Annotated in this window: 214 protein-coding genes, 5 pseudogenes and 1 riboswitch (1 of these 220 running past the window's edge); of the genes and pseudogenes, 126 read left to right on the forward strand and 93 right to left on the reverse strand. The window is 61.0% G+C overall.

The genetic code is table 11. The features are described from left to right. From repA to repC, 3 genes are all read left to right on the forward strand, one after another. The gene (gene repA / locus N2A41_RS27130) at positions 1-1,215 is read left to right on the forward strand and encodes a plasmid partitioning protein RepA (protein ID WP_017969074.1); all 1,215 of its coding nucleotides are present in this window, start codon (positions 1-3) and stop codon (positions 1,213-1,215) included. Then, positions 1,212-2,237, forward strand: coding sequence for a plasmid partitioning protein RepB (gene repB / locus N2A41_RS27135; protein ID WP_026154663.1), 1,026 nt, complete (start codon positions 1,212-1,214; stop codon positions 2,235-2,237). The genes repA and repB overlap by 4 nt, the downstream gene beginning before the upstream one ends. A 155-nt stretch (positions 2,238-2,392) precedes the next feature. Beyond that, positions 2,393-3,607 (forward strand): plasmid replication protein RepC, encoded by a 1,215-nt coding sequence (gene repC, locus N2A41_RS27140; protein ID WP_260111640.1) that lies wholly within the window; start codon positions 2,393-2,395, stop codon positions 3,605-3,607. A 263-nt stretch (positions 3,608-3,870) separates the two neighbouring features. Here the strand turns inward: repC and N2A41_RS27145 are convergent, their stop codons facing one another. Together N2A41_RS27145 and N2A41_RS27150 are read right to left on the reverse strand one after the other, a co-directional pair. After that, positions 3,871-4,788 carry a nucleotidyl transferase AbiEii/AbiGii toxin family protein gene (locus N2A41_RS27145; protein WP_017969077.1) on the reverse strand — a complete coding sequence of 306 codons (918 nt, stop codon included), beginning with the start codon at positions 4,786-4,788 and terminating at the stop codon, positions 3,871-3,873. After that, positions 4,778-5,632: a type IV toxin-antitoxin system AbiEi family antitoxin domain-containing protein gene (locus N2A41_RS27150; protein WP_017969078.1), complete on the reverse strand. Its 855-nt coding sequence runs from the start codon at positions 5,630-5,632 to the stop codon at positions 4,778-4,780. Before N2A41_RS27150 ends, N2A41_RS27145 begins: the two co-directional genes overlap by 11 nt. A gap of 1,371 nt (positions 5,633-7,003) precedes the next feature. On the opposite strand from N2A41_RS27150, the gene N2A41_RS27155 reads away from it, so the two are divergent. The 11 genes from N2A41_RS27155 (at position 7,004) to N2A41_RS27205 (ending at position 20,265) form a co-directional block, all read left to right on the forward strand. Continuing rightward, complete coding sequence (locus N2A41_RS27155) at positions 7,004-9,136, forward strand: ParB N-terminal domain-containing protein (protein WP_260111641.1); 2,133 nt, start codon at positions 7,004-7,006, stop codon at positions 9,134-9,136. Positions 9,137-9,239: 103 nt separating this feature from the next. Further along, the gene (locus tag N2A41_RS27160; RefSeq protein ID WP_260111642.1) at positions 9,240-9,896 is read left to right on the forward strand and encodes a hypothetical protein; all 657 of its coding nucleotides are present in this window, start codon (positions 9,240-9,242) and stop codon (positions 9,894-9,896) included. A 72-nt stretch (positions 9,897-9,968) separates the two neighbouring features. Next, a complete protein-coding gene (locus tag N2A41_RS27165) occupies positions 9,969-11,159 on the forward strand; it encodes a DUF932 domain-containing protein (RefSeq protein WP_260111643.1) in 1,191 nt (396 codons plus the stop codon). 84 nt (positions 11,160-11,243) lie between these two features. Then, on the forward strand, positions 11,244-11,498 hold the full coding sequence (locus N2A41_RS27170; protein WP_260111644.1) for a DUF6117 family protein: 255 nt from the start codon (positions 11,244-11,246) through the stop codon (positions 11,496-11,498). A 129-nt stretch (positions 11,499-11,627) separates the two neighbouring features. After that, positions 11,628-16,019, forward strand: a complete 4,392-nt coding sequence (locus N2A41_RS27175) for a strawberry notch-like NTP hydrolase domain-containing protein (protein WP_260111645.1) — start codon at positions 11,628-11,630, stop codon at positions 16,017-16,019. Positions 16,020-16,031: 12 nt separating this feature from the next. Further along, positions 16,032-17,069, forward strand: a complete 1,038-nt coding sequence (locus N2A41_RS27180; RefSeq protein WP_222314781.1) for a DUF7146 domain-containing protein — start codon at positions 16,032-16,034, stop codon at positions 17,067-17,069. Between the two features lie 325 nt (positions 17,070-17,394). Next, on the forward strand, positions 17,395-18,336 hold the full coding sequence (locus N2A41_RS27185) for a DUF2493 domain-containing protein (RefSeq protein ID WP_260111646.1): 942 nt from the start codon (positions 17,395-17,397) through the stop codon (positions 18,334-18,336). Between the two features lie 82 nt (positions 18,337-18,418). Beyond that, entirely contained in the window at positions 18,419-18,679 is a 261-nt protein-coding gene (locus N2A41_RS27190; RefSeq protein WP_026154665.1) for a type II toxin-antitoxin system Phd/YefM family antitoxin, read from the forward strand. Then, a complete protein-coding gene (locus N2A41_RS27195; RefSeq protein WP_260111647.1) occupies positions 18,669-19,088 on the forward strand; it encodes a hypothetical protein in 420 nt (139 codons plus the stop codon). The genes N2A41_RS27190 and N2A41_RS27195 overlap by 11 nt, the downstream gene beginning before the upstream one ends. 464 nt (positions 19,089-19,552) lie before the next feature. Continuing rightward, entirely contained in the window at positions 19,553-19,876 is a 324-nt protein-coding gene (locus N2A41_RS27200; RefSeq protein WP_025398107.1) for a DUF736 domain-containing protein, read from the forward strand. Between the two features lie 56 nt (positions 19,877-19,932). Further along, the gene (locus N2A41_RS27205; RefSeq protein WP_260111648.1) at positions 19,933-20,265 is read left to right on the forward strand and encodes a hypothetical protein; all 333 of its coding nucleotides are present in this window, start codon (positions 19,933-19,935) and stop codon (positions 20,263-20,265) included. Between the two features lie 63 nt (positions 20,266-20,328). Here N2A41_RS27205 and N2A41_RS27210 read toward each other — a convergent pair whose 3' ends face one another. Beyond that, positions 20,329-20,607, reverse strand: a complete 279-nt coding sequence (locus N2A41_RS27210; RefSeq protein WP_260111649.1) for an HU family DNA-binding protein — start codon at positions 20,605-20,607, stop codon at positions 20,329-20,331. 415 nt (positions 20,608-21,022) lie between these two features. On the opposite strand from N2A41_RS27210, the gene N2A41_RS27215 reads away from it, so the two are divergent. Continuing rightward, positions 21,023-21,187, forward strand: a complete 165-nt coding sequence (locus tag N2A41_RS27215; RefSeq protein WP_167383835.1) for a hypothetical protein — start codon at positions 21,023-21,025, stop codon at positions 21,185-21,187. 198 nt (positions 21,188-21,385) lie between these two features. Here N2A41_RS27215 and N2A41_RS27220 read toward each other — a convergent pair whose 3' ends face one another. Next, the gene (locus tag N2A41_RS27220) at positions 21,386-21,661 is read right to left on the reverse strand and encodes a WGR domain-containing protein (RefSeq protein WP_077988455.1); all 276 of its coding nucleotides are present in this window, start codon (positions 21,659-21,661) and stop codon (positions 21,386-21,388) included. 512 nt (positions 21,662-22,173) lie between these two features. On the opposite strand from N2A41_RS27220, the gene N2A41_RS27225 reads away from it, so the two are divergent. After that, positions 22,174-22,656: a hypothetical protein gene (locus tag N2A41_RS27225; RefSeq protein WP_077979306.1), complete on the forward strand. Its 483-nt coding sequence runs from the start codon at positions 22,174-22,176 to the stop codon at positions 22,654-22,656. 1,063 nt (positions 22,657-23,719) lie between these two features. On the opposite strand, the pseudogene N2A41_RS27230 reads toward N2A41_RS27225, so the two are convergent. Beyond that, positions 23,720-23,830: pseudogene (locus tag N2A41_RS27230) on the reverse strand (LysR family transcriptional regulator); the annotation flags it as partial. 304 nt (positions 23,831-24,134) lie between these two features. On the opposite strand from N2A41_RS27230, the gene N2A41_RS27235 reads away from it, so the two are divergent. Beyond that, complete coding sequence (locus N2A41_RS27235; RefSeq protein WP_260111651.1) at positions 24,135-24,272, forward strand: hypothetical protein; 138 nt, start codon at positions 24,135-24,137, stop codon at positions 24,270-24,272. A gap of 253 nt (positions 24,273-24,525) precedes the next feature. Here the strand turns inward: N2A41_RS27235 and N2A41_RS27240 are convergent, their stop codons facing one another. Beyond that, positions 24,526-24,966 (reverse strand): RbsD/FucU family protein, encoded by a 441-nt coding sequence (locus N2A41_RS27240; RefSeq protein ID WP_222387721.1) that lies wholly within the window; start codon positions 24,964-24,966, stop codon positions 24,526-24,528. A 198-nt stretch (positions 24,967-25,164) separates the two neighbouring features. Here N2A41_RS27240 and N2A41_RS27245 point away from each other — a divergent pair, with 198 nt between their 5' ends. From N2A41_RS27245 to N2A41_RS27260, 4 genes are read left to right on the forward strand one after another with little or no spacing between them, the layout of a single operon-like run. Continuing rightward, the gene (locus tag N2A41_RS27245; protein WP_260111652.1) at positions 25,165-26,163 is read left to right on the forward strand and encodes a LacI family DNA-binding transcriptional regulator; all 999 of its coding nucleotides are present in this window, start codon (positions 25,165-25,167) and stop codon (positions 26,161-26,163) included. Then, positions 26,160-27,677, forward strand: a complete 1,518-nt coding sequence (locus tag N2A41_RS27250; protein ID WP_260111653.1) for a sugar ABC transporter ATP-binding protein — start codon at positions 26,160-26,162, stop codon at positions 27,675-27,677. The genes N2A41_RS27245 and N2A41_RS27250 overlap by 4 nt, the downstream gene beginning before the upstream one ends. Further along, positions 27,677-28,720, forward strand: coding sequence for an ABC transporter permease (locus N2A41_RS27255; protein ID WP_170278349.1), 1,044 nt, complete (start codon positions 27,677-27,679; stop codon positions 28,718-28,720). Before N2A41_RS27250 ends, N2A41_RS27255 begins: the two co-directional genes overlap by 1 nt. A gap of 53 nt (positions 28,721-28,773) precedes the next feature. Then, entirely contained in the window at positions 28,774-29,763 is a 990-nt protein-coding gene (locus N2A41_RS27260) for a substrate-binding domain-containing protein (protein ID WP_170256996.1), read from the forward strand. Between the two features lie 115 nt (positions 29,764-29,878). On the opposite strand, the gene N2A41_RS27265 is transcribed toward N2A41_RS27260, so the two are convergent. Beyond that, entirely contained in the window at positions 29,879-30,271 is a 393-nt protein-coding gene (locus N2A41_RS27265; protein WP_260060025.1) for a hypothetical protein, read from the reverse strand. A gap of 52 nt (positions 30,272-30,323) precedes the next feature. Between N2A41_RS27265 and N2A41_RS27270 the strand changes: the two genes are divergently transcribed. The 3 genes from N2A41_RS27270 to N2A41_RS27280 all read left to right on the forward strand — a co-directional run bounded on the left by N2A41_RS27270 (position 30,324) and on the right by N2A41_RS27280 (position 33,842). Then, the gene (locus tag N2A41_RS27270) at positions 30,324-30,713 is read left to right on the forward strand and encodes a hypothetical protein (RefSeq protein ID WP_260111654.1); all 390 of its coding nucleotides are present in this window, start codon (positions 30,324-30,326) and stop codon (positions 30,711-30,713) included. 423 nt (positions 30,714-31,136) lie between these two features. Beyond that, positions 31,137-31,703: a sugar transferase gene (locus N2A41_RS27275; RefSeq protein WP_260111655.1), complete on the forward strand. Its 567-nt coding sequence runs from the start codon at positions 31,137-31,139 to the stop codon at positions 31,701-31,703. A 123-nt stretch (positions 31,704-31,826) separates the two neighbouring features. After that, positions 31,827-33,842 carry a polysaccharide biosynthesis protein gene (locus N2A41_RS27280; protein ID WP_260111656.1) on the forward strand — a complete coding sequence of 672 codons (2,016 nt, stop codon included), beginning with the start codon at positions 31,827-31,829 and terminating at the stop codon, positions 33,840-33,842. A 28-nt stretch (positions 33,843-33,870) separates the two neighbouring features. Here the strand turns inward: N2A41_RS27280 and N2A41_RS27285 are convergent, their stop codons facing one another. From N2A41_RS27285 to N2A41_RS27295, 3 genes are all read right to left on the reverse strand, one after another. Next, entirely contained in the window at positions 33,871-35,145 is a 1,275-nt protein-coding gene (locus tag N2A41_RS27285) for an O-antigen ligase family protein (protein ID WP_260111657.1), read from the reverse strand. A 392-nt stretch (positions 35,146-35,537) separates the two neighbouring features. Further along, on the reverse strand, positions 35,538-35,789 hold the full coding sequence (locus tag N2A41_RS27290) for a hypothetical protein (RefSeq protein WP_222387711.1): 252 nt from the start codon (positions 35,787-35,789) through the stop codon (positions 35,538-35,540). Between the two features lie 44 nt (positions 35,790-35,833). Continuing rightward, the gene (locus N2A41_RS27295; RefSeq protein WP_222387710.1) at positions 35,834-36,232 is read right to left on the reverse strand and encodes a DUF2934 domain-containing protein; all 399 of its coding nucleotides are present in this window, start codon (positions 36,230-36,232) and stop codon (positions 35,834-35,836) included. A 226-nt stretch (positions 36,233-36,458) separates the two neighbouring features. On the opposite strand from N2A41_RS27295, the gene N2A41_RS27300 reads away from it, so the two are divergent. Both N2A41_RS27300 and uxuA read left to right on the forward strand, forming a co-directional pair. Continuing rightward, a complete protein-coding gene (locus N2A41_RS27300) occupies positions 36,459-37,181 on the forward strand; it encodes a GntR family transcriptional regulator (RefSeq protein ID WP_260111658.1) in 723 nt (240 codons plus the stop codon). Between the two features lie 41 nt (positions 37,182-37,222). After that, complete coding sequence (uxuA, locus tag N2A41_RS27305) at positions 37,223-38,410, forward strand: mannonate dehydratase (protein ID WP_222387708.1); 1,188 nt, start codon at positions 37,223-37,225, stop codon at positions 38,408-38,410. Between the two features lie 68 nt (positions 38,411-38,478). On the opposite strand, the gene N2A41_RS27310 is transcribed toward uxuA, so the two are convergent. Further along, positions 38,479-39,126, reverse strand: a complete 648-nt coding sequence (locus N2A41_RS27310) for a TetR/AcrR family transcriptional regulator (RefSeq protein WP_162116613.1) — start codon at positions 39,124-39,126, stop codon at positions 38,479-38,481. A gap of 136 nt (positions 39,127-39,262) precedes the next feature. Between N2A41_RS27310 and N2A41_RS27315 the strand changes: the two genes are divergently transcribed. Further along, positions 39,263-40,447 carry an HlyD family secretion protein gene (locus N2A41_RS27315; RefSeq protein WP_260111659.1) on the forward strand — a complete coding sequence of 395 codons (1,185 nt, stop codon included), beginning with the start codon at positions 39,263-39,265 and terminating at the stop codon, positions 40,445-40,447. Positions 40,448-40,471: 24 nt separating this feature from the next. Next, positions 40,472-42,061 (forward strand): DHA2 family efflux MFS transporter permease subunit, encoded by a 1,590-nt coding sequence (locus tag N2A41_RS27320; protein ID WP_260111660.1) that lies wholly within the window; start codon positions 40,472-40,474, stop codon positions 42,059-42,061. Positions 42,062-42,100: 39 nt separating this feature from the next. On the opposite strand, the gene N2A41_RS27325 is transcribed toward N2A41_RS27320, so the two are convergent. Together N2A41_RS27325 and N2A41_RS27330 are read right to left on the reverse strand one after the other, a co-directional pair. Beyond that, a complete protein-coding gene (locus N2A41_RS27325) occupies positions 42,101-42,970 on the reverse strand; it encodes an aldose 1-epimerase family protein (RefSeq protein ID WP_170256985.1) in 870 nt (289 codons plus the stop codon). 105 nt (positions 42,971-43,075) lie between these two features. Next, entirely contained in the window at positions 43,076-43,405 is a 330-nt protein-coding gene (locus N2A41_RS27330; protein ID WP_032986043.1) for a DUF6665 family protein, read from the reverse strand. A 204-nt stretch (positions 43,406-43,609) separates the two neighbouring features. Between N2A41_RS27330 and N2A41_RS27335 the strand changes: the two genes are divergently transcribed. From N2A41_RS27335 to N2A41_RS27350, 4 genes and pseudogenes are all read left to right on the forward strand, one after another. After that, positions 43,610-45,232: an ABC-F family ATP-binding cassette domain-containing protein gene (locus N2A41_RS27335; protein ID WP_170256984.1), complete on the forward strand. Its 1,623-nt coding sequence runs from the start codon at positions 43,610-43,612 to the stop codon at positions 45,230-45,232. 104 nt (positions 45,233-45,336) lie between these two features. Beyond that, positions 45,337-45,594: pseudogene (locus N2A41_RS27340) on the forward strand (VOC family protein); the annotation flags it as partial. 147 nt (positions 45,595-45,741) lie between these two features. Further along, positions 45,742-46,332, forward strand: coding sequence for a hypothetical protein (locus tag N2A41_RS27345; RefSeq protein ID WP_170256983.1), 591 nt, complete (start codon positions 45,742-45,744; stop codon positions 46,330-46,332). 99 nt (positions 46,333-46,431) lie between these two features. Further along, positions 46,432-46,596: a DUF1328 domain-containing protein gene (locus N2A41_RS27350; protein ID WP_162116620.1), complete on the forward strand. Its 165-nt coding sequence runs from the start codon at positions 46,432-46,434 to the stop codon at positions 46,594-46,596. Between the two features lie 77 nt (positions 46,597-46,673). On the opposite strand, the gene N2A41_RS27355 is transcribed toward N2A41_RS27350, so the two are convergent. Both N2A41_RS27355 and N2A41_RS27360 read right to left on the reverse strand, forming a co-directional pair. Continuing rightward, on the reverse strand, positions 46,674-47,033 hold the full coding sequence (locus tag N2A41_RS27355; protein WP_170280648.1) for an EF-hand domain-containing protein: 360 nt from the start codon (positions 47,031-47,033) through the stop codon (positions 46,674-46,676). 20 nt (positions 47,034-47,053) lie between these two features. Next, positions 47,054-47,302, reverse strand: a complete 249-nt coding sequence (locus tag N2A41_RS27360; protein ID WP_170256981.1) for a hypothetical protein — start codon at positions 47,300-47,302, stop codon at positions 47,054-47,056. Positions 47,303-47,891: 589 nt separating this feature from the next. Here N2A41_RS27360 and N2A41_RS27365 point away from each other — a divergent pair. Next, positions 47,892-48,413, forward strand: coding sequence for a DUF992 domain-containing protein (locus N2A41_RS27365; protein ID WP_260111661.1), 522 nt, complete (start codon positions 47,892-47,894; stop codon positions 48,411-48,413). A 99-nt stretch (positions 48,414-48,512) separates the two neighbouring features. After that, a pseudogene (locus tag N2A41_RS27370) lies at positions 48,513-48,611 on the forward strand (GNAT family N-acetyltransferase); the annotation flags it as partial. Positions 48,612-48,667: 56 nt separating this feature from the next. On the opposite strand, the gene N2A41_RS27375 reads toward N2A41_RS27370, so the two are convergent. The 4 genes from N2A41_RS27375 to N2A41_RS27390 all read right to left on the reverse strand — a co-directional run bounded on the left by N2A41_RS27375 (position 48,668) and on the right by N2A41_RS27390 (position 51,606). Next, positions 48,668-49,114 carry a hypothetical protein gene (locus N2A41_RS27375; RefSeq protein ID WP_260111662.1) on the reverse strand — a complete coding sequence of 149 codons (447 nt, stop codon included), beginning with the start codon at positions 49,112-49,114 and terminating at the stop codon, positions 48,668-48,670. A 75-nt stretch (positions 49,115-49,189) separates the two neighbouring features. Beyond that, positions 49,190-50,138 (reverse strand): IS630 family transposase gene (locus N2A41_RS27380; protein ID WP_162115351.1). Its coding sequence is split into 2 segments (ribosomal slippage): positions 49,190-49,801 and positions 49,803-50,138, totalling 948 coding nucleotides; the frame shifts between segments, so codons are not numbered across the junction. 73 nt (positions 50,139-50,211) lie between these two features. Beyond that, positions 50,212-50,487 (reverse strand): hypothetical protein, encoded by a 276-nt coding sequence (locus tag N2A41_RS27385; protein WP_260111663.1) that lies wholly within the window; start codon positions 50,485-50,487, stop codon positions 50,212-50,214. Positions 50,488-50,676: 189 nt separating this feature from the next. Beyond that, a complete protein-coding gene (locus N2A41_RS27390; RefSeq protein ID WP_162116624.1) occupies positions 50,677-51,606 on the reverse strand; it encodes a LysR family transcriptional regulator in 930 nt (309 codons plus the stop codon). Between the two features lie 73 nt (positions 51,607-51,679). Here N2A41_RS27390 and N2A41_RS27395 point away from each other — a divergent pair, with 73 nt between their 5' ends. The 10 genes from N2A41_RS27395 (at position 51,680) to glpK (ending at position 62,843) form a co-directional block, all read left to right on the forward strand. After that, positions 51,680-52,597, forward strand: a complete 918-nt coding sequence (locus N2A41_RS27395; RefSeq protein ID WP_170280650.1) for a DMT family transporter — start codon at positions 51,680-51,682, stop codon at positions 52,595-52,597. 97 nt (positions 52,598-52,694) lie between these two features. Next, complete coding sequence (locus N2A41_RS27400) at positions 52,695-53,468, forward strand: DeoR/GlpR family DNA-binding transcription regulator (RefSeq protein WP_017969345.1); 774 nt, start codon at positions 52,695-52,697, stop codon at positions 53,466-53,468. 122 nt (positions 53,469-53,590) lie between these two features. Beyond that, positions 53,591-55,105: a glycerol-3-phosphate dehydrogenase gene (gene glpD / locus N2A41_RS27405; RefSeq protein WP_260111664.1), complete on the forward strand. Its 1,515-nt coding sequence runs from the start codon at positions 53,591-53,593 to the stop codon at positions 55,103-55,105. A gap of 41 nt (positions 55,106-55,146) precedes the next feature. Next, positions 55,147-56,226: an ABC transporter ATP-binding protein gene (locus N2A41_RS27410; RefSeq protein ID WP_017969347.1), complete on the forward strand. Its 1,080-nt coding sequence runs from the start codon at positions 55,147-55,149 to the stop codon at positions 56,224-56,226. 9 nt (positions 56,227-56,235) lie between these two features. After that, positions 56,236-57,306 (forward strand): ABC transporter ATP-binding protein, encoded by a 1,071-nt coding sequence (locus N2A41_RS27415; RefSeq protein ID WP_162116626.1) that lies wholly within the window; start codon positions 56,236-56,238, stop codon positions 57,304-57,306. A 2-nt stretch (positions 57,307-57,308) separates the two neighbouring features. Further along, positions 57,309-58,175 carry a carbohydrate ABC transporter permease gene (locus tag N2A41_RS27420; RefSeq protein ID WP_162116627.1) on the forward strand — a complete coding sequence of 289 codons (867 nt, stop codon included), beginning with the start codon at positions 57,309-57,311 and terminating at the stop codon, positions 58,173-58,175. Position 58,176: 1 nt separating this feature from the next. Then, complete coding sequence (locus tag N2A41_RS27425; protein WP_170280653.1) at positions 58,177-59,088, forward strand: carbohydrate ABC transporter permease; 912 nt, start codon at positions 58,177-58,179, stop codon at positions 59,086-59,088. Next, the gene (locus N2A41_RS27430) at positions 59,088-59,384 is read left to right on the forward strand and encodes a DUF2160 domain-containing protein (protein WP_162116628.1); all 297 of its coding nucleotides are present in this window, start codon (positions 59,088-59,090) and stop codon (positions 59,382-59,384) included. The genes N2A41_RS27425 and N2A41_RS27430 overlap by 1 nt, the downstream gene beginning before the upstream one ends. A gap of 81 nt (positions 59,385-59,465) precedes the next feature. Beyond that, a complete protein-coding gene (locus tag N2A41_RS27435; RefSeq protein ID WP_162116629.1) occupies positions 59,466-61,190 on the forward strand; it encodes an ABC transporter substrate-binding protein in 1,725 nt (574 codons plus the stop codon). Between the two features lie 150 nt (positions 61,191-61,340). Then, positions 61,341-62,843: a glycerol kinase GlpK gene (gene glpK, locus N2A41_RS27440; protein WP_260111665.1), complete on the forward strand. Its 1,503-nt coding sequence runs from the start codon at positions 61,341-61,343 to the stop codon at positions 62,841-62,843. A 17-nt stretch (positions 62,844-62,860) separates the two neighbouring features. Here glpK and N2A41_RS27445 read toward each other — a convergent pair whose 3' ends face one another. The 4 genes from N2A41_RS27445 to N2A41_RS27460 form a co-directional block, all read right to left on the reverse strand. Next, positions 62,861-63,859: an ABC transporter permease gene (locus N2A41_RS27445; protein ID WP_260111666.1), complete on the reverse strand. Its 999-nt coding sequence runs from the start codon at positions 63,857-63,859 to the stop codon at positions 62,861-62,863. Between the two features lie 2 nt (positions 63,860-63,861). Beyond that, positions 63,862-64,881 carry an ABC transporter permease gene (locus tag N2A41_RS27450; RefSeq protein ID WP_260111667.1) on the reverse strand — a complete coding sequence of 340 codons (1,020 nt, stop codon included), beginning with the start codon at positions 64,879-64,881 and terminating at the stop codon, positions 63,862-63,864. Further along, the gene (locus tag N2A41_RS27455; RefSeq protein WP_260111668.1) at positions 64,871-66,421 is read right to left on the reverse strand and encodes a sugar ABC transporter ATP-binding protein; all 1,551 of its coding nucleotides are present in this window, start codon (positions 66,419-66,421) and stop codon (positions 64,871-64,873) included. Before N2A41_RS27455 ends, N2A41_RS27450 begins: the two co-directional genes overlap by 11 nt. 65 nt (positions 66,422-66,486) lie before the next feature. Next, on the reverse strand, positions 66,487-67,500 hold the full coding sequence (locus N2A41_RS27460; protein ID WP_260111669.1) for a sugar ABC transporter substrate-binding protein: 1,014 nt from the start codon (positions 67,498-67,500) through the stop codon (positions 66,487-66,489). Positions 67,501-67,918: 418 nt separating this feature from the next. On the opposite strand from N2A41_RS27460, the gene N2A41_RS27465 reads away from it, so the two are divergent. The 5 genes from N2A41_RS27465 (at position 67,919) to N2A41_RS27485 (ending at position 71,991) form a co-directional block, all read left to right on the forward strand. Then, entirely contained in the window at positions 67,919-68,782 is an 864-nt protein-coding gene (locus N2A41_RS27465) for a helix-turn-helix transcriptional regulator (RefSeq protein ID WP_260111670.1), read from the forward strand. Positions 68,783-68,889: 107 nt separating this feature from the next. Beyond that, entirely contained in the window at positions 68,890-69,327 is a 438-nt protein-coding gene (locus N2A41_RS27470) for a VOC family protein (protein ID WP_260111671.1), read from the forward strand. A gap of 53 nt (positions 69,328-69,380) precedes the next feature. Next, the gene (locus N2A41_RS27475) at positions 69,381-70,427 is read left to right on the forward strand and encodes an ABC transporter substrate-binding protein (protein WP_260111672.1); all 1,047 of its coding nucleotides are present in this window, start codon (positions 69,381-69,383) and stop codon (positions 70,425-70,427) included. Between the two features lie 8 nt (positions 70,428-70,435). Next, entirely contained in the window at positions 70,436-71,224 is a 789-nt protein-coding gene (locus N2A41_RS27480; RefSeq protein WP_260111673.1) for an ABC transporter ATP-binding protein, read from the forward strand. Next, positions 71,221-71,991, forward strand: a complete 771-nt coding sequence (locus tag N2A41_RS27485) for an ABC transporter permease (protein ID WP_260111674.1) — start codon at positions 71,221-71,223, stop codon at positions 71,989-71,991. Before N2A41_RS27480 ends, N2A41_RS27485 begins: the two co-directional genes overlap by 4 nt. 88 nt (positions 71,992-72,079) lie before the next feature. On the opposite strand, the gene N2A41_RS27490 is transcribed toward N2A41_RS27485, so the two are convergent. After that, the gene (locus tag N2A41_RS27490; RefSeq protein ID WP_260111675.1) at positions 72,080-73,006 is read right to left on the reverse strand and encodes an alanine--tRNA ligase-related protein; all 927 of its coding nucleotides are present in this window, start codon (positions 73,004-73,006) and stop codon (positions 72,080-72,082) included. Positions 73,007-73,090: 84 nt separating this feature from the next. Between N2A41_RS27490 and N2A41_RS27495 the strand changes: the two genes are divergently transcribed. Beyond that, positions 73,091-73,522: an antitoxin Xre-like helix-turn-helix domain-containing protein gene (locus N2A41_RS27495; protein ID WP_170280656.1), complete on the forward strand. Its 432-nt coding sequence runs from the start codon at positions 73,091-73,093 to the stop codon at positions 73,520-73,522. Next, a complete protein-coding gene (locus N2A41_RS27500; protein WP_170280657.1) occupies positions 73,519-74,001 on the forward strand; it encodes an RES family NAD+ phosphorylase in 483 nt (160 codons plus the stop codon). Before N2A41_RS27495 ends, N2A41_RS27500 begins: the two co-directional genes overlap by 4 nt. Positions 74,002-74,020: 19 nt before the next feature. Here the strand turns inward: N2A41_RS27500 and N2A41_RS27505 are convergent. From N2A41_RS27505 to N2A41_RS27535, 7 genes and pseudogenes are all read right to left on the reverse strand, one after another. Then, positions 74,021-74,310, reverse strand: a pseudogene (locus tag N2A41_RS27505) (HlyD family type I secretion periplasmic adaptor subunit); the annotation flags it as partial. 995 nt (positions 74,311-75,305) lie between these two features. Further along, positions 75,306-75,713, reverse strand: a complete 408-nt coding sequence (locus N2A41_RS27510; protein ID WP_260111676.1) for a type II toxin-antitoxin system VapC family toxin — start codon at positions 75,711-75,713, stop codon at positions 75,306-75,308. Further along, positions 75,713-75,967 (reverse strand): type II toxin-antitoxin system Phd/YefM family antitoxin, encoded by a 255-nt coding sequence (locus N2A41_RS27515; RefSeq protein WP_260111677.1) that lies wholly within the window; start codon positions 75,965-75,967, stop codon positions 75,713-75,715. The genes N2A41_RS27510 and N2A41_RS27515 overlap by 1 nt, the downstream gene beginning before the upstream one ends. Before the next feature lie 169 nt (positions 75,968-76,136). Further along, positions 76,137-77,123: a 4-hydroxythreonine-4-phosphate dehydrogenase PdxA gene (gene pdxA / locus N2A41_RS27520; RefSeq protein WP_260111678.1), complete on the reverse strand. Its 987-nt coding sequence runs from the start codon at positions 77,121-77,123 to the stop codon at positions 76,137-76,139. Between the two features lie 29 nt (positions 77,124-77,152). Then, positions 77,153-78,286, reverse strand: coding sequence for an iron-containing alcohol dehydrogenase (locus N2A41_RS27525; RefSeq protein WP_260111679.1), 1,134 nt, complete (start codon positions 78,284-78,286; stop codon positions 77,153-77,155). A 358-nt stretch (positions 78,287-78,644) separates the two neighbouring features. Next, positions 78,645-79,832, reverse strand: a complete 1,188-nt coding sequence (locus N2A41_RS27530; protein WP_260111680.1) for a sialidase family protein — start codon at positions 79,830-79,832, stop codon at positions 78,645-78,647. A gap of 11 nt (positions 79,833-79,843) precedes the next feature. Next, the gene (locus N2A41_RS27535; RefSeq protein ID WP_260111681.1) at positions 79,844-80,749 is read right to left on the reverse strand and encodes a dihydrodipicolinate synthase family protein; all 906 of its coding nucleotides are present in this window, start codon (positions 80,747-80,749) and stop codon (positions 79,844-79,846) included. A 322-nt stretch (positions 80,750-81,071) separates the two neighbouring features. On the opposite strand from N2A41_RS27535, the gene N2A41_RS27540 reads away from it, so the two are divergent. The 7 genes from N2A41_RS27540 to N2A41_RS27570 all read left to right on the forward strand — a co-directional run bounded on the left by N2A41_RS27540 (position 81,072) and on the right by N2A41_RS27570 (position 88,598). After that, positions 81,072-82,706, forward strand: a complete 1,635-nt coding sequence (locus N2A41_RS27540) for an ABC transporter substrate-binding protein (RefSeq protein ID WP_017969145.1) — start codon at positions 81,072-81,074, stop codon at positions 82,704-82,706. 130 nt (positions 82,707-82,836) lie between these two features. Beyond that, on the forward strand, positions 82,837-83,793 hold the full coding sequence (locus tag N2A41_RS27545; RefSeq protein WP_026154671.1) for an ABC transporter permease: 957 nt from the start codon (positions 82,837-82,839) through the stop codon (positions 83,791-83,793). Between the two features lie 2 nt (positions 83,794-83,795). Further along, positions 83,796-84,752 (forward strand): ABC transporter permease, encoded by a 957-nt coding sequence (locus N2A41_RS27550; protein ID WP_260111682.1) that lies wholly within the window; start codon positions 83,796-83,798, stop codon positions 84,750-84,752. Beyond that, entirely contained in the window at positions 84,749-85,756 is a 1,008-nt protein-coding gene (locus N2A41_RS27555; protein WP_260111683.1) for an ABC transporter ATP-binding protein, read from the forward strand. The genes N2A41_RS27550 and N2A41_RS27555 overlap by 4 nt, the downstream gene beginning before the upstream one ends. Further along, entirely contained in the window at positions 85,756-86,748 is a 993-nt protein-coding gene (locus N2A41_RS27560) for an ABC transporter ATP-binding protein (RefSeq protein WP_222385988.1), read from the forward strand. Before N2A41_RS27555 ends, N2A41_RS27560 begins: the two co-directional genes overlap by 1 nt. After that, on the forward strand, positions 86,745-87,809 hold the full coding sequence (locus tag N2A41_RS27565) for a four-carbon acid sugar kinase family protein (protein WP_260111685.1): 1,065 nt from the start codon (positions 86,745-86,747) through the stop codon (positions 87,807-87,809). The genes N2A41_RS27560 and N2A41_RS27565 overlap by 4 nt, the downstream gene beginning before the upstream one ends. A 24-nt stretch (positions 87,810-87,833) precedes the next feature. Beyond that, a complete protein-coding gene (locus N2A41_RS27570) occupies positions 87,834-88,598 on the forward strand; it encodes a FadR/GntR family transcriptional regulator (protein WP_003549481.1) in 765 nt (254 codons plus the stop codon). Between the two features lie 78 nt (positions 88,599-88,676). Here N2A41_RS27570 and N2A41_RS27575 read toward each other — a convergent pair whose 3' ends face one another. Continuing rightward, positions 88,677-89,150 (reverse strand): DUF421 domain-containing protein, encoded by a 474-nt coding sequence (locus tag N2A41_RS27575; RefSeq protein WP_260111686.1) that lies wholly within the window; start codon positions 89,148-89,150, stop codon positions 88,677-88,679. Then, positions 89,033-89,881 (reverse strand): protein-L-isoaspartate(D-aspartate) O-methyltransferase, encoded by an 849-nt coding sequence (locus tag N2A41_RS27580; protein ID WP_246726632.1) that lies wholly within the window; start codon positions 89,879-89,881, stop codon positions 89,033-89,035. Before N2A41_RS27580 ends, N2A41_RS27575 begins: the two co-directional genes overlap by 118 nt. A gap of 597 nt (positions 89,882-90,478) precedes the next feature. Here N2A41_RS27580 and N2A41_RS27585 point away from each other — a divergent pair. The 5 genes from N2A41_RS27585 to N2A41_RS27605 all read left to right on the forward strand — a co-directional run bounded on the left by N2A41_RS27585 (position 90,479) and on the right by N2A41_RS27605 (position 95,267). Next, the gene (locus N2A41_RS27585) at positions 90,479-91,360 is read left to right on the forward strand and encodes an alpha/beta hydrolase (RefSeq protein WP_260111821.1); all 882 of its coding nucleotides are present in this window, start codon (positions 90,479-90,481) and stop codon (positions 91,358-91,360) included. Positions 91,361-91,527: 167 nt separating this feature from the next. Further along, positions 91,528-92,184, forward strand: coding sequence for a class I SAM-dependent methyltransferase (locus N2A41_RS27590; protein ID WP_260111687.1), 657 nt, complete (start codon positions 91,528-91,530; stop codon positions 92,182-92,184). 413 nt (positions 92,185-92,597) lie between these two features. Continuing rightward, complete coding sequence (locus tag N2A41_RS27595) at positions 92,598-93,470, forward strand: glycosyltransferase family 2 protein (protein WP_017969158.1); 873 nt, start codon at positions 92,598-92,600, stop codon at positions 93,468-93,470. 67 nt (positions 93,471-93,537) lie between these two features. Next, positions 93,538-94,275, forward strand: a complete 738-nt coding sequence (locus tag N2A41_RS27600; protein WP_162116645.1) for a class I SAM-dependent methyltransferase — start codon at positions 93,538-93,540, stop codon at positions 94,273-94,275. A gap of 2 nt (positions 94,276-94,277) precedes the next feature. Further along, positions 94,278-95,267 (forward strand): fatty acid desaturase family protein, encoded by a 990-nt coding sequence (locus N2A41_RS27605; protein ID WP_260111688.1) that lies wholly within the window; start codon positions 94,278-94,280, stop codon positions 95,265-95,267. A gap of 41 nt (positions 95,268-95,308) precedes the next feature. On the opposite strand, the gene N2A41_RS27610 is transcribed toward N2A41_RS27605, so the two are convergent. Further along, on the reverse strand, positions 95,309-96,142 hold the full coding sequence (locus tag N2A41_RS27610) for a hypothetical protein (RefSeq protein ID WP_260111689.1): 834 nt from the start codon (positions 96,140-96,142) through the stop codon (positions 95,309-95,311). A 325-nt stretch (positions 96,143-96,467) separates the two neighbouring features. On the opposite strand from N2A41_RS27610, the gene N2A41_RS27615 reads away from it, so the two are divergent. Both N2A41_RS27615 and N2A41_RS27620 read left to right on the forward strand, forming a co-directional pair. Next, positions 96,468-97,649, forward strand: a complete 1,182-nt coding sequence (locus tag N2A41_RS27615) for an ATP-grasp domain-containing protein (RefSeq protein WP_260111690.1) — start codon at positions 96,468-96,470, stop codon at positions 97,647-97,649. Beyond that, on the forward strand, positions 97,646-98,860 hold the full coding sequence (locus N2A41_RS27620) for a Gfo/Idh/MocA family protein (RefSeq protein WP_260111691.1): 1,215 nt from the start codon (positions 97,646-97,648) through the stop codon (positions 98,858-98,860). The genes N2A41_RS27615 and N2A41_RS27620 overlap by 4 nt, the downstream gene beginning before the upstream one ends. Positions 98,861-99,133: 273 nt before the next feature. On the opposite strand, the gene N2A41_RS27625 is transcribed toward N2A41_RS27620, so the two are convergent. From N2A41_RS27625 to N2A41_RS27640, 4 genes are all read right to left on the reverse strand, one after another. Continuing rightward, entirely contained in the window at positions 99,134-100,243 is a 1,110-nt protein-coding gene (locus N2A41_RS27625; protein WP_260111692.1) for a DegT/DnrJ/EryC1/StrS family aminotransferase, read from the reverse strand. A 222-nt stretch (positions 100,244-100,465) separates the two neighbouring features. Continuing rightward, on the reverse strand, positions 100,466-100,741 hold the full coding sequence (locus N2A41_RS27630) for a hypothetical protein (protein ID WP_260111693.1): 276 nt from the start codon (positions 100,739-100,741) through the stop codon (positions 100,466-100,468). Between the two features lie 91 nt (positions 100,742-100,832). Beyond that, positions 100,833-101,735 (reverse strand): proline iminopeptidase-family hydrolase, encoded by a 903-nt coding sequence (locus tag N2A41_RS27635; protein ID WP_222386003.1) that lies wholly within the window; start codon positions 101,733-101,735, stop codon positions 100,833-100,835. Positions 101,736-101,800: 65 nt separating this feature from the next. Further along, positions 101,801-102,613: a helix-turn-helix transcriptional regulator gene (locus tag N2A41_RS27640; RefSeq protein ID WP_017969167.1), complete on the reverse strand. Its 813-nt coding sequence runs from the start codon at positions 102,611-102,613 to the stop codon at positions 101,801-101,803. A gap of 128 nt (positions 102,614-102,741) precedes the next feature. On the opposite strand from N2A41_RS27640, the gene N2A41_RS27645 reads away from it, so the two are divergent. The 5 genes from N2A41_RS27645 to N2A41_RS27665 are packed head-to-tail and all read left to right on the forward strand — an operon-like array spanning position 102,742 to position 108,710. Then, a complete protein-coding gene (locus tag N2A41_RS27645; protein ID WP_260060097.1) occupies positions 102,742-103,632 on the forward strand; it encodes a proline iminopeptidase-family hydrolase in 891 nt (296 codons plus the stop codon). Between the two features lie 51 nt (positions 103,633-103,683). Then, positions 103,684-104,622 (forward strand): ABC transporter permease, encoded by a 939-nt coding sequence (locus N2A41_RS27650; protein WP_017969169.1) that lies wholly within the window; start codon positions 103,684-103,686, stop codon positions 104,620-104,622. After that, positions 104,619-105,470 (forward strand): ABC transporter permease, encoded by an 852-nt coding sequence (locus tag N2A41_RS27655; protein ID WP_260111694.1) that lies wholly within the window; start codon positions 104,619-104,621, stop codon positions 105,468-105,470. The genes N2A41_RS27650 and N2A41_RS27655 overlap by 4 nt, the downstream gene beginning before the upstream one ends. Next, on the forward strand, positions 105,467-107,176 hold the full coding sequence (locus N2A41_RS27660; protein WP_260111695.1) for a dipeptide ABC transporter ATP-binding protein: 1,710 nt from the start codon (positions 105,467-105,469) through the stop codon (positions 107,174-107,176). The genes N2A41_RS27655 and N2A41_RS27660 overlap by 4 nt, the downstream gene beginning before the upstream one ends. Before the next feature lie 19 nt (positions 107,177-107,195). Continuing rightward, positions 107,196-108,710, forward strand: coding sequence for an ABC transporter substrate-binding protein (locus tag N2A41_RS27665; protein ID WP_222386008.1), 1,515 nt, complete (start codon positions 107,196-107,198; stop codon positions 108,708-108,710). Positions 108,711-108,794: 84 nt separating this feature from the next. Here N2A41_RS27665 and yghU read toward each other — a convergent pair whose 3' ends face one another. Beyond that, on the reverse strand, positions 108,795-109,670 hold the full coding sequence (yghU, locus tag N2A41_RS27670) for a glutathione-dependent disulfide-bond oxidoreductase (RefSeq protein ID WP_260111696.1): 876 nt from the start codon (positions 109,668-109,670) through the stop codon (positions 108,795-108,797). A gap of 214 nt (positions 109,671-109,884) precedes the next feature. Between yghU and N2A41_RS27675 the strand changes: the two genes are divergently transcribed. Both N2A41_RS27675 and N2A41_RS27680 read left to right on the forward strand, forming a co-directional pair. Beyond that, positions 109,885-110,133, forward strand: a complete 249-nt coding sequence (locus N2A41_RS27675) for a type II toxin-antitoxin system ParD family antitoxin (RefSeq protein WP_260111697.1) — start codon at positions 109,885-109,887, stop codon at positions 110,131-110,133. Continuing rightward, positions 110,130-110,420, forward strand: coding sequence for a type II toxin-antitoxin system RelE/ParE family toxin (locus N2A41_RS27680; protein WP_170256924.1), 291 nt, complete (start codon positions 110,130-110,132; stop codon positions 110,418-110,420). Before N2A41_RS27675 ends, N2A41_RS27680 begins: the two co-directional genes overlap by 4 nt. 11 nt (positions 110,421-110,431) lie before the next feature. Here the strand turns inward: N2A41_RS27680 and N2A41_RS27685 are convergent, their stop codons facing one another. Next, positions 110,432-111,283: an NAD(P)-dependent oxidoreductase gene (locus N2A41_RS27685; RefSeq protein WP_260111698.1), complete on the reverse strand. Its 852-nt coding sequence runs from the start codon at positions 111,281-111,283 to the stop codon at positions 110,432-110,434. A gap of 211 nt (positions 111,284-111,494) precedes the next feature. On the opposite strand from N2A41_RS27685, the gene N2A41_RS27690 reads away from it, so the two are divergent. The 3 genes from N2A41_RS27690 (at position 111,495) to N2A41_RS27700 (ending at position 113,320) form a co-directional block, all read left to right on the forward strand. Beyond that, complete coding sequence (locus N2A41_RS27690) at positions 111,495-111,962, forward strand: universal stress protein (RefSeq protein WP_260111699.1); 468 nt, start codon at positions 111,495-111,497, stop codon at positions 111,960-111,962. A gap of 117 nt (positions 111,963-112,079) precedes the next feature. Then, positions 112,080-112,994, forward strand: a complete 915-nt coding sequence (locus N2A41_RS27695) for a J domain-containing protein (RefSeq protein WP_260111700.1) — start codon at positions 112,080-112,082, stop codon at positions 112,992-112,994. A 2-nt stretch (positions 112,995-112,996) separates the two neighbouring features. Then, a complete protein-coding gene (locus N2A41_RS27700; protein ID WP_260060111.1) occupies positions 112,997-113,320 on the forward strand; it encodes a chaperone modulator CbpM in 324 nt (107 codons plus the stop codon). A gap of 14 nt (positions 113,321-113,334) precedes the next feature. On the opposite strand, the gene N2A41_RS27705 is transcribed toward N2A41_RS27700, so the two are convergent. From N2A41_RS27705 to N2A41_RS27715, 3 genes are read right to left on the reverse strand one after another with little or no spacing between them, the layout of a single operon-like run. Next, entirely contained in the window at positions 113,335-114,264 is a 930-nt protein-coding gene (locus tag N2A41_RS27705) for a phosphatidate cytidylyltransferase (RefSeq protein ID WP_260111701.1), read from the reverse strand. Continuing rightward, on the reverse strand, positions 114,261-114,881 hold the full coding sequence (locus N2A41_RS27710) for a lysophospholipid acyltransferase family protein (RefSeq protein ID WP_017969181.1): 621 nt from the start codon (positions 114,879-114,881) through the stop codon (positions 114,261-114,263). Before N2A41_RS27710 ends, N2A41_RS27705 begins: the two co-directional genes overlap by 4 nt. Further along, a complete protein-coding gene (locus tag N2A41_RS27715) occupies positions 114,878-115,507 on the reverse strand; it encodes a CDP-alcohol phosphatidyltransferase family protein (protein ID WP_260111822.1) in 630 nt (209 codons plus the stop codon). The genes N2A41_RS27710 and N2A41_RS27715 overlap by 4 nt, the downstream gene beginning before the upstream one ends. A gap of 207 nt (positions 115,508-115,714) precedes the next feature. Between N2A41_RS27715 and N2A41_RS27720 the strand changes: the two genes are divergently transcribed. From N2A41_RS27720 to N2A41_RS27745, 6 genes are read left to right on the forward strand one after another with little or no spacing between them, the layout of a single operon-like run. Then, positions 115,715-116,701 carry a BMP family protein gene (locus N2A41_RS27720; RefSeq protein ID WP_260111702.1) on the forward strand — a complete coding sequence of 329 codons (987 nt, stop codon included), beginning with the start codon at positions 115,715-115,717 and terminating at the stop codon, positions 116,699-116,701. A gap of 8 nt (positions 116,702-116,709) precedes the next feature. Beyond that, positions 116,710-118,122, forward strand: a complete 1,413-nt coding sequence (locus N2A41_RS27725) for an amidase (protein WP_260111703.1) — start codon at positions 116,710-116,712, stop codon at positions 118,120-118,122. Beyond that, entirely contained in the window at positions 118,119-119,651 is a 1,533-nt protein-coding gene (locus N2A41_RS27730) for an ABC transporter ATP-binding protein (protein ID WP_260111704.1), read from the forward strand. The genes N2A41_RS27725 and N2A41_RS27730 overlap by 4 nt, the downstream gene beginning before the upstream one ends. After that, positions 119,641-120,690 carry an ABC transporter permease gene (locus N2A41_RS27735; protein WP_260111705.1) on the forward strand — a complete coding sequence of 350 codons (1,050 nt, stop codon included), beginning with the start codon at positions 119,641-119,643 and terminating at the stop codon, positions 120,688-120,690. Before N2A41_RS27730 ends, N2A41_RS27735 begins: the two co-directional genes overlap by 11 nt. Beyond that, a complete protein-coding gene (locus N2A41_RS27740) occupies positions 120,687-121,631 on the forward strand; it encodes an ABC transporter permease (protein WP_260111823.1) in 945 nt (314 codons plus the stop codon). Before N2A41_RS27735 ends, N2A41_RS27740 begins: the two co-directional genes overlap by 4 nt. A 26-nt stretch (positions 121,632-121,657) precedes the next feature. Then, the gene (locus tag N2A41_RS27745; RefSeq protein ID WP_260111706.1) at positions 121,658-122,947 is read left to right on the forward strand and encodes an amidohydrolase family protein; all 1,290 of its coding nucleotides are present in this window, start codon (positions 121,658-121,660) and stop codon (positions 122,945-122,947) included. A gap of 209 nt (positions 122,948-123,156) precedes the next feature. On the opposite strand, the gene N2A41_RS27750 is transcribed toward N2A41_RS27745, so the two are convergent. Both N2A41_RS27750 and N2A41_RS27755 read right to left on the reverse strand, forming a co-directional pair. Then, a complete protein-coding gene (locus N2A41_RS27750) occupies positions 123,157-123,855 on the reverse strand; it encodes a ribonuclease activity regulator RraA (RefSeq protein WP_260111707.1) in 699 nt (232 codons plus the stop codon). 27 nt (positions 123,856-123,882) lie between these two features. Next, a complete protein-coding gene (locus tag N2A41_RS27755) occupies positions 123,883-124,668 on the reverse strand; it encodes an SDR family oxidoreductase (protein ID WP_260111708.1) in 786 nt (261 codons plus the stop codon). Positions 124,669-124,765: 97 nt separating this feature from the next. On the opposite strand from N2A41_RS27755, the gene N2A41_RS27760 reads away from it, so the two are divergent. Continuing rightward, entirely contained in the window at positions 124,766-125,638 is an 873-nt protein-coding gene (locus N2A41_RS27760; protein ID WP_260111709.1) for a LysR family transcriptional regulator, read from the forward strand. Between the two features lie 6 nt (positions 125,639-125,644). Here the strand turns inward: N2A41_RS27760 and msrA are convergent, their stop codons facing one another. Continuing rightward, positions 125,645-126,154 carry a peptide-methionine (S)-S-oxide reductase MsrA gene (gene msrA, locus N2A41_RS27765; RefSeq protein WP_012760071.1) on the reverse strand — a complete coding sequence of 170 codons (510 nt, stop codon included), beginning with the start codon at positions 126,152-126,154 and terminating at the stop codon, positions 125,645-125,647. A gap of 186 nt (positions 126,155-126,340) precedes the next feature. Between msrA and N2A41_RS27770 the strand changes: the two genes are divergently transcribed. The 6 genes from N2A41_RS27770 to N2A41_RS27795 all read left to right on the forward strand — a co-directional run bounded on the left by N2A41_RS27770 (position 126,341) and on the right by N2A41_RS27795 (position 132,899). Then, positions 126,341-127,486: an extracellular solute-binding protein gene (locus N2A41_RS27770; protein WP_260111710.1), complete on the forward strand. Its 1,146-nt coding sequence runs from the start codon at positions 126,341-126,343 to the stop codon at positions 127,484-127,486. After that, a complete protein-coding gene (locus tag N2A41_RS27775; RefSeq protein ID WP_260111711.1) occupies positions 127,486-128,376 on the forward strand; it encodes an ABC transporter permease in 891 nt (296 codons plus the stop codon). Before N2A41_RS27770 ends, N2A41_RS27775 begins: the two co-directional genes overlap by 1 nt. Continuing rightward, positions 128,373-129,200, forward strand: a complete 828-nt coding sequence (locus N2A41_RS27780; RefSeq protein WP_260111712.1) for an ABC transporter permease — start codon at positions 128,373-128,375, stop codon at positions 129,198-129,200. Before N2A41_RS27775 ends, N2A41_RS27780 begins: the two co-directional genes overlap by 4 nt. A 25-nt stretch (positions 129,201-129,225) precedes the next feature. After that, positions 129,226-130,314 carry an ABC transporter ATP-binding protein gene (locus tag N2A41_RS27785; protein WP_260111713.1) on the forward strand — a complete coding sequence of 363 codons (1,089 nt, stop codon included), beginning with the start codon at positions 129,226-129,228 and terminating at the stop codon, positions 130,312-130,314. Positions 130,315-130,635: 321 nt separating this feature from the next. Then, positions 130,636-132,426 carry a methyl-accepting chemotaxis protein gene (locus N2A41_RS27790; protein ID WP_260111714.1) on the forward strand — a complete coding sequence of 597 codons (1,791 nt, stop codon included), beginning with the start codon at positions 130,636-130,638 and terminating at the stop codon, positions 132,424-132,426. Continuing rightward, the gene (locus N2A41_RS27795; protein WP_260111715.1) at positions 132,426-132,899 is read left to right on the forward strand and encodes a chemotaxis protein CheW; all 474 of its coding nucleotides are present in this window, start codon (positions 132,426-132,428) and stop codon (positions 132,897-132,899) included. The genes N2A41_RS27790 and N2A41_RS27795 overlap by 1 nt, the downstream gene beginning before the upstream one ends. Before the next feature lie 181 nt (positions 132,900-133,080). Here the strand turns inward: N2A41_RS27795 and N2A41_RS27800 are convergent, their stop codons facing one another. The 16 genes from N2A41_RS27800 to N2A41_RS27875 all read right to left on the reverse strand — a co-directional run bounded on the left by N2A41_RS27800 (position 133,081) and on the right by N2A41_RS27875 (position 148,858). Continuing rightward, positions 133,081-133,914, reverse strand: a complete 834-nt coding sequence (locus N2A41_RS27800; protein ID WP_260111716.1) for an inositol monophosphatase family protein — start codon at positions 133,912-133,914, stop codon at positions 133,081-133,083. Positions 133,915-134,019: 105 nt separating this feature from the next. Beyond that, the gene (locus N2A41_RS27805; protein ID WP_260111717.1) at positions 134,020-134,913 is read right to left on the reverse strand and encodes a ribokinase; all 894 of its coding nucleotides are present in this window, start codon (positions 134,911-134,913) and stop codon (positions 134,020-134,022) included. Between the two features lie 122 nt (positions 134,914-135,035). Further along, positions 135,036-135,683: a TenA family protein gene (locus tag N2A41_RS27810; RefSeq protein ID WP_260111718.1), complete on the reverse strand. Its 648-nt coding sequence runs from the start codon at positions 135,681-135,683 to the stop codon at positions 135,036-135,038. A 2-nt stretch (positions 135,684-135,685) separates the two neighbouring features. After that, positions 135,686-136,528, reverse strand: a complete 843-nt coding sequence (locus N2A41_RS27815) for a BtpA/SgcQ family protein (protein WP_260111719.1) — start codon at positions 136,526-136,528, stop codon at positions 135,686-135,688. 35 nt (positions 136,529-136,563) lie between these two features. After that, the gene (locus N2A41_RS27820) at positions 136,564-137,337 is read right to left on the reverse strand and encodes a glutamine amidotransferase (protein WP_260111720.1); all 774 of its coding nucleotides are present in this window, start codon (positions 137,335-137,337) and stop codon (positions 136,564-136,566) included. A gap of 36 nt (positions 137,338-137,373) precedes the next feature. Beyond that, entirely contained in the window at positions 137,374-138,453 is a 1,080-nt protein-coding gene (locus N2A41_RS27825; protein WP_260111721.1) for a phosphotriesterase family protein, read from the reverse strand. Between the two features lie 4 nt (positions 138,454-138,457). Then, on the reverse strand, positions 138,458-139,462 hold the full coding sequence (locus tag N2A41_RS27830) for an ABC transporter permease (protein WP_260111722.1): 1,005 nt from the start codon (positions 139,460-139,462) through the stop codon (positions 138,458-138,460). After that, positions 139,459-140,280 (reverse strand): ATP-binding cassette domain-containing protein, encoded by an 822-nt coding sequence (locus N2A41_RS27835; protein WP_017969205.1) that lies wholly within the window; start codon positions 140,278-140,280, stop codon positions 139,459-139,461. Before N2A41_RS27835 ends, N2A41_RS27830 begins: the two co-directional genes overlap by 4 nt. Continuing rightward, positions 140,277-141,230: an ABC transporter substrate-binding protein gene (locus N2A41_RS27840; RefSeq protein ID WP_260111723.1), complete on the reverse strand. Its 954-nt coding sequence runs from the start codon at positions 141,228-141,230 to the stop codon at positions 140,277-140,279. Before N2A41_RS27840 ends, N2A41_RS27835 begins: the two co-directional genes overlap by 4 nt. A gap of 38 nt (positions 141,231-141,268) precedes the next feature. Continuing rightward, entirely contained in the window at positions 141,269-142,291 is a 1,023-nt protein-coding gene (locus N2A41_RS27845; protein ID WP_260111724.1) for a LacI family DNA-binding transcriptional regulator, read from the reverse strand. Between the two features lie 252 nt (positions 142,292-142,543). Further along, a complete protein-coding gene (locus N2A41_RS27850) occupies positions 142,544-143,620 on the reverse strand; it encodes an ABC transporter ATP-binding protein (RefSeq protein ID WP_260111725.1) in 1,077 nt (358 codons plus the stop codon). A gap of 61 nt (positions 143,621-143,681) precedes the next feature. Continuing rightward, complete coding sequence (locus N2A41_RS27855; protein ID WP_162116684.1) at positions 143,682-144,569, reverse strand: carbohydrate ABC transporter permease; 888 nt, start codon at positions 144,567-144,569, stop codon at positions 143,682-143,684. A 3-nt stretch (positions 144,570-144,572) separates the two neighbouring features. Then, positions 144,573-145,481 carry a carbohydrate ABC transporter permease gene (locus N2A41_RS27860; protein WP_162116685.1) on the reverse strand — a complete coding sequence of 303 codons (909 nt, stop codon included), beginning with the start codon at positions 145,479-145,481 and terminating at the stop codon, positions 144,573-144,575. 66 nt (positions 145,482-145,547) lie between these two features. Then, entirely contained in the window at positions 145,548-146,810 is a 1,263-nt protein-coding gene (locus tag N2A41_RS27865; protein ID WP_017969211.1) for an ABC transporter substrate-binding protein, read from the reverse strand. Between the two features lie 102 nt (positions 146,811-146,912). Next, positions 146,913-147,812 (reverse strand): sugar phosphate isomerase/epimerase family protein, encoded by a 900-nt coding sequence (locus N2A41_RS27870; RefSeq protein ID WP_260111726.1) that lies wholly within the window; start codon positions 147,810-147,812, stop codon positions 146,913-146,915. Between the two features lie 11 nt (positions 147,813-147,823). After that, positions 147,824-148,858, reverse strand: a complete 1,035-nt coding sequence (locus tag N2A41_RS27875; protein ID WP_260111727.1) for a Gfo/Idh/MocA family protein — start codon at positions 148,856-148,858, stop codon at positions 147,824-147,826. 216 nt (positions 148,859-149,074) lie between these two features. Between N2A41_RS27875 and N2A41_RS27880 the strand changes: the two genes are divergently transcribed. After that, on the forward strand, positions 149,075-150,118 hold the full coding sequence (locus N2A41_RS27880) for a substrate-binding domain-containing protein (RefSeq protein ID WP_260111728.1): 1,044 nt from the start codon (positions 149,075-149,077) through the stop codon (positions 150,116-150,118). Between the two features lie 40 nt (positions 150,119-150,158). Here N2A41_RS27880 and N2A41_RS27885 read toward each other — a convergent pair whose 3' ends face one another. Together N2A41_RS27885 and N2A41_RS27890 are read right to left on the reverse strand one after the other, a co-directional pair. Beyond that, complete coding sequence (locus N2A41_RS27885) at positions 150,159-151,493, reverse strand: LLM class flavin-dependent oxidoreductase (RefSeq protein WP_260111729.1); 1,335 nt, start codon at positions 151,491-151,493, stop codon at positions 150,159-150,161. Positions 151,494-151,501: 8 nt separating this feature from the next. Next, complete coding sequence (locus N2A41_RS27890; RefSeq protein WP_260111730.1) at positions 151,502-151,645, reverse strand: hypothetical protein; 144 nt, start codon at positions 151,643-151,645, stop codon at positions 151,502-151,504. 169 nt (positions 151,646-151,814) lie between these two features. Here N2A41_RS27890 and N2A41_RS27895 point away from each other — a divergent pair, with 169 nt between their 5' ends. Continuing rightward, the gene (locus N2A41_RS27895) at positions 151,815-153,032 is read left to right on the forward strand and encodes an SfnB family sulfur acquisition oxidoreductase (RefSeq protein ID WP_260111731.1); all 1,218 of its coding nucleotides are present in this window, start codon (positions 151,815-151,817) and stop codon (positions 153,030-153,032) included. A gap of 80 nt (positions 153,033-153,112) precedes the next feature. On the opposite strand, the gene N2A41_RS27900 is transcribed toward N2A41_RS27895, so the two are convergent. Beyond that, positions 153,113-154,321, reverse strand: coding sequence for an acyl-CoA dehydrogenase family protein (locus N2A41_RS27900; protein WP_260111732.1), 1,209 nt, complete (start codon positions 154,319-154,321; stop codon positions 153,113-153,115). A gap of 78 nt (positions 154,322-154,399) precedes the next feature. Then, positions 154,400-155,446 (reverse strand): substrate-binding domain-containing protein, encoded by a 1,047-nt coding sequence (locus N2A41_RS27905; protein WP_027688786.1) that lies wholly within the window; start codon positions 155,444-155,446, stop codon positions 154,400-154,402. 235 nt (positions 155,447-155,681) lie between these two features. On the opposite strand from N2A41_RS27905, the gene N2A41_RS27910 reads away from it, so the two are divergent. The 11 genes from N2A41_RS27910 (at position 155,682) to N2A41_RS27960 (ending at position 168,623) form a co-directional block, all read left to right on the forward strand. Further along, complete coding sequence (locus N2A41_RS27910; protein WP_260111733.1) at positions 155,682-157,166, forward strand: sugar ABC transporter ATP-binding protein; 1,485 nt, start codon at positions 155,682-155,684, stop codon at positions 157,164-157,166. Continuing rightward, positions 157,163-158,224, forward strand: a complete 1,062-nt coding sequence (locus N2A41_RS27915) for an ABC transporter permease (protein WP_260111734.1) — start codon at positions 157,163-157,165, stop codon at positions 158,222-158,224. Before N2A41_RS27910 ends, N2A41_RS27915 begins: the two co-directional genes overlap by 4 nt. Positions 158,225-158,241: 17 nt before the next feature. Then, complete coding sequence (locus N2A41_RS27920) at positions 158,242-159,639, forward strand: LLM class flavin-dependent oxidoreductase (RefSeq protein WP_260111735.1); 1,398 nt, start codon at positions 158,242-158,244, stop codon at positions 159,637-159,639. Between the two features lie 122 nt (positions 159,640-159,761). Then, a complete protein-coding gene (locus N2A41_RS27925; protein WP_260111736.1) occupies positions 159,762-161,372 on the forward strand; it encodes an ABC transporter substrate-binding protein in 1,611 nt (536 codons plus the stop codon). Positions 161,373-161,412: 40 nt separating this feature from the next. Next, positions 161,413-162,402, forward strand: coding sequence for an ABC transporter permease (locus N2A41_RS27930; protein WP_260111737.1), 990 nt, complete (start codon positions 161,413-161,415; stop codon positions 162,400-162,402). Further along, complete coding sequence (locus N2A41_RS27935; protein ID WP_260111738.1) at positions 162,399-163,232, forward strand: ABC transporter permease; 834 nt, start codon at positions 162,399-162,401, stop codon at positions 163,230-163,232. The genes N2A41_RS27930 and N2A41_RS27935 overlap by 4 nt, the downstream gene beginning before the upstream one ends. Beyond that, positions 163,229-164,020 carry an ABC transporter ATP-binding protein gene (locus tag N2A41_RS27940; protein WP_260111739.1) on the forward strand — a complete coding sequence of 264 codons (792 nt, stop codon included), beginning with the start codon at positions 163,229-163,231 and terminating at the stop codon, positions 164,018-164,020. The genes N2A41_RS27935 and N2A41_RS27940 overlap by 4 nt, the downstream gene beginning before the upstream one ends. Next, positions 164,017-164,796, forward strand: a complete 780-nt coding sequence (locus tag N2A41_RS27945; protein ID WP_260111740.1) for an ABC transporter ATP-binding protein — start codon at positions 164,017-164,019, stop codon at positions 164,794-164,796. Before N2A41_RS27940 ends, N2A41_RS27945 begins: the two co-directional genes overlap by 4 nt. Positions 164,797-164,807: 11 nt before the next feature. Then, complete coding sequence (locus tag N2A41_RS27950; protein ID WP_260111741.1) at positions 164,808-165,902, forward strand: pyridoxal-phosphate-dependent aminotransferase family protein; 1,095 nt, start codon at positions 164,808-164,810, stop codon at positions 165,900-165,902. A 72-nt stretch (positions 165,903-165,974) separates the two neighbouring features. Further along, positions 165,975-166,838 carry a glycerophosphodiester phosphodiesterase gene (locus N2A41_RS27955; RefSeq protein WP_260111742.1) on the forward strand — a complete coding sequence of 288 codons (864 nt, stop codon included), beginning with the start codon at positions 165,975-165,977 and terminating at the stop codon, positions 166,836-166,838. A 129-nt stretch (positions 166,839-166,967) separates the two neighbouring features. After that, the gene (locus N2A41_RS27960) at positions 166,968-168,623 is read left to right on the forward strand and encodes a GGDEF domain-containing protein (protein ID WP_260111743.1); all 1,656 of its coding nucleotides are present in this window, start codon (positions 166,968-166,970) and stop codon (positions 168,621-168,623) included. A gap of 47 nt (positions 168,624-168,670) precedes the next feature. Here N2A41_RS27960 and N2A41_RS27965 read toward each other — a convergent pair whose 3' ends face one another. The 7 genes from N2A41_RS27965 to N2A41_RS27995 all read right to left on the reverse strand — a co-directional run bounded on the left by N2A41_RS27965 (position 168,671) and on the right by N2A41_RS27995 (position 175,972). Further along, positions 168,671-169,480: an inositol monophosphatase family protein gene (locus N2A41_RS27965; RefSeq protein WP_222281206.1), complete on the reverse strand. Its 810-nt coding sequence runs from the start codon at positions 169,478-169,480 to the stop codon at positions 168,671-168,673. After that, positions 169,480-170,484: a LacI family DNA-binding transcriptional regulator gene (locus tag N2A41_RS27970; protein ID WP_260111744.1), complete on the reverse strand. Its 1,005-nt coding sequence runs from the start codon at positions 170,482-170,484 to the stop codon at positions 169,480-169,482. The genes N2A41_RS27965 and N2A41_RS27970 overlap by 1 nt, the downstream gene beginning before the upstream one ends. Then, positions 170,468-171,247, reverse strand: coding sequence for a glycerophosphodiester phosphodiesterase (locus tag N2A41_RS27975; RefSeq protein ID WP_260111745.1), 780 nt, complete (start codon positions 171,245-171,247; stop codon positions 170,468-170,470). The genes N2A41_RS27970 and N2A41_RS27975 overlap by 17 nt, the downstream gene beginning before the upstream one ends. Further along, positions 171,247-172,302, reverse strand: coding sequence for an ABC transporter ATP-binding protein (locus N2A41_RS27980; protein WP_017969233.1), 1,056 nt, complete (start codon positions 172,300-172,302; stop codon positions 171,247-171,249). Before N2A41_RS27980 ends, N2A41_RS27975 begins: the two co-directional genes overlap by 1 nt. Beyond that, complete coding sequence (locus tag N2A41_RS27985) at positions 172,302-173,144, reverse strand: carbohydrate ABC transporter permease (RefSeq protein WP_026154681.1); 843 nt, start codon at positions 173,142-173,144, stop codon at positions 172,302-172,304. Before N2A41_RS27985 ends, N2A41_RS27980 begins: the two co-directional genes overlap by 1 nt. Before the next feature lie 2 nt (positions 173,145-173,146). Then, entirely contained in the window at positions 173,147-174,448 is a 1,302-nt protein-coding gene (locus N2A41_RS27990) for a carbohydrate ABC transporter permease (protein WP_260111746.1), read from the reverse strand. A gap of 177 nt (positions 174,449-174,625) precedes the next feature. After that, positions 174,626-175,972, reverse strand: coding sequence for an extracellular solute-binding protein (locus N2A41_RS27995; protein ID WP_260111747.1), 1,347 nt, complete (start codon positions 175,970-175,972; stop codon positions 174,626-174,628). A gap of 1,027 nt (positions 175,973-176,999) precedes the next feature. On the opposite strand from N2A41_RS27995, the gene N2A41_RS28000 reads away from it, so the two are divergent. Further along, on the forward strand, positions 177,000-177,458 hold the full coding sequence (locus N2A41_RS28000; protein ID WP_222386049.1) for a YbaK/EbsC family protein: 459 nt from the start codon (positions 177,000-177,002) through the stop codon (positions 177,456-177,458). Positions 177,459-177,542: 84 nt separating this feature from the next. Further along, entirely contained in the window at positions 177,543-178,535 is a 993-nt protein-coding gene (locus N2A41_RS28005; protein WP_260111748.1) for a Tim44 domain-containing protein, read from the forward strand. A 27-nt stretch (positions 178,536-178,562) separates the two neighbouring features. On the opposite strand, the gene N2A41_RS28010 is transcribed toward N2A41_RS28005, so the two are convergent. After that, a complete protein-coding gene (locus tag N2A41_RS28010) occupies positions 178,563-179,594 on the reverse strand; it encodes a hydroxyacid dehydrogenase (protein ID WP_260111749.1) in 1,032 nt (343 codons plus the stop codon). A 278-nt stretch (positions 179,595-179,872) separates the two neighbouring features. On the opposite strand from N2A41_RS28010, the gene N2A41_RS28015 reads away from it, so the two are divergent. From N2A41_RS28015 to cydX, 7 genes are all read left to right on the forward strand, one after another. Beyond that, positions 179,873-180,472: a HupE/UreJ family protein gene (locus N2A41_RS28015; protein WP_260111750.1), complete on the forward strand. Its 600-nt coding sequence runs from the start codon at positions 179,873-179,875 to the stop codon at positions 180,470-180,472. Between the two features lie 290 nt (positions 180,473-180,762). After that, positions 180,763-181,341: a GbsR/MarR family transcriptional regulator gene (locus N2A41_RS28020; protein ID WP_222386053.1), complete on the forward strand. Its 579-nt coding sequence runs from the start codon at positions 180,763-180,765 to the stop codon at positions 181,339-181,341. Positions 181,342-181,345: 4 nt separating this feature from the next. Continuing rightward, positions 181,346-183,082, forward strand: a complete 1,737-nt coding sequence (gene cydD, locus N2A41_RS28025; RefSeq protein WP_260111751.1) for a thiol reductant ABC exporter subunit CydD — start codon at positions 181,346-181,348, stop codon at positions 183,080-183,082. Further along, positions 183,079-184,770 carry an amino acid ABC transporter ATP-binding/permease protein gene (locus tag N2A41_RS28030; protein WP_260111752.1) on the forward strand — a complete coding sequence of 564 codons (1,692 nt, stop codon included), beginning with the start codon at positions 183,079-183,081 and terminating at the stop codon, positions 184,768-184,770. The genes cydD and N2A41_RS28030 overlap by 4 nt, the downstream gene beginning before the upstream one ends. A 74-nt stretch (positions 184,771-184,844) precedes the next feature. Further along, positions 184,845-186,425, forward strand: a complete 1,581-nt coding sequence (locus N2A41_RS28035; RefSeq protein WP_260111753.1) for a cytochrome ubiquinol oxidase subunit I — start codon at positions 184,845-184,847, stop codon at positions 186,423-186,425. Positions 186,426-186,431: 6 nt separating this feature from the next. Then, complete coding sequence (cydB, locus tag N2A41_RS28040; RefSeq protein ID WP_170256867.1) at positions 186,432-187,586, forward strand: cytochrome d ubiquinol oxidase subunit II; 1,155 nt, start codon at positions 186,432-186,434, stop codon at positions 187,584-187,586. Between the two features lie 99 nt (positions 187,587-187,685). Next, positions 187,686-187,808, forward strand: coding sequence for a cytochrome bd-I oxidase subunit CydX (gene cydX, locus N2A41_RS28045; RefSeq protein WP_170256866.1), 123 nt, complete (start codon positions 187,686-187,688; stop codon positions 187,806-187,808). A 42-nt stretch (positions 187,809-187,850) separates the two neighbouring features. On the opposite strand, the gene N2A41_RS28050 is transcribed toward cydX, so the two are convergent. The 5 genes from N2A41_RS28050 to N2A41_RS28070 all read right to left on the reverse strand — a co-directional run bounded on the left by N2A41_RS28050 (position 187,851) and on the right by N2A41_RS28070 (position 194,041). After that, positions 187,851-189,854: an aldo/keto reductase gene (locus N2A41_RS28050; protein ID WP_260111754.1), complete on the reverse strand. Its 2,004-nt coding sequence runs from the start codon at positions 189,852-189,854 to the stop codon at positions 187,851-187,853. A gap of 39 nt (positions 189,855-189,893) precedes the next feature. Then, the gene (locus N2A41_RS28055) at positions 189,894-190,976 is read right to left on the reverse strand and encodes an ABC transporter ATP-binding protein (RefSeq protein WP_260111755.1); all 1,083 of its coding nucleotides are present in this window, start codon (positions 190,974-190,976) and stop codon (positions 189,894-189,896) included. A 13-nt stretch (positions 190,977-190,989) separates the two neighbouring features. Continuing rightward, positions 190,990-191,826 carry a carbohydrate ABC transporter permease gene (locus tag N2A41_RS28060; protein ID WP_011649800.1) on the reverse strand — a complete coding sequence of 279 codons (837 nt, stop codon included), beginning with the start codon at positions 191,824-191,826 and terminating at the stop codon, positions 190,990-190,992. Continuing rightward, positions 191,823-192,683 (reverse strand): carbohydrate ABC transporter permease, encoded by an 861-nt coding sequence (locus N2A41_RS28065; RefSeq protein WP_260111756.1) that lies wholly within the window; start codon positions 192,681-192,683, stop codon positions 191,823-191,825. Before N2A41_RS28065 ends, N2A41_RS28060 begins: the two co-directional genes overlap by 4 nt. An 83-nt stretch (positions 192,684-192,766) precedes the next feature. Next, positions 192,767-194,041 carry an extracellular solute-binding protein gene (locus N2A41_RS28070; protein ID WP_170256862.1) on the reverse strand — a complete coding sequence of 425 codons (1,275 nt, stop codon included), beginning with the start codon at positions 194,039-194,041 and terminating at the stop codon, positions 192,767-192,769. A gap of 84 nt (positions 194,042-194,125) precedes the next feature. On the opposite strand from N2A41_RS28070, the gene N2A41_RS28075 reads away from it, so the two are divergent. The 8 genes from N2A41_RS28075 to atzF all read left to right on the forward strand — a co-directional run bounded on the left by N2A41_RS28075 (position 194,126) and on the right by atzF (position 205,053). Continuing rightward, positions 194,126-195,043, forward strand: a complete 918-nt coding sequence (locus tag N2A41_RS28075) for a helix-turn-helix domain-containing protein (RefSeq protein ID WP_260111757.1) — start codon at positions 194,126-194,128, stop codon at positions 195,041-195,043. Between the two features lie 212 nt (positions 195,044-195,255). After that, positions 195,256-195,364, forward strand: a riboswitch (guanidine-I (ykkC/yxkD leader). A gap of 74 nt (positions 195,365-195,438) precedes the next feature. Further along, on the forward strand, positions 195,439-196,512 hold the full coding sequence (locus N2A41_RS28080) for a putative urea ABC transporter substrate-binding protein (protein WP_260111758.1): 1,074 nt from the start codon (positions 195,439-195,441) through the stop codon (positions 196,510-196,512). A 65-nt stretch (positions 196,513-196,577) separates the two neighbouring features. Further along, complete coding sequence (locus N2A41_RS28085) at positions 196,578-197,396, forward strand: ABC transporter permease (protein WP_260111759.1); 819 nt, start codon at positions 196,578-196,580, stop codon at positions 197,394-197,396. Then, the gene (locus N2A41_RS28090) at positions 197,393-198,223 is read left to right on the forward strand and encodes an ABC transporter ATP-binding protein (RefSeq protein WP_260111760.1); all 831 of its coding nucleotides are present in this window, start codon (positions 197,393-197,395) and stop codon (positions 198,221-198,223) included. Before N2A41_RS28085 ends, N2A41_RS28090 begins: the two co-directional genes overlap by 4 nt. Further along, positions 198,220-199,041 (forward strand): urea amidolyase associated protein UAAP1, encoded by an 822-nt coding sequence (locus N2A41_RS28095; RefSeq protein WP_260111761.1) that lies wholly within the window; start codon positions 198,220-198,222, stop codon positions 199,039-199,041. The genes N2A41_RS28090 and N2A41_RS28095 overlap by 4 nt, the downstream gene beginning before the upstream one ends. An 11-nt stretch (positions 199,042-199,052) precedes the next feature. Beyond that, complete coding sequence (locus N2A41_RS28100) at positions 199,053-199,703, forward strand: urea amidolyase associated protein UAAP2 (protein WP_260111762.1); 651 nt, start codon at positions 199,053-199,055, stop codon at positions 199,701-199,703. Positions 199,704-199,706: 3 nt separating this feature from the next. Then, on the forward strand, positions 199,707-203,246 hold the full coding sequence (uca, locus tag N2A41_RS28105; protein WP_260111763.1) for an urea carboxylase: 3,540 nt from the start codon (positions 199,707-199,709) through the stop codon (positions 203,244-203,246). A 1-nt stretch (position 203,247) separates the two neighbouring features. After that, positions 203,248-205,053 carry an allophanate hydrolase gene (gene atzF / locus N2A41_RS28110; protein WP_260111764.1) on the forward strand — a complete coding sequence of 602 codons (1,806 nt, stop codon included), beginning with the start codon at positions 203,248-203,250 and terminating at the stop codon, positions 205,051-205,053. Positions 205,054-205,150: 97 nt separating this feature from the next. On the opposite strand, the gene N2A41_RS28115 is transcribed toward atzF, so the two are convergent. Genes N2A41_RS28115 through N2A41_RS28125 form a run of 3 tightly spaced genes read right to left on the reverse strand, consistent with a single transcriptional unit; the run spans position 205,151 to position 207,698 of the window. Further along, a complete protein-coding gene (locus N2A41_RS28115; RefSeq protein ID WP_260111765.1) occupies positions 205,151-205,561 on the reverse strand; it encodes a VOC family protein in 411 nt (136 codons plus the stop codon). Positions 205,562-205,579: 18 nt separating this feature from the next. After that, complete coding sequence (locus tag N2A41_RS28120; RefSeq protein ID WP_260111766.1) at positions 205,580-206,677, reverse strand: Gfo/Idh/MocA family protein; 1,098 nt, start codon at positions 206,675-206,677, stop codon at positions 205,580-205,582. 10 nt (positions 206,678-206,687) lie between these two features. Beyond that, positions 206,688-207,698, reverse strand: coding sequence for a Gfo/Idh/MocA family protein (locus N2A41_RS28125; protein WP_260111767.1), 1,011 nt, complete (start codon positions 207,696-207,698; stop codon positions 206,688-206,690). A gap of 368 nt (positions 207,699-208,066) precedes the next feature. On the opposite strand from N2A41_RS28125, the gene N2A41_RS28130 reads away from it, so the two are divergent. Then, positions 208,067-209,227 (forward strand): fumarylacetoacetate hydrolase family protein, encoded by a 1,161-nt coding sequence (locus tag N2A41_RS28130; RefSeq protein WP_260111768.1) that lies wholly within the window; start codon positions 208,067-208,069, stop codon positions 209,225-209,227. 1 nt (position 209,228) lies between these two features. On the opposite strand, the gene scpA is transcribed toward N2A41_RS28130, so the two are convergent. Next, positions 209,229-211,367, reverse strand: coding sequence for a methylmalonyl-CoA mutase (scpA, locus tag N2A41_RS28135; protein ID WP_260111769.1), 2,139 nt, complete (start codon positions 211,365-211,367; stop codon positions 209,229-209,231). 228 nt (positions 211,368-211,595) lie between these two features. On the opposite strand from scpA, the gene N2A41_RS28140 reads away from it, so the two are divergent. Then, entirely contained in the window at positions 211,596-212,954 is a 1,359-nt protein-coding gene (locus N2A41_RS28140) for an LLM class flavin-dependent oxidoreductase (RefSeq protein ID WP_260111770.1), read from the forward strand. 1 nt (position 212,955) lies between these two features. Here the strand turns inward: N2A41_RS28140 and N2A41_RS28145 are convergent, their stop codons facing one another. The 3 genes from N2A41_RS28145 to N2A41_RS28155 all read right to left on the reverse strand — a co-directional run bounded on the left by N2A41_RS28145 (position 212,956) and on the right by N2A41_RS28155 (position 215,604). Then, positions 212,956-213,609, reverse strand: coding sequence for a methionine ABC transporter permease (locus tag N2A41_RS28145; protein ID WP_032980232.1), 654 nt, complete (start codon positions 213,607-213,609; stop codon positions 212,956-212,958). Further along, positions 213,590-214,675, reverse strand: coding sequence for a methionine ABC transporter ATP-binding protein (locus N2A41_RS28150; protein WP_260111771.1), 1,086 nt, complete (start codon positions 214,673-214,675; stop codon positions 213,590-213,592). Before N2A41_RS28150 ends, N2A41_RS28145 begins: the two co-directional genes overlap by 20 nt. 89 nt (positions 214,676-214,764) lie before the next feature. Then, positions 214,765-215,604 (reverse strand): MetQ/NlpA family lipoprotein, encoded by an 840-nt coding sequence (locus N2A41_RS28155; RefSeq protein WP_260111772.1) that lies wholly within the window; start codon positions 215,602-215,604, stop codon positions 214,765-214,767. A 49-nt stretch (positions 215,605-215,653) separates the two neighbouring features. Between N2A41_RS28155 and N2A41_RS28160 the strand changes: the two genes are divergently transcribed. Further along, positions 215,654-215,872 carry a hypothetical protein gene (locus N2A41_RS28160; RefSeq protein WP_260111773.1) on the forward strand — a complete coding sequence of 73 codons (219 nt, stop codon included), beginning with the start codon at positions 215,654-215,656 and terminating at the stop codon, positions 215,870-215,872. Here the strand turns inward: N2A41_RS28160 and msuE are convergent. Together msuE and N2A41_RS28170 are read right to left on the reverse strand one after the other, a co-directional pair. Continuing rightward, positions 215,848-216,408, reverse strand: coding sequence for an FMN reductase (gene msuE, locus N2A41_RS28165; protein WP_260111774.1), 561 nt, complete (start codon positions 216,406-216,408; stop codon positions 215,848-215,850). The two genes, N2A41_RS28160 and msuE, sit on opposite strands and share 25 nt — an antisense overlap. Before the next feature lie 208 nt (positions 216,409-216,616). Further along, positions 216,617-217,819, reverse strand: coding sequence for an MFS transporter (locus N2A41_RS28170; protein ID WP_260111775.1), 1,203 nt, complete (start codon positions 217,817-217,819; stop codon positions 216,617-216,619). A 356-nt stretch (positions 217,820-218,175) separates the two neighbouring features. Here N2A41_RS28170 and N2A41_RS28175 point away from each other — a divergent pair, with 356 nt between their 5' ends. The 3 genes from N2A41_RS28175 to N2A41_RS28185 all read left to right on the forward strand — a co-directional run bounded on the left by N2A41_RS28175 (position 218,176) and on the right by N2A41_RS28185 (position 219,176). Beyond that, positions 218,176-218,634, forward strand: coding sequence for a helix-turn-helix domain-containing protein (locus N2A41_RS28175; protein WP_260111776.1), 459 nt, complete (start codon positions 218,176-218,178; stop codon positions 218,632-218,634). A 27-nt stretch (positions 218,635-218,661) separates the two neighbouring features. After that, a complete protein-coding gene (locus N2A41_RS28180; RefSeq protein ID WP_260111777.1) occupies positions 218,662-218,799 on the forward strand; it encodes a hypothetical protein in 138 nt (45 codons plus the stop codon). 116 nt (positions 218,800-218,915) lie between these two features. Next, a complete protein-coding gene (locus tag N2A41_RS28185) occupies positions 218,916-219,176 on the forward strand; it encodes a hypothetical protein (RefSeq protein ID WP_260111778.1) in 261 nt (86 codons plus the stop codon). Between the two features lie 296 nt (positions 219,177-219,472). Here N2A41_RS28185 and N2A41_RS28190 read toward each other — a convergent pair whose 3' ends face one another. After that, a complete protein-coding gene (locus N2A41_RS28190) occupies positions 219,473-219,619 on the reverse strand; it encodes a DUF1127 domain-containing protein (RefSeq protein WP_003552150.1) in 147 nt (48 codons plus the stop codon). Positions 219,620-220,323: 704 nt separating this feature from the next. Between N2A41_RS28190 and N2A41_RS28195 the strand changes: the two genes are divergently transcribed. Together N2A41_RS28195 and N2A41_RS28200 are read left to right on the forward strand one after the other, a co-directional pair. Continuing rightward, positions 220,324-221,253: a TauD/TfdA dioxygenase family protein gene (locus N2A41_RS28195; protein ID WP_260111779.1), complete on the forward strand. Its 930-nt coding sequence runs from the start codon at positions 220,324-220,326 to the stop codon at positions 221,251-221,253. Positions 221,254-221,541: 288 nt separating this feature from the next. Then, a pseudogene (locus N2A41_RS28200) lies at positions 221,542-222,800 on the forward strand (MFS transporter). 79 nt (positions 222,801-222,879) lie between these two features. Here N2A41_RS28200 and N2A41_RS28205 read toward each other — a convergent pair. The 4 genes from N2A41_RS28205 to N2A41_RS28220 form a co-directional block, all read right to left on the reverse strand. Then, positions 222,880-224,682: an adenine deaminase gene (locus tag N2A41_RS28205; RefSeq protein WP_260111780.1), complete on the reverse strand. Its 1,803-nt coding sequence runs from the start codon at positions 224,680-224,682 to the stop codon at positions 222,880-222,882. A gap of 214 nt (positions 224,683-224,896) precedes the next feature. Next, positions 224,897-226,102 carry an L-2-hydroxyglutarate oxidase gene (gene lhgO / locus N2A41_RS28210; protein WP_260111781.1) on the reverse strand — a complete coding sequence of 402 codons (1,206 nt, stop codon included), beginning with the start codon at positions 226,100-226,102 and terminating at the stop codon, positions 224,897-224,899. A 196-nt stretch (positions 226,103-226,298) separates the two neighbouring features. After that, complete coding sequence (locus N2A41_RS28215; RefSeq protein ID WP_260111782.1) at positions 226,299-227,729, reverse strand: HlyD family type I secretion periplasmic adaptor subunit; 1,431 nt, start codon at positions 227,727-227,729, stop codon at positions 226,299-226,301. After that, positions 227,726-228,617 carry the final stretch of a peptidase domain-containing ABC transporter gene (locus N2A41_RS28220; protein WP_018067995.1) on the reverse strand. Its footprint extends 1,253 nt past the window's final position, so the window shows 892 of its 2,145 coding nt (coding positions 1,254-2,145); the start codon falls outside the window, past its right edge — the gene reads right to left on this strand; the stop codon is at positions 227,726-227,728. The genes N2A41_RS28215 and N2A41_RS28220 overlap by 4 nt, the downstream gene beginning before the upstream one ends.

Consider the following 228,617-nt stretch of genomic DNA (forward strand, 5'->3'; position numbering starts at 1 on the left):
ATGGCGAAAAACGCCGTAAAGACAGCGTCGGAAATCGAAGGATTGACCGCTTTGATGGAGCGGCATGCTGAGGCCCTGTCGGGACAATTGCAAGCGCATCATGTCAAGGTCTTTCCGCCGTCTGCAGAGAAAGGCATCCGAGGGTTTGGGCCGTCGGAGGCCGCAAAGCTTCTCGGCGTCAAAGAATCCTATCTTCGCCAAATCGCGTCCGACATGCCGGAACTGAACGTCAGTACGGGTGCGGGCGGCCGTCGTATATTTTCGATCGAGGATATCCATCAGATCCGGAAGCATATGGATCAGGTGGGTCGCGGAAATCGACGCTACCTGCCCCACCGGCGCGATGGCGAGCAACTGCAAGTCATTTCCGTGATGAATTTCAAGGGTGGGTCGGGCAAGACCACGACGTCGGCACATCTGGCCCAGTATCTTGCCATGCGGGGATATCGCGTGCTCGCGATCGATCTCGATCCTCAGGCCAGCCTGTCCGCCTTGTTCGGCAACCAGCCGGAAATTCATGTCGGTCCGAACGAAACGCTCTACGGCGCCATTCGCTACGATGAAGAACAGCGCCCGATCGAAGAGGTGGTCCGGGGAACGTACATTCCCGATCTCCATCTCATTCCCGGCAATCTTGAGCTTATGGAGTTCGAGCACGACACACCGCGCGCCCTAATGAGCCGCAAAGAAGGCGATACGCTTTTCTACGGGCGGATCAGCCAGGTCATCGAGGACATCGCCGACAACTACGACGTCGTCGTCATAGACTGCCCTCCCCAGCTCGGCTATCTCACGCTTTCTGCGCTGACCGCCGCGACGTCGATCCTGGTGACTGTGCATCCCCAGATGCTCGATGTCATGTCGATGAACCAGTTTCTGGCAATGACGTCAAATCTGCTGCGGGAAATCGAAAATGCTGGCGCCAGGTTCAACTTCAACTGGATGCGGTATCTCATCACCCGCTTCGAGCCGAGCGACGGCCCGCAAAACCAGATGGTCGGTTACCTCCGGTCGATCTTCGGCGAGAACGTGCTCAATTTTCCGATGTTGAAGACGACCGCTGTCTCCGATGCCGGGCTTACAAACCAGACACTCTTCGAAGTCGAGCGCGGCCAATTCACGCGTTCGACATACGATCGCGCCTTGGAGGCGATGAATGCCGTCAATGACGAGATCGAGTCTTTGATCAAGAAAGCGTGGGGTAGAACCACATGAGCCGAAAGGACCTTTTGGGGGTTTCCGCAACCGTTCCTGCCGCGCCCTCGCCGCACGACCCGCAATTGGCAAAGAGCCGAACCATGCCGCTTCTCGGCGTTGCTCGCAAGGACCGTGACCCGGCGACAAAGCTGACCGCCAATATCGGCAATGCTTTGCGCGAGCAGAACGATCGCGTGGAACGAGCCGAAGAAATCGAACGGCGTCTTGCCGAGGGCCAGGCGGTGATCGATCTCGATCCGAACGTCATCGATCCCTCGTTCATGCAGGACCGGATGCCGGGCGACATCGATGGGCTGCTTGCGTCTATCAAGGAACAGGGCCAACAGGTGCCGATCCTCGTGCGCCCTCACCCTCATACGTCCGGTCGCTATGAAGTTGCCTTCGGTCATCGCCGCTTACGCGCGGTGACCGAACTCGGCCTGGCGGTCAAGGCGGTCGTCCGGGATCTTACGGACGAGCAACTGGTCGTTGCTCAAGGCCAGGAGAATAACGAGCGCCAGGATCTTTCCTTTATCGAGAAAGCGCGATTTGCCGCCCGTCTGAAGGAACGTTTCTCTCGAGACGTGATCATCTCATCGATGTCCGTCGACAAGGGCGATCTTTCCAAGATGCTCGCCATCATCGAAGCCCTTCCCGTGGACTTGATCGATGCCATCGGCCCTGCCCCCGGCATCGGCCTTAGAAGCTGGCAGGAACTGGCCGATCTGATCGAAAAGGCTTCCTCGGCCGACAACGTCCTCGAACGTGTGCGTTCCACCGAATTACAGGTGCTTCATTCCGCCGACCGGTTCAAGGCGCTGATTGCACATCTGAAGCCGCGCCGGTTGGAACGCGGTCTCCCTGAAGTCATGGCGAGCCCCGCTGGCGAGCGCCTGGCGCAGGTGAAGCAGAGCAAGGCGAAGGTGGAAATCATGATCGATCGGAAGGCGACGCCGGACTTTGCGGCCTTCGTGCTCGAGCAATTGCCGGCGCTTTATGAAGCGCACCGTGCGAAACAGAAACAGAAGAAGGAAGCGTAACGCGCAAAAGAAAAGAGCCCCCTCAACGTTGCCGTCGCGGAAGCCCTTCTGTCTCTTTAGCACGAACAGAATCGCATTTCCTCGAATCCTCGTCAAGAGTCTTTGGCACCGATTTGGTGAGCAAATTTCTTTTGCCTGCTGAAAGGTAAGAGACGATGCAAACGGGAAATGTGACGACGCCCTTTGGGCGGCGGCCGGTTTCGCTTGCCCTGGTCAGACGGCAGCAAGCTGTTGCCGAGATCAAGGCGGGGAAGTCGGCAGAGAAGTGGAAAGTCTTTCGCGACGTTTCCGCGGCAATGGCGCTGCTTGGCATTCAGTCCAACAGCTTGGCGGTGCTTGACGCCTTGCTGAGCTTCTATCCGGAAAACGATTTGCGCCAGGACGCATCGCTCATCGTTTTTCCGTCGAACGCGCAGCTGTCATTGCGTGCCCATGGCATGGCGGGTTCCACCCTCCGACGGCATCTTGCGGCGCTTGTTGAGGCCGGTCTGATCATTCGAAAAGATAGCGCCAACGGTAAGCGCTACGTACGCAGAGACCACACGGGTGATATCGAGAACGCCTTCGGTTTCGATCTTTCGCCATTGCTGTCTCGCGCGGAGGAGCTCGCCATGTTCGCGCAGCAGATCGTGGCGGAGCGCGCCGCCTTCAAAAGGATGAAGGAGAATCTGACGATCTGCCGGCGCGACGTGCGCAAGCTGATTTCGGCGGCCATGGAGGAAGGGGCAGACGGCGATTGGCAGGCGATCGAAGGCATTTATGTAGGGTTGATTGCCCGACTGCCACGCACGCCATCGACCGCTGACGTGAACGCAATCCTCGAAGAAATGCAGATGCTGAAAGAGGAAGTGCTCAACCGGCTGGAAAATCAGGGAAAAGCAGAAAATCCAAGCGGCAATGCTGCCCATACCGAGCGTCACATACAGAATTCAAAACCCGAATCCTTCAGTGAACTTGAACCTAGCTCCCGAAAAGAGCAGGGGGCAAAATCGAGCGGGGCGAATGGAATCCAGCGAGAGCCGTTGAAGGCATTCCCGCTCGGCTTGGTGTTGAAGGCCTGCCCGCAAGTTATCGATTATGGGGCCGGCGGCGCGATAGGGAGCTGGCGCGAGTTGATGTCCGCAGCCGTCGTCGTCCGGTCGATGCTGGGGATCAGCCCGTCGGCCTATCAGGAGGCGTGTGAGATCATGGGGCCGGAAAATGCGGCGATCGCAGTTGCCGGCATCCTGGAGCGAGCAAACATGATCAATTCTCCGGGCGGATACTTGCGGGATCTCACGCGACGGTCGGAGCGAGGCGAATTTTCGCTGGGGCCGATGATTATGGCCTTGTTGAAGGCGAATGGCCTGGCGCAAACGAGAGCGGGGTAGGGGCGGCCGGGCCATTTCGAAGAGAACCGCGGGGAAGTTTGCCCCCTCCAAAGGCTCCGTAGAAAAGTTGGTCGCGACCAACTCTGCTAAACCCTTGTAGTCGTTTGATTTTTGAATTTCGATATTTTGGAGCGAAATCACCAACTGGGAGTACGGCCTTCGAGGAAGACCGAGGGGGTAGTCTCCGATAGGCGCGGCGTCGGGCGGCAGGAGAAGCGAGCCAGTCGTCGGATCATCGATCCTGCAGATAGGCCAAAGGCGCATCATCGTATGAAGAGGCGCTCGATCTCCCCGCGCTGTTCGGCGTGTTTGGGCGGATTGTCGTTCCTTAGTTTTTGCAGGTTGAGGATCTTCCAGCGGACCGCCGGCAAGGCGAGGGCGTGCGGCAAGCCGATAACCTCGAAGTCGGGGTCACCATCGTGAAGGGACAGCAGAAACGTGCGGGCCTTGTCATCAAGGCGCTCCTGGATGTCCTTCAGGAACCGCTCCCGGACGTCCAGCAATTCGTCTAGCGAGACCTTCTCGATTGTCATCCCATCGAATTCTTGATTGAAGACATGTGCGACGTCTGCCCTGTTGGGCTGCAGCAACTCGTGGGGCGGGCGTCCGGAGCTCGCCACGTAGACGAGGAAGGTGCGAAACAGCGGGTCGGTCAGTCCCTCGTTTTCATAAAGCAACTTGATGTCGAAGAGATCGCGCGGATGCTGGCGATCGACCGCTGCATGCATCTTGCCGCCGAAGAGGTCTTCGAAGGCGACAACCTGCATTTCTGCAAAACCAAATTGATCTTCGACCCGCTCGCTGACCCTGCGTCGTTCGACGGGGTGCACCGTGCCGCGGGCGACCGGAGAGGTTTCGATCTTGATTGCGGTCTGGCCCCGCCTCACCTCGACGCGTGTATCGCCGCCGCCACCGCCAGCTATTCGCTTTGTCCGGACGCCCTTGATGCTTTCGACCTTCCCAGCGACCCGGTCGAGGGCCTCGTCGATTTCGGCCAGGCTCGCGACCCTCGGTTTGAGCGGAAGGTAGGTCAGGTCGATATCGACCGAGAGACGCGGGAGATCTCTGTAGAAGAGATTGATGGCGGTTCCACCCTTCAAGGCGAAAACTGGTTCGTCGGCAATCATCGGCAAAGCCTGAACGAGGAGCTCGAGCTGGAAAATATACTGTTCACGGGCCATCGTTGCCCTCCGGCTTCCCGGGAAGATACTCTTCCGGAATGGTGATACGGTATGTGGGATGCAGTTTACCGCCCTTGATGAATGAACGGTCGCCGCTTCCAAGTTCGATGATCGACCGCTCGACATGCTTGAGCCAGGCATGCTTGTGGCGGTCGGCAAAGACGAAGAAAAGCCTTTTCACCTGGACCTTGGTGCAGTCGGCCAGAAGCTCGGTCATACGACGCGGGCGCAGGTTGGTCAGACCCTCGAAGATCGTATCGATGTTATGAAAGCTTTCGTTGTCCGGCAGTTCGTCCAGCGCTTCGAGGATGGCCCGCTCCGGCGTTGAAGCGCGTATCGTCCAGTTCTGTAGAAAGAGGATGGCGTTGCCGTCCGGTTCAGCCGCCAGTGGTTCGATCCCAAGATTCGCCGTCTTGAAGAGTCGCGTGCTGCGCAGGACGGGGAGGCCATTGGTGGGGAGATTCGCGAGCCATCGGGGAGCATCGCCATAGATGAAGATTTTTTCGGCGGCCCCTAGCGCCAGGTAATGCACATGCCCGCGAAGTCCGAGCGCCGTGCGGCCGCCGACATGGAACGGGTAATTCATGATCGTCTGTGCAGACATGACCGCAATGCGCCAGTCGATGCGTTCTTCTGCCGAACCATCCCGCCCCGAGGGACGCCGATAAACGCCATGCATGACGGGCTCGAGCCAGCCTCGGCGGAGATAGTCATGTGTCGAACTCCGGCGGATTTCCATTTTCCGCATCCATGCAGAATCCACGATGAAGCCTGCCGGGACCTCGTCCAGCATTGACTTTAACTTATCGCGTTTTTGTTCGCTCATGACGGACAAAAATGACATCTTTAAAAGTGGTGCGCAAGGAGACTTTATAAGAAGGGAAAATTGTCCGTTTCAAACGGACTTTCGAGGCCGATCGGGTGGCGGTGAAGCCCGCCCGTCATCGTTCGTTTTGGAGCCATTTTGCCCAAGGCTGTAAGAAGGCGCGACAGTTCTTCATGGCCACGCGCAGTAAATGCAGGCTTCGACCTTTTGATCCTTCCCTTTCGTACTCACCAAGCAGAACGCCCGGACCGGCACGCCAGATGTGCTTCGACCATGTTCGGCGAGGTACAGCACGCTGCCATGGGCAAGACCGCTGCGAAGGATGTTGCAGAAGAGGGCGGCCATTAGCACAGCCCTGCAGCAAGCCCCGCTGGCAATTCGAGAGCAGCTCTCACGTCGGCAGGCAGACCTCCTTGCGAAAGTCCGGGAGGCCCGTTCCGCATCGGTAGATGGTGGTATCGCCAGGCGTCAGGTTGGTAGAATGGCACTTGGGAGATCGGCTGCTCGCCGATGTTTTTCCGAGTTGCCGCAGCCAATCGACTGCTTGGGACGCTGTCGTTCAAATGCCCGACTGTATGCCCCATCTGCGGTTTCCATATCCGCTCGATCGGCAGGTTGATCATCGGCGTGGAGATCGCCAGTAGGAACGACGCTTTCAGGGGGAGGGAGCCGTCGTCACGCTTTTCGGACGCCAGAGCTCATCGATCAGTATCTGGCAACGGCGCGGGGTTTCGACGCTGAATTTTTGCAGGTTTCCCATTGGCGTTCATCTCCTGGCGATCGAACGCTCGGGCGAGGGCGCCATCCCCGTCCACTGACACATTCTTATCCGGTCTCGGTTCCGAACCGCACATAATTTCTCAAATTCGCTAGTCCCTTGGCTCCTCTGCGCTATCGGCTGCAATTTGCTCGTTGGGATGATTTTCCTCATTCAGATTGGCCTGAATCTGAAGGCTGAATGGAACAAAAGAAGAACTCAATTAGTATTCTTACGCACATGAAGTCCTATTCAACGCGAACCAGGGGAAGGGCGTGGACAATGTCGCTCGCGCGCAACGCCGGGGGAGGAGCTGAGGGAGCGGATTGCACACCTGGACGCTCCCTTCGCTTTAGCACCTCGTGCTCAACGCGTCGCGGATCGGTTTGACTGGCATCGCCTTCGGCCCGAGCTGTCGGCAAAGCTGAAGCACGGCCGTGCCAGTCTTCACCCGAGGGCTTCGATCCCTGACGCAGCATTACCGGGTCTTGGCCGCAAGGGAGGCTTCGCTTGCCGAAGAGACGGTGGGACATGGTGGGGAGGGGATAGAGGAAGAGGAGGGAAGGGGAAAGCTGTGACGGATTGAGAGGGTTGGAGAGAGGCTCCGCCCGGTTCGTCATGGAGAAACCGACATGGCCCAGGCCATTCAGAAAATCACCCTTAGTACAGCCCGCGACATACCCTTCAACAAGCTGACGTTGAGCCAAGAGAACGTCCGAAAGATCAAGGCAGGCGTGTCGATCGAGGATCTCGCCGAAGACATCGCCCTCCGGGGTCTGCTGACCAGCCTCAACGTCCGTCCCGAACTCGACGCTGATGGGAACGAGACCGGCGTCTACCGCATCCCGGCTGGCGGACGCCGTTATCGCGCCCTCGAGCGCCTCGTCGCGCAGAAGCGGTTGGCCAAGACCGCCGGTGTTCCCTGCATCGTCAGCAAGGGCGAAACCCTCGAAGTCGAGGACTCGCTCGCCGAAAACGTCCAACGCGTCAGCCTTCATCCGCTCGATCAGTTCCGCGCCTTCCAGACCTTGCGCGAGCAGGGGCTTGGCGAAGAGGAGATCGCCGCGCGCTTTTTCGTTTCGGTCGCGACGGTCAGGCAGCGGCTTCGGCTGGCATCCGTCGCACCGCGGCTTCTCGATCTTTATGCCGAGGATGAGATGACGCTCGAACAGATCATGGCGTTCTCAATCACCAACGACCACGTTCGCCAGGAGCAGGTCTGGGACACGATCTCGCGTTCGCATAGCCGCGAGCCCTATTACGTCCGTCGGCTCCTGACCGAAACCGCAATCCGTGCCAGCGACCGCCGCGCCGTCTATGTCGGCATCGAAGCCTACGAGGCCGCAGGCGGTGTGACCATGCGCGATCTGTTCGAGCAGGACCAGGGCGGCTGGCTGCAGGATCCGGCGCTGCTGGAGCAGCTTGTGATGGAAAAGCTCAAGACTGACGCCGAGGCGATCCAGGTGAGCGAAGGCTGGAAATGGGTCGAAGCCGCGTTCGATTTCCCCTATGGCCACACATCCGGCCTGCGCCGCTTCTACGGCGAGCAGGCCGAAATGACTGAAGATGAACTGGCCCGCTATGACGCCACCCGCGCCGAATACGACAAGCTCGATGCAGAGTATGCGGAGGCAAACGAATACTCGGAAACGACCGAACAGAAGCTCGAGGAACTCGGCAGCGAACTCGACCGGCTCAACGACCGGCCATTCGTCTTCGATCCTCAGGATATTGCTCGCGGCGGTGTCTTCGTGTCGCTCGGCGCCAGCGGCGAGCTCAAAATCGAGCGAGGCTTCGTGCGGCCGGAGGATGAACCGAAGGCCGAGATCGATCCGACCTCTGATGTTGGCAACGGTCGTGCGGATCATGGCGGTGATCTACCAGTATCCGGCGGCGCCGGCGGTGAAGGCACCGAACCGGACGACGAGGACGAAACGATCAAGCCGCTTCCCGACCGCCTCGTTCTCGATCTCACGGCAGCCCGGACGACTGCTTTGCGCAACGCACTGGCGAACAACCCGGTCATCGCCTTTGTCGCCGTCCTGCATGCCTTTGTTCTAAAGACCTTCTACGTCTACGGTTCGGATTCATGCCTGGAGGTGACGCTGCAGAGCGCCCGCTTCAGCCAGACGCCCGGTCTCGGCGAAACGGTCTGGGCGAAGGAGATCGATCAAAGGCAGGAAGGCTGGGGCCAGGATTTGCCCAAGGATCCGAACGATCTCTGGGATTTCCTGATCAAGCTCGACGAGGTCAGCCGGCAGGCCCTGTTTGCGCATTGCGCCTCGCTTTCGGTCAACGCGGTGATCGAACCCTGGAACAAGCGGACGCGCGCCATCGCCCATGCCGATCAGCTGGCCCGCTCGATCGGCTTCGACATGGTGGAAGCCGGTTGGACGCCGACCGCCGACAACTATCTCGGCCGCGTCACGAAGGCCCGCATCCTGCAGGCGGTCCGAGAAGCCAAGGGTGACCAGGCGGCGGAGCTGATCGCCCATCTCAAAAAGACCTACATGGCCCGCGAGGCCGAGCGGCTGATCACAGGCTGCGGCTGGTTGCCGGAACCGCTTCGCATGACGGTCGTGGATGGCATCAGCGAAAGTGACGCTGTCGCCGATGATGCCTCCGTCGGGTCCGATGAGGGCGAGACCGCCTCGAAACTCCCCGACCTGCCGGTCTTCCTGCTCGATGAGCCGGAAACGTCGGACGACGACACCGGCGATACGGAGAGGGGGATCGACGGCGAGCATCTCGCTGCCGCCGAATAGTGTCACGAGCATCACATCAGCCTGACCCGATCGCATTTGCGGTCGGGTCTTCTTTCCCAACAGCCCGGCCATCGCGCCGGGCTTTTCCGTTCAGGAGGCACCTATGCCCGACTTCACCATCGAGACCACCTATCACCTGCCGGTCTTCCGGCACCGCACCTATGAAGCTGACACGCTGGACGAGGCGTGCCGTGCTGCCATCGAAGATGACAGCTGGGATATCGCCGAGAAGGACTTCGATTCCTCGGGCGCAATTCATATCACCGGCATCTGGAACGGTGCACATGCGGCCTATGCGGGTCCGCCGCTCCAGATCCCTCCGCAGTTCGACGAACCTGTCCAGCGCCGGGCGCGTCATTTCGAGATCCTGCTCGGGCTGTTGAAGATCCTGTTCGATGACGTCCGTGCGGCCCGGCCACCGTCGCTCGATTGGCTCGCTCGATCTGCCTGGGCGATCGCCCGAGGAGAAGCCATTCTCGCCGGAGACCCGGATCCTGAAGAGCCGGTCGATCCGCCAAAGCCTTCCCACGTCCTGGTCAGGCTGCAGGAGGGTGGTGTGCGCGACGCAATCACCGCGGTGCTCGAAGTCGACCCGAGCTTTAAGGGTTTAACATCCGAGGCGGTGACCGACGACGAGGTCCATGCTGCATGCCTCTCTGTCGCCACCACGATGGATTTTTCGGACGTGGTCGGAAGCGCCGAATTCCAGGCGGCGCTCTTGGCAATCCGGTCGGCGCACCGCCGGCTGGCTTCCGATTGATTCCTCTTCCCAGCATCCTTCTCAACCTCGCCCGGCCATCGCGCCGGGTTTCCGCTTTTAAGGAGACAGCTTATGACAACTCTCACCTCCAACAACCCGTCCGCCCGTTCCGCCTTCAAGGTCGATATCTCCCGCGGCGAACGGATCGGCCGCGTTTCGTCGGAATGGTTTTCCCGTCCCGATGATGAACGCTTCCTGTCGCTGAACGATCTCTACGACACCGTCCGGTCCCGCGCCGAGCGCGCCCATGCCCGAACGATCGAAAGCGCTGCGATCCGCGTCGAAGCAACGCGCGACAATGCGGAGCGGCTTGCGCTTCTCGTTCCAGGTCAGCGCCAAGCGATCGCGCCGACGCATTGGAGCTACGGCCAGCTTTGCAGCCTCGTTGGCGCTCCCGCCACCTATATGCGCCAACTGCCGGCGCCGCTTGCGGCGATCAATCTGCAGCATGGCCTGCTCAACCATCGTGCCGAGCTCGTCAAGACGCTTGAGATGGATGACGGCCGGCTGGAACTGCGCGCAGTGACCGGACCGGAATACGGTCGGATCTGGGATCATGAACTGGTCTCGTCGGTTATGAAGATCGCCGGCAACGGGACCGGTGACACGATGTGGAAAGTACCCGGCGTCTTGGATTGGGCGACGATGACCCACAATCCCTTCGTCGACATCACCAAGGACACGACCACCCTTTACGCCAGCGACCGGGACGTCTTCCTGTTCCTGGTCGACGACACCCATCCGATCGAAGCCGGACGCCTGCCGAACGGTGAGCCGGATCTCTACTTCCGCGGCTTCTATGCCTGGAACTCGGAGGTTGGATCGAAGACGCTCGGCATCGCCTCCTTCTATCTGCGAGCGGTCTGCGCCAACCGCAATCTCTGGGGCACGGAGAATTTTGAGGAGATCACCATCCGCCATTCGAAGTTCGCCGCCCAGCGCTTTGCGCATGAGGCGGCGCCTGCGTTGACCAGTTTCGCCAATTCGTCACCGGCGCCGTTCATCGCCGGCATCAAGGCGGCGCGTGAGCAGATCGTCGCGCGCAAGGACGACGATCGCGAGACCTTCCTGCGTCGGCGGGGCTTCTCGAAGGGCGAGACCGGCAAGGTGATCGAGATGGTGCTGTCGGAGGAGGGGCGGCCGCCGGAGTCGGTCTTCGACTTCGTGCAGGGCATCACCGCGCTGGCGCGCACCAAGACCAATCAGGAGACGCGTCTGGAACTCGAAGGCAAAGCGAAGAAGCTGCTGGAGAGTGCCTCCTGACGCGCCTCGAGACAGATCAAACTAGCCTCAACATCACCATCAGCCCGGCCCCGTGTCGGGCATTTCCGTTCATGGAGCACTGCAATGGCTATCCCCGATTACGCACGCTTGAATTTCGATACGCTGCTGCGCGCGGCGTCCAATGGCAATCTCGCTCTCATGGAATGCCTTGACGCCGCGACCGGCGAGCCGCGTTACGTGCTTTGCGCCGTCGGCCGCAGTGACGGCGAACACGCCTTCACGCCGTTTGGCCATCTTGCCGACGGCAATCCTTACGATGCCTATCTACCGCCCGATCCCGACGATCCGACTGGCTTCCTTGTAAGCCCGACGACCTAGACACTGACAACAGCCAGCGGTTTAAGCCGGCGATCACCGATCCTGCCCTGGCTGCCCGATTTCGTTCCTCCGACCTTCCGCAGGACGCTGGGCTCCCCTGTTCTTTCCTCACTCTTGGAGCATCCTTCGATGAATATCATCTCGCATCCTCAAACCGATTCCACCTCTTCACGTCCCGATACCAAAACCGGCGCTAAAGCACTTATAGATGCTGCCGGCCGGATCACGTCGCTTCTGGAGCAAGGGAAAGTCGTCACCACAGCTGACCTGCAACAGATCATGATCGAAACCCTCGGCGGCAGCGACGCCGAGGGCGTCTGGCTCTGGAAGGAGGCCTATGAGGCGACCGAGATCGCCCAGGTCCTGTTCCTCCGCAAATTCCGCGCGATCGTATCCGGTACCCAGTCGCCCCAGGCGACGCTCGCGATGCTGACGAAAGTGGCAAACCTCGTGCCGACCCATACACGCCGATCCGAGGAGAGCCAGGCACTGCAGCAATTCTCGACCCCCATCCCGCTTGCCTACGTCGCATGTCGCGCTGCCGGCATCATAGCCGCTGACGTGGTGCTCGAGCCGTCGGCTGGGACCGGCATAATGGCGATCTTTGCAGAACTCGCGGGTGCACACCTGACGCTCAACGAATACGCGATGGTCCGGCACCCGCTGCTGCAGCGGCTTTTCCCCGGCGTTCCGGTATCGCAGCACGATGCCGCGCATATCGACGATTACCTCGATCGTCCCATTCGCCCAACCGTGGTGTTGATGAATCCCCCTTTCTCAGCCGGCGTTCACGTCGAAGGTCGCGTGGCTGGTGCCGCCTGGCGGCATCTGGCCTCCGCATTCGCGCGGCTTGCTCCCGGTGGCCGACTTGTCGCGATCACCGGCGCGAGCCTCTCTCCCGACAATCCCGCATGGCGGGACGTTTTCGTGCGGCTGCAGGAGAAGGGTACGGTCCTGTTCACCGCGGCGATCGACGGGAGCATCTACGCCCGTCATGGAACGACGATGGAAACGCGCCTGATCGTGATCGACAAGATCCCGGCGGGCGATCCTTCGAAGCTGGTGACGTCGAAGGGTACCGCGCACGATCTCGAAACACTCCTCACCTGGATCACCGGCCTTCCGCCCCGCGCGCCTGCGGCGGCGTCGAACTCCATCGGTGCGCTCTCCAACGGTAGCCTGCGCGCGGACACGATGCGTCCAGCAGCGGTTGCCGGCCCGACGCATCGCCCCGCGGTCGGAGGACAGGCGCAGCCTGCAGCAACGGTCCGTCCGATACCCGTCGATGACGAGATCATCGAACTCTCCTACGAGCTGCGGGACGCTCGGCCGAAGGATGAGGCAAACGCTGCCGACGGCATCTACGAGACCTACCGGCTGCAGTCGATCCACATTCCCGACGCAAAACCTCATCCTGACACGCTGGTCGAATCCGTTGCGATGGCCTCGGTCGCACCGCCGAAGCCGAGCTATCGCCCGCATCTGCCGAAGCGCATCGTCACCAGCGGCGATCTCTCGGATGCCCAGCTCGATAGCGTCATTTATGCCGGCGAAGCCCATTCCGGCTATCTCGCCGGCCATTGGACAGTGGATGGCTCCTTCGACAATCCCAAGGTCGTCGGATCCGATGCAGAACATGCCGTCCGCTTCCGCCGCGGCTGGTTTCTCGGTGATGGCACGGGCGCGGGCAAGGGCCGCCAGGCTGCCGGCATCATTCTCGACAACTGGCTCAAAGGCCGCCGTCGCCATGTCTGGATTTCCAAGTCAGACAAGCTGATCGAGGACGCGCAGCGCGACTGGAGCGCGTTGGGCCAAGAAAAGCTGCTCGTGACGCCGCTGTCGCGTTTCCGACAGGGCAAGCCGATCAAGCTGGAGGAAGGCATCCTCTTCACCACCTTTGCGACGCTGCGCAGCGATGAGCGCGAGGGCAAGCGATCGCGCGTGCAGCAGATCGTCCACTGGCTCCGGAGTGATTTTGACGGCGTCATCGTCTTCGATGAAGGCCACGCCATGGCCAACGCCGCCGGCGGCAAGACGGAGCGCGGCGACAAGGCGGCGTCGCAGCAGGGCAGGGCCGGGCTTCGCCTGCAACGTGCACTTCCGGACGCCCGTATCGTCTATGTTTCGGCGACCGGCGCAACTGATGTGGAATCCCTTGCCTATGCTGAACGGCTCGGTCTCTGGGGCAGCAGCGACTTTCCTTTTCCCACACGCTCCGAGTTCATCGCGGCTATCGAGGATGGCGGTGTTGCGGCGATGGAAGTACTGGCCCGCGACCTCAAAGCAATGGGTCTCTACACATCGCGTTCGCTCTCCTTCGAAGGCGTAGAATACGAGATCCTCGAGCACGAGCTGACCGAGGAGCAAGTCAGGATCTACGATGCCTACGCCGAGGCCTTCCAGGTGATCCACAATCACCTGGATGCTGCAATGGAGGCGTCCGGTATAACCGGCAAAACCGGGACGTTGAACAGACAAGCCAAGGCGGCCGCACGTTCGGCCTTCGAGAGCTCGAAGCAGCGCTTCTTCAATCATCTTCTGATCTCGATGAAGACGCCGGCCCTTCTCAAAGCGACCGCTGCAGATCTGAAAGAGGGTCACGCTGCGATCGTCCAGCTCGTCTCGACGGGCGCGGCTTTGACCGAGCGCCGACTGGCACAGATCCCCACCGAGGAATGGGGCGATCTGCAGGTCGACGTCACGCCGCGGGAATATGTGATCGACTACCTGTTACACTCCTTCCCGGTGCAGCTCTTCGAGGAATTCTCCGACGCCGAGGGCAATCTCAGCTCCCGGCCTGTTCATGATGCGGACGGCAACCCGGTGATCTGCCGGGAGGCCGAGCGTCGGCGCGACGAACTGGTCGAAACCTTGGGTAGCCTGCCGGCGATCCCGACGGCGCTCGACCAGATCGTCCAGCACTTCGGAACGAGCCAGGTCGCCGAGATCACCGGCCGCTCGCGCCGCATCGTCCGCCGCGAGGACAACAGCTCCATTGCCCGCTATGCCGTGCAGAACCGGCCGGGCAGCGCCAATCTCGATGAGGCCCGCGCCTTCATGGACGACGAAAAAGGCATTCTCGTCTTCAGCGACGCCGGCGGAACCGGCAGATCGTACCACGCCGATCTCGCCGCCAAGAATCAGCGCGTGCGTCTTCACAACCTTCTGGAAGCCGGCTGGCGCGCCGACGTGGCGATCCAGGGCCTAGGGCGCAGCCATCGCACCAATCAGAAGCAGCCGCCCCGGTTCCGGATGATCGCCACCAACGTCAAGGCCGAACGGCGTTTTCTCTCGACCATTGCCCGGCGTCTCGACACGCTCGGCGCCATCACCCGCGGCCAGCGCCAGACCGGCGGGCAGGGGATGTTCCGATCCGAGGACAATCTCGAATCGCAATATGCCCGCGACGCGCTGCGGCAGTTCTACGGCCTGCTGCATGCGGGCAGGATCGAAGGCTGCTCGCTGGATAAGTTTGAGAGCATCACCGGCCTGTCGCTGACTTCAGAAGAGGGCGGATTGAAGAATGAGTTGCCACCGATCCAGACCTTCCTCAACCGCATGCTGGCACTGACCATCGCTATGCAGAACCTGCTGTTCGAGGCCTTCGAGCAGCTGCTGGCCGCCCGCATCGAGGGGGCTATCGCCGCCGGCATCTATGACAAGGGCATGGAGACGATCTCCGCCGACAGCATGAAGGTCACCGACCGCCGGCTGATCTACACCCATCCGGTCACCGGAGCGCAATCGCACCTCTTCACCATTGAGCGCAGGGATCGCAATGCACCGATGCAGCTCAAGGACGTGCAGACCCTCGTGAGCCAGGATCCGCGCGCGAAGCTGATGGTCAACGGCAAGTCGGGTAGGCCAGCGGTCATGGTGCCGACCCGCGCGATCATGCTGGACGACGGTTCGGTCCAGCCACGCGTGTCGCTGCTCCGGCCGATGGACGAGCTCCGCTTCGAAGTCCGGCAGCTCGAAGAGACGAGTTGGGAGGAGGTTGACGAACAGGCTTTCGTCCTCGCCTGGAATACCGAAGTCGCCGCCGTGCCGAAATTCTCGGCATCGATAGTGCATATGGTCAGCGGGTTGTTGCTGCCGATCTGGAAATTGCTGCCGCAGGACTTTTGCCGGGTACGGCGTCTGCAGACCGATGATGGCGAACGGATCGTTGGCCGTGTCATCGCTCCGGACAGGCTGGCCGGCCTTTGCCGCAACTTCGGGATCGATCAGACGGAAGTATTGAGCGGCGACCAAGCCTGGACGGCGCTGGTCGACGGATCCTCGATCATCGGTCTTGCCGGTGACATGACGCTCCGCCGCGTGCGGGTGATGAACGAGTACCGCGTCGAACTGACTGGCTTTACCGATGGCATGCGCGACTGGCTGCGGTCGATCGGCCTGTTTTCCGAGATGATCAACTGGAAGCTGCGTTTTTTCGTGCCGGTGACGGATGAGGGTGCGGAGATCCTGTCGAAGCTGATGCAGCGTCATCGCCTCGTCGATGTTGCGCGCCGGTCGTGAAGGAGGCCCGCCATGCTGTCCGCCTCGGAACTGGCGGGTCGTCTCGCGCAAGACGCGGAGGCGGTCTGCCGTCACTATCTTTCCGCCGGCCGCCGCGCCGGCAACTACTGGCTCGTCGGCGATGTCTCCAACAACAAGGGCCGGTCGCTCTACGTGCATCTGGCCGGCCCGCGTGCTGGCCGGTGGACGGATGCGGCGACCGGTCAGTTCGGTGACCTGCTCGATCTCGTCCGCGAGACCTGTGGCCTCGTGGACTTCCGGGACGTTGCCGAGGAGGCGCGTCATTTTCTCAGTCTGCCTCGGCCTGAGCCGGGGTCGTCTCGCAGCACGGACGCCCATAATTCTGCGGCAGTCGAGCGGCCCACGTCTGAGCGGGCCCGGCGTCTGTTTCGGATGACCCTGCCGCTTACAGGCACGCTTGCCGACGCCTATCTGCGTGAGCGCGGCATTTTGCGGGCGTCGACCCATGCGCCGCTCCGTTTCCATCCGTCCTGCTACCATCGCGATCTCGTCACCGGCCGGGCGAGCAGCTATCCGGCTCTGATTGCCGCCGTGACCGACGCTGCCGGCGCGATCACCGGAGTGCATCGCAGCTGGCTCGATCCCGATGGCGTCGGCAAGGCCAAGGTGGACAATCCCCGCCGCGCACTCGGCAGGCTGCTCGGTAATGGCGTACGTTTCCGCTTTCCCGTCACCGATCCTGTACCAGTCCTGGCGGCGGGCGAGGGCCTCGAAACCATGCTGTCGCTCTCGCACGTGGTGCCCGGCATGCCGATGGTCGCGGCCCTGACGGCCAATCACCTCGCGGCCTTCAACTTCCCGCCCGGATGCCGGCGCCTGTACATCGCCGCCGACGCGGATGCGGCCGGCCGTCATGGGGTCGAGGGATTGAGCCGCAGGGCACAGGAACGCGGGATCCTGCCGCTGGTGCTGTCGCCGGAGCTCGGCGACTTCAACGAGGATCTTCGCTGGCTGGGTCCCGACCGGCTGACGGCAAGCCTCAGGGCTCAACTCATCCCCGAAGACATGATGGCCTTCCTGCCCGTCTGAAGCTGGGCGCAAAGGGTGGGGGAGGGGCTAGCGGCAGCACTGGCGAAGGGCGGTCCATTCGTCTCATTCCGAATGGGCGCGCCCGCGGGCCTGCCGAGAGGCGACCCTTACCACGCGGGCCTCCGGCCTTCAGCGGGTCAGTCGGGTTTCTTCCCCTGCCGGTCCGCAGGCGCGGCCCGTCATTCCTCGCGGATCAAGAAACCCTCCCTCCGCCGCCCGGCGCTTCGCTGGGCCGCTGCGCTTCGCTTGCGGTTCCGGCCTCGGCCCGCGTGACCGGGTTCGCCGTCAGGCCGCGAGAGGCGCGGCCCACGAAACGGAGACCACCATGGACCTGATCCTCCACCCCGACGACGGCTTCGAGCCCAACCACGCTTCCTCCCCGACCGACCGCTTCATCTACGAGATGCAGGTCTTCGGCTATCGCCGCTTCCAGGACGAGCCCGACCCGCGGCCATTGCCGGAGGAACCGCAGGTCCAGTCATCGATCACCACGATCTTCGACGCCCTCGCCGAAATGCTCGGCAACACCCGCCTGGAGCCCGATCTCGAAGACCTGTTCTGGTCGATTCCCAATCTCTTCCATCGCGCCGGCGAGCGCATCCAGCGCGAACTCGACCGCAACGAGGAAGCGCAGCGCACCGGCCAGCGTGAGCAGGACGGCTCGGAGGTGAAGAGTGTCGAGCTCGAACGCCTCATTGCCGAGGGCATCACGCTCTTGGAACGCAGGAATAGCTTCGAGTTCATGCGCGACTATGCCGCCGACCTGTTCGAGGCGCAGACCGGATCCTCCTGGCGACCGCGCACCGGATCCAAGGTAAATCATGCGAACATGACGGCGGCGATGATCGACAGCCGTGACTTCCTCTCGGCCAGACGCCGCGCCGAGACCGAGGTGCTAATCCCGGCCGGCACCAAGATCGCTTTCGCCGGTGGCATGGACTATAACGATCATGAGCGGATCTGGGCCAAGCTCGATCAGGCGCATGCGAAGTATCCTGACATGGTATTGCTGCACGGTGGCGCGCCGAAGGGTGCAGAACTTATCGCCGCCTGCTGGGCTGAAGCCCGCCGGGTGACGCAGATCACCTTCAAGCCCAACTGGACGAAGCATGCCAAGGCAGCACCCTTCCGCCGCAATGACGACATGCTGTCGGTCATGCCCGCCGGATTGATCGTCTTTCCCGGAAACGGCATCACAGGCAATCTCGCCGACAAGGCACGCCGGCTCGGCATTTCGGTCTGGCAGGCATCAGGAGACGGCGCGTGAGCGCCGTCTTCCCGGATACATGGAAAAGATGGAAAACATTGCAAAAATGGATTATATGGGAATCGAAGTGGAGACCATAGCGATGAAGCAGTTCACGACAGGCGACCTCAACAAGCAGATTGGCGACGTTACCGATGCGGCAAGCCGCGAGCCGGTTGTTCTGACTCGCCACAAGAAGCCTCGCTTCGTGCTGATGAGCTACGATCATTATGAGCGCATGCGCACCGGTGGCGACCCCCGCCGCGCCTTTCGTATCTCGGAAATGCCCGCCGAGCATGCGGAACAGTTCGACGAGGCGCTTGATCGGCTGGCGCGCGGCGAAGGCTACGACGATGAGCCGTGAATTCCGCCCCGGCGAGGTCATCTCCTATCCGTACCTATGGGCCTGGCAGCAGCAGCGCGGGGAAACCGAGGGCCGTAAGCAGCGCCCCGTCTGCGTCGTCGTCGCCATCCGCAATGCTGCCGACGGAAACACCCACCTGGCGCTTCTCGCCATCACCACCCAACCGCCGCAGACGGGCCGGATCGCTCTGGAGATCCCGGAGATCGAGCGCAAGCGTGCGGGCTTAAGCGATCTAAAGCAGTGCTGGATCATAGTCGACGAATACAATTACGATATTGTCGAGCGCTCCTGGTACATCGAGCCCGGTCAGGACATCCTCGGCCGCTTCAGCAAACCCTTCATGGTGAAGATCGCCAGACTGTTTGCCGAGGCGCGCGGCCGAACCGGCCGGGTCAACCGCCTCGACTGAGACTTGCCGCATCCCCGCCGGGCGGTGGGGCGACATCCCTTGAAATCACGTCTGTCACTCGATTGCGCTCTGCAGAACTGCAGTCGCGTCACGGAAGACCGAGGATCCGGGCCTCACGCCACCGAAGGCCATCTTTGACGATGAGGATGGGATCGGGACTGTGCCGATCTCTCGCGATGTGCCCGACTGGTTGACGGCCAGGGTCCGTTGATCCGAACACCACCAACGCATGTCACGAGCGCGGCACTCCGCGCGGCAGCAAACGGGCGCCACGGCGAGGTCTCCTGACGACGTCGCAATCAAGGACCATTCCCGTTCTTTATGTCGCCTTTCTAAGGGACCGGCCGCGATCAGCGTCAACCCGCAAGGGGTTTCCCTTCGCTACGCTGCGGTGACGCCTGCGGCGCGGCCCCTTCTTCGGGCGCCATCGGGAATGGTCCCGATGCAACGAAGGAGACAATCCCATGGCAACCACGATCGCAACCCTCACCGAAAAGACCGACGGCACTCTCGAAGGCGTCTTCGCCACCATCCGGGTCAACGCCCCGATCGCCCTGGTCCCGAACGCCAGCAAGGCGAGCGAAGAAGCCCCGGACTACCGCATCATCCACCGCAAGACCGGCTTTGAGATCGGCGCGGCCTGGAACCGCATCTCCCGCCAGACCGGCGAAGAATACATCTCCACGAAGCTCGAAGCGCCCGAGATCGGCGTGATCTTCGGCAACGTCGCCCCGGCGCCCGGCGGCGAGCCCGGCAAGAAGGTCATCCTCTGGAACAGCCCGGCCTGAACCGGACCGCCGGCCCCGAAATCGGGGCCGGCCTCCCCATTTCAAAGGAGGCCGCCATGAGCCGCTACACAATTACCGTCACCAGGACCGCATCCCGCCACTCCGACCCGGATGCGACTATCGGCTACGACCGCCCGCTTCAGACGTTCTTCCTCCAGGCATTTCCGGACGCAGGTGGCGAGGATCTTGAACTCTGGCTTGGCACAGACATAAGGGAGTTCGAAACACTTTCGCAACTGCGGTCCGCAGCAATCGCACGCGGTTTCGACTTCACACCCTTGGCATCCGGCATTCTTCACAAGCTGCTGGACGACCATGCCCGTGAAGCGCGTCACGCGGTTAGCGACACGATCATCCAGGATTTACTCAACGTCACATCCGCCCGCTGACGCAAACCCAAACGAAAATAGCCCGGCACGGCGCCGGGCTATCTTTTTGCTTGGCTGACAAGATTACTTGTTCAGCGCATCCTTCAGTGCCTTTGCCGGGGTAAAGGTCAGCTTCTTGGCCGCGGCAACCTTGATCGTCGCGCCGGTCGACGGGTTGCGAGCCTCGCGCTCCGGTGTCGCCTTCACCTTGAACTTGCCGAAACCGGGCAGCGACGTCTCGTTGCCAGCCACCGCGGCTTCGGTGATGGACGCGATCACCGCTTCGACGATCGCCTTTCCCTGGGCCTTGGTGAGGCTGTGTTCGCCGGCGACCTTGTCGGCGATTTCGTTGGTCGTGGTCATTTTCTTCTCCGCATCGTGTCAGATGTGGAATCCCTGCCATTGCCGACCGGAGCTGTCATCGACGCACCGCGTCAAGATCAACGATTTGCCCATTTTTCCACAACTACCAAGGACTTTGAGGCATCTCCGTGGGTCTGCATGGTGGATCCGCAAGCGGGCATCGAGCCCGCTTGCGGATTTCTGGTGCCATACCTGAGGAAATGTCTGCTCAGACCGTCCGAGGGTGTCATGGGTGCATGACGGCCTCAAGGACGAGCGGTGCCCCCAATTTTGCCTCCGCTCCGGTTCCCTGCACTCCGACAAAATCGGCACCCCCACTCGCCGCCGCTGGCGGTCGCGTTCCGCGATCCCTGACCCCGCCACGCCCCCATGACCCCGCGCGTCGTCTTTCACAAACGTCAAGGAGACGACGACGATGCTTCTGGAACAACACATTGAAGAGCTTCGCCTCGAACTGCGCGAAGCAATCGACCCCGTCGAGCGCCGCGAGATCGAAATCGAACTGGAGCTGGCTCGCGCCGAGCTGGCGGTGATCACCGCAGAGCAGGAGGGCGCAATTGACGCCGAGCCACCCTTCTGAGGGTGGCTTTCGCCATGTCGCCTGGCCTGACGCGCCGGATCGACCGGCGCTTCAGGCCAGCTTCGCTCGCCATCGGCAGGTGCCAGAATTTGCGGAGGCTCTTGCGGGAAGGGTGGAAGCGATGGGATACCCCAACTCCTGTTTCGCTCCCATGCCATCGACATCAGGATGGCATCCGCCTCCGCGGCACTCCCTTCACTATCGATCACCCGATGCATCTTCCCGGATATGCGGTTTCGGCCCGTATCCGCGAGACCGCCTCTTTCGCAAAAGCTGAAGGAACAGCCTGACCGCCTCTTCCTCCCGCGCGAAATGATGCTCCCGCCTTTGACCTCTTGCGCCGATACGACCCCATCGACGGATGAGACAGGCCTCGCCGAACAGGTTGGGCTCGATCGACATGGCATAGTAGCGGGCCATGTTTTTCTTGGCGTCGATGCGTTCGACATAAAGCTGGTAGCGTTGCGCGATCATGGCGGCAGGATCGCTGAGAGCCGACTCGACGTCCAACGAGACATTTGAATCGGTCCGTGTCGATTGATTCATGATGGTGATGAGTTGCCCCGACGGGCAGCATGATCCGGGCGAGCCGCCTGCGGCGGACGGTGCTATTCGCTGGCGCTCACGGAGCCCGAAGGCGGTCTCCGCCCATTCGGGTGACGCCCTCTCGCGGCTGCCGCACCCCCTCAGTGCGATTATCTGCCGGGCAACCAGGTTAAAAGGCGGCAGGGCCGGCTGCGCTCGGCAAACGGTCACGTCGCCTGTCGGCGACGTGGTCTATCTCTCTCTGACTTCCTATTGTCGCATTCGCCCCGGCGGCCTCAAGGACATCGCGGCCCCTCCAATTTTTCCGCTGCGCCGCTCACGCGACACAACGAAAAAATCGGTTCCTCCGCTCGCCGCCGCTGGCGGTCGCTATCGCGATCCTTGACCCCTTGGGTCGCCAATGCGGGCACCTTTTCGTCAGAACGAAAAGGAGGCTTCTTATGTCTGATTTCAACTTTCTCATGCTTCATGCCAAGCTCGCCGGCTTCAAGCTTCTCGTGAGCGCGAACCGTATCGGCTGCGAGGATGAATTCTCAAAGATGCTCCACGACCGGCTGATGGCCGGCCTTGATGGGGCGATCCGCTCGACGCGCCGTATCGTGGCCCTGCAACGCGAGTTGGTCATCGGGGACGATTTGGAGGGGACGATATCGTGCCAACTCCAAGGCGAGGAGGAAGTCCTCGCCCGCCGCACGTTTGTGCTCCTCGATGAGCTAGAGATCGATTACTTCACCTATGAGTATCGGGTCAACGGCGGTGAATGGCACAACGCCTTGTCGGCAGACTGCGACGGCATCGAGATCAGCTATCCGACGACCGTCTCGGTGAGCGACACGGAGATCGGTCCCCTCGCTACGATCATCCACGATATTGCGCGGGAAACAGGTATTGCCATCAGCGTTGCGCGCGTCGTTTACGCTTGAGCTGATGGGACGAGAGGCGTTCCGCCTCTCGTCTTTCCCATTGGCTTGACCGCTTGCAGGCATCGAGCCAGCGCGCGTTCCTGAGGGGAGAGACTTGCCGCCTCTCCCCTCAAACACCCCTCTCCCTGTGGTGCGGGATGACACCCGCCCGGCCTTTCGGGCCGGTTGGCGGACGCTGCCGCGACTTCCCTAAACAAGACGGAGAGGATGTCCTTGCGCTACGCCCGCATTCATCGGGCATCCGCTCCAGGTGTTCGTCCTCTCCTGCGGTGCGCTCGCCGTCTCATCGTTCGCATGTCGTCGATGCCCGTTCCCTCCGGTCGCGGTCCTCTCGACTCCTCACGACGACAGCTCGCTTCAGCATCTCCCATCAAATCGGCCTGGACACCGTGCTGTTCCTCCGGCGCGGCTCACAGGCTTGCCCCTGTGAGCGCTATTGCTTTGTCTCACGACTCGCAACAGCATCAGCGCCTCGGGCACGGTGTCCAGGCCGATTTGATGGGAGATGGCAGGATAGGCTATCGGTATACCGTTAGCCGTTTTCGCCCGAGGGGCGATGGCCGAGAGGCGTGATCAGTGCCGGAATCTGTCGCCGCTTATTCGCAGGGGTAGGGTCTGCCGGGACATGGATTTGGTCTTGGTAGAGGTCGTTCGGCGGCAGAAAGAGACACCTTCTCACGGCGGCACATTAGATCGCTGGTCTGTGAATCGGCGGACGGGCAATTCCCCCGTTTCGCCAATCGGTCAATGAGAGATCCGGCGTTCTCGCGTTTCGGCGGTTGGGCTGGTCGGTGGAGCAGCGAATAGGTTCGTCAGCGATTGTGCGACTGGCATAATAGGCGAGGGGGTGCTTCGCCAACTCCGCGCATCGGCGAACCGGCGATCGCGTTTATTACTCATCGACGATTTCGGCGAATAGGTGGTTGAGCAAATCGGCGTTTTGCAGATTGGGAGTATGAACCGATAGGTGATTTCGCGAATCCGAAGTTCGGCGATTGCGCTGATGAGCGATCTTGCGAATGAACGTCGAGGCTGCTTTTAGCGGGGAGGCTCTTACCTGCCATTTGCCAACGTAAGCCGCCAGTCCATCGGGCATTCCGTTGGCAACCGTCTGCTTGAGAAATTGCAGGAAAGCTGTCAGCCGAGCGCTGAGCAGACGTCGCGACGGATAGAGCGCCGACGCACGCCGAGAATCTCGAGTCGGCCCGACTTGTCCGGCTGACCCACCCAGCACCTGCCGATCGGCTGGAATAGGCGGGGATACCAACGCTCGGATCAATTCTGTTACCTGCAAAAGGTAGGGGCCTTTTTGTGAAAGTTGGGAGCTCCCAACTTCTTCCTGACAACGCTTCGAACGACTGTGCCAGATGACCGGGAATTGCCACGCGTCCAGCGTGGTACTGCCAGCCAGGACCGGCCCGCCTGGAAGGCCTCCAGATCCCGGCTGCGCGCGGCGGCTACCGACCGTCAGCCCTACCATGCAAGAACGCGTCTTCCCCCAACTTCTTTTGACGTGGCGGCTCAACGCACATCTGTCCATGATCGAAACTTCGCGCTTATGCGTTGATGCGGCGTGTCCCAGTGAAGTCGGGGGAGGTTGGCTTTATACGACGTGACGTTCGGTATGTTTGCAGCGCGCCGGCTGGGCGCTACAGGGCCGTGGCTACCGATCATGATCAACTAAACGGTGAGAGTGGTGGGTCACCGCATACGATTTCGAGCGCGTCCGGCTACAGGCTTACCATTCCGCATCAGCCCCCATCGACAGCATGCGGCATAGGCAGACTGCCGCGATGTTGCCAACGCAGCAAGTCGATCACTGGGAATGCGACCCCCGTAAGGGCGTTCGGCAAGAAGAAGACCTGACCATCATACCACGCCCTTCTTAAGGATGAAGTTCCCATAGGCGCGCGATTCAGCCGTCTGGATGACTGCAAATGATCGCATCGCGATGGGATAGTATGCAAACCTCTCGACAGGTTGGCTCGCTATCGAACGCCCCTCTGCCTCACTGCAAACCGCGAGGACGTCTTTGTGTACGTCCAGCAACTCGCCTGGCGCATCGACGGCCTCCATGTGCATCAGAGGCGTTTTGATGAACGTGTCCAAGGGCATCATCTGAAGGATCCCGCGGACTGCAGTCGGTGCATCGACGCCCTCCAAGATGAGAAGCTTTCCGCTCGTGGTTTGGGTCGCCACACGAAAACCGGAGAAGTTTCGATCTACGATTGCCAGTTCGTCGCCATGACCCATGGAGGCCATGACCCACAACACGTCGGCCGTAATAAACGGCGGCACACCCTTCAGCATGGCATCTCCCTCCCAAGAGATTTCACCGACAAGAACGATGAACGATTAGCAGAAAAAAACGATTGCGCAAACGTTTCGATGGCGCTAGCGTGACGACATAGCGGATCCTGGGAGAGCCTCTGGAGGTTGGAATTCCGCTTGGGAGGATAGATTGAAAAACGTGTTTGTTGCGCTGCTGGCGAGAGCTGGAGTGCGCTCATGACAACTATTTCCGAGGTGGCAAAGGCGGCTGGGGTCTCAGTCTCCACGGTTTCGCACGTTCTCAATAAGACGCGCTACGTCTCACCCGAGAAGGTCAAGCTCGTCATCGAGTCCGTGGAGGCAATCGGATATATCCCCAATACAGTCGCTCGCTCGCTCAAACTGTCATCGACAGGCACTGTCGGCCTCGCGATTTCCGCGATTTCGAATCCTTACTTCAGTGACATCATCTGCGCGATTGAGGCCGAGTGTTCCAAACGAGGCTTGATCGCGTTCCTCTGTGACACGCAGGATGATCCGATCCGGGAGCTGGAACTGATCCGGCATCTGCATCAGCGCCGCGTCGACGGGATTATACTTGCGCCTTCGGGCGATCCTAAAAAGGCGCTGGACTATCTCATCCGGTCCGACCTTCCCTGTGTGCTTGTTGACAGGCTGTCGGACAACCGTTTCGACCAAGTCGGGACGGATAACGTCGCCGCAATACGAACGCTCGTCGATCATCTCGTCACGCTGCATCATCGGCGGGTTGGGATCATTCTCGGTCAGCCCGGCTTTGCGACGACTGTGGAGCGCGCAAAGGCCTTCCGCACAGCGATGACGGAGAAGGGAATAGAGGTAGAGGATAATTTAATCAGCGACGGCAATCGCAGCACCGCCGACGCCACCGCTTCGACGCACCGTTTGCTGGGGCTGAAGGAGCCGCCGACAGCGATTCTTGCTTCCAACAATCTGGCGATGATCGGGGCTATGAGAGCTATCCGAGAGCGGAAGCTGCGTGTTCCCGCGGACATTTCTGTCCTTGGGATCGATGATTTCGAATGGGCAGATTATTTCGAACCGCGCCTGACGCTGATGGCCCAGCCTTGCGATGAGATTGGCAGGAAGGCGGCGGACTTGCTGATCGAGCGGATCGGCAACAAGCGCCGCCCCCACGAGACCATTCGACTGTCGCCAGTTTTGCGAGTGCGTGAATCGTGTGGAGAAGCAGCATGAGCCACGTCGTTCTTTCAGCGAAAGGTGCCGTCAAGCGCTTCGGCGGCGTCCAGGCGCTTCGCGGCGTGGATTTCGACCTAAAGGTTGGCGAAATCCATGCGCTGCTTGGTGAAAACGGTGCAGGAAAATCGACGCTGATAAACCTGCTGTCCGGTGTGAATACGCCGGACGAGGGAGAGATCTTCATCGACGGCAAACCGGCGCGATTTCACAGCCCGCGTGATGCACAAGCAGCCGGGATCGCAACGATCTTCCAGGAGCTGGACCTCGTTCCGAGCCTGACCGTGGCTGCCAATCTCTTCCTCGGGCGCGAACTTGTCCATCGGCACGGCATGCTCGATGGGAAGGCGATGCTGCAAGAGGCGCGTAAAAGACTAGAAGCGATCGACCGATCTATCGATCCCGCCCAGTTCGTGAGTGAGCTTTCCATCGGCCAGCGCCAGGTCGTCGCCATCGTCAAGGCGCTTTCCTACGCATCGAGAGCCCTCATCATGGATGAGCCGACGGCTGCCTTGACTGTTGGCGAAGTGGATCGACTATTCGACATCATGCGTGGCCTGGCAGCGTCGGGCGTTGGCATCGTCTATATCTCGCACCGCCTTGAGGAAGTGCCGCAGATCGCTCATCGCGTGACGGTCATGCGCGACGGCAAGGTGGCTGGCGTCACCAAACCAGATGCGCCGCAGGCCGAACTGGTGCAGCTTCTCGTTGGACGTCCTTTGAACGAGCTTTATCCCCGCCGCGCACCGAGTGTTGGTGACGTGCTCCTGCGGATGCGACAGGCTTCCTTCTGCCCGTACCGCGTGTCACCCGGGTGGCAAGCGCCAATCAAAGTCGATCTGGATGTTCGGCGTGGCGAAATCGTCGGTCTCGCAGGCGTTATGGGGGCGGGTCGAACCGAGCTTTTGAGCGCTCTATACGGAACAGGCGTGCCCGGCCAATGGCACGGGGACATTACCATTGGTGGCAGGCCGACCAGGCTTAAATCGATCGCGGCTGCTCGCAGGGCAGGATTGGCATTTGTAACCGATGACCGGCGTGGGGCCGGTCTCATGTTGCGTATGTCTGTAGGTCTCAATCTGGTGATGTCGATCATCCGCTGGATATCACCAAAGGGCTTGCTGTCGGCGCGACGCCAGGAGGATGCGATCAAGAGCTCTTTCGGCCAATTCGACATTCGTCCAAAGAATCCCGGCATTGCGGTCGGGGCTCTCTCTGGGGGAAATCAGCAGAAGGTCGTCCTCGCAAAGGAAGTGCTGGGCAATCCGCGCTTGTTGCTTCTCGACGAGCCGACACGTGGCGTCGATGTCGGCGCAAAGGGGGAAATCTACGCCCGCTTGCGCAAGCTGGCTTCAGAGGGATTGGGCATTCTTGTCGCTTCGAGCGAGATGCCCGAACTGATCGGCCTATGCGATCGAATAGTGGTTTTGCGCAACGGCAGCAGCGTTGCTGAGTTTTCTGGCGGTGTCGACGAACATGAAGTCCTGGCGGCCGCCAACGGGAGGGAGGCCTGATGTCCGAACAGCAAATCGCATCCAATCCAGCGGTTCAGCCTGCCAAGCGGATTGATCCGCTCGCGGTGTTGGTCCGCTTCCAGAGCTTGATCGGCCTTATACTCGTTTTCGCCGGCGGCATCATTTTCTCACCGCGTCGGCACGGTGTCATCCTGTTCATTCAACCCGACAACATCGCCAACATCGTCCGCGCGGTGTCCGAAACTGGCATCATCGCAATCGGAATGACGTTCGTGATCATCACCGCCGGGATTGATCTCTCGGTTGGGGCGACACTTGGCCTTGCGAGCGTCGTAACGGCAACATTGATGGTCTCAGGCGGTTTTGGGCTGGTCACGACGGTGCTGGCAGTGCTGCTGATGGGCACTTGTTTCGGGTTGGTCCAGGGAGCGATCTCAAGCAAGTTTCGGCTTGAAGCGTTTATCGTCACTCTTGCCGGTTTACAGGCAGCCCGCGGGCTTGCACTCGTTGTGTCGGACAATCAGTATATCAATATTTCCTATGGTGATGGTCCTGGGCTCGCTCCACCTATCTTTGCCGTTCTGGGCGGTCGGCTATTCGGTAACGTCGTTCCCGTTGCCACGATCGTCTTCTTGATCTTTGCCTGCATCGCCACGCTCGTGCTGAATACGACGAGGTTCGGCCGTTACGTCTATGCCGTCGGCGGCAACGAGCGCGCCGCCCGCATCTCAGGCGTTCCGGTCTCGGCAATCAAGATCGCCGTTTACGCCATTACCGGCTTTGCATCCGCGCTTGCTGGCATCGTCCATGCCGGGCAATTCAATTTTGGCAGTGCCAATGATGGGACCGGATATGAATTGACGGCCATCGCGGCTGTCGTCATCGGCGGAACCAGCCTGTTTGGCGGGTCGGGTTCAATGGTCGGAACAATCGCCGGTACGATCATGCTCGGCGCTTTGGCCAATATATTGCAGCTGAACAACATCACGCCAGCCATGCAGTTGCTTGCCACAGCGGCAATTATCGTTCTGGCAGCAGTCCTTCAATCCCTCGTTCGTCGCCGCGAAGGATTGGGCAGGTAGTGTGGCGGCATCACCCGGAGGGTGGATCCGGGATCAATGTGGAGGAGAAAGTAATGACACAGAATGCACTTCGAATGTCGAATGCCGGACGCATGGCACTCCTGGCCGGCTCATGCCTTGCTATTGCCAGCGTGGCTCACGCTGCCGATCCGCTCGTGAAGGCTTGTGCCAAAGATGGCGAGTTCGTCATCGGCTTCTCGCAGGCCAACAATGCGGAGCCTTATCGCCAGCACGTCAACGATGAACTGGAGGCCGCCGCCAAGGCAGTCCCGCAGTTCACGCTGCAGATCGCTGACGGCGCGGGCAACGTCAACACTCAGACATCGCAGGTCGACAATTTCATCACCCAAAAGGTTGACCTTCTGTTGATCTCGCCTTTCGAGGCGGCTCCGCTTACGCCCGCCGTCAAGCGGGCGATGGATGCGGGTATCCCGGTCGTCGAACTTGACCGCAAGACGAACGGTGAGGCTGGCAAGGACTACACAGCCTTCATTGGAGGAGATAACTATAAAATCGCGTTGGCCGCCGGCGAATATACGAGCAAGACGCTTCTACCTGATGGCGGCGAGGCGGCCGTACTGCAGGGCCTGCCGAGTTCCACACCGGCCGTCGAACGGCTGAATGGCTTCAAGGATGGGGTGAAATCCAATTCCAAGATCCAGATCGTGGCAGAACAAGCGGCAGACTGGTTGCCGGATAAAGCGCAGACCGCGTTCGCCGCGATGCTACAGGCTCATCCCGATATCAAGATGGTCTATGCCAGCAACGACATGATGGCGGCGGGTGCGCTGCTTGCCGCGAAAGGTGCCGGCAAGAGCGTGAAGATCATCGGCACTGATGGCTTGCCAGGTCCGGCAGGCGGGATCGAGGCAGTCGCAAAGGGCGACTGGTCCGCGACCTTCACATATCCGACAGGAGCCAAAGAGGCGGTCGATATGGCTAAGTCGATATTGCTGGACTGCGCATCGTCGGTGCCAGCAACAGTGACGGTCGATACCACCGCCATTACAGCCGATAACGCGAAGCAGATGATGGGTAAGTAAAGCTCCAGACTCAACCCGGCCAGACGCGACCGTCCAGCCGGGTTGAACCATACCAATTGGCTGGCGTGCTCGAACTCTTTCGTCGAGCGCATTCTTAAATAGCAGAAGACCCGCTTCAAGGCGCTATCGTGCTCGCGGCTGTATTGTTCAAAGAGTTTTTGACCTCTTCTGTTACAATGCCGGCGGCGTCAGACGCAAATCTGGCATTGATAGTCAGGGTTTTCCCAACCTCTTTCGCGTAATCGAAAGCCGCATCGCGGCAATAGTCGCTTATTACATCGAAGGTATCATTGGTCTTTTGCGCTGCGATGATGTCGTCCATCAGCTTGATGTCGCGTTGAAAACGGTGCTGAAGAAACGATAGACCTTCCACTTGATAGCGAAGCAATGCTTTCGCGATGCTTGTCGGCATCTTCAAGGCGGAATCGGCCAGTTTGTTGCTGTCGCTCAACGCCGGGAATAAAGCTGGCGGAAAGTCGAACCCCGATTTTGACGCTTGTTTTTGCACGGCCTGTCTCCTTATTGCGTGAGATATTGTTTGATGCGCTGCAAAGGCGCGGATGATGGCAGCCGCGATGATAGCGGCGGCGCCAATTGGGAGCGCTCCGGCGGGGCTCGCAGCGATATTGCTGCACGCCCCGATAGCCAACGGCCGCCAAAGGCTGTCTAACGCAAGTTACGCGTGGTTGCGGCTCACTGACTTCCAAGAGACTTCCTTATGCATTGCTTCGGAAACTTGCATAGTTCTATCGTCCGTTGAACGGATGGAAGCTTATCGCGCCGAAATGAAAATCACTTTGATCGAGGTCAAAAGACCGTTCATCGACGCAATCGGCGCCTACATGATTATCGCGCCAGCTGCGTGCGAGTATTCGCTGTGCATCCTTTGCAAGGCGAGCTTGGTCGGGCTTTATCATGAAACCCTGTTCGCCGTTGATGAGATTTGGTGAGCCGCGATCCATTGCCTTGAAGAATGCGAAGAAAATGTAAAACGAAAATGTGACGACGCCCTTCGGGCGGCGGCCGATGACACTTGGAAGCTTGGCTAGCCGGACGTCTGCCCGCAAAGTCGTGCACGGCCGACAAGTTCACAAGCTATCGTGCCCTGTGCGAGGCCAAGCGGCTGCTCGGCGCATCACCGACCCGAGCGCTGGCCATCTTGGCATGACTTGTTGAACTTTTATCCCACGGGAGAGCTCTCCGAGGAAACGGGCTTGTGGTGTTCCCTTCCAATGCACCGGTCGATAATCGACCAAGCCGGCACATGATAAAACGCCGTGCCCTACAGTTGACGCGAAACGCTTTTTGACGATACGGCAAACGACGGCGGTGAATGCCGTATGGTCGATCGATGGGCGGAAGAACTTCGGAATATGGATTTGAAACGGGCGATGGATTTCTTCTTGGCCTTGATCGCGTCGGTGATCCTGCTTGTGCCAATCCTTATCGTCGCTCTTTGTGTTCGCCTTACCTCGCGGGGACCGATTCTTTATTGGTCAAAACGTGTCGGCCGTTTCAATCAGATCTTCCTGATGCCGAAATTTCGCAGCATGCGCGTCGACACACCAACGGTTGCCACACATCTGCTCGAAAACCCGGATCGGTTTCTGACACCCATCGGCTCGTTCCTGCGCAAATCCAGCCTCGACGAACTGCCGCAGCTCTGGTGCATTCTCGAAGGGAAGATGAGTTTCGTCGGCCCGCGGCCGGCACTCTACAATCAATATGATCTGATAGAGCTGCGGACGGCCCATGGTGTCGACAAGCTGTTGCCTGGACTGACGGGATGGGCGCAGATCAACGGACGTGACGAATTGCCGATTCCGGAGAAGGTAAAATTCGATATCGAATACCTCGAACGTCGCTCCTTCGGCTTCGACATACGCATCCTGTTTATGACTGCCGAGAAGGTCATCCGCCGTAAGGGAATAAGGCATTAAGTTACCTACTTCTGATAGATAAGCGGCGCGGGAGACCTTACTTTCCGATTATTTCAGTTGCGCTCGTTGCAGAAAATGACAAGAAGGTGGTTGTCTGATTGATCCGCGAGACGCTGGTAAACAATGCCCGAAAATACCCCCACTGAGACGCCGCGCTCAGGATGGTTCTTAATGCCGATGCAAGCGCTCGTCGCCCCTCTGCTGGCGATGCCGCGGGTTGCCAAACGTGCTCTGGCTTTGCTGGTGGATTCCAGCTTTTGTGTTCTGACGATCTGGCTGGCCTATTGCTTCCGCCTGAACGAATGGACGGTGCTGACCGGCGTGCAGTGGCTGCCGGTCTTCGTTTCGCTCTGTATGGCACTTCCCATCTTCATAGTCATGGGCATGTATCGGGCGATCTTCCGTTATGCCAATATGGCTGCTTTCATTACCGTTCTAAAGGCCATTGCGATCTACGGCGTCGCCTTCATGACGATATTTACCGCCCTCAGCGTTCCCGGCGTTCCCAGAACCGTCGGCATCCTCCAGCCCTTCCTTCTGTTGATTGCGATCGGCCTGTCGCGATTGGGTATCCGCTACTGGCTCGGCGATGCTTACCAGCGGATCCTTCACAAGAATATGCTCGCCAAGGTGCTGATCTATGGGGCAGGAACGGCCGGGCGGCAACTCGCCGGTGCCTTGATCAACAGTGCGGAACTCAATGTCGTCGGCTATCTGGATGATGATCCGCGTCTCAAGGGCGGCGTCATGGGTGGTTTGCCGATCTACGACCCCTCGGATCTTCCGGTGCTTGCCGAATCTCTCGGCGTGCACAACGTGCTGCTTGCTCTTCCATCAGCAACGCGGCAGCGTCGCAATGAAATCCTGGAGCATATCCGCAAAGCCAGGGTGAATGTTCGCACATTGCCCGATCTCACGGCCCTGGCTCAGGGGCGTGTCACCGTCTCCGACATCCGCGAGCTCGAGATCGAAGATCTGCTGGGAAGAGAAGCGGTCGCGCCGCGCCAGGAGCTACTCGACAAGTCGATGCGCAACAAGGTGGTGATGGTCACCGGTGCTGGCGGCTCGATCGGCGGCGAGTTATGTCGTCAGATTTTGCGCACCGGGCCTTCCAGCCTGATCCTCATCGATCAGAATGAGTTTGCGCTTTATAATATTCATGCCGAATTGCAGAAGCTGGCCGAGCTGTACAGACATGAAAATCTGCAGATCGTCCCAATCCTCTGTTCCGTCCGCGATCAGGATCGCATGGAACATGTCATGCAGAACTGGCGACCTCAGACGCTCTATCATGCCGCCGCTTACAAACATGTGCCGCTTGTCGAACACAATGCCGTGGAAGGTATCAAGAACAATGTCATGGGTACGCTGGTCACGGCGCGCGCAGCGATTAAATGCGGCGTTTCGAATTTCGTGCTGATCAGCACAGACAAGGCCGTGCGTCCGACAAATGTGATGGGCGCCAGCAAGAGGCTGGCAGAGATGCTTCTGCAGGCGCTCGCAGCAGAACCGACGACCGACAGAATGCGAACGAATTTTTCCATGGTCCGCTTCGGAAACGTCCTCGGCTCCTCCGGATCCGTCGTGCCGCTTTTCCGCCAGCAGATCAAGGAAGGCGGCCCCGTTACGCTGACACATCCCGATATAACCCGCTATTTCATGACCATTTCGGAGGCCTCGCAGCTCGTCATCCAGGCTGGCGCCATGGCTGACGGCGGCGATGTTTTCCTGCTCGACATGGGCGAGCCCGTTCGCATCGCAGATCTCGCCCGCAAGATGGTCGAGCTTTCCGGATTGACGGTCCGCGACGAGAATAATCTCGAAGGGGATATCGAGCTTTCCGTTACAGGTCTTAGGCCCGGCGAGAAGCTTTACGAAGAACTGTTGATCGGGGATAATCCTGAAACAACCGAACATCCTCGGATCATGAAGGCGCGTGAGGATTTCTTGTCCTGGCCGGAGCTGTCGAAAAGGCTGAACTCGCTCAACGCCGCACTGGACCGGAACGATATGATCGCTGCACGCGCGACGTTGGCGGAGCTTGTTTCCGGCTATTCGTCAACGGGTGAGGTCTCGGATATGGCTTTCGCCGGCGCCGAGCCAATACGTCTGCCTCAGACAATTCAAAGCACGCTGTAGGGTCTGCAGGCTCAAGGGGTGCTGGACGTCAGCTCCGAACGACGGGCGCAAAGCACGTGCTGCCGCGATCCACACAAATAAGGGCGACCATGTAAGCGAAGATCGGATCCAAGGCTTTCTGATTGAACATGATGCCAAAGCTGCCCGTTATGACGTAGCTGCTGACAAGCAGAAGAGCGAGCGCAATCGCTAAATCCCGGCCCGGTCCCGCTTCCTTTCTCCACGCGCCTATCAGGGGCGTCAGCAGCATCAGCGAAAGCGCTGCAATGCCGAAGACGCCGGCGTCGATTCCCGCGGTGAGGAAACCGTTGTGGACATGCGAGTAGGGCAGTTGCGGCCGTATGTTATCGGGCAGCTCTGCCAAAACCGAAGCCATCCGGTTTTGCGGACCATAACCCGTCAACGGGTCCTTACTGATTGCCGATAGTGCGCCTTTGTACAATGCGAACCGCGCACTGAGCGACGTGATCTCGCCGTCGGTGCGTTCGAGCGTCGTCAGATTTTCCTGCAGCGCCTGGATGCGATGGAGGATCTGGCCGCTGCCCAGGGCGATAAGTCCCGCCAACAGCAAGGAACTGGTAATAGCAAGGCTGCGCAAACTCAGATGGAAGCTATGTTTGCGGAAATACCAGAGAAAGATGACGATATGGACGGGAATGACCAGCCAGGCCGAACGTGTCCCCGAAAGCAGCACGCAGCCTAGGCCGGCGGCATATCCCAATATTGCAATTCTTTGCTCCACGCTTCTGGGAGATTGAACGTTGAGAAGCGCGATGCCGCCGAAAAGAATGCCTATGACGCCTAGGAGTGCAGCGTTCGAAGTTCCAGCCTCTGCCCTTTCCATCAGAAACATGATCTGCAGGAGACTGAAAACAAAGGTGACGATCATGCCAATGCCCGCGCCGAGGATAAAGAGCGGCACGAGACTGCCATCGGGAGATTGGCGCATCCGCGGCAATATCAGCCAGGTTGAAAAAAAAGGCAGGAGCCGGAATATCCAGTCTAGTTCTTCGGAGTAAGGCGGATTGATGAAGATGCTGGCGATCATCACCAGCGGGTAGATCGACATGCCAATGGCAACCAGCCGGTCGGATCTCGACAGGTTCAAGGCGAGGCTGCCCGTGGCCAGACAGTAGGCGCCCCATACCATCGACGCGAGGAGGATGAAGGAGTTAAAGTTCGGCGAAAGCCCTGGAAGGATTGCAAAGGCAAAGACCGCAATGCGGTTGTTTCGGTCGAGCGCGCTTCCGGTCTCATTCCCGGGATAAAGCACTGCCATCTTGAGTTGCCTAAGATAATTCACTTTGCCGGTCCTGACCGTATCGATGCTGCCTCGCTAAGGATCGTGATCACGGCTGTCAAGCGGTGATGAGGATGCAATCTGTGGCTTTATTCGACGTGGTATTCCAGCAACAGGCGTCCGGACAGACGTGGTTCTCGTTGATGAAGAGCGGCAAATGGAAAAGACGGTAAGAACGGCTTCAACGGAAAACACGCCTAAGGTGCGGGCTTGATTTGAAGATTTGCTCGTCCAGCGGCCGACGAAAGCGTTTCGCGGGGGGAGAAGAAAGCAACATCCGGACCGTCAGAGCTACAGCGCCGCGCGTCTTTTCGAACGCACAAAGGACGACGTAGCAATTTGAATTATGCAGTAATCGAAGAACCGACGCAGGTTTTTTATCGAAGCGGCCGCCGTTATCGCCAAGATGGGCGTGTCGAACCTTCCGCCGATGATCGACCAAGGAGATAGCCAAACCCGAATGCGATAACGCCGGTGGCGAGCAGCAATGCGCTTGCGGTGCGCGGGTGCTCTCTGGCGCCGGAGGCGACGGCATAAGCCTCACGCTTCATCTCTTTGGCGGCCGACTTCGCGACTTTGGTCAATCCCTCTGGCTGCTCAGCGGGTGTGCCGGTGAATCCGGCGCTCAAATTCTGTTTGTCGGCCATGTCGGGAACCTTCTGCAAGAGGTCTGAATTGGCGCGCGGAAAGTTCAATCCTGTTCGCGCGTACCGGGGGAGGCTTCGCGTTGATCCGCATCCTCGAGATCCGTCTTGACGAGGAATGCATCGGTATGTTCGCGCGAGGCCTCTCGCAGTGCTGCGAGATTTGGAGGGTTGTCGGCTTCGCCCTGCTGCGCATCGAGTTCATGCTCGGCGAGAGTCCAGTGACGCCCGTGCTTGCCTTCCGGTCTTCCTTCTTTCTCCCACAGGGAGTACGCCCTTTTTCGGATCTCCTCGTCGCGGCTGGCTGCTGGCGACCCGCTCTGCCTATCGATTTGGTTTGCGGCTCGCCGAGCCATTTTCCGTCCGCCTGCGTCCGCGGGTGGGGCTTCCGGTCGGCCGCCGTCGGTCGTACCTTTGCTTGTCTTGCGTCGTGCCGAGTTTTTCATAAGGGGTCTCCTTTAAATCTCAACCAACTCGGCCGATCTAAGTTCCAAACAAAGAATGCTTCGGCGCAAAAGATCGGGCTTCGAGGCTTGTGCCGTTCGCCCGCGCATTCGCGAAGTGCCGCCCCCTCCCAGATGCAGTCATACCGCAACAGTCTGCCGGACGTCTTGGCAAGGTGATAAAACTGATATACTAGTATGTCACAAAGTCTTAACGCGCCGGTATGTCATGCGCCAGGCATTAGAAACCAAAGTTTCGGCAGTCGCGACGTCGCAGGAAGTCGGGAGCAGGCTGCGCCGCATCACCACAGCCGGCGTCATCTACGATCGCCTCTATGCCGACATCGTGTCGCTGCGGATGCCGCCTGGCATGCTGCTGCAGGAAAAGCGGATCGCCGATGAATGCGGTGTCAGCCGCACGCCGGTGCGCGAGGCACTGCTCCGGCTTTCCGAAGGCGGACTGGTCGATATCTACCCGCAGTCGGGCACCGTTGTATCGCGGGTGCCGGTCTCGGCGATCCCCGAGGCGGTCGTCGTGCGCAAGGCGCTCGAAGGCACGACCGTCGAGACCGCGGCTCGGACTGCGACTGCCGCCGATATCGCCCGTCTCGATATTATCATTGCCCGCCAGCGGGGGCATGCTGCGACCGGCAATGCCTCTAGCTTCCATGAGGAGGATGAGGCTTTTCATGAGGCGATCGCGCAGATCTCAGGTTATCCCGGCATCTGGACAATCCTGAAGACGGTCAAGGTACAGATCGACCGGGCACGGCGGCTGACGCTGCCGGTGCTCGGGCGCATGGATAACGTCGTGCACGAACACATGATGATCCGCGATGCGCTCGCCGCCCACGATGCGGCGGCTGCACGCAGCGCGATGATCCATCACTTAAGCGCCGTCATTCCCGATGTCGACGAACTGCGCGCGCGTTACCCCGACTATTTCTGCTGACGGCAGGCAACACGAAACGAAAGACTTAGGGAAGGAAGAAGATGCGACAGGGTTGGAGATGGTTCGGACCGGAAGCGCCGGTGACGCTGGATGAAGTCCGCCAAACGGGCGCGACGAATATCGTCTCTTCGCTGCATCAGGTGCCGATCGGCAGGGCCTGGACGGAAAGGGAAGTGCGCGAACGCCAGTCCCTGATCGAGACGACGCCCGGCGACCGTTCCCCGCTCGTCTGGTCGGTGGTCGAGAGCATCCCGATCCCCGACGCCGTCAAGCGCAAGGGCGGGGAGGCGAAGGCCGAGATCGAGGCGTGGATCGCCAGTCTCGAAGCGGTCGCCGCCTGCGGCATTCCGATCGTCTGCTATAATTTTATGCCTGTCGTGGACTGGACTCGCACCGACCTCGATTTCGTGACGCCGACAGGCGCTACCGCCATGCGCTTCGATCATGAACGCTTCGCAGCCTTCGATCTCTTCATCCTGGAGCGGCCGGATGCGGCGCAGCACTATTCACAGGAGGACCGCGAACGGGCGCGTGTCGTTTTCGAGGCTATGTCGGACGAGGAGATCGCCGACATCACCCGTATCATCACCTCGGCTCTGCCGGGGTCGACCACCGAACCGCTGACCATTCCGGCCTTCCGGGAAAAGCTGGTCGCCTATAGCGGTATCGATGCCGCAAGATTGCGTCGGCACCTGATCGAATTCCTGGAGGCGGTGACGCCGGCTGCCGAAGCGCGCGGTGTCAAGCTGACATTGCATCCCGATGATCCGCCGCGCTCGCTGTTCGGCTTGCCGCGCATCGCCTCGACGGCCGATGATTATGCCGCGCTCTTCGATGCCGTGCCATCGGCGGCAAACGGCATGTGTTATTGCACCGGCAGCCTCGGCGTGCGTGCCGAGAACGACCTGCCGGCGATCGCCCGGCGTTTTGCTTCGCGCATCCACTTCGCCCATCTGCGCGCCACGACGCGCGAGGGCGATGGCCGGACGTTCCATGAAAGTGCGCATCTGGAAGGCGACGTCGACATGGTCGCCGTTCTCCGCGAACTGGTTGCAGAGGATCGCCGCCGCGGCGCGCAAAACACCATCGTCTTCCGCTCGGATCATGGCCATCGTATGCTCGACGACCTCGACAAGGTCGTCACGCCAGGTTACCCCGCCATCGGCCGCATGCGCGGCCTCGCCGAACTGCGCGGCATCCTGCATGCGCTCGGCGTGCCGCCGAACTGAGTGCCGCCCCGGTTCGCGGCGTTCGCCCTTCAGCGGAAATCATCGCGCTCTGAAGCCCGAGCGGTGCTTCAGAGCGCGCAACCTTTCAGGAAAAGATCGGCGCACATCTTCGCCCGAGCCGCAATCGTCTCGATCTTCGGCGGTGGCTCCTGGCGCAGCATCGCGGCACGCTGCGGCTCCATGATCATCATGCCGCGCAGCATGCCGCAGGCCGCATGCGGATCATCAAGCGCAATCAGTCCGCGATCGATCTGCTTGTGAAGCCAGTTCTCCATCAGTGTATTGGTTCTGACGACCGCCTTTTCATAGAAGGCGTTGGCGATCTCGGGGAATCGATCAGATTCGCTGATGACAAGCCGGGTCACGGTGATCGTATCGACTGACAGCGTCAGCATGCCATAGGCCATCAGCATGCGTTCCAACCCCTGCCTGAGATCGGCCACGGCGAGTGTGCCGGGGTCAAGCGCCAACAAAAAACGCTCCGTGCGCTCCGTGATCATCTCCGAAAAGAGATCTGCTTTCGTCGGAAACAGGCGGTAGAGCGTCTTGGTCGAAATCCCGGCCTCCTGCGCGATCGCAGCGATGCTCGCCGCGGCATAGCCGTTCTGGTGGAACTGCCTGTTCGCCGCCTCGATGATCACGCTTCTCGTATCCTCGTCGCAGCGGACTTGCGGGCGTCCTCGCGGCTTCTTCTCGATTTCGTGATTTTGGACCATTACGATTTTCCAAATTCTCATTGACATCCATTTTCTAATACATATTTTGGAAAACATCAAGTTTCCTAAATAGGATTTCACTCGAATTCAGAGGCCGCAGCCCAAGAGACGGCGACCCGTCATCCGGAGAGAGACAATGACCATCAAGACGCTGCATGCCTTGAACAACAACGATGTCGTCGAAACTGTTGCCGAAGCTGTCCCGGCAAGCCTTGACGCCGGCAAGACGCCGCGCATCGCCGAGGCCGCCGCCCCTGTTGCCGAGGAAAAGCCCGCCCGCAAGCGCGGCGGCCGCTCCCTGCTTTTCGGCGCCACCGCTCTCGTGCTGATCGCCGCCGGCGCCTATTACGGCCATGATTACTGGACGGTCGGCCGCTTCCATGTCTCGACCGACGACGCCTATGTGAAGGCCGACAGCAGCACCATCGCCCCGAAGGTAACAGGCTATCTCGCCGAGGTGCTCGTCATGGACAACGAGACCGTCAAGGCCGGCCAGCCGCTCGCCCGCATCGACGACCGCGATTTCAAGGCAGCCCTCGATCAGGCCAAGGCCGACGTCGCCGCAGCCGAGGCCACCGTCAACGCCAAGCAGGCTTCGCTCGATATCCAGCAATCGACGATCGCCGCCGCCCGCGCGACCGTCGGCGTCGACCGCGCCAACGAGACCTTTGCCGAGCAGAACAACAAGCGTTATTCGAACCTTGCCACCAGCGGCTATGCCCCGGTCCAGACGGCGCAGCAGGCCGCCTCGCAAATCGCTGCCGCCCAGGCCACCATTGTCCGCGACACTGCCTCACTCGACGCCGCCGTCAAGCAGGTCGACCTGCTGAACGCAGAGCTTGCCCAGGCGAGGGCGGCCCTTGCGCGTAGCGAGGCCGTCCAGCACCAAGCCGAACTCAATCTCTCTTATGCGACGATATCAGCGCCCGTCGACGGCACCGTCGGCAACCGGACGCTGCGCGTCGGCCAATATGTCCAGGCCGGCACCCAGCTCATGTCGGTCGTGCCGATGACGGCTGCCTATGTCATCGCCAACTACAAGGAAACCCAGCTCACCGACGTCAAGGCCGGCCAGCCTGTGGATATCGAGGTCGATATGTTCCCGGGCCGCACCTATCACGGCCACGTCGACAGCCTCGCGCCGGCAAGCGGCCAGGAATTCGCCCTGCTGCCGCCCGATAACGCCACCGGCAACTTCACCAAGGTCGTCCAGCGCATTCCTGTGAAGATCGTGCTCGACCGCGACGCCGCTGAAAACGGCGACCTGCGCCCCGGCATGTCCGTCCAGCCTGATATCAATACCAAGAACGACCGCAGCTAGGCCGGGGGACGAGGAGTTCGTGTCATGTCCACCATCGCAGCAACAACCATCGCTGTCCCGCAGCCGAAAACCGGCGCCAGCACCAGGGAATGGATCGCCGTTCTCGCCGGCATGATCGGCGCCTTCATGGCGATCCTCAACATCCAGATCACCAATGCCTCGCTGCTCGACATCGAGGGCGGCATCGGAACGGGCGTCGACAACGGCGCCTGGATCTCGACCTCTTACCTGATCGGCGAGATCGTCGTCATTCCTTTGACGGCCTATTTCAGCAGCGTCTTCTCGTTCCGCCGCTATATCCTCGTCAACTCAGTCCTCTTCCCGCTGTTTTCGATTGGCTGTGCCTTCGCCCATGATCTCGGCACGATGATCGTGCTGCGCGGCCTGCAGGGTTTTGCCGGCGGCGTGCTGATCCCCATGGCCTTCACCATGGTGCTGACCAAGCTGCCGAAGCACCAGCAGCCGCTCGGCCTTGCAGCCTTCGCGCTCTCGGTCACCTTTGCACCGGCGATCGGCCCGACCATCGGCGGCTATCTCACCGAAAATTACGGCTGGCAGACGATCTTCTTCATCAACGCCATCCCGAGCGCCATCATGGCGGTCGCCCTTGCCCTGACGCTCGACAAGCAGCCGATGCGGCTCGGCCTGCTGAGGGAAGGCGACTGGGCGGGGATCATCAGCATGGCGATCGGCCTCTCGGCGCTGCAGACGGTGCTCGAAGAAGGCAACAAGGAGGACTGGTTCTCCTCGCCCTTCATCGTCAAGCTGAGCATCCTCGCCTTCGTCTTCCTCGTCGCCTTCATGTGGATCGAGCTGACGGTGGAAAAGCCGCTGGTCAAGCTGCGCCTGCTGAAGCAGCGCAACTTCGGCATTGGCGTTGCCGTCAACGTGCTGGTCGGCGTCGCCCTCTTCGGTACCGTCTATATCCTGCCGCAATATCTCGGCCAGGTGCAGCGCTACAATGCCGAGCAGATCGGCAACGTGCTGGCCTGGACCGGCCTGCCGCAGCTGCTTCTGATCCCGCTCGTGCCGATGATGATGAAGCGCTTCGATGCGCGTTACATCGGCTTCCTCGGCATCTCGATCTTTGCGATCAGTTGCTTCATGAACATCACATTGTCGGCCGATACCGCAGGCGACCAGTTCTGGATTCCGAACATTGTCCGCGCCATCGGCCAGGCCCTGGTGCTGACGCCGATTACCGCCATCACCACCGCCGGCATCGCCCCTTCGGATGCGGCCGCCGCCTCGGGCCTGACCAACATGCTGCGCAATCTCGGCGGCGCCGTCGGCACGGCAACGCTCGGAACGGTGCTGACCAAACGTGAGCAGTTCCACTCGAACATCATTGGCCAGTCGGTGACGCTCGGCCGTGACGAAGTTCGCACCCGTCTCGACCAATTGACAGGCTACTTCCTGCAGCATGGCGTTTCCGATCATGCCGTCGCCGCCCAGAAAGCCGTCGTGGCGCTTGGTCAGGTCGTCAAACGCCAGGCCCTCATCCTCGGCTTTGCCGATACCTTCGCCGTCATTGGCGTGGTTCTCGCCATTGCGGCCGTCGCCCTGCTGCTCACCCAAAAACCGCGGGCCGGCGGTGGCGCCGGCGCCCACTGAGATGTCAGCGCGCTCGCCCGGCTTGCCGCCGAGCGCTCTCTATCGCGGAATTTCGACCGTAAAGGCAAAGCGGGCCACAGCACCCGGTGCCAGGATCGTGGTCGACGGTCTCTTCGATAGCTCGCTCGAAGCTCCCGCTTCCGCAGCCGTTCCATGCCAAGGCTCGACGCAGAGGAAGGGCGCCCCCGGCTTGGTCCATAGCGCAAGATTGGGCAGGTTATCGAAATGGAAGTGCATGGCCGGCCCGCCTTCGGCGCCATAAGTCAGGCCTTCGCCCGCACCATCAGGGAAAATCATCGCGTCCTGCTCGAACATCGAATGATCGAGCACCAGCCGGCCGGTATCGAACGGCGAGGGCAGGGGCGCGGGATTGATGAGACCGCCTCCCAGCCGCACCAGCGCCGGCTCGCCTTTATTGTCGAGCATGACGATATGGTCGCGGCCGGCAGCATCGGGCAATGGCCAGGCGAAGGCCGAATGGAAGCCGAGGCCGAAGGGCATCGGCTTCGGGTCGCGATTGGTGACCTCCGCCGTGACAGTCAACGCGCGGCCCTCGACCGCATGCACGACGGCCAGCTGAAATTCGAACGGATAGACCGCCCGCGTCGCCTCCGAGGCGGCCAGTTCGAACCGACACATCGTCTCGGTGGAGGCCGCAAGGGCGAATTCGCTGCGGCGGGCAAAGCCATGCTGGGCCATTGGATAGACCGCGCCGTCAATCGCGATCTTGTCATCAGGCGCCTTGCCGACGATCGGAAACAGGATAGGCGACCGCCCGGTCCAGAAGGCTGCGTCGCCGGTCCATAACCACGAGCGTCCGTCGCTTGATGTCAGCGCCTGCATCTCGGCGCCGAGAGAGGAGACATCGATGGTGAGATCCTGATTCCCGATCCGGATGGAGATTGGCATCGCGCTTCCTTTCGCATTGGTGCGGCACCAAGCCATACCGTTCCGAACGGGGGATTTCCACCCAGTAGAGGGGCGGGACGGCAGCCACACCAGCCGCTGCCCTCGTCATTTCCTGATCGCGCCCAATCTCGCGATCACTTCGTTCGGGATGCCGTAGCGCTGGATGGCGTCGCGGTTGTTCCGCAAGCCGCAAATCTCACGCTGGATGAAGAACGCCCAGACGGCGTCGGAGGCTTCGTTGAGAAGCCTCTCGCGGTCTTCGGCGCTCTGGCGGTCGGCAGCCCAGGCCTTCAGGGCGGCAAGGGCTGCCTCCACCTTTAGCCCGTGCCGTCCGAGCGAATCCGCGCGCGCCGACATCAACTCGTATTCGAGGACGTTGAAGCCGTTTCTATCCTGCTCGGATTGTCTGAAGGATTGCGGCGGACGAACGCTCATTGGCACAGGTCTCCGTTGGCGCGAGCCACAATATTAGCCAATCCGGCCCAAAATTAAAGAAGGTGAGCATGATGTCGTCCGAAAACCGCTCACTGTTTCAGCATCATGCTCCCGACATCGAGAGGGTGGGAAACAGGCCTATCCTGCCGTGTCAACGCGTGGCATAAGAGCGCCAAAATCTCTTTCCAGGCTCCCGCGCAAACCATGATCCGTATCGAAAATATCAGCAAGCAGCTCAGCCACCGCATCCTCTTCATCGAGGCGTCCGCAGCGCTCAACAGAGGTGAGAAGATCGGTCTCGTCGGCCCGAACGGCGCCGGCAAGACGACCGTCTTCCGGATGATCAACGGCGAGGAGCAGCCCGACGAGGGGCAGGTCTCCTGCGAGAAGGGCGTCACCATCGGCTATTTCAACCAGGATGTCGGCGAAATGGCCGGCCACAGCGCCGTTGCCGAGGTGATGAATGGTGCAGGTCCTGTCAGCATCGTTGCCGGGGAATTGCGCGAGCTCGAGGCGGCCATGGCCGATCCCGAACAGGCCGACAACATGGAAGAGATCATCGAGCGCTACGGCGAGGTGCAGGCGCGCTACGAGGAGCTGGATGGTTATGCGCTCGAGGGACGCGCCCGCGAAGTGCTCGCCGGCCTAAGCTTCAGCCAGGAGATGATGGACGGCGATGTCAGTGCGCTGTCGGGCGGCTGGAAGATGCGCGTGGCGCTCGCCCGCATTCTGCTGATGCGTCCCGACGTCATGCTGCTCGACGAGCCGAGCAACCATCTGGATCTGGAAAGCCTGATCTGGCTGGAAGAATTCCTGAAGGGCTACGAGGGCGCGCTGCTGATGACCTCGCACGACCGCGAGTTCATGAACCGTATCGTCACCAAGATCATCGAGATCGACGGCGGCACGCTGACGGCCTATTCCGGCGACTACGAATTCTACGAGCAGCAGCGGGCGCAGAACGAGAAGCAACAGCAGGCCCAGTTCGAACGCCAGCAGGCGATGCTCGCCAAGGAGATTAAGTTCATCGAGCGCTTCAAGGCACGCGCCTCGCATGCCTCGCAGGTGCAGAGCCGCGTGAAGAAACTCGAGAAGATTGACCGGGTGGAGCCGCCCAAGCGCCGTCAGATCGTTTCCTTCGAGTTCCAGCCGGCGCCGCGCTCCGGCGAGGACGTGGTCAACCTGAAGAATGTCCATAAGAAATACGGCAGCCGCAGCATCTATGAGGGTTTGGATTTCGTCGTGCGCCGCCGGGAACGCTGGTGCATCATGGGCATCAACGGCGCCGGCAAGTCGACGCTGCTGAAGCTGGTGACCGGCTCCACCGCGCCTGATCAGGGCAGCGTTGCACTGGGCGCCAGCGTCAAGATGGGTTATTTCGCCCAGCACGCCATGGACATATTAGACGGCGAGCGCACCGTGTTCCAGATGCTGGAGGACCAGTTTCCCCAGGCCGGGCAGGGGCCCTTGCGCGCGCTGGCCGGCTGCTTCGGGTTCTCCGGCGACGATGTCGAGAAGCGGTGCCGGGTCCTATCCGGTGGCGAGAAGGCGCGGCTGGTCATGGCGATCATGCTGTTCGATCCGCCGAACCTGCTCGTGCTCGACGAGCCGACGAACCATCTCGACCTCGACACCAAGGAAATGCTGATCAAGGCGCTGTCGCAATATGAGGGCACGATGCTGTTCGTCTCGCACGATCGGCATTTCCTGGCCGCACTCTCCAACCGGGTACTGGAGCTGACGCCCGAGGGCATCCATCAATATGGCGGCGGCTATACCGAATATGTGGCGCGCACCGGCCACGAGGCGCCCGGACTGCGAAGCTGACGATTTTCTTTGCGCGGCATGTCTAAACCGTCAGCGTCGGAACGACAAGCGAGAGCCGGCCAGCGATATCGGTTGGCCGCTCGAAGCAACTCGATGCAGCGCAGGCGCATCAACTGGTCGAGCCGGTCGCAGTGTCAGCGCTCGGTTCGGGCGTACGCTTGCTGCTGACGATCAAGGTCGATGACGTCGATGCGGTTTTTGCAGAACTGCGCAAACTCGGGGTCACGCTGCTCAACGGCCCGACCGATCGCCCATGGGGCCGCCGCACCGCGGCTTTTGCCGATCCGTCGGGCCATGTCTGGGAGGTCGCGCGGAATTGCGCCAAAGCATGTCGCGCAAAAGTGTGCAGCGGTTTGCGATAACGACATGCGCAAAAATAAAGATTTAAAGCGACGCACTTTAGACGGCTGTTGCAGTACTCTGATGCCACCTTCGTATTTTGCCGTCATCGGCCGTACGGGCAGGCGGCTTCTTCCACGCAAAGAACGGATTCGGCGGCTGTTGCCACGATGATGACCAAATTCCGTGGTGTTCGGAGGCCTCTTCATGCAATCGGGGACGGGCGCATCGGCATGGACTGGATCAATCGCTACATCGATCAGCCGCTACTGCACGGCGCGGCGGGTTTGCTGCGGAGTTGGCATATCCGCACGCGGCAACCGCCGGAGCTGCTGGAGCCGACGTGGAATCTCGTTGTGCTCTCCTTTCTCCTGATCGCGAGCGGGCAGGTCATGGCCGGCGAGACTTTCACGCTCAGTGCTGCCGCGCTGGTCATGCTGGCGCTGCCGTCCGCTCGAAAGCTGCTTTCGGCTGTGAAGGCAGGGCAAGGCGGTTACGGCGCCCGGGAATACAAGTCGCTAAGAGCGCGCGCCATCGCTAAACGTGAGGCGGAGTGGTCGGTGCGGATCATCGTCCTCTTCGCATCCGCCTGCCTTCCGTTCATCGCCCGCATCGACGATCCGGTGGGAGCCTATTTCATGCTGGGAGCCAGCATCTGGTTCGTCCTGACCGGGCCGCTCAAGGCCTATCTCGACGCAGCCGAACCTCCCGAGCCGAATGAAGGCGACCGGATGTACAGCGGCGTCTTTCAGGTCGGCTGAATGGAGCTGATGCGACGCTGCATGTCCCGGCCATCAGACGGACGGGAACCAAATGGGGCTGCCTTCGTTATCACCGCAGCAACGTACAAGGAGATTGCGATGCTTTATTACGCTCTCGTGTTTCTCGTCGTGGCCTTGATTGCCGGCGTCCTCGGATTTGGCGGCATCGCAGGGGCTTCAGCTTCCATTGCCCAGGTTCTGTTCTTCATTTTCCTGGTGCTGTTCGTCGTCTCGCTCGTTATGCAACTGATGAGAAGAACCTAGTGCGAACAAATCGAGCATGAAACCCGGCGAACATTGCCGGGTTTTTCTTCATTGCCACATCCGGTTTGACGCCTCCGTCACTGAAGGTTTCCGTCCCGGTCGTGGTCGGCTGTCGCGAAATCCGCCATCACCCGCTGCATGAATTCGCTGCGGCTGATGCGGCCGTCGTGGTTCGCGTCGGTCAAAGTGAATTGCGCGGCCGTCAGAATCTGCACCGTCTCATCGGACTGCAGGCTGCCGTCCTTGTTTTTGTCGAGACTTCCGAAAGCCGTGCCCATGAAGGTCTCGTATTCCGATCGGTCGACGGTCTTGGTGGTATTCGTGTCAAGCCGATCCATCTGGCCCTGATACATCGATCCGGGCTGTTGCTGTTGTTGCGCCACTGCCCCAACGCATTGGCACAGTATGAATGTGGTCACCAAAGCCAAGGTCTTCATCGCTTGTTATCCCTCTCCAATTAGCGGCAAGCCAGACGGTTGCCGACGTAACCGCCGCCGCCGATGCCGGCGCCGATAGCAAGCACTTGCCCGGTTCCGGCGCCGATCGTGCTGCCGATCAAGCCGCCGACAATCGCGCCGCCGACGGTTCCCGCAATGCAGCCGAATTCGGAATTACGATCCGAGACGGCCTGCGACGTCGGCCCGGACTGGCAGGCGGAGACGGCAAGGCATCCCGCCAGTATGATATTTGTCCTGCTTATGCCCATCTTTCCCTCCCGATAGATTGCCCGCCATCTCCAATAGAGATCGGCGGGCGTACGATTGTCCGCCCCCCGCGAAAATATCGCCTGATTATATCTCTCAAATTCAAACTTAGTTTCTGTTCGAACAGAAGCATAATTCCGGAAAGCAAGCGGAAATTCTGCGGCAATGCCAAGACATCATGCCGTTTCCTCTCCAGTTACAGTGCCGCATGGAGAGTATCTTCAAATAGTACAGATATCTATATGGCATGGCAACCTGCGCGATCATCGATCGTCTACGCAAATAAGGGTGCCTGCGATGTGCATGCTACCGCTCGTTGAGAGTTGGCGGCGGTCGGGACCGTGCCTTTCCAGCAACCATCCCTGACAACATCGTGAAATAACCGGATAACGCGAAAAGATGCCTTCGAAATGTCCCAATGGGGCTGAACCGTAAGCGTGTTTGTCGCCTGCGCCCTCCCACGCGCTTTGACATGCGATGCGTAAATGATGCCGGTTCGGGATCGTTTTGCGGTTTCGTCCGTTATCTGTTGCCGAATCTGGTGGCGAGTAGCCGGGTATGCTCCCGTCACGATTTGAGAAGGAGAGACTTATGAAGAAAATTGTTGCGACGGCGTTTGCCGCGGTATCGTTGACGCTTGTCGGTGCGGGGGCGGTCAATGCCGCTGACCTCGTCACGAGGACATATGAAGAGCCGGATCTGCGCAATGGCGTGAAAATCGGCTACCTCACCTGCGATATTGGTGGCGGCACGGGTTACGTGCTCGGTTCCTCCAAAGAGGCTGACTGCATCTTCCAGTCGACCGTCGGCAACGAACTTTCGGATCGTTATACCGGCGAAGTGAGAAAGCTCGGCATCGACATTGGCTTCACCACGCGCAGCCGCCTGATCTGGGCCGTGTTCGCGCCGACGGCCGGCTATCACCGCGGATCGCTCGCCGGCCTCTATGTCGGCGCTACTGCCGAGGCGACGCTCGGCGCCGGTGTCGGCGCCAATCTCCTGGTTGGCGGCACCTCCGGTTCGATCCATCTGCAGACGGTCAGCCTGACCGGTCAGCTCGGCCTCAACCTTGCGGCCGGCAGTGCCTCGATGACGCTGACGGCAGCGAATTGATATGCCTTTTGGCGCCTCCCGCCGCATGGCGGCAAGGGGCGCCACCTCTTCTGAGGAGCGATTTCGCGCCCTCGCACGCCCAAGCCGGATCACGACATCATGGATATTCGAATAGCAACGCCCGACGAGGACGAGGTCTTGGTTGGGAATTGTCGGAAGATCGGGGATGGCTACGGCACGCCGCCCGAGCACTATAGAGGGCGTAGCATTGGTTTCACATCAAACTACGCTATTTGAGAGCAAATAGAGGACGCTTAGGAAGCGTCCTCAGATAGCCAAATCCTCAGTTTGCCGACTGACCTGAAGCCGAGCTTTGTCATTTCGTTTAATGCTGCGCCACTGTCATACCCGACCAGCGGCACATCGGGTGAAAAGGCGATAGTGGCCAACGAAATGGCATCTGGGAAAGCCCGCGGCGAACCAGTCAAGCTAAAGATATTGGAGATCCCTACAGCTTGGGGTGATCGATTTACGATGCAGCCCGCATCAAAACCATCGCCGGCCCATCGGCCGTAGATATGCATGTTGGGATCGGAAAGCAGCGCCGGTGTGAAGACGTTGGCATCGGTCGGGCTACCAGCCTCTTTCCAGGAATGTTCCCAGCGATCCAGTGCCGCCGCATCGCGAATGCGTGCCCAATCTTGAGGCGTACGCGCTGAAAGTCTGTGAGGTTCAGCCCAAATCCATGATGCGGAAAACAACAACTGGAATCCCTTGTTGACGAGATCCAGCCTGGAAAACCCGTCTTTGAAACCAGGTCGCCGTCCTAGAGCGTTTCAGGTTTTGACGGAAGCGTATCCGGCATTGTCGAAGTAGTTGCTGCATTCGCTGGGCTCGATGGTTGTGACGAGGTGTCCGATGTGGCGCCAGGTGTCATCGATGGTTCGCTTCTGAGCCAGGCGCATCCAGTGCTTGATTTTGGCGAAAGCCTGTTCGATCGGATTGAGGTCGGGGGAGTATGGCGGCAAGTACCAGAGCCGAGCACCAGCGTTGCGGATCATCTGACGGATGGCGACCGACTTGTGGGAGCCGAGATTATCCATCACGACGATGTCGCCGGGTTTGAGCACCGGTACGAGTTGCTGCTCGACATAGGCGCGAAAGCACTCACCGTTGATCGGTCCATCGAAGACACAGGGTGCGGTGAGCCGATCGCAGCGCAACGCGCCGAGGAAAGTCAGGGTGCGCCAATGTCCGTGCGGCGCGAAGCTGCGCAGGCGTTTGCCCTTCGGCCCCCACCCTCGAAGCGGCGCCATGTTGGTCTTGATCCAGGTTTCATCGATGAAGACCAGCCGTCTTGGATCGAGGCCAGCCTGCCAGGATCGCCAGCGCTGTCGCCGTCGCGCGACGTCAGCGCGCGCCTGCTCAAGGGCGAACAGTGTTTTTTTTGAACCGCAATCCCTCACGTCGCAGGAACTGCCATACCGTATCGTGGGATACCTTCACCCCTCGCGCGGCCAGCTCTTCCTTCAACCTGTGCAGTGACACATGCGGCGTCTGGTTGATCCGCTCCACGATAAACGCCCGATGCGGCTCCAGAACCCGCTTGCGGTGGCCGCCCATCTTCCCAGGCGCGACAGATCCGCTCGAACGATAACGCTGCGACCACTTTACCGCTGAAGACACGGCAATACCGAACCGCGCCGCAACCGACCGGCAGCTCTCACCGGCTTCGATTGCAGCAACAACACGCTCACGAAGATCATTGGAAAGAGGTCGCGTCATTCGATGCTGGCCTCCACTCCAGCCAGCATCTTGAATCACAAAACACACAAAAACGGAATCCCTTCCGATTCAACTAAATCCGGATACGCTCTAGTCGATCTGTCAGTCGACCGATTTCAATCAGCTGTTCCTCTGTTGCGTCCGGGTCGAGTGTCGTCATGTTGGAATAGTAGGGGGGCGCGATCGCATCGCTTGACCAAAATGCACTGGTCCGCTGATCAGGCAGTCCATGGGCACGGAACATCGCCTGATAAAGGTCTGCATTGTTCGCGGCACAAATGCGCGCTTTTTCTGCATCGGATCGCACTGTGTGTTTCAGGATATTGCTTCGCGAGGAGCTGCGTATCATAAGAAATCCTATTGCTCGGAGGTCTGACATCTAGCCGGTGCATTCGCGATAAACAGTTGAGCGGCCCCGACTCTCTTGCCATCGAGTGGCTGGCGCCATGGTTTCTTTCCCTTCGCCCGCGTAGCGGCATGCCGTCGTTTGTCTGCTCTGAGATCAACTGGTTCGATTAGCGCGGGCCGTCCGTTCCGCCTACGCTTTTACTCGACCGGGTGCGATAAAAGTAGCGATCGTCGCCTCGTCATGGCCAGCCTCGCGCAGAAAGCGGCTGGCGAATTCGATGGCAGGGCTTCTAAGCGCATCGTCCGGTCTAATCAGGTGAAAGGCCACATGGTAATCGAGTGTCCGCTCCGAGACGGCTACGACGCGCCCGGTGGCCAGCGCGGCATCCGACAGCGGCGGGCGCGCGAGCGCGATGCCGAGCCCCTGCGCACAGGCATCGATCACCAGATTGTAGTCCTCGAAGCGCCGGTCGTGGCCGCGCGGCGTGTAGTCGACACCCTCACGGGAGAGCCAGCGGCGCCAGCCTTCAATATTCGAATCATGCAGGATCGGCATCTCGAGCAGCGAAAGGGCATCGGAGCGCTGCCCGAGCCGGTCCGCCAGCATCGAGGCGGCGATCGGAAACGATTTCTCCTGCCAGAGCGGCAGGGCACGCACGCCGGCCCACGGCCCCTTGCCGCAGCGAATGGCGAGATCCGTGCCTTCGCCGAAATCCGCCAGCCGGTGTTCGAGCGTCAACTCGACATGCAGCTCGTTTCCTTCGAGCTTCGGCAGGCGCTGAAACAGCCATAGAGAGGCGACGGAGGGCGTCACCGAAAGGCGCACCACTGCTTTGTTGCGACGAGGCAGCCAGCGCTCGCCGCTATTGCCGAGCAGCGCGAGCGCTTCCTCCGCCCGCGCGAAGAACCGCATACCTTCCGGCGTCAGGCGCACGCCCCGAGCTTCGCGCGCAAACAGCCGTACGCCCATCCAGCGCTCCAGGCGCGAGACCTGCCGAGACACCGCGCCGTGGGTGATGCCGCTTTCCTCCGCCGCGGCCGAGAACGATCCGAGCCGGGCGGCACGGGCAAAGGTCTCGAGCGTATCGAGCGGCGGAAGCACTGGCGAGCTGTGAACCATACGCACATTTGATCATCGATTGCGATGCTTTTCAAGCACGCATCGATGGCCTAATCCACTGTTGCAGGAACATGTGGAGGCGAAAATGAGCATGGCGGCAAGCGCACCGATTTCGACGAAACAGCAAGGCGGGTTTGATCTGGTGGCCTTTGCGGCGATCCTCGTCACCATCCTCTTCTGGGCGTCCTCCTTCGTGGTGATCCGGATCTGCCTCGGACCGCTGACGCCGATCGAACTGGCGACAGCCCGCTATGTGGCAGCCGGTGTCATCGCGCTCGTCTATCTCGTTATCTACCGGCCGATGCCGGAAAAACGCGATTTCGTTCGTCTCTCCGTTGCCGCCGTGCTTTTCATTGCTGCCTATGCGGTTCTGCTGAACACCGGCGAGCAGACCGTTGCCGCTGGACCGGCGAGCTTCATCATTAACACCATGCCGGTCTTCACCGCCCTCATCGCCACATTCGCGCTCGGCGAGCGCTTCGGCCGCTGGGGCTGGGCGGGCACCGCGATTTCCTTCGGCGGCGTGGCGCTGATTGCAGTCGCCTCCGACGGTGGTTTCAAGCTCGATCCAAATGCGGTCCTCATCCTTGGCGCAGCGCTTTGCTCAGCGATCGCCAGCGTGTTGCAGAAGCCGCTGCTCGGGCGGCTGCCGGCGCTTGCCGTCACTGCCTGGATCCTGCTGATCGGTTCCGTGCCGCTGTTTCCGGCCGTTCCAGCGACGATCCAGGCGCTTGCCGCCGCACCGGCGAAGGTGAACTGGGGGGTTGCCTATCTCGTCATCTTCCCAACCGCGATCGGCTACCTCACTTGGGCGATTGCCCTGAAGCGGTTGACCGCCGCCCGCGCCTCGAATTTCCTCTACGGCGTTCCGCCGGTCGCCACGCTGATCGGGTTCGTCTGGCTGAGCGAAACACCGACCATGCTCGGCGCAATCGGCGGCGTCATGGCAATCTTCGGCGTGCTGGTCGTCAACGTGATGCGGAAGCGGTAGCGTCGAATTCGGGCCGGGAAGGCGGCCCGGCAACAGATAGGCATTGCGCTGCGGTTCGCTTTCTCTAAAACGAAAGCAGATCGAAAGGCGCGCGCTCATGTTCTTGACCGACCGGCAAATTGAAATCGTGGCGATTGCGAAATCGAGCGGCAGGGTTCTGGTGGAGGAGCTCGCCTCCCGCTTTTCGGTGACGCCCCAGACGATCCGCAAGGACCTGAACGATCTCTGCGATGCGCAGCTGCTGACGCGCATCCATGGCGGCGCCACATTCCCGAGTGGGACGGAGAATGTCAAATACGAAGCGCGCCGCCAGATCGCCGCTTCCGAGAAACAGGCGATCGGCATTGCGACGGTCGAGCTCATCCCGAGCGGCGCCTCGCTCTTCATCAACATCGGAACGACGACAGAGGCGGTGGGCGAGGCGCTCGCCAACCATCACGAGCTGATGGTGATCACCAACAATATAAACGTTGCCAATAGGTTGCGCCTTTTCCCGGCAATCGAGGTGGTAATCGCAGGCGGGGTCGTGCGCGGTTCGGACGGCGGGATCGTCGGCGAGGCGGCCGTCGATTTCATCCGCCAGTTCAAAGTCGACTACGCCGTGATCGGCGCGTCTGCGATCGACATCGACGGTGCGCTTCTTGACTATGATTTTCGCGAAGTGAAGGTCGCTCAGGCAATCATCGCCAATGCCCGACATGTCATTCTCGTTGCCGATTCGACGAAGTTTGAACGCACCGCACCCGTCAGGATCGGCCAGCTTTCCCAGGTTCATACCTTCATCACCGATCACTGTCCGGTGCCGTCGATCCGCAGTCTCTGCCTCGAAAACAATGTGAAGCTGATCGAAACCAACGGCAGATTTCGTTAGACAGCCATCTCCCCACCAAACATTCGTTTGACATTCGGATCTCTTTCGTTTTAACTGATGTTGCTTTCGCAATTGCGCAAGTTTTGTGCGATGCGAAATTGGGAGTGGGCTCGGAGGGGATATTGGGCCGGGAGATTTACGACATATTCGTCATCGGCGGCGGCATCAACGGCTGCGGCATCGCGCGCGATGCCGTCGGGCGCGGCTATTCGGTGGCGCTGGCGGAAATGAACGATTTCGCCTCGGGTACCTCGTCGGGCGCCACCAAGCTGATCCATGGCGGCCTGCGTTATCTCGAGCATTACGAGTTCCGCCTGGTGCGAGAATCGCTGATGGAGCGCGAGATCCTCTGGGCGATGGCGCCGCACATCATCTGGCCTCTGCGTTTCGTGCTGCCCTACCACAAGGGCGGCATCCGGCCGGCCTGGCTGATCCGGCTCGGTCTCTTCCTTTACGACCATCTTGGCGGCCGCAAGCTGTTGCCACCGACATCGGTGCTTGACTTGCGCCGCGATCCGGCCGGAAAGCCGCTGAAGGCGCTGTTTTCCAAGGCCTTTGAATATTCCGACGGCTGGGTCGACGATGCCCGCATGGTGGTGCTGAACGCCCGCGATGCCGCCGACAAGGGCGCGACCATCATGCCGCGCACCAAGGTGGTGTCGGCAAGGCGCGAGAACGGTCTGTGGCATATCGAGACCACCGACGTGGTCACCAGCCGCAACGATAGCCATCAAGCTCGTATGCTGGTCAATGCCGCCGGCCCCTGGGTCGACCATGTCATACGTTCTGCTTTCGGCCAGAACGAAGCCCACCATGTCCGCCTCGTCCAGGGCAGCCATATCGTCGTGAAGAAGAAATTCGACGATCCGCGCGCCTATTTCTTCCAGAATCCCGACAACCGCATCATCTTCGCCATCCCCTATGAGGGCGACTTCACCCTGATCGGCACCACGGATCGCGACTACACCGCCGATCCCAAGGATGTCAGGATTTCGGAGGAGGAGACGGTCTATCTCTGCAATGCTGCGTCGGAATATTTCAAGGAGCCGGTCAGGCCGGAGGATATCGTCTGGACCTATTCGGCGGTCCGGCCACTTTATGACGACGGCGCCTCGAAAGCGCAGGAGGCGACGCGCGACTACGTGTTGAAGCTGGAGGGCGAAGGAAATGCCGCGCCGCTGCTCAACGTCTTCGGCGGCAAGCTCACCACCTATCGTCGGCTTTCCGAACATGCGCTGGAGAAGATCGGCGCTGCGGTCGGCGTCAAGGGCGCCCCGTGGACGGCCAAAAGCCATCTGCCCGGCGGCGACTTCCCGGTCCGGGGTTACGATGCCGAGGTCGCCGATCTGAAACGGCGTTATCCGTTCCTCGCCGATCGGCACGCCCGCCGGCTGGTACGCCGCTACGGCACCAGGGCCAAAATGCTGCTCGGCGAAGCCCGCGGCCTCGACGATCTCGGACGGCTGTTCGGCGGCGATCTCTACGAGGCCGAGGTAACCTATCTGGTCGAATATGAATGGGCCCGGCACGCCGAAGACGTGCTGTGGAGGAGAACAAAGGATGGTCTGCGCCTTTCGAAGGAGCAGGCCCAGTCACTGGAGGAGTACATGGCTGCCATACCGGCGATGGTCGGATAGGCGGCGTGTGGTCCCCGCTGCGTGGAGGCACGGGAACAGGAATGCTGGAACTGCGGAAGGCCGCAAAGATGGTGGGAGGAGACTATCATATCCACCCAACCGATCTTGTTTTTGAAAGAGGAACGCTAAACGTTCTGCTTGGGCCGACCTTGTCGGGCAAGACCTCGTTGATGCGTCTGATGGCCGGCCTTGATCGGCCGACGACCGGTACGATCCATTTTGATGGCGCTGACGTGACGGGTATGCCTGTCCAGAAGCGCAACATCGCGATGGTCTACCAGCAGTTCATCAATTATCCGGCATTGACGGTCTACGAGAATATTGCCTCGCCGCTGCGGATTGCCGGCAAGGATGCCAAGACCATCGATCTGGAGGTGCGCAAGGCCGCCGAACTTCTGAAACTCGGGCCTTATCTCGATCGCACGCCGCTCAACCTCTCGGGCGGCCAGCAGCAGCGCACGGCGCTTGCCCGTGCACTCGTGAAGAATGCGAGCCTCGTTTTGATGGACGAGCCGCTTGCCAACCTCGACTACAAGCTGCGTGAGGAACTGCGGCAGGAATTGCCGCGCATCTTCGCGCAGTCCGGCGCAATCTTCGTTTATGCCACGACGGAACCCTCCGAAGCCTTGTTGCTGGGCGGCAATACGGCAGCGCTCAGTGAGGGCCGGATCACCCAGTTTGGCCCGACGGTCGAGGTCTATCGTCATCCACTCGATCTGACGACGGCGAAAACCTTTGCCGATCCGCCGCTGAATTTCATTGATCTGGTCAAATCGGAGGGCAACTTCCTGCGCGATGGCGTTTTGCTTTTTGCAGTGCCGCCGCATCTTCAGAATGTGCCGGACGGGCCGGCCACCATAGCGTTTCACCCGCATCATCTTGCACCAACTGCCCAGACGGCTGGTTCGGCGCGGATGACGGCAAGGACGCAGGTTTCGGAGATCACCGGGTCGGAAAGTTTCGTGCATCTGCAATTTGCCGACACCCGCTGGGTGATGCTTGCGCACGGCATCCACAATGTCGACCCGGACACGGATCTCTCCGTTTTCATCGATACGCGCCACCTGATGGCGTTCGGCGCGGACGGCCGGGCGATCACCACTGCCAGGCAGAGGGGCTAGGAGAAGATCATGGCACGTATCACCCTCGATCATATTCGACATGCCTATGGGCCGAACCCGAAGAGCGAGAAGGACTACGCTCTCAAGGAAGTGCACCACGAGTGGAACGACGGCGGCGCCTATGCGCTGCTCGGGCCTTCGGGCTGCGGAAAGACCTCGCTGCTCAATATCATTTCCGGCCTCATTCAGCCTTCAGAAGGGCGGATTCTCTTCGACGGGCAGGATGTTACGAACCTGCCGACGCAGCAGCGAAACATCGCGCAGGTATTCCAGTTTCCGGTCATCTACGACACGATGACGGTTTACGATAACCTGGCCTTTCCTCTGCGCAACCGCGGCGTGGCCGAGGCGGAAGTCGACCGGCGCGTCCGCGAGATCCTCGAGATGATTGATCTTGCCGGCTGGGCCAAGCGGCGGGCGCGCGGCTTGACTGCGGACCAAAAGCAGAAGATTTCGCTCGGCCGCGGACTCGTGCGCTCGGATGTGAACGCGATTCTCTTTGACGAGCCGCTCACGGTTATCGATCCGCATATGAAATGGGTGCTGCGATCGCAGCTGAAGCGGCTGCATAAGCAGTTCGGTTTTACCATGGTCTATGTCACGCATGACCAGACGGAGGCGCTGACCTTCGCCGACAAGGTCGTTGTGATGTACGACGGCGAGATCGTGCAGATCGGCACTCCGACCGAACTCTTCGAGCGTCCAAGCCATACCTTCGTCGGCTACTTCATCGGTTCGCCGGGCATGAACTTTATGCCGGCCAAGGTAGAGGGCAGTACGGTTCGGGTCGGCGAGCACGCGCTGTCGCTCGACTATGCGCCAAAGACTTCGTCGGCGTCCAAGGTAGAGCTTGGCATCCGGCCCGAATTTATCCGGGTCGGCCGCGAGGGTATGCCTGTGACGATCAGCAAGGTGGAAGATATCGGCCGGCAGAAGATCGTCCGCGCGCAATTTGCCGGCCAGCCAATCGCAGTCATCGTTCCTGAGGACGAGGAAATTCCGGCTGATCCCCGGGTGACCTTCGAGCCATCGGGCATCAGTATCTATGCCGACTCCTGGCGCGCCGGACCGGAGGCTTAATCATGGAAAAAACCTGGAACAACAAAGCCTGGTTTCTGGTTCTGCCGGTCCTCGTGCTGGTGGCTTTCTCGGCTGTCATTCCCTTGATGACGGTTGTGAACTATTCCGTTCAGGACACTTTCGGAAACAACCAGTTCTTCTGGAACGGAACGGACTGGTTTACCGAAATCCTGCATTCCGACCGATTCTGGGCCGCCCTGCAGCGAAACCTGATTTTTTCGTTGATCATTCTCGCTCTTGAGATCCCGCTCGGTATCTTCATTGCGCTCAACATGCCGAAATCAGGCATCGGCGTGCCGGTTTGCCTGGTTCTGATGGCGCTGCCGCTGTTGATCCCGTGGAACGTGGTCGGCACGATCTGGCAGGTGTTCGGCCGCAACGACATTGGTTTGTTCGGCTATTACGTCAATGCCATCGGCATCGATTACAACTATGTGCAGGATCCGCTCGACGCCTGGGTGACGGTCATCATCATGGATGTCTGGCACTGGACGAGCCTGGTCGTCTTGCTCTGCTATGCAGGCCTCGTTTCCATTCCGGATGCCTTCTATCAGGCAGCCAAGATCGACGGTGCCTCTCGTTGGGCTGTGTTCCGCTATATCCAGCTGCCAAAGATGAAGCGCGTTCTTCTGATCGCCGTACTGCTGCGTTTCATGGATAGTTTCATGATCTACACCGAGCCTTTTGTCGTCACTGGTGGCGGTCCCGGCAACGCGACCACTTTCCTGTCGATCGATCTGGTCAAGACCGCCCTCGGACAGTTTGACCTCGGCCCGGCCGCTGCCATGTCGCTGGTCTATTTCCTGATCATCCTGCTGCTTTCGTGGGTGTTCTACACCGTCATGACAAGCCACGACGCGGAGAATTGAAATGAGCGCCTCCAACGAAACGACAGCGAGCCGAAAAATCTCTGGCGTTACCAGTGTCGCAAGCGGGCTCTCCGCCGATGAAGTCAGCCGTCTGATGCGCCGGCGCGGCGAGGAATCGCGCTGGTGGTGGCTGGTTCCGACGATCTATATCATTGTGCTCCTGCTGCCGATCTATTGGCTCGTCAACATGAGCTTCAAAACCAATGCGGAAATCGTCAATTCTCTGACGCTTTATCCTCATAACCCGACGATCGCCAATTACGTGACGATCTTCACGGAAAAGGCCTGGTATTCCGGCTACATCAATTCAATCACCTATGTCGTGATCAACATGGTGATCTCGGTGGCAGCCGCACTGCCGGCGGCCTATGCCTTCTCCCGTTATCGGTTCCTTGGTGACAAGCATCTGTTCTTCTGGTTGCTGACGAACCGGATGGCGCCGCCGGCGGTCTTTGCCCTGCCGTTCTTCCAGCTCTACTCAGCCTTTGGGCTCATCGATACGCACATCGCCGTGGCATTGGCGCATTGCCTCTTCAACGTGCCGCTTGCGGTCTGGATCCTTGAAGGCTTCATGTCCGGCGTGCCGAAGGAAATCGACGAAACGGCCTATATCGATGGCTATTCGTTCCCGCGCTTTTTCCTGAAGATCTTCACGCCGCTGATTGCGAGCGGCATAGGTGTCGCCTGCTTCTTCTGCTTCATGTTCTCTTGGGTCGAGTTGCTGATCGCACGAACGCTGACGACGACCGACGCGAAGCCGATCGCTGCCACCATGACCCGTACCGTCTCTGCATCCGGCATGGATTGGGGCCTGCTCGCCGCCGCCGGTGTTCTGACCTTGATCCCAGGGGCGCTGGTGATCTGGTTTGTGCGCAATTACATCGCCAAGGGCTTCGCCCTGGGGAGGGTTTGATGAGCTTTTCGCTTCCCGATTTTTCATGGATGGCATGGACCTGGCCGACGGCCACTTTCTTCGTCGTCATCGCATTGCTGCTGATCGGCATGGGGGTCTGGGAATACGCCGCTCCGGGCGGCAATCCCCGGATCGGAATCCTGCGCTTCGAGACGACGCGCGGTGACCGGCTTTTCCTTTCGCTGCTCGGCAGCGCCTTTATCCATCTGGCCTGGCTTGGTCTCGTTGGATCAAGCCTCTGGTGGGCTCTCGCTCTCTCCGTTGTCTACGCCGTCGGCGTATTCCGTTACGTGTGAGGCAAACTGATGCAGACGGCCGGGGTTTTTCTGGCCGCCTGAGACGTGAAGACTGCAATCGCAAAACCCTGGGAGGATATCATGCGAAGGCATTTATTGACGACGACAGCAGCCGTGCTGCTGGCCATGACCGGGTCGGCCTATGCCGGCATGGACGAGGCAAAGACTTTTCTGGACAAAGAGATCGGCGACGTGTCGACGCTCTCTCGCGCCGACCAGGAAAAGGAAATGCAATGGTTCATCGATGCTGCGAAGCCTTTCCAGGGGATGGACATCAAGGTTGTTTCGGAAACCTTGACCACCCACAAGTATGAGTCCGAGGTTCTGGCTCCGGCCTTTACTGCGATTACCGGGATCAAGGTCACGCACGACGTCATTCAAGAGGGTGACGTTGTCGAGAAGATCCAGACGCAGATGCAGACCGGTCAGAACCTTTATGACGGCTGGGTCAACGACTCCGACTTGATTGGCACCCACTGGCGCTATCAGCAGGTGCGCAACCTGACCGACTGGATGGCCGGCGAAGGCAAGGACGTTACCAACCCCGGCCTCGATATCGACGACTTCATCGGCACCAAGTTTACGACGGCACCGGACAAGAAGCTCTACCAGCTTCCCGACCAGCAGTTCGCAAACCTGTACTGGTTCCGATATGACTGGTTCAACGACGAGAAGAACAAGGCCGATTTCAAGGCGAAGTATGGCTACGATCTTGGCGTTCCGGTCAACTGGTCCGCTTATGAGGACATCGCCGAATTCTTTACCGGCCGTGACGTCAACGGCAAGAAGGTCTTCGGCCATATGGATTACGGCAAGAAGGACCCGTCGCTCGGCTGGCGCTTCACCGACGCCTGGCTTTCGATGGCCGGCAATGGTGACAAGGGTCTGCCGAACGGTCTTCCGGTCGACGAATGGGGTATCAAGGTCGACGAAAAGTCGCGTCCTGTCGGTTCGTGCGTCGCGCGCGGCGGTGACACCAATGGCCCAGCTTCCGTCTATTCGATCCAGAAGTATCTCGATTGGTTGAAGGCCTATGCACCGCCGGAAGCTCAGGGCATGACCTTCTCGGAATCCGGTCCGGTGCCGGCACAGGGTAACGTCGCGCAGCAGATCTTCTGGTATACGGCGTTTACCGCAGACATGGTCAAGCCTGGCCTGCCTGTCATGAACGAAGACGGTACGCCGAAATGGCGCATGGCACCGAGCCCGCATGGCGTTTACTGGAAAGACGGCATGAAGCTTGGCTATCAGGACGTCGGTTCCTGGACGCTGATGAAATCGACCCCGACGGACCGTGCAAAGGCCGCGTGGCTCTATGCACAGTTCGTGACCTCGAAGACGATTGACGTGAAGAAGAGCCAGCTCGGTCTCACCTTCATCCGCGAATCCACCATTCGCGACAAGAGCTTCACGGAGCGCGCTCCGAAGCTTGGCGGTCTGATCGAGTTCTATCGTTCGCCTGCGCGTGTTCAGTGGTCGCCAACCGGCACCAACGTTCCCGACTATCCGAAGCTGGCTCAGCTTTGGTGGCAGGCTATCGGTGACGCCGCTGCCGGCGCCAAGACGCCACAGGAAGCCATGGATTCTCTTTGCGGCGAGCAAGAGAAGGTCATGGGCCGTATCGAGAAATCGGGCGTCCAGGGCGATATCGGCCCGAAACTCGCCAAAGAGCATGACCTCGCTTACTGGAACGCGGATGCGGTGAAGAAGGGCAATCTTGCGCCGCAGCTGAAGATTGAGAACGAGAAGGAAAAGCCGGTCACGGTCAACTACGACGAACTCGTCAAGAGCTGGCAGTCGAAGTAAGGCGGACCTCGGCCGGAGGCAACGAGGCTTCCGGCCATCACTTCCCGCCACCGGCCGCAAGCCGGTGGCACCCACAATCTTTCTCTCATGAAATCTCCGCATCCGCCCTCTTTGCCGGGCGGAGCGGTTTCGTGCGAGCCGGAGACGGATATGAGCGGCTATATTCTTTCGATCGACCAAGGCACAACGTCGTCGCGCGCGATCATCTTCGACAGCGACATGAAAATGGCCGGCTCGGCGCAGGCAGAGATCACCCAATATTATCCGCAGCCCGGATGGGTGGAGCACGACGCCGCCGAAATCTGGCGGTCCGTCGTCGATACTGTGCGCAGGGCGATCGCCGATGCCGCTATTGATGCCGCCGACATTGCCGCGATCGGCATTACCAATCAGCGCGAGACGGCGGTCATCTGGGACCGACGGTCAGGCGCGCCGCTTCACCGGGCGATCGTCTGGCAGGACAGGCGCACGGCCGAAATGTGCGAGAGCCTGAAGGCCGATGGATATGAGAAGCTGTTCAGCGCCAAGACCGGCCTGCTGCTCGACCCCTATTTCTCCGGAACGAAGCTCGGCTGGCTGCTCGACAACATCGATGGTCTGCGTGAGAAGGCCGAGGCCGGTGAGGTCTGCTTCGGCACGATCGACAGCTGGCTGATCTACAATCTGACTAATGGACGCGTGCATGCCACCGATGCGACCAATGCGTCGAGAACGCTGCTCTATAATATCGATGACGGTGCCTGGGACGAGGAGCTTCTCGGCGTTCTCCGCATTCCGGCCGCCACGCTTCCTGACGTCAGGGAATGCGCCGATGATTTCGGCCGCGTCGCCAAGGCGCTGTTCGGCGCGGAACTTCCGATCCTTGGTGTGGCCGGCGACCAGCAGGCAGCGGCGATGGGCAATGCCTGTTTCGAACCCGGCATGATGAAATCCACTTACGGCACCGGCTGCTTTGCCCTGTTGAACACCGGCCGGGATCGTGTTTCCTCCTCCAACCGGATGTTGACGACGATCGCCTGCCGGCTCGACGGCGAGACAACCTATGCGCTCGAAGGCTCGATCTTCATCGCCGGTGCTGCCGTGCAATGGCTGCGCGACGGCCTCGGCATCATCGGCCAGGCATCCGAGGCAGGCGTGCTTGCCGCCAAGGCCGATCCCGAACAGCAGGTCTACATCGTTCCGGCCTTCACCGGCCTCGGCGCGCCCTATTGGGATCCGGCTGCGCGCGGCGCGATCTTCGGTCTGACGCGAAACAGCGGGCCGGCGGAATTCGCCCGCGCCGTGCTCGAATCCGTCGCCTATCAAACGCTCGATCTGCTGGTGGCGATGAAGAAGGACTGGGGCGTCAACCAGCTGGAAACGGTGCTGCGCGTCGATGGCGGCATGGCGGCTTCGAATTGGACGATGCAGTGCCTGGCCGACATGACCGGAAACCCTGTCGACCGCTCGGCGATCCGCGAGACGACGGCGCTGGGCGCAGCCTGGCTTGCCGGCTCAAAAGCCGGCATCTGGCCCGGCAAGCGGGATTTTGCGCAGGCCTGGGCCTGCGACCGCCGCTTCAGCCCTTCGATGGACGAGACCGAGCGGCAGGGCAAGATCATCGGCTGGAAGAATGCCGTATCCAGAATGATTTCAGACGCCTCCGCGGGATAGGACCGCTTCCGGCTCTCTTACGCGCCGGCAGCCTTTCTGTTGATGAAGCTCAGGGCGAGCACGGCGAAGATCAGCGTTCCCGTGCCGACCTGCTGCCAATAGAAGTTCAGATCGGTCAGCAGAAGCCCATTGGCGACGATGCTGAGCAGCAGCGCGCCGAGAACGGTCCCGCCGACATTCGGCCGTCCGAGTGGGCTGAGCGTCGTGCCGATGAAGGTCGCGCCGATGGCATTGAGCAGGAAGGCATTGCCGGAGGAAGGGATGTAGGTGGTGACGGTTGCGGTCAGGATCAGGCCGGCGATTGCCGCGATCAACCCGACCAGGATGAATGTCACCGCGACATGGGCCGGCGCGGCGATGCCGGAATAGCGCACGACGCCCGGCTGGATGCCGATCGACAGGATGACGCGACCGAAACGCGTGCGGGCAAAAACAATGGCAGTAGCGGCGATGACGACGATGGCCGCGGCAAGCGGCATCGGGAAGCCGGCGATCGTGCCGTGGCCGAGGAAACGGAAGGCTTCCGGCACGCCGTTCGGCGGCAGATAGACCGGATTGCCGCCATTGGTCAGCAGTTGCTGAACGCTGCGGCCGATGAACAGCGTGCCGAGCGTGGCGAGGAACGGCGACACGCCGATCCCTGAAATCAGCAGCGCATTGAAGGCACCGACGAACGCTCCGGCGGCCATTCCCGCGAGTGCAGCGACTGCCACCGGCTGCCCGGCGAGGACGAGCGAGACGAAGGCAAAGCTGGCAAAATCCATCGCCGTTCCCACCGAAAGATCGATGCCGCCCGACGCGACGGCGAAGGTCATGGCGACGGAGACGATGGCAAGCAGCGTGAAATTGTTGACCAGGATGCTCTGCAGGTTGGCCGGCGACAGGAACGTCGGCGTTGCCACGGAAAAGGCGGCAAACACCGCAACCAGGGCGAGGATCAGCCCATAGCGCACCAGGCCGCCGGCGATGAGACGCGGCAAGTCGATGCTGGCGGGGGGAGGGATCTGGAGCGACATGGTCAGGCCTCCTGCCGGCGCAGCAGCGTGGTCGCGGAAACGACGATGAGAATGAGCACGCCCTGGACGCCGCTGACCAGCGTGCTCGAAATGTTCAGCAGCTGGAAACCATTGACCAGGAAGCCGACCAAAAGGGCCGAAAGCAGCGTCCCGGTGATCGTCGGAATCAGCCGGCGCGAAAAGACCGAGCCGAGCAGGGCCGTCACGACGACGGGCAACAGCATCTCGCCAGCACCGGTCGTGCTGCCGCTCAGATAGGAAACCGACAGGATGCCGGCGATGCCGCCGGAGACGCCGCTGGCGACGAAGGCGCCGGCCAGCAGCCGGCGAAGCGGCAGACCGGCGGCACGCGCCGCATCCGGAAACTCACCGACGGCATAGAGGCGCAGGCCAAGCGGCGTATATTGCGCGATCGCCGTGGTGATCGTCGTGAAGCCGAGGAGCACATAGGCAAGAACCGGGATGCCGAAAGGATCCGAGGCCGAGAGCGCCGACAGGAAAGGCGTCGAGGCCGGCAGGACCGTATTGCCGGTCAGCACCAATTCCAGGCCGGCGACGACGTTCATGACGGCCAGCGTGGCCAGCAGCGGCACGATGCCGGCATAGACGACGGCAATGGCATTGACCGTGCCGATCAGCCCGCCGGTGAGGATTGTCGCGGCGATCGCCGTCGCATCGCCGTAGCCGAGTTGCGTCAGGCTCGCATAGACGGCGGCGCTGAGGCCCATATTGGCCGCGAGCGACAGGTCGATGCCGCCGGTGACGACATTGGAGCCGCCGGCAATCAGCACGATCGTCAACCCGATGGCAAGCACACCGGAGATGGCCGATTGGCCAAGCACGTTGCCGATATTGCCGATGCTGAGGAAATAGGGTGCGGTCAGCGAGAAGATGAGCAGGATGGCGGCAAATGCGATCAGCGATCCGAAGCGCAATGCCGCAGCCGCAATATTGCCGGCCGGCCGGAGAGGCGGTTCCGCAGCGGAAAAAACGGAAGGCGCGAATTCCACTTCAGCCGACATGGCGTTGTCCCTCGGATGATCCGGTCGATTGAGCCAGCACCGCATCTGCCGTGGTCTGCGACGAGATGAATTCCCGCACCACGCGACCCCGGAAGAGCACCAGGATGCGATCGGTGATACCGACGAGTTCGGGCAGATCCGAAGACAGCACGATGACGCCGGCGCCACGCGACGCGAGTTCGCCGATCAGCGTATAGATCTCGACCTTGGAGCCGATATCGACCCCGACCGTTGGCTCGTCGAGCAGATAGACCTCGGAATGGCGGCTCAGCCACTTGGCGATGGCGATCTTCTGCTGGTTGCCGCCCGAAAGCGTGCGCAGCAGGGCATCGCGCCCATTGGTCTTCACCTGCAGCCGCGCAATCAAAGCGTCCACTTCTCTCTGTTCGCGTCTGCGATCGAGAAAGCCGAAACGGGTGAAGCGGCCAAGGCTCGAAAGGCTGATATTTTCCGCGACGCCGAGGTCGAGCGCGACGCCGTGGCGACGCCGATCTTCCGGCACCAGGGCGATCTCGCGGCCGGCCGCCTGGGTGGGATTGGTGAAACGGGCCGCCTTGCCGCTGATTTCAATATGGCCGGAAGCCGGGGTCTCCAGACCGAAGAGCGTGCGGACCAGCTCCTTTGCGCCGGAGCCGAGCAGGCCGGTGAGGCCGAGCACCTCGCCGCGGCGAAGCGTGAAACTGATGTCGCTATATTTCCCTGGCGCCGACAGCTGCTCGACCTTGAGGATGTCTTCGCCCGGTGTCACCTGCGGCTTTGGAAACATCTCCTTGATATCACGTTCGACCATCAGCCGCGCAATCGCACCGGCCGAAGTCTCCCCGATCGGCACGGAGGCGACGTCGAGCCCATTGCGCAGCACAGTGACGTGATCGCAGAGCTCTTCGATTTCGTTCAGGTAATGCGAGATATAGATGATGGTGATGCCTTCGTCGCGCAGACGGCGGATCAACCGGAAGAGGATATCGGCCTCGCGGCGCACCAAGGCGGCCGTCGGCTCGTCGAAGACGAGCACCTTCGGCTGATTGAGGAGCGCGCGGGTGATTTGCACGATCTGCTTTTCGGCAGTCGACAATTCGCCGATCAAGGCGGCGTTTGGCAACCGGATACCGAAATAGTCGTTGAGAATGTCAGATGCCCGGCGCTGCATCAGTCGCCGGTCGAGGAACGGCGTGCCCGATATCCGCGGCTCCCGACCAAGGAACAGGGCTTCGCCAACGGTGAAGGTTGGCACCAGCAGCCGATCCTGGTGAATGAAATGGATGCCAAGCTCTTCGGCAAGATGCGGTGTCAGCCTGTCGAATGTTTGCCCTTCGATCTCGATCCGGCCGCCATCCGGTTGATGAAGACCGGCAAGCAGCTTGATCAGCGTCGACTTGCCGGCGCCGTTCTGGCCGACGAGACCGTGGATGGTGCCGCGCCTGACGATCAGCGACGCACCGGCAAGCGCCTGCGCACCGCCGAAATGCTTGACGATGCCTTCAAAGCGGATGATGTCGTCGCGTGCCGTCACCGGCTGCTTCAACGAAATGGCCGTCATGTCGATCTCTCCGGGCGGGCAGATTGCGAGCGATCCGGCGATGACCGGATCGCTCGTGTTCAGTGTCAGCCGATGCCGAGTTTCTTGGTGACTTCGCCGACATTGGTCTTGTTGGCGAGCAGGGCCGGAACATAGGTTTCGCGCGGCAGGGTCTGGCCGGCGAGCAGCTTGGCGACATTGCGGATGGCGGTGCGGCCGATTTCCGCCGGCTGCTGGGCGACATCGGCGCCGGCCGGCGAATTCGGATCGGCGATGAGCTGCAGCACTTCCGGGCTGCCATCGACGCCGTAGGTGCGGATCTCGGTCCGCCCGGCGGCTGCCAAAGCCTGGGTCGCGCCAAGCTGCGGAATGTCCCAAGCCGACCAGATCGCCTTGATCGAACCCTTTTCCGGATATTTGTTGAGGATGGCCGTGATCTGCGTGAAGGCATCCTGCACAGTATTCGGGATGACGTCGCGCAGTTCCGGCTGGAGGATTTTCACCTTCGGGAAATATTTGACGACATTGACCAGCTGGTCGTAGCGGATCGCGCAGGGCGTTACGCCGTAGAAGCCGTTGAAGACGACGATATTGCCTTCGCCGCCGATATCGGAGACGAGCTGCAGCGCCAGGTCCTTGCCGATGCCCCAGTTATCGGAAGTGGTGTTGTTGATCGAATTGGTCGAACCGACGTCGACGCTCAGAACCGGGATTCCGGCATCGCGCGCCTTCTTCAGCCAGGGATCGATGACGCTGAGCGTGCCGAGGATTTGAACGATCGCATCCGGCTTCTGGGCAATCAGTGTCTGCAGCTGCGAGACCAGCTTGCCGTCATTGCGACCGGCATCGACGGCGATCGGCTCGCCGCCGAGGCGCTTTACCTCTTCGATCTGGGCATTATAGGCCTGCAGATCGAAGAAGTGATCGGTGCCGGTTGCGCTGATGGCGATACGCTTGCCTTTCAGCGACAGTTCTTCGCCCGCGGCAAAAGCCGGTTTCTGCCCGATCAGCGAAGCACTAGCGACGGCGACCCCGGCCGCGGCAGACAATTTCAGCAGATCTCGTCTTCCGAGACCGCTTTCAGACTTTTCGATACGCATCGCATTTCTCTCTAATTAAATTATGTCTATAGATTAAATGGATTAATGCCGGTGGATAGGAACGAATTTCCAAAAGAACGATCTCCGGGGGAAAGAGTGGACGGAATTAAAGCTCATCCCTGGCCGCGGTTTCCCGCGACCAGGGATGATTTCGGAGGCCTCGGCGGTTTTCAGAGCGGTCGATGAGTCTGCAGCCACCGATCAAGAAGAACATGCACTGCATAATTCTTGCGCATGCGACCAAAGTTGCCGAAGGCGAACTCCTGCCAGGCCGCGGTGCCGTGCGGCGCGACAGCAGGCGTAAAATCACGATTTAATGGGTACCGTTGGGTTTTGGGCTGCGACGTTGATATCTAGCGCAACGCTTGGCTCCACTTGGCGCGCAACTTGCCTCTCTGCTGCCAGGGAGAATGAAACAATGCCCGATATCGACCCGCAGATTTTCTCAATAAGCCGGCCATCCCTCGGAGGCTACAAGGCCTTCGTTCAACGCGACATGATCGTTGAGACCTATCGCAGCGCCGCGGGGCAAATGGTTTCGAGGGGCTCCCTTCATAGAATTTCGATCAACCGCACGGCGCACGGCAAATATGCCTATCGGCTTGGAAGCGGGGCGTTCCGCAAAGTTGAGAGGCCGCCGTTCACCCTGGGATTTCAACCGGCCGCCACGGTCCTCGAAGTCGATGGCGATGCAGCGGATTATATCTCGATCTTCCAGTCACCTGCGCTCTACAGCGGCATAGGCGGCTCTCGCTTCGATCCCGAGCATTGGGATAGTGACGCGCTCAGCGCGACGACTGATCCGACAACGCTGCAGGTCGCGCTTTCCCTTGCATTTGCCGCCGAGAAGACCGGGTGCGACGACCCGCTTTTGATGCAGCATCTGGGGATGGCGCTCGCCTGTTGCGTCGTAAAACTGCTGGGCGCCAAACCTGAAGCCGGCGATCGTCCGCTGACATCGGACAATCTCCGGCGTGTGATCGATTACATCGAGAACCTGCTTGGCAAATCCGATCTGAGTGTCGAGGAGCTGGCCGGGGTGGCCCATATGAGCCCCTTTCACTTCAGCCGGGAATTCAAACGGGCAGCCGGCATGGCGCCGCATCGCTTCGTTCTCGAACGCAGGATCGAGCGGGCGCGACTTTACCTCGCCGATAGCAAGGAGACGCTCGCAAACATCGCTTATGCCACAGGCTTTTCCAGCCAGGCGCATTTCTCCAGCGTCTTTCGCCGTCTGATGGGGGCGACCCCGAAGGAATACCAGCGTTCGGTCCGTCTTTGAGACGGCTCTTGCCGATGACAGATCAGCAGCTTTGCGAAAGACAACCGCACGAATTTGAAATCTCTTGAGGCTGCGGTCTGCGAGGCTTTTCCCATCAGGAGGCCCATATGACCGCTTTTGCCCAAACCAATCCGATTACCGACATTTGCTTCCTGGTCGAGGATATCGACAAAGCATCGGCTTTCTATGTCGAGCGTCTTGGCTTCAAACCACGCCGCCGTGCTCCCGGCTTTGCCGATTTCAAAGGGGCGGGCGTGACGCTGGCGCTCTGGGAGATCGAGCATATTGCCGAGAATACCGGTGTCTCAAGCCGCCGTGCCCCTCCAGGTGCGCACAAGGCCTGCGCGGCCATCGAGCTCGCCTCGCCAGAGCAGGTCGATGCTGCCTATGCGGAGCTCAAAGCTGCGGGCGTGCTCTTCCACGCGCCGCCGCAGGACTATGTCTGGAACGCGCGATGCGTCTATTTCTCCGATCCTGACGACAATCTCTGGGAAATCTATGCGTGGTCCGCAGGTGGCCCGATCGGTGACATCGGCCCGCAATAGCGAAGCGCAATCGGCCGGTCGTCCAACAATCCAACAATGGGAAAGGCAAGCAAATGAACGGGGATGACAAGCAAATCGTGGTCGGCAGGCGTACCGTCCTGAAGGGCGGAGCCTTTGCCCTTGCTGCAGCGACGGCAGGGATCAGCGTGTTCGTGCCGCGTCACTCCAAAGCCGCCGCATCCAAGGTCGTCATCAAATATGACTGGCTGATGAGCAACGGACAGATCGGCGATATCGTCGCAGTCAAGCAGGGCCTGTTCCAGGCCGAGGGTCTCGACGTCGAGTTTTCCCCCGGCGGTCCCAATTCGGCAACGGTGCCGCCCGTGATCACGGGTGATGCGCAACTCGGCCAATTCTCGGATTCGGCACAGCTTCTTCTGGCCAGGTCATCCGGCGTGCCGATCAAGATCTTCGCCTGCGGTTTCCGCATGGCGCCTTTCGCCTTCTATTCGCTGCCGAAGGCGCCGATCCGCACCGTCAAAGACATGATCGGCAAGCGCATCGGCATCCAGCCGACGGCCCGTTATGTGCTCGATGCCATCCTGCTGAAGAACAATATCGATCCTGCCAGCCTGACTATCACCAATATCGGCTTCGACATGACGCCGCTGATGACCGGCCAGGTCGATGCCGTGACCGGATGGATCACCAACACACAGGCCCTTTCCATCATCGGCCCCGACCGCATCGATCTGATGATGAAGGACACGGGCCTGCCCTCCTATGCCAATGTCTATTTCGCCACCGACGATGCCGTGAGCGGCCATGCCGAGACGCTGGCAAAGGTGCTGCGTGCCGTCGCCAAGGGCTGGGCCTGGACGCATGAACATCCTGAAGAGGCGGTCAAATTGACGGTGGAGGCCTATCCGCAGCTCGACCTTGCCGTGGAGCTGAAGACGGTGCCGCGCATATTGTCACTGAGCTTCGACGCAGCGACCGGCAAGGATGGTTGGGGCAGCTTTGATCCGGCCGCCCTTGGCGAGCAGATTTCCGTTTACGACAAGATCGGTCAGTTCAAGAGCGGCGCTCCGAAGCTGGAGGACTGCTATACGACTGAGATACTCGACATGACGGCGGGTGAGCGCCCGAAGATTGCGTGAGAGCGAATTTGCCTGAAGCAGCGGCCATCGAAACCAAGGATCTGGCTGTCGGGTATGCTGGCACCGCCGAGACGACCCGCATTCTGTCCGGCGTCGACCTCAGCGTCGGCAGGGGCGAGTTTCTGACCATTCTCGGCCCTTCCGGCTGCGGCAAGTCGACCTTGCTGCGTGCGGTGGCGGAACTTCTTCCGCCGCTTGACGGGCGGCTGTCGGTGCTCGGCAGGACAGCGTCGGAGGCGCGCCGGCGGCGCGAGGTCGCCTTCGTCTTTCAGGACGCAACGCTGCTGCCGTGGCGGACTGTGAGGGAGAATGTCGCGCTGCCGCTGCAGGTGGGGAAGAAGAGCGTCTCGCGATCGGTCGATCCGCGGCCCGACCACTGGATCGAACTGGTCGGCCTGTCGCATCTGGCCGATCGCTATCCGCATCAATTGTCCGGGGGCCAGCGCCAACGCGTCGCCATAGCGCGCGCGCTTCAATGCGAGCCGGATATCCTGCTCATGGACGAACCCTTCGGTGCGCTCGACGAGATCACCCGTGAACGACTGAACGACGAGCTTCTGGACGTCTGGCGGCGGACCGGCACGACCATCCTGTTTGTCACCCACAGCGTCGTCGAGGCGATCTATCTCGGCGGACGCGTGCTGGTCCTGGCGGCCAATCCGGGCCGCGTTCAGGCGCTGATCGACCTTGCACCGCTGAAAGACGAGCGTGGGCTCTGTCGGCGCGAGAGCCTCGATGTCCAGGAGACCGCCGCCCATCTGCGCCAATTGCTGCAGCAGGGGAGTTCGGCTGCATGATGCATCGTCCGTTGTCATTCGCCGAGGCAATCGGCCTTCCTGTGATCGGCGCCCTCTCGCTGCTTTTCGCCTGGCAATGGCTGGTGCCAGCGCTCGGTATTCCGGCCTATATTGTTCCAACACCGCTGGCGATCCTGCGCACGCTCGGAACGGAATGGCGCTTCCTTCTGTCGAATGCGATCCCGACATGGGGTGAGGCGGGCCTCGGCTTCCTCCTGGGCAACAGTCTCGCCGTGATCATTGCAATTGCCTTTGTCTATAATCCGCGCTTCCAGGCCGCCTATTTTCCCGTTGTCCTGCTCTTCAACACCATTCCCGTGCTGGCGCTCGCGCCGATCATCATCCTCATCTTCGGCCTCGGCATGCTGCCGAAGGTAATCATTGCCGCGCTGATCTGCTTCTTCCCAACCCTGGTGAATACCGCCCGGGGCCTCAATCTGGCTACTGCGAGCGAGCTTGACCTGATGCATGTGCTTTCGGCGAGCGGGTGGGAGACGTTCTGGCGCCTGCGCGCCCCACGGTCTGCCCCCTTGCTTTTTGCGTCGCTGCGCATTTCGGCAACCACCTGTGTGATCGGCGCGATCGTCGGGGAGTGGATCGGTTCGAACCAGGGGCTGGGCGCTGTCATCATCCAGTCGACATTCAACTATCAGGCGGAAAGGCTTTTTGCCGCCGTCGTGCTCGCCTCTTTCTCCGGCATCGTCTTTTTTGCCGCTGTTGCCCAGATCGAGCGGATTTTCCGTCGGCTGCAGCCGGGGCAGAGCTGAAAGCGTTCAATGCGGGCGCCGCAACGCTGACGCTTTCCAGAATATGACAAGGCCTCCCGGTGTTATCTGCGGGAAGCCTTGTCCGTTGCTACTCCTCCATGCTCTCACTGATGTCGAAGAGATCGATGCCATGGGTGTCGAACCACCAGTCGGGACTCATCTCGGAATGGCGTTCACGCAGACGCAGATATTTGGCGCGCAGCCGCTTCTGGCGCTCGACCTCTTCCTTGAAGAAGGGGTGATCGAGCGTGCCGCCCATCTTGTGGATGCGACGGAGCAGTTTTCGCAAGACATATCCCTGCTCCTTATTACTCGGCCGGTAGCCGCTTTCCACGATTGTCATGACCGTCTCGCACAGTGTCCCAAGCGCATCGTCTTGCGGCGTGCCGTTGACGATCATGTCGAGCCGTTCTGCGCCGAAGCCGACGTCGATGCAGGTTCCGAGCGGATTGACGATGTTTCCGATCTCGACGCCATCCTTGTAAAACTCGGTGCAGTATCCGCTGATGCTGCCATCGCTCCACATGCATTCCGGATCCGGCATGATGGGCACGCGCCCACCATAGAGCGGCGTCCATTCCACCAGGCGATCCGGATGGATCGTTACATGATCCGGCACGAGCCCCAGCGTTCCCAGAAATTCGAGCCAGAAATCGATGGCGTTGCCGACGGTCATTTCCCTGAAGGAGAAAAGGCCGAGCATGGTGAAATGGAGAAGATGGGTTCCGTCGCCGATCTCGTCGAGGTCGCCCATGCGCAGGCAAGCCTGGCTGTTTGCGACGGTTCCACTATGGGAGGGATCGGAGAAGAGGGGCTTGTACTGCTGCATTCCAGCGCTGCAGAAGAGCGTGGTATCATCATGCGGCCGTACGGATTGGATGCGTATGAAATCGATGCCTTTGGAAAGGCAGAACTGTTGATATTGCTGGATCAGGCGTCCCGCGGTGACATAGGCAACCTCCTTCGTTGTTCGTGTGCCTTTGGAAAAGATAGTGGTCTCCGGCGTGCACGGCAACCTATCGAAGATAAGCCGAATGGCGCTCTTGAAGATTGGCTCACTTGAGACTAAATATAGCCTCAAGTGGGAAGGAGCTTTGCCATGATGGGATTTGCAGTCATCGCCGACGTTCTCGGATTGCCCGCCAGGGAACCCGCATCGCGCTCAGCCTTTGGCCTGCTCTCCAGCATTGAGGAAGGCTTGCCAGTCAAGGCGCTTGATCGCATGGCGCTGCTTCTGGCGCCTGATGATACCCAGTTCAAATATAGGCTCGTTCCAAAGGCCACCTATGAGCGGCGCAAGACCAAGCATCGGCTCTCCTCCGACGAGGGCATAAAGCTCGCCCGTCTGGCGCGCGTCTGGGGATCGGCGCTCGATGTCTGGCAGACCGAGACCGAGGCACGTGATTTCCTGTTTCGGCCGCATGCAATGCTGGAGGACAGGCGGCCAATCGACGTGGTCATCCAGAGCGAGATCGGCGGTGAGCTCGTGCTCGATATTCTCGGAAGCCTGAAATACGGCAGCGCTGCGTGAGCGCACAGGTTCTTGACCGCACACTGACATCCGTCCGCATCGGAGATCCCAACGGAAGCTATCCGATCTTCGACGCCACTGGCTCGACCATCGCGCCGGGACGGTGGAACATGTCGGGCAGCCCGATCATCTATACGAGCGAGCACTATTCGACGGCGCTGCTGGAAAAGCTCGTCCATGGCAGCGGGCGGCTGCCGCCCAACCAGCACTATGTCACGATCACCCTGCCGCGTGGGCTAAGCTACGAAGTCTTCTCCGAGCCCGCGCTGCCCGGCTGGGACAGCATGCCGGCTGTTGTCAGCAAGGCTTTCGGCGAAAAATGGTGCCAGGAAAAACGCAGCGCCATCCTGCTGGTCCCAAGCGTCGTCGCCCGAGTCGACCGCAACATATTGATCAATCCGGCCCATCCGGAATTCGCCTCGATCGCGGTAAGCCTCCACCAACCGGTCTTCTGGGATCGTCGCTTGTTCGGCATGTGATGGGGGTGGCGGTTTTAGGCTACCGCTCCTGCATCGCTTCGGATGCAATTTCAGTCAGGGGAGAGTGGAGATATTCGAGAATGCGCCGGATGCCGGCCTTGACCTCGACGGTGACGGCATGCCCGGCGAGAGCGCAACGCGCGTTCCATCGATATCGATGCCTGCCTCATCCGGCTTGATGGTGACCGGGAAGACCAGGTTTTGGACAGGCTGGGCATTGCCGATCGGGATCACGCTCTGCAGCTCCTTTGCCGGCTGGCCTTCTAGCTGCTGCGCATCCGGTTCGGGCATGGCGCCGGTCACGACCCGTCTGCCACATCTCCCAATCCGAAATGTCAGCCATTTAATTCCTCCAGAGTTCGTTGCGTGATTAATTCTTCGTCTGCATTCTCGAGATAATTAGGAATAAAATTGAAATAGCTCCTACCAATATCAAAGATCCCACAAAATTTACGAAGTACAATACAACGAATTTATGGGCCTTCCCGCCGAACATAACACTTCGTAATCGAGCAGGCGCTAAAAATAGGAAAGTTAAACGTAATCAGACAAAACATAAAGTAGATTATCACGGTAAAATAAAGAGTTGATAATAGCGTCATTTCCTTTATTATCATTAATGTCGGGTCGCCGCGAAGCTTCTTTTCAAGGACAAATGTTGCTATGAAACATATCGCAGTGAGGAACTGTCCCGCGATTAACACTATGCGTAGATCGTAACTTAATAAAAACATCAGTGAACTTGCAGCAATGATTCCTAACGGAAACAAAAAGGCGGCAACAGAACGCTCTCCAGTCATTTCTCTTCGACGGACAAGAGCTGCGGTAGTCACATAGGCCGACCATATCGTGGCTACGATCGGAACCGGTCCGATGACCCAAGGCAGGCTAAAAGAAGGCATAAATTCCCCGAATATACCTATCAATATTTAATCGGCTTAAGGCCTATGCAGCCATAAGACATTTTATTAACATGGTATGCAATTCGCTCGCCTGTGATTTTACGAATGCTTAACTCTAGTAAAGTGTCAATGCCTAGAAAGGCCGGGTATCAAGGTCAAGGGCAGCAAGCTCGTACCGAGCGAAGGCCGGGGAAAACCCGTACCGGCAAACCCTTCGCGCCATAGCTACGCGACTCGTTGAATTTGGCGCGAAACTTCCTGTTTTAGGTTCGGTAGAACGAGGCTCATGCAATAGAGCTGCTCCGAGATATAAGCATTGCGCGGGCATGCCGGAGGCTGCGACGCGGACGGGATTTGGACATCAGAAGACTGGGTTTCTGCGGTGAGCGCTGCTTCGACTGCTCAGGCGTCCGTCTCCCATGGATTGATCACCGCAGCGCCGGTGTCATCAAAATCGCCGACATTGCGAGTGACGACAATCAGATCATGAACGATCGCGGTTGCGGCGATCAGCCCGTCGATATCGCCACGCGGCCGGATGCCGGCGATACGGCCCCATTCGACGGCGATCTCGTCGGTCACCGGCAGGATCCGGTCGCCGTGATCATAACGCAGCTTGCGTAGCCACTCGGTGAGATGCGCCGCGGTCTTCGGATCCGATTTCTGTTTGAGGGCAATGCCGCGCATGATCTCGCCAAGCGTCAGCGCGCTCAGGTGGATGGTGAGCGGATCGGCGGAGCGCAGCCACGAGACCGCCTGCGGCGTGCCGCGTCGCGCCTCCGAGACGATGTTGGTATCGACCAGATACATCAGAAGGCTACGACGCGGCTTGGAGTTTTGTTGCGTGCTTCGACCGCATCGGCGAACTCATCGTCCCAAGCGGGGCCGCCGAGCAGGTCGTCGACGAGCGTCGGCCTGCCGGCGCGCAAGGCGTCATAGTCGCGGGCGGACAAAACGACGGCCGTGCGCTCGCCACGCACGGTCACTACCTGCGGCCCTTCTTGTCGGGCCTTCTGCACGACCTTCGAAAATTGGTTTTTGGCGTCCTGCAGTTGCCATTCCATCGATTCCGCTCCTAGCTAGACTGTCTAGCTATGTAGGCGCGGAATGCTTGTACGTCAACGGCGGGACGTTCCTGAACGACAGAGTCCGGTTCTGCTATGAGGTGTCATAACAAAGTTCGACATCGTTGTGTTGGTGATCGGCACCTGTCGGTCTTACTGGAAGCCGCGATCACGCTGTCTGCCGCGGCGAGCGGGCCATCAGCCGGGCATAGGCGATCGCTGAGAGCATGTTGACGTGGTTGGCTTTGCCGGTGCCGGCAATGTCAAAGGCCGTGCCGTGATCGACCGAGACGCGGTCGATCGGCAGGCCGAGCGAGACGTTGACAGCCGTGTCGAAGGCGACGAGTTTGATCGGTATATGACCCTGGTCGTGATACTGGGCGATGACCAGATCGAAGGCGCCGTTATAGGCGCGGGCAAACACCGTATCGGCCGAGATCGGCCCGACGACGTCGATACCCTTTGCCTGCGCCTGCTCAACGGCGGGCGCCAGGAATTCCATGTCCTCGGTGCCAAACAGGCCGTTTTCGCCGCAATGGGGATTGAGGCCGGCGACGGCGATACGCGCTGTTTTGCCGAGGCGCAGGAAGTGCCGGTGACCGGCTTCGATAGTCGCCAGCACTCGCTCGGTCTTGGCGCGCTCAATCGCACCCTTCAGCGAGATATGGGTGGAGACGTGGATGGTGTTCAGCCGCTCGGAGGCAAGCAGCATGAAGGAGCTCTTCGAGCCGGTGAGATGCGCGAGCAGCCCGGTATGGCCGTCATGGTGATGGCCGGCGAGGTTCATCGCCTCCTTGTTGATCGGCGCGGTGACGATGACATCGGCTTGACCAGACATGGCGAGATCGACGGCGCGGGTGATGTAGCGCACCGAGGCATCGCCGGCGACCGGGCTGACCTTGCCGATTTCGGGGAGGGCCGCGCCGAGCGCGACTTCGTCGACGGCGATCCTGTCGTCGCTGGTTATATCGGCAGCCCCGAACCGCAGTCCGGTGCCGCTGACACGGTCGGCGCGCTCCAGCGCTTCGACATTGCCGACGATCACGAAATCGCGGCGCTCCTCCCTTGGAAGGGCAGCCAAGGCCTTGACGATCACCTCGGGGCCGACGCCGGCCGGATCGCCGAGCGTTACCGCGACTTTCGCATTCCTGTCCATCAATCGAGTTCCTTCCAAAGACCCGTCGCCTAGAAGGCGGCCGCATAAATCGAGCGAATGTCGGCGCGCGTGAGATCGCGCGGATTGTTATCGAGCAGACGGCGAATGGCAAAGGCGTCTTCGGCCATGGCGTCGAGATCGCTTTCCGGCACGCCGAGGCCGGAAAGCTTCATCTCGATGCCGAGTTCGGCGCAGAAAGCGTAAGCCGCATCGAAGACGGAGGTGACGTTTTCGGAGGTTTCACGCCCAAGCGCTTCCATCACCGCCCTGGTTTTCTCAGGCGCGGATGGTGTGTTGAAGGCGAGAACATGCGGAAAGATCAGCGCATTGGCCGCGCCATGGGCCACATGCCAGCGCGTTCCGAGGGGGTAGGCGAGCGCATGGCCGCCGGCGGTGTTGACCGGGCCGAGGCAGAATCCGCCGTAAAGCGAGGCGAGCGAGAGGCCGGCACGCGCCTCGGCGTCATTGCCATCCCTGACGGCGCGGGCGAGATATTTGCCGACGAGCCGCGTTCCCTCGATCGCATAGATGTCGACCATCGGATGGGCCTTGCGGTTGGTGAAGGCCTCGACGCAATGGGCCATGGCATCGACGCCGGTTGCCGCCGTCGTGCGGGCCGGGACACTGAAGGTCAAAGCAGGATCGATGACGGCGATATCGGCCAGCATATGCAGGCTTTCGACGGCAAGCTTTGCCATCGTCGCCGGATCGGTGACCAGCGCGCGGATGCCGGCCTCGCTGCCGGTGCCCGATGTCGTCGGCACCTGGGCGAGCGCGACCTTGCGCGGCCCATGCACCTTGTTCGGACCGACGACCTCCCGCAGCGTCTGGGCGGAACCGGCAAGCACTGCGGCGAGTTTTGCCAGATCCATGGCGCTGCCGCCGCCGAAGCCGACGATCAGTTCGGCATCGGCGGCGTTTGCCGCCGCCAGGACCTTTTCGAGATTGGCCGTATCCGGTTCAGGCGTCACTCCGGCAAAGACGGCTACCTCGCCCTTCAGCTCCAGCACGTCGATGCGTGAAGCGTTGAAGGCATCGGAGATGACGAGCGTGCGCCGATAGCCCTTTTCATCAGCCCATTTGCCGAGCTTTCCCGCCGTGCCGACGCCGAATTCGATCAGATGCGGCCGAACTATCGTGATCGGCGAATCCAAGCTGGCCATGAACCAGTCCTCCCTGCAAGATCTTGCGGCACTATCGTCGCCCTCTTTAATGTAAAGTTGTAAGATCAATGTCAAGCCGACATTCCAGCGAGCGGAATTTTTTATCATCGGATGTGCGCTCGGCCGCGGGCTTTAAGGCGGCGTTTCGCGCTCGTATCGATAAAGATATCAAAGTATTATTAAGTCTGTAGTGATGAAACGACATGTCAGACACCAACTAGCCATCAACTTTGCGGCGGCGGTGAATTGCCCAAACCTGTTGTCAATTTTCTGTCAGCCAGCCCCACACCCGCTGTCATCCCGCATGCTTGCGCATGCGAGCGGATGCAGGACGACAATTTTCCGGCTGCCGCTTTGTTTACGGCAGGAATTGCCGGGCGAGGCGCACATATTTGATGGCGCGTCGGTAGTAGGTGTAGGCGATATGGAGCGTGCCGTCGCTGCCCTGGATGATCGAGGGATAGGAGAATTCGCGGTTCAGCGAATCCTTCGAATTGTTGCTGAGACAGAAGCCGTCGCCGGTATCGAGGTCGATGCGATGCGGAAAGCTCTTGCCGCCATCCCTTGATATCGCAAGGCTCAGCGGCGCGCGCGGAACACCCCAGACGGCCTTGCGTGAGCTGGTATCGGCAACGACGGCGGTCTCTCCAGCCTCGCCACTCTCTATTTCGTCGTAGAGAGACTGGCGCCGCGCGTCCGACATGGCGGCATTCGAATGGTTGTAAACCATTGCGATTGCTCCATCATTCAGGACAGTGGCCTGGATCGAGGAATTGTTGTTCGGCAATTCGGCAGGCTCGGGCGCGCTCCATGTCTCGCCGCCGTCGGATGATCGGCTGGACAGGATGTTTTCGGCGAAACGGTTGCGGTAGAAGGCGATCATCTCGTCGCCGCCAAGCGGCAAGATATTCATGTGCACCGCGCCGATACTGTCTGGAATATCGCGCATTTCCCAACTGGCGCCGCCATCACGCGACACCAGCACGGCTGCCGTATCGGCATCGCCGCTCCAGCGCTGGCCATTCAGGCCGACGCAGCGGAACACCGGAAGCAGCCAGTCGCCTTTGCCGTTGACGACGATCTGCTGGCGAATGAATGTGCCGGGGCTGTCGCAGAGGATACGAACCGGGCCGAAGGTCTGGCCGCCATCACCTGAAATCCGGCATTTGACAACCGAGCCGTCCTGATTGCCCGAGGTCTGCGAGGTATAGAGCAGCCATATTTTTCCGTCCGGAGCCTTGAAAATCAACGGGTTCTGTTCGGATTTCTCCGGATCGTCGCTCATCTTTTCCGGCACCGACCAGCGCTCGGAGCCCGGAGCCAGCCGCGACATGTAAATCGAGATATCACCCATGCCCTCCATCGTGCCACCGAACCAGACGCAGGTCAGCGTGCCGTCCCGCAGAAAGGCGAGATTTGCGGCATGGTTCTGGATGCAGGGGGAGGGCAGATAGGCATCCGCACGACCCTCGACCGTGGGGTGAGGGGCGATGACCCCGGTCATCAGGGCCGGAACGGCTTCCGAAGGCAGGCCGGTAAAACTCATGACGGATCTCCTCAAGGCAGCTTGGCGTAGCTTTCGGCGAGTGCGGCATAGTCGGCATCGCCGAGCGGCATCAACGGTGCGCGCGTGCGCTTCCAGGCGGGATTGCCGGTCTTCAGTCCCACCATCGCCTTGATTGTGGGGATCTGGACGTAGGAATTGGAAAGCGTGCGATAGGCGTTGATCCGGGCCTGTGCCGCCTCGACATCTGCGGCGCGCGCCTCGTCATGGACATGGTCGTAGACGGTGCGGAGCGAATTCGCGACGAGATTGGAGGTGGCCGTGATGCAGCCAGCACCGCCCGCCTTCAGCAACGGCAGCAGCAGCGGGTCGGCGCCCGCCAGCACCGAGAAGCCTGGATGGGCGGCGATGATCGCCTGCATGTTGTTGAAATCTCCGGCAGATTCCTTGATGCCGACGACCGTTTCCGGGAAGGCCGCAATCAGCCGCCCGATCAGCGGAATGGATAGCGGAACGCCTGAAACCTGCGGAATATGATAGAGGATGACCTGCAAGCGGGTGTCGGCGACTTTTTCCAGCACCTGCGAATAGGCGGCGAAGAGACCATCGTCGGAGACGCCCTTGTAGTAGAAGGGTGGCAGCATCACCACCTTGGTGACGCCAAGCGACAGCGCGTGCCGAGTCAATTCCACGGTCTCGGGAATGGCCACAACGCCGGTGCCCGGCAAAAGCCTGTCGGCGGGAATACCAGCCTCGAGTGCTGCTTCCAGAATGGCGCGGCGCTCGGCTCCGGAGAACGAATTGGCCTCGCCCGTCGTGCCAAGCAGCGCCACGCCATGGCATCCCTCGGCCAGCAGCTGTCGGCAATGATCGGTGAATAGTGCGAGATCGGGTGAATTGTCTGCAGTCAGCGGCGTTGCGGACGCGCTGAATACGCCTGTAATCCTGTGATGGCTCATTTTGCCCTCCTCGGCGCGTCCTGTCCGGGGATCCGTGTTCGAACGCCCGGCTGCGCATTCGATGTCATTCGTTTGTCGCCATGGAGAGCAAGAACTTTTCCATCGCCGCGCTTTTGTCAAGAAGACAAAACGCGGCGATGCAGCTGCTAAAACCTATCTATCTGTTATCATTTGGATATTTTTATGATAAAATTTTGATTGGACGAAAATAGAGATTTTTTGTTGACATATTTACAATAACGAGAGAACGATACGGAACGGATTGTGCTGCGCCTGGCAGGTGCAGGGAGAGCGCTGCCGAATTCACTCTGGGAGGAATGCCATGTCTGATCAATCGGATAAAACCAATATATCACGTCGCAACGCGCTGAAGCTCGGCCTTGCAGCCGGCGTCGGCCTCACCGTATTCGGGATGAATGCCCGCATCGTCATGGCCGATGAAGGCCAGGTCCTGAAGGTCGCGCATCCGGCCTTCGACCAGGACTGGTCGCCGCTGCGCGGCGGCGGCAGGACGTTCCGCTGGAATTCGATCTGGTGGGCATCGCCGATGTATTTCGACAGCAAAGGCAATATCAAACCTTACGTCTTCACCAGCTGGGAATCGGCTGACAACACAGTCTGGACCTTCAAGATCGACCCCAAAGCCGTCTTCTCCGACGGCAGCAAGATCACCTCGGCGGACGTCAAGGGATCGTGGGAAGTCGCCTCGATGCCGAACACCAAGAGCCAGCGCGCCGACCAGGTGCTGAGCAAGGTCAAGGGTTATGCCGAAATCGCCTCCGGCTCCGGCAACGAGTTGACGGGTGTCGCGACGCCCGACGATGGAACGGTCGTCGTGACGCTGGCAGCCGCCGATCCGATCTTCTTCATGCGCCTGGCAAACCACATCGCGCCGATCACCAAGGCATCGCAGTCGCGCGGCAGCGACGGCGAGGAGATTATCGACTGGTACAAGCCTGACAGCAAGCCGGTCTTTTCGGGTCCGTTCAAACTCACCAGCATCGACATCGACGCAGGCAAGATCACGTTCGAGCCGAATGAAAACTTCTTCGGACCGAAGCCGAAGCTTGCGCGCATCGACATCACCTCGATCGAGGACAATGTCTCCGCGACGTCGCTGATCAAGTCGGGCGAGTTCAACGCTCATACCGAACTGATCACCTCGACCATCATCCAGGATCTCGGCCCGGAATTTTCCGCCGGCCCGCTGATCCCGACCAGCCAGCACTTCTGGTTCAACATCTCCCGTGCGCCGATGGACGATCCGAAGGTCCGCCAGGCACTGATCATGGCGGTCGATCGCGATGGCCTGTTCAAGGCGTCCTACCCCGACGGGCCGCACAAGAAGGCCGATCAGATTCTCAACTCGGTCCCAGGTGCGGAGAATTCCGGCTTCGAGCCATACCCTTACGATCCGGCGGCTGCCAAGAAGCTGCTTGCGGAATCGACCTATGGCGGCCCGGAGCGCTTGCCGAAGATCCTATTCGTCGGCATCTCGGGGCCGGCCATTCAGGCTGCCGCCCAGTTCATCGCCGAGCAGTGGCGCCAGAATCTCGGCATCACGGCCGTCGACATGAAGCCGCAGCAGGACGCCTATGCGGGTCCGGATCAGAATTCGATCCAAATCTTTCGCGACGACGTCGGCACGCGTGTACCGGATGCCGTATCCTATCTGGCGGGCAGCATCGCCTCGACCTCGTCGAATGCGCAAAACAAGCTTGGCGGATACAAGAACGACAAGGTCGACAGCGCTCTGGCCGAAGCCACGACCAAGGCTGCGGACGATCCGCAGCGTATCGCTCTCGCTCAGGCAGCCCAGAAGGCGTTCCGCGAGGATTGGGCTTTCATTCCATGGTATTCTCAGGCGATGTCGCGCTGGGCTACCAAGGACGTCAAGGGCCTGGAAAAGAACCTTGACTGGCAGGTCGTCGAACCCTGGAACATTTCCATCGGTTGATCCGGCGGAAATCGTTCCAATCGGCAATAACCCGCGCGAAGGCCGCAAGGCCTTCGCGCAAGTTTCAAGAAGAAGAGATGCGATCGCAGCCAAAAGCGGGAACGCATCGAACAACAGGTGGGAGGTGGCCTTGCTGCGCTACGTGCTAACCCGATTTGCCATCTGGATTCCGTCCGTTCTGGTGGTGATGCTGGCGGTTTACGCGCTGGCCTTCTATGGCGCCGGCGATCCGATCAAGCTGATCTTCCTGCGCGCGCCGGGCGACGTCGCCTATAATCCGCAGCGCATCGAAGCCATTCGCGAAAGTGCCGGCCTCAACAAACCCTTCATCATCCAGTTCGGCCTTTACATCTGGAACCTGCTGCACGGCCAGTTCGGCAATTCGCTGACCTCGGGCCGCTCCGTCTGGGCGATGGTCTCGGCCGCAGCCCCCGTCTCCTTCCAGCTTGCGCTCTGTTCCATCATCCTGACCGCCGTCGTTGCGATCCCGCTCGGCATGATCGCCGCGCTCAACCAGAATTCGCGCATCGACTATGCCATTCTGGGCTCCGCACTCTTCCTCTGGGCGATCCCGGCCTATGTCGCCGGTCCGCTGCTGATGGTCGGCCTGATCGTGCTGCTGCCGGGTGCGAGCGTGCCCTATGGCTGGGGCGGCATCCTCGATGTCCGTATCCTGCTGCCGCTGCTCGTCCTTTCCTTCCAGCCGATCGCGCTGATCGTGCGTCAGACGCGCGCCGCCGTCATCGAGGTACTGTCCGAGGATTTCGTCCGCACCGCTCGCGCCAAGGGCGTACCCGAAATCATCGTGGCGCTGCGCCATATCCTGCGGCCGGTGCTGACGCCTGTCGTCACGCAGCTCGGCCTGATCATGATCACCATCGTCAACGGCGCGATCTTCGTCGAACTCGTCTTCGGCCTGCCGGGCCTCGGCCGGTTGACGGTGCAGGCGCTGATCAATTCCGATTATCCCGTCATTCTGGCGATCACGCTGATCGGATCGTTCCTGGTGATGGTCTCGAACCTCCTGGTGGATGTGCTCTATCCGCTGCTCGATCCGCGCGCCAACGATTCAAGAAGGAGCCGCTGACCATGTCCGCCATCCCTCTTTCCACCATCGAAACCGTCGAAGAACCGGTCAGTCTGTGGCGCGACGCCTGGTATCGGCTGAAGCGCAACCGGCTTGCCATCTTCGGCCTCGTTATTGTCGTGATCCTCGCCTTCACGGCGATCTTCGGGCCTTACCTCACGCCTTATGATTATCTGAGCCAGGATCTCAACGCCCGCAACGTCCTGCCGTCGATGAGCCACCTCTTCGGAACCGATGATCTCGGCCGCGACGTCTTCAGCCGGGTGGTTTTCGGCACGCGCACCGCTTTCCTCGTCGCCGTCATCGTCACCGTCTTCGCCGTGCTGATCGGCCTGGTGCTCGGGGCAGTCGCCGGTTTCTTCGGCAATCCGTTCGATCGCGTCATCATGTGGCTGACCGACGTGACGATGTCGGTTCCCAACCTGTTGCTCGTCGTCGTCATCAACGCCTCGCTGAAATCGCCGATCAGCAAATGGATGGAGGCGCGTTACCTCGCGACCCTCAATCCCTTCTACCGCGAAACCATGTGGGTGGATTTCATCCTCGTCTTCGGCTCGATGGCGCTGATCTCCTGGCCGCCTTACGCCCGTCTCGTCCGCGCCCAGGTGCTGTCGATCCGCAGCCGGCCCTATATCACCGCGGCCCAAGCGCTCGGCCTGTCGAACTGGATCATCATCAAGCGTTATGTCATTCCGAATGCGCTGGGCCCTTTGATCGTCTCGGTCAGCGCCGGCCTCGGCACGGCGATGGTGCTGGAAAGCGCCTTCAGCTTCCTCGGCGTCGGGGTCAATCCGCCGACACCGAGCTGGGGCAACATGATCTCCGACGGCCTGCGTGTCTGGCAGCATTATCCCCACCTTCTCGCCGCTCCGGCGGCCGTGCTCGGCCTTGCTTCGGTTGCCTTCAGCTTCCTCGGCGATGGCCTTAACGACGCGCTCAATCCGCGGGGCAACAAATGATGGATACGAAAAGCACCGACCGCCTGCTCGATGTCAGGAACCTCACCGTCGAGATCGCCGGCCGCAATGGCCCGGCCGTGGTCGTCGATGGCATCGATCTGCATGTCGACAGGGGCGAGACCCTTGGCGTGGTCGGCGAATCCGGCTGCGGCAAGAGCCTGACCATGCTGAGCCTGATGCGGCTGTTGCCGAACAAGATCAAAGTCACCAGGGGATCGGCGATATTCGATGGCCACGACCTGCAGACGATGTCAAATCGCGAGCTGCGCAAGGTACGCGGCGGCGATATCGGCTTCGTCTTTCAGGATCCGATGACCTCGCTCAATCCGGTCATGCGCGTCGGCGACCAGATCTGCGAGCCGCTGATCTATCACCGCAAGATGCGCAAGGCCGAAGCGCGCACCCGCGCCGTCGAACTCTTGCGTCTCGTCGGCATTCCCGGTCCGGAAGAGCGTCTGCAGGCCTATCCGCACGAACTTTCCGGCGGCATGCGCCAGCGTGTGATGATCGCGATCGGCCTTGCCTGCAATCCGAAGCTCCTCATCGCCGATGAGCCGACGACGGCGCTCGACGTCACCATCCAGGCCCAGATCGTCGATCTGGTGAAGGATCTCAGGGCCAAACTTGGCATGTCGGTCGTCTGGATCACCCATGACCTGGCGCTGATCGCCGGCCTCGTCGATCGCGTCGCCGTGCTTTATGCCGGCACGGTGGTCGAAGATGCGCCGGTCGACGAGCTCTATGCCCGCCCGAGCCATCCCTATACGCGCGGCCTGCTGTCATCGATCCCGAAGCTCTCGGACCCGCCGGCAAGCCGGCTGAGCTCGATCGGCGGTACGCCGCCGGAGCCTGGCCGCCGGCCGAAGGGCTGCCCGTTTGCGCCGCGCTGCCCGCTTGCCGAAACGATCTGTCATGAGAAGGTGCCGCAGCTCGAACCGTTGAGCGGCAGCGCCAATCACCGCGCCGCCTGTTTCGTCGTCCAGAGAATGCAGGAGGCCGCATGATGGGTGCTCAACCGCTGCTCAAGATCGAAAACCTGGTCAAGCATTTCCACGTCAAGCTCGGCGCCTTCGGCGAACGCTCGGCGACCGTCTATGCGCTCGACAATGTCAACCTCGACATCATGGAAGGCGAGACGCTGAGCCTCGTCGGCGAATCCGGCTGCGGCAAGTCGACGACAGGTTTCACCATCCTCAACCTCTACAAGGCGACCAGCGGCAAGGTCGTCTACAAGGGCCAGGACCTCGCGACGCTCGATGAAAAACAGATGCGGCCCTTCCGCCGGGACCTGCAGATCGTCTTCCAGGATCCGTATTCGACGCTCAATCCGCGCATGACGGTGGGTGAGGCGATCGGCGAACCCATCCTTTTTCATAGGCTCTGCACCAAGGCCGAGCTGAAGGACAGGGTGGCAACGCTGCTCACCGATGTCGGCCTGCCCAAGCGATTTGCCCAGCGTTACCCGCATGAGCTTTCCGGCGGCCAGCGACAGCGCGTCGTCATTGCCCGCGCGCTCGCCTGCCAGCCGAAATTTATCGTCTGTGACGAGGCGATCTCGGCGCTCGACGTGTCGATCCAGGCGCAGATCATCAACCTGCTGCTCGATCTGCAGGAAAAATACGGGCTGACCTATCTGTTCATCGCCCATGATCTCGCAGTCGTGCGCCATATCAGCACCCGCGTCGGCGTCATGTATCTCGGGCGGCTCGCCGAACTTGCCACCCGCGAGGAACTCTTCGACAATCCGCTGCACCCCTATACCAGGGCGTTGCTGTCGGCCGTCCCGGAAACCGATCCGGAGCATGAGCGCACGCGCCAGCGCCAGATCCTGCAGGGTGATGTGCCGAGCCCGCTGAACCCGCCGTCGGGCTGCCGTTTCCACACGCGTTGCCCGATCGCCATGGACGTCTGCAGCAAGGTCATTCCCGCGTGGAAGGAGGCAAAGCCCGGCCATCTCGTCGCCTGCCACGCCGTCAACACCGGACAGACCGCATGACGCTGAAGGCGGCCATTATTGCCGATGATCTGACGGGCGCGCTCGATACCGGCACGCCCTTCGTCGAAGCCGGGCTTTCGGTTGCGGTCGCCGTCGATGTCGAGGCCGCAGAGGATGCGATCGCCACCGGCTGTGACGTTGTCGTCATCAACACCGCCTCCCGCGCGCTGGATGAGCGCGAAGCCGCCGAAAGAGTACGGTCGGCGGCAGCGGTGTTTCGTCGCGAGAAGCCGGCGGTCATCATGAAGAAGATCGATTCCCGGCTCAAGGGCAATGTCGCGGCCGAGAGCCTGGCGCTGGCGAAGGCATTCGATCTGAAGACCATGCTAGTAGCGCCCGCCATTCCCGATCAGGAGCGGTTGACCTACCGAGGGTGTGTCGTCGGCCGCGGCATCAACCAGCCGCTACCGATCGCTGAGCTGTTCGAAATCAGCGCGGACGGCGTCGTGATTGCCGATGCCGAGGACGATGGCGATCTCGACCAGATCGCGGAGGGGCATGACTGGCTGACGACACTTGCTGTCGGCGCAAGGGGCCTCGGGGCCGCGCTTGCCCGCCAGCTCGGCGAAATGGGGCGGCAGCCGCTGCCGGAATTTGCGGCGACCCGGCGCACCCTGTTCGCCTTTGGCTCGCGCGACCCGATTACTGCTATCCAGATGGACCGGCTCCAAGCCTCGGGTGTCCTACGCATGGTCGTGGACGCGCCGAAGGGGCAGGTCGAAGTCGGAGAGGGCATAGCGCTGCCGGCGCTGCTGCGTTGCACTGGCGATATGGCGGCCGATGCGGCACTGGTCGCTCGCCGTTTTGCGGCAGGCGTCAGAACGGTCATCGACGACACGGGGCCTGATATGCTGATGGTCGGCGGCGGCGATACGGCGCTTGCCGTTTTCCAGGCGCTCGGGGTCAGAGTTCTGGCGCCCCAGGGCGAAATAGAAGCCGGCGTGCCGTGGTTCGATGTCACGGCAGCCGACGGGCGGCATTTTCGGTGCGCCGTGAAGTCGGGGGGCTTCGGCAATCCCGATAGTTTGTTAAGACTGGTTCTTTGGAATCGGGCGGCATAGTAAGATACCGCCGGGGAGAATGACGTGGCTGAAGTGAATGGCGAATCTTTGAACGCGGAAGCCGGCCCACCGGGCAAGCCCGAACGCGGCAAGGCCGTCAAGCTGGTCGATCGCGTCTTCGACCAGTTGCTCGAGCGTATCCGCGGCGGAAATTATCCGCCGGATTCCCGCCTTCCCGGCGAGCATGAGCTTGCCTCGATGCTGGGTGTGTCGCGGCCGATCGTCCGTGATGCGCTGGCGCGCCTGCGCGATCAAGGCATGGTCTATGCCCGGCAGGGCGCCGGCACCTTCGTCAGCGCACATGGATCGCCGACGACGCAGCTTGCCTATTCGCCGGTGAAGACGATCGCCGACATCCAGCGCTGCTACGAATTCCGCCTGACGATCGAGCCGGCCGCCGCCTATTTCGCCGCCAAGCGCCGCAATGAGCAGGCGATCCAGAAGATCGCCAGCGCGCTTGCGGACCTGCGCGAAGCGACCAGCCATCAGCTTCACCGCACCGACGCCGATTTCCTCTTCCACCGCGCGGTCACGGAGGCTGCCAACAATCATTATTACACGGCCTCGATCGACGCGCTGAAGGCCCATATCGCCGTTGGCATGCATCTCCATGGCCTCTCTTTGCTTGGCCCCCGCCAAGGGCTGGAACAGGTCTACGAAGAGCATAATGCCATCTACAAGGCGATCGCCGATGGCCGGCCTGACGATGCACAGAGACTGATGAAGGCGCATCTCGAAGGCTCCCGGGACCGCTTGTTCGAGGGCAGGGTGCTCGACCTATCCTTCTGAAGCGCGTCCCACAGCTGGCAGCTCGAAATTGCCAGGGAGTTCGTGCCATACCGCGGGATGCTCCTTCGCTGGCAATTGTCAGCCGGATTTCTGCTTCTTGATGATGCTGATGTTGCCGCTCACTTCGAGGATGGCAAATTTTATCTCCGCAACGCTCGGTTCTGGCGGGTCGGCAGGAAACACATAGCCTATCCGGCCATCGCGCGCGAAGGTCGCCTTTTGAGGCGGATCGATGCCCTGGACCGAAAAGCCTTGAAGAAAGGCGGCATTGATCGTGAAGACCCTGTCTTCGGATGACGGTGCGAAGGTCACCGTCATGTCCTCGGGAGCATTCCATCGGGAGATGACGGGAAAATCCCCGGATCCTTCGGGCAGTATGAGTGATTGCCGTGAAAACGGACCGCCTCTTTCAAGCAAGCCCAGCAAGCAGGTCACTAGAAGAAGCGTGAAAACCATCCAGGAAATACGTTGAACAGCCCAGAATTTTTGCTGAAATTCACTATGATCGAGCACACTTTCCGGCAACGCGGGCAACTTGTGTATCTTTCCCATGCCCCTCCCTGTGCGTCTTGCGGAGAACTTGGCTCGGAGGCAACTGTTCCGGGCAAGCAGGGGGCCGTCGCCGTGTACATCGGATGGGTAGCGGTCCAGGCGTCTTCGCCGATCAAGGGAACGAAGATCACCCCGCCGAGATCTTCTTCTTCGAACGTGGTATCCCCGGTGCGCGTGAGCCGTTTCAGGCGCTGCCCTTCACCGCGGCCGACCGGGATGATCAGCCGCCCTCCGAAGCCCAACTGTTCTTTCAAGGCGGTTGGCACCTCGGGCGCGCTCGCAGAAACAATAATGGCATCGAACGGAGCGGCTTCCACCCAGCCTTTGCTGCCGTCGCCGACGCGAACGTCAATGTTGCGGTATCCCAGCTTCTCGAACCGTTCCTTGGCTTGAAGCGCCAGCCCTTCATGGCGCTCGATGGAATAGACATGCCTTGCTATCCGGCTCAGGAGGGCTGAAGCGTAGCCGGAGCCCGTTCCGACCTCGAGCACTGTGTCGCCGGCATCCAGATTGGCCTTTTCGAGCATCAGAGCGACGATGAACGGCTGCGAAATTGTCTGGCCTTCGCCGATCGGCAGCGGCGCATCCTCATAGGCGCATTCCTCGGAGCCTGGAGGAACGAATTTTTCGCGCGGCACCGTGCGCATCGCTTCGGTCACGCTCGGATCGCGAATGCCACGACGCGTAACGTGGTGCTCCACCATGCGATCTCGGATGCGCGTCTTATCCATGGATCAGCTCCACTGTCGCCGGTTGCACCTTGGGCAAACTTCTGGGTGGCGCAGAATGTAAAACAAGTCAGCGCCTGGGGAGTTCCTGAGAGGAGCAGGTTTTCGGCAAGCGCCAAGGGTATAGCAAAGCGACACGCAAGATCACCAAGGCGAAACATTGTAAACATTGGCATGCCGCAGTTGGAAATAGAATGCCGGCTACACAAATTTGCGGCGTAACGCATGTTATGGAACTAGATACATCTATGTTATTACAAAGACTTAAGTTCCGCTCTATCCTTCGCGCATGGCCGCAAAGTTGACGTGTCTTGTTTCTGCAAAGTTGGAATGTCACACCCGCGCGTTGAATAGCACGGCCAGCGATCGAAGAACGAGACCGGCAGCTCGATAGCTCCGGGTCTTCAAATCATGCCTGGAACCAGGTTAGATCAGCCTCCGTAAACGTCCGGACCGAGATTGCCATAAAGCGCTTTCGCGGAAGTCTGGATATCAGCAAGCGTTGCACCAACCTTGGTACCTTCGAAACCCACTGTTGAACTGCACCAACATCAATTTCCCTTCTCCGATCCTCCTATCCAAGCATCAGAAAACTTTCTCATGATTAATCATACTAGCGTCTATTCGATGCCCGGAACGTGTTTTTTCGATCTGGCTCCTGCTGCGGGCGGCGAGCCCTATCGCATATTCCTTTCCATTCCGGCGCAGAGACCGCCAATGGGAGGATGGCCGCTTCTCGTTCTGACGGACGGCAACGCCACTTTCCCCTTCGCGGTCGCCAGCTTGGTCACGCAGGCACCTTATCCGACGCGGACGAATGTCGGTTGGGGGGTGATCGCGGCGATCGGCTACCCGTCCGACGAGCCCTATGATCCGCTCCGCCGGTCTTGGGACCTGGGGCCTCCGCCGGTCAAATCCTATCCGCCGTTCGTTGAGGGCGGTCCGCCGGTGGTCATCGGAGGGACCGGCAAGCTGCTGGATTTCATCGAGAACGAGCTTATCCCGCGGATTGCAGAGAGGGTGATCCTGGATCCGAGACGCCGATCGCTTTTCGGACATTCCTTCGGCGGCCTCTTTACTCTCTATGACCTGTTCGAGCGTCCAGCTCTGTTTGCCAATTGGATTGCGGCCAGCCCCACCATCTATTGGGAGAACAGCGAAATCCTCAAGAACGAGGCGCAACGTCAAGAGGCGCCGAGGAATTCACCCTTTCTGCATTTGTCCGCCGGAGAATACGAAGGCGATGAGCTGGCGCCCTTCCAGTACGGAAACGAGGATGCCCCTGCGCGTCTGGAGAAGAGGAAGACGGAGCGGACCGTCCTCCTGGCGCGGGAGATGGCGGAGCGATTAGACGGCACTGCAGACGGAGTGCGTACGGAATTCGAGCTTTATGCCGGCGAGACCCACATGTCCGTTCTTGCGGCGGCCGTGAATCATGCGGTTGGAATCGCATTCGCCGTCCAGGATTTGACCGACAGGTGACGCTCTATACAGGGGTTTCATCAGTGAATACGATCCGGCGGTTAGGCGATCGTACTTGAAGTCGGTTCCGGCTGGGGCCGAAATGGGGCACTCCATATTGACAGAATCAGAGCAATAACACATCGAAGAAATGGTAGAAATCTGGCAGGCCAATCATGGACAGGGTAATGGATAGTCTTAAAACGCTGATGACGGACCCTGCAACGCGGGCACGCGTGGACAATGAATGGGATAAGCTGGGGACAGATTTTGCCGCAGCTTATGCCGCGATGCCAGCCAAGTACATGTCGCGGACAGAATTGTCTTTTCATTCTTACGTCAAGCTTTTGGGATTTCTCAGTATCGACGTGGCCTCACTGGAGGCAGACATCGTTGAGATCGGAGTCTGGAAAGGCAAGTCTCTCGCCTTTATGCAAAGGCTTTCGTCACCTTCAACAAAACTCGTTGGAATTGATCCATTCGAACTGCAAGGGCAGCTTCAAGAAGTCGATTATTTTCGAAACATTCTTTATAGAACCTGCATTTTGATAAGAGGTTACTCGCAGAATGCAGTCGAGCGCACGCTGCAGGCTTCCCAACGGTTCAAGATTTTGCATATTGATGGCGGTCATGCGAGCGAGAATGTATGGGCAGATTTCCTTCTTTATGAGCGATTTGTCGTACCTGGTGGCTATATCGTCTTCGACGACTATGGCGATTTTGCCCATTCACCAGAAGTAGGACCCGCCGTAGATCGGATACGTGCAGCGGGCTTATTCGAAAGCTATGATATCTTGGGTCAATTGCCGGAGTACGAGCACAGCTACGTCCTGCGAAAGCGATAGGGCGAGTGAAATTCGCCGCTTCTCGAACGCCAGCGAGCATTCTGTCTTTACCCTCAGCCAGCTTTCGAGCCGCCTGAATTGCCTTAGAAAAGATCTATTGTCATTTTGGAAGAGACGATGAATTCTGTCTTGATGCCGAGATAATCGCAGATTTTCGTGATTGAATTGAATACGTAAGAATCTCGTGGAACGCACTTGCGAATGCCCGAGGGCGTGCCCCGTTTCTCCCAAAAATTATCTATGTATTGGGCGAGATCAAGGCCTTTTTTCCGCTTGTGCCTCTTCCTCTGCACAAGCCTCGCGTAACGTCCGCGCTCTATGATCATGGCAAGTAGTCTGCTTCGGTCGTTCGGAGCGCCGATCACCGCTCTCGCCGACGGAGGCTGGAGGGGGCGTCTCAAGGGGAGAAACATTTGCCGCGCGTATCGATCTGTATCCCGGCCTATAAGCCCGATTTCTTTGAACTCGCCCTGAAGAGCGCAATCGCGCAAAGTTTCGATGACACGGAAATCATAGTCTCTGACGATTGCCCGACGGATGCAATCGAGAAAATCTGCGAGAGATACTCAGGCGTTATCCAGTACAGCCGCAATCCGGATCCGGCCGAGTACAAGAACGTCATACGGCTCGCCGGGCTCGCCGGCGGCGAGTACATCAAGTATCTCTTCGACGACGACGTCCTTAATCCGTTCTGCATCCAGTACCTGCTCCAAGCGCTTGAAGCCACACAGAACAGAGGAACGAAACTCGCGTTTTCCCCGCGCTATTTCATCGACGAGCGGAACCAGGTTACAAATCTCGGCAACGGATTGATGGTCGAAGGCTCGCTGAAGGTGATCGAGGGCCGCGACTTCATACGCATCACTGCCGTCAAGCATCATAATCTGCTTGGCGAGTTCTCATCGGCGCTCTTGAGAACGGCCGATTGCTTTGATGAATCCGGCCGTTTCAGTCTTTTCAAGGTCGTGGACGGCATCATTTCCGGACCGCTCGATCTTTCATCCTGGGTTGGGCTCTCCCTCCGCGGAGCGATCGTCGGGCATCCCATGCCCCTCTCCTATTTCCGTCAGCATTCCAATTCGCAGTCCAATCCAGCGGCCAACCGCTATTTCATCTACTCGATCACCTACTACGAGGAAGTGCTCGATCTCGCGATCGAGAAGGGCTACCTGCAGCCCTCCGATCTGCCCATCGCCTATCGGAACCTCATCAATCACTATTCCTACTGGAGAGGATCGTTCCCGGAACTGGATGAACGGATCGCCCGCATCAGCACACGTCTCTAAGTCCCACGCAGGCGCAATAGAAATCGCAAAGGATTAAATCACGATGGACGGAATCACGGGATCAGAGATGCAGAAGCTCATTGAAAGTGCCGCGGCGTTGCGCCCGGCGCTTGCTGCGAAATCGGGAGTTTACGAACTGAAATTGCGAGCGCTTCTGGAACTCGCCGACGAATTGAAAATTGCGAACGAGTACACCGCCAGTCTGCCGCCGATTGATATCGGCAGCATCACGCTTGTCGACCAGGTTGTCCTGGTGTTGCTCGCCAAGATCGTGAAGCCCCGGAAGATCATCGAGATCGGCACGTACAAAGGTTTCACCACACGCCTTTTCATCGAAAACACGCCGGAAGACTGCGACGTGGTCTCCATCGACCTGCCGAAGGGCCTCACGGCGCATCTAGCCGAGACGGACGAGCGTAGCGCCTTGTCATCCGCCGAGCAGAATGACGACTATCTCCGCAAGCGCCAGGAAATCGATGGCGAGGCCTATCTGGCGTCGATCACCGAGACGCAAAGGAAGCGCCTCACACTCGTCAAGGAAGACTCAACGACGATCAATTTCAAGGAGGCCTTCCAGTCGGCCGAGATGATCTTCATCGATGGCGGACATGAGAACCAGATCGTCCGGGCGGATACGGAAAACGCATTCGGCATCGTCAAGCGCGGCGTCATCGTCTGGCATGACTACAATTCCAAGATCCACGGGGACGTCACCGAGTATTTGGCGGAGTTCTCGAAGTCGCAGGTGGTCTTCCATGTCGCAAACAGCCTTGTGGCCTTTGCGTTGGTTAATATAGAGCTCTGATCATGGGTGCTAGCGAGATCAGAATGGGCAGCCTGTTGACGAAGGACGAGTTCCGGGACCTCACGGCATCGAACGACCGGATCGCTTATTCCCACCTTGCGCTCAGGATCGGCATCCATGCCGGCCTGCTTTTCGCGATGGTCCGCGCATGGGAAGGCGGCTATCCTGCGCTTGCTTTCGCAGCCTTTTATCTTAACGCCGTCCTATGGCAGTTCGCCGGCTATGCCGGCATCGGCCATGAGCTGTTTCACAAGAAGGTCTTCAGCAGGAAATGGCTGAACACTCTGTTCTTCAAGCTGTTTTCCTATGTGACCTGGAACAATCCGAGCTATTTCGAAAAAAGCCATCAGTTCCACCACGCTTCCACTTTCCATGAGGATGACAGCGAAATCTATCGCGATTTTCCGCTCGACTTGCTGGGCGCAGCGCGTCTCGTCCTGCTTGATTATCAAAGCCTTTGCAGGCGGATCCTCTATGCGCTCTGCAACGCCTTCGGCTACGAAGCGTATTTCGGCAAAGGCATCCGATTGAAACTGATGCCCGCCGAACGACGCGCTGCGCAATCCGATGCGATCTTTATGCTTGCGCTCAACGCCATCTGGCTGGCGCTGTTTTTCCTTGCGACGCGATCGCCTGCCCTGACGTTCATGTTTTTCATCACACCGTTCGTCGGATCGCTCCCAAATCGTGTTCTGGCGCTAGCGCAGCACGTCGGCCTCGAAGATCACAAGGACGAAAGCGCGCTTCTTTTTTCAAGAACGGTCAATCTGCCGACACCGATTGCATTCTTCTATGCCAACATGAATTATCACGCCGAGCACCACCTGCTGCCGTCGGTTCCCTATTACAATTTGCCGAAGCTGCACGATATCTTGAATGCCAAGCTCAAAGTAGAGCGCGAGGAAAAGGAATTCGGCTACCTCTTCACCCGGGACTTCTGGAGCTCGGTGGGAATATCGGCAAGATTGGAAGGCAATGCCGTGCCTGAATGACAGGCTGGAGCGCTTGTGTGCGCACCAACCTGTCGACGCAATCAGCCTTTGGGCGTCAAGAGCATGAAGCGCATAATATTTGGCCGCCCCTCGGAGCAAATGAGGTAGCGGTTGTCGTCGGTGAAATCGTTCAATTCCGGAAATTGCGTCAGATCTCTGATGGCGGGCGCAATGAATTCGACATTGAATAACGCTGAAGCCGATGTGAGGAGACGGGTGTACTTCTCCCAGAAACCCTCGACCCAGTTGTGAATCTCGATGACAATCGTCGCCTGTTTCAATGCCGATAAGGAGTCATCGTCCAGGATTTCGAACTCCGCACCCTCGGCGTCAACGAGGACGACTGTTTTCGCCAGATCAAGATGGCTGAGCTTTTCATGAAATAGCCTGTCTGCGGCGCCGAATATTTCGATCCTGTCCGACGTCGAATTCGCCTCGGCGTTCGATGCAATGGTGCGCTGCCCTTCCTCGCTCAGTTCAAAGCAAACGGCGTTTTTCGCCCGACCCGACCGAACCATGCCGATCGCGTAATATCCGTCGGCGGCGCCGACATCGACGAAGCTCTCAACGGCATCCAATCTTTCGGAGAACAGGAAATCCAGTACTTCCTTCTCATAAAGGCCCAAGAGCATCGACCCGAAGTCGCCACCGCCCCACCAGTTGTTCTTCGCAAGCGACAGCCCCTTGAACGGACCGTATTTCACGACCCCACCAAGTAGATCGTAGATCTCAGACGACACGCGTCTTCTACGCTGAAGAATCGTTTCCGCGCGCCATCGCTCCCGCATCTCCATTGTCGCGCGGGACTGCCGTTCGAACACCTTTTGGAAGAAAATACGCTCGCCTTCAATCAGATCAGGCAGTTTCTCGTTCATTGCGCGGTGTCTCTTTTCGCAGCTGCAGTCTGCATCTTTGTCCGATGCCGACGTTGGAATCACAGCCGAAAGCGTATGAGATGGTACTCGGCTTAACAAGGCGGCCCGTCTGCTTCCCACAAGCAAGGCAACGACGCCGGGGTGAACACAGACGCCGCCCAGACCTCCAGGCGGCAAGCCTCGGGTAACGCCCGCATCCTATGACTCTCGCTATCGCGGCCGTTTTAGTCTTTCGCATATCGAAAACGGACGAAGTGGGACTGCACACCCTGTTTCGGCTGTGCCGTTTCAACAGGCCAGCCGGGTGCGTGGAATGGATTTGAAAATGACCAAGAGAGCATTGCTCGTCGGCAGTAACTTCAGCGCAGTTCCTCTTCTATTCGCTTTGAGAAGGCGCGGCCTCCATATTTCCGTTTGCGGAAATCGGCCGGACGAGCCCTGCCATGCGCATGCGCATCAATCGCATTTCATCGACTACAGCAATCCGAACGCGCTGCTCGCCCTCGTCGAGAACGGTGATTTCGATTTCATCGTGCCGACGGGCAATGATGTTGCATATATGTCGACCAGCTTCGTTGCCGAAAAACTCGGATTCCCACGCTTCGATTCGATGGAAACTGCGACCATCATTCACACGAAGCAGGCATTCCGTAGCTTTACTGAGCAGCACGATATCCCTGCCCCGCGCTCGGTGCGCCTGCAGGGCGATTCGCCAATCGAGACCGAGGCGCTGCGTTATCCGCTGCTGGTGAAGCCGAGCGATAGTTTCAGCGGCCGCGGCGTCACAAAGGTTTTCGACCGGACTGAACTTGCCGCCGCCATCGCCGATGCCCGGCGAAACTCGCGCGCGGCGGAGATCGTTATCGAGGAATTCATCGAAGGCAGCCTGCACAGCCATTCCGCCTTCATCAAGGACCAGGAGATCGTCTTCGACGTCTTCGTCGACGAATATTGCACGGTCTATCCATACCAGGTCGATTCATCGAACCATCCCTCGCGCCTTTCCGAAACCGTCCGCTCGAAGACGCGGGCCATTATGGCGCGCGTCGTCAAGCTGCTCGGACTGCAGGACGGCCTCATTCACACGCAGTTCCTGTCGAATGGCGACGATGTCTGGATCGTCGAATGCATGCGGCGCTGCCCGGGCGATCTTTACGGCTCACTTGTCGATCAGTCTCTCGGCATCGATTACGCCGATCTCGTCATAACGCTGCTGCTGGGTGAGGAATTTTCGGCCGAACCGCGCTTCGATCCACCGCTGTTCTTCGGGCGCCACACCATCACCTCCGACACGCCCTCGACGCCGTTTTCCTTCTCGCATTCCATTCCATCATCCGATGTCCGCATCACGCAGCTCAAGACCACCGGCAAACCAATGAATGCGGCACCGCTCGACAAGCTCGCCATCCTATACGCCCGTTTCGAGTCGCGGGACGAGATGCTGAAGGTGGCGCCGGATTTCAAAACGTTCATTTCGCTCCAAACGATGCAAGGAGATCTCGCATGATCCGCTCAAATCAGGGAGTACCGGAGAAGCTGCGCCTCGCCTTTCTAGGCGGTGCCGTCAATTCCGCTGTGGGTCGCGCTCATCGCGATGCGATCGAGCTTGATCAGAAATTCGATCTTGTCGCCGGCTGCTTCAGCCGCCATGGCGACATCAATCGCGAAACGGCGGGGCAGTACCGCATTTCGCCGGAGCGCTGCCACGCCGACTTCGATACCTTGCTCTCGAAAGAGGCCGACAACATCGATGCTCTCGTCGTGCTAACGCCGACGCAGCAGCATACGAAGCAGGTTGTCGCCGCACTTGAGGCAGGTGTTTCGGTGATCTCGGAAAAGGCCCTTGCCGGTTCGAGCGCCGAGACGCGCATGATCGGCAATGCCCGCAGTAACGGGGCCTTTTTGGCCGTAACCTACAACTACACGGGATATCCCATGCTCCGTGAAATCCGCGGCATGGTCGAGCATGGTGTTTTCGGCGAATTGCAGCAGATCCATATTGAGATGCCGCAGGAGAGTTTTCTCCGGCTCCGCCGTGACGGCACGCCGATGACACCGCAGGATTGGCGCCTGCGCGACGGCGCCGTGCCGACGGTTTCGCTCGATCTCGGCGTTCATGTGCACTCGCTGCTTCATTTCCTCACGCAGCGGGAGTCGGAAGAAGTCTGCGCAACCAGCCACAGTTTCGGTCACTTTCCGCAGGTGCTCGACAATGTGCAGGCGCTCGTGCGCTGCGCCGGCGGCCTGCATTGCAGCATGTGGTACGGCAAGACCGCGCTCGGGCAACGCAATGGACTGCGTGTGCGGCTCTATGGCTCCAAGGCATCGATCGAATGGCTTCAGGAAACCCCCGAGCTTGCCTATTTCTATGACTGCAACGGCCGCAAGCAGATCCTCGATCGCGCCAGCCCGGATATCATGATCGCTAACAATATCCGCTACGAGCGGTTCAAGCCAGGCCATCCGTCGGGATTCATCGAAGCCTTCGCGAATTATTATGTCGACCTTGCCGACGCCCTGCTGCAACGCAAGATCAATACCGCACGCCTGCCCCATCCCTACGTGCTTGGGCTAGAGGAGGCGGAGGAAGGATTACGGCTGCTGGAAGCGATCGAATGCTCGCGGCTTGAACACCGCTGGGTCGAGATTGAACCGCGAGGCGTACAGCGCCCGGCGACGGAGCGGCTCGAAATCCGACCTCCGCAACTGGCGCTTTAAATCTGGCGTCTATGAGATGACGAAAGCGGCGGATCGATGGTCACGCCGCTTTCGTATGAGCAGCCACCTGCAACGCGCCGGCTCGCGATTTTCTTATCTGGCAGGCAGAACTCGCGCTTCAAGTCTTTGCTGACAAGTGAGGCGGCTAGAACAGGATGTCGCCCGAAAACCGCTTATGCTTTTCGGCATCACGCTCTAACCGGCCTATTGGCGCACGACCTCGCACCGCAGATACTTTCGATCTGCAGTGCGATGACGGTCGAAACACCTTTTTTAAGCCGACTCGATCAGCGCGCAGACCTTGTCGACGATCTCCATCTCCATGTCCGGATAGATGGGAAGGCAGAGCACCTGTTGTGCGGCTTCGGTTGCGACCGGCAGATTCGACGGCTGCGAGGAAGGCAGGCTGCGGTACATCGAGAAGCTTGAAATCAGCGGATAAAAATAGCGGCGCGGATGAATGCTGTTTTCCTTCAACAGTTCATAGAGCCCATCGCGTGAAATGGGATAGCCGGGACGTACGAGGATCGGGAAATAAGAGAAGTTGGAGACGGTCTCGCCGGAACGCTCCAGGCATTCTATGCCTGCCACGCCGCGGAGCCGCTCACGGTATGCACTGTCGATGAGTCCACGCCTTTCAAGGACGAATTTGATATATTTCAGCTGCAACAGGCCGAGCGCAGCGTTGAACTCGCTCATCTTGCCGTTTGTGCCTGGTGCCACCACGGTCACTTCGTCGACGTAACCGAAGTTCTTCAGCTGGTCGATTCGGGTCTTTGTCTTGATATCAGGGCAGATGATGGCTCCGCCTTCGAATGTGTTAAAAACCTTCGTCGCGTGGAAGCTCAGGATCGAAAGGTCGCCGTGATTGAGAATGCTTCCCCGCTCGTCTTCCACGCCAAAGGCATGGGCAGCGTCATAGATGACCTTGAGATTGTAGAGATCGGCGATCTTCTGGATCGCATCGACGTCGCAAGGGTGGCCGTAGCAATGCACCGGCATGATCGCCGTTGTCTGCTGCGTGATCGCCGCCTCGATCTTCGCCGGATCGAGATTGAGCGTCACCGGGTCGACGTCGACGAAGACGGGCTTCAAGCCGTTCCAGAGAAGCGAATGCGAAGTGGCCACGAAGGAATAAGGCGTGGTGATGACTTCGCCCGTGACGCGCAGCGCCTGAAGCGCCGTCAACAGCGCGACCGTGGCGTTGGAAAAGAGGCTGATGTGCTTCACGCCGAGATGGCCGCAGAGCTCCTGCTCCAGCTGCTGGTGGAATGGCCCGCCATTGGTCAGGATGCGGTTGTTCCAGATCGCTTCCAGCGACGGAATGAATTCTTCGAGCGGCGGCAGGCTGGGCTTCGTTACATAGATCTTTTCGTTTTTCATGACGCCGTCGAGGAGGTTGGGCATTATCGCGCAATGGGCCTGGTCCGAACATCGCGGCTTAACCTGTTCCCAAGCTGACCAGAGCATGATGCCGAAAAGTGTGGGAGGTTTTCGGATGACATTATGCTCTAATTATATGCGGCACGATTGCCGTCGCGGGATCGCGGCCGAGATCGATCGCAGCCCGATGGAAAAGATCCTTGCTGATCTTCAGCCGCAGAATCATGCATTCGCGGTCGTCCTCCAGACTCCATCAAGGCCGGCTGGCACCACGTCGGTATCGCCATGCTTCTGCAGTCGGCGATGCTCCCGCCCGTCACAGCGGCATTGGGCCCGCACCGGCCGGCCGACATGGATTCCGAGGCGATGATAGGGCGTGCCTGAAATATGCGTGCGGCCAGGCGGGATGCGCACAAGATCGGCCTCCAGACCGCGCCAGCCGCGTCCCGCGCTTGATGCGAGGATTGTCGCGCTCCCTGCCTGCGGATGATCGTTCATCGGTCCGTTCCGTCGTTCTCCAATGGGACCAAGACTATCCCAAGCGTCGCCTTCGCGGCAAGAAACGGTGTTGCGGCGTGGGCGGGTTTTCTCAGTCGTGCCGGGACAGGAAACCGGAAACGGTCGCCAGGCAAAGCTGCTTTTCCTCGACATGCGGCATGTGGCTGGAATTTTCGAAGAGCACCCATTCGCAGCCCGGAACGCGTTCGAGATAGGGCCTGACCACCAAGGGTGTCGCCTCGTCGTATTTTCCCGAGATCAGCAGCGTCGGGGCTTCGATGCGGTCGAGCCTGTTCTCGATCGTCCAGTCCTTCATCGTGCCGATGACGTGAAATTCCGTCGGGCCATTCATGTTGCGGTAGACGGTGTTGTCCTCGTCCATGATCGCAAAGGTCCGCGCCACTTCAGGCGGCCACGGCACCACCCGGCAGACATGGCGGTCATAGAAGACACGCGAGGCGGCGATATATTCCGGGTCGGCGAGGCTTCCTGCCAGTTCATGCTTCAGCAGCGTGTCCTGCACCTCTTTCGGCAGTTCCTGCCTCAGCCGGTTCGCCTCCGAAACCCAGGTATGCATGTTGGCCGGCGAGTTGGCGATGACAAGCGCCTTCAGGCCTTGCGGCCGGCGCACTGCGTGTTCCGCACCCAGCATGCCGCCCCAGGACTGGCCGATGAAGGCATAACGATCCCGAATGCCGAGATGGGAAAGCAGGGCATCCAGCTCCTCGAGGAACAGTTCGACGGTCCAGAAATCCGGGCCCTTTTCCGGAAGTCGGGTGGAATTGCCATTGCCGAGTTGGTCGTAATGGATGACGGGACGGCCGTCGAGGGTGGCGATATCCTTGAAGGAATCGACATAATCATGGGTGCAGCCGGGCCCGCCATGGGCGACGACGAGGGGCAGCTTGCCGCTCTCCAGCGAACCGGTAACGCGATACCAGGTGCGATAATCGCGAAAGGGCAGATAGGCTTCGTTGGTTGTGACTTCGCCCACGGGCGTCTCCATCTCTTGGCGTCATGAAAAAAATCATAACGCGGCGGCGACGGCCAAGGCAGCTATCACAAGTTATAGGGTGGCCAATTATGGGTCGGCCGGTCTTCGAGCAGGCGGTAATGGGTGGCACGCACCACCGCCTGGGTGCGGTTGCGGGCGCCAAGTTTCTTTGCCGCGGCGTTCAGATGCATCACGACCGTCGGTACGGAACGGTCGATGATGCGGGAAATTTCCTTGGCGGAATAACCTTCCGCCGAATGGCGCAGGCATTCGCGTTCCCGCTCGGTCAGGCGGATCGTGCCGACGCTTTTCGCCCGCGTGTCGAAAAGCGAATAGGCGGTCTCATGGAAAACATGGGCAAGCAGGTTGAAGTCGGCGATATAGCGCAACGCGTGCCGTTCGAACTCTTTGTTCCGGCCGAACCGGATGCCGGTGACGGTCGCATAGTCGCCGCGTGGCATATGAACCGGCACCGTGACGCCGGTCGACATATCACGTTCGCTCAGATAGCGCGTCACCGGCGCGGTGTCGTCGTTCATGAAGCGGTTGATCAGCGTGTCGGCGTCCGGGTCATAGTTCCAGAAGAAGGGTGCGGAGGTGCGCAGCGCCACCTGCTGCACTGGATCGATACGGAAATAGCCGCGATTGAACCAGTAGTCGTGCATGTCGTCCGAGATATTCCGCAGCTTCAGCAGCGACGGTATCATGATCGCGCCATCGAGATCGTAGGGCACCGGGGTATAGTCGTAGATCAGCGCCTCGAAGCCGATCTGCTTCATCGCCTCGAAGGCCTGGTCGATCCTGCCGTCCAGCGTTTCATGTACTGTAAACTGCCGTCTGATCGTTCCGATCTCGTCAAGAATAGGGTCGTCAAGCATGGGCTGCTCCCAGGTTCGGCATGGCGCCCACCCTATCACTTCTTATAGCTGGCACAGAATGGGATTTGAGGTAAAAATTTAGCCATGCCCAAATATTGAGCAAGCGAAATCTTCTGCCGGAGCGATCAATGTGGCGTGAAATACGGCCGGACCAGCGATTCGAGATCGATGTCGATGGCTATCGCGTCGTTGCCTATAGTTTCGGAACCGGCAGCGAGACGGTTTTCTGCCTGAACGGCGGGCCGGGTCTGCCCTGCGATTACCTGCGCGAGGCGCATTCCTGTCTGACCGACAAGCGCTATCGTGTCGTCGCCTTCGATCAACTCGGCACTGGCGCTTCCGACCGGCCGGACGATCTCTCGCTCTGGACGATCGGCCGTTACGTCGAGGAGACGGAGACCGTGCGCAAGGCGCTGGGGCTCGGCAAGGTCCACATGCTCGGCCATTCCTGGGGCGGCTGGCTGGCGATTGAATATGCGCTGACCTATCCCGAGAACCTGAAGACACTGATCCTCGAGGATACCGTCGCCGACATGCCGCATCTGATTTCGGAACTGGAACGGCTGCGCGCGGCACTCGGTCCCGAAACCGTGTCGATGATGCAGAAGCACGAGGCGCAGGGCACCTACAATCATCCGGAATATCTCGCCGCCGTCACCATCCTCAACTATCGCCATGTCTGCCGTCTGCCGGAATGGCCGGCGCCGGTGCGCCGCTCGCTCGACGATTGGAACATGGCGCCCTACGAGACGATGCAGGGGCCGAACGAGTTTCTCTATATCGGCAACCTCAAGGATTGGAACCGCATCCCCGATCTGCCGCGACTGACGCTGCCGGTGCTCATCACGTCGGGAGAGCATGACGAGCTGACGCCAGCCTGTGCGCTCAGAATGAAGCTTGCGCTGCCGAATGCCGAACTCAAGGTATTTGCCAATGCCAGCCATATGCCGTTCTATGAGAACCCGCAGGATTATTATCCCGCGCTTCTCGATTTTCTCGACCGGCACAAGGCAGGCTGATGCAAGAGGCAGCGGACCGAACCCGACGAAGACAAGGGGGCGATCGCCGTCATGCATCGCTATAAATTCGTTCTGATGCGACCGCTGCAGTTCCTGCCCGTCATCTTCGGCATCAGCGTCATTACTTTCATTCTGGTCCGGCTGATCCCCGGCGATCCGGCGCGCAACATCCTCGGCACGCGCGCGACTCCGGCAGCCATTGCCAGCATCCGCGCCCAGTACGGCCTCGACCAGCCGATGTGGCTGCAATATGTCTATTTCCTCAAGAATCTCGCCAATGGCGAGATGGGCAAGTCGATCCTTTACAAGATCGACGTGCTGAAGCTGATCGTCACCCGTATCGAGCCGACGCTTGCGCTCGTGGTCTCCAGCGTCGTGCTTTCGGTCCTGATCGCCGTGCCGATGGCGGCGATTGCCGCACGCAATGCCGGCCGGGCGCCGGATCATGCAGTGCGCATCGTCTCGACCTTCGGCATCGGCTTTCCGCCCTTCTGGCTGGGGTTGATGCTGATCATCCTCTTCAGCGTCGAACTCGGTGTGCTGCCGGTTTCGGGCTATGGTGCAACGATCGGCGAAAAGCTGTCGCATCTCGTGCTGCCGAGCCTGACGGTCGCGCTGTCGCTCTCGACCGTGCTGACGCGCAGCCTGCGGGCTGCGATGATCGAGCAGCTGAAATCGGATGTCGCAACGGCGGCGCGCGCCCGCGGCATGCCGGAAGGGATCGTCTTCTGGAGGCATGTTCTGCCGAATTCGCTGGTGCCGACGATCAATCTGCTTGCCGTTAATATCGGCTGGCTGATCGGCGGCACCGTGGTGGTCGAGAGCGTCTTTGCGCTGCCCGGCATGGGACAGTTGCTCGTCAGGGCAATCTTCTCGCGCGACTACATGGTGGTGCAGGGCGTCGCCATGGTCTTTGCCTGCGCCACCGTGCTCATCAATTTCATCGCCGACATCGTCACTGTCGCCGTCGATCCGAGGGTGAAGCTATGAGCCTCGAGGCGATCGCCCCGGCATCTCTTGGCTGGCGCCGGTTCTTCGGCCGGCGGCCGATGCTTGTTCTCAGTGCCGGCCTGCTGCTGTTCTTCGTCCTGCTGGCGATCGGCGCACCCATTGTCGCGCCTTACGACCCGATCATGCAGAACGCCGAGGTGCGCCTGCAGGCGCCTTCGCTGTTGCATCCCTTCGGCACCGACAATTTCGGCCGCGATATTCTTTCCCGCGTCATCTGGGGCGCCCGCCTCGACCTGCAGATGGCGCTGATCGGCGTCATCTTCCCCTTCGTGATCGGCACGACGGTCGGCACGATCGCCGGCTTTTTCGGCGGCATCGTCGATGCGCTGTTCATGCGCCTCGTCGATATCATCCTCGCCTTCCCCTTCCTCGTGCTGATGCTGTCGATCATCGCGATCCTCGGCCCGGGCCTCGGCAGCTTCTACATTGCCATGGCGCTGGTCGGCTGGGTCTCCTATGCGCGGCTGATCCGGGCGCAGATGCTGGTGCTGAAGGGCAGCGACTATGCCGTTGCCGCCGTCAGCCTCGGCTTCAGCCGCCCGCGCATCATGTTCCGCCACCTGCTGCCGAACGCGATCGCCGGCTCGGTCGTCTTTTCGATGTCCGACGCGACGCTGGTGCTGCTCAGCGGCGCTGCCGTCAGCTATCTCGGCCTCGGCGTCCAGCCGCCGATCGCCGAATGGGGCGTCATGGTCGCGGAAGGACAGAGCTTCATCACCACGGCATGGTGGATCACGTTGTTTCCCGGCCTCTCCATCGTCTGCCTCGCCTTCGGCTTCAGCATGCTGGGCGACGCGCTCGGCGAACTGCTGGGGGTGCATGAATGAGCGGCTCGGTGCTGTCCGTCCGTGATCTCACCGTCAGGGCACATGTCGATTCCGGCCCGCGCACGCTGCTCGATGCGGTCTCGCTCGACCTCGGCAAGGGCGAGATTCTCGGTCTCGTCGGCGAGAGCGGCTCGGGCAAGAGCCTGTTTTGCCGTTCCCTGGTGCGCCTGCTGCCCTCCTCGCTGCTGAAGATCGAAGGCGGTAGCGTGCTGCTCGAAGGGCGTGACCTCATGCGGATCGACGATAGCGAGATGCTGAAGGTGCGCGGCGGCGAGATCGGCATGGTCTTCCAGAACCCGACCAGCCATCTTGACCCGGTGATGCGGATCGGCGATCAGATCGCCGAGGGCATCCGCTATCACCAGGGCCTCGGCGCCCGCGAGGCCCGCACTGCGGCGACGGAAATCCTGGCGCAGGTCGGCTTCCCCGATCCGAAGCGCCAGTACGACAATTATCCGCACGAATTTTCCGGCGGCATGCGGCAGCGGGCAATGATCGGCGTGGCGCTGTCCTGCAATCCGAAGATCCTGATCGCCGACGAGCCGACCACGGCGCTCGACGTGACTATCCAGGCGCAGATCCTGCGGCTGTTGATTGACATTCGCGATCGGCGTGGCCTGTCGATCATTCTGATCACCCACGATCTCGGTATCGTCGCCCAGACCTGCGACCGCATCGCCGTGCTGCGCGGCGGCAAACTGCTCGAAGAGGGGCCGAAGCGGACGATCCTGGCGCGGCCGCAGCATCCCTATACGATCAACCTGATCAACAGCCACCCTTCCCTGCCGGGCGCAATATCAGCGCTGTTGCCCGAGATTGCCGAAGCCAGCAACCCGGCGAGACCGTTGCTCGAAATCGACGATCTCCATGTGCGCTTCAGAGCCGGCGGCGCCCTGCTTAGGGGCGGTGCCAAGACGGTCAGCGCCGTTGCCGGCGTCAGCCTGCAGATCATGGCGGGCGAGACGGTCGGCATCGTCGGCGAATCCGGCAGCGGCAAGAGCACGCTTGCCCGCGCCGTGCTCGGCCTCACGCCGCTTTCCTCGGGCCACGTCACCTTCGACGGCGTCGATCTGGCGCTGCAGAAAAGCGCCGGCCTGGCAAAGCTCAGGCGCGAGACGGCGATGGTGTTTCAAGACCCCTATAATGCGCTCAATCCACGGCTGACGGTCGGGCAGATGCTGGCCGAGGTGCTGAAGGTGCAGGGCAAGGTCGCCAGGGCCGATATCCCGACTCGGATCGGCGAACTGCTCGATCTCGTCGGTCTCGAACGCGAATTCGCCGGCCGCAAACCGCGCAGCATGAGTGGCGGCCAGTGCCAGCGCGCCGGCATTGCCCGGGCGCTGGCCGTCGATCCGAAGATGATCATCGCCGACGAATGCGTGGCGGCCCTCGATGTCACTATCCAGGCGCAGATCATCGAGCTTTTCCGCGAGCTCACGGCGAAGATGAACCTCACGCTGATCTTCATCGCCCATGATCTCGCAATCGTCCGCAATCTTTGCGAACGCGTCGTCGTGATGTATCGCGGCGAGATCGTCGAGGAAGGCCATTCCGAAGAAGTCTTCGCGCGCCCGAAGCACCCCTATACGGCGGCGCTGATCGCCGCCATTCCCGACATCGATCCTGACAAGCGGCTGCTTCAAGACGCCGTCGGCAAGGACGATCCGCATTCGATGCCGATTCAATCAATCAAACGCATGCCATAACAACGAAGGGAACGAACTCATGACAAACAGGTGGAAATCAATCGGGCTTGCAGCCTTGCTCGCCGGTCTGACGCTCAGCGCAAGCTATGCCGAGGCCGCCGGTGTGCTCACCATCGGCCGCCGCGAGGATTCGACGACATTCGATCCGATCAAGACCGCGCAGAACATCGACAACTGGGTGTTCTCCAACGTCTACGACGTGCTGATCCGCGTCGACAAGACAGGCACGAAACTGGAGCCGGGCCTTGCCGAAAGCTGGACCGTCTCGGATGACGGACTGACCTACACGTTCAAGATCCGCGACGCAAAATTCTCGGACGGTTCGCCACTGACGGCGGAAGACGCGGCCTACAGCCTGCTGCGCATCCGCGATGACGCTGCCTCGCTCTGGAGCGATTCCTATAAGGTGATCGACACGGCCGTGGCGACCGACGCGCACACGCTGACGATCAAGCTCAAGAACCAGTCCGCGCCGTTCCTGTCGACGCTGGCGCTGCCGAATGCCTCGGTCATCTCCAAGAAAGGCATGGAATCGCTGGGCGCCGATGCCTATGGCGAAAAGCCGATCGCATCCGGCGCCTTCGTGGTCGAGGAATGGCGGCGCGGCGACCGCGTCATTCTCAAGAAGAACCCGAACTTCTGGCAGGCCGACCGCGTCAAGCTCGACGGTGTCGAGTGGATCTCGGTGCCTGACGACAACACCCGCATGCTGAACGTTCAGGCCGGCGAGCTGGATACGGCGATCTTCGTTCCCTTTTCTCGCGTCGAGGAGTTGAAGAAGGATCCGAACCTCAACGTCGATATCGACGCTTCGACCCGCGAGGATCATCTTCTGATCAACCATGCTCATGGCGCGCTCGGCAAGAAGGAAGTCCGCCAGGCGCTGGATCTCGCAATCGACAAGAAGGCGATCGTCGATACCGTCACCTTCGGCCAGGGCACGGTCGCCAATTCCTATATTCCGAAGGGCGCGCTCTATTATTATGCCGACAATCTGCAGCGGCCTTATAATCCCGAAAAGGCAAAGGAGTTGCTGACGGCCGCCGGCGCCTCCGACCTGACGCTGAACTATCTGGTGCGCGCCGGCGACGAAGTCGACGAACAGACGGCTGTGCTCGTCCAGCAGCAGCTGCAGAAGGCCGGCATCACCGCCAATCTGCAGAAGGTCGACCCGAGCCAGGAATGGGACATGACGGTCGCCGGCGACTACGATATCTCGGTCAATTACTGGACCAACGACATTCTCGATCCGGATCAGAAGACCACCTTTGTCCTCGGCCACGATTCCAACAACAACTATTCGACCAATTACAAGAACGAGGCGGTGAAGGAACTGGTGGCCAAGGCGCGCCTCGAGCTCGACCCGAAAAAGCGCGAAGCGATGTATGTCGATCTGCAGAAGATGGCCAAGGACGACGTCAACTGGATCGACCTCTATTACAGCCCCTATATCAACGTCTCGCGCAAAAATATCGAGAACTTCTATCAGAACCCGCTCGGCCGCTTCTTCCTGGAAGACACGGTCAAGAACTGAGTTCGGGCAGCTCGCAAACGTTCCGCCGCCGTAAAGGCGGCGGAGCTTCATTTATTGCTGCGGCACGTGGCTGGGGTCGCTTGCTTACTCGGCAGCCGCGAGCTTGTCCTGCGTCCTGGTGTCGAAGTCGCTGGCGTCATGGCGCTCGTGCAACTGGCTCGATGGCTCGCCGGAAAGCCGGTTGACCATCCGGCCGCGTTGCACGGCCGGCCTGCTGTGGATGGTGTCGGCCCAGCGCAGAACGTTCTTGTACTCTTCGACCTGCAGGAATTCGGCTGCACCGTAGGTCCAGCCCTTCACGAGGCCGCCGTACCAGGGCCAGACGGCAATATCGGCGATCGTATATTGACTGCCGGCCACATACTCGCTTTCGGCAAGGCGACGATCGAGCACGTCGAGCTGACGTTTCACTTCCATGGCGAAGCGGTCGATCGCATATTCGATCTTCGTCGGCGCATAGGCGTAGAAATGACCGAAGCCGCCGCCGAGATAAGGCGCGCTTCCCATCTGCCAGAACAGCCACGACAGGCATTCGGCGCGCGCGCTCGGTTCGGTCGGCAGGAAGGCACCGAATTTTTCGGCGAGATAGGTGAGGATAGCGCCGGATTCGAAGACGCGGATCGGTTTTGGCCCGCTGCGGTCCATCAGCGCCGGGATCTTGGAGTTGGGGTTGACCGCGACGAAGCCGCTTCCGAACTGATCGCCATCGCCGATCTTGATTAGCCACGCATCGTATTCGGCACCGCTATGGCCAAGCGCCAGCAGTTCCTCGAGCAGGATGGTAACCTTCTGGCCGTTCGGGGTGCCGAGCGAATAGAGCTGCAACGGATGCCGGCCGACCGGAAGCTCCTTGTCATGCGTCGCTCCCGCGATCGGGCGATTGATGCTGGCGAACTGGCCGCCATTCGCCTTGTTCCAGATCCAGACTTTCGGGGGTGTATATTCGGGAGAACCGCTCATCTTTCAAACTCCTGGCATTGGTCGGACAGAGCGCGACGCCAATCGGTTTGGCCACCGCATTTTTCCTCACATAGCAGAGGCGATCAGGTTTCGTCAGAGGTGTCGGAGCGGCTTCACACAATTGTCAGAGTTGGCCAGGGATCAGATTCGCGCTGTGAAGACTAGGTTTTGTTATGTACCAAAAATTGGTATATTGGCTTAAAGGAGATTCAGCATGGCCAGAAGTACGTCCATATCGCTCGGCGAGCATTTCACCAGCTTCATCGATACGCAAGTTCAGGCTGGCCGCTATGGTTCAGCCACTGACGTTGTTCGGGCCGGCCTTCGCCTACTTGAAGAACACGAAGCCAAAGTGAAGGCATTACAGGATGCCTTGATTGAAGGCGAGGAATCCGGCCCTGCCACGCCCTTTGATTTCGATGCGTTCAACGCTCGCAAACGGGCGGCGTTCAAGGCGAAATGACCGACATCATATTTTCTCCCGCTGCGCAAACCGATATTGACAAGATTTGGGATTACACAGCGACGAGTTGGAATGTCGATCAGGCAGAGCGTTATGTTCAGGACATAAGAGACGCCTGTCAGGATCTGGCGGAGGGAACACGGATGAGCCGCCCCTCAGATATTCGGAAAGGGTACAGAAAGGTCTCCGTTGGCTCTCATTTTCTGTATTTCCAAAGCAATGATGCGGGCCAGATCATCATCGTGCGCATCCTCCATCAACGAATGGACGTAGCCAAGCACCTGTAAGGCTATCGCGGTCAGCGATCGAAGTCGGGGCGCGCGAGGATCTCGTCCAACTGCCCGACGAGCACGCGGCTGCCCTCCACGTCTCGGGCCATCCTGAAGAAGACGTCCGCCATGCCGCGGAAGATGGTCGCGGCCGGATCATCCTCGCCGAGGAAATCGGCGATCTCCTGCATTTCGGCAACCCACCGATAGGCTTTCGGATACATGTCGGGTATGGAACTCGACAGCTTGCGGTCGACGTCGGGAAGGCTTTCGGAGAGCTCGGCCTTCAGGCTTTCGGCCGCACCCGAACGCGATGCGGCAAGCAGCATGGCGGCGCCAAGGCCGATAAATCCCTTGTTGATGCCGGCATAACACATCTTCAGTGCCGAAGCGGCGCCGAGCGGTCCGTCGAGCCTGCGGATCCTGAGGCCGCAATCCTCGAGCGGCTGGCTTCGCCCCGCGGTATCGCCGCTGATATAGATGGTCGGACCTGATTTGCCGGGGACCGGCGGCCCGCCGATAATCGCACCGTCAAGCACCTCCACGCCGCTGTCTTCGAAGCGTGCTGCCAACGCCCGCATCGTTTTCGGCGAAATCGCGTTGAGGTCGACGAAAGGCGGCGGCGCCGACATGGCGGATGATATGTCCGCGACGAATTCGGCGACCTTGACCGCCTCCGCCGGCGGAACGATCGACAGGATCAGCTCGGCCTTCGTCAGCTCCTGGCTGCCGACAGGCACCATGCCGGCTGCCTTTGCCCGCGCTATCGTCCGCTCGCTTCTGCCCTCGAGGTAAGTCAGCACCGTGGCGCCGTGATCGATCAGTCGTTTGGCAACGGCACTTCCCATCGCACCCGATCCGATAATCGCAAAATTCGGCATGTGAACCTCAATCAGTGACGACATCAGGTGAAAAATGTTGCCGAGGGCCCTGCCGTCAACTGCGACGATTCAGCCGGAGGTCCGTTCCGAAGCAGCTGGCCGTTTCATGCGCGCCGCCGTTGCGGCACCTTTGCTTGATATTCGTCAATGTCGGGACGGTCGACACCGGTATGATCGGTGCTATCATTCGCATTCAAGGATATGGATTTCAATGTATCGGACGATCATCTGCGGCATCGGCATGGGTTCCAGGGAAACGGCAAGCCGCCTTCTGCGCCGGGCTGCTGCGCTGGTGGACGAAAGTGGAAGCATCGTCCTCATGCACGTCATCGAGAATATCCCGCGCCGTCACCTGACGGAGCTCCCCGAGGAATTCGAAACGACCGCCATCGTCGACGCAGAAAAGAAACTTGCATCGCTCTGCAAGGAGATGGGTATTCAGGCGACGATCGAGGTGCGCGTCGGCGTTGCCGCCTCCCTGCTCGTCTCCGTCGCAAGGGAGAAGTCGGCTGATCTCATCCTGCTTTCATCCCATATGACGGATATTACCGACTACGTCTTCTCCTCGATCGTCGACAAGGTCATGCGCCACGCCGGGTGCTCGGTTCTCATCGACCGGCGACCCGATCCCACGCATCAAGGCTCGGCGCCTCAAGTGGAAGACGCGGCGTTGCTCTAGCTCCGCTGCGGATTGATGAAGTCGATCACGAACGACCTCCCCTCCCCGGGGCCGGCCCGACAACCTATATCATCCCCAAGCCAACCAGCAGTATTCGCTGCCTGACCGGAGAGATGCATGAGCCAGGATCCATATGAGCTTCTGGGCGTAAAGCGGGATGCGACGCAAAAGGACATTCAAAGCGCGTTCCGCAAGCTCGCCAAGAAACTTCACCCCGACCTCAACCCCGGCGACAAAAAAGCCGAGGCACGGTTCAAGGAAATTTCAACCGCCTACGAGATCTTGAGCGACGAGGAAAAACGCGGACGCTTCGATCGCGGCGAGATCGATATAACAGGTGCCGAGCGGGCGCAGCGCAATTATTACCGTGACTATGCCTCGAAGAGCGGCCCTGGCGACCCCTATCACAACAGCGCAGGCTTTGCCGATTTCGGTGATGCCGACGATATCTTTGCCAATTTCTTTTCGCGACGTACCGGCGGCGGCCAGGCCCGCAGTCGTGGCCGGGACAGCCATTTCTCGATGGAAGTCGGCTTTCTCGACGCCGTCAACGGCACCAGGACTGAGATCAAGCTGCCGGAGGGCCTAGCGCTCGATGTACAGATCCCGCCGGGAACGCGCGACGGCCAGACTTTGCGGCTGCGCGGCAAGGGCGAGCCGGGCTTCGGCGGCGGGCCGGCGGGCGATGCCCTCATCGACATCCGTGTGCGGCCGCACCGCTTCTTCACGCGCGACGGCGACGACATCCGGCTCGAACTGCCGATCTCGCTCGGCGAGGCCGTGCTCGGCGGCAAGGTTCGTGTGCCGACGCCGTCAGGACCTGTCAATCTGACGCTGCCGCCTCATTCCAACACCGGCAAGGTGCTGCGTCTCAAGGGCAAGGGTGTTGCAAAACGCGGCGGCGAACATGGCGACGTCTACATCTCCCTGAAGATCGTGCTGCCCGATGCCCCGGATGAACGACTGAAGTCCTTCATCGAGGAATGGGCGACGGCTAACCCATACGATCCGAGAAAGAACATGGAGGCCTGATCATGGATGATCTCGAATTCCGTCTTTACTTGAAAATCGATATCGTCCAGCTCGACCTCTGGGTCGAAGAGGGTTGGCTGATCCCGGAGACGTCAGGCGGCCAACGGCAATTTCGGGACGCCGATGTCGCACGCGCCCGGTTGATCCTGGATCTCATGGGAAACATGGGTGTCAACGAAGCCGGCGTCGATGTCATCATGGACCTGGTCGACCAGTTGCACGGCCTGCGGGGCACGATGGGCAAGCTGATGACCGCCATCAGCATGCAGGAGCGGGATGTTCAGCGCCGGCTGTTCGATAGCCTCGAGGAGATCGACCGGTTTTAGCCAGAACCAATTTTCTACACGGTGAACCAATAGCGGATGATATGAAAGAACAGCGGCGCTGCGAAGGTGATGGAATCCAGACGGTCGAGCACGCCGCCGTGACCCTCGATCACATAGCCCCAGTCCTTGGCATTGAGATCGCGCTTGATGGCGGAGAGCACGAAACCACCGAAGAAGCCGGCGACGACGATGACCGTGCTGATGGCAGCTGCCTGCAGCGGCGAGAACGGCGTCAGGCGATATAGCAGTGTTCCCACGAGGATGGCCGAGGCGCCGCCTCCGACCAGCCCTTCGATCGTCTTCGACGGGCTGATGTTCGGCGAGAACCGGTGCTTTCCGAGGAGCTTGCCCCAGACATACTGGAAGACGTCGCTGAGCTGCACGACCACGACCAGATAGACGAGAAGAAGTGCCGGCGGCGTATCGGTCTCCAGCATGAGGAGGGCGGGAGCATGGCTGATCGAATAGACCGTCAGCATCAATCCCCATTGCACCCTTGCGCTACGGGCGAGAAATTCGTTGACGTCGCCGGTCAGGGTCGCCACCGCCGGCAGGATCAGGAAGGCATAGACCGGGATAAAGATGGAGAAGAGGCCGTACCACTCGGTTCCGAGCAGCACGTAATGGATCGGCAGGACCACGAAGAACGACAGGAAAAGCGCCAGATGATCGCCGCGTCGCGATGGCGTCAGCGTCCAGAATTCGCGAAGCGCCATGAAGGATAGAAATGCGAACAGCGTGACCGTCGACGTTTCGCCGAACAGGATCGCGCCGCCAAAGACTGCGACCATGATCCACCAGGAGCGGATGCGGGCGTTCAGATTATGGACGGTGGCGACGGAGCCGGGCTCCGTCGCGCGTCGCTGAAGGATGAAACCGATGGAGGAGGCGACGGCTAGCAGGCCGAGGATAGCGGCCAGCACGAGAGAGAACATACTGGTCATGCCGTGTGTCCCCCATCCGCGAGTTCGATGACGGCGGCACGGGCGCGCGCCAGGAATTCAGCCTTTTCCTCGCCCGGTTCGACGCGCAGCGGTTTACCGAAGCGTGCCGTGCAGGTGATCGGCACGATCAGCATGCTTCCCTTCGGCAGGATGCGCTGGAGGTTGTCGAGATGGATCGGCACCAGATCGACATCGGGGAAACGGCAGGCAAGGCGAAAGATGCCGCTGCGGAACGGGGCGATCTCATCGGTGGTGCTTCTCGTTCCTTCCGGGAAAATCAGGACTGAGCGCCCCTCCTCAAGCAGGCGCTCTATCGGAGCCAGGGGGTCGGTATCGGGCAGAGGCTTGCGGTCTATCAAGACGGCGCGCAGGCCTTTCTCCGCGATGAAACGGCGAAAGGCGCTCGTTCCCCAATAATCGCGCGCCGCAACCGGATGGGTCATCCGGCGCACCGGCCAGGGCAAGGCGGCCATGACGGCGACGGTATCGATATGGCTGTTGTGATTGGCGAAATAGATGCGGCGGCTGGGATCGGGCGCGCAGCCCCGCCACTCGCTTCGGGCGCCGACCAGGATACGGACGAGCAGCACGAGAAACCGACGGATAATCGCGATCATAGTCTCTCCAGGGAATGTTTCAGCCTTAACGTGCGGGTGATGCAGGTGACGAGGCTGCCAGCCGCGATGATCGCGGATGCAAGGATCAGCGACCAATGGCTGGGGGATATCAGCGTCTCAACGCTCTGGGCAAGGAGACCCGCTGTCAGCACCGCCATGCGGCGTTGCTTGGCCATGATGCCGCTGAAATCCTGCGGCAGGCCCACCGATCCGCCGAACACCCTGATATAGGCAGTAAGGGTTGCGAGCAGCGCAGACAACCAGCCAAGCCAGCCAAAGCCGCAGGCATAACCAGCCGCGATCAGAAACAGACTGTCGGCGACCCGGTCTGGGAATTCGTTGTAGATCGGCCCGCTCTTGGTTTTCTTTCCGCCCTCGATCGCGACCATTCCATCCAGCAGATTGCAGACGAGCCGCAGTTGTACCGAGATCGCGGCACAAACCATGGCAATCGGATGTGTTGTGAAAACAATGAGCGCTGCGCCTATACCCGCGAATACGACCGATAAAAGCGAAATGCCGTTCGGTGTCGCGCCGCTCCGCGCCAGCCACGCGCTGAGGCCGATGGCCCAGGACGACGACCGGCTCGCGATCGGTCGCCGAGAGGCGTCCTCTTCTTCCCCCATTTCATGTTCCCCAACCCCAGTGATGCTTGCATATCCTGCCGATGTCCTCACGCCAAGATATAACACCTTGTAAATCCAGCCCATCGCCTCAGCGCTTCGGCGAGCATGGGTCGAACAGCCTGATTTTTAAGCCCGTTTACCGCTTGACACGTTTTTGGGCGCTACTATGATTTTTGAACCAAATGGTAAAAAAAGGGGAGCAAAACAATGACCAAAGACATGCTGATCTCACGCCGGGCAGTGATTGCGTCGGGCATTGCGCTCGGCGTCAGCGGCTTCGCCCCGCTGGCAAGGGCGGCTGCGCCACTGAAGGTTGCCGGCATTCATGCGTCGCCGGTGGAAAATGCTTGGAATTCCTGTCTGCACAAAGCCCTGCAGGACGCGGCTAAGGAAGGCATGATCGAATATGTCTTCTCCGAAGGCGTCTCCGGCACCGATTATCCGCGCGCCATGCGCGAATATGCCGAACAGGGCAACAAGCTGATCATCGGCGAGGCCTATGCGGTGGAAAAAGAGGCCCGGCAGGTCGCAGCCGACTATCCCGATACCGCTTTCGTGCTGGGTTCGAGCGGTGAGCAGGCCGGCGACAATTTCGGTGTCTTCGGCACCTGGAACCATGACGGCGCCTATCTTGCCGGCATGCTGGCCGGCAAGATGACCAAGTCGAATGTCGTCGGTTCGGTCGGCGCCATTCCGATCCCCGAGGTCAACATGCTGATCAATGCCTTCGCGGCCGGCGTCAAGGCGGTCAATCCCGATGCCAAGCATCTTGTCTCGTTCATCGGCACCTTCTTCGATCCGCCGAAGGCCCGTGAAGCCGGTCTTGCCCAGATCGACGCCGGCGCCGATATCCTGTTCGGCGAGCGCATCGGCACCGCCGATGCCGCCAAGGAGCGCGGCATCAAATCGGTCGGCTCGCTGATCGACTATACGCCGCGTTATCCCGATACGGTGTTCGCCAACGCCATGTGGTATTTCCGCCCGATCCTGAATGCCGCCATCGCCGATGTCGCGGCCGGAAAGCCGGTCGGCAGGAACTACACGTCCTACGGCCTGATGAAGGAAGGCGGCAGCGATATCGTCTTCGTCAAGGGCGTGGCGCCCGCCGATGCCGAGGCTGCGATGGAGGCCAAGCGGGCGGAGATCAAGGCCGGCACCTTCGAAGTTCCGAAGAAGATGGACGAGCCGAAGTAATTCGGATCATGCAGGGCGATGCGACGGATCTGGCGGCAGCGATCAGGCATGGCAAGCTGAGCGCTGCGGAGGCGATGCAGGCTTCTCTTGCCGCAGCCGTGCTGCAAGAGCCGCTCGGCGCGATCGCCTATCTCGATGTCGCCATGGGCCTCGCCTCGGCCGACGACCGCGACCGGGAACGGCAAGGCGACCCCGATCGCTTTGCCGCCAGGCCCTTTGCCGGCGTGCCGACCTTGGCAAAGGATCTCGGCGGCCCCTTCGCCCGGCTGCCGGTGACGGCCGGTTCCTACCTGTTCGAAAGAAAGGGCAGCGAAGCGGATTCCGATCTCGCTGCTCGTTTCCGCAACGCCGGCTTCTGCCTGTTCGGCCTGACGACCAGCCCGGAATTCGGCCTGTCGCTCGCCAGCGAACCGGCGATCGGGCCGATCTGCCGCAACCCACTCGATCCGGCACGGACCGCAGGCGGCTCCTCCGGCGGTGCGGCGGCAGCGGTTGCCGCCGGAATCGTCGCGATTGCGCATGCCACCGACGCCGGGGGCTCGATCCGTGTACCCGCCGCCTGCTGCGGCCTTGTCGGGATGAAGCCGACGCGTGGCGCCATCCCCGGCGGCCCCTCCTTCGGTAACCACCTCGCCGGCATTGCGAGTGAACTCGCGATCTGCCGTTCCGTGCGGGATACGGCGCTGATCTTCGACAGGCTGGCCGGCAAATCGCGAGGACCTTTTCCCGACCCCTCCCCTGTCGATAGCGATAACGGCCGTTTGCGGATCGGTCTGCTCGCCGATACCGGGTCGGACTACCCGACAGAGAGCGATCGGCGCGGAGCCGTCGAGGATGCGGCCCGTGCCCTCGAGAGCGACGGACACCTTATCGTGCCGCTGAGCTGGGCCGAGTTCGAATGGAGCGTCACTTCAAGCGGCCGCGCCTTCGCCGATATCGTCTCGGTCAATCTTGCAGCACTCATCGAGGCAGCGGCGCTTGATGACAGCAGGGCCGAGCCTCTGACGCAGGCCTTTGCTGCGCGGGGACGAGCGATTTCCGCGACATCGCTCTGGAACAGTCTGAACGATGCCGTCCTGGTGAGCCGTAACCTCTGGGCACTGTTCGACAGCGTCGATTGCATCCTCATGCCGATGCTATCCTCTGCGCCTCTTGCGATCGGCTCCTTTCCATCCGATCATGCCGACACGGATCTGCATCTCGAGCGGATGGCGGCATTTGCGCCGCTTGCCTGCCTCGCCAATATTTCGGGTTTTCCTGCTTTGACACTGCCTTTCGGACAGGATGTGCACGCCATGCCGCTGCCGGTGCAAATCATGGCGCCGATGGGTCACGAGCCGCGTCTCCTGTCGCTTGCCGCACGCCTGGAGGCCGAGGGGCGATGGCAGCACCGTTTTCCCGTTGCGGGATTGCCGTCATGACCGGGCCTGTGCTGGAAATTATCGGCGTCAGCAAGCGCTTCGGCGACAATCTGGCCAATGACGATATTTCCATGACGCTTGCCAAGGGCGAGGTCGTGGCCCTGCTTGGCGAGAATGGTGCCGGCAAGACCACGCTGATGAGCATCCTTTTCGGCCATTACATGCCGGATGCCGGGCGAATTCTGATCGAGGGTGCGGAGGTTCCGCAGGGCAAGCCGCGTGCGGCGATCCGCGCCGGCGTCGGCATGGTGCATCAGCATTTTTCGCTGGCGCCCAATCTGAGCGTTCTCGAAAATGTCATGGCCGGCACAGAAAGACTGTGGTCCTGGCGCTCGGGAACAACAGCGGCGCGGACAAAGCTGCTCGCAATTTCCGAGCGCTTCGGGCTCAAGGTCGATCCGGATGCGCGCCTCGGCGACCTGTCGGTCGGCGAGCAGCAGCGGGTCGAGATCCTCAAGGCGCTCTACAACGATGCCCGCATCCTGATCCTCGACGAGCCGACGGCGGTGCTGACCAATATCGAGGCCGAGCGGCTGTTCACAACGCTAAGGGAAATGGCCCGCCAGGGGCTGTCGTTGATCTTCATCTCGCACAAGCTCGACGAGGTGATGGCCGCGGCCGACCGCATCGTGGTTTTACGCGGCGGCAAGATGGTTGCTGAACGCAGGGCGTCGGACACCAGCAAGGCGGAACTGGCCGAACTGATGGTCGGACGCCGCGTGACGCGGCCCGTGCGCGAGCCGTCGACACCGGGCGCCGTTGCGCTTGAAGCCGCCGATGTGACCGTGCGTATCGACGGCGTCGATCGATTGAAATCGATCAGCTTCCGGCTGCACCAGGGCGAGATCCTCGGCATTATCGGCGTTTCCGGCAATGGCCAGGCGGCACTGGCGCATCTTCTCTCCGGCACGCTGGCGCGCAGTGCCGGCGACCTTCTGCTGTTCGGGGAAGCGATCGGCAAGCTCGGTGTCGCCGATGTCGTCGAAGCCGGCATCGGCCGTATTCCCGAGGATCGCAATGAGGAGGGCGTGATCGGCGAAATGGCGATCTGGGAAAACGCCGTGCTGGAGCGCATCGCCTCACCGGGTTTTTCGCGCCGTGGCCTCGTCAACCGCAAGGCGGGCATGGCCTTTGCCAGGGAAATTATCGACGGATTCGATGTCCGCGGCGGCGGCCCGGCCATCCGCACCCGGCTGCTCTCGGGCGGCAATATGCAAAAGCTTATTCTCGGCCGGAACCTGCATCGGCGGCCGCGCATCCTGATTGCCGCGCAGCCGGCGCGCGGTCTCGACGAAGGGGCCGTGGCCGCTGTCCACGCGCGCCTGCTCGAAGCCCGCCGCCAGGGTACCGCCGTGCTGCTGATCTCGGAGGACCTCGACGAGGTGATCGCGCTTGCCGATCGCATCCAGGCAATCGTCGGCGGCCGCCTGTCCCCGCCCGTCGAGGCCGTAAGCGCCGACGCCCGCAGGCTGGGGCTGATGATGGCCGGCGAATGGCAGGAAAGCCCAGAGGCCGGCCATGCGATTTGAGCGCCGCGAACACCGTCCGCTCTATCTGCTGATCGTCACGCCTGTGATCGCGGTGATTGCCGCGCTGGCGCTGGCCGGCATCCTGATATCAATCGCCGGCGCGCCTGTTATCGATGCCTATTGGCGCATCCTGACGGGTGCCTTCGGTTCGCGACTGTCGGCGACCGAGACGCTGACGCGGGCAACGCCGCTGATGCTGACGGGGCTTGCTGCCGCCGTCGCTTTCCGGGCGCGACTCTGGAATATCGGCGCCGAGGGTCAGTTCTATCTCGGCGCCATCGCCGTTGCCGCGGCAAGCGCCAAACTGTTCGGCGATCTTCCCGCCCCCATCCTCATTCCGCTGCTGCTGCTGGTCGGCGCCATTGCCGGTATGGTGCTGATCCTGATCCCGCTCTGGCTTAGGCTGCGCTTCTCCGTCGATGAGGTCGTCACAAGCCTGCTGCTGAATTTCATCGCCGTGCTGTTCGTCTCGATGCTGATCGACGGCGTCCTCAAGGATCCGCTGGCCTTCGGCTGGCCGCAGTCGCAATCCGTCAGCGATCACGCCATGCTGCCGAAGCTGATTGCCCGCTCGCGCCTGCATATCGGCTTTGCGATCGCGATCGCGCTGGCCATCGTCGTCCATTTCATCCAGTCGCGCACCGTGTTTGGCATGCAGTCGCGCGCCGCAGGCCTCAATCCCGGCGGGGCCGTCTTCGCCGGCGTCCCGCTCGGCAGAACGCTGGTGAAGGTCGCCTGTCTCTCGGGCGGGCTTGCGGGGCTCGCCGGAGCGATCGAGGTCATGGGCGTCAAGGGTTATGTGACGACCGATCTGTCGCCCGGTTTCGGCTATGCCGGTATCGTTGTCGCCATGCTTGCCAACCTCAATCCAATCGGCGTCGTCTTCGCCGCCATTTTCACCGCCACCATGTTCGTGGGTGCGGATGGCATGAGCCGCGGCCTCGGCATCCCGACCTATATCGCCGATGTCACGGTGGCGCTGTCGCTGCTGACGATGCTGATCGCATTGTTCTTTACCCAATACAGGATCCGGCGATAATGCAACTGTTCGACATCATCGCTTCATCCGGGCTCTGGGCGGCAATCCTGCGGATCGCCACGCCGCTGATTTTCGGCACGCTCGGCGCCCTGCTCTGCGAACGGGCCGGTGTGCTCAATCTCGGCATCGAAGGCATCATGACCTTCGGTGCGATGATCGGCTGGCTTTCGGTCTATCACGGCGCCGATCTCTGGACCGGCCTGCTGATTGCGGCGGTGGCCGGCGGCGTCTTCGGCCTGCTGCATGCGGAGCTGACGGTGACGCTCGGCCTCTCCCAGCATGTCTCCGGTCTCGGCGTCACACTGTTTGCCTCCAGCTTCAGCTACTATGTCTTCCGGCTGATCGTGCCGCTTGCCAATACCCCGCCCACCATCGTGCCGTTCCAGCCGATCGCCATTCCCGGCATATCGACGCTGCCTTTCATCGGGCCGGCCTTCTTCACCCAGACGGTGCCGACCTATCTCGCGATCATGATCGCCCTGCTGATGGCCTACATCATCTTCCGCACCCCAGTCGGCCTTGCAATCCGCATGACCGGCGAAAATCCGCATGCGGCGGAAGCCCAGGGCGTCAATCCGATGAAGGTGCGCTATGGCGCGGTAATTGCCGGAAGCGCGCTGATGGGAATGGGCGGCGCCTTCCTGACATTGTCGGCGTTCAACAGCTTCTTCCCGACCATGGTGCAGGGGCGCGGCTGGATCTGCATCGCGCTCGTCGTCTTCGCCTCCTGGCGGCCTGGCCGAGCGCTGTTCGGCGCCCTGCTTTTCGCCTTCTTCGATGCCTTTCAGCTTCGGTTGCAAACCGCGCTGAGCGGGCTCGTGCCCTATCAGCTCTTTCTGATGACGCCCTATATCCTTTCCATTGCCGCTCTTGCCGTGATGGCCCGCCGCGCCCGCGTTCCGCAGGCGCTGATGCAGCCCTATCGCCGCGGCGAACGCTGAAACCGCCCACACTCAATGAGGCTCCGATGTTCGATCTGATCGTCAGAAATGCAAATCTCCCTGATGGCCGAAAGGGGGTCGATATCGGCATCCAGGGCGGCAAGATCATCGCTGTCGAGCCCACTCTCCAGGCGCAGGCGGGGGAAGAAATCGACGCAACCGGCCGGCTCGTCAGTCCGCCCTTTGTCGATCCGCATTTTCACATGGACGCCACCCTGTCGCTCGGCCTGCCGCGCATGAACGTCTCCGGCACCCTGCTCGAAGGCATCGCGCTCTGGGGAGAGTTGCGCCCGATTGTGACGAAGGAGGAACTGGTCGATCGTGCCCTGCGCTATTGCGATCTGGCGGTCACCCAGGGGCTGCTCTTCATTCGCAGCCATGTCGATACCAGTGATCCCAGGCTGGTGACCGTCGAGGCGATGATCGAGGTTCGCGAGAAGGTCGCGCCCTATATCGATCTGCAGCTGGTCGCTTTCCCCCAGGATGGTTATTACCGCTCGCCGGGCGCGATCGATGCGCTCAACCGCGCTCTCGACATGGGCGTCGATATCGTCGGCGGCATTCCGCATTTCGAACGGACGATGGGAGAAGGTACGGCGTCGGTCGAGGCGCTCTGCCGCATCGCCGCCGATCGCGGCCTGCCGGTCGATATCCATTGCGACGAAACCGACGATCCGCTCTCGCGCCATATCGAAACGCTGGCTGCAGAAACCATCCGCTTCGGCTTGCAAGGGCGCGTCGCCGGCTCGCATCTGACCTCGATGCATTCGATGGACAATTATTATGTCTCCAAGCTCATTCCGCTGATGGTGGAGGCCGAGATCAACGTCATCCCCAATCCGCTGATCAATATCATGCTGCAGGGCCGGCACGATACCTATCCGAAACGCCGCGGCATGACTCGCGTGCGGGAGCTGATGGATGCCGGGCTCAACGTCTCCTTCGGGCACGACTGCGTGATGGACCCCTGGTATTCGATGGGATCGGGCGACATGCTGGAGGTCGGCCATATGGCGATCCATGTCGCGCAGATGGCCGGCATCGACGACAAGAAGAGGATCTTCGACGCGCTGACCGTCAATTCGGCGAAGACGATGGGGCTTGCAGGCTACGGCCTGGAAAAGGGACGCAACGCCGACCTCGTCATCCTTCAGGCGAGCGACACACTGGAAGCGCTACGGCTGAAACCCAACCGGCTGGCGGTAATCCGCCGCGGCAAGGTCATCGCTCGCTCAGCGCCGCGCATCAGCGAGCTTTTCCTCGACGGACGCCCGGCACAGATCGACGGCGGGTTGGATTATGTGCCTCGGTATTGAGCTGCGACGGAAGCTTTCCTGCTTACCGCGGGAGCTTTAGATCGGTCAGCAAAAAGGTCGCGAAGCTGCGACCCGTCTGACTGTTGACCAAATCGGCCAACTCCTCTTTCGTCATGCTCGGGCTTGTCCCGAGTATCTACAGCCGGCTCAGCAGATCCTCGGCACAAGGCCGAGGATGACGCCGAGTAAAGAACGCCCCGACCTGCAGCCTATTTCTTCGAAGCCTCATAGAGCGCCTTGGTTTCGGCGTTCATCGGATAGAGGCCGGGCAGCGACACACCCTCATCAATTCTGGTCATGATCCAGGCTTCCATGCGCTCCTGTTCCGGCGCTTCATCAAGCACCGCCTCGAGCAGATCGGCCGGAATCAGCACAGCGCCGTCCTGGTCGACGACGATGATGTCGTCGGGAAAGACTGCAACCCCGCCGCAGCCGATCGGCTGCTGCCAGGCGACGAAGGTGAGGCCGGCGACCGAAGGCGGGGCCGAGACGCCGCGGCACCAGACCGGCAGGTTGGTGTCGAGCACACCGGCAAGGTCGCGCACGACGCCGTCGGTGACGAGGGCTGCAACGCCTCTCTTTTGCATGCGGGCGCAGAGGATATCGCCGAAGATGCCGGCATCGGTGACGCCCATCGCGTCGACGACGGCGACACAGCCTTCCGGCATCGCCTCGATCGCGGCGCGTGTCGAGATCGGCGAGGCCCAGGATGCCGGCGTCGCCAGATCTTCGCGGGCCGGAACGAAGCGGAGGGTGAAGGCCGGACCGACGATGCGCGGCTGGCCGGGCTTCAGCGGAACGGCGCCGCGGATCCAGACGTTCCGCAGGCCCTTCTTGAGAAGAACGGTCGTCAGTGTCGCCGTCGAGACGGTCTTGAGGGTTGCTATCGCTTCAGCGCTGAGGGCCATCGGGTATCGGTTCCACTTCGGTTTCTGTCAGATGCTCTGGATCATGCCGCCATCGACGCGGATCACCGATCCGGTGAGATAGGAGGCAGGTTCGCTTGCCAGGAAGGTGACGACATTGCCATATTCGTCCGGCCGGCCATAGCGGCCGAGCGGAATGCTGCCGGTGCTCTCGGTGACGACGTCATCGACGGAGCGGTTTTCGCGTTTGGCCTTCTGCTCGTCGAGGAAGGTGATGCGGCCGGTGGCGATCCGGCCGGGCAGGACGATGTTGACGGTGATGCCGTCGCGCCCGACCTCGCGCGCCAGTGTCTTCGACCAGCCGACCAACGACAGCCGCAGCACATTCGAGATGCCGAGATTGGCGATCGGCGCGACCACGCCCGACGAGGTCGAGGTGACGATGCGCCCCCATTTGCGCGCCCGCATCTGCGGCAGCACGCGATCGGTAATGGCGATGACGGAAAGCACCATGCTTTGGAAATACTGGTTCCAGACCGCCGGATCCTGACCGGAGACGGTGGTCGGAGGTGGGCCGCCGGTATTGTTGACGAGGATATCGACCGGTCCGAACTGGCGCTCGATTGCAGCGACATGGGCATCGATCGAACCGAGATCGGAAAGGTCCCATTGCAGCGCCAGCGCCTTGCCGCCTTCGGATTCGATCGCAGCCGCGGTCTTCTCAGCGGCGGTGAGATCGATATCCGCCGCGGCAGTTCTGGCGCCTTCACGCGCAAGCTTGGCGGCAATCGCGCTGCCCAGTCCGCCGCCGGCGCCAAGCACCAGGGCCATCTTGTCCTTCAGGCCGAAATCCATTCCGCTAGTCTCCTCGTATGGTCGAGCCATCTTTCGGAGCAAAGGATCGTAAATAAAATATGGCTTCTGCTTCGTTCAGGAGATAGAAAAACTATCGATGGACACACGTTTTCTCGAAACTTTCATCGTCGTCGCCGAGCGGCACTCGCTGGCGGAGGCCGCCCAGCGGCTGAACCTCACGCCTGCGGCCGTTGCCCAGCGCATCCGAGCATTGGAGGCCGAGCTCGGGGTGCGGCTGCTGGTGCGCTCCGGCCGCGTGATGCGGCCGACGGAGGCGGGTTTTGCCATTCTGGACCGCTGCAGGGATCTGGTGCGCGATACACGCGACCTGAAGGCAATGGCCGGCACCGCGACGATTTCCGGCGAGATGCGGATCGGGGCGATCAATACGGCGCTGACCGGCCTCGTTCCCGGTATTCTTCACCGTCTGGCCCAAGACTATCCGCTGATCGAAATCTTCCTCAAGCCGGGCGCTTCGATGGATCTCTATGCCGAGGTTTTGAACGGCGCGCTGGATGTGGCCTTCATCATCGAACCGCGCTTTCCGATGCAGAAGACGCTGACCTTCAACACGCTGCGCCAGGAACCCCTGGTGCTGATCGTCCCGCGGGACTGCGAAGGGGCGGATCCGCTTGAATTGCTGCAGACCCTGCCCTTCATCCGCTACGACCGCAACCAGTGGGGTGGTCACATCGCCGATGAATATCTGCGCGAGATCGGCATCCATCCGGTCGAGCGTTATGAGCTCGACGCGCTGGAGGCGATCGCGGTGATGGTAGACCGTGGTCTCGGAATCTCGATCGTGCCGGATTGGGCGCCGCCCTGGCCGGCTGGGCTTAATATCCTCAAGCTGCCCCTGCCCCGCTCGTCCGCCGTGCGCACCGTCGGCATCGTCGCGACGCGATCCTCGCCACGGGCAAATCTCATCGCCGCACTTCTGGAAACCAGCCGTGCGGCGATGGAGCTCTGATCAATTTCAGGCGATCTTCTGACGGACAGGCAGCTTCCAGCCGGGCCGGACGAAGTGGCAGGTATAGCCGTTCGGAATCCGCTCCAGATAATCCTGATGTTCGGGCTCGGCCTCCCAGAAATCGCTGACCGGCACGACTTCGGTGACGACCTTGCCGGGCCACAGGCCTGATGCATCGACATCGGCGATCGTATCCCTGGCGACGCGCTCCTGCTCAGGGGTGACGTAGAAGATTGCCGAGCGGTAGCTCAAGCCAACGTCGTTGCCCTGGCGGTTGCGCGTGCTTGGGTCGTGGATCTGGAAGAAGAATTCGAGGATTTCCCGATAGCTGATCCTTGCGGGATCGAAGATGATCTCGATCGCCTCGGCATGGGTTCCGTGGTTGCGGTAGGTGGCATTCGGCACATCGCCGCCGGTATAGCCGACGCGGGTCGAAATCACGCCCTTATATCGGCGGATGAGGTCCTGCATGCCCCAGAAGCAACCACCGGCGAGGACTGCACGTTCTTCGGTCATTGGATATCTCCTTTTCCGCAAGAGATAGTATCTCCTGCCGCCGATTTCCACTCGGGGCAATCAGCACAGCTGTGCAATTTCCCTGCCTATACGCCTGATCCTGTCATGTCGATGTTACGCGCCGGCGCTAGCAAAGCCTTGGACAATCCTGCGGAGGCTGAGCCTCGACACCTGATGGAGACGGTTATGAATAGACGCGAATTTCTGATCACATCGTCAGCTGCAGCCGGTCTGCTGGCTCTTCCGCGTTTCGCATCGGCTGCGGCCGGCACGATCGATCTCTACAGCGGTTCGGATGCCAACATCGTCGACCTCTTGAACAACGTCATCCGCCCGGCCTTCGAAAAGGCGCATCCGGGTGTTGCGCTGAAGGTGACCGATGCCGGCGACAATAATGGTCTGCGCGCCATCGGCGACCGTGCGCTCGCCGCACTGAAGACGAAGACCGATCCGCAGGCCGACCTTTTCGAGCAATTCGATCCGCGCCTGCCGTCCGGCGGCATCGATGCCGGGCTCTGGGTCAAATTCTCCGCCGAGAACATCGAAGGCTACGAGCATATCAACCCGCTTGCTTTCGATACCCCCTACTCCCTTCCCTATCGCGGTTCGCAGGTGCTTCTCGCCTACGACACGACCAAGCTCGATCCGAAGGATGCGCCAAAGAGCTGGGATCAGCTCACCGCATGGATCAAGGCCAATCCGGGCCAGTTCATCTACAACCGTCCCGACAAGGGCGGTTCAGGCGGAAATTTCGTCCGCCGCGCGATCCATGAGGCCAATGGCCGCGATCCGAAGAAGTTCAAGATCGATAATTTCACAGCCGACTTGGCCACTGAGACGCTGACGCCGGCCTGGAAGATCCTCAACGACCTCGCGCCCGCGCTCTACGACAAGGGCGCCTATACATCAGGCAACACCCAGTCGATCCAGCTGCTCGCCCAGGGTGTCGTTACCATGGTGCCGGTCTGGTCGGACCAGGTGCTGCAGGCGATCTCGCAGGGCGTGCTGCCTGATACAACCGGCCTCGTGCAGCTTACCGATCTTGCCCTTTGCGGCGGCTTCTCCAGCATCACCGTGTTCTCGAACGGCGCCAACAAGGATGCGGCGTTGAAGCTGGCCGCATTCATGCTGACGAAGGAAATGCAAGAAGCGATCATCACCGAGATCGGCGGCTTCCCCGCCATCTCCTGGGATCATATCGCCGACGATCTTCGCAAGAAATATGCCGACGTCATCCCCTCGACCATCCCGACCTTCCCGGGCGGCGATTGGGAAAAGGCGATCGCCGACGGCTGGTACCGCAACGTCGCGCCGGGCATCAGCCGCACCTGATGTCCACTGACACTGCGCCGGCGGTTCTGCGCCGTCACCGGTCCATGGGAAGGGGGAGCTCGATCGGGCTCCTCCTCGTTGCCCTGCCGGTCCTCCTGCTGTCATGGCTGATCGTCTTTCCGATCTTTTCGGCGGTCCTCGGCACGATCTTCGTTCGAGGCCCTGACGGCGCGACGGAATTCTCGCTTGCCTCCTATCGCTTCTTCTTCACCGACGGCTACAGCCTCGGCAATCTGTGGCTGACGCTCTGGACCACTGCCGTCTGCGGCATTCTGCTTCTGGCGATCGGTCTTCCGATCGCGCTCTACCTCCGGTTTTCGCAAGGGCGTCTCGCCGCCTATGTGCAGGCTCTCGCGATCTTCCCGATGTTCGTGCCGTCGATCATTCTGGCCTATGCGCTGATCCGCACCATCGGGCCGAACGGCACCGTCGACCTGCTGCTGAACGCCATCGGCCTGCCCAAGCTGCGCACGCCCTACCTGACGCCGTGGGGGCCGGTCATCGGCCTCGTCTGGGACAATCTTCCCTTGACGGTGCTGATGCTGACATCAGGGCTCTCCTCCGTCTCGAACAGCGCCATCGAAGCCGCCCGCGATGTCGGTGCAAGGCCGCTCCGGGTGTTCATCTCGATCATCCTGCCGCGCATGGGCAATTCCCTGCTGGTGACCGCGTCCTTCGCCGTGCTCGGCATCTTCTCTGCCTTCACCCTGCCCTATGTGCTCGGCTCGGCATCGCCGGAGATGATGGGACCGTTCATGCAGCGCACCTTTGCCGACATGAACGACCCGCTGAACGCCATGACCCAGGCCGTCATCACCTTCGGCTTCTGCCTAGTCTTCGGCATTCTCTACATCAGGTCGATCGCCCGCAACCGCGAGGCCCGGCCATGAGTGCCGGCAGATCGAGCTTCGGCCTGCGCTTCGACTGGATCGGCTTGCTCTTCGCCTGCCTGCTGACGCTGTTCATCGCGCTGCCGCTGATCGTCGTCGGGACATGGGCCTTCACCGAGATCTGGCGTTACCCCTCGGTGATCCCACAGCAGTTCGGCCTGCGTTTCTGGGGCCAGACGTTGGCGCGTCCGGATGTCTGGGACGCGCTCTTCCTCAGCTTGCGGCTGACGACGACGGTCACCATTCTTTCCGCCGTCATCTGCCTTCCCGCGGCTTACGCCTTCGCGCGCATGCGCTTTCCCGGCAGGAACATCTTGTTCCTGTCGTTTCTGGCATCGCATGCCTTCCCGAAATTCGGCCTGCTCGTCGCCATTGCCGGCATCTTCCTGCAACTCGGCCTGATCAGCACCTTCTGGGGCGTCGTGCTGATCCAGCTTGTCGGCACGCTGATGCTGATGATCTGGATTCCGGTCGCAGCCTTCCAGAATGTCGACCGGCGCATGGAAGAGGCGGCGCGCGATGCGGGTGCCGCGCCGCTGCGTGTCTTCTGGTCGATCACTCTGCCGCAGGCCGGACCCACGATCGCAGCTGCACTGCTTTTGACTTTCGTCGGCACCTTCTACGAGACCGAAGGCGCCTGGCTGATCGGCGCGCCTCAGGTCCGCACCATGCCGGTGCTGATGATCAGTTTCATCAACAATCAGATCGTCGTGCAATATGGCGCCGTACTGTCAGTCATGCTGTGGGTGCCGTCCTTCATCGCGCTGATGTTTGCGCGCCGGGTGATCGGTACCGGTGCCTTTGCGAGAGGCTTCGGCGCGTGAGGTTAATTCGGGGAAGGGTTTGACAATGGCGCATCTTTCGATCGAGGGCGTTTCGAAGCTATTCGGAACCACCTTTGCCGTTCGCGATTTCTCGCTCGAAGTGGGCGACGGCGAGCTCGTCTGCCTGCTCGGCCCATCCGGATCCGGCAAATCGACGCTTCTCCGGATGATCGGCGGCTTCGAGCGCCCGAGCGGCGGAAGCATCCGCATCGATGCGAAGGATGTGACGAGCCTGCCGCCCGAGCGGCGCCCGACCGGCATGGTATTCCAGAGCCATGCGCTCTGGACGCACATGAATGTCTTCCAGAATATCGCCTTCGGCCTGAAGCTCCGCCGGCTGCCGAAAGCGCAAATCCGTGAGCGTGTCGAGGCGGCACTGGCGCTGGTCGGTCTTGCCGATTACGGCGGCCGGATGACGACGCAACTGTCAGGCGGCCAGCAGCAGCGTGTCGCCCTCGCCCGCTCGCTGGTGCTTGAGCCGAAGATCCTTTTGCTCGACGAGCCCTTCGCCAGCCTTGACCAGCATCTGCGCGAAAGGCTGCGGGATGAAGTGCGCGATATCCAGCAGCGCCTCGGCATCACCACGCTCTTCGTCACCCATGGACAGGACGAGGCCTTAGCGCTCGCAGACCGCATCGTCGTCATGCGCGACGGAGGCACCGAACAGATTGGTCCGCCGAGCACCATCTATCGGCAGCCGGAGACCGCCTTCGTCGCCGGTTTCATCGGCTCGATGAATTTTGTTCAGAGTCACACCAGGAACGGCGTCTGCGAGCATCCGCTGTTCCCGCTTGCGGTTCCCATCGAGGATGGGCCGGTGACGCTTGCCGCCCGTCCGGAAGCACTGACGATCCGTTCCTCGGACCGGGTCGATGCCGCCACAGTCCATCGCATCGTCGATTTCGGCACCCACAAGATGGTCGATGTCGATCTTGCCGACGGCACCCGTCTGAAGGCGATGGTGGCGCCGGACGATCGGATCCGGGCCGGGATGAGGGTCGAGCCGTGCTTCTCCCGCTTTTTTATCTTCCGTCACAATGAGCTTGTCCATTCCGAGTTGCAGATCCTGCCGCAGTATGTCGGTGAGTGCATCAAGTCGAATACATGCCTTTGATTCGGCATGAGCGGCGCTTCAAGCTGTTGACTGCGCCGGCTCGCGCCGTGTGATCTGATGCCAGGTCCGGTGTTTCGAACTAAAGTTAAAGTTTATTCTGCTTTTTCCGTGGGCTTTTTATGTATCCGTGGTTGTGCGGAGCGACCGCCATTTCGATTATCTCAAACAATTCAAACAGAAATGCGCGAATCTTACACGAATGCATTCGTACATTTACATATTATAAATGTCTTCATTTAAGAATTGGCCCTATCAAAAGTGATGGTATTTGATGGCTTCCCGCCTGCGATAATTGGCCATTGTGAAACTATGGAGGAATGAATGTTGGGATTTGGCGCAGGCGCCGATGCAAGGGCCGTTCTCGAAGCGATGAGCAAGTCTCAGGCGATCATCGAGTTCAAGCTGGACGGTACAATCATCACCGCGAACGAAAACTTTTGCCGGGCGCTCGGTTATCAGCTTTCCGAGATCGTCGGTCAACATCATCGCCTCTTTGTCGATCCGGCTGAGGCAGCCAGCTCCGACTACAAAGACTTCTGGGCAAAACTAGCGCGCGGCCAGTTCGATCAACGGCAATATAAGCGCATCGGCAAGGGCGGCACGGAGGTCTGGATCGAGGCCTCCTACAACCCAGTCTCTAGCGGAGGCAAGCCGTATAAGGTCGTCAAATTCGCGACCGATATCACCGCGCAGAAGCTCAAGGCGGCCGAAGATAGCGGTAAGCTGAACGCCATCTCGCGCGCCCAGGCAGTCATCGAGTTCACTCCGAAAGGCGATATTCTCACCGCAAATGAGAATTTCCTGATGACACTCGCCTACGAGCTGGCGGAAATCCAGGGCAAACATCACTCGATGTTCTGTGAGCCAAGCTATAGCAACAGTGAAGATTATCGTCGGTTTTGGACGAAGCTTGCCGCGGGAGAATTTGTTGCGGATGAGTTCTTGCGCATCGGCAAGGGCGGCAAGAAGGTCCATATCCAGGCATCATACAATCCGATCTTCGACATGAACGGCAAGGTGTTCAAGGTCGTCAAATTTGCGACCGATGTCACCACGCGCGTCGGAAATGTCGACCAGCTCGCGGGAGCGCTAAAGGCTTTGTCGGAGGGCGATCTGATGCAGACCATCGCCATGCCCTTCCTGCCCGCCTTGGAGAAACTGCGCGCTGATTTTAACGACGCTTCATCGAAGCTTCGCGTTACAATGCAGACAATCTCGCAGAATGCTGGCGCCATCGCTGCGGCATCGCAACAAATACAATCTGCCTCGAACGATCTGTCCAAGCGTACCGAGCAGCAGGCTGCTTCCGTCGAGGAGACGGCCGCTGCGCTGGAGGAGATTACAACCACCGTCGCTGATTCCAGTTCCCGCGCCCAGGAAGCAGGGCAGCTTGTTCGCAAGACCAAGGAGAACGCGGAAAATTCTGGCAACATTGTCAGTCAAGCCGTCGACGCAATGGGCAAGATCGAAAAGTCCGCCAGCGAGATCGCCAACATTATCGGCGTGATCGACGAGATCGCATTCCAGACCAATCTTCTGGCGCTCAACGCCGGTGTTGAAGCGGCCCGGGCCGGCGACGCTGGCAAGGGCTTCGCCGTCGTCGCTCAGGAAGTTCGCGAACTCGCCCAGCGATCGGCCAAGGCGGCAAAGGAAATCAAGGAGCTGATCAACGCCTCGAACGAACACGTCAAAAGCGGTGTCACATTGGTTGGTAACACCGGCAAGGCATTGCAGGAAATCGTGACCCAGGTCGTCCAGGTCAACGGTAATGTCGGCGCCATCGTCGAAGCCTCCAAAGAGCAGGCAACGGGTCTCAAGGAAATCAACACCGCCGTCAATACGATGGACCAGGGCACACAGCAGAATGCCGCCATGGTCGAGGAGACGACGGCCGCGGCGCATAGCCTTGCCAAGGAAGCAGATCAGCTCTTCGATCTCCTCGGTCAGTTCAACATCGGGACAGGTGCCGGTGCACCTCGCGCCGTCCCGGTTGCAGCCGACCGGCATTTGCGGGCTATGCCGTCGCCAGCCCGTCAGATGACGGCGAAGGTTGCCCGAGCATTCAGCGGCAATGTGGCGCTCAAAGGCGGCGGCAGCTGGGAGGAGTTCTGATGGCGTCGATATCCAGAAATCGCGATGGACGCACGTCTCTCGAAATCATTGCATTCCAATTACATGGTCAGAGCTTCTGTATCGAAACCACCTCCATTCGAGAGATACGTGGATGGGCAGCTTCGACGCCGATCCCGCACGCGCCGCCGGAAATGGTCGGCATCATTAACTTGCGAGGCGTCGTCATTCCCACCATCGACTTATGTCGCAAGCTGGGGATGCCTTCGTCGGAAGCGACCGAACGCAGCGCAATCGTGGTCGCTGAAGTTCACGGCAAACCGATCGGCCTTATGGTGGATCAGGTCACCGATATGCTTTCGATCAACGCCGATGATCTGCAACAGGCTCCAGAGATTGTCAGTTCGCAGGACCGCTCATACTGTGAAGGAATTATCACTCACCAGTCTGGGATGATTTGCTTCCTCAGCTTGACCCGGATGTTCGCTGACGATGACGAAGCATTGGCCGCTTAGATGCTGATGATTTTAGGCCGGCTCGGCCTAAAATCTGAATCAGCATCTAAATCAAATAAATAGAGGATGATGTCGTCCGAAAACCGCCCATAGGCATCGTCCTCTAGTACCGCGCCAACACAGTTGTCGGCGCGGCATTCGCCTATGCGAAACCGGGATAATTGCGCCGGAATGCATCGGTTCACGTCCTGATCTGGAAGCCTTCCAGCAGCCAGGGATGCAGCGCCTTGCTGGCAGCCAGGATGTCGCTCTTTCCGACAACCTTAGCGCCGGAAAAACAGGTGACGATGCCGCCGGCCTCTTCGACCATCAGAGCCGAGGCGCCGAAATCATGGATCGCGAGCCCGTCCTCGAAGAATCCGTCCAGTCGGCCGCAGGCGACATAGGCGATCGACAGGGCCGCCGAGCCGAGGCGGCGCACACCCGCCGTATTCGCCATCAGCCGTTTGATGGCCTCGAAATAGGTCTCTTCCGCAACCGCCGTGACCTGGCCAGGGATCGGCAGCCCGGCGCCGACAAGCACGTTCTCGACGTCGCCGACATCGGCGCAGTGGATACGCTCGCCGTTCAGATAGGCGCCGCCACCGATCTCGGCGCTGAACAGCTCGTCCTGCATGGCGTCATAGACGACGCCCATGACGAGCCTGCCGCTTTCGACGATCGAGATCGTCATGCCGAAATGCGGAACGCCCCAGGCGTAATTCGTCGTGCCGTCGATCGGGTCAATATAGATGATCGGCGTTTCCGGACCCGCCGTGCGGTTGCCGACGGCTTCCTCGCCTTGGATGGCGTAGTCCGGGAAGGCCTTCGTCATCTCGTCGACGATGATTTGCTCGACGGCGAGATCGATTTCGGTCTGATAGTCGCGCGGCGCCTTGGCGAGCATCTCCTGGGATCTGCGCCGCCGCAGGGAGCCGCGGGCAGTTTCGCCCGCCTTCAATACCGTTTCGGCAAGCACGACAAGGCGGAACGAGGCGGTCGGGGAAAGACGCGCGGAAATCGGGGAAGATGTCATGAGAAAGGTCCGGATGCTGCTGGATACGACGGAGTGAATCGCAAGGAGCCCATCCCTTCGCAGAGGCCGATGATGATTTTATGAAGCGCGCTCATGCCGAGCGGATTATCGCAGGATCGTTTCAAGCTCGGAAATGGTCGGAAACGCCTTTCTTGTTCCATGTCTTGAGACGGTGATGGCTGCGGCTGCCACTGCGTGTTCGATGGCTAGCCTGTCCAACCGCTGTCCGCGCAGCGCGCAGGATGCAAGTGCTGCGGCCATGAAGGTATCGCCTGCGCCCGTTGTATCCACAACATCGCAGACCTGGGCGGGCACTTCGATGCTATCATGCCGATTCACCAGCGTCGCGCCGTCGCCGCCCAGCGTCAGGACGATTTCGCGCAGCCCTCGGCTCAGCAGATATTCGGCAGCATCCCTGCCCGTCGTTCCCGTCAGGGCCTGCGCCTCGCCCTTGTTGAGGAAGGCGATGTCGATCAATCCCCAAAGATCGGAGAAATAGGCGCGCACCGGCGAGGGATTGAAAGCGGTGACCATTCCGATCGCTCTTGCATGTTCGAGAATGTCGCGGGTCGTCTGGTCAGACAGATTGCCCTGCAGCATCATGAAATCGCCGCGACCGGCCGCCGACAGCGTCCGCCTGACATGGGAGAGGGACAGGCTTTGCGCCGATTCCGTCGTCGTGACGATGGCATTTTCGCCGCTCGGCAGCCGGAAGATGATCGAGACATCGCTCGATGCATTTTCCATTTCGATCAACTCGCTCCGAAGCGGCTCGTCCGCGAGGTAGCGGCGTATCATATCGGCCATCCCATCCCTGCCGACGGGCGCCACCAGCGTTGTCGGAACGCCGCAGCGAGCCATGACGACCGCCTGGTTCGTACCCTTGCCGCCGAGATCGCTGCCCCCGGCATTGCCGAGGATCGAGGCGCCGATGACGGGAAGTTCGGCGACGGCGATGGTTTCGTCGATGGCGACGTTACCGATTATGTAGGCGCGCATGCATCCGCTTTCGCAAGGTGGGGCTTAGAGCGGTTCAGCTTTTCATGAAAGCGCAAGACCGTTCTAACCCCTTGTTTTACGCAATTCCGGCAAAACCGCTTCGCGCTTTGCGTGGAATTGCTCTAGAGGTAAGCCGCATCGTGAAAATCGATCTCGAGCTGCATCGCCCGGCCGAAGATCGCGCTGAGCCGCGCTTTTTCACCCTCTTCCAGCGTTTCTCCTGCCATGTCGAGTTCATTCTTCAGCCATTGCGCCTGGGCGGCGAAATTCAGATCGATATGCAGGTCGACCCATTCCTTCAAGAGGGGATCGCTGATCGGGCGGTTAGCTGCTTCCTTCGACCAGGTCCAGTACATCCACTCGGCCGCAAACATCGCCGCGACCGTGTCGAGGAAGCCGCCCTGGCGGGCGATCTCCAACATGCCGGTGCGAAAGGCCTCGACTTCGGCGATGCCGGTATCGAAGGACGAGGGATCGATGCCGCGGCTGGCGAAGGTGCGCTCGAAATAGGTGATCTGCTCGTTGGCAAGCGCATCGAGAACCGCGATCAGCCAACGCTTCTGCGCTATCGTTCCGGCTGTCGCCGCCGCATAGGCGAAGATCGAGATGGCGCTGTCGACGAAGGCGCCTTCATAGACGAGATAACGCTCGAAAGCCTCCTTGCTCAGCCTGTCGTTCTTGACGTCCTCGACGAAGCGATGGCTGAGCATCGTGCCGAGGACGGCGTTGTTCTCGCGCAGGATGCGGTCTGAAAGGCTTTCTGCTGCCATGCTTAACCCTCCAGTCCCGATTCGGCCGCCGCCCGGAAGGCGCGCACCCGCTCGACGTCGACCGGGTTCCACCAGACGCCGCCGTGCTTCAACGAAGACGCAACGATGACGCCGTTGGTGCGGGCGAGAATATCGACGATATTGTCTTTGTTGACGCCGGAGCCGACGAGCAGCGGCAGGTGTGTTGCCGCACCGATCTCCTCGATTTCTTCCATCGTTGCCGAATTGCCGGTCCGCTGGCCGGTGGCGATGACGCCGTCGGCATCGAAGAAGGCGAGATCGCGCGTCAACTCCTGGATCGACCGGTCGGCGACGATGGCGTGGCTGCCATGCTTGACGTGGCTGTCGGCAAAGACCTTGATGTGCTCGGCTCTCAGTAGCGAGCGGTAGCGCATGGCTTCAGCAGCCCTGCCCTCCATGAAGCCTTCATTGGCGACATAGGCATTGGCCCATTGGTTGACGCGGATGAATTTGGCGCCACCGGCCATGGCAATGGCAAAGGCCGGGATAGGCGCGTTGGCAAGCACGTTGACGCCGAGCGGAATACCGGCCGCGCGCGCGATCCGGTCGGTGACGACGGACATGAAACCTGTCGTCTCGGGGCCGATATCCTCGGGCTTCGAGAACGGCACGTCGCCGTGATTTTCGATGATCAGCCCATGCAGGCCGCCTTCCACGCAGGCTTCTGCGTCGCGCATGCAGGCGTCGTAGATCGCATCCATCGCAGCCGCCCGGTAGCGCGGCGCGCCCGGAAAGGCCGGGCAATGGATCATGCCGATCAGAACCTTGTCCCTGCCGAAGATATCGCTGATAGCGTTGGACGGCCTGTCCGAAATTTCCTGCATGTCATTCCCTTTCCAATTCCTGCCCGGCGCTGACATCACGCCTGCTTTTCGGTGAGCCAGCCGAGGATGTTCTTCCAGAGGCGGCCGTAGCCTTCCCATTCGCAGAAAGCGGGCGAGAGCCAGTGCGGGCCGATATCCGACGTCCAGGCCGCCGTTCGCCCAGTGCCATGCAGGCCGACGACGAGCAGCGGATGGCCGCCCTGATCCTGAGGCAGGCGCGCGACGATCTCGACATCGGCCCGGTCTCGCACTTCGACCTCGTTGACGCCGAGAAGCACCGGCCAGGCGCCTTCGAGGCCCCGCATCGTTGCATGCTCGGGCTTTACTACCTCGGCAACGGTGCCCTCGGGAATTTCGACGCGGTCGTCATAAGGCAGGCAGGTGACGGGCAGCGTGTCTTCGACGGGGGTGCGCCGCCAACGCGCCTTGCCGTCGATGCCCTGGAAGGAGAAATATCCGCCGACCATCAGCAGGCCGCCGCCCTTCTCCACCCACGCCTTCAGAAGCTTCAGCCGGTTCGGCACCGTGCGCGAATGCAGCCAAACATCCGGCGGCAGCAGCAGTGAGTTGGCGCCGATATCGGAGAGAATGATGGCGTCATAGGCGTCGAGCCCGGCCATTTCGAAGGGGAATTTCTCCACTGCCTCATGCGCCGGCATATAGGTGAGTTCGAAGGCGCTGCCGGCGAGCGCTTTCACCAGCGGTTCGGCGCCGAGATGGAAGGTGACGCTGCCGAATTGGTCGAAGCCTTTGTAATGCGTGGCGGAGCTGACCCAGCTCTCGCCGACGAGGAGAATTTTTTTTGTCATGGTCTGCCGTACCTGTAATCGATTGAATGGATGGAGCTAGGCTCCGGCCTGAAAGACGCGGCGCGGATTGCTGCGCATAATTTCGTCGAGAACCGTCCTGTCGAGGCCGTGCCGCTGGAGACGAGGAAGGAAGTGGCGAAGGATGTACGCGTAGCCGTTACCGCCATAATGCGTCAGCATCATCTTCAGAAACACGTCATGCGACAGAAGAATACGGTCGAGATAACCGGCCTCGACGAGACGCACGATCGCGCGCGCCGCCTCCTCGTCGCTCGGGCACTGCACCTGCTGGTCGGCATAGAAGAAATCCATGCCGATCATGTCGTATTCGATGAAGGCGCCGCGCTCTGCCAGCTCGCTCTGGTAGGCGATATCGTCATGCGACGGATTCATGTGGCAAAGCACGGTGTGGCGGAGATCCGCCCCCTCCTCCGCCACCACGTCGAGCACGCGGTGGCCGAGACGGAACCAGCCCGGCAGATGCACCATCAGCGGAAGCCCGGTCAGCACCTGTGCGCGTGCCGCACCGCGCAGCGACTTCTCCTCTTCGGCGGTGAAATCCGAGGAGACGCCGATCTCGCCGATCAGGCCGATCCTGACGCCGGTGCCGTCGACGCCTTCCCTCGCCTCGCGGAGGATCTCTAGCGCGATGTCATCGACGCTCATTGTCGCGACGCCTTCCGGATGCGAGGAGTCGAGATAATAACCGGCCCCCATCACGATATTGAGACCGGATGCTTTCGCGATGCGCTGTAGCGCCAGCGGATTACGGCCGATGCCCTTGCAGGTCGGCTCCACCACCGTGCGCCCGCCCGCCGTGGCGAAATCCTTGAGTTCTGTCACTGCCAGATGTTCGTCATCGAGCGTGATATTGTGCTTGTTGACAAAAGGGTCCTGCCGGAGTTCGCCGAGGATCTCCATGCAGACGAAGCTTTCGGCAAGATATTGCCGCTCCGGCGTCTTCGGCGCGTGCCACCAGCAGCGGCAGTCGTTGAGGATATGCTCGTGCATCAGCGTCACGCCGAGCGCGTCCGCCGAAATTGGACCGGTGACCGTCATCACCTTGCCCGACCGGACATGCGCTTCGGACAGGCTTTCTGTTGTCTGCTCGTTCATCGCTTCATCCTTTCCTGCCCAGCCGGAAATGGAAATTGGCCGTGAAGATGCGCGTGTTCAGCCAGATGGCAACGAGGATGATGGCGCCGGTGACGATCTGGGTGAAGAACGGCGATATGTGCATCAGGATCAGGCCGTTGCCGATGACGGCGATGGTCAGCGTGCCGAGCACGGTGCCGAGAATAGTGCCGCGTCCGCCCATCAGCGACGTTCCGCCGAGCACCACGGCCGCAATCACCTGCAGCTCGAAACCGACGGCGGCATTGGAAGAGCCGGAGCCGAGACGAGCGGCGATCAGCAGGCCGGCGACGGCGCAGGCGATACCGGAGACGATATAGACCGAGGCGATGATCCATTTGGCCGGCATGCCGACACGCCGCGCCGCCTCCGCATTGGAGCCGACCGCCACGACCTGGCGGCCATATTTGGTCGCGGTGATGACGACATAACCGAGAATGGCGATGACGACAGCGATGACCGCCGGGATCGGAAAACTGAGGATTTCACCCCGGCCGAGCGCAAAGAAGCCCGGCGCATCCTTGATCGGGATGGAATAGCCCTGGGTCAGATAGAGCGCCAGACCGCGCAGGATCGAGAGCCCGGCAAGCGTGACGATGAAGGCCGGGATGCCCTGATAGGCGGTGAACCAGCCCTGGACCAGTCCCATGAAGCCGCCGAGCAAGACCATGCCGATGACGACTGACGGCCAGGGTACACCCATTGCCATGATGATCGCCGCGACCGCATTGACGAGGGCGACCTGCGAGCCGACCGACAGATCGATGCCGCCGGTGATGATGACGAAGGTCATGGCGATGGCGACAATCAGGATGGGGGCTGCCTGGCGCACGATGTTCAGGATGTTGCCGAGCGTGAAGAAGGTTTCGCTGCCGATCGAGAAGAAGATCATGCAGGCCAGGAAGAAGATGGCGATCGACAGGACCTGTGCGTGTTCACCGACAAAATCGGCGACGCGCGAGCCGTGGCCGCGTTCCGTATAAGCTGTCATTGTCTGGCTCCTTCACCGACGATCAGCCTGACGAGATCCTCGAGGTTGGTGCTGCCGATCTGCCGTTCGGCCACCTTCGTGCCCTCATACATCACCGCGATACGGTCGCAGACCCGGAAGAGGTCCTGCAGCCGGTGGGTGATGAGGATCACCGAGACCCCGTTTGCCTTGACGCGGTTGATCAGGGCGAGAACCGCCTCAACCTCGGCCACGGCAAGTGCCGAGGTCGGCTCATCCATGATCAGCACCTTCGGTTTGAAGGAGGCGGCGCGTGCAATGGCGATCGCCTGGCGCTGCCCGCCGGAGAGCTGGGCGACCTTGCCGGTCAGCCTCGGGATGCGAATCTCGAGCGAATCCAGCATCTTGCGGGCCTCGGACAGCATCGTCCTGGTGTCGAGAAACGGCCCGCGGCTGAGTTCGCGGCCGAGGAAGAGATTGCCGACGACATCGATATGATCGCAGAGGCTGAGATCCTGGAACACCATTTCGATGTTACGCCCACGCGCATCCGCGGGGCCGGAGAAGCGAACCTCTTCGCCCTCCATGGTGATCGTGCCGGCATCCGGAATGTAGGTTCCCGAGATGATTTTCGTCAGCGTCGATTTGCCGGCGGCGTTATCGCCGACGAGCCCCAGGCATTCGCCAGGGAAGATGTCGAGATCGACGCCGCGCAGGGCCTGGTGAGAGCCGAACGACTTGCGGATGCCGCGCAGCGAGATGCGCGGGTCGGATCGGGTGCCGCCGGATGTTCCGCTTCCGGAGGATGCGACCCCTCCGGAACCGGCGGCAGCGATGTCACGCTGTCCGCTTGCGATCATTTGAAGACGGCCCGGTACGGCTCGACATTTTCCTTGGTCACGATGGTAATCGGCACCGAGATCGTCTTGGTGACGGCCTCGCCGGCCGAAGCCTTGACGAGCGCGTCGACGGCGGCACCGCCCATCGCGGCCGGATCCTGCTGGACGACGGCGACGACGAAGCCGGCATCGATGCCAGCAATGGCTTCGGCAGTCAGATCCCAGCCGAACACCTTGATTTTATCCTGCTTGCCCTGGCTCTGGACAGCGGCGATCGCCCCCATCAGGGCCGGCTCGCCGGTGGCGTAGATCGCGGTCAGATCAGGATTGGCGGTGATCAGGTTTTCAGCCGCCGCAAGAGCGTTGTCCTGGATGTTCTGTCCGTCGACCACGCCGGCCATTTCAATGCCGTCGACGCCTTTCAGGGTCTTCTCGAAGCCGTCCTGGCGGATGTTCTGAATGAACGAGTTCAGCGCGCCGACAACGCCGAGCTTGGCCTTGCCGCCCATGTTCGCCTTGACGTAGTCGAGGAAGTATTTGCCCATGTCGGCGCCGGCCGCGGCATTGTCCACGCCGATCTGCGCCTTCTGCGGACCATCAGGCAGGATGGCGTCGATGGCGACGACCGGAATGCCGGCATCGGCCGCCTGCTTGACCGCCGGCATGATGCCGTTGACGTCGACCGCCACGACGGCAAGGCCGGAGACCTTTTCCTGGACGTAGGTTTCGATCGCGCTGTTTTGCGCCGTCGTCTCGTTATTGGCGTTGAAGATCACCAGCTTGACGCCGGCGGCATCGGCCGCCTTCTGGGCGCCCTCATTCATCTGATTGAAGAAAAGCGCCTGCTGGTTGATCTGCACCAGCGCGATGGTCTTCTTTTCCTGTGCCGCAGCGCCGGACAGGCCGATGAAGGTCAATGCCGTAAATCCGGCGGCTGCGATCATCGTCCGTCTTGTCAAATTCCGTGTCATGTTCTCATCCTCTTTTGGTTTTTTGACGTTGCTGATTGTTATTTCGCAGGCGGCGCAACGGAGTTCCGCACCACGATTTCGACGGGCACCAGCTCCTCCGAAGCGGATGGTTTCCACTCGTGCCAATTGGTTTCCAGAAGCAGCTCCAGCGATCGCCTTCCGATCTGGCGCACCGGCTGGCGGATGGCCGTCAGCGGCGGTGCAAAAAGATGAAGCGGACCGACGTCGTCGAAGCCGATGACCGAGATGTCATCAGGAATCGAGACGCCTCGGATTCTGAAGACCTCGACCAGCCCGATGGCGATCTCGTCGGAGCTAGCGAAGATCGCCGTCGCCTTTCGGTCCCCGGAGAGATAGTCGAGTGCCGCCGCGCGGCCGTATTCGATCGTGTATTCGCCGGCATAACGATCGGCCCGGGCTTCGTCGCCATACCGTTCTCTGAGCGCCTTCAGCAGGCCGTCATAACGCCTGCGGGCGCTGATCATGCGCTCGTCGCCGCCGATGAAGAGGACATGGCGATGGCCTTGCTCGGCCAGATGCTGGCCGGCGAGATAACCGCCCTGCTCATTGTCGCAGAACAGCTTCGGCGCCTTCGAATCGGGAATGTCCTCGTCGACGATGATGACCTTGCCGCTGCCGTTGATCAGCGCGGCAAGCGCGCCGTCGTCGGGATGGTTGGTGACGAAGATCAGGCCGTCGACGTGATTGCGCTCGATCAGCTGCAGATATTCGATTTCGCGCCCCGGCCGGTTGAGCGTCGCATGCAGCGAGACCGCCAGCTTCTTTTCATCGGCCGCCTGTTCGACGGCGGCGACCAGGGTCGCGAAGAAGGGATTGGCGATATCGGGCACGACGAGACCGATCGTGTCCGAGCGCCCCCTGCTTAACCGGCGCGCATGCGGGTTCGGCCGGTAGTTCAGCGTCTTGATCGCATCCTCGATGCGCTTCTTGGTCTGAAAGGGAAGGTCGAGGCTTCCGTTGACGAAACGCGACACTGTCGTGACCGACACCCCGGCAGCCGCCGCAACATCCTTCAGGCTTGGTGTCGTTCCCTTGGCCATTGACTGGACCTGTTGTAAAGCGGTTTAGTAAAGCGCTTTACAAGACAATATCGATTGCTCGCCGTTGTCAACAGCGATGAATGTACAGGATCTGTTTTTCTTGCCAGCCGATCGAAGCTCGACCGGCAGGCCGTCAGGCGATCGTCGGGTCGAGTTGTCGCGCAGCCGGTCGCCGGTGATGGCTTCGAGATCTGGCTCGATGGCGTCACCAGGTTCGATTTATGACATTTCCAAGCCGACGGGCTGGTGCCTTTAGATGACGTGGTCCGTCGACGCGTCGAAGAGATGGATCTGGTCCGGATCGACCGAAAGTCCGATCATCTCCCCCGCCTTGACCCTGTCGCGGCGCGTCTCGACGATCGTCAGTTCCGGCTGGGTGGCTGCGGCGATGAAGGTCGATGAGCCGGTCGATTCGACGAAAGCGATCGGCACGTCGAAGCTGCCATGGCCGGGCTCGACGACGCCGATATGTTCCGGCCGGATGCCCGCGATGAGCTTACGCCCGGGTTCGATGGCGCGGGTGATCGCAAGCGTCTGCTTCACCGCGCCGAAATCCAGGATAAGGCTCTTGCCGTCTTCCGCGGCAATCGCGGGAATGAAATTCATCGCTGGCGAACCGATGAAACCGGCGACGAACCGGTTCGCCGGCCGGTCATAGAGATCAAGCGGCGCGCCTTGCTGTTCGATGATGCCGTCGCGCATCACCACCACATGGTCGGCCATCGTCATCGCTTCGATCTGGTCATGGGTAACATACACCGAGGTGGCGCCCAGCCGATCGTGCAGGGCGCGGATTTCCTTGCGCATCGAGACGCGTAGCGCCGCATCAAGATTGGAAAGCGGCTCGTCGAACAGGAAGGCCTGGGGGTTGCGGATAATGGCGCGGCCCATGGCTACACGCTGCCGTTGGCCTCCCGAAAGCTGGCGCGGATAACGGTCGAGCAGCCGTGAAAGACCGGTGATGACAGCGACTGCCTCGGCTTTCCGCTTTGCCTCAGCCTTGGGGACGCCGTGCATTTTCAGCGAATAGGTCAGGTTCTGCTCCACCGTCATATGCGGATACAGCGCGTAACTCTGAAAAACCATGGCGATATTGCGCTCCCGCGGCGGGACGTCGTTCATCACCTCGCCGGCAATCTTCAGCGTGCCGCCGGTAATTTTTTCCAGCCCGGCAAGCGAGCGGAGCAACGTGGACTTGCCGCATCCGGATGGGCCGACCAGCGCGACGAACGTGCCCTTGGGAATTGAAAGGTTGACATTCTTAAGCGCATGAAAGGCGCCGTAGTGCTTCTCGATGCCCGAGAGTTCGATCTGGATGTCCTGGCTCATGCCGAAAACCTTGCTGGTCCCCAAGCGGGGCCGATGAGATGGCCAAGGGTGAAAAACGTTGTCATTTGACTGCTCCGGCGGCGATGCCGCGCGTTAACGTGCGCTGGAAGATCAAGAAGAAGATCACGGTCGGTATTATACCCAGGAAAGCCGCCGAGGCCTGCAGCACCGGGTCCGACATATTCTGACCGCGGGTGAGGCCCATGGCGACCGAGACCGTCTGGTTGTTGTTGGACACCAGCATGACCAGCGGGATCAAGAATTCGTTCCAAGTCCAGATGAAAAAGAAGGTTCCGAGGACCATGAGTGTCGGCCGCAGTACTGGGACGACCACGAACCACAGCGTTTTCCAGTGGGTCGAACCATCCATCTCGGCCGCTTCGAGGATTTCCTTCGGAAAGGTGCTCAGCACGGTCGAGAGCAGGTAAGTCCCGAACGCGCTTTGCAGGACCGCGAAAATAATGATCACGGAAAGCTGCGTATCGTAGAGACCGCTCGCTTTCGCCATGTAGTAAAGTGGGTAGATGATCGATTCCTGCGGCACCATAATGCCGAGAAGAAAGACCACCAAAATCAGGCGCGAACCGGGCACCTTGCCGACCCCAATCGCATAGGCGTTGAACAGGCTTATCAGTACCCCCAACACCGACACGGCGAGACTGATCACCACGCTGTTGAGCAGCTTGCGGCTGAAATCAGACACGGTCCAGAATTTCTCGATCGCCGTGAGATCGATCGACCGGGGAATCGAAAGCGGTCCGCCGACCGCGTATTCGGCACTCGCCTTGACGGCGTTGAGCAGAGCAAGGAAAAAGGGAAACAGCGTAAAGGCGAGGAGTAGAATAAGGATGGCCAGCACCACCCACCGCATGGGATCGCGTCGCGCGCGGTCGGCTGCCACCGTCGCCTTTGCCTTGGTCGTACCATCGCTGAGAACTGAGTAAGCCATGATCTACTCCTTCGACTCCTGCTGGCTCTGGAAGCGTAGGAAAATGACAGCCAAAGCGATCGTCAGAGTCGTTTGCACGACCGCGATGGCTGCGGCATAGCCGACGCGCTGTGTTGTGAAGAAGTGGTAGTAAGTCAGATAGGATGGCACGAGGGTGGCGTTATCGGGGCCGCCGGCGGTGATGACAAAGATTGGCGCAAAGACTTTAAGCGCTGCGATCAGCGTGGTCAGCACAACGACGAAAATCTCCGGCGCCAGAAGTGGAATGGTGATCGTCACCAGCCGGCTCCACCAGTTTGCCCCATCGAGCTCGGCAGCCTCGTAGAGCGAAGGGTCGATACGCGAAAGACCGGCCATGAAAACCACCAGACAGTAACCGACCTGTATCCAGACAATGACCAGCGAGACGGCAGCAAGGGCGTATGTCGCATCGCCGATCCAGTTCTGTGCGAGATTATCAAGGCCGATGGCCTTTAGCGTGATGTTGATGACACCGACGGGATTGAGAATCCAACCCCAGAGGACGCCCGCGACCGTTACGGGCAGAATCTGCGGTAAGTAAAAGCCGGCTCTGAAAAAGCTCGAGACCCATTCACCGAATTGGTCCCTGACATAGTCGAACAGCAGAGCGGCTAGGACCAGGCCGATGCACACCGGTATCACGGTCATCGAAACGATGAACAGCAGCGTGTGATACATCGATCCCCAGAATTGATCATCCGTCAGCAGGCGATGATAGTTCTGCAGGCCGACCGGTCGTGGCGTGCCGACGCCTTTCCATGCCGTGAAGCTCAGCCCGAGATTCGCAAGCTGCGGTATGAGTACAATCAGAATGAAGCCGATCGTCCCCGGAATGAGATAGAGGCTATAGCTTCGTGAACCGTCGCTCGATCGCTGGCTGGATATGGCCATATCATTCTTCCTTCAGCCTCGCCCGCTGGGCCGCGCCTTCGGCGCAGCCCAGCGTTCAAGGTCGCGCTACTGATTTTCCTGCGTGTCGTCGTAAACCTGCTTGATCTGTTCGACGAACTGCTCCGCAGTAAGACTGCCCTGGAAGAGACCGGTGTCCTTCTGGTTGAGCACGTCGTAGTAGCCGGGAACCGGCCAGTCAGGATAGAAACCGAGGCCGTTTTTGTCAGAGATCTGCTTGAAAACCGCTGCGGCGTTCTTACCGATGGGGTTGGTGATGACGGAAAGATCAGCGGCGATCGGCACGCCGCCGGCATTGCCGAGTTCAGCTTGGTATTTCGGCGACAAGGTCAGGCTGATCCACTCGGCGGCGAGATCGGGATTCTTGCTACCCTTGGGAACGACCCAGAGATTGCCTGTCGAGCCAACCGAATATTTCGGCGTCGGAATGACGAACTGACCCCACTTGAAGTCCTTGATGGTCGAGGCGAAGGTGCCGAGATTCCAAGTGCCCGAGACGTACATCGGCGCCTTGCCGGAGGTGAAGAGCAGAGCCGCGTCCGGGTCCTTCATGCCCGTGGAGTCCTTGTTGATGTAGCCCTTTTTGACCCAGTCGAGCAATGTTTGCGCCGCATAGAGATAGGGCGCGCCGTCGAGGGGAGCCTTCAAGCCCTGATAATTCTGGACCCAGGCGTCATCGGCCTTGGTATAGGCTAGAGAGGCTAGCAAGTGCTGGCCACTGGTGTCGATCGCCCCGAGCGCGAGAGGCGTGAGACCCTTCTGCTTGAAGGCTTCCATGTCAGCGACCCACTCTTCGAGCGTCGTCGGCGGCTTGAGGCCTGCCTTTTCGAACATGTCAATATTGTAGAAGCACGAGACATATTCGCCGAAGACCGAAACGCCCCAAACAGGGCCGGAGCCATAGATGCCCTTTTCGTCATAACGGCTCAGGACAAAATCGCCTTCGTTAAGGATCTTGTCCCAGCCTTCTTTCTTCACATAGTCATCCAGGTTGGTGAGCAATCCCTGGCTTGCAACCAAGCCAGCGGTCGCATTGCCTTTGTTGTACTCAAGCACGTCGGGGGCCTGATCGGAATTGAGGATCATGCCGCCTGAGGCCTGCAACTGCTGAAAGGTCTTCTGCTCGAAGCTGACGTTGATGTCTGGATGTTTCGTCTTGAACTCCTCGAGCGCTTTCTTCCAGACAATGCCCTGAGCCGTGGTCGGCTCCTCGAACCACCAGATCTTGAAGGTCTTCTGTTCGGCATGGCCGACCGATGTCATCAGCATCGCCGTGCCGAGTGCTAGCGCAAGTCTTGCAATTCTTTTCATGCTTTCCTCCCAAAAAAGCGGCTGCGCCGCGAAAAATCCCAAGTTAGTCAGGCGTGGCGCCGGCGGGCCTCCCAGCCCGGCGGCGCTAGCTTAGGCGGTCGATCAGGGATCAACAACGAAATCTCCGCCCCGGCACTTCTTCAGATAGTTGAGCCCGTGAACCTGACCAGTCATCTCAAGCGCGTCGCGATAGACCGGGTCGTGCCAGCCTTCGATGTCGATCGAGCCAGACCAGCCGGCAAGGCGCAGTTCTGAAATAATGTCGGTCCAGTTGCTGTCGCCGAAGCCCGGCGTGCGCATGAAGACGAACTTCTCCTTGCCGAAGATGCCGTGTTCCTTGATGACCTCCCAGCGGATGGTCGCATCCTTGCCGTGGACGTGGAAGAATTTGTGCGCCCATTTGCGGATCTGCGGCAAAGGATCGATCAGATAGACCATCTGATGGCACGGCTCCCATTCCAGACCGATATTCTCGTCCGCCGTCTCGTTGAACATCAGTTCCCACGCATCGGGATTGTGGGCGATGTTCCAGTCGCCGCTTGCCCAATTGCCGTCCATGGCGCAATTCTCGAAGGCGATCTTGATGCCCTTGTCGGCCGCCCGCTTGGCAAGCTCGCTCCAGACCTGCTTGTAGCGAGGCAGGCTGTCGGTCAGCGGCTTGCCGCGGATGCGGCCGGTGAAGCCGGCAACGCAGGTGGCGCCGAAGTGATGGGCATTGTCGATGCAGTGCTTCCAGCCGTCCAGCGTTTCGAGGTCGATTGCGGCTTCTTCCAGCGGGTTGCCGAACATGCCGAGCGTCGAGATGGTGATGTCGCGGTCGCCGATCGCATCGAGGCAGCGCTTGCCGAGCTCGGCAAGGTCCTGGCCCTTGGTCGTTTGCCAGAAGAAGGGCTCGAAGCTTTCGAAGCCCATATCGGCGATCTCGCCGATGCGCGCCGCGGCATCGCCGTTGTTGCCGCTGACCATGGTGCCGATACGAATGGATTTTGCAGGGTTGCTCACGTCACTTGATCCTATGCTGAAATTTCGACGCGCTTGCCCGTCTTGGCGCTTTCGATCGCGCCGAAGACCATGGCAAGGCTTCTGATATTGTCGGAATTGACCGTCTCGGGCCGTCTGCCGGTGCCGATCGCCGCGATGAAGTCGGCGATGACGCTGGCGTGGCCATGGGTCTCCTCGTCATGTTCCGGACCGGGAACGTTAACGGCAGCGGAACCATGCAAAAGGCCGGGCTCTTCACCGGCGACAGTCGCCTTGAAACTCTCCTCGCCATCCCAGGTGAGCATTCCCTTCGAGCCGACGAGACGCCATTGGCTTTCCCAGCTGGTCCGCTCGCCCTCGGCGCACCAGGAACCGCGATAGGTGAAGACGATGTCGTCGGAAAATTCGAAGATGGCATTGGCTGCGGCGCCGTGCCGGTACCACGAACCCTTCGGATTGCGCTCGACGCAATAGACGGCGAGCGGCTTCCTGTCGGCGACGTAGCGCGCCGCATCGAAGGTGTGGATCGCCATGTCGAGAAGCAAGACGTTGTCCATCTCTTCGCGGAAGCCGCCGAAATGCGGCGCCAGGAAGAAGTCGCAATGGATGCCGGTGAGTTCGCCGATCGCGCCGCTGTCGACAAAGCGGCGCAGGCGCCTGACGCCTGATATGAAGCGACGGTTCTGGATGACGGCGTGGATGCGGCCGGTCTCGGCGGCTAGATCGATCAGTGCGGCGCCCTCTGCAAGCGAGGCCGCCATCGGCTTTTCGCTGAGCACATGGCAGCCGGCCTTGAGTGCCGTCGAAACGACGTCGTAGCGCGCAGCCGGAATGACGATATCGAAGACCAGGTCGGCCTTCGTGGCCGCGATCACGTCGGACAGGTCCGAACCGATGACGGCGCCTTCAAGGCTGAACTCCCCGGCAAGCTTTTCCGCCGTCTCCCGGTTCAGGTCGACGAGGCCGACAATGGTGATGGAGTCGGCCAGCAGAGGGTTGGAAGCGATGGCTCGCAACCAACCTTTGGACATAGCTCCGCACCCGCACAGAATGGCACTGAATTTCACGATTTCCTCCAGGGGAATGGTGTCAACTCTCCTCGTGACACGCACTCCGTAAACGTTTACGACTGTATGCGGAAACATTTTGCGGTGTCAATAGACGCCAACTGGGAAATTACGGGCCCCAGATCCGGACGGATCTGAATTAAAGAAAGGGAGCATGATGTCGTACGAAAACCGCGCACACTTTTCGGCATCATGCTCCGGGGAAAATCGTCAGCGATGAAGGGGATTCGCCAGCTTGCCGAACACTTGAATATTTCGATCGGCACGGTCTCCCGCGCGCTGAACGGCAAGCCTGATGTCAATCAGGAAACCCGCCGGCGGGTGCTGGCGGCGGCCGAGGAACTCGGCTACGTCGCCAACCAGTCTGGGCGGAGCCTGAGGCAGGGGGAGACGAAGGTCATCGGATTGATGATCGAATCCAGCAAGGAGACGGTCGAGAACGCCGACAACTTCTTCCTCGGCGTCACCAGCGGCCTGCAGAGCGTCTTTGCTCGCCACAAGCTCGACCTCATCATGTTGCCCTGCCCGAGCGATGAGGACCCGCACGAATATCTGAAGCGGATGGTGGCGCGGCGCATCGTCGATGCGATGATCATCTCGGACACGCAGCGCGTCGACCCACGCATCGACTTTCTGTCGCGGGCGAAGATCCCCTTCGTCGCGCTCGGCCGCAGCCTTTCGGCCAGCAATTTCCCCTGGATCGATCTCGATTTCGAGGGCGTGGCCGACCATGCCGTCGAGCGGCTGATCGCGCTGGGACATCGCCGGATCGCAATCACCGCGCCGTCGAGCGAGGCCAACCTCGGCTATCTCTTTATCGACAGTTATCGCCGGGCGCTCGAGCGGCACGACATTGCCTTCGACCCGTCACTCGTCATCCGCGTCAGGTCGAGCGAACAGGGCGGCTATCAGGCGGCCCATGAGCTGCTGCTGCTCGAAGAGCGGCCGACGGCGGTGATCCTGATCTACGAGCTGATGGCGATCGGCCTTTACCGCCGCCTGATGGAATCGGGCGTCATGCCCGGCCGCGACCTTGCGGTGATCGGCTTCCGCGACGCTCCGCGCGCACGGTTCCTGCAGCCGTCGCTGAGTTGCTTCAGCATCTCGCTCTACGATCTCGGTGTTGCGCTCGGCCAGATGCTTCTCGCCACCATGCCGGTCTATCGAGATTTCTATCCGGGAGGCGACCGCAACATTATCTGGCCCCTCGAACTGATGCCGGGCGAAAGCGATGCATTTCGGGTTGGGATCATGGCCTGAGCACTATCGGCTTGCTTCCGGAAAGCAGAAGCGAGCCCCCTCATGTACCTGATGCAAAGAACCGGTTCTCCGGCCGCGGTAATCCGAGATGCTCGCGCAACGTCGTGCCCTCGTATTCACTGCGGAACAGGCCGCGGCGCTGCAGCTCGGGAACCAGCCGTTCGGTGACGTCGAGGAGACCCTGCGGCAGATAGGGGAAGACCACGTTGAAACCATCCGAACCCTCGTCGTCCAGCCAGCGCTCCATCTCGTCGGCGATGCTGGCCGGCGTGCCGACGAAGGCAAGGCCGGCATAGCCGCCATAACGTTGCGCCAACTGACGCACCGTCAGATTTTCTTCGGCGGCAAGCTTCAGCACCTGTGCCCGACCGGTCTTGCTGGCATTGGTGTCGGGAATATCGGCCGGCAGCGGTGCGTCGGGATCGAAGCCCGAAGCGTCATGGCCGAGCGCGATCGAAAGCGAAGCGATGGCGCTGTCGTAATGCACCAGACTGTCGAGGGTGGCGCGTTTGGCGCGGGCCTCCTCGATGCTGTCGCCGACGATAATGAAGGCGGCAGGCAGGATCTTCAGATGCTCGCGGTTGCGGCCGATGGCTTCCATGCGGCCCTTGATATCGGCATAAAGCGCCTTGCCCGCGGCAAGATCGCGCGGCGAACAGAAGACCATCTCGGCGGTCTCCGCGGCAAGCTGGCGGCCGGGGTCCGACTGGCCGGCTTGGACGATGACTGGCCAGCCCTGCGGCGGCCGGGCGATATTGAGCGGTCCGCGGACGCTGAGTTCCTCGCCCTTGTGGCCGAGCACATGCATCTTCTCCGGATCGAAGAACAGGCCGCTTTCCCGGTCACGGATAAAGGCATCGTCGGCGAAGCTGTCCCAGAGCCCGGTGACCACGTCGTAGAATTCCCGGGCGCGATGATAGCGCTCGCCGTGCTCCACATGTTCGTCGAGGCCGAAATTGAGCGCGGCGTCGGGGTTGGACGTCGTGACGATGTTCCAGCCGGCGCGGCCACCGCTGATATAGTCGAGCGAGGCGAAACGACGAGCGATGTGATAGGGCTCGTCGAAGGTGGTGGAGGCGGTCGCGACGAGGCCGATACGCTCCGTCACCGCCGCCAGCGCCGAGAGCAGCGTGAAGGGCTCGAAGGAGGTGACGGTGTGGCTGCGGCGCAGCGCCTCGACCGGCATATTGAGCACGGCAAGGTGATCGGCCATGAAGAACGCATCGAATTTCGCCCGCTCCAACGCCTGCGCGAAGGACTTCAGATGCGCGAAATTGAAATTGGCGTCGGGATAGGAGCCGGGATAGCGCCACGCGCCGGTATGCAGGCTGACGGGACGCATGAAGGCGCCGAGGCGCAACTGCCGTGGGGTCATGATTTTCCTCATGGATCGGGCAAGGCGACCGCCTGTCCCGCATTGGGCGTTCTGTCTGGAGTCGCTACGGCGACGCATTGGATATCGGTTAGGTAAGAGGTCGCTGAAATCAAATCGAGGCCGGCTGCGGAAATTTCACGCAGGAATTTCATTGCTTCTCCGACCCGCGTTTTCGCGCAAACGCCAGACCGGAAGCCTAATCGCGGCGGTCGGAGCCTGATAAGCAAACACTTTTCATTTTCTATCACATCTATAGAATTTGTACTCTTATCTCGACGCTTGATTTCTTTCACCGATAGGGCCGTCAGAAATGGAGCATCGATGAACACCGTGCTGAGGCAAGCAGACCAGATCCGGCCCGTGGCCGACCGTATCGGCAGCGACGAGGAGGCGATCGCCACCGCCCACAGACTGGCGGCGCAATTTTCCGCGCGCGCCGCCGAGCGTGACGCAGAGCGGATACTGCCGTTTAGCGAACTCGATCTCATCGCCCAGTCCGGCCTCCTGGCGATCACCGTGCCCGCGCAATATGGCGGGCTCGACGTCTCCAACGCCGTGCTTGCCGAGATCACCGCGATCCTGTCGGAGGCGGACGGCTCGATCGGCCAGATCCCGCAGAACCATTTCTATATTCTCGAGGCGCTCAGAACCGACGGCGGCGAGGAGCAGCAGCGCTATTTCTTCAGCCGCGTGCTGGCCGGCGATCGTTTCGGCAATGCGCTGTCCGAGCGCGGCACCAAGACCGTCGGCCACTACAATACGCGCATCACCCGCGACGGTCCGGGTTACCGGATCAACGGGCGCAAATACTATTCGACCGGCGTCCTCTTCGCCGACTGGATCACCATCTTCGCGCTCGATCCGGAGGATCGGCTGACCATGGCTTTTGTGCCGAAGGGCACCGAAGGTGTCGAGATTGTCGACGACTGGGACGGTTTTGGCCAGCGCACCACCGGCAGCGGCTCGACGATCCTCGACAATGTCTATGTCAGCGCCGATTCCGTGGTCTTCCATCACAAGGGCTTCGAGCGGCCGACGACGATCGGTTCCGTTGGTCAGATCATCCATGCCGGCGTCGATCTCGGCATCGCACGGGCGGCCTTTGCCGAAACGCTGGAGTTCGTCAGGACGAAATCGCGCCCTTGGATGGATAGCGGCCTTGAGCGTGCCTCCGACGATCCGCTGACGATCGCCAAAGTCGGCCAGATCGCCATCCGGCTGGAAGCCGCAACGGCTCTGGTGGAGCGCGCCGGCCACATGGTCGATGCCGCGCAGGTCGAGACGACGGAGGAAAAGGTGATCGCAGCGACGCTGGCGGTCGCTGCGGCGAAGGTGCTGACGACCGAAGTGGCAATCGAGGCCTCGAACACGCTTTTCGAGCTTGCCGGAACCTCGTCGGTACAAACAGGCCTCAACCTCGACCGCCACTGGCGCAATGCCCGCACCCATACGCTGCATGATCCCGTGCGTTGGAAATATCACGTCGTCGGCAACTACCATTTGAACGGTGTGACACCGCCGAAGAACGGCGCACTCTGAAATCTCCCGCTCGTCCAAACGAAAACCCCGTTGCCGGCGCCGGCAATGGGGTTATTCATGTTCGATGACAGCGTGGCGCCTCAGCTATAGAGGCTGACCTCCGGTATCTTGTCGTTCAGCACGAATTCACCGACTTCCTTCGCCTTGTAGAAGACCGGATCGTGCAGAGTGTGGGTGCGCACATTGCGCCAGAAACGGTCGAAACGGTATTTGTCGACCGTCGAGCGCGCGCCCGTCAGCTCGAAGACCCGCGAGGTGATGTCGAGCGAGACATGGGTGGCGTGGACCTTGGCGGCATAGGCTTCCGCCGCCGCCGCGCCGCGCTCGCGCGCGGTGACGTCGCGGCCGCGGGCAAGGCCCGCCTGCACGGCGGCTGCGGCGTTGTCGGCAAGGGCTGCCGAGGCCTTCACAGCTGCGGTGAATTCGCCTACGCGTTCGAGGATATAAGGATCATCCGCCGCCCGCTCGACGCCGGAGGTGATCCACGGCCGGGTGGTGGTGCGGACATAGTCGACGGCAGCCTGCAGCGCGCCTTCGGCGGTGCCGAGATAGAAGTTGACGAAGACCAGCTGGATGAACGGCGTATTGAAGGTCGAAAGCACCGGCGGCGCTGCGTCGGCTGCTGCCGGCGCGCCGACGAAGTCCTCCTCGTAGACCGGGAAGTCGCGGAACTCGACGCTGCCGCTGTCGGACAGGCGCTGGCCGATATTGTCCCAGTCGTCATTGGCGACGTAACCCTGACGATTGGTCGGCACGGCGAAACCGGCGATCTTGTCGTCGAGCGTCGCATTGGCATTGATGTAATCGGAGACCCGAGCCGCCGTGGAAAAGGACTTGCGTCCGTTCAGCACATAGCCATTGCCGCGACGGGTGAGCACCAGCCCGGGATCGCGCGGATTGACGGCCGCACCCCAATAGAGGTTCCTGGCGACCGTATCGCTACCCAGCGCATGGGCCCGCGCCGCATCAAGCGCCCAATAGATGTACTGGCTGTTGACATAGTGGTAGCCGAGCAGCTGGCCGATCGAGCTCTCGCCACGGGCGAGAATGCGCACCAGCCTCAGCCCGTCCACCCAATCGAGGCCACCGCCGCCGATCTCACGGGGATGCAGCGCATTGAGCAGCCCGGCATTCTTCAATTTGACGATTTCGCCAAGCGGCGGTCGGCCTTCGCGATCGAGGTCTGCGGCGCGCCTGGAAAGGTCGGCAGAGATATCCTCCGCACGGGCAAAGAGGTCTTCGCGCGTCGGGTTGCGGCTGGCCGCGAAGACGACATTGGATTGGCTCATGGGCGGAACTCCAATTCTCCAAAAAGATGATCCGACGGGAGCCACACGCTTCCGCCGGAAGGATCGAAGTGCGAGGTCTCAGAACAGCTTGTCCGGGATCCAGCTGGCGGTCGCCGCATCGCTCGTGCTGAAGGCCGGGATCTTTTCGGCCAGTTCCTCGATCGTCTTGACGCCGGCTGCACGCAGGCTCTCCTGCGTCAGAAGCGTCGGCTTCACGGTGATTTGGTGGGGAACCGTCTGCCCGGCGATTTCGAGGGCTGCGGCGCGAATGGAGACGGCGCCGACGACGGCAGGATTGGTCGCGACGGTCGCAACCCACGGGCTGCCTTCCTCGGTGATTTCCTGGATATCGGCCGTCGACACGTCGGCCGAATAGATCTTCAGTTTCTTGGCGATGCCGAGATCGTTGGCGGCGAGCTTCACGCCGCGAGCGAATTCGTCATAGGGGGCGAAGACGACCGATATATCGGGATTGGCAGTGAGCACGGCCTTCGCCTGATCGGCGGTCGAAGTCGCCGTCGTGTCGCTGACATTGCCGAAGCGGGCCTTTTCGACCACGCCTTTATTGTCCGTCTTGAACTTGTCCCAGACCTCGTTGCGGCGGTCGAGCGGCGCGAAGCCCGCAACATAGACATAACCGGCGCTGAAGCTGTTGCCGTTGTCCTTCACCACCTGTTCAAGCGCCGATGATGCGAGTTCGTGATCGCTCTGCTCCACCTGCGGAATCTTGGGATTGTTGAGGTTGACGTCGAAGGCCACGACCTTGATTCCCTTGTCGAGCGCCTGCTGCACGACGTCGCCGAGCGATTCAGGCAGACCGTGGTCGATGACGATGCCGGAGACGCCGAGATTGATCGCCTGGAGGATCTGCTCGCGCTGCTCGGCGGCGTCTTGCCGGCCGGGGAAGATGCGCAGGTCGATAGCCAGCGCCTTGGCCTGGGCTTCAGCCCCCGCCTGATAGGCCTGGAAGAAATCGCCGGCCGAGATGTAGCTGATCAGCGCGACCTTGACGCCGCCCTTGTCGAAAGGGGCAGGAGCGCCGGACAGACCGTCGGCTTTTGCGCCTTGAATGAAAATGAACGGAATGACGGCGGCAGACAGTGCGAGCCGTGCGAGGGATTTCATCGTCGCGTTCCTTTTAGCAATCGGGAGCGTCGTCTGACAGGTCTGGCAGCCCTCGCGACGCGTCGGATTATTAAATATAATCTCTATGTTTTTAGTAGAGTAAATGATCCGATTTTATGGGCTGTGGGAGATTCTTTGTTTCCCGAGGGCAGTTCGCGGGGGAAAGGCGTGCCTGGAGTTCGACCGCCCGGACAGGGCACACTCCGGCTTCGATTGCAGCCCCGGACCTTTATCGATGCCGCTTCTTCACATTGAAAATATCACCCGCAGTTTCGGGTCGACGCGGGCGCTTGCCGGCGCTGATTTTTCGATGGAGCGCGGCGAGATCGTGGCGCTGATGGGCGCAAACGGCGCGGGCAAATCGACGCTGGTCAAGATCCTTTCCGGCGTGCTTCCGGCTGATGGCGGCACGATCAGCCTCGATGGCCGCGCCTTTGCGCCACGTAGCCCGGCCGAAGCGGCAAGGGCCGGCGTCGTCACCGTGCATCAGTCGACGGATCTTGTCGGCGCGGCCGGCCTGAGCGTTGCCGATGCACTGCTTCTCAATCATTTTGCCGATCGCAGCACACCCTTCTTCGTCTCGCGCGCCGGCATCCGCCGCGCCGCGCAGGCAATGCTCGATGCCGCCGGCTTCACCCTGCCGCTCGACCGTGATTTCGGCACCCTCGCCAGCGCCGATCGGCAGCTGGTGGCGATCGCCCGGGCGCTTGCCAATCGCGCCGACCTCCTGATCCTCGACGAGCCGACGGCAAGCCTTTCCGGAGAGGAAAGCCGCCGCCTCTTCGATATTCTGCTTAGGCTTCGCCAAAAGGGCCTGGCGGTCCTCTATATCTCGCATCGCACCGCCGATCTCGAAGCCATCGCCGATCGCGCGCTCGTCATGCGCGGCGGCCGCGTCGCCGGCACCTTCTCGCGGCCGATCGATTTTTCGAGCGCCATCGAAACGATGATCGGCCGCAGACTGGATGCGGCGCGGCCGGATGCGCGTTCCGCGACGGGTCCGGCGATCTTCGAGATGCGCGATATCAGCCTGCTGCCGACAGGCGCACCCTTCGATCTGTCGCTGCATGAAGGCGAGGTGGTGGCGGTAACCGGCGTGCGCGGCGCCGGCAAGAGCCGGTTGCTCCAGGCGATCTTCGGCGTGACGGCGCTTGCCGGTGGTGCGATGTTCCTCGGCGGTCGGCCCTACCGGCCGAATAGCCCCGCCGAGGCAATTGCGGCGGGTGTCGCCATGGCCGCCGAAGACCGTCATCGTTCCTCGCTCATGCCGCCGGGATGGCCCGGCCATTCGCTGTCGGCGACGATCAGCCTGCCGCATCTTGGCAAATGGTATCCGCGCGGTTTCCTTATCGGCGGCCGTGAACGACGCGAGGCCGAACAGGCGATCGCCCGTTTTGGCATCAATGCCTCGGGTCCGTTCGCCTCGGTGTGGTCGCTGTCCGGCGGCAACCAGCAGAAGGCGGTGATCGCCCGCTGGGAGGCGGAGCCGAGCCGGCTGCTGCTGCTCGACGAACCCTTCCAGGGCGTCGATGTCGGCGCCCGTCATGACATCATCCGGGCAATCCGCGCCCGCAGCGACCGGGCAACGCTGATTGCGACCTCCGACCCGGAGGAGGCCTATGAGGTGGCCGATCGCATCCTCGTCATCGACCGCCACGTTTTGATGCCCGCTGCAGGCGGAATTACCGCTCCTTCCGCCATCCAGGGAATATCCGCATGACGACGATCGACGACGACACTCTTCCACAGGCAAACACCCGGCCAAGGCCATCGCCGCAAGCCGATAGCGGTCGTCTTGCCGCCCTCGGGGCGTTCCTGCGGGCGAGCGCAGTGTTCATCCTGCTGGCACTGCTCGTCGTCGGTTTCACCATCGCCGAGCCCGCCTTCATCAATATCGCCAATCTGATGAGCATCCTGCAGGCGGTGTCCGTCGTCGCCATTCTCGGCGCCGGCGTTACCGTCACCCTTGCCGTTGGCGGTTTCGACCTGTCGATCGGCGCGGTCGCCGCATCGAGCGTGATGGCGGCGAGTTACGCGATGATCGTCTGGCATCTTGATGCCTATGCGGCGGTGCCGCTGGTGCTCGCCTTCGGCGCGCTGGTCGGTCTCGTCAATGCCTTCCTCATCGTCCGCCTGAAGGTGCCGGATCTGCTCGCGACACTGGCGATGATGTTCCTGCTTTCCGGGCTGCAGCTGATCCCGACCGCCGGCCGGTCGATTTCGGCCGGCCTCACCCTGCCCGACGGCTCAAAAGCGACCGGCGCCTACGATCCGGCCTTTTTGCTGATCGGCCGCTACAGCATTCTCGGCACCCTGCCCGTTTCGGTGGTGCTGATGGCGGTGGTCGCCATCGCACTCTTCATTCTCACCGAACGCACCCGCATCGGCCGCCTGCTGTTTGCGACCGGCGGCAACGAGGTCGCGACCCGGCTTGCCGGCGCCTCGACCGTGCGGCTGAAGACGCTCGCCTATGTCCTATCGGGCACGCTGGCATCGCTCGGCGGCATCGTGATTGCCGCCCGCGTCGGGCGCGGTGACATTTCCTCCGGCGGCTCGCTGCTGATGGATTCGGTTGCCGCAGCACTGATCGGCTTTGCCGTCTTCAACCTGCGACGTCCAAACGTGCTTGGCACCATTGCCGGCGCCGTCTTCGTCGGCGTGCTGCTGAACGGCCTCACCATGCTGAACGCCCCTTACTACACCCAGGACTTCGTCAAGGGCGCCGTGCTCGTCGGCGCGTTGGCGCTAACCTACGGCCTCGGCCGCAGCAATCCCTAATTCCAAGGAAGAAAGACATGACCCGCGAATTCAGGCTGAACGCCTTCGACATGAATTGCGTCGGACACCAGTCGCCAGGGCTCTGGCGCCATCCGCGCGACAAGTCATCAACCTACAAGGATCTCGACTACTGGGTGCATCTGGCAAAGACGCTGGAGCGCGGCAAGTTCGACGGGCTGTTCATCGCCGACGTGCTCGGCGTCTACGATGTGCTGAACGGCAATGTCGATGCCGCACTTCGCCATTCGGCGCAGGTGCCGGTCAACGACCCGCTACAGCTGATCCCCACCATGGCCTACGAGACCGAGCACCTCGGCTTCGGCCTGACGGCGTCGCTCTCCTTCGAGCATCCCTATACCTTCGCCCGCCGCATCTCGACGCTCGACCATCTGACCAAGGGTCGCGTCGGCTGGAATATCGTCACCTCCTATCTCAACAGCGGCGCGCTCAATATCGGCCAGCCGGCACAGACGAAGCATGACGATCGCTACGATCTCGCCGAGGAATATCTCGAGGTCTGCTACAAGCTCTGGGAGGGAAGCTGGGAGGACGGCGCAGTCGTCCGCGACCGGGAAACCGGCATCTTCACCCATCCAGAAAAAGTCCACCCGATCCGCCATTCCGGCAAGCATTTCAACGTGCCCGGCATTCACTTGAGCGAACCCTCGCCGCAACGTACACCGGTGCTCTACCAGGCCGGCGCCTCGAGCCGCGGCAAGGACTTCGCTGGCGCCCATGCCGAATGCATCTTCGTCGCCTCTCCATCGAAGGCGGTGCTGAAGCGCTACGTCGCCAATGTCCGCGAGGCGGCCGAACGCATCGGCCGCAACCCGCGCGAAATCCTTGCCTTCAACCTGCAGACCGTCATCCTCGGCGAGACCGATGCGGAAGCACAGCGGAAGTTCAACGAATATCGCGAATATGCCTCCTTCGAGGGCGCGCTGACGCTGATTTCCGGCTGGACCGGCATCGATTTCGGCCAGTTCGGGCCGGACGAGGTGCTGCGGCACCGCCATACCAATGCGGTGCAATCGGCCGTCGAGACCTTCACCACCATCGATCCCACCAAGGAATGGACGGTGCGCGAAATGGCCGACTGGGTCGGTGTCGGCGGTTTCGGCCCTGTTTTCGTCGGCTCGCCGCAAACGGTCGCCGACCTGATGCAGGAATGGGTCGAGGACACCGATGTCGACGGCTTCAATCTTGCCTATGCCGTGACGCCCGAGAGTTTCGAGGATGCCGTCGATCTGCTGGTGCCGGAACTGCAGAAGCGCGGCGTCTACAAGACCGACTACGCCAAGGGGACGTTGCGGGAAAAACTTGGGGGAGCGGGGCCACGGCTCGTCGCGCCGCATCCGGGTGCCGCTTATCGTAATCTCTTCACCGAGCCTGCCCGTGTCGCGGCCAACGGCTGAGCGAATAATGGCTGGGTGACAAAAAATATCTCGCCCAGCCCAACCATTCGAATCTAACCTCTATGACAACTTGCATTTCGCCCTGAATATGGGCACCCGAATTTCACCGATCAGGAGGGGTCATGACCGTATCATCTATCTCGCGGCGCACGCTGATGAAGGTCACCGCCCTGCTGCTTGCTTCGACGGCGCTCGCCCGACAGACGCTTGCGCAGACCGCGTCCGGCGGCGGCCGGCTGATCGTTGCCGCCGATTCCGAGCCGAAGAACCTCAACCCTGCCATCGTCGCCTCGAACGGCGTCTTTTTCGTCGCAAGCAAGGTGATCGAGCCGCTTGCCGAAGCGTCGTTCGACGGCAAGGATGGGCTTTCGCCGCGCCTCGCCACCTCCTGGGAGGGCTCGGCCGACGGCCTCTCCGTCACCTTCAAGCTGCGCGATGGCGTCACCTGGCACGATGGCAAGCCGTTCACCTCGGTCGATGTCGCCTTCTCGGCGCTCAACATCTGGAAGCCGCTGCAGAATCTCGGCCGCCTGGTCTTTGCCAATCTCGAAGCCGTCGATACACCTGACGATTACACCGCGATCTTCCGCTTCTCCAAGCCGACGCCGTTCCAGTTGATCCGCAACGCACTGCCGGTCGTGACCAGCGTCGTCGCCAAGCACATTTTCGACGGGACCGATATCGCCACCAACCCGGCCAACAATACGCTCGTCGGCACCGGTCCGTTCAAGTTCGCCGAACACAAGGCCGGCGAATATTACCGGCTGGCGCGCAACGAGAATTACTGGGACAAGGACCAGCCGAAACTCGATGAGATCGTCTTCCGCGTGCTGCCCGATCGCGAAGCAGCGGGCTCGGCGCTCGAAGCCGAGGAAATCCAGCTTGCCGCCTTCTCGGCTGTGCCGCTGGCCGATCTCGATCGTATCTCGAAGGTCGCCGGCATCAAGGTGATCTCGAAGGGCTATGAGGCCCTGACCTACCAGCTCGTCGTCGAGATCAATCATCGCCGCAAGGAGCTTGCCGATCTGAGAGTCCGCCAGGCGATCGCCCAGGCAATCGACAAGAAATTCGTGGTCGACACGATCTTCCTCGGCTACGCCGCCGCCTCCACCGGTCCCGTGCCGAAGAATGCGCCGCAGTTCTACACGCCGGATGTCGCGGCCTATGATTTCAACCCGGCTGCGGCCAACGATATCCTCGACAAGGCAGGATACAAGCAAGGGGCAGACGGCAACCGCTTTACGCTGAAGCTTCGCCCCGCGCCCTATTTCAACGAAACCCGCCAGTTCGGCGATTACCTTCGCCAGGCGCTGGCCGTGATCGGCATCAATGCCGAGATCGTCAATGCCGATGCGGCCGCACACCAGAAGGCTGTTTATACCGACCACGACTTCGACCTCGCCATCGGCCCGCCGGTCTTCCGTGGCGATCCGGCGATCTCCACCACCATTCTCGTCCAGTCCGGTACGCCAGCCGGCGTGCCCTTCTCCAACCAGGGTGGCTACGTCAATCCGGAACTCGACAAGATCATCCTGCAGGCATCCGAAACCATCGACACGGCGGCGCGCACCGATCTCTACCGCAAGTTCCAGCAGTTGGTCGTCGCCGACCTGCCGCTGATCAACGTTGCGGAATGGGGCTTCATCACCGTTGCGCGCGATACCGTGCTCAACGTCTCGAACAATCCGCGCTGGGCGGTTTCGAACTGGGGCGATACCGCGCTGCAATCGTGATAGAATCGGCAGCAATTCTCTTTCGGAGGCCCTGTCCGGCGTGAGACGTGCAATCATCCTCCTGAGGCGCAGGGCGATCAGCAGCATTCCAGTGCTGCTGATCGTGGTGATCTTCACCTTTTTCCTGCTTGAGTCAGCCTCGGGCGATGCCGTCGACGCCTATCTCGGTTCGATCGGCGCCGGCGATGCCGCACTGAGGCAGTCGCTGCGCCAGAGCTACGGCCTCGACCAATCGATGTTTGCCCGCCTCTGGCTCTATCTTTCCTCACTCGCACGCTTCGATCTCGGCTGGTCGGTCGCCTTCGGCCGGCCGGTCGGTGTGCTCATTGCCGAACGCCTGCCCAATACGCTGCTGCTGATGGGCAGTGCGACGGCGCTGTCCTTCGGCCTCGGCTCGGCGCTCGGCATCTTTGCCGGGGCGCGGCCGGGCAGCCTGTGGGACCGGCTCCTGTCGATCGGCTCGCTGATCGTCTATGCCATTCCAAGTTTCTGGCTCGGTCTGGTCCTGAGCATTGCTTTCTCGGTGAAACTGCGCTGGTTTCCCATCGCCGGCGTCGAGACGATCGCTTCCGGCAAGACAGGACTTTCACGCGCCCTCGACATATCGGATCATCTGGTTCTGCCGGTCGGCGCGCTCGCCTTGATCTATCTCGCTCTATTCCTGCGGGTCATGCGCAGCGGCATGGCCGAGGCGTGGAAGCTGGATTTCGTGCTCTTCGCCCGCGCCAAGGGCCTGTCGCGCAGCCGGATCGTGCTGCGCCACGTGGCGCGCAATGCGCTGCTGCCGCTCGTCACCATGCTCGGGCTGCAATCGGCCGCCATGCTCGGCGGCAGCGTGGTGATCGAAAGCGTCTTTGCGATCCCGGGTTTCGGGCGGCTGGCGCAGGAGGCGGTCAACGGCCGCGACGCACCGCTGCTGATGGGCATCATCGTCACCAGCGCCGTCTTGGTCATCTCGGTCAATTTCCTCGTCGATCTCGTCTATGCCGCACTCGACCCGCGCATCGGCGCATTGGAGGGCGGCGCATGAACTGGCTGCGGCGACTGCTGCGCACGCCGGAAGGCGCGGCAGGATTTGCAATCCTTTTCGTCCTGCTTTCGGCCGGGCTGCTCGCCCCTATCCTTTCACCGGGCGATCCGTTGAGGATCGCCGGCCGCGCACTACTGGCGCCGTTCGCCGATCGGGGTTTTCCGCTCGGCACCGACCGGCTCGGCCGCGACGTGCTGGCGGGTCTGCTCTATGGTGCCAGAACCTCGCTCGCCGTTGGCCTTGCGGCGGCCTTTTCGGCCATGGTGCTTGGGCTCTGCGTCGGCCTTGCGGCCGGTTTTGCCGGCGGGCTCGTCGACGAGGCGCTGATGCGGGTGGTCGACGCCTTCCAGATCGTGCCGGGCTTCCTGCTCGCTCTTGCCTTCGTCAGCACCATCGGCGTCTCGACGCCGGTGATCGTCCTTGCCATCGCACTCGGCACCTGGGCCGATCCGGCGCGGCTGACGAGGGCGCAGGTGCTTGCGATCCGTGAGCAGGATTATGTCGCCTCGGCAAGGGTGATCGGCATGCATCCGGCCGAGATCGCCTTCCGGGAAATCCTGCCGAATGCGTTGCCGCCGGTGCTGGCGCTTTCGGCCACCATCGTCGCCGGCGCGATCCTCACCGAAGCAGCGTTGTCCTTTCTTGGCCTCGGCAATCCCAATATCGCCACCTGGGGTTCGATGATTGCCGAGGGTCGCAGCGTGCTGCGTTCGGCGTCCTATCTCTCCGTCATACCGGGCGCGGCACTCGCCATCACCGTGCTCGGCGTCCATCTCTTCAGCGAAGGCCTCGGCAAGGTGCTCGGCGATGACGATGCGGGGGTGGCATGAGCATTTTCTGCAGCCTGCGACAGCTTTCGGTCACCTACGGGCGCGAAAGGAGCGGCGCGGCCGCGCTCGACGGTATCGATCTCGATATCGCCGCCGGCGAAAGGCTGGCGATCATTGGCGAAAGCGGCTCCGGCAAAAGCACGCTCGCCCGTGCCCTTGCCGGCCTCCTGCCGGAGGGAGCGAAGGTCCAGGGCGAATTGCTCTGGCCTGCACTTGGCCATCCACCCCGCCCCGGCCGCGATTTCGGCTTTGTCTTCCAGGATCCGGGCTCCAGTCTCAATCCCGTCCTGACGATCGGCGAGCAGATCGCCGAGGGCGCCAGGCGCCATCTCGGCCTCAGCTGGAAACAGGCCTATGTCAGGGCCGAGGAGCTGCTTGGGCGGATGCGGATACCGCAGCCTGACAAGACGATGCGGGCCTTTCCGCATCAGCTCTCCGGCGGCCAGCGCCAGCGTGTGGCGATTGCCGCTGCCATCGCCGCGAGACCGGCGCTGCTGATCGCCGACGAGGCGACCAGCGCGCTCGACGTCGTCGTTCAGGCCGAGATCGTCCGCCTGCTCGACGGGCTGGTGCGCGAGGACGGCCTGACGCTTGTCTTCATCACCCACGACATCGCGCTTGCCTCCGGCTTCGTCGACCGCATTGCCGTTTTCCGCAATGCGCGGCTGGTCGAGGCAGGGCCGGTCCGTTCGGTGCTTTCGGCGCCGAAAAGCGACTATACCGCCGCCCTTATCGCCAGCCATCGCGACCTCGCGACGCCGCCGCTGATCGCGGAGGTGCCGTCATGAACGACAGGCTGCTTTCCATCGAGAACCTGTCGAAAGGGTATTCTTCTGCGGGACGCCGGATTGCTGCCCTCGATAATGTGTCGCTCACCATTGCGGCCGGGGAAACGCTCGGTCTCGTCGGCGCCTCCGGCAGTGGAAAATCGACGCTGTCGCGCATCCTGCTGCGGCTTCTCAGCGCCGATTCCGGCTCGATCCGTTTCGAGGGAGAGGATTGGCTCGCGCTGAACGGCGCGCCTTTGCGCCGCCGGCGGGCGCGTATGCAGATGGTGTTTCAGGATCCGCTCGCCGCCTTCAATCCGCTGGCAAGCGTCGGTGCGGTGCTCGACGATCCGCTTCGCATCCACGGCGTCGCAAGAGACCGGCGCCCCCTCGAGATCGTCAGGCTGCTCGAGCGTGTCGGCCTCACCGCAGATCATGCCGCCCGGCCGGTGCGATGGCTCTCCGGCGGCCAGCGGCAGCGTGTGGCGATTGCGCGGGCGATTGCGACGCGGCCATCGCTGCTGGTGCTCGACGAGGCGGTCTCGGCGCTCGATGTGACCGTGCGCGGCCGGATCCTCGAGCTCCTGGTCGATCTGCAGAAAGAACAGGGCATTGCCTGTCTGTTCATTTCGCACGATCTTGCCGTGGTCCGGGCCGTCTCCCACCGCATCGCCGTCATGGATGGCGGGCGGATCGTCGAGACCGGCCCGGCAGCGGCGGTCGTTGCCGCGCCGCAATCGGAGGCCGCCCGCGCACTCGTTGCCGCCGTCCCTCGTCTCGTGACCGATCCTTGCTGAAGGAAGTATCCATGCCCGATCTTGGTTGGAATCCCCTGCATGGCGTGCCCTCCTATCCCGCGGAGCGCTACGCCGTCCTCGCCGACAGGATCGGCGGCATATTGCACAGCCGCAACGATATATTGCTGGTGCAGGCAGAAGCGGTGGTGGCGCTCGAGGCGGCGGCGGTGAGCCTTGCGCGCCCTGGCCTGACAGCATTCAACATCGTCACCAGCTCCTATGGCGGCTGGTTCGGTCAATGGCTGCGGCGGGGTGGCGCGGCGGTTGCCGATATCGTCGCCGAACCGGGCCTGCCGATCGAGATCGAAACAGTCGCCAAAGCGCTCCAGACGGGTCCGAAGATCGACGTGCTCGCGCTGGTTCATGCCGAATCCGCGAGCGGCATTCTCAACCCCCTGCCGGAAATAGTGGCGCTTGCGCGTGCCCGCGGCGTCGTCACCGTCGTCGATGCGGTCGCCTCTGTGGGTGGCCATCAGCTCAATGTCGACGATCTCGGCATCGACATCGCCGTGATCGGCCCGCAGAAAGCGCTCGGCGGGCCGGCCGGTCTGTCCGCACTCTCGGTCAGCGGCCGCGCCTGGGATCTCATTCTCAGAGATGGCGCCGCGCGCGATTCGATATTGTCGTTGGCGGATCAGAAGTCATGGGTCGACGGCGGCCGGCGTGGCCTGCCGGGAACACCGGCGCCGCTGGAATTCTTCGCGCTGGAGGCGGCGCTCGACCGCATCGAGGCTGAAGGCCTGGAAAATGTCGTCGCCCGCCATGCGCTGGCGGCATCGGCGACACGCGCCGGGCTTGCCGCACTCGGAGCCCCGGCTTGGGTACCGGCAGTAAAAGCGTCGAACCTGGTCACGGCCGTGCTGCTGCCGGAGGCGCTGGCGCCTGCTGCGCTGATCGCAACTGCTGGGCGGCTCGGGGTTGAGCTGACCGAAGGCGTCGGAACCGCGCCGGTCCGTCTCGTGCGGCTGAACCACACGGGTTCGCGCGCCACATTCCAGACGGTGCTGTCGAATGTCGTGGCGTGTGGCGCCGCCCTCAGGCAGGCAGGCCAACCCTCGGATATACCAGCCGCTTCGGAGGCAATATCCGCAGCCTACAGTCAATGAAAGCCATACTCGGCCCTTGATAATCATGGTTCATCAAGGCAGGAGAGTAGCAATCGCGGAGACTTGGTGCAGATGACAAGATTACTGGATGCGCAGGGCCTGGAGATCTCACATGAGGGGCACCGCACCCGCCTGAAATGGCACCGGTTGCGCAAGCGGTTTGCCGATCCGTTGTTCTCAGCCGAGGTGATGACGGAGGGATTTTCAGCAGGCGCCTCGATGGAGCTCGATCTGCGCGTACGTGCCGACGGCGGTTTCGTCGTGCTGCACGACAACGAACTCGAAGGCGAGACGACAGGACATGGACCGGTCGCCGAAAAGAGCATCGGCGATCTCCGCAATATCAACATGCAAGAGGGCGACCGGCCGCTGATCCTCAGCGAGGATCTGGCTGCCATGATGCAATCGACGCATCCAGCCGCATTGCTGCAATTCGACATGAAGGACGACTACGAAGCCATCGGTGCCAGGGGCGTCGCGCATCTGGCAACGCATTTTAGGGATATCGCCGCCTCGGTGATCGTCAGCGCCGACAGTCTGGATCTCATCGTCGCGGTCAAGGAAAAACTTCCCCACCTCCTGCGCGGGATCGATTGTACAGACAAGCTCTACAATATCGGGCAGGCCCGAGGCTGGAAGGCGGTCGAGACGGAACTGCGCGCCGACCTCAGCGGCCCGACCGAGCCGGACACGATCTATCTCCACTGGCCGCTGATCCTGGATGCCGCCAATCAAGGCCTTGACTTGATCGCGCTCTGCCGGGATGAAGGCAAACGCGTCGATGCCTGGACCTTCACCCTGAAGGATCCGGAAGCCGGTTTCAGCGAACAGGAATGGCAAAGCTTTTCGGCGCTGATGGCTCTGAAGCCGGATCAGATCACCACCGACGAGGCGCCGGCGACCGAACGTGCCTGGCGCCGTCGCATGGCGGATTAACCGGCGGACATTGGAGCATGATGCCGAAAGGTGTGAGAGGCTTTCGAGACCCTGATTCTAGGTTTGTCGCCTGTTTTTTGCAGTTTGCATCATTTTAAACTTCTAGTGCTATCCGTAGCCAGCAGGCAAATGTTGGTGTCCGATATGCAAGGTGTTGATGCCGAAACAAATACTCGACAAGCAAATTCCAGCTTACAGGAAGCGTGGCATCTTGGGTGTACAGGCCGTTCGCTTGAGGCACTCACACTGGCCGGCGAAATCCTTGTTGATGCCGAGGCGCGGGGCGACGATCGCCTCGCCGTGCAATGCGACACCGACATTGCCTGGTACTGTTTTCAAATCGGCAAGGCCGAACTTGGACTGATGCATATCCGGCGGGCGGTAGACTTCTGGAAATTGAACGGGGAGCGCAAACAGGAAGCCTGCGCCCGGGCGTATTTCGGATGGTTGCTCTTGGAACTGGGATTGCCGGAGGAAGCGATCGAAGAAGCGACCCGAGCGTTGGATCTGGCCGACAAGACCGCAGACCCGAAAGCACAAAGCCTGGCGACCAACGTCATTGGAATTATCTTCTGGTACAACAAGCAGCCCGACCGGGCCATCTTGATGAGCGAGAGGTCCGTCGCACTCGCCAGATCGATCGGCAACAAGACCTATGAAGGCTGGTGGCTCATCAATCTCGGCGGCGCTCATTCGGAAGCCGGATATATCGCGGAGGCGCTCGGTCGGCCTGAGGAAGGACGCCAGATGCTGGTGAGAGCGCTGGAACTGACCAAACTGGCGCTCGACATGGCAATCGAGACCGGCGACAGCTGGGCGGCTCGCATCTGTCTCGGCAATAAAGCCGAGTTCCACAGTCACCTGGGCGAACATGACGAGGCGCTCCAGTGCATGGTCCGCTACCGGCTATACCAAGAGAACAGCTATATCAGGGACAGGCAGCAATATCTCTACACCCTGGGCCAGATCTACAACAATTCCGGAAAATTCGAAGAAGCCCTGTCGCCGCTGCTCGAGGCGATGGAGCTGATCGACACAGGCGGTAGTTTCGATTCCTGTATCCTGATCTATCTCTATCTGTCGCAGGCCTATGAGGGGCTGGGACAGTTCGATCCGGCGCTGGCGGCGCATAAAAAATACCACCAAGCCTATTTGCGCAATAGTGCCGAAAAAACCCAGCAGCGCGCACGTCTCGCCGAAATCTACTATGAAACCAGGCGGTTTAAAGAAGTTGCCGAAACGGAGTCGAAGCGCGCAGAAACTCTGGAGGCCTCCTATCAGAAATTGCAGGAGCAAACCGATATCCTTGCCAGTGCCGTCTATCTGGACGTACTGACCGGGCTCTATAACCGCAAATATCTCGACAGCCGCTTCAAAGAGTTGACATCTGAGAAGCGCCCATATTCCATCGCAATGCTGGATGTCGACCACTTTAAGTCGATCAACGATAACTTCTCTCATATGATCGGCGACCGGGTCCTGGGTGCCATTGGAACTATATTGCGCAGCCAGTTGCGCATTACCGATCAGGCAATTCGCTTTGGCGGCGAGGAGTTCGTCGTCCTGTTCGCCGGCGCTCCCCGAGGCGCCGCAGATCTCTGTGAGAGGCTGCGTTCAGCCATTGAACGATGGGAATGGTCTGAGATCTGCAACGGGCTGCACGTCACGATCAGCATAGGTCTCGCCAGTACCCTGTCTGCCAAGTCTCCGAACGAGGTTTTGGCGATCGCCGATCATAATCTTTATGCGGCGAAAAAGACCGGTCGCAATCGCGTTGTTTGGTAGCCCTCGCAGTTCTCCAATCAGGTGTCGCGTCTGTGGTAATGGTGTGTCTATAACCCCTCGATGTCGAGGATAAAGGCGAATTCGCCGGCAAGCCCCGGCGAGTGGGCGATGACAGGCCCGCCCTGCGCAAGCAGCCTGTCGACCGACGGCATCGCCACCATCGCGCCGGCCTCTTCGGCGATCAGCGCGCCGGCGAGCATGTCCCAGGCATTGAGATGGCGTTCGTAATAAAGGTCGGCAGCACCCTCGGCAACGCGAACGAGGTCGATGGCGGCAGCACCCATGCGGCGATAATCCATGCCCCGTTCATGGAGCCGCCGCGAGAGCGCGAGATGGTCGTCGAAGCTCGTCTTGCGGGAATGGCCGAGAATGACAAGGGCATTGGCCGGATCGACGGTCGCAGCCGCATGGACCGGAATCCCGTCCTTGAAGGCGCCACCGCCGCGCACGGCGTGAAAGACCTTGTCTCCGGCGGCGTCGTAGACCACGCCGATCTCCACCTTTTCGCCGATGACGAAGGCGATCGAGACGCCCCAGTGCCGGAAGCCCCGGATATAGTTGGTCGTGCCGTCGATCGGATCGACGACCCAGGTGCCGCCCTTACCCGATCGTCCGCCGCTCTCTTCGCCCATGAACGTATCATTGGGAAAGCGCGAGAGCAGGCCGTCGCGGATTGCCTGCTCGGCCCTCCTGTCGGCGATGGTGACGAAATCCTGCAATCCCTTGTTCTCGACGGTAAGCGAGCCGGAGTCGGAATCGTGCCGAAACCGGGCGGTTTCCCGCCCGACTTCGAGAGCAACGGTGATCGCGACCTCCGCCCGTGCGCGGATGGCGGCGGGATCGAATGCGGCATTCATCAGGCAGTCCTTCTTCTGATCAGTGTCACTGGCGTAAATTCGACACGCGCCGTCAGGTCCGGCTCGACAATCCGGCTCATCAGCAGGTCGACCGTCTTTTCGGCCTGGACGTCGCAGGGTTGGCGGATGGTCGTGAGATCGTAGGCGGTCCAGCTCGCCTGAGGAATGTCGTCATGGCCGATGATGGAGAGCGGCGGCGCATCATCGCGGCCGCGACCCTGCATGACCCGGTCGATGACGCCGCAGGCCATGTAATCATTGGCGCAAAACAGTCCGTCGATGCCGGATGCGGCAAGTTCAGCAGCCGCATCATAGCCGCTTCGGTAGTCGTTGATCCTGACCTGCACGAACTCGGCCTCGACGCCGAGCTGCTTGCATCGCGCGATGAAGGCCTCGCTGCGTCGCCGCGCCGTATAGGATATGGCAGGGGCGGCCATCACGGCGGGCCTTTGCACGCCGCTGCCGATCAGGTGGGTTGCGGCGAGATGGCCGGCCATACAATCATCGGAGATGATGCGGTCTACGAAGGGGATGTCGTTGCCCTTGTTAATCAGCACGATCGGCACGCCCTCGGCCGCGCATTGCTCGCAGATCTCGGTCGGCGGGGCATCCGAGGTGACGATAACGCCTGATACGGCGTAATGCAGCAGTTGGCCGATGACCGTCGAAGTATCGGCCTCCGGCGAGGTTGGCAGCAGGATGGGGCGGAAATTGCGGGCGAGCAGCGCTCTTGCCAGATTCTCGATCTGCAGCGTGCGGAACGGATTGTCGAGGCCGGCAGCGATGAGGCCGACGAGATCGGAGCGTTTGTTGGTCAGGCTTCGGGCAAGATAGTTCACCCGGTAGCCGAGTTCCTTGGCGGCTTGGTAGACCTTTTCGCGCGTCTTCGGCGAGACGCTGGCATCCGGCGTGAAGGCACGCGACACGGCAGCGCGCGAGACGCCGGCCACGCGCGCCACGTCGAAGGAGGTTACCTTGCGCGGTCCCTTATCCTTGTCTGCCAACTGCTTTTTCCCTGCCTGCCGGTGGCCGCATCAGATCGGGCAGATCCGTGCAGATGCCGAGAACCGGAAGTTTCATGATATCAGCGAGGATGGCGGCCCGTTCCTCGTGCCAAAGCACGATCTCGCGGCCTTCCTCGAAGGCGCGACGCATCAACGCGTCGGTCACCAGATCCTGCGGACGCTCGCCTGCCCTCTCCCAGCAAAGATGCAGGATATCGGCGCCGGCCTCGTCGCCGATCGCATGCGGATCGTGGCCGACACGGATCAGCACGGAAAGCGGAAAATCGCAGGCGGCGTCGCGGAGTTCGCGCACCTGCGCCGTATCGAAGGAACCGAGACAGGCAAAACGCTGGTTCATCTCGGCAAGGTGCTGCCAGCAAAGCAAGCCGGTTCCGGGCGCTTTGAGTTCGACGTAGAGACCGGTTCCGGTCTGGCTGCCAAGAGCGGCCACCTCCGAAAAACTCGGCACGTCGACGCCGTCGAGCCCTGCAAGCTCCGTAGCCGTCATCTCGGAAATGCGGCGGTCGACGCCGAAGACGCGCTCGAGGTGGTCGTCATGCGAGACGACGACCACGCCGTCCTTGGTCAACTGCGTGTCGAGCTCCCACATCTCAGCCCCGAGTTCGGCGGCGCGGCGGAAGGCGGTGATGGTGTTTTCACGTTCATGGCCGCTGGCGCCGCGATGGCCGATGCAGAAGGGAGGCTGGCCCTTGCCCGGCGGCCAGCCGTAACGCTCGAAAAATGCCGAGAAATCGCGGGGCATTAGAGCCTCCTGCCGTTTTCGTCGAAGACGAAGACGCCGCGGCTGTCGATCGCCCAGCGGACGTCGTCGCCGACGTGGATATCACTGCGTACCGGCTGGATGGAGCGCAGCAGTGGTCCGCCGGCAAGAGCCACGTCGTAGAGGTTCTCACGGCCCTGCGTTTCGGCAAAGGTGACCTTGCCCGGCACGGCGATGTCGCCTGCCGGCGTGAAATGCTCGGGCCGGACGCCGAGTATCAGCTTCGTGCCCTCGGCGGCACCGACGGTATCGGGCAGCGGCACGCGGATCTCGCTTTGCGGGATTGTGAAGGCGCCCTTGTCCGCGACGCCGCGCAGGAAGGTGATCGGCGGATTGCCGAGAAAGCCGGCGACGAAGGCGGTCCTCGGATCATTGTACATTTCGGCCGGCGTGGCGACCTGGACGATCTCGCCTTCCTTCATGATGGCGATGCGGTCGCACATGCTCATCGCCTCCACCTGGTCGTGGGTAACGAGAATGGCGGTGATGCCGGTTTCGCGCTGCAGGCGGCGGATTTCCGATCGCATTTCGAGGCGCAGCTTGGCGTCGAGGTTTGCGAGTGGCTCGTCGAGCAGCAGGACATCGGGCTTGCGGATCAGCGCGCGCGCCAGGGCCACGCGCTGCTGCTGGCCGCCGGAAAGCTCGGCCGGCCTGCGGCCCATCAGGTTACCGATCTGAACGAGGGCGGCGATACGGTCGACCTCCTTGCGGATCTCGGCGGCCGGCATGCCCTTCACTTTCAGCGGAAAGCCGATGTTCTCGGTAACCGTCATGTGCGGATAGAGCGCATAGGACTGGAAGACGACGCCGACATTGCGAGCCTGGCTCGGCAGGTCGGTGACGTCGCGGTCGCCGAAGAGGATGCGTCCGCCGCTTGGCCGATGGATGCCGCAGACGGAAAACAGCGTCGTCGATTTGCCGCAGCCGGAAGGGCCGAGCAGCGCCAGCATCTCGCCGTTGCCGACTTCGAGCGTCATGTTCTCGATGACCTTGGTGGAGCCGAAGCTCTTCGAAAAATTGTCGAGGAGGATGCGCATCAGCCTTTGCTCCCGCCGCCGTAGATGTTCATGAGGTATTTGTTGAAGAGTGCGTAAACGATCAGCACCGGAACGAGGTAGAAGACGCCGACTGCTTTGAACATGTTGAAGTCATAATTGTTGTCATCGGCCAGGAAGGCAGCGAGATAGACCGAGAGCACCTGCACCTGATTACCAGGCGCCAGCACCTGCGGCAGGATGAACTCGCCCCAGCCGGAGAGAAAAGAGAAGAGGCCGAGGGCCATGATGCCGGGCTTGACCTGCGGCAGCACGAGGCTGCGCCAGACCCGGAAGCGCGAGGCGCCGTCGACGACGCCGGCCATCTCGATTTCCCAGGGTACGGTGTCGTAAAAGCCCTTCATCAACCAAATGCCGAGCGGCAGGTCGATCGCCGCCTTTACCAGAATGACGCCGATCAGTGAATTGTAGAGGCCGATCATCTGCAGCACGATGAAGATAGCGATGATCAGCGTCACTGAGGGGAAGGCATGCAGCACCATGACGCCGGCGAGGAAGAAGCCGCGCGCCGGGACGTTCAGCCGTGACAGCACGTAGCCCGCCATCGACGAGACGATAAGCACGAGGCTGGTGGTGCAGGCAGCAAAGAGCAGCGTATTCACAGTCACCTGCCAGATGTTCGCCTTGCCCTCCGTCGTCTGCCAGAGGAAGCGCCAGTGGTCGAGCGTCAAGCCCGAAGGCAGCAGCGCGTCCGCCTGCTTGACGGTCACGGTGTCGAGGAAGAGATAGACATACATCAGGAGCAGCGGCAGGCTGACGATGGTCAGCGCCGTTATGACAGGCCAGCTGCGGTAATTTGCCGAGGGCTGCGATCGTTCGGCCATGGTCAATCCTCGATCAAGGGCTTGGCGACAAGCGTGCCGTAGTTGAAGACGCGCAGATAGAGCAGCGACAGCACCACGCCGATGACGACGAGCACCAGCGCCATGGCCGCGCCCAGGCCGTATTCGAGATTGCCGGCATAGTTTCTGAGCGCAGTGTGATAGGCGGAGAGCGCCCAGACCTCGGTCGCGTTGCCCGGTCCGCCATTGGTGGCAAGCAGGATTTCATTGAAGGAGGCAAGCAGCGACAAGGTCTGATAGCAGGTGACGAAGAGGATCGGCCAACGCATCTGCGGCAGGATGATGTAGCGGATCTGCTGCCAGCGCGAGGCGCCATCGACCTCGCTCGCATAGAACTGGCTCTTCGGAATGGCCTTCATCGCCGAGGAGAAGACCAGCATGCCCATCGAAGCGCCGATGAAGCCGTTGATCAGCACGACGAAGAACCAGGCGTTATAGGCGTTGTCGAGAAGATAGTTCTTCGGCGGATAGCCGAACTTGCCCATCAGGATCGAAATGAAGCCCGTGTCCCAGGCAAGCCACTTCCATAGCATGACGTAGATGACGACGGGGGTGATGCGCGGCAGGAGCCAGATGCCGCGGAAGATCGAGGCTGGCGTCGGCGGCATGTAATGCGTCCAGATGGCCAGCAGCAGCGCATAGCCGACATTGAACAGCATCAGCACCAGCGCGACGTAGAGCACGGTATTCAAGAGCACGCGCGCCATGTCGGGCGAGGTGGTCATGCGCGAAAAATTGTCGGTCGTCCAAACCCAACCGGTATAAGTGGCCTTGGCAACCGTTTCCTTCTGCTCGGGTGTCAGTTTGAAACCCAGACTGTCCAGCGCCGAAAAGAGCTGCTGCTTGCTGTCGAAGCGGGTGTTGAGGACGGAGCGGTTGAACTGTTCGGAAATCTGCTTGACGTCGCGCGTCGAAGGCCGGTCGGCAAGATCCTTGAGCATGCGCTCGACGTCGCGGCGTGCGGTGAACACCTCACCTGCATGTTTGGCGCGCAATTCCGCGGCAATCCCCGGCGCAAGCCCGAGACCTTCGACAGCCTTGATCCCCGCCTCGTCGATCGTGTAGCGCGGCTCGGCCATCTCGGCGGCGATATCGGGCAGCGCCGATTTCAGCGCGATCAGAGAATTCGGCGCGATCTGGTAGACGCCGCCCGAAATACCGGTCGCCGTCGTCATGCTGGTCATCGAAAACACAGCCGTCAGAACGACCGGCATCAGAAAGAAGAGGATGATCATGATCGCGGCGGGCGCGATCATTACCAGTCCGAGCGTTCTGGACGATTTCATGGAAGCCCCCTCGTCGCGGACCGACCGGGCGGCGCTGCCGCCGCCCGGAAGAGTGCTTCGATCCCAGAGCATGATGCCGAAAAGTGTGAGCGGTTTTCGGACGACATCCTGCTCTAACCATTTAATTTAAAACAAGATTTCAGATTCAAGGCCGAGCCGGCCTGGAATCATCCTGTTCTAGCGGATGACGATCTTGTCTCCGAGCGTGCTCTTCAGCTCGCTCTCTGCATCACTGACCGCGGCGTCTACGGTCTTGGCGCCGGTCCAGGATGCCTCGAGGTTCTTCCACATGATGTTCCAATATTTGCCGAAATCGGAATTGTTCGGCATCGCATTGGCATGCGGCAGCAGGCGCTCGGTGGCTTCACGGGTCCAGCGGTCGGCCGAGTAGAAGTCGACCGTCGATTCCGACTTGGAGATGCCGAGATGGGCTGATTTGACCGCATGCAGCGCGTTGGTGCGCGGCTCGGAGGCGATCTTGACCAGCTGGGCGGCGATCTCGGTGTCTTCCTGGTCGTGACCCGCGGTCAGCAGGTAGACGAGCGGATGGGTCAGCGTGTTGGCCTTGCCGCCTTCGCCGGCGGGGATCAGCGTGAAGATCACGTTGCCGAAGAAATCCTTCAGGCCTTCCTGGTTGACGAGGCGGGCATAGTGCCAGGTGCCGCCGTCCCAAATGCCGGCTTTGCCGGTGGCGACTTCCTTCCACCACTGGTCGCCCGGCATGCCGATGTGGTTCTTCTTGGTGACGCCTGCCTTCACGGCATCGGCGAAGAACTGATAGGTGCGGGTCATCGCCGCCTTATCGAAAACGAGCTTGCCGCCTTCTTCCATCGTACCGCCGAAGCTGGTGTAGAACTGCCAGTAATCAGGGCCGTTGCTCGTACGCGGATAAAAGCCGTAGCCGGCCTGGACGAGACCCTTGTCCTGCATCTTCTTGGCGTCCTCGAGCAGGTTCTTCATGGTGTACTTGCCGTCCTGGACGTTCTGCGGCAGCGCATCCAGATCGGCATCGCTGTAACCGATCGCCTTCATGTAAGGCTTCCAGAAGAACATCGGGCGGGATTCAGCGTCCTGCGGGATACCGTAGACGGTGCCGTTATAGGACGCGATCTTCAACAGGTTTTCATAGATGTCGCTGAGCGGCCATGAGTCGAGATCGACATAATCTTCGATCGGAACGATGAGGCCCGCCTGCGACCAAGGCGCGATGTCTTCATGGCCGCTGACGACGATATTCGGAGCGGTCTTGGCTTCGGCGGCAAGGGTCAGCGCCTGCTTGAAGTCCTCCCAGGCCGAATAGGGCTTCTTCTCGACGGTGATCTTCAGGTCTTCGCCCTTGAGAGCAGCTTCGCGCTGCAGTTGCTGGGCTGCGATCTCGATGGCATCGAGGCGATAAACGTCGTTCGGGCCGGTGCCGCCGGCCCAGACGCTGATGTGAACGTCCTTGGCGAATGCAATTGCGGAGGTCGAGGCCAGGATGGCGGCTGCGACGGCAAGCGATTTCAGTGTCGGCAAAATGGTCATCTTCTTCGTCTCCCTAGAAGAGCAGTGTGAGGCCTCTTGACGGGTCAGCACTGCTGATGATGACCGCTCCGAAACCCCACGAAAACGTGGCGTATCCCGCTCTAGGGGTTGAACGTAACGGCCGAATGACAAAATTGAGCACGTGTGCAAAATTATTATGACGATGTTCTCGACGTGGTCAATTGCCGATGCAAAGATCAGTTCAGCTGAAAGTGGAATTCGACATCGACAGCGCTGAGGTGAAGTCCGTCGCAACAGCGGCCTTGCCACAATGGCACCCCCAGCCTCAAAGCCGGACATTCCGCTCTTGCCTGTCTTTTGTCGATCGGCTAATAATTGCGCCGGAGCAATTTCAAGAATGGAGGCGTGCAATGACAGATATTTCCTCGTCCAACGCCTCTTTGGCATAGGCTTCCGAAGCTCCTTACCCTCGATTCAATCCGAGACCTTTCAAGCTTCACCATCCGAAGACGGCACCCGTTTCGCATGCAGCGCCCGGGCGCGGCAACGTCCGCGCGCCATGGCGCTGCGATCTTCAGGTTTGAGAGAAGGGCGGTTCAGAATTCTGACCGCAATTGATCATGAACAATCAGCACGCCGGCGAGAGCCTGGCGAAATCCATGAGCGAGCTTTGCTCGCGATTTAGCTTTCGAGAGATTCTCGTCGCAAGCATCATTGCCCGATGGAGACGTCGTCGCATGGTGAGCAGCCTCGACTCTTTTCCATCATGGCTGCGCCGGGACCTCGCTCTGTCCGATGAATAGATCGACGCCTCGCTCATGTTGTCGGAGAATATCCGGCCGGGATGGTTTCAAGGCAAATCATCCCGGCCGGCTTGCCGCCGTGAAGGCACCAGGCTTCTGACTATGCCATCACGGATCTCTACAGGGCCAAGAGGTCCATCTTCCAAACGCAATTCGCCACGCTTTGATTGAAACGCCTGGAACTTTGAGTTACGGAATCATCCTTGGTGTTTTGCATCCATCGCATCCCGCATCTTCCGATCATCATTTTGCACATCCGTTCCATGAGCCTTGAATCCGTCCGCGCCTACTTCCGCGCCCATGCACCCGATATCGAAATCATCGAAACCGCCGAGAGCTCCTCGACGGTGGCGCTTGCCGCCGAAGCCCACGGCGTTGAACCCGCGCAGATCGCCAAGACGATTTGCCTGCGCGTCGGCGAGCAGATGATGCTGGTCGTAGCCGGCGGTACGGCAAGGCTCGACAATCGCAAATTCAAGGACACCTTTGGCGCCAAGGGGCGCATGCTCGGCGCCGAAGAGGTCGTGGCGATCACAAGCCATCCGGTCGGCGGCGTCTGCCCCTTCGGCCTGCCTTCGCCGCTGCCCATCTATTGCGACATCTCGCTGAAACGCTTCGATGAAGTCGTGCCGGCGGCCGGCTCGACGAACTCGGCCGTGCGGATCAAAACTGGGCGGTTGGCCGAGCTGACCGGCGCCAGTTGGGTCGACGTCTGCCAGTAACGCAGCCGAAGAACTTCACACGGGGGAAAGACTACCTATATTAGGTCCCGACATGCCGTGATTGTGCATGACAGGAGATCAGGAATGCCGAGTGCCGTTTCGCGTTTTGCCAAGATCGCGGCAATTGCCGCACTGACGAGCGCCACCGTTTTTGCTTCCCTCGACGATGCCGAGGCGCGCCGCGCCGGCAGCTTCGGTTTCGGAAGCCGCGGCACGCGCACCTTTCAGGCGCCGCCTGTCACCCGCACCGCACCTGCCCCCACAGCGCCGATCGAACGGTCGATGACGCCGCGTCCGCAGACGACGGCACCTGCTACCGCTCAGCAGCCTTTCGGCGCTCAGCGCCCCGGTTTCTTCGGCGGCTTCGGCCGCTCGATGATCGGCGGCCTGATTGCCGGTGGCCTTCTCGGCATGCTGCTCGGCCACGGTTTCGGCGGCGGCTTCGGCTTCCTCGGCATGTTGCTGCAGATCGCATTGATCGGCGGCGCCGTCATGCTCGCCATGCGTTATTTCGCCAACCGCCGCCAGCCTTCCTACGGCGTTGGCGGCCAGAGCCAGTCCTATAGCATGCCGCCGACGAATAAGTCGTCCTTCCAGATCCCGGCGATCGGGTCGGGCAGCGGTTTCGGCGGGCCGCGCGGCAATCGGCCGAGCGACGAGATCGGGCTGACGCAGGCCGATCTCGATCAGTTCGAGAAACTGCTGACCCAAGTGCAGACCGCTTACGGTGCCGAGGATTACGGAACGTTGCGCCGGCTGACGACGCCCGAGGCGATGTCCTATCTTGCCGAGGAACTCGGCGAAAACGCCACCAACGGCGTGCGCAACCGCGTCTCCGACGTTAAGCTGCTGCAGGGCGATATCGCCGAGGCCTGGCGGGAAGACGGTCAGGAATACGCGACGCTCGCCATGCGTTATTCCTCGGTTGACGCCATGGTCGAACGCGACAGCGGCCGCGTCGTTTCCGGCGACGACCGCCGTCCGAGTGAAAGCACCGAGGTTTGGACCTTCGTGCGCAAGTCTGGCGCCGACTGGAAGCTTGCCGCGATCCAGGGTGCCGAGCAGCGCGCCGCCTGAGGCGGCGCGTCACGTTGGCATTCTGTTCTAATTCACTTCGACCGGTTTGGAACGCATGCGGGAAACCGTCTCGCGTTCCGCCCGTTTGCAGCGCATCGGCGGCAAGCCGCGATCCATCAGGTCCATGTCTTCGAGCACCATGTCGCCCATCTTCTTGAAGGCGCTGTCGAGGGCGCCAGCCCGATGCGCCGAGCGGATGAAGCCTTTCAGGCTTCGCACCGGATGGTCAGTCGGCAACGGTTCCTGGGGGTAGACATCGCTCGCGGCGACGATGTGGCCTGACGAGACGGCCGCCATCAGCGCATCGAAATCGACGACATCGGCGCGGCTGAGCAGGATGAAGGCCGCGCCTTTGCGCATGCTGGCGAAAGCCTCAGTGCCGAGAAATTTGCTGTTTTCGCTGGTGACGGCGGCGGCGACGAAGACGAAATCGCTCTTTGTCAGGACGTCCTGAAGGCTTGCGGGCTCGACGCCGTTTTCATCGAGGATCGAGCGGGGCAGCCAGGGATCGAACACCCTGATCCGCGCCCTGAAGCCAGACAGGACCCGGCGCAGCGCTTTGCCGAGATCGCCGAAGCCGACGATGCCAATCTCGGAGCCGGCGATCAGCCGCGCGCTTGCATTCCCCTCGCCGCCCCAGAGTTCCGTGCCATGGCGGAAAGCGACATCCGCGTCGACGATGCCGCGCGCTAGGGCCAGCGCGAAACCGAGGCCGATTTCGGCGACCGGCTCGGCAAAGACCTGGCCTGTCGTCACCACATGGATGCCGCGCTGGAAGAGCACCTCATAGGGCATGTTGTTGAGAAGATTGCTTTCGACGTTGAGGATCGCGCGCAAGGCCGGCATTCTGGCCAGCGTTTCGGCCGAAAGCGGCGGCTGGCCGATGATGTAGCGCGCGCTTCCGAGGATCTCGTCGCCGAGCCCGGTGACATTCACGGGATCGGCCTCGACGATCTCGTATTTCGTATGCAGTTCGGCGCGCGCCTCGTCGCTGAAAATCAGTTCGAGCGTACGCGGCTCGGGCGCGCTGATCGCCAGCGGCCGTTCGGTATTCGTCATGGGTGTCTCCTCCATCGCAGCGATTTGCACCGTCTCCGCTGGACGACTGATAAACCCTGTGGGGAACGGTTTCCAGTTCGATCTTGAGTCGCGGGGCGCTGGCAGAAGCTAACGAAAGCGGCATCTGCCCATCAGATAAGCACTTGAATTGGCTTGATATTCCATGGAGTTTTCGTTGACGGCCCCAATTCTTTGAACTAGCGTGATCTGTGCGACTTGGAACCATGCCGGTGTTCGGCGGCCGCAGGATATTCGAAAACTCACGAGGGGAATGAGCAATGAAATCAGCAATCAAGAGCGGCCTGCTTGCCTTGGCTGCCGCAGCGCTTCCAGCGGTCGCCTCCGCCCACCCCGCGATCGGCGAGGCTGCCGGCTTCAGCCATGGCTTTGCCCATCCGATGTCTGGCCTCGATCACGTCCTTGCCATGGTGATGGTCGGTGTTTTCGCATTTCAGCACGGTGGCCGCGCCACATGGCTCGTGCCGACGACCTTCGTCCTAGTGATGGCGCTCGGCGGTGCCCTCGGCGTTGCCGGCATTGCTGTTCCCTTCGTTGAAATCGGCATCGCGTTTTCCGTCGTCGTCCTCGGCGCCGTCGTCGCGCTCAACGTCAAGGCGCCGCTGGCCGCAGCACTTGGTGTCATCGGCGTCTTCGCCATCTTCCACGGTCACGCACATGGCGCCGAAATGCCGGAAAATGCCGCCGGCGCCGCCTATGCCGCCGGCTTTTTGATCGCAACCGCACTGCTGCACTTCGCCGGCCTTGCGCTTGGTTACGTCATCGGCCGCGCCGGTGAACGTCAGGGCGTTTTCGTGACGCGCACGGCCGGTGGCATTGCCACCATATCAGGTATCGGCCTTCTGGCCGGCTTGATCTGAGCCTGACGGCATTTCTGAACAAAAACCAGGCGGCGGCCTAGATATCTCAATCCGACAGAACGCCCGGCATGCGTAACGCATCGCCGGGCGTTTTTGCGTCGTCGCTGCAAAGCGCTACGGATTTGATCCAAGTCAAATTCAGCCACGTCGCGTCCGGCTACATCTAGCCAAGGATCAACGAAGGAACATCCAAATTGACGCAGGCCAGCCTTGCCGATTGCCGGAGGAACACGAAGGTCAGTATAGTGATTTCAGAAATTTCTGAAATCACAGACGCAACGGAAACGACCATGAACCTTCCGCCTCTCGTCCAGTCCTTCGTTCTCCATTTCGGCGAAATGGGATCGCGCTGGGGAATCAACCGCACGGTCGGTCAGATCTATGCCCTGCTCTTCGTTTCGCCAGCACCCGTCTGTGCCGAGGAGATCGCCGATTCTCTCGGCATCTCACGCTCGAATGTGTCGATGAGCCTGCGCGAGTTGCAGGCCTGGAACCTCGTCATCCTGAAACACAAGCCTGACGATCGCCGCGATTTCTTCACCACGCCTGATGATGTCTGGTACATTTTGCGGACGCTCGCAGAGGAACGGAAGAAGCGCGAAGTCGATCCGACGCTGTCTGTCTTACGCGAAATCCTGATGCAGCGGCCGGCCAGCGACGCCGAGCGCTATGCGCAGGAGCGCATGGGTGAGATGCACACGCTGATCGAGCAGCTGACGCATTGGTATGAAGATGTAAAACAACTTGAAACAGAAAGGCTTGCAACGCTACTCTCTTTGGGCGCGAAAGTGACGAAGCTTCTGGAGGCCAAGGACCGGGTGGTTTCGCTCGGCCGCAGCCGCCGGCCGAATCCTGCGAACAAGAGTTAGCGCCATGGGCACTGCTTTTTTCGACGCAAGAGACAGATCAGAGGCTCGGCCCCGGAATGGTGGTGCCGTTTCGCCCGGCCGTGACACAGCGAAAAGCGGGCTGCGCAGGGCGGCGATGCTGCAGGCGCTGGCCGCCGCTTTCTGGATTCCACAGGCGGCATTGCTGGCCGTCTCGGTGGGCCGCATCGCCGATGGCGGCGGATTGCGTGGCGTCCTCTGGACCGCCTTCGGCATCCTTCTTCTCGGGATCGCAAAAAGCTGTCTCGACGCGGCGGGCGGGCGCCTGGCCTTTCATGCCGCACGCACCGAGCTCAGCCGCAGGCGGCAGATCGCCGTCATGGCGCTTTCCACATCGTCGCCGATCGATCGCGACCGGCCAGCCTCCGGCAAAGCCGCAAGCGTTCTTGGCGAACAGGCCGAACTGATCGTGCCCTACCTCTCCCGTTTCCAGCCGGCACGCATGAAGGCGAGCCTCGTGCCGCTCATCATTCTTGCCTTCATCCTGCCGGTCTCCTGGATCGCCGCGCTGGTTCTGCTGTTTGCCGCGCCGCTGATCCCGATCTTCATGGCCCTGATCGGCTGGCGCGCTCAAGCGGCCAGCGAAAGGCAACTCGTCGCGACCGGCGGCCTCAACGGCTTCCTGCTCGATCGGCTGCGCGGACTGGCGACCATCCGTGCGCTCGACGCAGTCGATGGAACGGCACTGCGCCTGCGGTCGGAGGCGGAGTCGCTGCGTGTGCGCACCATGGCTGTGCTGAAGATCGCCTTTCTGTCCTCGGCGGTGCTTGAGCTTTTCGCCGCGCTCGGCGTGGCGATGATTGCCGTCTATGTCGGCTTCAGCCTGCTCGGCGAGATCCGCTTCGGCACTTGGGTAGGTCGGCTCGACCTGACCGAGGGACTGTTCATCCTGCTGCTCGCACCTGCCTTCTTCGAGCCTCTTCGCGAACTCTCGGCCGTCTGGCATGATCGAGCGGCGGGCGAAGCGGCGCTGAAGGCCCTGGACACCCTCGCTGCCGGCGGCCTGTCCATTCGAGGAGCAGTCGATGTCGCGCCAGCGGTCTCTGCCGTCGCCGAGGCGCCGGCCATCCGTCTTGAGAATGTCGATTTCCGCTACGCCGCCACTGAACAGTTGATCCTCGACGATTTCAACCTCGATATCGCGGCCGGCGAACATCTGGCGCTTCTTGGCGCCAGCGGTTCCGGCAAGTCGACGCTTCTTTCGCTGATTTCAGGACTGGCGCCCTGCACCGCTGGCCGCATCGTCATCGGCGGCATCGAACTTGCGGAAGACAGCGCCCACGCCTTGCGCGCCAGCATGGTATGGATCGGCCAGAGACCGCATATTTTCGCAGGCACCATCGCCGGCAATATCACGCTCGGCAGGCCCGGTCTCCTGCGCAGCGACGTGACGGAAGCGCTCGACGCCGCCAGGCTCGGAAAAGTCGCCGCCGCCTATGGCAACCGGCCGCTCGGCGAAGGCGGGATCGGGCTTTCCGGCGGGGAGGCGCTGCGGCTTGCGATCGCGCGGGCAGCCTGCAATCCGCATCTCCGAATCATCCTGGCCGACGAGCCGACCGCGCATCTCGACGCAGCCACCGCCGCCGAGGTGACCGACAGCCTGCTTTCGCTCGCCAGGGGCCGCACTTTGCTCGTTGCGACCCACGATCCGCTGCTTGCCGCCCGCATGCATCGCGCCATGCGCATCGATGCCGACATCGTTATGAGGGAGGCCGCCGAATGAGCGGATTTGCTGCAGACCTCAAGCCGATCCTGCGTCTGTTCCTTGCCGAGCGCCGGCGTGCGCTGCTGCTTGGCGCAGCACTTTCGGCAGCGACGGTGACAGCCGGCATCGCCCTGCTTGGCCTGTCCGGCTGGTTCATCACCGCCACCTCGCTCGCCGGGCTTTCGGCCGCTGCCGCCATCACCTTCGACGTCTTTGCGCCCTCAGCCGGCATTCGCCTGCTCGCCATCATCCGTACGGCCGCGCGCTACGGCGAAAGGCTGGCGACCCATGACGCAACGCTCGGCGTGCTCGCCGCCCTGCGCGAAAGGCTGTTTCGCGGCTTTGCCGAACCGGGTGCGGCTCGCACGCTGTTGCATCGTCCCGCAAAGCTGCTTTTCCGGCTGACGGCCGATATCGATGCGCTCGATTCCCTCTACCTGCGCATCCTCGTGCCGGCTGCAGTCGCGATCGGTGCAGCCCTGGCGGCAAGCGTCGTGCTGGGTCTGATGCATCCCCTGTTCGGTCTGTGCTTCGGCCTTTTTCTCGCCGGTGCCGGCCTCGGCCTGCCGCTGACCGCCGGGCGGGCGGCGCGCAAACATGCCCGCCGACGTGCCCATGGCATCGAGGCGCTGCGGTCGCGGACGATCGATCTCGTTGCCGGCCAGACCGATCTGGTGATGGCCGGCCGCCTTGCCGCGCAGACAGGTACCATCGCTGCGGCCGACGCCTACTCGGCCCTCGCCGACGACCGGCTGAACCGTGTCGAAACCGGCCTGACATTCGGCTTCGGCCTTGTCTCGACCCTGCTGCTGACGGCATCGCTGCTTGCCGTTGCGGCGCTTGCGGAAACGAAGGTGATTCCCGCTCCTGTCGCCGCACTCGGCCTGCTCGTCGCCTTTGCGGCAGTCGAACCCTTCGCAGCTCTCCGCCGCGGCGCGCTTGAACTTGGGCGGACGCTGCTTGCGGCAAAGCGTATCGCGCCGCGGCTTGCCGTCGCGGCGGCACCCGAACCATTGGCAGTGCCGTTGCCGGGATGCGCCTTTTCGCTGGCGAAGGTGTCAGCCTTCCATGAAAACTCCGCCGTGCCGGCGCTCGAGGATATCGAACTCACGCTTCAACCGGGCGAACGCCTCGCCGTCATCGGTAGCAGCGGCGCCGGCAAGTCGAGCCTGCTTGCCCTCCTTTCCGGGGAATTGCCGGCAAGGACGGGAAGCGTTGCCGCGATGGCGGCGACGCTGCTGACACAACGGACGGAGCTTTTCGAGGACAGCCTGCGCGGCAACCTGCTCCTTGCAAACCCGGACGCGAACGAGGCCCATCTTCGCGAAGCGCTCGCCGCCGCCGGGCTGCTTGCCGATATCGAGGCCATGCCGGGGGGGACCGATACCCCGCTCGGCGAAGGCGGGCTCGGCCTTTCCGGTGGCCAGTCGCGCCGGCTGGCGCTTGCCCGGCTCTTCTTGCGCGACACGCCGCTCTGGCTGCTCGACGAGCCGACCGAGGGCCTCGATGGTGTCACCGCCCGCGACGTGCTCGCCCGTCTTTCCGCGATGGCGGCGGGCCGCTCGCTGGTGATCGCCACGCATATCCGCCGCGAGGCTGCGATTGCCGACCGCATCGCCGTCATCGAAGGCGGTCACATCACAGAAATTTCGCGCCGCGGAGAGGCGGCGTTCGAAAAGGCGCTCGACCGGCTTCGGCCGGACTGAGCGAGACCGCATGCCCTGAGCGCTGATCGGCGCTGAGGAACGCTTGTATCCCGTGGGACCGTGGGAGAAAGACAATGGAACTAGATATCGTAGCACTTTCGCGCTTCCAATTTGCGCTGACGGCGCTTTACCACTTTCTGTTCGTGCCCTTGACGCTCGGCCTGTCCGTGCTCTTGGCGATCATGGAAACCGTTTATGTCATGACCGGCCGCCAGATCTGGCGGCAGATGACGAAATTCTGGGGCACGCTGTTCGGCATCAATTTCGTGATCGGCGTCGCCACCGGCATCGTCATGGAATTCCAGTTCGGCATGAACTGGAGCTATTACAGCTATTATGTCGGCGACATCTTCGGAGCGCCGCTGGCGATCGAAGGCCTGATGGCCTTCTTCCTCGAGGCGACCTTCGTCGGGCTGTTCTTCTTCGGCTGGGACAAGCTGTCGAAGGTCGGCCATCTGGTCGCCACCTGGGCGGTGGCGCTCGGCTCGAACTTTTCCGCGCTCTGGATCCTGATCGCCAATGGCTGGATGCAGAACCCCGTCGGCTCGGCGCTCAATCCCCAGACGATGCGCATGGAGATCACAAGCTTCTTCGATGTGGTCTTCAACCCGGTTGCCCAGGCGAAATTCGTTCATACGGTGTCGGCAGGTTATGTCTGCGCCTCGATCTTCGTGCTCGGCGTTTCTGCCTGGTATATCCTCAAAGGCCGGCATCTCGAACTTGCCAAGCGCTCGATGACGGTCGCCGCCTCCTTCGGCCTCGCCTCGGCTCTATCAGTCGTCGTGCTTGGCGACGAGAGCGGTTATCTCGCGACCGAGAACCAGAAGATGAAGCTCGCGGCAATCGAGGGCATGTGGAAGACGGAACCGGCACCGGCGGCCTTCACCGCCTTTGGCTTCCCCGACCAGGAGGCGCGCGAAACGCATTTTGCCGTGCACATTCCCTGGGTCATGGGCCTGATCGGCACGCGCTCGCTGACGACCGAAATCCCCGGTATCGACAAGCTCGAACAGCAGGCCGAAATCCGGATCCGCGATGGCATCAAGGCTTACGACGCGCTGCTGAAGATCCGTTCGGCACCGACACAGGACCAGATTGCGCAGGAAGTGCGCAGCTCCTTCGAGGATCTCGGCCACGATCTCGGTTACGCTCTTCTGCTGAAGCGTTACGTCGACGATCCGCGCCAGGCGACCGACGAGCAGATCGTTCAGGCCGCACGTGATACCATCCCGCACGTGCCGACGCTCTTCTGGTCCTTCCGCATCATGGTTGGCCTCGGTATCTTTTTCATCCTGCTGACCACCACCTTCTTCTGGCTGTCGGCGCGCCGCCATCTCGACAAATATCCGCTGCTTCTGAAGGTTGCCGTGCTGGCGATCCCGCTGCCCTGGGTTGCCATCGAACTCGGCTGGGTCGTCGCCGAGTTTGGCCGCCAGCCCTGGGTGATCGAAGGCGTTCTGCCGACAGCCACTGCCGTCTCCAGCCTCGGCGCAGGCACCGTGCTTCTGACCATCATCGGTTTTGCTGCACTCTACACGACGCTGATCGTCATCGAGATGGGCCTGATGATCAAGGCGATCAAGCAAGGGCCGGAGCCGGACGACGAGCCGGAAGCGGTTCTGATTTCCGAAACCCTCGTCCCGGCCGCGGAGTGACCTGCCATGATCCTTCACGAACTCATCGACTATGAAACCCTGCGTCTCATCTGGTGGCTGCTGCTCGGCGTATTGCTGATCGCCTTTGCGACGACAGGCGGTTTCGATCTCGGCGTCGGCACGCTGCTGCCCTTCGTTGCCCGGACCGATCCGGAACGGCGCGTGGCGATCAATACCATCGGCGCCACCTGGGAAGGCAACCAGGTCTGGCTGATCCTCGGCGGCGGCGCCATCTTCGCCGCCTGGCCGCCGCTTTATGCGGTCTCCTTCTCGGGCTTCTATCTGGCGATGTTCGCGATCCTGTTCGCGCTCATCCTGCGCCCGGTCGGTTTCAAATATCGGTCTAAGCGGGAAAGCGCCAATTGGCGTAATGGCTGGGACTGGGCACTCTTCGTCGGCGGCTTCGTGCCGTCGCTGATCTTCGGCGTTGCCGTCGGCAATGTGCTGCAGGGCGTGCCTTTCCGCTTTGCCGACGATATGCGGATCTTCTACGAAGGTTCGTTTTTCGCCCTGCTCAACCCTTATGCGCTGCTCTGCGGACTGCTTTCCCTGGCCATGCTGACGATGCATGGTGCGGCCTGGCTGGTGCTGAAGTCGAGTGGCCCGGTCGCCGAGCGTGCCAGAAGCTATGGCAGCGTCGCCGCCCTTGCCGTTATCGTGCTTTTCGCACTCGGCGGCCTCTTCCTGTGGATCGGCGTCGGTGGCTATCGCATCACCAGCGATATCAGTCCGATCGGCCCGTCCAATCCGCTGCTGAAGACTGTGGCGCTGGAGAAAGGCGCATGGCTTACCAATTATGCCACCCATGCGTGGATGATCGTCGCGCCCGTCCTCGGCTTCGTGGGCGCGGCACTGGCCTTCACTGCCTTGCGTGCAAGGCGCGAGATCATGACGCTGCTCTTCAGCAAACTGGCGATCTTTGGGATCATTTCGACGGTCGGGCTGTCGATGTTCCCATTCATCCTGCCCTCCTCGCTCGATCCGCGATCGAGCCTGACGGTCTGGGATGCATCCTCCAGCCACATGACGCTGTTCATCATGCTTGTAGTGACGGTGATCTTCCTGCCGATTATCTTCGCCTACACAGCCTGGGTCTACAAGGTTCTGTGGGGCAAGGTCGATGAGAAGTCCGTCACCGATAAAAATAGCCACGCATACTAGCGCGGTTCGGCAGAACCGCTCTAACCTTTGTTTTTACGCAATTCCGGACGGAAAACCGCTTCGCAGTTTTCCTGGAATTGCTCTGAGGGAGATGAAACGATGTGGTATTTCGCATGGATCCTCGGCCTGCCGCTGGCCGCCGCCTTCGCCGTCCTCAACGCCATGTGGTATGAGCTGATGGACGACGCGTCCAGGAAGAAAGCATCCGAGCCGCGCAAGTAGAAATGCAAGGGCGCGGCTCAAACCGCGCCCTTTCGTGTTGCGTCAGCCTTCCAGCCACTTCACCTGATCGGGTGTGAGCTTGATGTCGAGGGCCGAGAGGCTGTCCTCCAGTTCGGCGACGGTGCGCGGCCCGATCAGCGGAATGACCGGGAAAGGCTGGGCGATCACATAGGCGAGCGCGATGTGGATCGGATTGCGGCCGAGCTTGTTGGCAAGCTCGATAGCGCGGTCGCGGCGTCCGAAGTTGCGCTCGGAATACCAGACCCGGACGATCTCCTCGTCATCTCGCTTGTCGCGGCCGGCGCGGTCGGTAAAGAAGCCGCGGCCCTGGCTCGACCAGGCAAAGTTAGGGATCTGCTTCTCGTTCAGCCATTTCTTCCAGTCGTCATCGGAAGCGGCAACGCAGCCGGCCCAGATCGGATCGAGCATCTCGGCGAGCGAGAAGTTGTTGGAAAGCGCTGCCGGCGCCGCCTTGCCAGTCTTTTCGGCATAGGCGATCGCTTCGTCGAAGCGGGCCCGCGTCCAGTTCGAGCCGCCGAATATGCCGCGGATGCGTCCGCGCTTGACCTCGGCATCCATGGCATCGACGAACTCGCCGACGGGAACGTCGGTATTGTCGCGATGCATGAAATAGATGTCGACATAGTCGGTCTTCAGCCGGGAAAGCGACTGGTCGAGCTGCTTTGCGATCATATCGGGATAGCAGAGCGGCGAATGCGCGCCCTTGCCGATCAGGACGATCTCCTCGCGCGGCACCTTGCGGCTTGTGTGCCAGTCGCCGAAGATCGCCTCCGTCTTGCCGCCGCCATAGACAAAGGCCGTGTCGAAGGCATTGCCGCCGGCCTCGTAGAAGGCGTCGAGCGTCAGCGAGGCGGCGGCAAAATTCGGGAAGAACTCGAAGCCGAGTGTGACGACCGAGGCCGGCTTGGAAATGCCGGGAATCTGACGCTGCGGAACGCTGTTGCCGCGCACGACCGCGCCGCCGGCAATGTTTGCCGTGCGCTTGTTGGCTTTCTCCACGCCGTATTCGAGGCCGACCGAGGCACGCCACTGGTCGAGCACACGCAAGTTTCCGATCGAATCTGCCCAGCTCATGCCGGGAGAGCTGAATTCGGTCTTGCCGGCACGGATGGCGTCGCCGGCCGCGTCCGCCTCGAAGGAATAGAGCCAGCGGTCTTCCCTCAGTTCGACGGTTTCTCGGCTGCTGCCCTTGAAGATCTCGATCTTGCCGACGCCGCCCTTGTGGCCGGAGGCAAACCAGAAGTCCTGGATCTCGATCCGGCCTTCCGAGCCGATGATGCGCAGTACATTGTCCTGCTGCGCCATGATCGAGCAGGAGACTTCGGCGATGATCTCGTTCGGGAATTTGAGCACGGCCGATGCCCATTCATCGACGCCGCTCTCTCCGAGATGGGCGACGCCCGAAACTTTCTCCGGTTCGAGGAAGGCCTTGCCCTCTGCGGCGCCTGATATCAGTCTGGCCATCGAGACCGGATAACCGCCGACATCGAGAATGCCGCCACCGGCGGTATCGTTGGCGAAAAGCCGGTGTTCCGGCTTGTAGCTGCCCATATTAAAGCCGAAGCTCGAGCGGATGATCCGAACGGTGCCGATGACGCCGCTTTTGACGAGTTCGACCAGCTTTTGCGTCTGCGGATGCACGCGGTACATGAAGGCCTCGCCAGCAAAGACGCCGCCCTTTTTCGCTTCGTAGTAAACGGCTTCGGCATCATAGGCCGAGAGCGCGATCGGCTTTTCCACCAGTATGTGTTTGCCGGCGCGTGCCGCCTTGATCGCCCATTCGGCATGGCCGGTGTGGGGGACAGCGATATAGATCGCATCGATCTCATTGTCGGAGAGCAGCGCCTCGTAACCATCGACGATGCGGGCGCCGGGGAAACCTTCGGCAAGGCCCGACTTTGCCGGATTGCGGGTAGCGATCGCCACCAGCTTTCCTGTGCGAGAATGGGCGACGCCGTCGGCAAAGGTGCGGGCGATGGTGCCGGGACCGATGATGCCCCAGCGGATCGGTTGATCTGAAGTCATGGAAAATCCTCTTTCGTCTTTCTGTCCTGGGATTTTAGTTTAGCGAAGCCGTTTGCCGGCGCCGTCGAAAAGGAATGTGCGGCTTGCGGGAAGGCCGACTGTCAGCGTTTCGCGATTGCCGGCGACGCGCGATTCCGGCCGCTCGATGATCAGTTGCTCGGGGCCGATGGTGGCGTAGATGTAGCTGGTATTGCCAAGATGTTCGGCGACGTCGATGGTAACGGTGAGGTCGGCATTGCCTGTGCCCGCATCGACGAAATGTTCGGGACGGATGCCGAGCGTCACCTTTGCGCCGGCTTCGATGGGATCGGCGACCGGCAGCGTCAGGCGCGTATTGGCATCGCTTTCGAGCGCGATCAACGCCCTGCCCGGCTGCGTCTCCACCACCATGGCCTTGAGGAAATTCATCTTTGGCGAGCCGACGAAGCCGGCGACGAACTGGTTCGCCGGATCGTCGTAAAGGTCGAGCGGCGCGCCGATCTGCTCGATATTTCCGGCGCGCAGCACGACGATCCTGTCGGCGAGCGTCATCGCTTCCGTCTGATCATGGGTGACGTAGATCATCGTCGTCCCGAGCTTCTTGTGCAGCCTGGAGATTTCGACGCGCATCTGCACGCGGAGTTCTGCATCGAGGTTCGACAAAGGTTCGTCGAACAGGAAGACCTGGGGTTCGCGGACGATGGCGCGGCCGATCGCGACACGCTGGCGCTGACCGCCGGAAAGCTGCTTCGGCCGGCGCTTCATCAGTTCGGTGATCTGCAGGATCTCGGCGACATGGCGCACGCGCCGCTCGGTGTCGGCCTTCGGATTGCCGTTCATGCGCAGGCCGAAACTCAAATTTTCCTCGACCGTCAGGTGCGGATAGAGCGCATAGGACTGGAAGACCATGGCGATGCCGCGATCGGCCGGCTCGACATCGTTGACGACCCTGCCGCCGATCTGAAGCTCGCCTGATGTAATGTCCTCGAGGCCGGCGATCATCCTGAGCAGCGTAGACTTGCCGCAGCCGGAGGGGCCGACGAAGACGACGAATTCGCCGTCCTTCACCTCCAGATTGGCGCCGTGGATGATCTCAAAGCCGCCGAAGCGCTTGACGATGTTGGTAAGTGAAAGCTCTGCCATTCGGCCTCCCCGATTATTTAATTGCGCCGGCCGCGATGCCGGCGATGAAATGGCGCTGAAGAGCCACGAAGATGACGAGGATGGGCGCCGTCAGCAGTACCGCGCCAGCCATGATGCCGCCCCAGGAGACCTTGGTGAGGCCGATCAGCGTTCCCAACGCCACCGGCGCCGTCATCATTCCCGGTCTGGAATTGATCAGCAGCGGCCAGAGGTAATTGTTCCACGAATGCAGAAAGAGAATGATCGCCAATGCGGCCATGGTCGGACGCGCTAAGGGCAGGGCGATGCGCAGGAAGATCTGCCATTCCTTGACGCCCTCAACGCGGGCCGCATCGAAGAGCTCGCCCGGCATCATCGAGAAGGATTGCCGCATGAACAGCACGCCGAGCGAATTGAACAGCGGTGGCACGATCAGCGCCACCCAGGTGTTTGCCAGCTTGAACTCGCGCGCCACCATGATGAATTGCGGGATGACGACCACCGAAAACGGAAGCGTGATTGTGCCGAGGATGATGGCGATCACGACGGAGCGGCCGACGAAACGGTAACGCGCCAGCGCCCAGCCCGCCATCGAGGTCAGCAGCACCGAGAGCACTGTATAGATGAGCGCCACGCCGATGGAGATCACCATCGCGCCGATGAAATCGGTATCGGCCTGCAGGTTTTTGAAATTCTCGACGAAGTTGGTCGACGGCCAGAGCACGATGTCAGGACTGAAGATGCCGTTGTCGGGCATGGTCGAAAACACGAACATCATCCAGAGCGGAAACAGCCAGATCAGCGCCAGCGGCGCCAGTGCGGCATGCAACGCGATCTGGCGCAGCAGAAGGGATTGCGATTTGGATTTCATTTCGGATCCCTCCCGACCCAGAGATTGAAAAGCGAGATCGCCACGGCAAGGGCGGCCATCGTATAGGCGATCGCCGAGGCATAGCCGAAGTTCAGCGAGGTGAAGCCCTGGCGATAAAGCAGCAGCCCGAGCGTCTCGGTGCCGCCGCCAGGACCGCCGCGATTGGTGATCAAGAAGGGCTCGGCGAACAGCTGCATGGTGCCGATCACCGAGAGCACCACGCAGAAGAGGATGATCGGTTTGAGGAGCGGCAGGGTGATGTGGAAGAACTGCTGGACCTTGCTCACCCGGTCGAGCGTCGCCGCCTCATAGACATCGTCGGGAATCGACTGCAGACCGGCGAGGTTGATGATGGCGTTGTAGCCGGCCCAGCGCCATGTGACGGCGAGGATGATCAGGGCCATGGCGGCATTTGCATTGTCGAACCAGGAGATCGGGCTGAGACCGACAGCCGAGATCAGCTTGTTGATGATGCCGAAATCGAGGCTGAACATCAGCCGGAAGACGGCAGCATAGGCGACCTCGCCGACCACGACAGGCGCAAAGAAGGCGAAGCGGAAGAGCGGCCGCGCTTTCAGCAGCGGCGAATTGAGCAGCACGGCCATGACTGTCGCAAGCGCGATCATCACAGGCACCTGGATCACCAGGATGATCAGCGTATTGTAGAGAGCGTTGTAGAAAGCCGGGTCATAGAAGAGCCGGCCCCAATTGGCCTGGAAACTGAATTTCCACGGATTGATTCGCGTGTTCTGAAACGAAATCAGGAACGAATTGATAATCGGCCAGACCCAGAAGGTGGCAAAGACCAGCAGATAGGGGGCGAGGAACGCATAGGCGCTCCGGGTTCTGAACGGCATCAAGCCTCCTCCTCACGAACGAATGACCGGCCGCTTTGCAAACCGGAGGGAAACCGGACGCCTGAAGCGCCCGGCATCGTCATTCATTGCGCGATCGGAAGACCGGTGGCCGAAGCAATCTGCTTGGCGGCATCGTCGAGAGCCGCCTTCGCATCGGGATAGCCGCCAGCGAAGAACTTCGTCTGCGTTGCCTTGAAGATGGCTTCGGCATCGCTCTGGAAGGCGGTGCCGCGGCTCGGCACGATCTTTGGCAGTGTCGCCAGAATATCCGCCCAGACCTTCTGGCCGCCCCAATAGGGCTGCGGCTCGTTGACGAATGGATCCTTCTCAGCCGAAAGCAGTGACGGGACCAGACCGAATTCCTTCAGCATGGTGATCTGGCCCTCATCTGTGCCGAGGGCGTAGTTGACGAATTTCCAGGCGGCTTCCTTATTCGCGGATGTCGCCGAAATGGCGAGCGACGAACCGCCGAGATTGGCCGCATGCGGGCCATCGGCCGTCAGGCTCGGCATTCTGTAGACGCCCCACTTGCCCTTCAGATCGGGAGAGGTCGAGCGCACGGTGCCCTCGTACCAGCCGCCATACAGCTGGCTTGCAGCCTTGCCGGCGGTATTGGCCTGGATCTTTTCGTCCCAGTTTGCCGCCGTCAGCGTGCCGGCGTCCTTCATTTCCTTCACCTTTTGCAGCGAGGCGACGCAGGCCGGCTGGTTGATGGTGATATTCTGACCGTCGGTCGAGTAATAGCCGCAGCCCTGTTCATTGGCGATCATGCGGAACCATTCGCTGTCGCCGTTGAAGTCGGCCTGGGCCATGACGACGCCGGGATTGGCGGCGGAAATCTTCTTGCCGGCGGCGATGAAATCGTCCCAGGTGCTGATCGTGCTCGGATCGACGCCGGCCTTTTCGTAGAGATCGCGGCGGTAGAAGACGGCGACCGGGCCGGAATCCCACGGCATGGCGTAAGCGACATCGCCGACCTCGAGCTCGGTGCGCTTGAAGTCAGGGAATTTCGCCTGGATATCGGCCGTGTAGCCGAGTTCCTTCAGATTGGCGAAGCAATCCGGGAAACGGCTCCAGAAGATTTCAGCCTCGAAATTCTCGATGCTGACGATGTCGGGCAAGCCGTCGCCGCCGGCAGCACACGCTGCCAGCGTCTTGTCGAAGACCTGGCTGTTGCCGAGGTCCTCGACGGTGATCTTGATATCGGGAAACTGCTTGTTGAAGCCTGGAAGCGTGGACTTCAATGCCGATGCAGCGACATTCCAGCTCCAGATGGTGAGATTGGCCGACTGCGCGAATGCGGAGCCGGAAGCAAGCACTGCGACAGCTGCGGTCGCAGCGAGAAGTTTGAAGCGCATTGAAAATCCTCCCTTTTCAATTGCCGATCTTACGAACGCGGTTAAACTATCTGCAAGGGAGCGGCTGTCTCCTAAAAAGGGAACATGGATTTGGCGGAAAGTAAGATCGGTACGCGTGCAATCTATCAGCCCGGCGCAAGCAGCATCGAGGGATTGCCGACGGCGCTGCAAATATTTCACGCTCATCCGCCTGTTATGGCCATGCCGCACTGGCACGCGCAGGTCGAGGTCAACTACGTGATTCGCGGCACCGTTCATTACCGCATGAGCGACCATGAATTCCGGTTGAACGCCGGCGAAATGTGCCTTTTCTGGGGTGGCCAGCCGCATCAGATGGATGAATCCTCAGACGATTCGCTCTATGCCGGCGCCCATCTGCCGCTCGTCTATTTCTTCCGGCTGCGCCTGCCGATCAGCGTTTCTAGCCGGCTGATGAAGGGCGAGACGCTGCTGACATCGGCAACAGACGCCGCCGACAACGAGAACTTCACCCGCTGGTTCCGCTATGCCAACTCAGGCGACCCCCCCAAGGCCCAGCACGCCGTCGACGAGCTGCTGCTGCGCATCGAGCGCATCGCGCTCGAACCCTATTCGATGACGTCGCAGGCAACCGTCAATCTCGAAGGGGATCACCCGCATCCGCATTCCTCGCGCAGCGTGGCTCGCATGTGCGATTTTATCGCCGCCAATTTCCTGCACGACATCGATTCCGTCGACATCGCGCGTGCCGCCGACTTGCATCCGAAATATGCGATGAACCTGTTCAAACGATCGACCGGCATGACGCTCAGCAAATATGTGACACTGCTGCGGCTGTCGCGCGCCCAGGCGATGCTGATGAGCGAGGGCGCAAATGTGCTGCAGGTGGCGATGGACAGCGGCTTCGGCTCGATCAGCGCCTTCAATAAGTCCTTCCGCCACATCGCCGGCATGTCGCCGTCGAATTTCCGCCGCGATATCCGGCTGGTGACGACGATGCCCGCCGGCGCTTTCCGCAACTAGCTCAGGGCCGGCCGCAATTCGGCGTTCTGTGCGTCTGCCTGCGACTTGTTTTTCACTGGGCAAAAAAGAACCAACGCCTAAGCTGGCGGCAGAATGCGCACATTTTATGTGCAAGTGCATGCACTATGCATTTCCGAGAGAATTGATGCCATCGCAATCTCAATGAAATCAATGCCTTATAATACTGGCACACCCTTTGCTTCGACATTTGCAGAGTTGGTGGCTAGGGTTCCGGCGTCGCAAGGCGTGGCTGGTCCGAGAGCTGCCACCGGCGAGGGAGACATCCCGCCGGGTGCACGGCGGGACAAAAGCCCGGGAGACCTCGTAAGCCAAGGGATTGGCGGCACGATGGTCATTGCCGATCCCTTTTGAAGAAAAGCAAAAGGGGAATTTCAATGCAGACTTTTTCGAAGATTCTATCGATTACCGCCCTGACGGCGTCCCTGGCGCTGGGACTCGGCTCCATCGCCAAGGCCGAACAGAAAACCGATTTCAAGGTCGCCTGGTCGATCTATGTCGGCTGGATGCCCTGGGGCTACGCCGCCGATCACGGCATCGTCAAGAAATGGGCCGACAAATACGGCATCAAGATCGAAGTCACCCAGTTCAACGACTATGTCGAATCGATGAACCAGTATACGGCCGGCGCCTTCGACGCCGTGACCCTCACCAACATGGACGGCCTGTCAATCCCGGCTGCTGGCGGCGTCGATACGACAGCTGTTATTGTCGGCGACTTCTCGAACGGCAACGATGCCGTCATCCTCAAGGACAAGACGAGCCTTGCCGACATCAAGGGCCAGAACGTCAATCTCGTCGAATTTTCCGTCTCGCATTATCTGCTTGCCCGCGCGCTCGAAAGCATCAAGCTGACCGAGCGTGACGTCAAGGTGGTCAACACGTCCGACGCCGATATGGTCGCCGCCTACAAAACGGCTGACGTGGCCGCTGTCGTCACCTGGAACCCGCTGGTCTCGACCATTCTCGAGGATCCCACGGCCAAGAAGGTCTTCGACAGCTCGCAGGTGCCGGGCGAAATCATCGACCTGATGGTCGCCAATTCAGGCGTGCTGAAGGACAATCCGAATTTCGGCGAGGCGCTCGCCGGCATCTGGTATGAAACCGCGGCACTGCTGACCGCCGACAGCGCCGACGGCAAGGCCGCACGCGAGGCGATGGGCCAGGCATCGGGCACCGATCTCAAGGGCTTCGAATCCCAGCTCGCCGCCACCAAGCTGTTTGCCAAGCCGGCCGATGCCGTTGCCTTCACTGCCTCGGGCAGCCTGCCGAAGACCATGGATCTCGTTCGTAACTTCCTGTTCGAGAAGGGCTTGCTCGGCAATGGTGCGCCGTCGGCCGACGTCATCGGCATCGAAATGCCGGATGGCAAGATCCTCGGCGATAGCGGCAACGTCAAACTGCGTTTCACCGCGACCTACATGAAGGCAGCCGCCGACGGTTCGCTCTGAGCGATCTCAAAGCAGCGGCGCGGCTTTGACCGCGCCGCCCAACCTTCATCAGCGGAGCTTTCCTCATGCGCTGGATCAACACGAGGCCGAGCCGGGGCGCGCAGCTTGCCTTGACGCTGCTGCCCTTCGTGCTGCTGATCGTTGCCTACACGGTCGGCTCGGCGGCGCGGCTGGCGGAAAACGCCAACGACAAGCTGCTGCCCGGTCTTGCCGGTTTTGCCGATGCGATCGATCGCCTGGCCTTCATCGCCGATCCGCGCACCGGAGAATATCTGCTTTGGTCCGATACGGGCGCGAGCCTGGTCCGGCTGTTTGCCGGACTCGGCATCTCCACGATCATTGCGCTCGTCATCGGCATGCTGATCGGCATGCTGCCGTATCTCCGAGCGCTGCTCTCCCCTTTCGTTGCGGTTATTTCCATGGTGCCGCCGCTGGCCCTGCTGCCGATCCTCTTCATCGCCATGGGGCTCGGAGAAGCCTCGAAGATCGCGCTGATCGTCATCGGCGTTGCGCCGACGATGATCCGCGACCTCGCGCTGAAGGCGCTGGAACTGCCGCGCGAACAGATCGTCAAGGCTGAAACGCTCGGCGGCTCCTCCTGGCAGATCGGCCTTCGTGTCGTGCTGCCGCAGATCCTGCCGCGGCTGATCACCTGCCTCAGGCTTCAGCTCGGTCCGGCCTGGCTGTTCCTGATTGCGGCCGAGGCGATCTCGTCAGATTCCGGCCTCGGCTACCGCATCTTCCTCGTCCGCCGCTATCTCTCGATGGACATCATCTTTCCCTATGTCGTCTGGATCACGCTGCTCGCCGTGGTCATGAATTATATCCTCGACCGCATCCGCATTGCCGTCTTCCCCTGGTCCGAGCTGGAGAAGCAGGCATGAGCGAGTTGGTGATCGAAAAGGTCTGGAAAGAGTATGGCGACCAGATCGTGCTCGAAGACGTGTCGCTGACGGTCGCCTCGCGCGCCTTCGTCGCTCTCGTCGGCCCATCCGGCTGCGGCAAGTCGACATTCCTGCGCATGCTGCTCGGCCAGGAGCGGCCGACGCGAGGGACAATCCTGCTCGACGGCGAAGCCCTGCCGCAGGAGCCGGGGCCGGATCGCGGTGTCGTCTTTCAGCGCTATTCCGTCTTCCCGCACCTGACTGTCCTCGGCAATGTGCTGCTTGGGCGGGAACTCTCAGCGTCTCGCTACAAGGCCAAGCTTTTCGGCGCAGCCCGTCGCAACGCTATCGACGAAGCGCGGCGGCTGATTGCCGAAGTCGGCCTTTCCGGCGCCGAGGGCAAATATCCGGCGCAACTATCAGGCGGCATGCAGCAGCGCCTGGCGCTGGCGCAGGCGCTGATCATGAAACCGAAGGTGCTGCTGCTCGACGAGCCCTTCGGCGCGCTCGACCCCGGCATTCGCGCCGAGATCCACACGTTGATGAAGCGGCTCTGGCACGAAACCCAGATGACCGTCGTCATGGTGACGCACGACATGCGCGAGGCCTTCACGCTGGCGACGCGGGTCGTCGCCTTTGAGCGCAAGCGTGACCGCCCGGAGGAAAAAGAGCGCTACGGCGCGACGATCACCAAGGACATTTCGATCTGGCCGCCCAGGCTTGCCGGCGCGCCCTCCATCTTCAGCCCCGACCGGGACGGCCCGGTCGTTTCTCTGGGCCTTCGCCGGGACGACCCGGCTTCCAGTCCGTCAGGAGAAAAACCATGATGCATGTCAGGCGTTCGCCCGAAGAAATTGCCGCCAACCGGCAGCGTTACGAGGAACATCAGAAGAAGGGGCTGGAATTTGCCCCGAAGGCCCTGCCGGCGCCGAGCCCCCTGCCCGCTCCCGCAATCGACGCGGCTGCGATCATCCATCAGGAAACCATCCCCGGCGGCTGGTACTGGTCGGCTGTGGTCAAGCGCGGCGAGGCGCTCCGCATTGACCAGAACGAAGGCGGATCGACCGTGGTGCTCGTCGCCTGGAACGCTGCCGATACGAGCGAACGGCTCAATCTCGTCGACACGGTCAAGGTGCAGTGGACGACCGCCCTCGGCAAGGGCCGCGTCATCTTCTCGGATATGGGCCGGGTGATGTTTTCGCTGATCGAGGATAGTTCCGGCGCGCATGACTGCCTGATGGGCGGCTCGACGGCAGCGTCGAACGCTGCAAGATATCCCGGCATCAAGACCCGCAATACCCGCGACAATCTCGTGCTCGTCGCCGGCAAGCTTGGTCTCACCAGGCGCGATATTCCTGCGATTCTCAATCTCTTCGCCCCGGTCCGCGTCGACGATGACGGCGGCTTCCATTGGAGCGGCAAGCTCTCCAACAGCGGCGACTATACCGAGTTGCGCGCCGAAATGGACATGATCATCGGCCTCTCGAATTGCCCCCATCCACTCGATCCCGATCCGGTCTATGCGCCGAAGCCGGTCATCGTCACGCGCTTTCGCGCGCCCGCACCCGCAGTCGACGACCTCTCGCGCACGGCGACTGCCGAAGCCCTTCGCGGCTTCGAGAACAACGCCGCGATGCTGGCCTGAGGAGGATAAAGATGACCGATTTCATCAAGACTTCTGCTTCGCGCGGCCTCGAAAACGCCGTGCAGGATCATTTCATTCCGGCCGAAGCGCCATGGTCCGGCATCGTCCGCAAGGGCCAGACCATCCGCATCGAGGACAGCTACGGCCAACAGGCAATCGACACGCTGTTTTATCGCGCCGATGATTTTGCCGAGCGTTATTCCAACCAGGATACGATGCGGGCGCAGGGTGGCGCCTATATCGGCACCGGCACGAAGATCATCTCGAACGAGGGCAACGTCATGCTTGTTATGACGGCCGACAGCTGCGGCCGCCACGATACATCAGCTGGCGCCTGCTCCTGCGAGAGCAACACGGTGCGCTTTGGCCACGGCACCAAATACCTGCATGCCTGCCGCGACAATTTCGTGCTCGAGGTAACCAAACACGGCATGAGCAAGCGCGACATCGTGCCGAACATCAATTTCTTCATGAACGTGCCGATCAAGCCGAACGGCGAGATGACCATTGTCGACGGCATTTCCGCACCCGGCGACTATATCGAGCTGGTGGCGGAGATGGACGTGCTCTGCGTCATCTCCAACTGCCCGCAGATCAACAATCCCTGCAACGGTTTCGATCCGACGCCGATCCGGGTGCTGATTTGGGACGGCGAGGACTGATCGATGTTTACCAAGGTCCTGATCGCCAACCGCGGCGAAATCGCCGTCCGCGTCATCCGCACATTGAAGAGGATGGGCATCGCCTCGGTCGCCGTCTATTCCGATGCTGATCGGTTCTCGAAACCGGCGCTGACCGCCGACGAGGCCGTGCGCCTCGGTCCGGCGCCGGCCGCCGAGAGCTATCTCAACGTCGATGCCGTCATCGCCGCCTGCAAGGCGACGGGAGCCCAGGCCGTGCATCCGGGCTATGGCTTCCTGTCGGAGAATATCGGCTTTGCCGAGCGGCTTGCCGCTGAAGGTATCGCCTTCATCGGCCCGCGGCCGGAACACCTGTCGGCCTTCGGCCTGAAACATACGGCGCGCGAACTGGCAAAGGCGAGCGGCGTGCCGCTGCTGCCTGGCACCGATCTCTTGCAGAGCGTCGAAGAGGCGCTTTCAGCCGCAGAAACTGTAGGCTATCCCGTCATGCTGAAGAGCACGGCTGGCGGCGGCGGCATCGGCATGCAGCTCTGCGCCGATGCCGCAAGCCTCAGGGCCTCTTTCGAAAGCGTGCAACGGACAGCGCGGGCCAGCTTCGGCGATGCGCGTGTCTATATCGAGCGCTTCGTTGCCGAAGCACGCCATGTCGAGGTGCAGATCTTCGGCGACGGCAAGGGCCGCGTGATCGCGCTCGGCGAGCGCGACTGCTCGCTGCAGCGGCGAAACCAGAAGGTCGTCGAGGAGACCCCTGCACCTGGCCTATCCGCGGAGACACGGGCGCGGCTGCACAAGGCGGCGGTCGATTTGGGAAGCTCGGTCTCCTATGAATCGGCCGGCACCGTCGAATTCATCTATGATCCCCAGCGCGAGGAATTCTATTTCCTTGAGGTCAATACCCGCCTGCAGGTCGAGCATCCTGTCACGGAAGCCGTCTTCGGCATCGACCTCGTCGAATGGATGATCCGGCAGGCGGCCGGCGAGGACGTGCTCTCGGGCGCCAGGGGCCTGACGCCGAAGGGTGCGGCGATCGAGATGCGTGTTTATGCCGAGATGCCGCATGCCGATTTCCGACCGAGCGCCGGCCTGCTGACCGAGGTTGTCTTCCCGGACAATGCCCGCGTCGATGGCTGGATCGAGACGGGAACCGAGGTCACGCCCTTCTATGATCCGATGCTCGCCAAGCTGATCGTGTCGGCGGAAGACCGGCCGGCGGCGATCGAGAAGCTGAAGACAGCGCTCGCCGAAACGTCGATATCAGGCATCGAGACCAATCTCGATTATTTGCGAACGATCGCCGCTTCCGAATTGCTTGCCGGCGCCAAGGTTAAGACGACGGCGCTGCGCGACTTCGCCTTCGTTCCTGATGTCGTCGAGGTTCTCGCGCCCGGCGCGCAGTCAAGCATCCAGGAACTACCGGGCCGGCTCGGCCTCTGGCATGTCGGCGTGCCGCCAAGCGGTCCGATGGACGAACGCTCCTTCCGCCATGCCAACCGGCTGGTCGGCAATGCCGACGTGACGGCTGCGCTGGAATTGACGGTTTCCGGCCCGACGCTGCGGTTTTATGCCGACCAGAGGATCGCGCTTGCCGGCGCCCGGATGGCGATGACATGTGACGGCATAAAGTTGCCGCACGATGCGCCAGTACTGATCCGCGCCGGTCAGATTCTATCGATCGGCACGATCGAAGGACCGGGGCAGCGCGCCTATCTCGCCGTCGCCGGCGGTTTTGCAGCACCCGTCGTGCTCGGCTCGCGGGCGACTTTCGGTCTTGGTCAGTTCGGCGGCAACGCCACCGGTACGCTGAAAACGGGGCACGTGCTGCATTTTGCCCGCCAAGTGCCGGCCGAACCGGTGATACCGGCGACGGAGCCGGCCGCCTTGACGCACGAATGGGATGTCGGCGTGCTCTACGGCCCGCACGGCGCGCCAGATTTCTTCGAGGATAACGATATCGAGACGCTGTTCTCGACGGCTTACGAGGTGCATTTCAACAGCGCCCGCACCGGCGTTCGCCTCATCGGCCCTGCCCCGGTTTGGGCGCGCCACGATGGCGGCGAGGCGGGGCTGCACCCCTCCAACCTGCACGACAATGCCTATGCGATCGGGGCGATCGATTTCACCGGCGACATGCCGATCATCCTTGGCCCTGACGGTCCGAGCCTCGGCGGCTTCGTCTGCCCGGCGGTGATCGCCCGCGACGAGCAGTGGAAGATGGGCCAGTTCAAGCCCGGCGACCGCATCCGTTTTCATGCAGTCGTGCGGCCGGAAGACCCGATCGCTGGTCCAGCGGTACGGCGGGTCGCGGAAGAGATGGGTTCGCCGATCGTCGGCACCAGCGAGGACGGGCCGGTTTCGGTCGTCTATCGCCGCCAGGGCGACGACAACCTGCTCGTCGAATATGGGCCGATGACGCTTGATATCGCGCTTCGGCTGCGGGTGCATCTGCTGATGCAGGCGGTCATCGAGGCTCGCCTTCCTGGCATCGTCGACCTTACCCCCGGCATCCGCTCGCTGCAGATCCACTACGATGGCACGCAGCTGACGCGCCGGCGCCTGCTGGGGCTGCTCTGCGAGATCGAGGCGACGCTTCCGGCAGCCCAGGAGGTCACGGTGCCGAGCCGCATCGTGCACCTGCCGCTTTCCTGGAACGATCCGGATGCGGAGCTTGCGATGCGCAAATATCAGGAGCTGGTGCGCCCGAATGCGCCCTGGTGCCCGTCGAACATCGAGTTCATCCGGCGCATCAACGGTCTTCCCGACGAACAGGCCGTCCGCGACATCGTCTTTGATGCCAGCTACCTGGTGCTCGGTCTCGGCGATGTCTATCTCGGCGCGCCGGTTGCGACCCCGACCGATCCGCGTCACCGCCTCGTGACGACGAAGTATAATCCCGCCCGCACCTGGACGCCTGAGAACGCCGTCGGCATCGGCGGCGCCTATATGTGCATCTACGGCATGGAAGGACCGGGCGGCTACCAGCTCTTCGGCCGCACCATCCAAGTCTGGAACACCTGGCGGGAGACGCCGGTCTTTGCCAAGGGAAAACCTTGGCTGCTGAACTTCTTCGACCAGATCCGCTTCTTCCCGGTCAGCAATCAGGAGCTGACCGAGGCGCGCGCCGCCTTCCCGCATGGCGGCTATCCGATCAGGATCGAGGAGACGGAATTCTCCTATGCCGCCTATGAGAAAGAATTGCAGATCAATTCGGCGTCGATCGGCCGTTTCAAGGCAACGCAGCAGGCCGCCTTCGATACTGAGCGCCAGCGTTGGAAGGAAGCCGGGCTCGACAGCTTCGTCACCGATGAAGGCACGGGCGAAAGACCGGACGGGGATATTCCCGACGGCTGCTTCGGGGTTGCCAGCGTCGTACCCGGCAATATCTGGAAATTGCTGGTCGAGCCGGGTGCCTCGGTTGCGGTCGGCGATACACTTGCCATCATCGAATCGATGAAAATGGAAATCAACGTCACCGCCCATGCGGCAGGCCGCGTCCGCGACCTGCGCGCCGGGCCGGGGAGAAACGTCAAAGCTGGCGATATCATCGTCGTCCTGGAGGAATGCTGACATGCTGCCGACCATTCTCGATCTCTCAAGCCTTCGCGCCGCCTATCAATCCGGCCTGACGCCGCTCGACGCCATCGAAGAGGTGATTGCGCGGCGTGCCGCCTCGAAAGATCCGGCGATCTTCATCACCCCGGTGCCGGATGACGAACTGCGGGCTGCCGCGAAAGCCCTAATGGCACGCGCGCCTGAGGCAAACAGCCTGCCGCTCTGGGGCGTTCCCTTCGCGGTCAAGGACAATATCGACGCTGCCGGCCTGCCGACGACAGCGGCCTGCCCGGCCTATGCGTATCGGCCGGAAGCGGACTCCACCGTCGTTGCCCGGTTGAAGGCAGCCGGCGCCATCATCATCGGCAAGACCAATCTCGACCAATTCGCGACCGGCCTCAACGGCACGCGCTCGCCCTATGGCGCGCCGCGTTCGGTCTTCGATGCGGCCTATATCTCTGGCGGCTCGAGTTCCGGTTCTGCCGTCACGGTTGCTTCCGGCCTCGCCGCCTTCGCGCTCGGCACCGATACGGCGGGCTCAGGCCGGGTGCCGGCCGCCTTCAACAATCTGGTCGGTATCAAGCCGACGCCGGGTCTCTTGCCGAATACCGGCGCCATGCCGGCCTGCAAGAGCGTCGACTGCATCACGATCTTTGCTGCGACCGTCGGCGACGGTGTTACGATCCGCAAGGTCGCCGAAGGCTTCGATGCCGCCGATGCTTTCTCGCGTCACGCCAAGCCGGCGAACCTGCCGGTATCGGGCTTGCGCATAGGCGTCCTCACCGATGCCGAGCGGGAATTCTTCGGCGACAAGGAGGTGGAGGCGCTCTACGACCAGGCGATCGAGCGGGCCAAAGCGCTCGGCGCCATCATCGTGCCGTTCGATTACGCGCCATTCCGCGAGGCGGCCGCCCTTCTCTATGACGGGCCGTGGGTCGCCGAACGTCTGGCGGCGGTGGAAGATTTCCTCGCCACGAACGCAGCCGATTTCGACCCGACGGTCAGGGGGATCATCGAAGGCGCCAAGGGCAAGACCGCGGTCGAGGCTTTCAACGGCCGATACCGGCTGGAAGAATTGCGTCGCAAGACCGAGGCCGAATGGGAAAAGGCCGATGTGCTGCTGCTGCCGACCGCACCGACCACCTACACCGTTGCGGATATGCTGGCCAATCCCGTCGTGCTCAACGGCCGCCTCGGCCGTTACACGAATTTCGTCAACCTGCTCGATTGCGCAGCGATCGCCGTTCCGGCCGGCTTCGGAAAAGGTGGGCTGCCGGGCGGCGTCACCGTCATCGCACCTGCCTTCACCGACGATGCGCTGGCGCCGCTTGCCGATGCGCTGCACCGCGCAGCAGGTTCCGGCATGGGCATCGACCGGCAGGCTGCGATCCCCGAAGCAAGCCGTGTTGTCCTTGGCGATGATAGTTTCATCGAAATCGCGGTCGTCGGTGCGCATCTGACCGGCATGCCACTCAATCACGAACTGGCAGGCGCCGGCGGACGTCTGGTCAAGACCTGCCGCACATCAGGCGACTATCGCCTGTTCGTTCTGCCCAATACCACACCAGCGAAACCGGGGCTGCTGCGCGAACCCGGCCATAAGGGTCAGGGGCTGGAGGTCGAGGTCTGGGCACTGCCGGCCGATGCTTTCGGCAGGTTCGTCCAGAAGATTCCGGCACCCCTCGGCATCGGTAAGCTGGCGCTCGAAGACGGTTCCAGCGTCTCCGGCTTTGTCTGCGAGGCCCATGCAGTGAAAGGTGCCGAGGAAATCACCTCACTTGGCGGCTGGCGCAACTATATCAGCGCCAAGCTGGCGAGCTGAGGAGAGGCTTGCATGGCGGCAAAGCTCGTCCGACGCCTGATCGATCTGCTGCGGGACGGTCTGACCGCCCGCAGCGAAGCGATCGGCAGCACCCGTGTCAGCCCTGGCGGCTCTGAGAGCGTTCGGCAAGCTCGACGATGATGCCGTCGGGATCGCGAACGAAGGCGATCTTGTTCAGCATCTCGGAGTGGACAGCGAAGCGCGGCCGCTCCTTGATCTCGACGCCCGCCTGTTCAAGGCGGGCGAAGGCCTCGTCGACATTGTCGAAATGGAAGGTGAGGTGGCGGACGCCGGCCGTATCGTCAGGCACGTCGACCGCCCTCGACGCGCCGCCGGGCGGCGCAAAGACCTCCAGCATGCCGCCGCCTGCATCGAGGAACGCGACCTGCATGCCATTCGCCATCGTCTTGCGCAGCACGAGGCTGAGGCCAAGCAGGCCACAGTAGAAATCGACGGTGCGGTCCATGTCACCGACCGTCATGCCGACGTGCTCGAAGGATTTCAGCATGGGAAAGCCCTGCCCGGTTCAGACGGTGGCAGCAGCACGCCATTCCCCTGCCGGAAGCCAGGAGCGATAGAGCGGATGATCGGCGGCGATCGGCATCGGCGTCGGTTGTCCGGTTCGCTGCGAGAAATAGGCGGCTGTTACCAGTTCCAGCGAATTGCGGGCATCCTGCAATGTCACCGGTGGGTCGGTGTCCTCGACGATCGCCTTGTGGAAGAGCTCGAACTGACGGGTGTAGCCATCCTCGCCAGGCACATAGGCGGCGAGCGCCTCATCGATCCGCGCCTGATGTTCCTCGGTCCCGGCGACGAACGTCCACGGATCACGGCCCATCGTATAGGGTTCGATGATGCTTTCGGCGACGAGGTCGTTGAAGCAGAAGCGCAGCCGCGAGATCTCCTTGCGCGAACCCAGCGTCATCGACAGCGTCGCCAGTGAGCCGTTCTGCATCTTCACCGAAAGGGCTGCCGTATCCTCGACCTCGATCGGATTGACCAGCGTCGCCCCATAGGAAAACACCTCGGCGCAGGGACCGTGCACATAGTTCAGCATGTCATGGGCGTGGATGGCGTGGCCGAGAAGGCCGCCGCCGAGTTCGCTCGCCCATTTGCCGCGCCATGGCACGGCATAATAATCCGGGCCGCGCCACCAATGGGTCTCGATCGTCGTCAGGAACGGCTTGCCGGCAAGGCCGCGCTCAATCAGCAGTTTCAGTTTCTGCAGGCCGGAGCCGTAGCGATACTGGAAGATCGGCATCAGCTTTCTGCCGGGGTAACGGGCAAGAATGCGGCCCATCTCGTCGACCTCGGCAATCGAGCCGAACAGCGGCTTCTCGCAGATCACATGCTTGCCGGATTCGATGCCCTTGCGGCAGAGTTCGAAATGTGAGCTCGGCGGCGTCGAAATGTCGATGATGTCAAGATCGTCGCGGGCAAACAGCGAATCCGCATCCTGCGTGTAGTCGCCAATGCCGAATTCCTCGCACAGCGCCTTGCCGCGCTCCTCATCGAGCGAGCAGATCACGGGAACTTCGAAAAGCTCCTTGTTCCAGCCGAAGCCGGCCAGATGCCGCGCAGCGATGCCTGCGCCGATGACGCCGACGCGCAATTTCCTGGTCATGATATCCTCCTCAGCGAGCGCCGATGCGCGCGGCTTTCGCCTGGGCTTCCAGCGAAAGACGGCAGACTTCAAAAACGTGATCCTGGGTCATCGCCGTCTGCGTGCGGTTGCCGACGTCGGCGGTGAAAGCGTCGAAATAATCAAGCTTTTCGCCGCTGCAATCGATATGGGTCATTTCCTTGCCGTTGACCAGGAAGAGGTGATCCTTGCCCGGCCGGCCGGCGATATCGATATATTTGCGCAGCTCGATGTAACCTTCGGTGCCGAGAATAGTCAGGCGCCCGTCACCCCAGGTCGGCAGCGCCTCCGGCGTGAACCAGTCGACACGGACATAACCTGCCGCCTTGTCGGAGCGCAGAAGCACCTCGCCGAAATCCTCGAAGGCGGGCTTGTCGGGCATGCAAAAATTGCCGATCGAGCTGGCGATGACCTCGCCTGTGGTCGAGCCGGTATAGAACAGGAACTGGTCGACCTGGTGTGAAGCGATATCGACGATGATGCCACCGAAGGCTTCCGGGTCGAAGAACCAATCCGGTCGGGTCGGCAGTTGCAGCCGGTGTGGACCGACACCGAGCGTCTGGATTACCTTGCCGATCGCGCCTTCGGCGACGAGCTTGCCGGCCTTGACGGCGGAGCGCACGCAGTGGCGTTCGGAAAAGCAGATCGAGAAGATCTTGCCGGTCTCGGCAACGGTACGCCTGACCTCCTCGAGTTGGGCGAAGGTCGTCACGCCCGGTTTGTCGGTCATCACGTCTTTGCCTGATCTCATTGCGCGGATGGCAAGCCCGGCACGATCACGGGGGATTGCGGAAATGCAGATGACATCGATCGACGGATCGTCGAACAGCTTTTCCCTGTCGATCTGCGGCGCGTCAGGATAGGTCTTCTCGAAGGCCTCGCGCAATGCAGGCACCGAGGTCTGCGGGCAATAGCCGACGAACTCGCCGCCTGCAGCCAGCAACCCCTTTACGTGATCGAACGTGTGCCCATGGTCGATTCCGACGACGGCAAATCTCAACATCGCTGCAATATCCTCCTGGGATTTTCGTGTGGCCGCCTGACGTCAGCCTCCTCCATGTCGGCCAAAAGAGATAACGAAAGCCGCCTCCTGTCAAGGCGATGTGAAGAGGGAAACTGACCAGGTTACAAATTAAATATTTGAAATATAATGCTTAATTTGTATCTAAATAGTTATTTTGCAGGTTTTTGCGCTTGGTCTTTCGACAATAGGGCCACGGCTTGAACTGATCGGGCGAAAGTCTTTTTCCCCGACGCATCTTGCCCCATCTCCGTGAATGTGATCGATTTCGGCCGCCGCCGGGCGAGAGGGCGGCACACCCTGCAATGTTTTGAAGAGCGCTCCCCGCTCGCCTGTGACGGAAGATCACCATGTCTCAACCTCTGCTCGATGTCGCCGCTTCGGATGGTCTTTTTGTCGGCCGCGCCTGGAATCCCGAGGTTGCCGGGCCAAGCATCGTGACGCTTCGGGAGGGGTTGCTGGTCGACATCACGTCGCGCGAGGCGCCGACGCTGAGCGCCCTGCTCGAGCGGCAGGATGCCGCCGCCTTCGTCCGTGCCGTAAGTGGCAAGGCGGTTGGCTCGCTGGCGGACATCGCCGCCAACAGTAGGGGAACGCCGGATGAAGCGCGCCCCTATCTCCTGGCGCCCGTCGACCTGCAGGCCGTCAAGGCCTGCGGCGTTACCTTTGCACAGTCGATGATCGAGCGCGTCATTGAGGAGAAGGCCGCCGGCAGTCCGGAACGTGCGGCTTCAATCCGCGAGCGTGTCAGCACGCTGATCGGCGGCAGCCTCACCAATCTGAAGGCCGGTTCGCCGGAGGCGGCCAAGGTCAAGCAGGCACTGATCGACGAGGGCATGTGGTCGCAATATCTCGAGGTCGGCATCGGGCCGGACGCCGAAGTCTTCACCAAGGCGCCGGTGCTCTCCTCCGTCGGCTGGGGTGCCGATGTCGGCCTGCATCCGATCTCGACTTGGAACAATCCCGAGCCGGAAATCGTGCTCGCGGTCAACAGCCGCGGCGAAATCAAGGGGGCGACGCTCGGCAACGACGTCAATCTGCGCGACGTCGAGGGCCGCTCGGCGCTGCTGCTCGGCAAGGCCAAGGACAACAACGCATCCTGCTCGATCGGTCCTTTCATCCGCCTGTTCGATGCCGGTTACAGCCTGGATGACGTCCGCAAGGCCGAACTCAACCTGAAAGTCACCGGCCAGGACGGCTTCGTGCTGCACGGCAAGAGTTCGATGTCGCAGATCAGCCGCGATCCAACCGATCTCGTCAAACAGACGGTCGGCGCCCATCACCAATATCCTGACGGCTTCATGCTTTTCCTTGGCACGCTGTTTGCGCCGACGCAGGACCGCGACGCTCCGAAACAGGGTTTTACCCACAAGATCGGCGATGCCGTCGAGATTTCCTCGGCAGGGCTCGGCGCGCTCGTCAACACCGTCCGCCTTTCCACCGAATGCCCGCCCTGGACCTTCGGTATTTCGGCGCTGATGAGCAACCTCGCAAAGCGCGGTCTGCTCTAAATTACTGATTCCGTCGTTTGCCCTGCAGCAAGTCGAGGACGGAGTTTGCCGCCTCGAGAACGTTTGTCCCCGGGCCAAACACGGCTGCGACGCCGTGTTCGTGCAGGAATTCATAGTCCTGACGCGGGATGACGCCGCCACAGACGACGATGACATCACCACCGCCCTGTTCCCTCAGCCTGTCGATCAGCTGCGGCAGCAGCGTCCTGTGACCGGCCGCCAATGACGAGACGCCGACGACATTGACCTTTTCGCTGAGCGCGACGCCGGCGGCTTCCTCCGGTGTCTGGAAGAGGGGACCGGCAAGCACATCGAACCCGATATCGCCGAAGGCCGAGGCGATCACCTTGGCGCCTCGGTCGTGTCCGTCCTGACCGAGCTTGGCGACCATGATCTTCGGCCGGTGACCCATGGCTTCCGTCACTTCGGTCATGCGGGCCCTCAAGACAGCGAGCTCCGGCTCATTTTCATATGCTTCGCCGTAGACGCCCTTGATGACTTCAGGAACGGCGGCATGATCGCCGAAGACACCGCGCATCGCATCCGATATCTCGCCGACCGTGGCGCGGGCCCGCGCCGCCTCGATGGCGGCTTCCAGCAGGTTGCCCTTGCCGCTCTGTGCGATCTCTTCCAGGACCGCCAGCGTCTCGTGCACGGCCCCGCCATCGCGCCGCCGCTTGGTTTCCTCGATACGTCTGATTTGCGCTTTGCGTACTGCGCTATTGTCGATCTCCAGAATGTCGATCGGCTGCTCGTTGTCGAGCCTATAGCGGTTGACGCCGACGATGACCTCCTCGCCCTTGTCGACAGCTGCCTGGCGGCGCGCGGCCGCTTCCTCGATCAGCCGTTTCGGCAGGCCATCGGCCACGGCCTTGGTCATGCCGCCCAGAGCCTCGACCTCCTCCATCAAGGCCCAGGCCTTGTCGGCAAGCTCGGCCGTCAGGCTTTCGACATAGTAGGAGCCCGCCAGGGGATCGACCACTTTTGTCACGCCCGTTTCGTGGCTCAGGATCAGCTGCGTATTACGCGCAATGCGCGAGGAGAATTCCGTCGGCAGCGCGATCGCCTCGTCGAAGGAGTTGGTGTGCAGCGACTGCGTACCGCCCAGCACTGCCGACATCGCCTCGAAAGCGGTGCGGATGATGTTGTTATAAGGGTCCTGCTCCTGCAAGGAGACGCCGGAGGTCTGGCAATGGGTGCGCAGCATCAGCGAGGACTGTTTCTTCGGATGAAACCCTTCCATGATCCGCGTCCAGAGCAGGCGGGCGGCGCGCAGCTTGGCGGCTTCCATGAAGAAGTTCATGCCGATGGCGAAGAAGAAGGACAGGCGGCCGGCGAACTCGTCGACGCTCAGGCCTTTGGCGATGGCGGCGCGGACATATTCGCGGCCGTCGGCCAGCGTGAAGGCAAGTTCCTGCACCAGCGTCGCGCCGGCTTCCTGCATGTGGTAGCCTGAGATCGAGATGGAGTTGAACTTCGGCATCTCGCGGGCGGTATAATCGATGATATCGGCAACGATCCGCATCGATGGTTCGGGCGGATAGATATAGGTGTTGCGGACCATGAACTCCTTGAGGATGTCGTTCTGGATGGTGCCAGAAAGTTCGGCCCGTGGAACGCCCTGCTCTTCGCCGGCCACGATGAAGGAGGCAAGGATCGGGATGACGGCACCGTTCATCGTCATCGACACCGACATTTCGCCGAGCGGAATGCCGTCGAACAGGATCTTCATGTCCTCGACGCTGTCGATTGCCACACCCGCCTTGCCGACATCGCCCTCGACGCGCGGATGATCGCTGTCGTAACCGCGGTGGGTGGCAAGATCGAAGGCGACCGACAGGCCCTTCTGGCCGGCGGCCAGATTGCGCCGATAGAAGGCGTTGGATTCCTCTGCCGTCGAGAAGCCGGCATATTGGCGGATCGTCCAAGGCCGGCCGGCATACATCGTCGCCCGTGGGCCGCGGGTGAAAGGCGAAAAACCAGGCAGCGAACCAAGGTGCCCGGCGCCGTCAAGATCCTCGGCGGTATAGAGCGGCTTGACGGCAATGCCTTCCGGCGTCTGCCAGGTCAGCTTCTCGGGCGAGGCGCGCAGTTCCTTTTGCGCAAGCTCCGCCCAATCCGACAGCGTCTTCTTCGTCATGCGGTTCCTCCGGCTTTTTTCATCCCCACCCTACCATTTCACCAGCCCCTCGTGCGATAGAGCCCGAACAGGATGATGTTAGGCCGAGCCGGCCTAAAATCTGAATCCTGTCCCACATTATATAGGTAGAGCATGATGTCGTCCGAAAACCGCTCACATTTTTCGGCATCGTGGGATAATTAATGCGGCAAATCCTTGATTTCTATTGCCGGCTTTGGGACCCGCCTCATGAAGACCATGCAGATCTATGCCTTTGATATGAACTGCGTCGGGCACATCAACCACGGCCTGTGGACGCATCCGCGCGACCGCTCAGCGCACTATACCGATCTCGACTACTGGACGGAGTTTGCCAAGACCGCCGAGCGCGGCAAGCTGGACGGTATCTTCCTGGCCGATATCGTCGGTGTCTATGACGTCTACAGGGGCAGCCCGGCACCGGTGATCGAGGCGGGCGCGCAGATCCCGGTCAATGATCCGCTGATCCCGGTTTCGGCGATGGCCTATGTCACGAAACATCTGGGTTTTGGCGTGACCGTCAACACGACCTACGAGCCACCCTTCCTGTTGGCGCGGCGCATGTCGACGCTCGACCACCTGACCAAGGGACGGATCGGATGGAACATCGTCACCGGTTATCTCGACAGCGCCGCCCGCAGCATGGGTTTCGACAAGCTGCCGGAACATGATGCGCGCTACGACGCAGCCGAAGAATATCTCGAAATTCTCTATAAGCTCTGGGAAGGGAGCTGGGACGACGATGCGGTGCTGCGCGACAAGGCAGGCGGTGTCTATGCCGACCCCTCCAGAGTGCGCTCTGTCCGTCACGACGGCAAATATTACCGGATGGAAGGCATCCATCTCTCAGAACCCTCGCCGCAGCGCACGCCCCTGCTCTTCCAGGCCGGCGCCTCGGCACGCGGGCAGGATTTCGCCGCCCGCCACGCCGAATGCGTCTTCATTGCCGGGCCAAATCCCAAGGCGGCGAGGCCGACCGTCGATGCGCTGCGGGCGAAGGCGGAGGAATTCGGCCGCGGCGCCGACGCATTGAAGATCCTGAGCCTGATCACCGTCGTCGTCGGTCGGACGGAGAAGGAAGCACGGGACAAGCTGGAGGACTATCGCCGCCATGCGAGCGTCGACGCCTCGCTTGCGCATTACTCCGCTTCGACAGGCATCGACTTTTCGAAGTTTGGATTGGACGACGTCATCGACCAGAGCTCGACCAATGCCAATCAGTCGGCCCTCGCGGCCATCACGAAACAGACGACGAAGCCGGTAACGCTGCGTGACATTATCGACCAGATGGTGCTCGGCAGCCGGATGAAGCCGATGGTCGGCTCGCCCGACCAGATCGCCGATCACCTCACGACATGGATCGAAGAGGGTGGCATCGACGGCTTCAACCTGGCGCGGACCGTGGCGCCGGAAAGCCTGCGCGATTTCGTCGAGCTGGTCGTCCCGGTGCTACAGGAGCGCGGCGTCTTCAAGGCGGACTATGCTGCAGGGCCGCTGCGGCAGAAACTTTTCGGCGGCGGGAACGGCAGGTTGCCCGCCGCTCATCCCGCAGCCCAGTTCCGGCGCTGATTTATCGGTGGTCTAGCCTGGCGACCAGCCGGTCGCCAAGCCACTGGATGCCGCAGACGAGCACGATGAGGACGGCCACCACCGCGATCATCACACTGGTTTCGAAACGCTGATAGCCATAGCGGATGGCGAGATCGCCGAGGCCGCCGGCGCCAATCGCGCCCGCCATGGCCGAGGCGCCGATCAGCGTCACCAGCGTGACGGTGAAACCGGCGACGATGCCTGGCAGCGCTTCAGGCACCAGCACCTCGCGGATGATGGTCCAGCGATTGCCGCCCATGGCGCGCACGGCATCGATCAGCCCGCGGTCGACCTCGCGCAGCGATACTTCGGCGATGCGGGCGTAATAGGGCGTTGCGGCGATGGCAAGCGGCACGATGGCCGCCCAGGTGCCGAGCGCCGTGCCGACGATCAGCCGCGTCAGCGGAATCAGCGCCACCAGCAGGATGATGAAGGGCACCGAGCGGAATCCATTGATGACGCCGCCGAGCACGCGGTTGATCCAGAGGTTTTCGGCGATGCCGCCGCGCGCCGTCGCGACCAGGGCAAGGCCGAGCGGCAGGCCGGCGACGAGCGAAATCACTCCCGAGGCGACCGTCATCAGGATCGTCTCCCAAAGGGAGCGAATGAGCAGTTCAAGCATGATCGGTGTCATAACCAAGCACCTCCACCCGGGCGGACCGGGCCATCAGGAATTGTTCGACCTTTCCGGCAAGGGCGAGGTCACGCGCGGGAACGGCGATGAAGAACCGCGCCACCGGCCGGTTCTGGATGTGGTCGATGCCGCCATGGACGAGGCGGAAGGAATGCGGCAGCGCCGCCGAGAGTTCGGCAAACAGCGCGCCCCGCGCCTGCGGGCCAGCGAGATCGACGCTGAGGATCGCTTCGCTGCCCGCCGCAGCCGACAGCCGGCCGGCGATATGCTCAGGAAGCTGCGGACGGATGCCGCCGAGCAGGCTCCTAGTGATGTCAGCCTGCGGGTTGGCGAAGATCGACCAGACCTGCCCTTCCTCGACGATCCGCCCGGCATCGATGACTGCGACGCGATCGGCAATGCCGCGGACCACTTCCATCTCATGGGTGATCAGCAGAATGGTCAGTCCGAGCTTACGGTTGATATCCCTAAGCAGCGCCAGGATCGACCGGGTCGTTTCCGGATCGAGTGCCGATGTCGCCTCGTCGGACAACAGCAGTGCCGGGCGTGCCGCGAGCGCCCGGGCGATGCCGACGCGTTGTTTCTGGCCGCCGGACAGCGATGCGGGATAGGCCTTCGCCTTGTCCGCAAGGCCGACGAGCTCGAGCAGCTCATGCGCCCGTTTCAGGCGCTCACTCTTTGCAAGACCCTCGATCTTCAGTGGCAGCGCGACGTTTTCCTCGACGGTTTTGGCGGAAAGCAGATTGAAATGCTGGAAGATCATGCCGATGCGGCGGCGCAGCGGCTGCAGGTCCTGTTCTGAAAGTCCGGTGATATCTCGGCCTTCGATAAGGATCTCGCCGCTATCGGCGCGCTCCAGGCCGTTCAGGCAGCGGATCAGCGTCGATTTGCCGGCGCCGCTGCGGCCGATGATGCCGAGGATTTCGCCTCTCTTCACCGTCAGCGAAATGCCGTCGAGGGCTGCAGTGGTTCCGAACCGCCGCTTCACGTCGGTAAGCCTCACCACCTCTTCGGTCGCCGCTTGCGGCTCTGCCGCGATCGCCGTGGTGGAAACAAAGGAATTCATGTGTTTTTCCTTACAAATACTGAAGGCGGCCCGGGTAAAGAACGCCCGGACCGCCTCTCGGCAGGCCTTAACCCCAGCCCTGCCTCGGATCAATAGGCGCTGAGACCCGTCCCCTTGTAGACCTTGTCGAACTCGGCCTTCACGGTCTCGTTCTGATAAGAAGACACAAGCGTCTTGACCCAGTCGGCATCCTTGTTCTCGTCCTTGACGGCGATGAAGTTGCGGTATGGATTGTCGGCAATCGGCTCCTGGGCAATGCGTTCGGCCGGAGAAAGGCCGCTTTTCAGCGCCCAATCGGTGTTGACGATACCGGCATCCAGATCGTCGATCGAACGGCCGACGATGCCAGCGTCGAGTTCCTTGATCTCGATCTTCTTCGGATTGTCGGTGACGTCGGCGACGGTCGCAAGAATACCGGTGTCGTCCTTCAGTTTGATCAGGCCTTCGCTCTGGAGCACGCGCAGCGCACGGCCTTCGTTCGAGGGATCGTTCGGCACGCCGATGACGGCACCTTCCGGGATCTCGGCGACGGACTTGTATTTCTTGGTGTAAAGGCCGATCGGCCAGACCCCGGTATAACCGACGCGAACGATGTGATAGCCGTGCTGCTGGATCTGATTGTCGAGATAGGGTTGGTGCTGGAAAGCATTGGCATCGATTTCGCCGCGCTCCAGCGCTTCATTCGGCTGGGTGTAGTCGTTGAAGATGACGGTCTCGATCTTGAGACCCTTCTTGGCCGCCTCGCTCGCGACCACGCGCCAGATGTCCTCCTCCTCGCCGGCCATGATGCCGACCTTGATCGACTTGTCCTCGGCATGGGAAGGAGCGGGTGCTGCAAAGGAAAAGACTGCAGCCGCGGAAACGGCGATGGCGGCAAGAGCCGCGCGGCGCGAAAGGTGGAAGCCGTGAAAATTTTTGTTCTTGGTCATTGTTATCCCGTCTGACTGAATGAGGCCGAACGCCCCGAGCAGACTGACCATGGCAAATGCGCGGATCGCGAGCGAAGCACGAATGTCTGATGTGGAGGAACGGCCGGAAAAACTCTTGCCCTACCATGGATATCGGCAGGATAAATTTCCACCAAAGTTATGGATTAATTGCGGCTTGAGAGCATGCTCCAAAACTGAAAACGGCGCCTTCGTGGCGCCGTTTCAAGCTTATGCCGACGCCCTTTACTCGGCAGCGATCAGCGCCTGATTCCGGCTGGGAAAGAAGGTCGCGAGTTCGCCGATGACCTCGCTGATCCGCTTGGACAGCGGATCGGATGAGACGCGGTAATCGGTGAAGTCGCGGTCGGATGCATAAACCGCGGTCGGCAGCGTGTGAGACATGAAAAAACCGAAGAGCGGCCGGAGCTGGTGCTCGACCATCAGCGCATGCCGGTCACCGCCGCCGGTCGCAGTGATGATGATTGGCTTGGCGCGCAGCTCATGCGGGTCGATCAGGTCGATCAGATGCTTGAAGAGACCGGGATAGCTGCCCTTGTAGGTCGGCGCTCCGATGACCAGCACATCGGCATTGACGATGTCGTCGATGACTTCCCTGGCGCGACTGTCGAGATCGGCACGGCGCAGCGCCTGGCCAAGCGAGGGGCCGACATCGGTCAGATCGTAGATGGTGGTGTCGAAGCCGTATTTCTCACCGGCGAGACCGGCAAGGTTTTCGACAAGCGCAAAGGTCTTCGAGGGGCGGTTGAAGCTACCCGCAAGGCCGACCAATTTGGGAGCAGACATGCCATTTCCTTCCAGTACCGTGCCGAGACCGACGTCATTATTCTCACGAATATTATCTATAAAAATAGTGGATTAAAGGAATGGTGATCCCTCTTCCCCGTAGGAGGAGAAAAATACGTTCCGGCCTATGGGCGAAGGCGATGTACGAAATCGAGCCGGAGTGTCGGTGACATTCCGGCTCGATCGATTTTCCGTAAGCGATGTCGCCTCAGACTGGTTTCTGCTTGGGAATACGCGGCAGGAAGACCGTGAGGAGACCGAGCAGCGGCAGGTAGGAGCAGATGCGGTAGACGAAATCGATGCCATGGGTGTCGGCGAAACTGCCGAGCAGGGCTGCACCAAGCCCCCCTGCCCCGAAGGCGAAGCCGAAGAAGACCCCGGCAATCAGCCCGACGCGCCCGGGCACCAGTTCCTGCGCGAAGACGACGATTGCCGAGAAGGCCGAAGCGAAGATCAGTCCGATGACGACGCTGAGCACGCCCGTCCAGAAAAGGTTGGCATAGGGGAGCAGGAGCGCGAAGGGAATGACGCCGAGGATCGAGAACCAGATGACAAAACGGGCACCGAAGCGGTCACCGATCGGCCCGCCGAGGAAGGTGCCGACGGCGACCGAACCGAGGAACAGGAAGAGCATCAGCTGTGCCTGTTGCACGCTGAGTTCGAACTTGTCGATGACATAGAAGGTGAAGTAGCTCGATACGCTTGCCATGTAGACATTCTTCGTTGCCGTCAGCAGCACGAGGATGAGCAGCGCCCAGACGACCCTGTTCTGCGGCAGCGGCAGGGTCCGGCTTATTGCCGGCTTGCTGGCATTCTGGCGCCTGTGGCTGATGTACCAGTTGCCGACCCAGCTCAGCACGATCATGCCGACCATGGCGATGGCGGCGAACCAGGAGACGCTGTGCTGGCCGAGCGGCAGCACGATGAAGGCGGCAAGCAGCGGACCGATCGCCTGGCCGGCATTGCCACCGACCTGGAAGAAGGATTGCGCGAAACCATGGCGACCGCCGGAGGCAAGACGGGCGACGCGCGACGATTCGGGGTGGAAGACCGCCGAGCCGAAGCCGATCAGGCTGGCGGCAACCAGCAGCAGTTCGAAGCTGCCGGCATTGCCGAGCAGAATGAGGCCGCAAAAGGTACTCGCCATGCCCACAGGCAGCGAATAGGGCATCGGCCAGCGGTCGGTGACGATACCGACCAGCGGCTGCAGCAGCGAAGCCGTGACCTGGAAAGTCATGGTCAAGAGGCCGATCTGCACAAAATCGAGATCGTAGTTCGCCTTGAACAGCGGATAGAGCGAGGCGAGCAACGACTGCATGATGTCGTTCAGCATATGGCAGAAGCTGACCGCCATGAGGATGGACATGGTTGTTTTTTCGAAGCGGGGCGCGCTCTCGGCAACGGTTGCCATCAATACTTCTCCTGCACAGGCACGGCCGGTGCCGTGCCACGTCGCTTTTGTTCGATGGATTTTCGGGCGATCGGGGCTGGGAAGACACTCCTGCGACGGTCGCTGAAGTGCATTTAGCGTAAGCGGAGACGCAATTACAGCCCGGTTTTATCCGTATTGGTACGGCTTTTGTTCGATTTTTTCTCCGAACAAGTGGTTTCTGCCTGGCTTAACGTCTTTCCAGGCGGGCTTTCATACCACAGTCGGTCGCGATCATCGCATATCCAGTATGCTATGTGAAAACAACCATGGAAAAGCCATGCAGGGGATACTACAGCTTCCCCGATTGAAAATGCGATCGAGGCTGAAAACACACGATGAATGTCAAGACAGCGAATGCAATAGACAGCTATGTCGGAGCGCGAATCAGAATGCGCAGGCAGTTGCTCGGGATGAGCCAGGAACGGCTTGCCGAGCAGATCGGCGTGACCTTTCAGCAGGTTCAGAAATACGAGAAGGGAATCAACCGCATCGGCGCGAGCCGCCTGCAGCGGATCGCCGAGGTGCTTCACACGTCGCCGAGCTTCTTCTTCGAACAGGAGAATTCCGAGCCGTTGACACTGCAGGGCCTGGATCTGTCGGCGAATGCCGACCCGGTCGCTGAATTCCTGCGAACAAAAGAGGGATTGGTGCTCAATCGCGCCTTTCTTAAAATTGCCGACCGCAATATCCGCGATACGGTCATCGCGCTGGTAAAGGCGATGGCAGAGGCGGAAAGCCGCGGCGTAACATTGGGAGCCTCCGGTGCGGATATCACTCTTCCGCTCGGAGAATAGCCAGGGATATCAGCAGGCAGTATCCGCATGAAGCTCTGGCTCGAGTCATTTTCTGAGTTGCGGCTGATCGATCTGACCGGGCAACCCGTGACGTTCCCGGAAAAGGGTCTGCTTGCGATTTGCTATCTGCTGGATCGGTATCTGCAGGACGGGGCCGGGAGCTAGTATCCGCGCGCGGCGTTGGCGTGGTTCCTCTGGGACAGCCATGACAATCCTGAAATCATGGCCAACCCGGCGATGAGGTCATCTGGGCCGAGCGTTTCAGCCTCGAGAAATATGATTTGATAAGTCACCGGCGCGACATCGCGCGGCGGACCGCCAGGGAGCTTGCCGGCCAAGTTCGCCGGCATGAAACCATGCGCCACTCCTTCGAGGGCAATTCGACCGCCTATCACAGCTACCTTCTTGGCCTGCGGGATGTGAAGCGGCTTTCTCTACCGATATTCGACGTGGGAACAGTCGCACTCGATCTCGATCTGCAGCAGGGAAGGTTCGGGATACGAAAAAGCCTGCCGCGGGAGGAGGTGCGGCAGGCTTTCTGAAAACCGAACAGCGACTGGGAGGAGGAGTGCCGCTGTTCCGACAGACGTCCCTTGGGAGGAGGAGTGGGCCGTCTGAGATTCGAAGCTTTGCGGGAGGAGGTGCATTGCTTCGATAGCCTTGATCATACACCGACCAGGGATGGTGCCAATGTCTTATGCTGCACTGCAGCTATGCAAGAACTACAAGGCCTGCAATACGAACGAGGATCCCAACGAGCTCAGCCACGGAGCTCGACGCAAAAACGCCCGCATCAGGAGCGGGCGTCAAGCGGTGATAGATATCAAGTGCTGTGCGGTTAGCGCGCGATCGATGCGCGGGCAACGCTGCGGATGTCAGCGCGGTCGATGCCGAGGTCCTGGAGTTCACGGCTGGACATACGGCCGAGTTCGGTGACGGTCTGACGGAACTTGCGCCAGTTGTTGAAAGAGCGTGCTACGTTCATGATAATCCCCTTTCCTGAGGGCTGTCTGACGTCAGCAACCTTGCTTGGCTCCGGCGTCGTTTCGATGACTGCAATATAGGCAGTTCAATCGGTTTAAAACAGCGACAATCTCTCACCTCAGCTATGCGGCAAACGCATAGGGTGTTTCTTTTTTGGGCGAAATGCTCTCCTATTTAAGCCGCGGAGGTGAAAGCCGTAGGATCGACGGGCGCGGTCTCGCGTCACAGAGTGAATCCAATGCTGCGAACAGTTCTTGATGACACGTGTTGAGTTCCGAGCGCCCGAAGTATCCGACATACCCGGACGGAAGCGCTCAGCGCATATCCCAACGCCACGGCGTGACGATATCGGGGGCCGAATTCTCCGAAGAAACAAGCAGGATCCCTGCCACGCTGAGCGTCCTGCTGAACAAAATCGGCTGGCCAAAGGCACGGCTGGTCTGCGGACCCTGGTTTGCGGAAGCGCACCAGCGTCTTCGATGAAACGATGCATCGCTGAAGGCCCCAAGTGAGGAATTCGTTGGGAAGAAGGGGCTATCGAAGGCGGCTGTTTCGGGCAAACGGAAAAAATTAGAAAATTCTATCTATGGATTTTATAGATTATATCGTTCCATAGCCCTGTCGAATTTGACAATGAGATTTTCGAACGCCCGGCGGATGCTTCGCTGGGCGCATGTGACTTGCAAGATCAACCAGGAGATTTCCATGAGCAATCCAGTTCTTGTCAATCAGATCATTCCCGAGTCCGATGTCGTGCTGCTGACCGGCCGCGTCGGTGCCGAAATCAGGGGCATCCGCCTCGGCGGAGACCTTTCGGACGCAACGGTGGCGGCCATCAACCAGCTTCTCCTGAAACACAAAGTCGTCTTCTTCCGCGACCAGGAACATCTTGACGATGCCCAACAGGAATTATTCGCACGCCGCTTGGGCGACCTTGTGCCTCATCCAACCCAGGGTCCGGTGAACGGCACGGCCTCCATCCTCAATCTCGATTCCAGCCGCGGCGGCGGCAGGGCGGACCAATGGCACACAGATGTCACCTTCGTGGATGCCTATCCCAAATTCTCGGTCCTTCGCGGCGTCGTCATTCCGGCAGCTGGGGGTGATACGATCTGGTCCAACACCCATGCCGCATACGAAAGTCTGCCAGCACCGCTCAAATTGCTGGCGGACAATTTATGGGCCATTCACAGCAATGCCTATGACTACGCAGCCGTGCGCCCTCGTGCCACCGCTGAAGAGAAGAAGCATTTCCAGGACGTTTTCACTTCGACCATCTACGAGACCGAGCATCCAGTCGTGCGTGTCCATCCCGAAACCGGCGAAAGATCGCTGCTGCTCGGCAATTTCGTTCAGCGCCTGGTCGGCTTGTCGAAAAGCGACTCCGCGAAACTCTACGAGGTGTTCCAGTCCTATGTTACCGCCCCGGAAAATACCGTGCGCTGGCGCTGGAGAGCCGGGGATGTGGCGATCTGGGATAATCGCGCGACCCAGCACTATGCTGTCAACGACTACGGCGACCAGCACCGGGTCGTGCGCCGCGCCACCGTTGACGGCGACGTCCCCGTCAGCGTCGACGGCCGCCACAGCATAACCCACGTCAAGGCCGCCAAGCCGAAAGCAAAGGCCGCGTGAGCGCGGCCGGACAGGGGGCGACCATGCAGCTTCATATACCGCGGCGCCTGCCGCCGCTTGCGCCACCGATAGTCATCCAGGCATCGCCAACAATCTGACGGCGCCCATTCGCGACCCGCTGCATCACCCAGCGCGGCGATGCAGCATGGCTCAGCTGTTGCCATCCATTCACAGTTTGGGACAATAACTCTCACACGTCGTCACAGGCTTGACGACGTGCTGCTCGAGTGCCGGCAATATCGGCAGCCGGCGTCGCAGTCCCGACAGTCCGCCGGCTGCACATGCTAGATGATCATCCCGTCGAACAGGCGTGACCGCGATTGCCAACAGAAGCCGATCATCATGACTAGCGTGCGTCTCCCAGGTAACGTTCTCGTCGCCGTCATGATCGCCTGCGTCGCCACGTGTTACGGCTTCGGCCTCAGTCTGTTTCCCCAGATCATCCCCGACATGCGGAAAGATCTTGCCTTCGACTATGCGTTCGTTGGCACTGTCACCGGCTTGGTCCAGTTTTCCACGGTGGCATTCGCCGTGCTCGCTACCTGGCTCGTCCATCGCATCGGTGCCGCACGGACGGTGGTGGCGTCCGTGTCGCTCTGTGGACTTTGCCTGTCGGGCATCCCCATCATCGACAATCTCTATGTTGTTGCCGGCCTGCTGATGGTCGCCGGCGCGACGGGCGCATCGACCTTCGTGCCGATGATTAATCTCGCCTCGCGGGTGGTGAGAGCAGAACAACGCGGCTTTGCCATGAGCTTGATCTCCAGCGCCCCGGCCTTTGGCGTCCTCATCAATAGCGCACTCGTGGCGGCATACGCCGGAAGCGGTCACTGGCAGATGGTCTGGCACCTCACAGGCGCCGCCACGATCACACTGGCCGTTGTCACCACATCCTCTTCGGGCGGGCCGGCCTCTTCGACAGCGGGGCAAGTCACGAAACGCTCGCGTCAACTGCCGGCGCTTCCGCAAGCATGCGCTCCATCATGCCATGGGTGGTGCTGATCTTCGCGCTCGGCTTCATCAACGGCCTGATGCCCTATCCCTATCTCACCTATCTGTCGCCTTTCCTGCGCGAGGAACTCGGCTATTCCGTCGGCTTTGCCTCGTGGCTCTGGGCAACGATCGGGGCCGTGGGGATCGGCGCAGGCTTCGCCATTGGCACAATATCCTCACGCCTCGGATCACGCTATGCCATGCTCGCCTGTTACTCAAGCTTCCTCGCCGCCGGCGCCCTCGTCGTCCTCGATCCCTCGATGGAACTCTCGATCCTGTCAGGCATCTTCTTTTCGCTGGGCTTTTATCCGATCTATGGCCTGCTGCCGGCCTACGTCTCACATCGCGCCACGCCCCGCCTCGCGGTGACCGTCTTAGGCATCTGCACCGTCTTCCAAGGCATCGGCGGCACGACGGGGAACTTCTTTGGCGGCGTGATCAAGACAACGACCCAGAGTTTCGGCGGCATCTATCTTGCCGTTGCAGTTACGGCCGCCGTCGCGGCGGCGCTGACGATTTTGCTGCCGAAGGATCAAAGGGTGCAGGCCGAGTAACGGCTGCCGATGCTGCCTTTGGCCCAAACGCTATTATATGTTGGCATCCTCGCCGAACGCGCCGGCTGTTTTTTGCCGATCAGGCCTTTTCGAAGAGCGGCGAGATGACCATTTCCGGCACCAGCACTAGGCCCTTGTCGGTTATCCGGATTTCCGGGATGACCGAGAGCGGGATGAGATTGAAGCCCATATAGGCGATGGTGCAGCCTGCCTTTTCCCATTCGAGCTTCAAGGCCCTTACCTCGTCGGCGACCTGGTGCACGCGCTTGTCGGACAAAAGCCCGGCGATCGGCAGTGGCACCATCGCCGTCACCTTGCCGTCCATGACGACACAGACGCCGCCCTGTTTTTCTTCGATCGCGTCGAGCGCCACCTGCATGTCCGCTGCATTGGTGCCGGCGACGATGATGTTGTGGCTGTCGTGGCCGACCGACGATGCGACCGCGCCTTGTCTGAGGCCGAAGCCGTTTAGCAGCCCGTGGGCGACATTGCCGGCAGACTTGCCGTGACGCTCCACCACCGTCACGAAGCAGAGATCGTGCTTGTCGAAATGCGTCTTCCAGTCATTGGCCGGCTCCAGCGTGACGGTGACATGGCCGAGGGTGATGCCAGGCAGCTCCGTCTTGATCGTATGAGCGATGACCGTCTCCGTCGGCAGGTCCGGTGTCAGTTTGAGGTTCTTTGGCAGTTTGACCGTGTGGTAGGCGGCATCCGGATAGCGGTACGGTTTCGACAGGGCTTCGTCGAGGATCGGCGTGATCTTCTTGCCGTCGACGACGAGTTCGCCGCCATACCAGGTGCTGACCGGCGTAAGGTCGTCGCTGAGAAGCACCAGGTCGGCGCGGCGTCCGCCGCCCAGACCGCCGATTTCGCCTTCCATGCCGAACCGCGTTGCGCCGTGCAGCGAACCCATCGCCCAGGCCTGTTCCGGTCTCATGCCGTATTTCACGGCTTCGCGAGTCACCCAGTCCAGGCCGAAGGCGAGCAGATCTTCCGCATCACGGTCGTCGGTGCAGACGGCAACGCGCTTGTGGGAAGCGCCGAGCTCGGTGATCGTCTTGATCGCTTGCGGCAGCGAATGCCAGGGTGTCGTCGGCGGGCCGCCGCGCAGGAAGATCCACACGCCGGCTTCCAGCAGGTCGTCGGCAATGTCGCGGTCTATGGCTTCGTGCGTGTCGGTAACGCCGGATGCGGCATAGGCGCCAACGAACTCTCGTCCGTAGACGTGGCCCGATACCGGCCTGCCGCGCTCGAGCGCCGCAGCCAGGATCGCATGGCTGCGCTCGTCGCCCATCGCAACGGGGACGAAATCCATCTTCTCACCGAGAGCCACGGCTTCCGGCCATTTGTCGAACAGGGCGGCGATCTTGTCCGGCGTCAGGTCGCCGCCGGCTGTCTCCAAATCCGGCGTCGTCGCCGGCACGGTGCTCGGTACGGTTAGGAAGATTGACAGCGGCGCCTGCCGTGCATCCTCGAGCATGGCCTCGACGCCGGCGACGTCCATCACGTTGCCGATCTCGTGGCTGTCGCAAAAGATCGTCGTCGTGCCGTTGAGGAGCGCCGCTTCGGCATAGGCGCAGGCCGTCACCATCGAGGATTCGATATGGATATGCGGATCGACCAGACCGGGCGCGATGATGCCGCCCTTGGCGTCGTAGAGTTTAGCGCTCGCACCCCTGTAGCTGCCGGCCGGCTTGACGGCCGCAATGCGGCCCCCCGAAATCCAGATTTCCCGTCCGTCGAGAAAGCGCTCCGAATAAGTGGACAAGACGCGTGCGCCCTGGATGACCAGGTCGGGTTGGCGACGCGCGGAGGCGACATCCGCAAGACGGCGGGTCATGGTCGAGAGCGGCTGAACGGAGAAGCGGGTAAGCGTGCTCATGAAAACCTCATTTCCAGGGCGGGGAGAACAGGCAAGATTGTAAGGAACGCCGTCGAGGGAAGGAAGCACCAATAGTTCTTGTCTCTGGCGTAGGCCTACCGAACGAGGCAACAGACAGGGATGCCCTACCGCTCAGGGCACCCTGACCGACATCGTTCATTCCGGCTTCGAGAAATCTTGTCTTGAACGTAATCGGTTTCCCTCACGACTTCGTTCAGCCGGCGGAAAAGCACCTGTCGGCAATATCCCGGCCGATCGGGATCGACGACGTGGCCGCTGGCGACGGCGCATTGCAGACGTGCAGCATGCGACCCGTCCTTAGGAACAGGAAATCATGCTCCAGGCGCCCGTCCCGCATCACGGCCTGGGCCCGGATGCCCGCTTCCATCGGCTGAAGGTCTTCGAGTGTCAGCGACGGGCAGTATTTGCGGCACGCTTCCAGGTAGTTTTTCCGCCACAGCGAGTCCTTGAATTCGTTCACGGCACCCCCTGCGTTATTCCAGAGAAGCCGCCATAGGCCTGGAAACGAGAGACACTCGCTGAGATCCCGGATGTTTATGCTGAATTTCGGATACCCCTCGCGCGCCATTCCCAGAACCGCATTGGGTCCGACGGTAAGGCTGCCGTCAATCATCTTGGTGACATGAATGCCGAGGAACGGAAGCGACGGATCGGGCACCGGATAGATCAGGTGCCTGACCAGTCCATTCCGCGACGGCGGCAGACGGAAATATTCGCCCCTGAACGGTATGATCTGATGATCGATCTTGAGGCCCGCAAGTTTGGCGATGCGGTCGGATTGCAGGCCGGCGCAGGCGATCAGCTGTCTGGCCCGCCATCGGCGCTCACCGGCTGCAATCTCCACGAGATCCGAGGTTTCGCGGATCGCGGAAACCTGCGTATTCAATTCGAGTTCCACGCCCTGAGCGGCCAGATGAGCGCCCATGGCGACGCACACAGCCTTGTAGTCGACGATACCCGTCGCCCGAACGCAAATTGCCGCGACGCCTTCGACCATGGGCTCCCGCTGTTTCAGCGTATTCCGATCAAGCCATTCTATATCGATGCTGTTGATCCTTGCCCGTTCGGCCAGGTCCTTCAGGCGGCGGTGTTCGAACTCGTTAGTGGCAACCACCAGCTTTCCGCATTGTTCATAGGGTACAGCTTTCTCCCTGCAGAACGCCTTGATGGCATCGGCCCCCTCCCGACAGAGGCGCGCTTTCAAGCTGCCTGGCGCATAGTATATTCCCGCGTGGATGACGCCGCTGTTATGCCCCGTCTGGTGGACGGCCAAGCCAGGCTCCTTTTCAAGGAGAACGACGCTTGCGCCGGGGCGCTTTTCCAGAACGGCCATGGCGGTAGCAAGGCCAACTATGCCGCCGCCTATGATGCAGACGTCGTGAATCATTGCGACACTCATTCCAATCGATCGAAGTTAACGCCGAACGACGGCTTGCCGCTGAGCGAAAGATCGACGGTTCGTTGAGTGCGAGCCGCCGAAATCCGGGCAAATCCGCTTTTCACGAACATGCGGGCGGGCCTCAGCTATGGGACGCGAAATATCTGCCTTGAACCTCGCTCGGGATCTCGTTCGGGGCAAACTGATCTATCACGTCCTACGGTTCGCGTATTGCGTTGTCGAGGCCACGCAGCAGCGGATACAGGAAATAGGAGATCACCGTACGGTTGCCGACCTTGATTTCCGTGGTCACAGTCATGCCGGGAAGCAGCCGCACCGGCACATCTGTGGCATTCAGCCGGGTATCGGCGAGCAGGATCCGCGCCTTGAAGAAGGGAGCGGCCGGCTGGTTGGTGGGGGCCTCCTGCTGGCCCGTGAGGAAGGTGTCCTGGCTGATGGTCCTCACCTCGCCTGTCGCGGTTCCGTATTTCTGGAACGGATAGGCATCGAGCTTGATACGGGCTTCCTTGCCGACGGCCACCCGGCCGATATCGCGCGTGTTGATCGAGACTTCCGCTTCCAGCGGCACGTTGATGGGCACGAGTGTGACCACCGGCTCCGCCTCCCGCACCACCGAGCCGACCGAGCGCTGCGCCAGGTCGAGCACGACGGAATCGGCCGGCGCCGTCAGCGCGACCATGTTGCGGCGCAGCGCCATCTTCTTCAGTTCCTCGTCCGCCATGTCACGCTGGCCGCGCAGTTCCACCAGTTGCTCCATCGCCGCCCGGCGGAAATCCTCGATGAAGGCCTGCCGGTCGGCCGTCAGCTTGGCATAGGCGTGCGCGGCCTCGTCGGCCCGGCCGCGAACGGCCGTCAGATCGGACTCGACGTCGAGGCGGGCGTCGCGCGAGCCGAGCAGCGTGATCAGCGAGCCGCTCTGCTTGTTATAGAGCCGCTCCCGCGCTGCCTCGATCTGCGACAGCCCATCACGCCTGTCGTTGAGCACGGCCTCCTGGTTCTTGCTCGCCAGAAGAGCGGCCGACTGGCCGGCTATCTGCTGCTCGAAATTCTGCAGCTGCGCCGTGTAGAAGGCCCGTCGCTGGCCGAAGAGCTGCGCCTGCAGCATCTGGTCGGGCGTATCTCCCGCCGTGTAATCGTTGCCGGCAAGCTCGGCCTCGATGCGCCGCACCTGGGCGTCGAGCGCGGAGAATTTCGCCTGCTGCTGGTCGACATCGGCCTGGCTGAAAGTAGCGTCGAGGGTCGCGAGCGTCTGGCCGGCATGCACCACTTCGCCGGCCTTCACCTCGATCGTGCGGATGATCGAGGTTTCGAGCGGCTGGACGACGATGGTCGGCTGGGTGGTGACGAGCTTGCCGGGCGCGATCACCACCTCGTCGATCGACGAGACCGAGGCCCAGGTGATCGCCGAAGCAATCAGCGCCGTCACGCAATAGAGCGTCATGCGCGCAACTCTAGGTGGCGCGCGTTCCTCGAGTTCGACCGCATCGGATTGGAACTCCGCAATTGCCGGCGGCAGCGGCGGGCGGGCGGTCAGTTCCCTTCCTTTGCCTGAGGGCGCCTTGTCTGAAGGGCCGTTGCCTGAAGGGACCGGCAGGTTCTCGCTGGGTTTTCTGGTGTGCGCGTTCATGCGACCTGCCTCATCTGCTGGGACCACAGGTGGCGATAGGTCATGCAGCGCGATACAAGCTGATCGTGCCGGCCGATATCGGCGACCTTGCCACGATCGATGACGAGAATGGCATCGGCATCGACGAGCGTCGAAAGCCGGTGCGAGACGATGATGACGGTGCGGCCGGCGGCGATGCGGCTCAGATTCTCGCGGATGATCGCCTCACTGTCGGGGTCGAGCGCGCTCGTCGCCTCGTCGAAGATCAACAGCTTCGGATCGGTGATCAGCGCGCGGGCAATGGCAAGCCGCTGCTTCTGGCCGCCTGACAGGTTGGAGGCGTTTTCCTCCAGCATCGTGTCAAAGCCACGCGGTAGGCGCTCGATGAACTCCTCGGCGCCGGCGATACGGGCAACTTCCATGATCTCCTCGATGCTGGCATCGGGCTTGGCGGCGGCAATATTCTCGCGCACCGAGCCGCGAAACAGGAAACTATCCTGCAGCACGACGCCGATGCTCGTTCTCAGATGCACGAGGTCGATCTCGCGGCTGTCATAACCATCCATGCGCACGAGGCCTTCCTGGCTCTGATAGAGGCCCTGGATGAGCCTTGTGATCGTCGTCTTGCCCGAGCCGCTCTTGCCGACCACGCCGAAGAGGCAGCCCGTCGGAATGGCGAAGGAGACATTGTCGAGCGCCGGCGCGCTATCCGGGCCGTAGCGGAAGGTGACCCTGTCGAATTCGATGCGACCCTGCAGATGCGGCCGAACACCTCGCCCGCGGCCCGCCTGCTCCGGCCGCTGATTCATGATCTCGCCGAGCATGCGCACGGAGAGCGCGACTTCCTGATATTCGTGCACCATGGTGACGATCTGCACCAGTGGTCCCGAGACCCGGCCGGCGAGCATG

The organism is Rhizobium sp. SRDI969 (assembly GCF_025152725.1).
Taxonomy (GTDB): Bacteria; Pseudomonadota; Alphaproteobacteria; order Rhizobiales; family Rhizobiaceae; genus Rhizobium; species Rhizobium leguminosarum_I.

Coding starts and splice junctions, on each gene's coding strand:
- N2A41_RS28195 (WP_260111779.1), top strand. CDS start 220,324: ATGAGCAATCCAGTTCTTGTCAATCAGATCATTCCCGAGTCCGATGTC.
- N2A41_RS27260 (WP_170256996.1), top strand. CDS start 28,774: ATGACACAGAATGCACTTCGAATGTCGAATGCCGGACGCATGGCACTC.
- N2A41_RS27910 (WP_260111733.1), top strand. CDS start 155,682: ATGCCGCTTCTTCACATTGAAAATATCACCCGCAGTTTCGGGTCGACG.
- N2A41_RS27925 (WP_260111736.1), top strand. CDS start 159,762: ATGACCGTATCATCTATCTCGCGGCGCACGCTGATGAAGGTCACCGCC.
- N2A41_RS28205 (WP_260111780.1), bottom strand. CDS start 224,682: ATGAGCACGCTTACCCGCTTCTCCGTTCAGCCGCTCTCGACCATGACC.
- N2A41_RS28160 (WP_260111773.1), top strand. CDS start 215,654: ATGGCAAATGCGCGGATCGCGAGCGAAGCACGAATGTCTGATGTGGAG.
- N2A41_RS28090 (WP_260111760.1), top strand. CDS start 197,393: ATGAGCGAGTTGGTGATCGAAAAGGTCTGGAAAGAGTATGGCGACCAG.
- N2A41_RS27185 (WP_260111646.1), top strand. CDS start 17,395: ATGGACCTGATCCTCCACCCCGACGACGGCTTCGAGCCCAACCACGCT.
- N2A41_RS27400 (WP_017969345.1), top strand. CDS start 52,695: ATGTTCTTGACCGACCGGCAAATTGAAATCGTGGCGATTGCGAAATCG.
- N2A41_RS27725 (WP_260111703.1), top strand. CDS start 116,710: ATGCAGGGCGATGCGACGGATCTGGCGGCAGCGATCAGGCATGGCAAG.
- N2A41_RS27810 (WP_260111718.1), bottom strand. CDS start 135,683: ATGGCAGCAGAAAGCCTTTCAGACCGCATCCTGCGCGAGAACAACGCC.
- N2A41_RS27915 (WP_260111734.1), top strand. CDS start 157,163: ATGACGACGATCGACGACGACACTCTTCCACAGGCAAACACCCGGCCA.
- N2A41_RS27360 (WP_170256981.1), bottom strand. CDS start 47,302: ATGGGCATAAGCAGGACAAATATCATACTGGCGGGATGCCTTGCCGTC.
- N2A41_RS27620 (WP_260111691.1), top strand. CDS start 97,646: ATGATCCGCTCAAATCAGGGAGTACCGGAGAAGCTGCGCCTCGCCTTT.
- glpK (WP_260111665.1), top strand. CDS start 61,341: ATGAGCGGCTATATTCTTTCGATCGACCAAGGCACAACGTCGTCGCGC.
- N2A41_RS27510 (WP_260111676.1), bottom strand. CDS start 75,713: ATGTATCTGGTCGATACCAACATCGTCTCGGAGGCGCGACGCGGCACG.
- N2A41_RS27600 (WP_162116645.1), top strand. CDS start 93,538: ATGCAGAAGCTCATTGAAAGTGCCGCGGCGTTGCGCCCGGCGCTTGCT.
- N2A41_RS28215 (WP_260111782.1), bottom strand. CDS start 227,729: ATGAACGCGCACACCAGAAAACCCAGCGAGAACCTGCCGGTCCCTTCA.
- N2A41_RS27550 (WP_260111682.1), top strand. CDS start 83,796: ATGTCCGCCATCCCTCTTTCCACCATCGAAACCGTCGAAGAACCGGTC.
- uxuA (WP_222387708.1), top strand. CDS start 37,223: ATGCGACAGGGTTGGAGATGGTTCGGACCGGAAGCGCCGGTGACGCTG.
- N2A41_RS27175 (WP_260111645.1), top strand. CDS start 11,628: ATGAATATCATCTCGCATCCTCAAACCGATTCCACCTCTTCACGTCCC.
- N2A41_RS27975 (WP_260111745.1), bottom strand. CDS start 171,247: ATGCCCCGCGATTTCTCGGCATTTTTCGAGCGTTACGGCTGGCCGCCG.
- N2A41_RS27180 (WP_222314781.1), top strand. CDS start 16,032: ATGCTGTCCGCCTCGGAACTGGCGGGTCGTCTCGCGCAAGACGCGGAG.
- N2A41_RS27605 (WP_260111688.1), top strand. CDS start 94,278: ATGGGTGCTAGCGAGATCAGAATGGGCAGCCTGTTGACGAAGGACGAG.
- N2A41_RS28055 (WP_260111755.1), bottom strand. CDS start 190,976: ATGGCAGAGCTTTCACTTACCAACATCGTCAAGCGCTTCGGCGGCTTT.
- N2A41_RS27345 (WP_170256983.1), top strand. CDS start 45,742: ATGATGACCAAATTCCGTGGTGTTCGGAGGCCTCTTCATGCAATCGGG.
- N2A41_RS27895 (WP_260111731.1), top strand. CDS start 151,815: ATGAACACCGTGCTGAGGCAAGCAGACCAGATCCGGCCCGTGGCCGAC.
- N2A41_RS27190 (WP_026154665.1), top strand. CDS start 18,419: ATGAAGCAGTTCACGACAGGCGACCTCAACAAGCAGATTGGCGACGTT.
- N2A41_RS27980 (WP_017969233.1), bottom strand. CDS start 172,302: ATGCGCATCCTCCTCGACAATTTTTCGAAGAGCTTCGGCTCCACCAAG.
- N2A41_RS27675 (WP_260111697.1), top strand. CDS start 109,885: ATGGCCAGAAGTACGTCCATATCGCTCGGCGAGCATTTCACCAGCTTC.
- N2A41_RS27855 (WP_162116684.1), bottom strand. CDS start 144,569: ATGGCTTACTCAGTTCTCAGCGATGGTACGACCAAGGCAAAGGCGACG.
- N2A41_RS27335 (WP_170256984.1), top strand. CDS start 43,610: ATGATCCGTATCGAAAATATCAGCAAGCAGCTCAGCCACCGCATCCTC.
- N2A41_RS27785 (WP_260111713.1), top strand. CDS start 129,226: ATGGCGCATCTTTCGATCGAGGGCGTTTCGAAGCTATTCGGAACCACC.
- N2A41_RS28075 (WP_260111757.1), top strand. CDS start 194,126: ATGGATTTGGCGGAAAGTAAGATCGGTACGCGTGCAATCTATCAGCCC.
- N2A41_RS27700 (WP_260060111.1), top strand. CDS start 112,997: ATGGATGATCTCGAATTCCGTCTTTACTTGAAAATCGATATCGTCCAG.
- N2A41_RS27160 (WP_260111642.1), top strand. CDS start 9,240: ATGCCCGACTTCACCATCGAGACCACCTATCACCTGCCGGTCTTCCGG.
- N2A41_RS27945 (WP_260111740.1), top strand. CDS start 164,017: ATGAACGACAGGCTGCTTTCCATCGAGAACCTGTCGAAAGGGTATTCT.
- N2A41_RS27350 (WP_162116620.1), top strand. CDS start 46,432: ATGCTTTATTACGCTCTCGTGTTTCTCGTCGTGGCCTTGATTGCCGGC.
- N2A41_RS27410 (WP_017969347.1), top strand. CDS start 55,147: ATGCTGGAACTGCGGAAGGCCGCAAAGATGGTGGGAGGAGACTATCAT.
- N2A41_RS27495 (WP_170280656.1), top strand. CDS start 73,091: ATGATGGGATTTGCAGTCATCGCCGACGTTCTCGGATTGCCCGCCAGG.
- cydD (WP_260111751.1), top strand. CDS start 181,346: ATGGGCACTGCTTTTTTCGACGCAAGAGACAGATCAGAGGCTCGGCCC.
- N2A41_RS27290 (WP_222387711.1), bottom strand. CDS start 35,789: ATGGCCGACAAACAGAATTTGAGCGCCGGATTCACCGGCACACCCGCT.
- N2A41_RS27745 (WP_260111706.1), top strand. CDS start 121,658: ATGTTCGATCTGATCGTCAGAAATGCAAATCTCCCTGATGGCCGAAAG.
- N2A41_RS27650 (WP_017969169.1), top strand. CDS start 103,684: ATGCATCGCTATAAATTCGTTCTGATGCGACCGCTGCAGTTCCTGCCC.
- N2A41_RS27655 (WP_260111694.1), top strand. CDS start 104,619: ATGAGCCTCGAGGCGATCGCCCCGGCATCTCTTGGCTGGCGCCGGTTC.
- N2A41_RS27630 (WP_260111693.1), bottom strand. CDS start 100,741: ATGAACGATCATCCGCAGGCAGGGAGCGCGACAATCCTCGCATCAAGC.
- N2A41_RS27625 (WP_260111692.1), bottom strand. CDS start 100,243: ATGAAAAACGAAAAGATCTATGTAACGAAGCCCAGCCTGCCGCCGCTC.
- N2A41_RS27685 (WP_260111698.1), bottom strand. CDS start 111,283: ATGCCGAATTTTGCGATTATCGGATCGGGTGCGATGGGAAGTGCCGTT.
- pdxA (WP_260111678.1), bottom strand. CDS start 77,123: ATGGACAGGAATGCGAAAGTCGCGGTAACGCTCGGCGATCCGGCCGGC.
- N2A41_RS27950 (WP_260111741.1), top strand. CDS start 164,808: ATGCCCGATCTTGGTTGGAATCCCCTGCATGGCGTGCCCTCCTATCCC.
- uca (WP_260111763.1), top strand. CDS start 199,707: ATGTTTACCAAGGTCCTGATCGCCAACCGCGGCGAAATCGCCGTCCGC.
- N2A41_RS27205 (WP_260111648.1), top strand. CDS start 19,933: ATGAGCCGCTACACAATTACCGTCACCAGGACCGCATCCCGCCACTCC.
- N2A41_RS27790 (WP_260111714.1), top strand. CDS start 130,636: ATGTTGGGATTTGGCGCAGGCGCCGATGCAAGGGCCGTTCTCGAAGCG.
- N2A41_RS27485 (WP_260111674.1), top strand. CDS start 71,221: ATGATGCATCGTCCGTTGTCATTCGCCGAGGCAATCGGCCTTCCTGTG.
- atzF (WP_260111764.1), top strand. CDS start 203,248: ATGCTGCCGACCATTCTCGATCTCTCAAGCCTTCGCGCCGCCTATCAA.
- N2A41_RS27795 (WP_260111715.1), top strand. CDS start 132,426: ATGGCGTCGATATCCAGAAATCGCGATGGACGCACGTCTCTCGAAATC.
- N2A41_RS28115 (WP_260111765.1), bottom strand. CDS start 205,561: ATGCTGAAATCCTTCGAGCACGTCGGCATGACGGTCGGTGACATGGAC.
- N2A41_RS27430 (WP_162116628.1), top strand. CDS start 59,088: ATGAGCTTTTCGCTTCCCGATTTTTCATGGATGGCATGGACCTGGCCG.
- N2A41_RS27525 (WP_260111679.1), bottom strand. CDS start 78,286: ATGGCCAGCTTGGATTCGCCGATCACGATAGTTCGGCCGCATCTGATC.
- N2A41_RS27575 (WP_260111686.1), bottom strand. CDS start 89,150: ATGGGAAAGATACACAAGTTGCCCGCGTTGCCGGAAAGTGTGCTCGAT.
- N2A41_RS28030 (WP_260111752.1), top strand. CDS start 183,079: ATGAGCGGATTTGCTGCAGACCTCAAGCCGATCCTGCGTCTGTTCCTT.
- N2A41_RS28010 (WP_260111749.1), bottom strand. CDS start 179,594: ATGACGAATACCGAACGGCCGCTGGCGATCAGCGCGCCCGAGCCGCGT.
- N2A41_RS27245 (WP_260111652.1), top strand. CDS start 25,165: ATGACAACTATTTCCGAGGTGGCAAAGGCGGCTGGGGTCTCAGTCTCC.
- N2A41_RS27900 (WP_260111732.1), bottom strand. CDS start 154,321: ATGAGCCAATCCAATGTCGTCTTCGCGGCCAGCCGCAACCCGACGCGC.
- N2A41_RS27840 (WP_260111723.1), bottom strand. CDS start 141,230: ATGACACGGAATTTGACAAGACGGACGATGATCGCAGCCGCCGGATTT.
- N2A41_RS27420 (WP_162116627.1), top strand. CDS start 57,309: ATGGAAAAAACCTGGAACAACAAAGCCTGGTTTCTGGTTCTGCCGGTC.
- N2A41_RS27990 (WP_260111746.1), bottom strand. CDS start 174,448: ATGAAATCGTCCAGAACGCTCGGACTGGTAATGATCGCGCCCGCCGCG.
- N2A41_RS27535 (WP_260111681.1), bottom strand. CDS start 80,749: ATGAGCCATCACAGGATTACAGGCGTATTCAGCGCGTCCGCAACGCCG.
- N2A41_RS27415 (WP_162116626.1), top strand. CDS start 56,236: ATGGCACGTATCACCCTCGATCATATTCGACATGCCTATGGGCCGAAC.
- N2A41_RS28020 (WP_222386053.1), top strand. CDS start 180,763: ATGAACCTTCCGCCTCTCGTCCAGTCCTTCGTTCTCCATTTCGGCGAA.
- N2A41_RS27295 (WP_222387710.1), bottom strand. CDS start 36,232: ATGAAAAACTCGGCACGACGCAAGACAAGCAAAGGTACGACCGACGGC.
- N2A41_RS27845 (WP_260111724.1), bottom strand. CDS start 142,291: ATGGCCAAGGGAACGACACCAAGCCTGAAGGATGTTGCGGCGGCTGCC.
- N2A41_RS27450 (WP_260111667.1), bottom strand. CDS start 64,881: ATGTCGGCTGAAGTGGAATTCGCGCCTTCCGTTTTTTCCGCTGCGGAA.
- repA (WP_017969074.1), top strand. CDS start 1: ATGGCGAAAAACGCCGTAAAGACAGCGTCGGAAATCGAAGGATTGACC.
- N2A41_RS28130 (WP_260111768.1), top strand. CDS start 208,067: ATGTCTCAACCTCTGCTCGATGTCGCCGCTTCGGATGGTCTTTTTGTC.
- N2A41_RS27220 (WP_077988455.1), bottom strand. CDS start 21,661: ATGATCGCGCAACGCTACCAGCTTTATGTCGAACGCATCGACGCCAAG.
- N2A41_RS27310 (WP_162116613.1), bottom strand. CDS start 39,126: ATGGTCCAAAATCACGAAATCGAGAAGAAGCCGCGAGGACGCCCGCAA.
- N2A41_RS28085 (WP_260111759.1), top strand. CDS start 196,578: ATGCGCTGGATCAACACGAGGCCGAGCCGGGGCGCGCAGCTTGCCTTG.
- N2A41_RS27315 (WP_260111659.1), top strand. CDS start 39,263: ATGACCATCAAGACGCTGCATGCCTTGAACAACAACGATGTCGTCGAA.
- N2A41_RS27445 (WP_260111666.1), bottom strand. CDS start 63,859: ATGTCGCTCCAGATCCCTCCCCCCGCCAGCATCGACTTGCCGCGTCTC.
- N2A41_RS28125 (WP_260111767.1), bottom strand. CDS start 207,698: ATGTTGAGATTTGCCGTCGTCGGAATCGACCATGGGCACACGTTCGAT.
- N2A41_RS27235 (WP_260111651.1), top strand. CDS start 24,135: ATGCAAGAACGCGTCTTCCCCCAACTTCTTTTGACGTGGCGGCTCAAC.
- N2A41_RS27455 (WP_260111668.1), bottom strand. CDS start 66,421: ATGACGGCCATTTCGTTGAAGCAGCCGGTGACGGCACGCGACGACATC.
- N2A41_RS27730 (WP_260111704.1), top strand. CDS start 118,119: ATGACCGGGCCTGTGCTGGAAATTATCGGCGTCAGCAAGCGCTTCGGC.
- N2A41_RS28070 (WP_170256862.1), bottom strand. CDS start 194,041: ATGCGCTTCAAACTTCTCGCTGCGACCGCAGCTGTCGCAGTGCTTGCT.
- N2A41_RS28100 (WP_260111762.1), top strand. CDS start 199,053: ATGACCGATTTCATCAAGACTTCTGCTTCGCGCGGCCTCGAAAACGCC.
- N2A41_RS27355 (WP_170280648.1), bottom strand. CDS start 47,033: ATGAAGACCTTGGCTTTGGTGACCACATTCATACTGTGCCAATGCGTT.
- N2A41_RS27750 (WP_260111707.1), bottom strand. CDS start 123,855: ATGGCCCTCAGCGCTGAAGCGATAGCAACCCTCAAGACCGTCTCGACG.
- N2A41_RS27680 (WP_170256924.1), top strand. CDS start 110,130: ATGACCGACATCATATTTTCTCCCGCTGCGCAAACCGATATTGACAAG.
- N2A41_RS28095 (WP_260111761.1), top strand. CDS start 198,220: ATGATGCATGTCAGGCGTTCGCCCGAAGAAATTGCCGCCAACCGGCAG.
- N2A41_RS27860 (WP_162116685.1), bottom strand. CDS start 145,481: ATGGCCATATCCAGCCAGCGATCGAGCGACGGTTCACGAAGCTATAGC.
- N2A41_RS27240 (WP_222387721.1), bottom strand. CDS start 24,966: ATGCTGAAGGGTGTGCCGCCGTTTATTACGGCCGACGTGTTGTGGGTC.
- N2A41_RS28035 (WP_260111753.1), top strand. CDS start 184,845: ATGGAACTAGATATCGTAGCACTTTCGCGCTTCCAATTTGCGCTGACG.
- msuE (WP_260111774.1), bottom strand. CDS start 216,408: ATGTCTGCTCCCAAATTGGTCGGCCTTGCGGGTAGCTTCAACCGCCCC.
- N2A41_RS27460 (WP_260111669.1), bottom strand. CDS start 67,500: ATGCGTATCGAAAAGTCTGAAAGCGGTCTCGGAAGACGAGATCTGCTG.
- N2A41_RS27475 (WP_260111672.1), top strand. CDS start 69,381: ATGAACGGGGATGACAAGCAAATCGTGGTCGGCAGGCGTACCGTCCTG.
- N2A41_RS28120 (WP_260111766.1), bottom strand. CDS start 206,677: ATGACCAGGAAATTGCGCGTCGGCGTCATCGGCGCAGGCATCGCTGCG.
- N2A41_RS27835 (WP_017969205.1), bottom strand. CDS start 140,280: ATGATCGCAAGCGGACAGCGTGACATCGCTGCCGCCGGTTCCGGAGGG.
- N2A41_RS28150 (WP_260111771.1), bottom strand. CDS start 214,675: ATGAATTCCTTTGTTTCCACCACGGCGATCGCGGCAGAGCCGCAAGCG.
- N2A41_RS27565 (WP_260111685.1), top strand. CDS start 86,745: ATGACGCTGAAGGCGGCCATTATTGCCGATGATCTGACGGGCGCGCTC.
- N2A41_RS27200 (WP_025398107.1), top strand. CDS start 19,553: ATGGCAACCACGATCGCAACCCTCACCGAAAAGACCGACGGCACTCTC.
- repB (WP_026154663.1), top strand. CDS start 1,212: ATGAGCCGAAAGGACCTTTTGGGGGTTTCCGCAACCGTTCCTGCCGCG.
- N2A41_RS28175 (WP_260111776.1), top strand. CDS start 218,176: ATGAATGTCAAGACAGCGAATGCAATAGACAGCTATGTCGGAGCGCGA.
- N2A41_RS28060 (WP_011649800.1), bottom strand. CDS start 191,826: ATGAAATCCAAATCGCAATCCCTTCTGCTGCGCCAGATCGCGTTGCAT.
- N2A41_RS28005 (WP_260111748.1), top strand. CDS start 177,543: ATGCCGAGTGCCGTTTCGCGTTTTGCCAAGATCGCGGCAATTGCCGCA.
- cydB (WP_170256867.1), top strand. CDS start 186,432: ATGATCCTTCACGAACTCATCGACTATGAAACCCTGCGTCTCATCTGG.
- N2A41_RS27905 (WP_027688786.1), bottom strand. CDS start 155,446: ATGAAATCCCTCGCACGGCTCGCACTGTCTGCCGCCGTCATTCCGTTC.
- N2A41_RS27150 (WP_017969078.1), bottom strand. CDS start 5,632: ATGTCATTTTTGTCCGTCATGAGCGAACAAAAACGCGATAAGTTAAAG.
- N2A41_RS27365 (WP_260111661.1), top strand. CDS start 47,892: ATGAAGAAAATTGTTGCGACGGCGTTTGCCGCGGTATCGTTGACGCTT.
- N2A41_RS27275 (WP_260111655.1), top strand. CDS start 31,137: ATGGATTTGAAACGGGCGATGGATTTCTTCTTGGCCTTGATCGCGTCG.
- N2A41_RS27995 (WP_260111747.1), bottom strand. CDS start 175,972: ATGACCATTTTGCCGACACTGAAATCGCTTGCCGTCGCAGCCGCCATC.
- N2A41_RS27920 (WP_260111735.1), top strand. CDS start 158,242: ATGACCCGCGAATTCAGGCTGAACGCCTTCGACATGAATTGCGTCGGA.
- N2A41_RS27530 (WP_260111680.1), bottom strand. CDS start 79,832: ATGAGTTTTACCGGCCTGCCTTCGGAAGCCGTTCCGGCCCTGATGACC.
- N2A41_RS27320 (WP_260111660.1), top strand. CDS start 40,472: ATGTCCACCATCGCAGCAACAACCATCGCTGTCCCGCAGCCGAAAACC.
- scpA (WP_260111769.1), bottom strand. CDS start 211,367: ATGACGAAGAAGACGCTGTCGGATTGGGCGGAGCTTGCGCAAAAGGAA.
- N2A41_RS27735 (WP_260111705.1), top strand. CDS start 119,641: ATGCGATTTGAGCGCCGCGAACACCGTCCGCTCTATCTGCTGATCGTC.
- N2A41_RS28080 (WP_260111758.1), top strand. CDS start 195,439: ATGCAGACTTTTTCGAAGATTCTATCGATTACCGCCCTGACGGCGTCC.
- N2A41_RS27705 (WP_260111701.1), bottom strand. CDS start 114,264: ATGACCAGTATGTTCTCTCTCGTGCTGGCCGCTATCCTCGGCCTGCTA.
- N2A41_RS28015 (WP_260111750.1), top strand. CDS start 179,873: ATGAAATCAGCAATCAAGAGCGGCCTGCTTGCCTTGGCTGCCGCAGCG.
- N2A41_RS27255 (WP_170278349.1), top strand. CDS start 27,677: ATGTCCGAACAGCAAATCGCATCCAATCCAGCGGTTCAGCCTGCCAAG.
- N2A41_RS27615 (WP_260111690.1), top strand. CDS start 96,468: ATGACCAAGAGAGCATTGCTCGTCGGCAGTAACTTCAGCGCAGTTCCT.
- N2A41_RS27640 (WP_017969167.1), bottom strand. CDS start 102,613: ATGCTTGACGACCCTATTCTTGACGAGATCGGAACGATCAGACGGCAG.
- N2A41_RS27715 (WP_260111822.1), bottom strand. CDS start 115,507: ATGGGGGAAGAAGAGGACGCCTCTCGGCGACCGATCGCGAGCCGGTCG.
- N2A41_RS27280 (WP_260111656.1), top strand. CDS start 31,827: ATGCCCGAAAATACCCCCACTGAGACGCCGCGCTCAGGATGGTTCTTA.
- N2A41_RS27760 (WP_260111709.1), top strand. CDS start 124,766: ATGGACACACGTTTTCTCGAAACTTTCATCGTCGTCGCCGAGCGGCAC.
- N2A41_RS28050 (WP_260111754.1), bottom strand. CDS start 189,854: ATGACTTCAGATCAACCGATCCGCTGGGGCATCATCGGTCCCGGCACC.
- N2A41_RS27965 (WP_222281206.1), bottom strand. CDS start 169,480: ATGAATGCCGCATTCGATCCCGCCGCCATCCGCGCACGGGCGGAGGTC.
- N2A41_RS27645 (WP_260060097.1), top strand. CDS start 102,742: ATGTGGCGTGAAATACGGCCGGACCAGCGATTCGAGATCGATGTCGAT.
- N2A41_RS27985 (WP_026154681.1), bottom strand. CDS start 173,144: ATGGCCGAACGATCGCAGCCCTCGGCAAATTACCGCAGCTGGCCTGTC.
- N2A41_RS27585 (WP_260111821.1), top strand. CDS start 90,479: ATGATTAATCATACTAGCGTCTATTCGATGCCCGGAACGTGTTTTTTC.
- lhgO (WP_260111781.1), bottom strand. CDS start 226,102: ATGAGTGTCGCAATGATTCACGACGTCTGCATCATAGGCGGCGGCATA.
- msrA (WP_012760071.1), bottom strand. CDS start 126,154: ATGACCGAAGAACGTGCAGTCCTCGCCGGTGGTTGCTTCTGGGGCATG.
- N2A41_RS27515 (WP_260111677.1), bottom strand. CDS start 75,967: ATGGAATGGCAACTGCAGGACGCCAAAAACCAATTTTCGAAGGTCGTG.
- N2A41_RS27580 (WP_246726632.1), bottom strand. CDS start 89,881: ATGGATAAGACGCGCATCCGAGATCGCATGGTGGAGCACCACGTTACG.
- N2A41_RS27390 (WP_162116624.1), bottom strand. CDS start 51,606: ATGGTTCACAGCTCGCCAGTGCTTCCGCCGCTCGATACGCTCGAGACC.
- N2A41_RS27540 (WP_017969145.1), top strand. CDS start 81,072: ATGTCTGATCAATCGGATAAAACCAATATATCACGTCGCAACGCGCTG.
- N2A41_RS27165 (WP_260111643.1), top strand. CDS start 9,969: ATGACAACTCTCACCTCCAACAACCCGTCCGCCCGTTCCGCCTTCAAG.
- N2A41_RS27695 (WP_260111700.1), top strand. CDS start 112,080: ATGAGCCAGGATCCATATGAGCTTCTGGGCGTAAAGCGGGATGCGACG.
- yghU (WP_260111696.1), bottom strand. CDS start 109,670: ATGAGCGGTTCTCCCGAATATACACCCCCGAAAGTCTGGATCTGGAAC.
- N2A41_RS27815 (WP_260111719.1), bottom strand. CDS start 136,528: ATGCAGGAAATTTCGGACAGGCCGTCCAACGCTATCAGCGATATCTTC.
- N2A41_RS27800 (WP_260111716.1), bottom strand. CDS start 133,914: ATGACATCTTCCCCGATTTCCGCGCGTCTTTCCCCGACCGCCTCGTTC.
- N2A41_RS27935 (WP_260111738.1), top strand. CDS start 162,399: ATGAACTGGCTGCGGCGACTGCTGCGCACGCCGGAAGGCGCGGCAGGA.
- N2A41_RS27710 (WP_017969181.1), bottom strand. CDS start 114,881: ATGATCGCGATTATCCGTCGGTTTCTCGTGCTGCTCGTCCGTATCCTG.
- N2A41_RS27145 (WP_017969077.1), bottom strand. CDS start 4,788: ATGGCCCGTGAACAGTATATTTTCCAGCTCGAGCTCCTCGTTCAGGCT.
- N2A41_RS27940 (WP_260111739.1), top strand. CDS start 163,229: ATGAGCATTTTCTGCAGCCTGCGACAGCTTTCGGTCACCTACGGGCGC.
- N2A41_RS27155 (WP_260111641.1), top strand. CDS start 7,004: ATGGCCCAGGCCATTCAGAAAATCACCCTTAGTACAGCCCGCGACATA.
- N2A41_RS27590 (WP_260111687.1), top strand. CDS start 91,528: ATGGATAGTCTTAAAACGCTGATGACGGACCCTGCAACGCGGGCACGC.
- N2A41_RS27665 (WP_222386008.1), top strand. CDS start 107,196: ATGACAAACAGGTGGAAATCAATCGGGCTTGCAGCCTTGCTCGCCGGT.
- N2A41_RS28190 (WP_003552150.1), bottom strand. CDS start 219,619: ATGAACGTAGCACGCTCTTTCAACAACTGGCGCAAGTTCCGTCAGACC.
- N2A41_RS27250 (WP_260111653.1), top strand. CDS start 26,160: ATGAGCCACGTCGTTCTTTCAGCGAAAGGTGCCGTCAAGCGCTTCGGC.
- N2A41_RS27865 (WP_017969211.1), bottom strand. CDS start 146,810: ATGAAAAGAATTGCAAGACTTGCGCTAGCACTCGGCACGGCGATGCTG.
- N2A41_RS27300 (WP_260111658.1), top strand. CDS start 36,459: ATGCGCCAGGCATTAGAAACCAAAGTTTCGGCAGTCGCGACGTCGCAG.
- N2A41_RS27215 (WP_167383835.1), top strand. CDS start 21,023: ATGCTTCTGGAACAACACATTGAAGAGCTTCGCCTCGAACTGCGCGAA.
- N2A41_RS27850 (WP_260111725.1), bottom strand. CDS start 143,620: ATGAGCCAGGACATCCAGATCGAACTCTCGGGCATCGAGAAGCACTAC.
- N2A41_RS27825 (WP_260111721.1), bottom strand. CDS start 138,453: ATGAACGAGCAGACAACAGAAAGCCTGTCCGAAGCGCATGTCCGGTCG.
- N2A41_RS28180 (WP_260111777.1), top strand. CDS start 218,662: ATGAAGCTCTGGCTCGAGTCATTTTCTGAGTTGCGGCTGATCGATCTG.
- N2A41_RS28140 (WP_260111770.1), top strand. CDS start 211,596: ATGAAGACCATGCAGATCTATGCCTTTGATATGAACTGCGTCGGGCAC.
- N2A41_RS27780 (WP_260111712.1), top strand. CDS start 128,373: ATGAGTGCCGGCAGATCGAGCTTCGGCCTGCGCTTCGACTGGATCGGC.
- N2A41_RS27225 (WP_077979306.1), top strand. CDS start 22,174: ATGTCTGATTTCAACTTTCTCATGCTTCATGCCAAGCTCGCCGGCTTC.
- N2A41_RS27775 (WP_260111711.1), top strand. CDS start 127,486: ATGTCCACTGACACTGCGCCGGCGGTTCTGCGCCGTCACCGGTCCATG.
- N2A41_RS27955 (WP_260111742.1), top strand. CDS start 165,975: ATGACAAGATTACTGGATGCGCAGGGCCTGGAGATCTCACATGAGGGG.
- N2A41_RS27385 (WP_260111663.1), bottom strand. CDS start 50,487: ATGATACGCAGCTCCTCGCGAAGCAATATCCTGAAACACACAGTGCGA.
- N2A41_RS27960 (WP_260111743.1), top strand. CDS start 166,968: ATGTTGGTGTCCGATATGCAAGGTGTTGATGCCGAAACAAATACTCGA.
- N2A41_RS28155 (WP_260111772.1), bottom strand. CDS start 215,604: ATGACCAAGAACAAAAATTTTCACGGCTTCCACCTTTCGCGCCGCGCG.
- N2A41_RS27720 (WP_260111702.1), top strand. CDS start 115,715: ATGACCAAAGACATGCTGATCTCACGCCGGGCAGTGATTGCGTCGGGC.
- N2A41_RS27325 (WP_170256985.1), bottom strand. CDS start 42,970: ATGCCAATCTCCATCCGGATCGGGAATCAGGATCTCACCATCGATGTC.
- N2A41_RS27195 (WP_260111647.1), top strand. CDS start 18,669: ATGAGCCGTGAATTCCGCCCCGGCGAGGTCATCTCCTATCCGTACCTA.
- N2A41_RS27770 (WP_260111710.1), top strand. CDS start 126,341: ATGAATAGACGCGAATTTCTGATCACATCGTCAGCTGCAGCCGGTCTG.
- N2A41_RS27830 (WP_260111722.1), bottom strand. CDS start 139,462: ATGACAGCTTATACGGAACGCGGCCACGGCTCGCGCGTCGCCGATTTT.
- N2A41_RS27880 (WP_260111728.1), top strand. CDS start 149,075: ATGAAGGGGATTCGCCAGCTTGCCGAACACTTGAATATTTCGATCGGC.
- N2A41_RS27805 (WP_260111717.1), bottom strand. CDS start 134,913: ATGCGCGCCTACATAATCGGTAACGTCGCCATCGACGAAACCATCGCC.
- N2A41_RS28145 (WP_032980232.1), bottom strand. CDS start 213,609: ATGACACCGATCATGCTTGAACTGCTCATTCGCTCCCTTTGGGAGACG.
- N2A41_RS27425 (WP_170280653.1), top strand. CDS start 58,177: ATGAGCGCCTCCAACGAAACGACAGCGAGCCGAAAAATCTCTGGCGTT.
- N2A41_RS27755 (WP_260111708.1), bottom strand. CDS start 124,668: ATGGATTTCGGCCTGAAGGACAAGATGGCCCTGGTGCTTGGCGCCGGC.
- N2A41_RS27470 (WP_260111671.1), top strand. CDS start 68,890: ATGACCGCTTTTGCCCAAACCAATCCGATTACCGACATTTGCTTCCTG.
- N2A41_RS27690 (WP_260111699.1), top strand. CDS start 111,495: ATGTATCGGACGATCATCTGCGGCATCGGCATGGGTTCCAGGGAAACG.
- N2A41_RS28065 (WP_260111756.1), bottom strand. CDS start 192,683: ATGCCGTTCAGAACCCGGAGCGCCTATGCGTTCCTCGCCCCCTATCTG.
- N2A41_RS27885 (WP_260111729.1), bottom strand. CDS start 151,493: ATGACCCCACGGCAGTTGCGCCTCGGCGCCTTCATGCGTCCCGTCAGC.
- N2A41_RS27660 (WP_260111695.1), top strand. CDS start 105,467: ATGAGCGGCTCGGTGCTGTCCGTCCGTGATCTCACCGTCAGGGCACAT.
- N2A41_RS27435 (WP_162116629.1), top strand. CDS start 59,466: ATGCGAAGGCATTTATTGACGACGACAGCAGCCGTGCTGCTGGCCATG.
- N2A41_RS27270 (WP_260111654.1), top strand. CDS start 30,324: ATGATGGCAGCCGCGATGATAGCGGCGGCGCCAATTGGGAGCGCTCCG.
- N2A41_RS27890 (WP_260111730.1), bottom strand. CDS start 151,645: ATGAAATTCCTGCGTGAAATTTCCGCAGCCGGCCTCGATTTGATTTCA.
- N2A41_RS27555 (WP_260111683.1), top strand. CDS start 84,749: ATGATGGATACGAAAAGCACCGACCGCCTGCTCGATGTCAGGAACCTC.
- N2A41_RS27465 (WP_260111670.1), top strand. CDS start 67,919: ATGCCCGATATCGACCCGCAGATTTTCTCAATAAGCCGGCCATCCCTC.
- N2A41_RS28170 (WP_260111775.1), bottom strand. CDS start 217,819: ATGGCAACCGTTGCCGAGAGCGCGCCCCGCTTCGAAAAAACAACCATG.
- N2A41_RS27170 (WP_260111644.1), top strand. CDS start 11,244: ATGGCTATCCCCGATTACGCACGCTTGAATTTCGATACGCTGCTGCGC.
- N2A41_RS27560 (WP_222385988.1), top strand. CDS start 85,756: ATGGGTGCTCAACCGCTGCTCAAGATCGAAAACCTGGTCAAGCATTTC.
- N2A41_RS27820 (WP_260111720.1), bottom strand. CDS start 137,337: ATGACAAAAAAAATTCTCCTCGTCGGCGAGAGCTGGGTCAGCTCCGCC.
- repC (WP_260111640.1), top strand. CDS start 2,393: ATGCAAACGGGAAATGTGACGACGCCCTTTGGGCGGCGGCCGGTTTCG.
- N2A41_RS27210 (WP_260111649.1), bottom strand. CDS start 20,607: ATGACCACGACCAACGAAATCGCCGACAAGGTCGCCGGCGAACACAGC.
- cydX (WP_170256866.1), top strand. CDS start 187,686: ATGTGGTATTTCGCATGGATCCTCGGCCTGCCGCTGGCCGCCGCCTTC.
- N2A41_RS27610 (WP_260111689.1), bottom strand. CDS start 96,142: ATGAACGAGAAACTGCCTGATCTGATTGAAGGCGAGCGTATTTTCTTC.
- N2A41_RS28000 (WP_222386049.1), top strand. CDS start 177,000: ATGAGCCTTGAATCCGTCCGCGCCTACTTCCGCGCCCATGCACCCGAT.
- N2A41_RS27330 (WP_032986043.1), bottom strand. CDS start 43,405: ATGAGCGTTCGTCCGCCGCAATCCTTCAGACAATCCGAGCAGGATAGA.